This is a genomic window from Novosphingobium sp. B1, assembly GCF_900176395.1.
Lineage (GTDB): Bacteria > Pseudomonadota > Alphaproteobacteria > Sphingomonadales > Sphingomonadaceae > Novosphingobium.
Genome location: NZ_FWXL01000003.1, coordinates 1 through 223,061 on the forward strand (window position 1 = coordinate 1; position 223,061 = coordinate 223,061).

Annotated in this window: 228 protein-coding genes, 6 tRNA genes, 1 other RNA gene and 1 riboswitch (1 of these 236 running past the window's edge); of the genes, 84 read left to right on the plus strand and 151 right to left on the minus strand. The window is 63.3% G+C overall.

The window, feature by feature from the left end; all coding sequences use genetic code 11:
* Positions 1–146: 146 nt before the first annotated feature.
* Positions 147–374 (plus strand): hypothetical protein, encoded by a 228-nt coding sequence (locus B9A23_RS22170; RefSeq protein WP_139797353.1) that lies wholly within the window; start codon positions 147–149, stop codon positions 372–374.
* Positions 375–719: 345 nt separating this feature from the next.
* Here B9A23_RS22170 and B9A23_RS05775 read toward each other — a convergent pair whose 3' ends face one another.
* The 13 genes from B9A23_RS05775 to B9A23_RS05830 all read right to left on the minus strand — a co-directional run bounded on the left by B9A23_RS05775 (position 720) and on the right by B9A23_RS05830 (position 5,081).
* A complete protein-coding gene (locus B9A23_RS05775) occupies positions 720–1,106 on the minus strand; it encodes a hypothetical protein (protein WP_084277937.1) in 387 nt (128 codons plus the stop codon).
* On the minus strand, positions 1,103–1,426 hold the full coding sequence (locus B9A23_RS05780; protein ID WP_084277938.1) for a hypothetical protein: 324 nt from the start codon (positions 1,424–1,426) through the stop codon (positions 1,103–1,105). Before B9A23_RS05780 ends, B9A23_RS05775 begins: the two co-directional genes overlap by 4 nt.
* On the minus strand, positions 1,423–1,617 hold the full coding sequence (locus B9A23_RS05785; RefSeq protein WP_084277939.1) for a hypothetical protein: 195 nt from the start codon (positions 1,615–1,617) through the stop codon (positions 1,423–1,425). Before B9A23_RS05785 ends, B9A23_RS05780 begins: the two co-directional genes overlap by 4 nt.
* Complete coding sequence (locus B9A23_RS05790) at positions 1,614–2,069, minus strand: hypothetical protein (protein WP_139797354.1); 456 nt, start codon at positions 2,067–2,069, stop codon at positions 1,614–1,616. The genes B9A23_RS05785 and B9A23_RS05790 overlap by 4 nt, the downstream gene beginning before the upstream one ends.
* A 20-nt stretch (positions 2,070–2,089) precedes the next feature.
* On the minus strand, positions 2,090–2,374 hold the full coding sequence (locus B9A23_RS05795; protein ID WP_084277941.1) for a hypothetical protein: 285 nt from the start codon (positions 2,372–2,374) through the stop codon (positions 2,090–2,092).
* Entirely contained in the window at positions 2,367–2,615 is a 249-nt protein-coding gene (locus B9A23_RS05800; protein ID WP_084277942.1) for a hypothetical protein, read from the minus strand. The genes B9A23_RS05795 and B9A23_RS05800 overlap by 8 nt, the downstream gene beginning before the upstream one ends.
* Positions 2,612–2,848 (minus strand): hypothetical protein, encoded by a 237-nt coding sequence (locus B9A23_RS05805; protein ID WP_084277943.1) that lies wholly within the window; start codon positions 2,846–2,848, stop codon positions 2,612–2,614. Before B9A23_RS05805 ends, B9A23_RS05800 begins: the two co-directional genes overlap by 4 nt.
* Entirely contained in the window at positions 2,845–3,093 is a 249-nt protein-coding gene (locus B9A23_RS05810) for a hypothetical protein (RefSeq protein WP_084277944.1), read from the minus strand. The genes B9A23_RS05805 and B9A23_RS05810 overlap by 4 nt, the downstream gene beginning before the upstream one ends.
* Positions 3,090–3,443, minus strand: a complete 354-nt coding sequence (locus B9A23_RS22175; RefSeq protein ID WP_139797355.1) for a hypothetical protein — start codon at positions 3,441–3,443, stop codon at positions 3,090–3,092. The genes B9A23_RS05810 and B9A23_RS22175 overlap by 4 nt, the downstream gene beginning before the upstream one ends.
* Complete coding sequence (locus B9A23_RS05815) at positions 3,440–3,652, minus strand: hypothetical protein (protein WP_084277945.1); 213 nt, start codon at positions 3,650–3,652, stop codon at positions 3,440–3,442. Before B9A23_RS05815 ends, B9A23_RS22175 begins: the two co-directional genes overlap by 4 nt.
* Positions 3,649–4,086: an SLOG family protein gene (locus tag B9A23_RS05820; protein ID WP_084277946.1), complete on the minus strand. Its 438-nt coding sequence runs from the start codon at positions 4,084–4,086 to the stop codon at positions 3,649–3,651. The genes B9A23_RS05815 and B9A23_RS05820 overlap by 4 nt, the downstream gene beginning before the upstream one ends.
* 256 nt (positions 4,087–4,342) lie before the next feature.
* On the minus strand, positions 4,343–4,561 hold the full coding sequence (locus B9A23_RS05825) for a hypothetical protein (RefSeq protein WP_139797356.1): 219 nt from the start codon (positions 4,559–4,561) through the stop codon (positions 4,343–4,345).
* Complete coding sequence (locus B9A23_RS05830; protein WP_139797357.1) at positions 4,548–5,081, minus strand: helix-turn-helix domain-containing protein; 534 nt, start codon at positions 5,079–5,081, stop codon at positions 4,548–4,550. The genes B9A23_RS05825 and B9A23_RS05830 overlap by 14 nt, the downstream gene beginning before the upstream one ends.
* Positions 5,082–6,217: 1,136 nt before the next feature.
* Between B9A23_RS05830 and hppD the strand changes: the two genes are divergently transcribed.
* A complete protein-coding gene (gene hppD, locus B9A23_RS05835) occupies positions 6,218–7,336 on the plus strand; it encodes a 4-hydroxyphenylpyruvate dioxygenase (RefSeq protein WP_084277949.1) in 1,119 nt (372 codons plus the stop codon).
* Complete coding sequence (locus B9A23_RS05840) at positions 7,333–7,878, plus strand: VOC family protein (RefSeq protein ID WP_084277950.1); 546 nt, start codon at positions 7,333–7,335, stop codon at positions 7,876–7,878. Before hppD ends, B9A23_RS05840 begins: the two co-directional genes overlap by 4 nt.
* A gap of 57 nt (positions 7,879–7,935) precedes the next feature.
* On the opposite strand, the gene B9A23_RS05845 is transcribed toward B9A23_RS05840, so the two are convergent.
* From B9A23_RS05845 to B9A23_RS05855, 3 genes are all read right to left on the minus strand, one after another.
* Positions 7,936–8,790, minus strand: a complete 855-nt coding sequence (locus tag B9A23_RS05845; protein WP_084277951.1) for a p-hydroxycinnamoyl CoA hydratase/lyase — start codon at positions 8,788–8,790, stop codon at positions 7,936–7,938.
* A gap of 25 nt (positions 8,791–8,815) precedes the next feature.
* Positions 8,816–10,216, minus strand: coding sequence for an aldehyde dehydrogenase (locus tag B9A23_RS05850; RefSeq protein ID WP_084277952.1), 1,401 nt, complete (start codon positions 10,214–10,216; stop codon positions 8,816–8,818).
* Positions 10,217–10,613: 397 nt separating this feature from the next.
* The gene (locus B9A23_RS05855) at positions 10,614–11,603 is read right to left on the minus strand and encodes an NADPH:quinone oxidoreductase family protein (protein WP_084278310.1); all 990 of its coding nucleotides are present in this window, start codon (positions 11,601–11,603) and stop codon (positions 10,614–10,616) included.
* Between the two features lie 458 nt (positions 11,604–12,061).
* On the opposite strand from B9A23_RS05855, the gene B9A23_RS05860 reads away from it, so the two are divergent.
* Positions 12,062–12,373, plus strand: coding sequence for a UrcA family protein (locus B9A23_RS05860; protein ID WP_084277953.1), 312 nt, complete (start codon positions 12,062–12,064; stop codon positions 12,371–12,373).
* Between the two features lie 52 nt (positions 12,374–12,425).
* Here the strand turns inward: B9A23_RS05860 and B9A23_RS05865 are convergent, their stop codons facing one another.
* The 3 genes from B9A23_RS05865 to B9A23_RS05875 form a co-directional block, all read right to left on the minus strand.
* Complete coding sequence (locus tag B9A23_RS05865) at positions 12,426–13,343, minus strand: response regulator (protein ID WP_084277954.1); 918 nt, start codon at positions 13,341–13,343, stop codon at positions 12,426–12,428.
* Positions 13,344–13,345: 2 nt separating this feature from the next.
* Entirely contained in the window at positions 13,346–14,788 is a 1,443-nt protein-coding gene (locus B9A23_RS05870; RefSeq protein ID WP_254895019.1) for an ATP-binding response regulator, read from the minus strand.
* 185 nt (positions 14,789–14,973) lie between these two features.
* Positions 14,974–15,177 carry a hypothetical protein gene (locus tag B9A23_RS05875; protein ID WP_084277956.1) on the minus strand — a complete coding sequence of 68 codons (204 nt, stop codon included), beginning with the start codon at positions 15,175–15,177 and terminating at the stop codon, positions 14,974–14,976.
* 243 nt (positions 15,178–15,420) lie between these two features.
* Between B9A23_RS05875 and B9A23_RS05880 the strand changes: the two genes are divergently transcribed.
* The 7 genes from B9A23_RS05880 to glgX all read left to right on the plus strand — a co-directional run bounded on the left by B9A23_RS05880 (position 15,421) and on the right by glgX (position 26,993).
* Positions 15,421–15,960, plus strand: coding sequence for a cytochrome b (locus tag B9A23_RS05880; RefSeq protein WP_084277957.1), 540 nt, complete (start codon positions 15,421–15,423; stop codon positions 15,958–15,960).
* A gap of 329 nt (positions 15,961–16,289) precedes the next feature.
* The gene (locus B9A23_RS05885) at positions 16,290–18,701 is read left to right on the plus strand and encodes a glycogen/starch/alpha-glucan phosphorylase (protein ID WP_084277958.1); all 2,412 of its coding nucleotides are present in this window, start codon (positions 16,290–16,292) and stop codon (positions 18,699–18,701) included.
* Between the two features lie 8 nt (positions 18,702–18,709).
* Entirely contained in the window at positions 18,710–20,875 is a 2,166-nt protein-coding gene (gene glgB / locus B9A23_RS05890) for a 1,4-alpha-glucan branching protein GlgB (RefSeq protein ID WP_084277959.1), read from the plus strand.
* Between the two features lie 16 nt (positions 20,876–20,891).
* Complete coding sequence (gene glgC, locus B9A23_RS05895) at positions 20,892–22,151, plus strand: glucose-1-phosphate adenylyltransferase (RefSeq protein ID WP_084277960.1); 1,260 nt, start codon at positions 20,892–20,894, stop codon at positions 22,149–22,151.
* The gene (gene glgA / locus B9A23_RS05900; protein WP_084277961.1) at positions 22,148–23,605 is read left to right on the plus strand and encodes a glycogen synthase GlgA; all 1,458 of its coding nucleotides are present in this window, start codon (positions 22,148–22,150) and stop codon (positions 23,603–23,605) included. Before glgC ends, glgA begins: the two co-directional genes overlap by 4 nt.
* The gene (locus B9A23_RS05905) at positions 23,602–25,230 is read left to right on the plus strand and encodes an alpha-D-glucose phosphate-specific phosphoglucomutase (protein WP_084277962.1); all 1,629 of its coding nucleotides are present in this window, start codon (positions 23,602–23,604) and stop codon (positions 25,228–25,230) included. Before glgA ends, B9A23_RS05905 begins: the two co-directional genes overlap by 4 nt.
* Positions 25,227–26,993, plus strand: coding sequence for a glycogen debranching protein GlgX (gene glgX, locus B9A23_RS05910; protein WP_084277963.1), 1,767 nt, complete (start codon positions 25,227–25,229; stop codon positions 26,991–26,993). Before B9A23_RS05905 ends, glgX begins: the two co-directional genes overlap by 4 nt.
* Before the next feature lie 3 nt (positions 26,994–26,996).
* On the opposite strand, the gene B9A23_RS05915 is transcribed toward glgX, so the two are convergent.
* Entirely contained in the window at positions 26,997–27,650 is a 654-nt protein-coding gene (locus B9A23_RS05915) for an RBBP9/YdeN family alpha/beta hydrolase (protein ID WP_084277964.1), read from the minus strand.
* 338 nt (positions 27,651–27,988) lie between these two features.
* Here B9A23_RS05915 and B9A23_RS05920 point away from each other — a divergent pair, with 338 nt between their 5' ends.
* A complete protein-coding gene (locus B9A23_RS05920) occupies positions 27,989–28,591 on the plus strand; it encodes a murein L,D-transpeptidase catalytic domain family protein (protein WP_254895020.1) in 603 nt (200 codons plus the stop codon).
* Positions 28,592–28,829: 238 nt separating this feature from the next.
* The gene (locus B9A23_RS05925) at positions 28,830–29,063 is read left to right on the plus strand and encodes a hypothetical protein (protein ID WP_084277966.1); all 234 of its coding nucleotides are present in this window, start codon (positions 28,830–28,832) and stop codon (positions 29,061–29,063) included.
* A gap of 29 nt (positions 29,064–29,092) precedes the next feature.
* Here the strand turns inward: B9A23_RS05925 and B9A23_RS05930 are convergent, their stop codons facing one another.
* The gene (locus tag B9A23_RS05930) at positions 29,093–30,031 is read right to left on the minus strand and encodes a LysR family transcriptional regulator (protein WP_084277967.1); all 939 of its coding nucleotides are present in this window, start codon (positions 30,029–30,031) and stop codon (positions 29,093–29,095) included.
* 123 nt (positions 30,032–30,154) lie between these two features.
* Between B9A23_RS05930 and B9A23_RS05935 the strand changes: the two genes are divergently transcribed.
* The 5 genes from B9A23_RS05935 to B9A23_RS05955 all read left to right on the plus strand — a co-directional run bounded on the left by B9A23_RS05935 (position 30,155) and on the right by B9A23_RS05955 (position 34,889).
* Positions 30,155–30,889, plus strand: a complete 735-nt coding sequence (locus tag B9A23_RS05935; protein WP_254895021.1) for a pirin family protein — start codon at positions 30,155–30,157, stop codon at positions 30,887–30,889.
* A 59-nt stretch (positions 30,890–30,948) separates the two neighbouring features.
* Entirely contained in the window at positions 30,949–31,377 is a 429-nt protein-coding gene (locus B9A23_RS05940) for a DoxX family protein (RefSeq protein WP_084277969.1), read from the plus strand.
* Positions 31,378–31,473: 96 nt separating this feature from the next.
* The gene (locus B9A23_RS05945) at positions 31,474–32,052 is read left to right on the plus strand and encodes a nitroreductase family protein (protein WP_084277970.1); all 579 of its coding nucleotides are present in this window, start codon (positions 31,474–31,476) and stop codon (positions 32,050–32,052) included.
* 42 nt (positions 32,053–32,094) lie between these two features.
* Positions 32,095–33,714, plus strand: a complete 1,620-nt coding sequence (locus B9A23_RS05950; protein ID WP_084277971.1) for an NAD(P)/FAD-dependent oxidoreductase — start codon at positions 32,095–32,097, stop codon at positions 33,712–33,714.
* Positions 33,711–34,889 (plus strand): BaiN/RdsA family NAD(P)/FAD-dependent oxidoreductase, encoded by a 1,179-nt coding sequence (locus B9A23_RS05955; protein WP_084277972.1) that lies wholly within the window; start codon positions 33,711–33,713, stop codon positions 34,887–34,889. Before B9A23_RS05950 ends, B9A23_RS05955 begins: the two co-directional genes overlap by 4 nt.
* Positions 34,890–34,896: 7 nt before the next feature.
* On the opposite strand, the gene B9A23_RS05960 is transcribed toward B9A23_RS05955, so the two are convergent.
* Entirely contained in the window at positions 34,897–35,103 is a 207-nt protein-coding gene (locus B9A23_RS05960; protein ID WP_084277973.1) for a hypothetical protein, read from the minus strand.
* A 233-nt stretch (positions 35,104–35,336) separates the two neighbouring features.
* Here B9A23_RS05960 and B9A23_RS05965 point away from each other — a divergent pair, with 233 nt between their 5' ends.
* The 3 genes from B9A23_RS05965 (at position 35,337) to B9A23_RS05975 (ending at position 37,821) form a co-directional block, all read left to right on the plus strand.
* Positions 35,337–36,938 carry a sensor histidine kinase gene (locus tag B9A23_RS05965; RefSeq protein WP_084277974.1) on the plus strand — a complete coding sequence of 534 codons (1,602 nt, stop codon included), beginning with the start codon at positions 35,337–35,339 and terminating at the stop codon, positions 36,936–36,938.
* The gene (locus B9A23_RS05970; protein ID WP_084277975.1) at positions 36,935–37,618 is read left to right on the plus strand and encodes a response regulator transcription factor; all 684 of its coding nucleotides are present in this window, start codon (positions 36,935–36,937) and stop codon (positions 37,616–37,618) included. Before B9A23_RS05965 ends, B9A23_RS05970 begins: the two co-directional genes overlap by 4 nt.
* 126 nt (positions 37,619–37,744) lie before the next feature.
* Positions 37,745–37,821 (plus strand) — tRNA-Met (locus B9A23_RS05975).
* A 558-nt stretch (positions 37,822–38,379) separates the two neighbouring features.
* Here the strand turns inward: B9A23_RS05975 and B9A23_RS05980 are convergent.
* From B9A23_RS05980 to B9A23_RS06000, 5 genes are read right to left on the minus strand one after another with little or no spacing between them, the layout of a single operon-like run.
* On the minus strand, positions 38,380–38,832 hold the full coding sequence (locus tag B9A23_RS05980) for a MaoC family dehydratase (protein WP_084277976.1): 453 nt from the start codon (positions 38,830–38,832) through the stop codon (positions 38,380–38,382).
* Entirely contained in the window at positions 38,832–40,703 is a 1,872-nt protein-coding gene (locus tag B9A23_RS05985) for an acetyl/propionyl/methylcrotonyl-CoA carboxylase subunit alpha (protein ID WP_084278311.1), read from the minus strand. The genes B9A23_RS05980 and B9A23_RS05985 overlap by 1 nt, the downstream gene beginning before the upstream one ends.
* Positions 40,704–40,717: 14 nt before the next feature.
* On the minus strand, positions 40,718–42,319 hold the full coding sequence (locus B9A23_RS05990) for a carboxyl transferase domain-containing protein (protein ID WP_084277977.1): 1,602 nt from the start codon (positions 42,317–42,319) through the stop codon (positions 40,718–40,720).
* Positions 42,316–43,302: an alpha/beta hydrolase gene (locus B9A23_RS05995; protein ID WP_084277978.1), complete on the minus strand. Its 987-nt coding sequence runs from the start codon at positions 43,300–43,302 to the stop codon at positions 42,316–42,318. The genes B9A23_RS05990 and B9A23_RS05995 overlap by 4 nt, the downstream gene beginning before the upstream one ends.
* A gap of 33 nt (positions 43,303–43,335) precedes the next feature.
* Positions 43,336–44,499: an isovaleryl-CoA dehydrogenase gene (locus B9A23_RS06000; RefSeq protein WP_084277979.1), complete on the minus strand. Its 1,164-nt coding sequence runs from the start codon at positions 44,497–44,499 to the stop codon at positions 43,336–43,338.
* A gap of 97 nt (positions 44,500–44,596) precedes the next feature.
* Between B9A23_RS06000 and B9A23_RS06005 the strand changes: the two genes are divergently transcribed.
* Entirely contained in the window at positions 44,597–45,448 is an 852-nt protein-coding gene (locus B9A23_RS06005) for a LysR family transcriptional regulator (protein WP_084277980.1), read from the plus strand.
* A gap of 17 nt (positions 45,449–45,465) precedes the next feature.
* Here B9A23_RS06005 and B9A23_RS06010 read toward each other — a convergent pair whose 3' ends face one another.
* Both B9A23_RS06010 and B9A23_RS06015 read right to left on the minus strand, forming a co-directional pair.
* Complete coding sequence (locus B9A23_RS06010; protein ID WP_084277981.1) at positions 45,466–46,473, minus strand: adenosine deaminase; 1,008 nt, start codon at positions 46,471–46,473, stop codon at positions 45,466–45,468.
* 85 nt (positions 46,474–46,558) lie between these two features.
* Positions 46,559–46,649 (minus strand) — tRNA-Ser (locus tag B9A23_RS06015).
* Between the two features lie 75 nt (positions 46,650–46,724).
* Between B9A23_RS06015 and B9A23_RS06020 the strand changes: the two genes are divergently transcribed.
* From B9A23_RS06020 to B9A23_RS06030, 3 genes are read left to right on the plus strand one after another with little or no spacing between them, the layout of a single operon-like run.
* Complete coding sequence (locus B9A23_RS06020; RefSeq protein ID WP_084277982.1) at positions 46,725–47,720, plus strand: peptidylprolyl isomerase; 996 nt, start codon at positions 46,725–46,727, stop codon at positions 47,718–47,720.
* A complete protein-coding gene (locus tag B9A23_RS06025; protein ID WP_084277983.1) occupies positions 47,717–48,037 on the plus strand; it encodes a DUF1905 domain-containing protein in 321 nt (106 codons plus the stop codon). The genes B9A23_RS06020 and B9A23_RS06025 overlap by 4 nt, the downstream gene beginning before the upstream one ends.
* Before the next feature lie 24 nt (positions 48,038–48,061).
* Complete coding sequence (locus tag B9A23_RS06030; RefSeq protein WP_084277984.1) at positions 48,062–49,093, plus strand: oxidoreductase; 1,032 nt, start codon at positions 48,062–48,064, stop codon at positions 49,091–49,093.
* Positions 49,094–49,292: 199 nt separating this feature from the next.
* Here B9A23_RS06030 and B9A23_RS06035 read toward each other — a convergent pair whose 3' ends face one another.
* The 4 genes from B9A23_RS06035 to dapA all read right to left on the minus strand — a co-directional run bounded on the left by B9A23_RS06035 (position 49,293) and on the right by dapA (position 53,847).
* On the minus strand, positions 49,293–51,731 hold the full coding sequence (locus B9A23_RS06035) for a response regulator (RefSeq protein ID WP_084277985.1): 2,439 nt from the start codon (positions 51,729–51,731) through the stop codon (positions 49,293–49,295).
* 13 nt (positions 51,732–51,744) lie between these two features.
* Positions 51,745–52,305, minus strand: coding sequence for a DUF2062 domain-containing protein (locus B9A23_RS06040; RefSeq protein ID WP_084277986.1), 561 nt, complete (start codon positions 52,303–52,305; stop codon positions 51,745–51,747).
* A 105-nt stretch (positions 52,306–52,410) separates the two neighbouring features.
* Positions 52,411–52,893, minus strand: a complete 483-nt coding sequence (smpB, locus tag B9A23_RS06045; RefSeq protein ID WP_084277987.1) for an SsrA-binding protein SmpB — start codon at positions 52,891–52,893, stop codon at positions 52,411–52,413.
* 72 nt (positions 52,894–52,965) lie between these two features.
* On the minus strand, positions 52,966–53,847 hold the full coding sequence (gene dapA, locus B9A23_RS06050) for a 4-hydroxy-tetrahydrodipicolinate synthase (RefSeq protein WP_084277988.1): 882 nt from the start codon (positions 53,845–53,847) through the stop codon (positions 52,966–52,968).
* A 100-nt stretch (positions 53,848–53,947) separates the two neighbouring features.
* Here dapA and B9A23_RS06055 point away from each other — a divergent pair, with 100 nt between their 5' ends.
* From B9A23_RS06055 to B9A23_RS06075, 5 genes are all read left to right on the plus strand, one after another.
* A complete protein-coding gene (locus B9A23_RS06055; protein WP_084277989.1) occupies positions 53,948–55,966 on the plus strand; it encodes a lytic transglycosylase domain-containing protein in 2,019 nt (672 codons plus the stop codon).
* Between the two features lie 183 nt (positions 55,967–56,149).
* Positions 56,150–56,635 carry a transcription elongation factor GreB gene (gene greB / locus B9A23_RS06060; RefSeq protein ID WP_084277990.1) on the plus strand — a complete coding sequence of 162 codons (486 nt, stop codon included), beginning with the start codon at positions 56,150–56,152 and terminating at the stop codon, positions 56,633–56,635.
* Between the two features lie 16 nt (positions 56,636–56,651).
* A complete protein-coding gene (locus B9A23_RS06065) occupies positions 56,652–57,281 on the plus strand; it encodes a phosphoglycerate mutase family protein (RefSeq protein WP_084278312.1) in 630 nt (209 codons plus the stop codon).
* The gene (locus B9A23_RS06070; RefSeq protein ID WP_084277991.1) at positions 57,281–57,460 is read left to right on the plus strand and encodes a DUF4169 family protein; all 180 of its coding nucleotides are present in this window, start codon (positions 57,281–57,283) and stop codon (positions 57,458–57,460) included. Before B9A23_RS06065 ends, B9A23_RS06070 begins: the two co-directional genes overlap by 1 nt.
* Positions 57,457–57,939, plus strand: a complete 483-nt coding sequence (locus tag B9A23_RS06075) for a hypothetical protein (protein WP_084277992.1) — start codon at positions 57,457–57,459, stop codon at positions 57,937–57,939. The genes B9A23_RS06070 and B9A23_RS06075 overlap by 4 nt, the downstream gene beginning before the upstream one ends.
* A gap of 68 nt (positions 57,940–58,007) precedes the next feature.
* Here the strand turns inward: B9A23_RS06075 and B9A23_RS06080 are convergent, their stop codons facing one another.
* Positions 58,008–58,679, minus strand: coding sequence for an outer membrane protein (locus tag B9A23_RS06080; RefSeq protein WP_084277993.1), 672 nt, complete (start codon positions 58,677–58,679; stop codon positions 58,008–58,010).
* Between the two features lie 235 nt (positions 58,680–58,914).
* On the opposite strand from B9A23_RS06080, the gene rlmN reads away from it, so the two are divergent.
* Positions 58,915–60,216 carry a dual-specificity RNA methyltransferase RlmN gene (rlmN, locus tag B9A23_RS06085; RefSeq protein ID WP_084277994.1) on the plus strand — a complete coding sequence of 434 codons (1,302 nt, stop codon included), beginning with the start codon at positions 58,915–58,917 and terminating at the stop codon, positions 60,214–60,216.
* 16 nt (positions 60,217–60,232) lie between these two features.
* On the opposite strand, the gene B9A23_RS06090 is transcribed toward rlmN, so the two are convergent.
* Positions 60,233–62,833: an EAL domain-containing protein gene (locus tag B9A23_RS06090; RefSeq protein WP_254895022.1), complete on the minus strand. Its 2,601-nt coding sequence runs from the start codon at positions 62,831–62,833 to the stop codon at positions 60,233–60,235.
* A 198-nt stretch (positions 62,834–63,031) separates the two neighbouring features.
* Here B9A23_RS06090 and B9A23_RS06095 point away from each other — a divergent pair, with 198 nt between their 5' ends.
* The 3 genes from B9A23_RS06095 (at position 63,032) to B9A23_RS06105 (ending at position 67,081) form a co-directional block, all read left to right on the plus strand.
* Positions 63,032–63,841 carry an alpha/beta fold hydrolase gene (locus tag B9A23_RS06095; protein WP_254895023.1) on the plus strand — a complete coding sequence of 270 codons (810 nt, stop codon included), beginning with the start codon at positions 63,032–63,034 and terminating at the stop codon, positions 63,839–63,841.
* 91 nt (positions 63,842–63,932) lie between these two features.
* On the plus strand, positions 63,933–65,246 hold the full coding sequence (locus B9A23_RS06100; RefSeq protein WP_084277997.1) for an FAD-dependent oxidoreductase: 1,314 nt from the start codon (positions 63,933–63,935) through the stop codon (positions 65,244–65,246).
* A gap of 86 nt (positions 65,247–65,332) precedes the next feature.
* Complete coding sequence (locus B9A23_RS06105; protein ID WP_084277998.1) at positions 65,333–67,081, plus strand: N-acyl-D-amino-acid deacylase family protein; 1,749 nt, start codon at positions 65,333–65,335, stop codon at positions 67,079–67,081.
* A gap of 50 nt (positions 67,082–67,131) precedes the next feature.
* Here the strand turns inward: B9A23_RS06105 and B9A23_RS06110 are convergent, their stop codons facing one another.
* The 5 genes from B9A23_RS06110 to B9A23_RS06130 all read right to left on the minus strand — a co-directional run bounded on the left by B9A23_RS06110 (position 67,132) and on the right by B9A23_RS06130 (position 72,644).
* Positions 67,132–68,577, minus strand: a complete 1,446-nt coding sequence (locus B9A23_RS06110; protein WP_084277999.1) for a globin-coupled sensor protein — start codon at positions 68,575–68,577, stop codon at positions 67,132–67,134.
* 132 nt (positions 68,578–68,709) lie between these two features.
* Positions 68,710–69,837 carry a DNA polymerase III subunit beta gene (gene dnaN, locus B9A23_RS06115; RefSeq protein ID WP_084278000.1) on the minus strand — a complete coding sequence of 376 codons (1,128 nt, stop codon included), beginning with the start codon at positions 69,835–69,837 and terminating at the stop codon, positions 68,710–68,712.
* Between the two features lie 193 nt (positions 69,838–70,030).
* Entirely contained in the window at positions 70,031–70,795 is a 765-nt protein-coding gene (fabG, locus tag B9A23_RS06120) for a 3-oxoacyl-[acyl-carrier-protein] reductase (RefSeq protein ID WP_084278001.1), read from the minus strand.
* 4 nt (positions 70,796–70,799) lie between these two features.
* Positions 70,800–71,735, minus strand: coding sequence for an ACP S-malonyltransferase (gene fabD, locus B9A23_RS06125; RefSeq protein WP_084278313.1), 936 nt, complete (start codon positions 71,733–71,735; stop codon positions 70,800–70,802).
* 75 nt (positions 71,736–71,810) lie between these two features.
* Entirely contained in the window at positions 71,811–72,644 is an 834-nt protein-coding gene (locus B9A23_RS06130; RefSeq protein ID WP_254895024.1) for an LD-carboxypeptidase, read from the minus strand.
* An 87-nt stretch (positions 72,645–72,731) separates the two neighbouring features.
* Between B9A23_RS06130 and B9A23_RS06135 the strand changes: the two genes are divergently transcribed.
* Positions 72,732–74,156, plus strand: coding sequence for a Mur ligase family protein (locus tag B9A23_RS06135; RefSeq protein WP_084278003.1), 1,425 nt, complete (start codon positions 72,732–72,734; stop codon positions 74,154–74,156).
* Between the two features lie 66 nt (positions 74,157–74,222).
* On the opposite strand, the gene B9A23_RS06140 is transcribed toward B9A23_RS06135, so the two are convergent.
* Positions 74,223–74,768, minus strand: coding sequence for a GNAT family N-acetyltransferase (locus tag B9A23_RS06140; protein ID WP_084278314.1), 546 nt, complete (start codon positions 74,766–74,768; stop codon positions 74,223–74,225).
* Between the two features lie 215 nt (positions 74,769–74,983).
* Between B9A23_RS06140 and B9A23_RS06145 the strand changes: the two genes are divergently transcribed.
* Positions 74,984–75,352: a PilZ domain-containing protein gene (locus tag B9A23_RS06145; protein ID WP_084278004.1), complete on the plus strand. Its 369-nt coding sequence runs from the start codon at positions 74,984–74,986 to the stop codon at positions 75,350–75,352.
* Between the two features lie 17 nt (positions 75,353–75,369).
* On the opposite strand, the gene B9A23_RS06150 is transcribed toward B9A23_RS06145, so the two are convergent.
* Positions 75,370–76,311: a DUF808 domain-containing protein gene (locus B9A23_RS06150; RefSeq protein WP_084278005.1), complete on the minus strand. Its 942-nt coding sequence runs from the start codon at positions 76,309–76,311 to the stop codon at positions 75,370–75,372.
* A 105-nt stretch (positions 76,312–76,416) separates the two neighbouring features.
* Positions 76,417–78,579 (minus strand): EAL domain-containing protein, encoded by a 2,163-nt coding sequence (locus B9A23_RS06155; protein WP_084278006.1) that lies wholly within the window; start codon positions 78,577–78,579, stop codon positions 76,417–76,419.
* A 146-nt stretch (positions 78,580–78,725) separates the two neighbouring features.
* Here B9A23_RS06155 and B9A23_RS06160 point away from each other — a divergent pair, with 146 nt between their 5' ends.
* The 5 genes from B9A23_RS06160 to B9A23_RS06180 all read left to right on the plus strand — a co-directional run bounded on the left by B9A23_RS06160 (position 78,726) and on the right by B9A23_RS06180 (position 82,868).
* Positions 78,726–79,886, plus strand: a complete 1,161-nt coding sequence (locus tag B9A23_RS06160; RefSeq protein WP_084278007.1) for an acyltransferase family protein — start codon at positions 78,726–78,728, stop codon at positions 79,884–79,886.
* Positions 79,887–80,074: 188 nt separating this feature from the next.
* Positions 80,075–80,437 (plus strand): 30S ribosomal protein S6, encoded by a 363-nt coding sequence (gene rpsF / locus B9A23_RS06165; RefSeq protein WP_084278008.1) that lies wholly within the window; start codon positions 80,075–80,077, stop codon positions 80,435–80,437.
* 3 nt (positions 80,438–80,440) lie between these two features.
* Positions 80,441–80,665: a 30S ribosomal protein S18 gene (rpsR, locus tag B9A23_RS06170; RefSeq protein WP_011445073.1), complete on the plus strand. Its 225-nt coding sequence runs from the start codon at positions 80,441–80,443 to the stop codon at positions 80,663–80,665.
* Positions 80,666–80,677: 12 nt separating this feature from the next.
* Positions 80,678–81,277: a 50S ribosomal protein L9 gene (rplI, locus tag B9A23_RS06175; protein WP_084278009.1), complete on the plus strand. Its 600-nt coding sequence runs from the start codon at positions 80,678–80,680 to the stop codon at positions 81,275–81,277.
* 154 nt (positions 81,278–81,431) lie between these two features.
* A complete protein-coding gene (locus B9A23_RS06180) occupies positions 81,432–82,868 on the plus strand; it encodes an AMP nucleosidase (protein WP_084278010.1) in 1,437 nt (478 codons plus the stop codon).
* 104 nt (positions 82,869–82,972) lie between these two features.
* On the opposite strand, the gene B9A23_RS06185 is transcribed toward B9A23_RS06180, so the two are convergent.
* The 11 genes from B9A23_RS06185 to ffh form a co-directional block, all read right to left on the minus strand.
* A complete protein-coding gene (locus tag B9A23_RS06185; protein ID WP_084278011.1) occupies positions 82,973–83,452 on the minus strand; it encodes a YbjN domain-containing protein in 480 nt (159 codons plus the stop codon).
* Between the two features lie 135 nt (positions 83,453–83,587).
* Positions 83,588–85,402, minus strand: coding sequence for a M2 family metallopeptidase (locus tag B9A23_RS06190; protein WP_084278012.1), 1,815 nt, complete (start codon positions 85,400–85,402; stop codon positions 83,588–83,590).
* Positions 85,403–85,489: 87 nt separating this feature from the next.
* Complete coding sequence (locus B9A23_RS06195) at positions 85,490–86,251, minus strand: alpha/beta fold hydrolase (protein ID WP_084278013.1); 762 nt, start codon at positions 86,249–86,251, stop codon at positions 85,490–85,492.
* 7 nt (positions 86,252–86,258) lie between these two features.
* Positions 86,259–87,284: an aspartate-semialdehyde dehydrogenase gene (locus tag B9A23_RS06200; protein WP_084278014.1), complete on the minus strand. Its 1,026-nt coding sequence runs from the start codon at positions 87,282–87,284 to the stop codon at positions 86,259–86,261.
* A gap of 105 nt (positions 87,285–87,389) precedes the next feature.
* Positions 87,390–89,648, minus strand: a complete 2,259-nt coding sequence (locus B9A23_RS06205) for a S9 family peptidase (RefSeq protein ID WP_084278015.1) — start codon at positions 89,646–89,648, stop codon at positions 87,390–87,392.
* A 164-nt stretch (positions 89,649–89,812) separates the two neighbouring features.
* Positions 89,813–90,181, minus strand: a complete 369-nt coding sequence (gene rplS, locus B9A23_RS06210) for a 50S ribosomal protein L19 (RefSeq protein WP_084278016.1) — start codon at positions 90,179–90,181, stop codon at positions 89,813–89,815.
* A 2-nt stretch (positions 90,182–90,183) separates the two neighbouring features.
* Positions 90,184–90,924: a tRNA (guanosine(37)-N1)-methyltransferase TrmD gene (gene trmD, locus B9A23_RS06215; protein ID WP_084278017.1), complete on the minus strand. Its 741-nt coding sequence runs from the start codon at positions 90,922–90,924 to the stop codon at positions 90,184–90,186.
* Positions 90,925–90,993: 69 nt separating this feature from the next.
* Positions 90,994–91,737 (minus strand): hypothetical protein, encoded by a 744-nt coding sequence (locus tag B9A23_RS06220; RefSeq protein ID WP_139797358.1) that lies wholly within the window; start codon positions 91,735–91,737, stop codon positions 90,994–90,996.
* Between the two features lie 111 nt (positions 91,738–91,848).
* Positions 91,849–92,337 (minus strand): ribosome maturation factor RimM, encoded by a 489-nt coding sequence (gene rimM, locus B9A23_RS06225; protein ID WP_084278019.1) that lies wholly within the window; start codon positions 92,335–92,337, stop codon positions 91,849–91,851.
* A 2-nt stretch (positions 92,338–92,339) separates the two neighbouring features.
* The gene (gene rpsP, locus B9A23_RS06230) at positions 92,340–92,768 is read right to left on the minus strand and encodes a 30S ribosomal protein S16 (RefSeq protein ID WP_084278020.1); all 429 of its coding nucleotides are present in this window, start codon (positions 92,766–92,768) and stop codon (positions 92,340–92,342) included.
* A gap of 46 nt (positions 92,769–92,814) precedes the next feature.
* Complete coding sequence (gene ffh / locus B9A23_RS06235) at positions 92,815–94,296, minus strand: signal recognition particle protein (protein WP_084278021.1); 1,482 nt, start codon at positions 94,294–94,296, stop codon at positions 92,815–92,817.
* 334 nt (positions 94,297–94,630) lie between these two features.
* On the opposite strand from ffh, the gene B9A23_RS06240 reads away from it, so the two are divergent.
* From B9A23_RS06240 to B9A23_RS06270, 7 genes are all read left to right on the plus strand, one after another.
* Positions 94,631–96,301, plus strand: coding sequence for a putative bifunctional diguanylate cyclase/phosphodiesterase (locus tag B9A23_RS06240; protein WP_139797360.1), 1,671 nt, complete (start codon positions 94,631–94,633; stop codon positions 96,299–96,301).
* 53 nt (positions 96,302–96,354) lie between these two features.
* Entirely contained in the window at positions 96,355–97,164 is an 810-nt protein-coding gene (dapF, locus tag B9A23_RS06245; protein WP_084278022.1) for a diaminopimelate epimerase, read from the plus strand.
* A complete protein-coding gene (locus B9A23_RS06250) occupies positions 97,161–98,333 on the plus strand; it encodes a MiaB/RimO family radical SAM methylthiotransferase (protein WP_084278023.1) in 1,173 nt (390 codons plus the stop codon). The genes dapF and B9A23_RS06250 overlap by 4 nt, the downstream gene beginning before the upstream one ends.
* Complete coding sequence (ftsY, locus tag B9A23_RS06255; RefSeq protein ID WP_084278024.1) at positions 98,330–99,256, plus strand: signal recognition particle-docking protein FtsY; 927 nt, start codon at positions 98,330–98,332, stop codon at positions 99,254–99,256. The genes B9A23_RS06250 and ftsY overlap by 4 nt, the downstream gene beginning before the upstream one ends.
* The gene (locus tag B9A23_RS06260) at positions 99,253–99,924 is read left to right on the plus strand and encodes an inner membrane-spanning protein YciB (RefSeq protein WP_084278025.1); all 672 of its coding nucleotides are present in this window, start codon (positions 99,253–99,255) and stop codon (positions 99,922–99,924) included. The genes ftsY and B9A23_RS06260 overlap by 4 nt, the downstream gene beginning before the upstream one ends.
* 139 nt (positions 99,925–100,063) lie before the next feature.
* Positions 100,064–100,636: a urate hydroxylase PuuD gene (locus tag B9A23_RS06265; protein ID WP_084278026.1), complete on the plus strand. Its 573-nt coding sequence runs from the start codon at positions 100,064–100,066 to the stop codon at positions 100,634–100,636.
* Positions 100,637–100,776: 140 nt separating this feature from the next.
* A complete protein-coding gene (locus tag B9A23_RS06270; RefSeq protein ID WP_084278027.1) occupies positions 100,777–101,082 on the plus strand; it encodes a hypothetical protein in 306 nt (101 codons plus the stop codon).
* 43 nt (positions 101,083–101,125) lie between these two features.
* On the opposite strand, the gene B9A23_RS06275 is transcribed toward B9A23_RS06270, so the two are convergent.
* The 15 genes from B9A23_RS06275 to B9A23_RS06340 all read right to left on the minus strand — a co-directional run bounded on the left by B9A23_RS06275 (position 101,126) and on the right by B9A23_RS06340 (position 112,305).
* Complete coding sequence (locus B9A23_RS06275; RefSeq protein WP_084278028.1) at positions 101,126–101,473, minus strand: response regulator; 348 nt, start codon at positions 101,471–101,473, stop codon at positions 101,126–101,128.
* Positions 101,473–102,426: a sensor histidine kinase gene (locus tag B9A23_RS06280; protein ID WP_084278029.1), complete on the minus strand. Its 954-nt coding sequence runs from the start codon at positions 102,424–102,426 to the stop codon at positions 101,473–101,475. Before B9A23_RS06280 ends, B9A23_RS06275 begins: the two co-directional genes overlap by 1 nt.
* A 111-nt stretch (positions 102,427–102,537) precedes the next feature.
* Positions 102,538–104,466, minus strand: coding sequence for a potassium transporter Kup (locus B9A23_RS06285; RefSeq protein ID WP_084278030.1), 1,929 nt, complete (start codon positions 104,464–104,466; stop codon positions 102,538–102,540).
* A 166-nt stretch (positions 104,467–104,632) separates the two neighbouring features.
* Entirely contained in the window at positions 104,633–105,331 is a 699-nt protein-coding gene (locus tag B9A23_RS06290) for a tetratricopeptide repeat protein (RefSeq protein WP_084278031.1), read from the minus strand.
* Positions 105,328–105,711 carry a cytochrome c-type biogenesis protein gene (locus tag B9A23_RS06295; RefSeq protein ID WP_084278316.1) on the minus strand — a complete coding sequence of 128 codons (384 nt, stop codon included), beginning with the start codon at positions 105,709–105,711 and terminating at the stop codon, positions 105,328–105,330. The genes B9A23_RS06290 and B9A23_RS06295 overlap by 4 nt, the downstream gene beginning before the upstream one ends.
* Before the next feature lie 38 nt (positions 105,712–105,749).
* Positions 105,750–106,298 carry a DsbE family thiol:disulfide interchange protein gene (locus B9A23_RS06300; RefSeq protein ID WP_084278032.1) on the minus strand — a complete coding sequence of 183 codons (549 nt, stop codon included), beginning with the start codon at positions 106,296–106,298 and terminating at the stop codon, positions 105,750–105,752.
* Positions 106,295–108,250, minus strand: coding sequence for a heme lyase CcmF/NrfE family subunit (locus B9A23_RS06305; RefSeq protein ID WP_084278033.1), 1,956 nt, complete (start codon positions 108,248–108,250; stop codon positions 106,295–106,297). Before B9A23_RS06305 ends, B9A23_RS06300 begins: the two co-directional genes overlap by 4 nt.
* The gene (gene ccmE / locus B9A23_RS06310; RefSeq protein ID WP_084278034.1) at positions 108,247–108,714 is read right to left on the minus strand and encodes a cytochrome c maturation protein CcmE; all 468 of its coding nucleotides are present in this window, start codon (positions 108,712–108,714) and stop codon (positions 108,247–108,249) included. Before ccmE ends, B9A23_RS06305 begins: the two co-directional genes overlap by 4 nt.
* Positions 108,711–108,851: a hypothetical protein gene (locus tag B9A23_RS22720; protein WP_176217900.1), complete on the minus strand. Its 141-nt coding sequence runs from the start codon at positions 108,849–108,851 to the stop codon at positions 108,711–108,713. The genes ccmE and B9A23_RS22720 overlap by 4 nt, the downstream gene beginning before the upstream one ends.
* A gap of 6 nt (positions 108,852–108,857) precedes the next feature.
* Positions 108,858–109,586 (minus strand): heme ABC transporter permease CcmC, encoded by a 729-nt coding sequence (ccmC, locus tag B9A23_RS06315; RefSeq protein ID WP_084278035.1) that lies wholly within the window; start codon positions 109,584–109,586, stop codon positions 108,858–108,860.
* Between the two features lie 152 nt (positions 109,587–109,738).
* Positions 109,739–109,815 (minus strand) — tRNA-His (locus tag B9A23_RS06320).
* 91 nt (positions 109,816–109,906) lie between these two features.
* Positions 109,907–110,893 carry a type II secretion system minor pseudopilin GspK gene (gspK, locus tag B9A23_RS06325; protein ID WP_084278036.1) on the minus strand — a complete coding sequence of 329 codons (987 nt, stop codon included), beginning with the start codon at positions 110,891–110,893 and terminating at the stop codon, positions 109,907–109,909.
* Positions 110,890–111,486 (minus strand): type II secretion system minor pseudopilin GspJ, encoded by a 597-nt coding sequence (gspJ, locus tag B9A23_RS06330; protein ID WP_084278037.1) that lies wholly within the window; start codon positions 111,484–111,486, stop codon positions 110,890–110,892. Before gspJ ends, gspK begins: the two co-directional genes overlap by 4 nt.
* A complete protein-coding gene (gene gspI / locus B9A23_RS06335) occupies positions 111,483–111,857 on the minus strand; it encodes a type II secretion system minor pseudopilin GspI (protein ID WP_084278038.1) in 375 nt (124 codons plus the stop codon). Before gspI ends, gspJ begins: the two co-directional genes overlap by 4 nt.
* The gene (locus B9A23_RS06340) at positions 111,847–112,305 is read right to left on the minus strand and encodes a GspH/FimT family protein (protein WP_176217901.1); all 459 of its coding nucleotides are present in this window, start codon (positions 112,303–112,305) and stop codon (positions 111,847–111,849) included. Before B9A23_RS06340 ends, gspI begins: the two co-directional genes overlap by 11 nt.
* 97 nt (positions 112,306–112,402) lie before the next feature.
* On the opposite strand from B9A23_RS06340, the gene B9A23_RS06345 reads away from it, so the two are divergent.
* A complete protein-coding gene (locus B9A23_RS06345; RefSeq protein WP_084278318.1) occupies positions 112,403–113,038 on the plus strand; it encodes a prolyl hydroxylase family protein in 636 nt (211 codons plus the stop codon).
* 10 nt (positions 113,039–113,048) lie between these two features.
* Here the strand turns inward: B9A23_RS06345 and B9A23_RS06350 are convergent, their stop codons facing one another.
* From B9A23_RS06350 to rpsB, 13 genes are all read right to left on the minus strand, one after another.
* Positions 113,049–113,489: a MarR family winged helix-turn-helix transcriptional regulator gene (locus B9A23_RS06350; RefSeq protein WP_084278039.1), complete on the minus strand. Its 441-nt coding sequence runs from the start codon at positions 113,487–113,489 to the stop codon at positions 113,049–113,051.
* Between the two features lie 115 nt (positions 113,490–113,604).
* Positions 113,605–113,829 carry a 50S ribosomal protein L31 gene (gene rpmE / locus B9A23_RS06355; RefSeq protein WP_084278040.1) on the minus strand — a complete coding sequence of 75 codons (225 nt, stop codon included), beginning with the start codon at positions 113,827–113,829 and terminating at the stop codon, positions 113,605–113,607.
* 112 nt (positions 113,830–113,941) lie between these two features.
* Entirely contained in the window at positions 113,942–114,409 is a 468-nt protein-coding gene (gene fabZ, locus B9A23_RS06360) for a 3-hydroxyacyl-ACP dehydratase FabZ (RefSeq protein ID WP_084278041.1), read from the minus strand.
* Positions 114,410–114,444: 35 nt separating this feature from the next.
* A complete protein-coding gene (locus B9A23_RS06365) occupies positions 114,445–115,125 on the minus strand; it encodes an OmpH family outer membrane protein (RefSeq protein ID WP_084278042.1) in 681 nt (226 codons plus the stop codon).
* Positions 115,125–117,716, minus strand: coding sequence for an outer membrane protein assembly factor BamA (gene bamA / locus B9A23_RS06370; protein WP_084278043.1), 2,592 nt, complete (start codon positions 117,714–117,716; stop codon positions 115,125–115,127). Before bamA ends, B9A23_RS06365 begins: the two co-directional genes overlap by 1 nt.
* Before the next feature lie 208 nt (positions 117,717–117,924).
* Positions 117,925–119,046, minus strand: a complete 1,122-nt coding sequence (rseP, locus tag B9A23_RS06375) for an RIP metalloprotease RseP (protein ID WP_176217902.1) — start codon at positions 119,044–119,046, stop codon at positions 117,925–117,927.
* The gene (locus B9A23_RS06380) at positions 119,046–120,203 is read right to left on the minus strand and encodes a 1-deoxy-D-xylulose-5-phosphate reductoisomerase (RefSeq protein WP_084278044.1); all 1,158 of its coding nucleotides are present in this window, start codon (positions 120,201–120,203) and stop codon (positions 119,046–119,048) included. The genes rseP and B9A23_RS06380 overlap by 1 nt, the downstream gene beginning before the upstream one ends.
* Before the next feature lie 4 nt (positions 120,204–120,207).
* Entirely contained in the window at positions 120,208–120,954 is a 747-nt protein-coding gene (locus B9A23_RS06385) for a phosphatidate cytidylyltransferase (RefSeq protein WP_254895025.1), read from the minus strand.
* Positions 120,944–121,588, minus strand: a complete 645-nt coding sequence (gene uppS, locus B9A23_RS06390; protein WP_254895045.1) for a polyprenyl diphosphate synthase — start codon at positions 121,586–121,588, stop codon at positions 120,944–120,946. The genes B9A23_RS06385 and uppS overlap by 11 nt, the downstream gene beginning before the upstream one ends.
* Positions 121,589–121,650: 62 nt before the next feature.
* Positions 121,651–122,208 (minus strand): ribosome recycling factor, encoded by a 558-nt coding sequence (frr, locus tag B9A23_RS06395; RefSeq protein ID WP_084278046.1) that lies wholly within the window; start codon positions 122,206–122,208, stop codon positions 121,651–121,653.
* A gap of 1 nt (position 122,209) precedes the next feature.
* Positions 122,210–122,932, minus strand: a complete 723-nt coding sequence (pyrH, locus tag B9A23_RS06400) for a UMP kinase (RefSeq protein ID WP_084278047.1) — start codon at positions 122,930–122,932, stop codon at positions 122,210–122,212.
* A 144-nt stretch (positions 122,933–123,076) separates the two neighbouring features.
* Complete coding sequence (tsf, locus tag B9A23_RS06405) at positions 123,077–124,003, minus strand: translation elongation factor Ts (protein WP_084278048.1); 927 nt, start codon at positions 124,001–124,003, stop codon at positions 123,077–123,079.
* Between the two features lie 125 nt (positions 124,004–124,128).
* On the minus strand, positions 124,129–124,887 hold the full coding sequence (rpsB, locus tag B9A23_RS06410) for a 30S ribosomal protein S2 (RefSeq protein ID WP_084278049.1): 759 nt from the start codon (positions 124,885–124,887) through the stop codon (positions 124,129–124,131).
* A 468-nt stretch (positions 124,888–125,355) separates the two neighbouring features.
* Here rpsB and B9A23_RS06415 point away from each other — a divergent pair, with 468 nt between their 5' ends.
* Positions 125,356–125,634 (plus strand): hypothetical protein, encoded by a 279-nt coding sequence (locus B9A23_RS06415; RefSeq protein ID WP_084278050.1) that lies wholly within the window; start codon positions 125,356–125,358, stop codon positions 125,632–125,634.
* Here the strand turns inward: B9A23_RS06415 and B9A23_RS06420 are convergent.
* From B9A23_RS06420 to B9A23_RS06435, 4 genes are all read right to left on the minus strand, one after another.
* Positions 125,579–126,421, minus strand: coding sequence for a CDP-alcohol phosphatidyltransferase family protein (locus B9A23_RS06420; RefSeq protein ID WP_254895026.1), 843 nt, complete (start codon positions 126,419–126,421; stop codon positions 125,579–125,581). The genes B9A23_RS06415 and B9A23_RS06420 overlap by 56 nt on opposite strands.
* Entirely contained in the window at positions 126,418–127,167 is a 750-nt protein-coding gene (locus B9A23_RS06425) for a phosphatidylserine decarboxylase (protein WP_084278322.1), read from the minus strand. The genes B9A23_RS06420 and B9A23_RS06425 overlap by 4 nt, the downstream gene beginning before the upstream one ends.
* Before the next feature lie 51 nt (positions 127,168–127,218).
* Positions 127,219–128,070 (minus strand): alpha/beta fold hydrolase, encoded by an 852-nt coding sequence (locus tag B9A23_RS06430; RefSeq protein WP_084278051.1) that lies wholly within the window; start codon positions 128,068–128,070, stop codon positions 127,219–127,221.
* Between the two features lie 91 nt (positions 128,071–128,161).
* Positions 128,162–128,247, minus strand: a tRNA-Tyr gene (locus B9A23_RS06435).
* Positions 128,248–128,422: 175 nt separating this feature from the next.
* Here B9A23_RS06435 and rlmB point away from each other — a divergent pair.
* Both rlmB and B9A23_RS06445 read left to right on the plus strand, forming a co-directional pair.
* Complete coding sequence (gene rlmB, locus B9A23_RS06440; protein ID WP_084278052.1) at positions 128,423–129,238, plus strand: 23S rRNA (guanosine(2251)-2'-O)-methyltransferase RlmB; 816 nt, start codon at positions 128,423–128,425, stop codon at positions 129,236–129,238.
* A gap of 18 nt (positions 129,239–129,256) precedes the next feature.
* The gene (locus B9A23_RS06445) at positions 129,257–130,117 is read left to right on the plus strand and encodes a hypothetical protein (protein ID WP_084278053.1); all 861 of its coding nucleotides are present in this window, start codon (positions 129,257–129,259) and stop codon (positions 130,115–130,117) included.
* 84 nt (positions 130,118–130,201) lie between these two features.
* Here B9A23_RS06445 and B9A23_RS06450 read toward each other — a convergent pair whose 3' ends face one another.
* Together B9A23_RS06450 and lon are read right to left on the minus strand one after the other, a co-directional pair.
* Positions 130,202–130,474: an HU family DNA-binding protein gene (locus B9A23_RS06450; RefSeq protein ID WP_039337436.1), complete on the minus strand. Its 273-nt coding sequence runs from the start codon at positions 130,472–130,474 to the stop codon at positions 130,202–130,204.
* A 210-nt stretch (positions 130,475–130,684) separates the two neighbouring features.
* Positions 130,685–133,090, minus strand: coding sequence for an endopeptidase La (gene lon / locus B9A23_RS06455; protein WP_084278054.1), 2,406 nt, complete (start codon positions 133,088–133,090; stop codon positions 130,685–130,687).
* 205 nt (positions 133,091–133,295) lie between these two features.
* Between lon and B9A23_RS06460 the strand changes: the two genes are divergently transcribed.
* On the plus strand, positions 133,296–133,823 hold the full coding sequence (locus B9A23_RS06460) for a hypothetical protein (RefSeq protein ID WP_084278055.1): 528 nt from the start codon (positions 133,296–133,298) through the stop codon (positions 133,821–133,823).
* Positions 133,824–133,847: 24 nt separating this feature from the next.
* Positions 133,848–134,330, plus strand: a complete 483-nt coding sequence (locus B9A23_RS06465; RefSeq protein WP_084278056.1) for a hypothetical protein — start codon at positions 133,848–133,850, stop codon at positions 134,328–134,330.
* Between the two features lie 37 nt (positions 134,331–134,367).
* On the opposite strand, the gene B9A23_RS06470 is transcribed toward B9A23_RS06465, so the two are convergent.
* The 3 genes from B9A23_RS06470 to B9A23_RS06480 all read right to left on the minus strand — a co-directional run bounded on the left by B9A23_RS06470 (position 134,368) and on the right by B9A23_RS06480 (position 137,781).
* Positions 134,368–135,471: an MlaA family lipoprotein gene (locus B9A23_RS06470; RefSeq protein WP_254895027.1), complete on the minus strand. Its 1,104-nt coding sequence runs from the start codon at positions 135,469–135,471 to the stop codon at positions 134,368–134,370.
* A 139-nt stretch (positions 135,472–135,610) separates the two neighbouring features.
* Complete coding sequence (locus tag B9A23_RS06475; RefSeq protein ID WP_084278057.1) at positions 135,611–135,946, minus strand: YbaB/EbfC family nucleoid-associated protein; 336 nt, start codon at positions 135,944–135,946, stop codon at positions 135,611–135,613.
* Entirely contained in the window at positions 135,943–137,781 is a 1,839-nt protein-coding gene (locus B9A23_RS06480; protein WP_084278058.1) for a DNA polymerase III subunit gamma/tau, read from the minus strand. Before B9A23_RS06480 ends, B9A23_RS06475 begins: the two co-directional genes overlap by 4 nt.
* Positions 137,782–137,879: 98 nt before the next feature.
* Between B9A23_RS06480 and B9A23_RS06485 the strand changes: the two genes are divergently transcribed.
* Positions 137,880–138,368: a DUF4188 domain-containing protein gene (locus B9A23_RS06485; RefSeq protein WP_084278059.1), complete on the plus strand. Its 489-nt coding sequence runs from the start codon at positions 137,880–137,882 to the stop codon at positions 138,366–138,368.
* Here B9A23_RS06485 and ffs read toward each other — a convergent pair.
* From ffs to hrpB, 3 genes are all read right to left on the minus strand, one after another.
* Positions 138,367–138,461: signal recognition particle sRNA small type (gene ffs / locus B9A23_RS06490), an RNA gene on the minus strand. The genes B9A23_RS06485 and ffs overlap by 2 nt on opposite strands.
* Before the next feature lie 52 nt (positions 138,462–138,513).
* Positions 138,514–138,792 (minus strand): ETC complex I subunit, encoded by a 279-nt coding sequence (locus B9A23_RS06495; RefSeq protein ID WP_084278324.1) that lies wholly within the window; start codon positions 138,790–138,792, stop codon positions 138,514–138,516.
* A 33-nt stretch (positions 138,793–138,825) separates the two neighbouring features.
* Complete coding sequence (gene hrpB / locus B9A23_RS06500; protein WP_084278325.1) at positions 138,826–141,291, minus strand: ATP-dependent helicase HrpB; 2,466 nt, start codon at positions 141,289–141,291, stop codon at positions 138,826–138,828.
* Between the two features lie 110 nt (positions 141,292–141,401).
* On the opposite strand from hrpB, the gene B9A23_RS22730 reads away from it, so the two are divergent.
* On the plus strand, positions 141,402–141,548 hold the full coding sequence (locus tag B9A23_RS22730) for a hypothetical protein (RefSeq protein ID WP_176217903.1): 147 nt from the start codon (positions 141,402–141,404) through the stop codon (positions 141,546–141,548).
* Here the strand turns inward: B9A23_RS22730 and B9A23_RS06505 are convergent, their stop codons facing one another.
* The 3 genes from B9A23_RS06505 to B9A23_RS06515 all read right to left on the minus strand — a co-directional run bounded on the left by B9A23_RS06505 (position 141,549) and on the right by B9A23_RS06515 (position 144,216).
* Positions 141,549–142,091, minus strand: a complete 543-nt coding sequence (locus B9A23_RS06505; RefSeq protein ID WP_084278060.1) for a hypothetical protein — start codon at positions 142,089–142,091, stop codon at positions 141,549–141,551.
* 63 nt (positions 142,092–142,154) lie between these two features.
* Positions 142,155–143,171 carry an aldo/keto reductase gene (locus tag B9A23_RS06510; protein ID WP_084278061.1) on the minus strand — a complete coding sequence of 339 codons (1,017 nt, stop codon included), beginning with the start codon at positions 143,169–143,171 and terminating at the stop codon, positions 142,155–142,157.
* Between the two features lie 31 nt (positions 143,172–143,202).
* Positions 143,203–144,216, minus strand: coding sequence for a polyprenyl synthetase family protein (locus B9A23_RS06515; RefSeq protein ID WP_084278326.1), 1,014 nt, complete (start codon positions 144,214–144,216; stop codon positions 143,203–143,205).
* Between the two features lie 101 nt (positions 144,217–144,317).
* Between B9A23_RS06515 and B9A23_RS06520 the strand changes: the two genes are divergently transcribed.
* Positions 144,318–144,608: a chorismate mutase gene (locus B9A23_RS06520; RefSeq protein WP_084278062.1), complete on the plus strand. Its 291-nt coding sequence runs from the start codon at positions 144,318–144,320 to the stop codon at positions 144,606–144,608.
* Between the two features lie 114 nt (positions 144,609–144,722).
* Here B9A23_RS06520 and B9A23_RS06525 read toward each other — a convergent pair whose 3' ends face one another.
* Positions 144,723–145,190, minus strand: coding sequence for an Lrp/AsnC family transcriptional regulator (locus B9A23_RS06525; protein WP_084278063.1), 468 nt, complete (start codon positions 145,188–145,190; stop codon positions 144,723–144,725).
* 250 nt (positions 145,191–145,440) lie between these two features.
* On the opposite strand from B9A23_RS06525, the gene B9A23_RS06530 reads away from it, so the two are divergent.
* From B9A23_RS06530 to B9A23_RS06550, 5 genes are all read left to right on the plus strand, one after another.
* Positions 145,441–147,321 (plus strand): histidine kinase dimerization/phospho-acceptor domain-containing protein, encoded by a 1,881-nt coding sequence (locus B9A23_RS06530; protein WP_176217904.1) that lies wholly within the window; start codon positions 145,441–145,443, stop codon positions 147,319–147,321.
* A gap of 3 nt (positions 147,322–147,324) precedes the next feature.
* A complete protein-coding gene (locus B9A23_RS06535; protein WP_254895028.1) occupies positions 147,325–148,335 on the plus strand; it encodes a polysaccharide deacetylase family protein in 1,011 nt (336 codons plus the stop codon).
* Between the two features lie 47 nt (positions 148,336–148,382).
* A tRNA-Ile gene (locus B9A23_RS06540) sits at positions 148,383–148,459 on the plus strand.
* Positions 148,460–148,590: 131 nt separating this feature from the next.
* Positions 148,591–150,489 carry an ABC-F family ATP-binding cassette domain-containing protein gene (locus B9A23_RS06545; protein ID WP_084278065.1) on the plus strand — a complete coding sequence of 633 codons (1,899 nt, stop codon included), beginning with the start codon at positions 148,591–148,593 and terminating at the stop codon, positions 150,487–150,489.
* A 154-nt stretch (positions 150,490–150,643) separates the two neighbouring features.
* Complete coding sequence (locus tag B9A23_RS06550; RefSeq protein WP_084278066.1) at positions 150,644–151,507, plus strand: hypothetical protein; 864 nt, start codon at positions 150,644–150,646, stop codon at positions 151,505–151,507.
* Positions 151,508–151,705: 198 nt separating this feature from the next.
* Here the strand turns inward: B9A23_RS06550 and B9A23_RS06555 are convergent, their stop codons facing one another.
* Positions 151,706–153,268: an AAA family ATPase gene (locus tag B9A23_RS06555; RefSeq protein WP_217806590.1), complete on the minus strand. Its 1,563-nt coding sequence runs from the start codon at positions 153,266–153,268 to the stop codon at positions 151,706–151,708.
* A gap of 792 nt (positions 153,269–154,060) precedes the next feature.
* Between B9A23_RS06555 and B9A23_RS22180 the strand changes: the two genes are divergently transcribed.
* Positions 154,061–154,246, plus strand: coding sequence for a hypothetical protein (locus tag B9A23_RS22180; RefSeq protein WP_139797363.1), 186 nt, complete (start codon positions 154,061–154,063; stop codon positions 154,244–154,246).
* Positions 154,247–154,951: 705 nt separating this feature from the next.
* On the opposite strand, the gene uvrA is transcribed toward B9A23_RS22180, so the two are convergent.
* A complete protein-coding gene (uvrA, locus tag B9A23_RS06565; protein WP_084278068.1) occupies positions 154,952–157,864 on the minus strand; it encodes an excinuclease ABC subunit UvrA in 2,913 nt (970 codons plus the stop codon).
* A 258-nt stretch (positions 157,865–158,122) separates the two neighbouring features.
* Between uvrA and B9A23_RS06570 the strand changes: the two genes are divergently transcribed.
* Positions 158,123–158,461: a hypothetical protein gene (locus tag B9A23_RS06570; protein ID WP_084278069.1), complete on the plus strand. Its 339-nt coding sequence runs from the start codon at positions 158,123–158,125 to the stop codon at positions 158,459–158,461.
* 134 nt (positions 158,462–158,595) lie between these two features.
* Entirely contained in the window at positions 158,596–158,793 is a 198-nt protein-coding gene (locus B9A23_RS06575; RefSeq protein WP_084278070.1) for a hypothetical protein, read from the plus strand.
* Between the two features lie 57 nt (positions 158,794–158,850).
* On the opposite strand, the gene B9A23_RS06580 is transcribed toward B9A23_RS06575, so the two are convergent.
* The 4 genes from B9A23_RS06580 to B9A23_RS06595 form a co-directional block, all read right to left on the minus strand.
* Entirely contained in the window at positions 158,851–159,618 is a 768-nt protein-coding gene (locus tag B9A23_RS06580) for an ABC transporter ATP-binding protein (protein WP_084278328.1), read from the minus strand.
* Positions 159,619–159,682: 64 nt separating this feature from the next.
* Positions 159,683–160,645, minus strand: coding sequence for a FecCD family ABC transporter permease (locus B9A23_RS06585; RefSeq protein ID WP_084278071.1), 963 nt, complete (start codon positions 160,643–160,645; stop codon positions 159,683–159,685).
* Positions 160,642–161,523 (minus strand): ABC transporter substrate-binding protein, encoded by an 882-nt coding sequence (locus B9A23_RS06590; protein WP_254895029.1) that lies wholly within the window; start codon positions 161,521–161,523, stop codon positions 160,642–160,644. Before B9A23_RS06590 ends, B9A23_RS06585 begins: the two co-directional genes overlap by 4 nt.
* A 71-nt stretch (positions 161,524–161,594) precedes the next feature.
* Complete coding sequence (locus tag B9A23_RS06595) at positions 161,595–163,526, minus strand: TonB-dependent receptor plug domain-containing protein (protein WP_084278073.1); 1,932 nt, start codon at positions 163,524–163,526, stop codon at positions 161,595–161,597.
* Positions 163,527–163,594: 68 nt separating this feature from the next.
* Positions 163,595–163,796, minus strand: a riboswitch (cobalamin riboswitch).
* Between the two features lie 180 nt (positions 163,797–163,976).
* Here B9A23_RS06595 and B9A23_RS06600 point away from each other — a divergent pair.
* Positions 163,977–165,155 carry a cell wall hydrolase gene (locus tag B9A23_RS06600; RefSeq protein ID WP_084278074.1) on the plus strand — a complete coding sequence of 393 codons (1,179 nt, stop codon included), beginning with the start codon at positions 163,977–163,979 and terminating at the stop codon, positions 165,153–165,155.
* 70 nt (positions 165,156–165,225) lie between these two features.
* On the opposite strand, the gene B9A23_RS06605 is transcribed toward B9A23_RS06600, so the two are convergent.
* Together B9A23_RS06605 and B9A23_RS06610 are read right to left on the minus strand one after the other, a co-directional pair.
* Positions 165,226–165,549 (minus strand): hypothetical protein, encoded by a 324-nt coding sequence (locus B9A23_RS06605; RefSeq protein WP_084278075.1) that lies wholly within the window; start codon positions 165,547–165,549, stop codon positions 165,226–165,228.
* Between the two features lie 71 nt (positions 165,550–165,620).
* The gene (locus tag B9A23_RS06610; RefSeq protein WP_084278076.1) at positions 165,621–165,953 is read right to left on the minus strand and encodes a GFA family protein; all 333 of its coding nucleotides are present in this window, start codon (positions 165,951–165,953) and stop codon (positions 165,621–165,623) included.
* A gap of 200 nt (positions 165,954–166,153) precedes the next feature.
* Here B9A23_RS06610 and B9A23_RS06615 point away from each other — a divergent pair, with 200 nt between their 5' ends.
* The 11 genes from B9A23_RS06615 to B9A23_RS06665 all read left to right on the plus strand — a co-directional run bounded on the left by B9A23_RS06615 (position 166,154) and on the right by B9A23_RS06665 (position 177,370).
* The gene (locus B9A23_RS06615) at positions 166,154–166,471 is read left to right on the plus strand and encodes a hypothetical protein (protein ID WP_139797364.1); all 318 of its coding nucleotides are present in this window, start codon (positions 166,154–166,156) and stop codon (positions 166,469–166,471) included.
* Between the two features lie 393 nt (positions 166,472–166,864).
* Positions 166,865–167,827, plus strand: coding sequence for a malate dehydrogenase (mdh, locus tag B9A23_RS06620; protein WP_084278078.1), 963 nt, complete (start codon positions 166,865–166,867; stop codon positions 167,825–167,827).
* Between the two features lie 109 nt (positions 167,828–167,936).
* Entirely contained in the window at positions 167,937–168,827 is an 891-nt protein-coding gene (gene sucD, locus B9A23_RS06625; protein WP_084278329.1) for a succinate--CoA ligase subunit alpha, read from the plus strand.
* A 222-nt stretch (positions 168,828–169,049) separates the two neighbouring features.
* Positions 169,050–171,902: a 2-oxoglutarate dehydrogenase E1 component gene (locus B9A23_RS06630; RefSeq protein WP_084278079.1), complete on the plus strand. Its 2,853-nt coding sequence runs from the start codon at positions 169,050–169,052 to the stop codon at positions 171,900–171,902.
* 28 nt (positions 171,903–171,930) lie between these two features.
* Positions 171,931–173,196: a 2-oxoglutarate dehydrogenase complex dihydrolipoyllysine-residue succinyltransferase gene (odhB, locus tag B9A23_RS06635; RefSeq protein WP_084278080.1), complete on the plus strand. Its 1,266-nt coding sequence runs from the start codon at positions 171,931–171,933 to the stop codon at positions 173,194–173,196.
* 81 nt (positions 173,197–173,277) lie between these two features.
* Complete coding sequence (gene lpdA, locus B9A23_RS06640) at positions 173,278–174,678, plus strand: dihydrolipoyl dehydrogenase (RefSeq protein ID WP_084278081.1); 1,401 nt, start codon at positions 173,278–173,280, stop codon at positions 174,676–174,678.
* A gap of 143 nt (positions 174,679–174,821) precedes the next feature.
* The gene (locus B9A23_RS06645; protein WP_084278082.1) at positions 174,822–175,157 is read left to right on the plus strand and encodes a DUF6481 family protein; all 336 of its coding nucleotides are present in this window, start codon (positions 174,822–174,824) and stop codon (positions 175,155–175,157) included.
* A 53-nt stretch (positions 175,158–175,210) separates the two neighbouring features.
* Positions 175,211–175,906 carry a spermine/spermidine synthase domain-containing protein gene (locus tag B9A23_RS06650; RefSeq protein ID WP_084278083.1) on the plus strand — a complete coding sequence of 232 codons (696 nt, stop codon included), beginning with the start codon at positions 175,211–175,213 and terminating at the stop codon, positions 175,904–175,906.
* Between the two features lie 65 nt (positions 175,907–175,971).
* Positions 175,972–176,169 carry a hypothetical protein gene (locus B9A23_RS06655; RefSeq protein WP_084278330.1) on the plus strand — a complete coding sequence of 66 codons (198 nt, stop codon included), beginning with the start codon at positions 175,972–175,974 and terminating at the stop codon, positions 176,167–176,169.
* A gap of 74 nt (positions 176,170–176,243) precedes the next feature.
* Positions 176,244–176,693, plus strand: a complete 450-nt coding sequence (locus tag B9A23_RS06660) for a hypothetical protein (protein WP_084278084.1) — start codon at positions 176,244–176,246, stop codon at positions 176,691–176,693.
* Between the two features lie 32 nt (positions 176,694–176,725).
* Positions 176,726–177,370, plus strand: a complete 645-nt coding sequence (locus B9A23_RS06665; RefSeq protein ID WP_084278085.1) for a trimeric intracellular cation channel family protein — start codon at positions 176,726–176,728, stop codon at positions 177,368–177,370.
* 39 nt (positions 177,371–177,409) lie between these two features.
* On the opposite strand, the gene B9A23_RS06670 is transcribed toward B9A23_RS06665, so the two are convergent.
* The 8 genes from B9A23_RS06670 to B9A23_RS06705 all read right to left on the minus strand — a co-directional run bounded on the left by B9A23_RS06670 (position 177,410) and on the right by B9A23_RS06705 (position 183,532).
* Positions 177,410–178,411, minus strand: coding sequence for an NADPH:quinone oxidoreductase family protein (locus tag B9A23_RS06670; RefSeq protein WP_084278086.1), 1,002 nt, complete (start codon positions 178,409–178,411; stop codon positions 177,410–177,412).
* Between the two features lie 92 nt (positions 178,412–178,503).
* Positions 178,504–179,112 carry a 3-isopropylmalate dehydratase small subunit gene (leuD, locus tag B9A23_RS06675; protein ID WP_084278087.1) on the minus strand — a complete coding sequence of 203 codons (609 nt, stop codon included), beginning with the start codon at positions 179,110–179,112 and terminating at the stop codon, positions 178,504–178,506.
* Between the two features lie 88 nt (positions 179,113–179,200).
* Positions 179,201–179,362 carry an LPXTG cell wall anchor domain-containing protein gene (locus tag B9A23_RS06680; RefSeq protein WP_139797365.1) on the minus strand — a complete coding sequence of 54 codons (162 nt, stop codon included), beginning with the start codon at positions 179,360–179,362 and terminating at the stop codon, positions 179,201–179,203.
* Positions 179,363–179,422: 60 nt separating this feature from the next.
* Entirely contained in the window at positions 179,423–179,920 is a 498-nt protein-coding gene (locus B9A23_RS06685) for a DNA-deoxyinosine glycosylase (protein WP_084278089.1), read from the minus strand.
* Positions 179,917–180,999: a zinc ribbon domain-containing protein gene (locus B9A23_RS06690; protein ID WP_254895030.1), complete on the minus strand. Its 1,083-nt coding sequence runs from the start codon at positions 180,997–180,999 to the stop codon at positions 179,917–179,919. Before B9A23_RS06690 ends, B9A23_RS06685 begins: the two co-directional genes overlap by 4 nt.
* Positions 181,000–181,064: 65 nt before the next feature.
* Positions 181,065–181,595, minus strand: coding sequence for a hypothetical protein (locus B9A23_RS06695; protein ID WP_139797366.1), 531 nt, complete (start codon positions 181,593–181,595; stop codon positions 181,065–181,067).
* 7 nt (positions 181,596–181,602) lie between these two features.
* Positions 181,603–183,033, minus strand: a complete 1,431-nt coding sequence (gene leuC, locus B9A23_RS06700) for a 3-isopropylmalate dehydratase large subunit (protein WP_176217919.1) — start codon at positions 183,031–183,033, stop codon at positions 181,603–181,605.
* Positions 183,034–183,151: 118 nt separating this feature from the next.
* The gene (locus B9A23_RS06705) at positions 183,152–183,532 is read right to left on the minus strand and encodes a hypothetical protein (protein WP_084278092.1); all 381 of its coding nucleotides are present in this window, start codon (positions 183,530–183,532) and stop codon (positions 183,152–183,154) included.
* A 135-nt stretch (positions 183,533–183,667) separates the two neighbouring features.
* On the opposite strand from B9A23_RS06705, the gene B9A23_RS06710 reads away from it, so the two are divergent.
* Both B9A23_RS06710 and B9A23_RS06715 read left to right on the plus strand, forming a co-directional pair.
* Positions 183,668–184,186 (plus strand): sterol desaturase family protein, encoded by a 519-nt coding sequence (locus B9A23_RS06710; RefSeq protein WP_084278093.1) that lies wholly within the window; start codon positions 183,668–183,670, stop codon positions 184,184–184,186.
* On the plus strand, positions 184,183–184,629 hold the full coding sequence (locus tag B9A23_RS06715) for a hypothetical protein (protein WP_084278094.1): 447 nt from the start codon (positions 184,183–184,185) through the stop codon (positions 184,627–184,629). The genes B9A23_RS06710 and B9A23_RS06715 overlap by 4 nt, the downstream gene beginning before the upstream one ends.
* Here B9A23_RS06715 and B9A23_RS06720 read toward each other — a convergent pair.
* A complete protein-coding gene (locus B9A23_RS06720; RefSeq protein ID WP_139797367.1) occupies positions 184,616–185,200 on the minus strand; it encodes a hypothetical protein in 585 nt (194 codons plus the stop codon). The two genes, B9A23_RS06715 and B9A23_RS06720, sit on opposite strands and share 14 nt — an antisense overlap.
* A gap of 213 nt (positions 185,201–185,413) precedes the next feature.
* Here B9A23_RS06720 and B9A23_RS06725 point away from each other — a divergent pair, with 213 nt between their 5' ends.
* Positions 185,414–186,874 carry a right-handed parallel beta-helix repeat-containing protein gene (locus B9A23_RS06725; protein ID WP_139797368.1) on the plus strand — a complete coding sequence of 487 codons (1,461 nt, stop codon included), beginning with the start codon at positions 185,414–185,416 and terminating at the stop codon, positions 186,872–186,874.
* A gap of 40 nt (positions 186,875–186,914) precedes the next feature.
* On the opposite strand, the gene B9A23_RS06730 is transcribed toward B9A23_RS06725, so the two are convergent.
* The 12 genes from B9A23_RS06730 to B9A23_RS22740 are packed head-to-tail and all read right to left on the minus strand — an operon-like array spanning position 186,915 to position 190,985.
* Positions 186,915–187,265 carry a YbaN family protein gene (locus tag B9A23_RS06730; protein WP_084278097.1) on the minus strand — a complete coding sequence of 117 codons (351 nt, stop codon included), beginning with the start codon at positions 187,263–187,265 and terminating at the stop codon, positions 186,915–186,917.
* Between the two features lie 16 nt (positions 187,266–187,281).
* Positions 187,282–187,695, minus strand: a complete 414-nt coding sequence (locus tag B9A23_RS06735; protein ID WP_084278098.1) for a SufE family protein — start codon at positions 187,693–187,695, stop codon at positions 187,282–187,284.
* Between the two features lie 50 nt (positions 187,696–187,745).
* On the minus strand, positions 187,746–187,922 hold the full coding sequence (locus B9A23_RS22735) for a hypothetical protein (protein ID WP_176217905.1): 177 nt from the start codon (positions 187,920–187,922) through the stop codon (positions 187,746–187,748).
* The gene (locus B9A23_RS06740; RefSeq protein WP_084278099.1) at positions 187,919–188,143 is read right to left on the minus strand and encodes a hypothetical protein; all 225 of its coding nucleotides are present in this window, start codon (positions 188,141–188,143) and stop codon (positions 187,919–187,921) included. The genes B9A23_RS22735 and B9A23_RS06740 overlap by 4 nt, the downstream gene beginning before the upstream one ends.
* Positions 188,144–188,163: 20 nt before the next feature.
* Positions 188,164–188,409, minus strand: coding sequence for a hypothetical protein (locus B9A23_RS06745; protein WP_084278100.1), 246 nt, complete (start codon positions 188,407–188,409; stop codon positions 188,164–188,166).
* A 12-nt stretch (positions 188,410–188,421) separates the two neighbouring features.
* Positions 188,422–188,694, minus strand: a complete 273-nt coding sequence (locus B9A23_RS06750) for a hypothetical protein (protein WP_084278101.1) — start codon at positions 188,692–188,694, stop codon at positions 188,422–188,424.
* A complete protein-coding gene (locus B9A23_RS06755) occupies positions 188,691–188,999 on the minus strand; it encodes a hypothetical protein (RefSeq protein WP_084278332.1) in 309 nt (102 codons plus the stop codon). The genes B9A23_RS06750 and B9A23_RS06755 overlap by 4 nt, the downstream gene beginning before the upstream one ends.
* Positions 188,999–189,280: a hypothetical protein gene (locus tag B9A23_RS06760; protein ID WP_084278102.1), complete on the minus strand. Its 282-nt coding sequence runs from the start codon at positions 189,278–189,280 to the stop codon at positions 188,999–189,001. Before B9A23_RS06760 ends, B9A23_RS06755 begins: the two co-directional genes overlap by 1 nt.
* Positions 189,281–189,310: 30 nt before the next feature.
* Entirely contained in the window at positions 189,311–189,685 is a 375-nt protein-coding gene (pspC, locus tag B9A23_RS06765) for an envelope stress response membrane protein PspC (protein ID WP_084278103.1), read from the minus strand.
* The gene (gene pspB / locus B9A23_RS06770; protein WP_084278104.1) at positions 189,682–189,978 is read right to left on the minus strand and encodes an envelope stress response membrane protein PspB; all 297 of its coding nucleotides are present in this window, start codon (positions 189,976–189,978) and stop codon (positions 189,682–189,684) included. The genes pspC and pspB overlap by 4 nt, the downstream gene beginning before the upstream one ends.
* Positions 189,979–189,981: 3 nt before the next feature.
* On the minus strand, positions 189,982–190,827 hold the full coding sequence (gene pspA / locus B9A23_RS06775; RefSeq protein ID WP_254895046.1) for a phage shock protein PspA: 846 nt from the start codon (positions 190,825–190,827) through the stop codon (positions 189,982–189,984).
* Positions 190,827–190,985 (minus strand): hypothetical protein, encoded by a 159-nt coding sequence (locus tag B9A23_RS22740; protein WP_176217906.1) that lies wholly within the window; start codon positions 190,983–190,985, stop codon positions 190,827–190,829. The genes pspA and B9A23_RS22740 overlap by 1 nt, the downstream gene beginning before the upstream one ends.
* A gap of 182 nt (positions 190,986–191,167) precedes the next feature.
* On the opposite strand from B9A23_RS22740, the gene pspF reads away from it, so the two are divergent.
* Both pspF and recF read left to right on the plus strand, forming a co-directional pair.
* Positions 191,168–192,196 carry a phage shock protein operon transcriptional activator gene (gene pspF / locus B9A23_RS06780; protein ID WP_084278105.1) on the plus strand — a complete coding sequence of 343 codons (1,029 nt, stop codon included), beginning with the start codon at positions 191,168–191,170 and terminating at the stop codon, positions 192,194–192,196.
* A 54-nt stretch (positions 192,197–192,250) separates the two neighbouring features.
* The gene (gene recF / locus B9A23_RS06785; protein ID WP_084278106.1) at positions 192,251–193,324 is read left to right on the plus strand and encodes a DNA replication/repair protein RecF; all 1,074 of its coding nucleotides are present in this window, start codon (positions 192,251–192,253) and stop codon (positions 193,322–193,324) included.
* A 12-nt stretch (positions 193,325–193,336) separates the two neighbouring features.
* Here the strand turns inward: recF and B9A23_RS06790 are convergent, their stop codons facing one another.
* Positions 193,337–194,038, minus strand: a complete 702-nt coding sequence (locus tag B9A23_RS06790; RefSeq protein WP_084278107.1) for an arylesterase — start codon at positions 194,036–194,038, stop codon at positions 193,337–193,339.
* 68 nt (positions 194,039–194,106) lie between these two features.
* Between B9A23_RS06790 and B9A23_RS06795 the strand changes: the two genes are divergently transcribed.
* Together B9A23_RS06795 and B9A23_RS06800 are read left to right on the plus strand one after the other, a co-directional pair.
* Positions 194,107–194,814 carry an ABC transporter ATP-binding protein gene (locus B9A23_RS06795; RefSeq protein WP_084278108.1) on the plus strand — a complete coding sequence of 236 codons (708 nt, stop codon included), beginning with the start codon at positions 194,107–194,109 and terminating at the stop codon, positions 194,812–194,814.
* A complete protein-coding gene (locus B9A23_RS06800) occupies positions 194,811–197,348 on the plus strand; it encodes an ABC transporter permease (protein WP_084278109.1) in 2,538 nt (845 codons plus the stop codon). The genes B9A23_RS06795 and B9A23_RS06800 overlap by 4 nt, the downstream gene beginning before the upstream one ends.
* Here the strand turns inward: B9A23_RS06800 and B9A23_RS06805 are convergent.
* The 23 genes from B9A23_RS06805 to murF all read right to left on the minus strand — a co-directional run.
* Positions 197,345–197,761: a DUF805 domain-containing protein gene (locus tag B9A23_RS06805; RefSeq protein ID WP_084278110.1), complete on the minus strand. Its 417-nt coding sequence runs from the start codon at positions 197,759–197,761 to the stop codon at positions 197,345–197,347. The genes B9A23_RS06800 and B9A23_RS06805 overlap by 4 nt on opposite strands.
* Before the next feature lie 22 nt (positions 197,762–197,783).
* Positions 197,784–198,227, minus strand: coding sequence for a DUF805 domain-containing protein (locus tag B9A23_RS06810; protein WP_084278111.1), 444 nt, complete (start codon positions 198,225–198,227; stop codon positions 197,784–197,786).
* A gap of 92 nt (positions 198,228–198,319) precedes the next feature.
* Positions 198,320–201,232: a CHAT domain-containing tetratricopeptide repeat protein gene (locus B9A23_RS06815; protein WP_084278112.1), complete on the minus strand. Its 2,913-nt coding sequence runs from the start codon at positions 201,230–201,232 to the stop codon at positions 198,320–198,322.
* A gap of 80 nt (positions 201,233–201,312) precedes the next feature.
* Positions 201,313–202,233: an NAD-dependent epimerase/dehydratase family protein gene (locus B9A23_RS06820; protein WP_084278113.1), complete on the minus strand. Its 921-nt coding sequence runs from the start codon at positions 202,231–202,233 to the stop codon at positions 201,313–201,315.
* Positions 202,233–203,366, minus strand: a complete 1,134-nt coding sequence (gene proB, locus B9A23_RS06825) for a glutamate 5-kinase (protein ID WP_084278114.1) — start codon at positions 203,364–203,366, stop codon at positions 202,233–202,235. Before proB ends, B9A23_RS06820 begins: the two co-directional genes overlap by 1 nt.
* A 70-nt stretch (positions 203,367–203,436) precedes the next feature.
* Complete coding sequence (gene obgE, locus B9A23_RS06830; protein ID WP_084278115.1) at positions 203,437–204,495, minus strand: GTPase ObgE; 1,059 nt, start codon at positions 204,493–204,495, stop codon at positions 203,437–203,439.
* A gap of 137 nt (positions 204,496–204,632) precedes the next feature.
* Positions 204,633–204,708: transfer RNA gene (locus tag B9A23_RS06835), tRNA-Ala, on the minus strand.
* A 114-nt stretch (positions 204,709–204,822) separates the two neighbouring features.
* The gene (locus B9A23_RS06840) at positions 204,823–205,575 is read right to left on the minus strand and encodes a hypothetical protein (protein ID WP_084278116.1); all 753 of its coding nucleotides are present in this window, start codon (positions 205,573–205,575) and stop codon (positions 204,823–204,825) included.
* Between the two features lie 195 nt (positions 205,576–205,770).
* Positions 205,771–206,514 carry a Bax inhibitor-1/YccA family protein gene (locus B9A23_RS06845; RefSeq protein ID WP_084278117.1) on the minus strand — a complete coding sequence of 248 codons (744 nt, stop codon included), beginning with the start codon at positions 206,512–206,514 and terminating at the stop codon, positions 205,771–205,773.
* Positions 206,515–206,637: 123 nt separating this feature from the next.
* Positions 206,638–207,444 (minus strand): pyrroline-5-carboxylate reductase, encoded by an 807-nt coding sequence (gene proC / locus B9A23_RS06850; RefSeq protein ID WP_084278118.1) that lies wholly within the window; start codon positions 207,442–207,444, stop codon positions 206,638–206,640.
* Positions 207,445–207,520: 76 nt separating this feature from the next.
* A complete protein-coding gene (locus B9A23_RS06855) occupies positions 207,521–208,024 on the minus strand; it encodes a type III secretion system chaperone family protein (protein ID WP_084278119.1) in 504 nt (167 codons plus the stop codon).
* Between the two features lie 226 nt (positions 208,025–208,250).
* Positions 208,251–210,557 (minus strand): SPOR domain-containing protein, encoded by a 2,307-nt coding sequence (locus tag B9A23_RS06860; RefSeq protein WP_084278120.1) that lies wholly within the window; start codon positions 210,555–210,557, stop codon positions 208,251–208,253.
* Between the two features lie 65 nt (positions 210,558–210,622).
* Positions 210,623–212,119 carry a cell division protein FtsZ gene (gene ftsZ / locus B9A23_RS06865; RefSeq protein WP_084278121.1) on the minus strand — a complete coding sequence of 499 codons (1,497 nt, stop codon included), beginning with the start codon at positions 212,117–212,119 and terminating at the stop codon, positions 210,623–210,625.
* Positions 212,120–212,315: 196 nt separating this feature from the next.
* Positions 212,316–213,596, minus strand: coding sequence for a cell division protein FtsA (gene ftsA / locus B9A23_RS06870; RefSeq protein ID WP_084278122.1), 1,281 nt, complete (start codon positions 213,594–213,596; stop codon positions 212,316–212,318).
* Between the two features lie 9 nt (positions 213,597–213,605).
* Positions 213,606–214,571 (minus strand): cell division protein FtsQ/DivIB, encoded by a 966-nt coding sequence (locus tag B9A23_RS06875; protein WP_084278123.1) that lies wholly within the window; start codon positions 214,569–214,571, stop codon positions 213,606–213,608.
* A 3-nt stretch (positions 214,572–214,574) separates the two neighbouring features.
* The gene (locus B9A23_RS06880) at positions 214,575–215,528 is read right to left on the minus strand and encodes a D-alanine--D-alanine ligase (protein ID WP_084278124.1); all 954 of its coding nucleotides are present in this window, start codon (positions 215,526–215,528) and stop codon (positions 214,575–214,577) included.
* Positions 215,525–216,418, minus strand: a complete 894-nt coding sequence (gene murB / locus B9A23_RS06885) for a UDP-N-acetylmuramate dehydrogenase (RefSeq protein ID WP_176217907.1) — start codon at positions 216,416–216,418, stop codon at positions 215,525–215,527. The genes B9A23_RS06880 and murB overlap by 4 nt, the downstream gene beginning before the upstream one ends.
* The gene (gene murC / locus B9A23_RS06890; protein ID WP_084278125.1) at positions 216,415–217,842 is read right to left on the minus strand and encodes a UDP-N-acetylmuramate--L-alanine ligase; all 1,428 of its coding nucleotides are present in this window, start codon (positions 217,840–217,842) and stop codon (positions 216,415–216,417) included. Before murC ends, murB begins: the two co-directional genes overlap by 4 nt.
* Positions 217,839–219,005: an undecaprenyldiphospho-muramoylpentapeptide beta-N-acetylglucosaminyltransferase gene (gene murG, locus B9A23_RS06895; protein ID WP_084278126.1), complete on the minus strand. Its 1,167-nt coding sequence runs from the start codon at positions 219,003–219,005 to the stop codon at positions 217,839–217,841. The genes murC and murG overlap by 4 nt, the downstream gene beginning before the upstream one ends.
* Positions 219,002–220,237: an FtsW/RodA/SpoVE family cell cycle protein gene (locus B9A23_RS06900; RefSeq protein ID WP_176217908.1), complete on the minus strand. Its 1,236-nt coding sequence runs from the start codon at positions 220,235–220,237 to the stop codon at positions 219,002–219,004. Before B9A23_RS06900 ends, murG begins: the two co-directional genes overlap by 4 nt.
* On the minus strand, positions 220,234–221,589 hold the full coding sequence (gene murD, locus B9A23_RS06905; RefSeq protein ID WP_084278127.1) for a UDP-N-acetylmuramoyl-L-alanine--D-glutamate ligase: 1,356 nt from the start codon (positions 221,587–221,589) through the stop codon (positions 220,234–220,236). Before murD ends, B9A23_RS06900 begins: the two co-directional genes overlap by 4 nt.
* Complete coding sequence (gene mraY, locus B9A23_RS06910) at positions 221,586–222,650, minus strand: phospho-N-acetylmuramoyl-pentapeptide-transferase (protein ID WP_084278128.1); 1,065 nt, start codon at positions 222,648–222,650, stop codon at positions 221,586–221,588. The genes murD and mraY overlap by 4 nt, the downstream gene beginning before the upstream one ends.
* On the minus strand, positions 222,651–223,061 hold the 3' end of the coding sequence (gene murF, locus B9A23_RS06915; RefSeq protein WP_084278129.1) for a UDP-N-acetylmuramoyl-tripeptide--D-alanyl-D-alanine ligase. It continues 1,059 nt past the right edge of the window; the window shows 411 of its 1,470 coding nt (coding positions 1,060–1,470); the start codon falls outside the window, past its right edge; it ends in the stop codon at positions 222,651–222,653. It abuts the gene before it with no gap.

The following is a 223,061-nucleotide window of genomic DNA, read 5'->3' on the forward strand; positions in this document are numbered from 1 at the left end:
CGGCCCGGGTGTTGGTTCGCCATGGCGATCTTCGGAATCGCCGACGCCAGATTACGCCGATCAACCACACCGCCAACGCCTTTGTTGCACAGCTTTCGCGTCTGCCCCGGATTGCAGAATCGGATTTGTTCCGCTTCCGTTCTCATATGGGAAGCAAGCGCCTCGACAAGATCGGTGACTACGTCCGCCACGGTTTCGACCTGCAGGTGTTCTGCAAATGCGGGCACAAGGCGAAGATTGATGCTGCGACGCTGGCAGATCGCCTACACAAACAGGGCAAGAGCCCGATCATGATGTTCGTCGAAGCGAAACTGCGGTGTTCGAAGTGCGGGCGCAAGGACGTGACTTGCGGGCCTGGGTGGAAGGAGACCTAGGGCCGACGCGCATTGTATAGCTTCCAACCAGCCTCGGTGAGCTCGATCACTCGGGCACATCTATGGCACGCAGAACGCAATCCAGTTGCGGAGTTGTAGAACAGGCTGGGATCTGGTCGGTGATGACCGACCATGCACGCGATTGAAAACATTTATGGCGACCACTGCGATGGCTGTGGTCTCGACATAACCCGCTGAAAAGGTGCGAGTCTTTAACCCGGGTTAGTGTGTGTTACCTATCAAGGGCTCGGTTCATCGCATTGTTATGTGGGGGAACTGGGCGGCTTGGCCGATGTGGGATGATGAGGGGGCGAAGCGGTGGGAGGGTTGAGGGCGGCTTCCTGTTTATCCATCGGCTTGTTCCTTTGCCTTTAAGCAGGCGGCGAGAAGGGCATGGGCGGGGGTTTCGGCGGTCACGTAGATAGGATCGCGAAGCACTTTGCCATCAAGCATGTAGGCAGACCCGCCACCTTTGAAATGCTTGCCTGCGTGCCATTCCATCATGCCCTCCGGCACCAGCATCAACGCAGCATCTGTCCATGCTTCTGCGTCGAGGAAGCGGCGGAAGCGGGCTTGCGTAATCAACCGCCAGTCATTCCACCGCGTGAAGGCCATCTGGTCTTCTGCGCGTTGTTCGGAAATGCGAGCATCGTCCCATGTCATCCAGTCGCAGGGCGGCTCCGGATGAATGACCTTGAACGCCTCTTCCAGCGCCTGTCGGATGTCTGTCATGGCTTCACCTGCATGGCTGATATTGCGGCGGTGGCGGCTTTGGCTTCAACTTCCCAACTGTGGTCTACGATGTGGCGCGCCATTTCTTCGTTGGAGATATTGCCAAGCGCATAGCGGCGTAAAGCCCGCGCTACCCGCTCCACCATTGCATCATCCACGCTAGGGGCAGGGATAAGCTGGTCGGTGCGTTCCTCAAAGGCGCGTTGGAGTATTCGGTGCGCGTTGCCATACATGTGCGCAGGGTGTGTAGGTTCGCAGCCGTAGACAGCGGCGTACATTTCTGCCCACAACTCCACCGCCCACTGTTCCGGTTCAGTCATTGGTCGGGTCCTTCGATAAGGGCGCGGACTTGAAGGCCAAGGGGCGACAAAGACCAGTCGCTGTTAAGCAATCCTGCCTCGCAAAGGTCTTCGCTGATGGCGTTGTAAGCGGCACCGGCAGGCCCCTGCCAACCAGTGATGCGCTCGCGTTCCAGTTCAATCAGACCTGCCGCAATCTCTTCTGCGCTCATGATGCGTCTCCAAGGGCGGCGCGGAGGGCGTTGTATTCCTCGCCGAAGTAGTGCTTGTCGCTTTCCAAGGCCGCGACCAGTGCTTTTGCCGCCTCCCTCAGCCTCTCTATCTCTGCCACAGGATTGAGAGGGGTGGTGTCCGCAGGGTGTCCGCAAAAGTCGCAGCACTCCACGTTTCGAACATGCGTCACGCTTCCGTGCACAGGGTATTGGCACCTTACAGGCTCAAAGCGCTCAAGGCGGTGGCGGGCGATAAGGCGGTCAATGGCGGCGTTGTGCGCCATGACAACCTTACGCACCTGCTTGTGCGTTTCCTCGTCGCCACCGATAACAGCCACCTCGTCGCGGCTTTCCGTCACAATGGCCGAACCCTTCATCGGGTCCGATCCATACCAGCGTTCACGCCAGCGCTGTTGTCCTTGCGCGATGAGGCCGAGTTCTTCTTCAGTCATGGCTGGGTTCCTTGGGTTGGTCATGGGCAGCACCGTGGAGAGCCGCCGCAAAGGTTTTCGTGGGCGTCCATCTCGAACTCGTGGGCATCTCCCTCCCAATCGGTCCACGCCTCGCAGTTGCGGCATTCGAACTGGAGCCGCCCATTTCGATAGTAGAGGCCATCCGGAAGCCCGAGCACCTCATCGATGTCCCACTCGTCGCAGGGGTCATTGCCGTAAAAGCCAAGTTCCCACCGGACATTGAACAGGCGCGCAAGGAAACTGGACGATCTCGGCCTTTCCAGCGTTCCACAGGTCTTATCCATGGCTCACCTCTGCGCCTCTCCACGCTTCAAGGCGCTCGATGCTGTCGTTTTCCCAAGTCTCGCCATCGGGATCGGAAAGCTGCTTTTCCCAACACGGATGACACGGTGCGACGGGACGAACTACATCGGGCGATACGCCTTCATGCGCCTCGTCTATGTCGATCAGGACACCGTTGACGCATTCAACGTCTTGCCCAAAGCGCCCGTCGAGAAAGCCGTTATGGCAGTGCTTGCAGGTCATTGGCTCACCTCTGCGGACAGGGTATAGGCAGGAACCCAGCGTGTGCCGTCGAAGGCCCAGACCGGATCGTAAGGCTTGCGCAAGGTCACTTGCCAACGCCCCCAGAAGAAGCCGAACGCATTGCCACAGTTGAACGGAACGAACTTGCTCGGGCGCATCTGGCGGCGCTCAATCCGAAAGATCGGCGCTTCGTTCTTAACGAAGTAGCGGCGGAATTTGTCTGTGATGCTCATTGGCTCACCTCTGACGGCCTAAGCCGCTTCACGCGATGGATGTCGCCAAAAATGGCGGCGGTTGTCCGATCGATCTTGCCAATGCTCACGCCACGGCGGATCAAGTCGATAGGCGACCGGCCATAACCAGCATCGTGACAGGCCGATGCTGCGAACCAGCGGGCAGATGCTTTAGTGGGGGCCTCGACATAAATGTCGCCAAAGCCGTAAAGCCCCACCTCCCATACGGGCCATTCCTCGCTCATTGGCTCACCTCTGAGAGAGCAGCGTCGATTTTGGCGATTGCTTGGCGGTCATCGTCGAGCAGTTCGCCCATGCAGCAGGCGCATTCCTCGCCCCAATCACCACGGCCCGGACGCTTCATGTATTCATCGATGTCCGCGATGATCTTGCGCGCAGTCTTCAACGCCTCCACAAGTCGCGCGTCTGCGTTGGCTCTGGTGTTCCAGGCTGTGAGGGCGTCCGCAAAGCTGGTCGGCCCGCGCGCTTCACAACAAGCGCATTGCAGGTATCCTTCGCCAAAACGGGTTTCGTGAATCGTTTTGGGTGGAACATTGCTGCAGAAGGGGCAGACTTTAGGCGTTGTATCGGTCACAGGGGCGTCTCCTCTGCATCGATTTCTTCGATCAGGTCGGAAAAGGTGCGTGCGCTGGTGTGGGGCGCATCCAGATCGGGACCGCCCTTGTAGGCGCGCCATCCCTCTGCGCCCCAATGCGAAGCTTCCACGTCGTAGCTGATTTCCCAGCCACGGTGCCAAACGGTGTGGCCAATCTCTGGCTCTACTGGCGGCGTTGTATCGGTCATACGGCCTCCGGGGGTGTGGGGATGCGGATAGGCTTGATACCTGCCTTCTCGGCGCGCGTGCACATATCGGCAGTGCCACGACCTCCGGGGAACGCGACAACGCCATGAGGCTTGCCAAAATCCAACATGCGCTGATTACGGAACGGTCCCGCGTAGTTGCCTTTCAGCCGCCACGGTGCGGGAAACGGAAATGCGGGGATGCCGTGAGCCAGTGCCCATTCGTGGGCCAGTTGATCAGCGCCCTGAAAGCGCACGTTGTCAGGATCGTATCCGGTGATGATCTCTAGGCCATCGTGCCGCATGGCCCAGCGCGACAGTTCCCAAGCCATCGCCCGCTCGTCGCTATAAGCGCGACCGCCACAGACAAGCAGGCGGAAGGCCACGCACCCGTTCCCCACCGTCACCCCTGCGCTACCTGTTTGATTGTCGGTCATGCGGCACCGCCACGGCAGGCCAAAAGGTTAGACAAACAACCGCCGGACGCCGTGATTCCACGCTTCCAAGAAAAGCCGGTTAGACAACTTAGGGGATTGTTATTGCTGGCTTTCTGCACCCCTGCCGGGCGCGCCATCCATCTTGGTATTCGGATCGCGTCTCGCGATCTGGCCTTCCGTTACAGTTGCACGGATTGTGCCCAACATGTGAGGGGCCCGACATGTGAGGGGCCAGGCTATTAGGGACGACGGCAACCTACCGCAGGACGATCCAGGCCGCATTGGCAAGAGCGAGGACCACCATCGCGCATATCAGCACTGGAACAGTGTTGATCTGGGCCGGATCTTCGATGAAGTCGTGCCTGATATCGATTTCCAGCGGCCCATCCTGCGAGATAAGGCAATTCTCGGGCCAACCACAGTTGGCCACTTGGTCGGGCAGCGAACACACGTCCTGGGCGTCAGAATCCAGCATCTGGTTCGGCCTCCGTATTGCTCTGCGATCCGCCTTGACTTGCGCGATGCACCTCGGCGCGCGCATTGGCTGAAAGAATGGACTTCATCAGCGAGAAGCCACGGTCGCTGAGCTTTACCAGCCTTACCCGGCTGTCGAATGCGGCTCGATCCTTCTCGATCAGACCTTCATCCTCAAGAGCCTTTATCCAGCGCAACGACGTCGTGGCCGGGACATTGGATGCAATTTGTACGAATTTGACAGAAACGCGCCTATTTTCGCACCGCCGTATGAAAAGCTCCAGCAAGATATCCCAAGCCGGTTCGCCAAAGATATGCGGGATATATTTCTCTCTGACACGCCGGAATTCGTATATTCTGCGTGCGATTTCGACGTAACTTTGCGATGGCAAGCTGTCTGTTTCGGAAATTGCCATGATCTCGGCAAGCCGGCTCATTTCCTCAGCCAGCACCTGCATTCTCATAGCGACCGCTTGAGCATCCCCCACTTCGGATATGGTAGCTTTGGCGTGCAACTGCATGGAAATCCTTGAGTGAATACGCAGCTGCCATCACTGCATTCCCGCGTTAGGTATTTCACTTACAGGATTTTCTGATCCACTTAAGCCATTAACCTTTAATTTGGATCAATCTACTTCCGGGGAACAGCCAACTCTATCACCATACGGATAAAACTAGCAGTCGAATGTGGGGTAAAAGTTCTAAAATGGAGGATCCTTGAGAATTAGGTCCGATTTGATCGGCATTAAATGCCCATGGATCGGAGCTATGTTGGTTAACGCGGGAAATTTTGTGCGCTATATCACACTCTTTCCGATGCATTTTTTAAAACTTACTTTGATCGGTATCGGACTTGTTTGTTCCGGGCGACGCCTATTTGCGCTATGCCCATAAAGGATGTCCGGAGATATGCAAAATCTGGCCTGGTCCGGCAGCTGGCCCAAAAATACCACCCACTGCAGACCCGGCGGGGATGTCGCCGGCGGGTCAGGATACGCCAACCCCGCTCGCGTTCGTCCGACATCTTGACATAAATAACCAAATAGGTTATTCACGCCCTCAGGTCAGGGAGGGGCAGATGGCCAGTCTACTCCTTGCCTTCGGAGGCAGACGCACGTCGGCAAGCCTTCGGCGCGATCGGTGCGGCAGGTGCGTGCGGGTTCAATGTGGGGCGTCAAGCACAAGACCCACCGGGCATCTTTGCCGTTACCGCAGGACAGAAGGACACCCCCGGGGACTCAAGCGAAGGCAAAGCCCCCAAGCGACGCTGCAGATGCGGAAGCGCCATGATTGTGTGACAAGGTCAGCACAAACGACGCCTTCTTTTCGTGCAGCCGCTTGCCTTGTGAGGCGAGGCAGGAAGCGAGCCACTGCCAACCCCTCGTCCTTCCTGTGTCCTGCCACAGGCTGAGCCGACAGGGGTCCGGAACCGCCCCTTGGCCACTCGCAATCGGTCCCGCGCCCTTCCCGTGCGTGCCACGACGGCACCGCACCGGTCGCGCGATCTGCAACCCGCCCCGGCGTTACCGTCCGCACTCGCCAGCGGATGATCGCTTGCACCGGCAAGGCAAGCCTCACGAAAATGGTATCTTTGGAAACCAGTTTCCGCTATGATGCCGGCAACCCGCATGGTTGCGCGCATTAGTGGAGAGTACCGATGAGCGACACGCAAGTGTCCACCGACCTGTTCGAAAACCCCCTCGGCCTCGATGGTTTCGAGTTCATCGAGTTCTCCGCGCCCGAGGCTGGCACACTCGGCCCGATCTTCGAACGCATGGGCTTCACCCACATCGCCAATCATCGCTCCAAGGCGGTGCAACTGTGGCGCCAGGGCGGCATCAACCTGATCGCCAATTACGAACCGCGCAGCCCCGCCGCGTACTTCGCTGCCGAACACGGCCCCTCGGCCTGCGGCATGGGCTGGCGCGTGCGCAATGCTGCAAAGGCCTATGCCACCGCGCTCGAACGCGGAGCAGAGCCGGTCGAGGTGCGCACTGGCCCCATGGAACTGCGCCTGCCGGCGATCCGCGGCATCGGCGGCTCGATCATCTACCTGATCGACCGCTATGAAGGTGCGCCGCAGGGCGACCTTTCGATCTACGACATCGATTTCGAATACCTGCCCGGCGTTGATCGCCACCCGGTCGGCGCAGGCTTTCACACGATCGATCACCTCACGCACAACGTCTATGGGGGGCGCATGGCGCACTGGGCGGCGTTCTACGAGCGCGTGTTCGGCTTCCGCGAGATCCGCTATTTCGACATCAAGGGCGAATACACCGGCCTGACCAGCCGGGCGATGACCGCTCCCGATGGCAAGATCCGCATCCCCCTCAACGAGGAAGCAAAGGCCGGCGGCGGGCAGATCGAGGAATTCCTGCGCGCCTACAATGGTGAGGGCATCCAGCACATTGCCTTCGCCTGCGAAGATCTGATCGGCGGCTGGGACCAGCTCAAGGCGACCGGCACCCCGTTCATGTCACCTCCGCCCGATACTTATTACGAGATGCTGGACGAGCGCCTGCCCGGCCATGGCGAGGCGGTGGAAGACCTGAAGACGCGCGGTATCCTGCTCGATGGGTCGACCGAGGCGAACGATCCGCGCCTACTGCTGCAGATCTTTTCCGAAACGCAGATCGGCCCGGTGTTCTTCGAATTCATCCAGCGCAAGAAGGACGAAGGCTTCGGCGAAGGCAATTTCACCGCGCTGTTCCAGTCGATGGAGCGCGACCAGATGCGTCGCGGCGTCTTGAAGGTCGAGGAGACTGCAGAATGATCCCGCAGATCAAGCGCATCCACCACGTCGCCTATCGTTGCCGCGACGCAAAGGAGACCGTCGAGTGGTACGAGCGCGTGATGGGGATGCGCTACACCACTGCCTTTGCCGAAGACAAGGTTCCCTCGACTGGCGAGGACGATCCCTACATGCACATCTTCCTGGATTGCGGCGGAGGCAACGTGCTGGCCTTCTTCGAACTGCCGAACCAGCCGGAAATGGGCAAGGACCCCAATACACCTGCCTGGGTCCAGCACATCGCCTTCGAGGTCGAAGACGAAGCTGCTTTGCAATCGGCCAAGGCTCATCTCGAAGCCGAGGGCATCGACGTCCTGGGGCCGACCTACCACGGCGTCTTTCGCTCGATCTACTTCTTCGATCCGAACGGCCATCGGCTGGAATTGGCCTGCAACATCGGCACCGCCGAGCAATACGCAGAACTCGCAGACCTGGCGCCGGTAATGCTCGAGGAATGGAGCCAGACCAAGCGCGCTCCTCGCCACGCCGAATGGCTCCACAAGGACCCTGACCTGACCAAATGAAAAATCGCCCCGGTCGCACTGGCAACCGGGGCGCAATCTTTCAGCAGAACGCCGGGATCAGCGCTTGATCTTGCTCGTGTCGAACGTGCCGAGCCCGGGCTTGAAGCTCTTCTCGTCAAGGAACTGGCGCGTCGCTTCCTTGCGGGCTTCGACGCCGCCGAAGTTGTGCAGCGCTTCCTGCGCGCGGATAAGGTAGTCCTCGGCATTGTCATAAGTCATTTCGGTCATCCGGCGCACCGCCCACTTCGTGGCGCGCAGCGCGTGACCGTCCTTCTTCGACAGCGCTTCGGCAATCTCGAGCACGCGGGCTTGCAGCTTGTCGGCCGGCACGGCCTCGGTGACCAGGCCCTGCTCTTCGGCCTGCTTGCCGGTGAGGTTCTCGCCCATCATCGCATGGTACATCGCCTTGCGCAGCGGCATCAGGTCGGCAACGACCTTCGAAGCGCCGCCACCCGGCAGGATGCCCCAATTGATTTCCGACAGGCCGAACTGCGCGTCTTCAGCGGCAATCGCGATGTCGCAGGCGAACAGCGGGCCATAGCCGCCGCCGAAGCACCACCCGTTGACCATGGCGATCGTCGGCTTTTCGTACCAGCGCAGGCGCTCCCACCAGGAGTAGGCTTCGCGCTGTGCCTTGCGGATCGACCACAGGCCCTCGGCCTCGGTCTCGCGGAAATATTCCTTGAGATCCATGCCGGCCGACCAGGCATCGCCCTCGCCGGTCAGCACCAGGACCTTGACGTCCTCGCGGAACTCCAGGTCGGTGATGACCTTGCCCATCTGGCGGTTGAGCTTGGGGCTCATGCAATTGCGCTTTTCCGGGCGGTTGAACTTCACCCAGGCAATGCCGTTTTCAATGGTGAATTCGACGGTGTCTTCTTCCGCGCGCTCGATCTTCTGCTGTTCGGTCATGTCGGTTCCTTGCGAGATGAGTAAGTCAGATGGGGAAATGGCCGGGCTGGGTTTCCATGGTGATCCAGCGCAGTTCGGTGAAGCTGTCGATCCCCGCCTTGCCGCCGAAGCGGCCGTATCCCGACGCGCCAACGCCCCCGAACGGCATCTGCGCCTCGTCATGGACCGTCGGACCGTTGACGTGGCAGATGCCCGACTTGATCTGGCGGGCAACGCGCAGGCCGCGTGCGGTGTCACGGGTGAACACCGCAGCGGACAGCCCATATTCTGTATCATTGGCAAGTTCGATAGCGTGCGCCTCGTCGCGAGCACGGATTACCCCGACCACCGGGCCGAAGCTTTCGTCACGGAACAGCTTCATGTCTTGGGTCACGCCGGCAACAACGTGTGCTGGCATGAGCACGTTCTGCGTGGTTTCGCCACCCGTGAGCAATTGCGCGCCCTTGGCCAGCGCATCGTCGATCAGGCTCTGGCAGTGGGCGACGGTCTTGGCGTCGACCACGGCGCCCAATGGCGTCGTGCCGTCGCGGGGATCGCCTACCGCCATCGAGGAGACCTTCGCCTTGAACTTCTCGGCAAAGGCATCGGCCACAGCGTCCACGACGATGATCCGCTCTGTCGACATGCAGATCTGGCCCTGATTCATGAAGGCGCCGAACGCTGCAGCCTTGACCGCCTCGTCAAGGTCAGCGTCGTCGAGCACGATCAGCGGGGCCTTTCCACCCAGTTCGAGCAGGCAGGGCTTGAGATGTTCGGCGGCGCGCTTGGCGATGATGCGGCCGACCGCGGTCGAACCGGTAAAATTGATCCGCTTGACCTGTGGCGCATCGATCAGTGCGCCGACGACATCGGCTGCGTCCTTCGGCGCGTTGGTGACGACCTGGACCACGCCTTCGGGGAACCCTGCTTCTTCAAAGGCCTCGATGATCAGGGCGTGGGTACGCGGGCACTGCTCGCTGGCCTTGAGGATCACGGCGTTGCCGCAGGCGAGCGGCACCGCGATGGCGCGGACGCCAAGGATGATCGGAGCGTTCCATGGCGCGATACCAAGAATGACGCCAACCGGTTCGCGCAGCGCCATGGCAACGCAGCCCGGCTTGTCCGACGGAATGACTTCGCCAGAAATCTGGGTGGTCAGCGCCGCGGCTTCGCGCACCATGCTTGCGGCAAGGCCCAGATTGAACAGCGCCCACCCCTTGGTCGCGCCAATTTCGCCCATCATCGCCTCGACAAAGGCTTCGGCACGCGCCTCAAGCGCGGCGGCGGCCTTCATCAGTACCGAGCGGCGTGCGTTCGGGCCGGTGGCGGCCCATTGTGCAAAGGCTTCACCCGCCCTGCCCGCAATCGCCGAAATATCGGACGGCTGCATGGCTTCGGCTTGCGAGGCGACGGCCCCGGTCAAAGGATTGATGCGCTCGAACTGCATGTCTGCTCTCCCAATCTGTTATGATTTATAGCAATCATCTTTGTCTGTCGCAACTGTCATTTCGTACACGGATTGCAGGAGCGGGCAGTCCCCCGCCCTTTTGTGCAGGTGCTAAATCAAGGTTGATCTAACGTGCTCCGGGAGCGATGCCGCCGACCTGTTTTGCAACTGGATCAGACCCTTGCAGCCAGCTATGCGACTGCGTTTGTCAGCAAATCGCGACGGATAAGTGCATTAAATGCAAGCGCGAGATGCGTTTTCGCACTTGCGAAATAAACGAATATCACCCAGATAGGTCGGGCCTTTCAGGCATCCTCTCCCAAACTTCAAAAGGGCCGCCCGGCAACGGTGCGGCCCCTTTTTTTGCCTGCTGTCGAATATCCGCCGACAGTCGCAGTCATTCGTGCGGCAGAATCACGCTCCGTCCGACAACTTCGCGCCGCGACATGGCATCGAACGCGGCTCGCCAGTCGTCCAGGCCGAAACAGGCATGGACGTGCGGTCTGATCGCGCCACTCGAGGCCAATGCAAGAATGCTGGCAAGGTTTTCCGCGCCCCGTTCCGGAAAGCGTCGGCCGTACTCGCCGGCCCTCACCCCGACCACGGAAAACCCTTTGATCAGCGGGATGTTTGCACCCACGCTGGGGATGCGGCCGGCGGCAAAGCCGACGACGAGCAGGCGTCCATCAAATGCGATGCACCGCAAGGATTCATCGAAAACTTCGGCCCCGACCGGATCGAAGATGAGGTCGGCGCCCCGCCCAGCGGTCAAGCCGAGCACGACCTCACGAAAGCCGGGGGAGCCGTCTATCACTTCGGCATCAGGATGCAGGGCAGCAATCGCATGGCGCTTGGATTCGCTGGATGCGGTGGCAAGGACTCGCAGGCCCAACGCCAGCCCAAGATCGACCGCCGCAAGCCCCACGCCGCCAGCGGCGCCATGCACCAGCAAGGTTTCGCCTCTTTCGCAGCGGCCTCGGCGGACCAGCGCAACCCAGGCCGTCAGGTATGCTGCTCGAAGCGCAGCGCCCTGCGCCATCGACAGCGACGCGGGCAGCGGCAGCATCGCCTCGTCGCCGAACAGCCCATAGCGCGCCACAGCCCCCGTCAATCCGCCGACGATGACCCGGTCCCCAGCAACAAATGCGCTGCCGGGTGCCGCCTCGACGATGGTCCCTGCGCCTTCCATGCCGGGGATGAACGGCACCGCAGGCTTGGCCTGATAGAGCCCCTTGGTCATCAGCAGATCGGGGAAACCAAGGGCCGTCGCCTCGATCCGTACCAGCGATTGCCCTGCGCGCGCTGCCGGCATCGGCAAATCGACCAGCGCCAGACCGCCAAGGTCTGCGCTCAATGACTGCACTTGCAGCGCCCGATTCGTAGCCATCTCGGATCCTCCTTTCCGTACCATGGCGGCGCTCGCACCAAGGCGGAAGGCCCGTTTCATGACCAATTGCCCCTGCAACCCGCCTCGCGATGCCGCAGTGCAGCGCGAACGCCATCGTTGTTGGCGGGCCTCACGGAGGCAGGCGCACGTACATATCGAGGTTCGGCCTGTTCGAATGAAGTTGCTGACTTGCGGCGACATTCTGAACATCTGTCCAGAATGTGTTCATACGAATATGCCAGAGCGTGATACTGACCTGATCGCGCGACTGCGGGGTATGCTGCACGGCACAAGTGAACCTTTGAAAATCAAGCATTTCCGGGGGTTTTTGCTTGCCTGCAGGATAGCTTGCCCATAAATTATGCAGCAGATCAGGGCAGTCGGAATACCTCTGACAAACCTGGCACGGGACCGGTCAAAGTCGGCCCGATCGAATATCCTTCGCAGGAGAAATTGCCATGAAGATCCATTACGCCGCTGCGGCGGCAATTGTCGCGCTTTGCGCCTCCGGCACTGCCCTTGCCGGCAAAGCCCCACAGACGGTCAAGCTTTCGGTATCGGCCGACGGTCTGGACCTGACCAAGGCCGCCGATATCCGCAAGCTGCGCAACCGCATCGCTGATGCCGCCGCTGCTGCATGCGATCCGGCTGACCGCATGATCGTGACCACCCTGCCCGACTATCAGTGCCGTCGTGAAGCCATTGCCGGGGCCGAACCCACGGTACAGGAATTGTCGCAGGCCGCGCGTCGCGGGGCCATGGCACGCTGAGAGCGATGCAGGGTGGCAGCGTGAGCCGACTGACGCGCCGCCACCCTGCTGGTCAGTTATCCAGCACCTTGATGGCGACAGCTGCTGCGGCAGCGCGGGTTTCCACGCCCACTTTCTCGAAGATGCGTTCGAGGTGCTTCTGCACCGTGCGCGGGCTGATTGCCAGCACTTCGGAAATCATCCCGTTCGACTTTCCATAGCTGATCCAGAGCAGTACCTCGGCTTCCCGGTCGGTAAGGGAAAGGCGCTGCTGCAGCCGCATGACGTCGGCCTTGGGATTGAGATCGTTCAGCCGGATGAGCAGTTCGGTTTCGCGGTATTGCGCGATAAGCACGAGCTCGAGCGCCCCCTCATCGTGTTCGATGCGTGCCGAGGAGCCGATCGTGCTTCGCGAGAGAAGCCGGACAAGGGCAGCCTGAACGCTTTCGGGCAAGGCCTTGCCCCGGCGGCCCCATGCCGGATCGAGGCGCGCGATGACGGCGTCAGCCATCGGCGTGCTCCAGAGCTGGCTGCCTTGCCGATCGACTGCCATCATGGCTCGGCCAGTGGCGTCAAGGCCAGCCGCACCTGCCTGCATCGCCCTTGCCTGGCCGATGTGAACCCGCACGCGCGCCAGCAATTCATGCACGTTTACCGGCTTGCGCAGGTAATCGATGCCGCCAGCCTCGAACCCCTGGACGACATGCTCGCTTTCGGTCAGCCCGGTCATGAAGACGACCGGCACATGCGCCAGCCCAGCCCGGCGCTTGATGCGGGCGGTCGTCTCGAAGCCGGTCATGCCGGGCATGATACCGTCCATCAGGATAAGGTCGGGCGTCACATGCTGCAGCAGGTCGAGCGCCGACGCGCCCGACACTGCCACCAGCACCGTGATCCCGGCATTTTCCAGAGTATCGGTAAGGAAACGCAGCGAGTCCGGCTCGTCATCGACGACAAGCACGGTGTCACGGCGCGGGTCGAGCTCGGCCATGCTCAGATTTCCTCCAGCACACGCCGCATCGCCACGAGATCGAAGCGATCAAGGCAATCGTGCAGGCGGGAAACGAATGCGGCAGCACCGGGATCGGCCTCGGCGAGCTTCCGTATCCCGCCCTCAAGGCCGCGCACATGGCCAATCTGCACAAGCGCCTTCAGCTTGTCGGCATGAAGTCTGGCCTCTTCCGAAAGAACGGGCGCGCTGGCATGAGCCGGGGCCTTGGCCGAAGCTGCTGCGGGCTTGATCCAGTCCACCCTGAGGCGGCGGCCGACGGCATCGATCAGCTTGCGAAAATCGATCGGCTTCAGCAGGAATTCGTCATGCGCTGCGGCCTGTCCGGTCAACCCGTGCCGTTCGGCGGCATTCGCCGAAAGCATGAGGATCTGGAGTTCCCTGCCATGCGCGGCGCGAAGCTGCGCTGCCACGTCCCACCCCGACATTCCCGGCATCGAGACATCGAGAATCGCGGCATCGAAGCGGCCGAGGCGAGACTTTGCCAGGGCGCTTTCGCCATCGCTTGCGGTCTCGACGGCAAAGCCGAGATCCTCGAACGTCAGGCGCAGCATCTGCAGATGATCGGCATCATCGTCGACGAGGAGCAGGCTGCGCCGAGGGCCAGCGTATCCGGTAGGCCGCTCGTCCTGCGCCGATGGATCGACATCGGCCGACACCTGCGGCGCCATGAGCACCATGCGGAAGCACGAGCCTTCGCCTTCGCGGCTGACCAGCGACAGATCGCCGCCGAGCATGCGCACGATCGCGCTGGTGATCGCAAGCCCGAGGCCGGCTCCGCTCTGGTCGGCGGCAGCCTGGGTGGCGCCGCGCGCATAAGGCGTGAAAATCGCCTCCTGATCCTCTTGGGCAATGCCGGGTCCGGTGTCGCGCACCTCGAAAGTCGCAAGCTCGCTCGCCCAGTCGAGCCTTACGGCTACGGCACCCCGGTTGGTAAACTTGACCGCATTCGACACGAGATTGATCAGCGCCTGTCGCAGCCGCCTTTCGTCCATGCGCACGAAATCGGGTACGCGCCTGCCGAAGGTGCAGACGAGATCCAGCCCCTTCTGCTCGGCCTGGGGTCGGAACATGTCGGCTACCTGGTTGACCAGGCTGCGCAGGCGGAACACGGTGGCATCGAGCCGGACTACGCCCTGCTCCACCGCCGCAATGTCGAGCAGGCCTTCGACGAGGTTGGCGAGGTGTTCGGCGCTGCGCCGGATAACGCGTCCGGCAGCAACCGGTTCGATCTCGCCTCCCTGCTCGATCAGTTGTGCGTAACCGTAGATCGCGTTCAGCGGCGATCGGATCTCGTGGCTGACGGTGGCCAGATAGCGGCTCTTCGCAAGGCTCGCTGCGGTAGCGGCGCCAAGTGCGCGGCGAAGATCGGCATTTTCGGCAACAAGTTCGTCATGCGTGCGCGCATCGTTGGCGGCGCTGGACATGCCCCTGTCCGCAACCGTATCCACGTGTCTTTGCATGCGCCGGTCGCTTCGCTGACCCGTCATTCCAGCAATTCCCGCGTGCCGTTGCTCTGTTATTCGGCACGCGGAATATTGTGCACTGCAAAGCGGCCTAACTCAAGTCCCCGCATCTCCCTGCGCGCGATCCGTTCGCTTCTTGGGATCGATCAGATCACCTGATCGCGCTGCAAGCGCTGCAGCAACCGGACTGCGACCGAGTGGCGGATCGCCTTGCCTTCGCGGAGCTTGACCCAGGTGTTCAGCCCGATGCCAAAGTGGGTCTGGATGACTTCGGGCTTCTGGCACTTGAGCATGGCAGCCATCTTGTTGACGACAGCCGGTTCAACCTGGGTAAGGCGCTGGATAGTCATGGTACCTCACTGAATCGCCACGTGCGGTGGTTTCTGTGGACACCATATTTTTTGCACTGCACTATCCGACATACGTCATTTGCCGCATGCCATTTCTGGACAATCGTCATATTTTGGTCAGCCAACCAGCGTCTGAAGCCGGAACGCGGGTGGCCTCAGGGCCTGTGCAAAACAACTTGTCCGCCGGGCAGCGGCGATTAATCATGCGATCACCACCAACCCAAGGCACAGGCGATCTACCCGATGGCAACTCTTTCAGGCAGTGCAGATATCGTGCGCTACAACGCAGTGGCGCGAGGGTTCCATGCGGTAATCGCAGCAATGGTCATCTTCAATCTTGCCACCGGAATCGGCGGCGATGCACTTGAAAAGACCTGGAATCCCTTTCCGGCGCACAAGGCCACCGGCATCCTGATCCTCGTCCTTTCGCTGGCCCGCCTTGGCTGGCGCTTAACCTGGACGACGCCCGATTGGCCCACCACGATGGGCAAGGTCCAGCGCACGGTCGCAAAGGTTACCCATGCCGCGCTTTACGCGCTGATGATCATCGTGCCGCTGACCGGTTGGATCTTTTCCTCGGCTGGCAAGTATCCGCTGTCGATCTATGGCCTGTTCGATTGGCCCAAGCTGGCCGTGACCAAGGATTCGCCGCTTGCCGGCGCTGCGCACGAAAGTCATGAAGTGCTCGGCTTCCTGATGGCCGGCCTGGTCGTGCTGCACATTGCTGCAGCGCTGCATCACCATTTCATCATCAAGGACAATGTCTTGCGCCGCATGCTCTGACGCGCAGACGTATTCTCCCCGACAGCACGCCGCCAATGCCATAAGGCCGTTCCGCAAACGATTGGGGGCGGAACGAACGTGGCAGCAAGCAGGCCTGTTTCTGACAATGCGCGCGCGGTTTTGCATTCGCTGCTTGCCGCCGCCCCATTGCCTCGCTTACCTCTGATGGCGGGAGTTCGATGCAGGATCTCGCGAACGGCCGCGGCGGAGGCAGACCTCCGTTTGGAAAGAGCCGTCGGCGTGATCCCGGAAGGCCGGTACAACCGGCGTACCTGCGATACGGTGCCAACTGGCCATAACGCAGCGCCAAACAGGGTGGGACTTGTCGCATGAGCCTCGAAAAGACCTCCAGCGCGGGCGAGATCGACGCCAAGATCATCGACGTGCTGCGTCACCGCGTCGGCAAGGATGAGCGCGCTGCCAAGCCGCACGACTGGTACACCGCGACTGTTCTGACGCTGCGCGATGCGATCATCGATCAGTGGATGGAATCGACGCGCGAGACTTATGAAAAGGGCGGCAAGCGGGTCTATTACCTCAGCCTTGAATTCCTGATCGGACGGCTGCTGCGTGATGCCCTGTCGAACATGGGCCTGACGCGCGACATGGAAAAGGCGCTGCGCGAACACGGCCTTGACCTTGCGGCGCTGGAGAATCTCGAGCCCGATGCAGCCCTTGGCAACGGTGGCCTCGGCCGTCTTGCCGCCTGTTTCATGGAGAGCCTCGCGAGCCTTGGCATCCCGGCCTATGGCTATGGCATCCGTTATGTGAACGGCATGTTCCGCCAGCGCATCGACGATGGCTGGCAGGTGGAACTGCCCGAGACATGGCTGAGCCACGGCAACCCCTGGGAGTTTGACCGTCGCGAGAGCGCCTACATCATCGGCTTCGGCGGCGAAGTCGTCGAAACCGGCGACGGCGTTGAATGGCGCCCGGCCGAAAAGGTCGAAGCAAGCGCGGTAGACACGCCCGTCGTCGGCTGGCGCGGCAAGCGCGTCAACACCCTGCGCCTGTGGACCGCCCATGCCTTCGATCCGCTGCGGCTCGATGCCTTCAATGCCGGCGACCACTTCGGCGCGCTGGCCGAACAGGTCCGCGCCGACAGCCTCGTCCGCGTGCTCTACCCGGCGGATTCAACTCCGGCCGGGCAGGAACTGCGGCTGCGTCAGGAGTACTTCTTCACCTCGGCTTCGATCCAGGACATCGTGCGCCGCCACGTGCAGTTCCATGGCGACATCCGCACCCTGCCCGACAAGGCCGCGATCCAGCTCAACGATACGCACCCTGCGGTGGCCGTGGCTGAACTGATGCGGTTGATGGTCGATGGCCATGGCCTCGAGTTCAACGAAGCGTGGGAAGTGACCAAGGCGACCGTCGGCTACACCAACCACACGCTGCTGCCCGAAGCGCTCGAATCATGGCCGCTGCCTCTGTTCGAGCGCCTGCTGCCGCGTCACATGCAGATCATCTATGCGATCAACAGCCGCGTGCTGCGCGAGGCGCGCAAGGCCGGGCTGGATGATGCCGCCATCGCCGCGATCAGCCTGATCGACGAAGGTGGCGAGCGCCGTGTGCGCATGGCAAACCTTGCCTTCTCGGGCGCACACAGCGTCAACGGCGTGGCCGCCCTGCACACCGACCTGATGAAGACCACGGTCTTCTCGGACCTGCACAAGCTCTACCCCACGCGCATCAACAACAAGACCAATGGCGTCACCCCGCGCCGCTGGCTGCAGCAATGCAATCCGGGGCTGACTTCGGTGCTGAAGGACGCCATCGGCCCGGCCTTTCTCGACGATGCGGAGAAGCTGGCCGATCTCAACGCGCTTGCCGACGACGCCGCGCTGGGCGAACGCATTGCCGAGGTCAAGCGCACCAACAAGGTGGCGCTGGCCAAGCACATCAAGGAGATCACCGGCGTCAGGCTCGATCCGGATGCCCTGTTCGACGTGCAGATCAAGCGCATCCACGAGTACAAGCGGCAGTTGCTCAACCTAATCGAGACTGTCGCACTCTACGATCAGATTCGCAGCCATCCCGAGCGCGACTGGGTTCCGCGCGTAAAGATCTTCGGCGGCAAGGCGGCTTCAAGCTATCACAACGCCAAGCTGGTCATCAAACTGGCCAACGACATTGCACGCCGCGTCAATTCCGATCCTTCGGTCGGCGGTTTGCTCAAGGTCGTGTTTGTTCCGAACTACAACGTGAGCCTTGCCGAGAAGATCATTCCGGCGGCCGACCTTTCAGAGCAGATCTCGACAGCCGGCATGGAGGCATCGGGCACTGGCAACATGAAGTTTGCCTTGAACGGCGCGCTCACCATCGGCACGCTCGATGGGGCCAACATCGAGATCAAGGACCATGTCGGCGATGCCAACATCGAGATCTTCGGTCTGACCGCGCAGGAAGTCGAGGACAAGCGCGCCAACGGCTATGTCCCTCGCGACTTGATCGATGGCTCCCGCGAGTTGCAGCAGGCGCTTGCGGCGATTGCCACCGGCGTGTTCTCGCCCGACGATCCTGACCGGTACAAGGGCCTGATGGGCGGAATCTTCGACCACGACTGGTTCATGGTCGCTGCCGACTTCGACAGCTATCACGCCGCACAGCGCAACATTGATCGTCGCTGGGAACAGCAGGCAGCGTGGCGCGCTTCGGCAATCAGAAACATTGCCAACGTAGGCTGGTTCTCGTCCGATCGCACGATCGGCGAATATGCCCGCGATATCTGGGGGGTCTGAAAGCCAGCATGAAGCCACCGGCGAGCGCCATTGATGCCCTGCTTGACGGGACGCACGCCGATCCTTTTTCGCTTCTTGGCATTCATGAAGGGCCCGAGGGCGCATTTGCCCGCGCAGTCCTGCCCGGTGCAGAGGAGGCGGTTGCCTGGTCGCTGGGTGGCAAGAGGCTTGGCAAGCTGACGCGAGTGGACGGACGCGGTCTGTTCGAAGGCAAGGTCAAGGGCAAGCGCCAGCCGGTGCGCTATGCCTGCAAGGCCGGCAGCCACGAATGGCTGGTAACCGATCCCTATTCCTTCGGCCCGGTCCTTGGCCCGCTAGATGACTTCCTGATTGCCGAGGGCACGCACCATCGCCTGTTCGACAAGATGGGTGCGCACCTGATCGAACATGAGGGTGCCAGCGGCGTCCATTTCGCGGTCTGGGCGCCGAACGCCCAGGTCGTCAGCGTGGTCGGCGATTTCAACGATTGGGACCATCGTCGGCACCCGATGCGTCGCCGCGCGGATATCGGCGTGTGGGAAGTGTTCATCCCCGATATCGGCGAGCATCGCACCTACAAGTACCGGATCATCGGTGCGGATGGCACTGTCATGCCGCTGAAGGCCGATCCGTTTGCGCAGGCGGCAGAGTTCCGACCCAGCACGGCCTCGATCACCGCGCACCCGGTAAAGCTGGACTGGGGCGATGCCGACCACCGCGCCCACTGGGCGAGCGTCGATCCGCGCCGACAGCCGATCTCGATCTACGAGGTGCATCCCGGCTCATGGCAGAAGCCGCATGACGAGGGATTCTACACCTGGGATGAACTGGCTGACCGGCTGATCCCCTATGCTGCGGAAATGGGCTTCACGCACATCGAGTTCCTGCCGGTTTCCGAGCATCCCTACGATCCGTCGTGGGGATACCAGACCACCGGTCTCTATGCACCGTCCGCCCGCTTCGGTCCGCCCGAAGGTTTCGCCCGCTTTGTCGATGGCGCACACCGGGCGGGGGTTTCGGTGCTGATCGACTGGGTGCCGGCGCACTTCCCGACCGACGAGCACGGCCTTGTGCGCTTCGATGGCACGGCACTGTACGAGCATGAAGATCCGCGCCTCGGCTTCCACCCGGACTGGAACACGCTGATCTACAACTTCGGCCGCCGCGAAGTGGTCAGCTTTCTCGTCAACAACGCGCTGTTCTGGGCCGAGCGCTACCATGTCGACGGCCTGCGCGTCGATGCGGTCGCCTCGATGCTCTACCGCGATTATTCGCGCCCGGCGGGCGAGTGGCTCCCCAATGTTGAGGGCGGGCGAGAGAACTGGGAAGCGGTGGAGTTTCTCAAGGCGATGAACCGCGCGGTCTATCGCAGCCATGCAGGGTTCCTGACCATGGCCGAGGAATCGACCACCTGGCCCGGCGTGACGCGCCCGGCCTTTGATGATGGTCCCCGTGAGAACCTTGGCTTCGGCTTCAAGTGGAACATGGGCTTCATGAACGACACGCTGAAGTACATGGCCCGCGATCCGGTGCATCGGCGCTATCATCATGACGACATCACGTTCGGGCTGATGTACGCCTTCACCGAAAATTTCGTGCTTCCGCTCAGCCATGACGAAGTCGTCCATGGCAAGGGTTCGCTTCTGAACAAGATGAGCGGCGGTGACTGGCAGAAGTTTGCCAACTTGCGCGCCTATTACGGGATGATGTGGGGTTACCCCGGCAAGAAGCTGCTGTTCATGGGCCAGGAATTTGCGCAGCGCCGCGAATGGAGCGAGGCACGCAGCCTCGACTGGGACCTGCTCGATGCGCCCGCGCACGAAGGCGTCCGCCGCTGGGTACGCGATCTCAACCGCGTCTACACCACCCGCCCAGCCCTTCATGCCCGCGACTGCGAGCCGGAGGGCTTCGAATGGCTGGTCGTCGACGACGCGCAGGCCTCGGTTTTCGCCTGGCTGCGCAAGGCACCCGGCGCGAAGCCTGTCGCGGTAATCTGCAACATGACACCGCAGGTTCACGGGCACTATCGCCTACCGCTGCCGCACGACGGCGAATGGCGCGAGGTGCTGAACAGCGATGCGCAGGACTATGGCGGCAGCGGCATCGGCAACTTGGGCCAAGTGACCGCCGAAGGCGGGGCAGCACTGGTCGTCCTGCCGCCGCTGGCAACGCTGATACTCGAATTCCAGGGATAAGAACGGAGAACAGGGGATGCGCGAAACTTACTCTCAACCGCTGGCGCGCGATGCAATGGCCTATGTCCTCGCCGGAGGCAGAGGCAGCCGGTTGAAGGAACTGACCGACAATCGCGCCAAGCCTGCCGTCTATTTTGGCGGAAAGTCGCGCATCATCGACTTCGCCCTTTCCAACGCGATCAATTCGGGCATCCGCCGCATTGGCGTGGCCACGCAGTACAAGGCGCATTCGCTGATCCGCCACATGCAGCGTGCGTGGAACTTCATGCGCCCGGAACGCAACGAGAGCTTCGATATCCTGCCCGCCTCGCAGCGCGTCTCGGAAGATCACTGGTACGAAGGCACTGCCGATGCCGTGTTCCAGAACATCGACATCATCGCCTCCTACGCGCCCAAGTACATGGTCATCCTGGCCGGCGACCACATCTACAAGATGGACTACGAGCTGATGCTGCGTCAGCACGTCGACAGCGGTGCCGACGTGACCATCGGCTGCCTCGTGGTGCCACGCATGGAAGCCACCGGGTTCGGCGTCATGGCGGTGGACAAGACCGACACGATTACCGATTTCATCGAAAAGCCCGCCAATCCTCCAGGCATTCCCGGCAACGAGGAGATGGCGCTGGCTTCGATGGGCATCTACGTGTTCGAGACCAAGTTCCTGTTCCGCATGCTGGAAGAGGATGCGATCGATCCCAATTCGAGCCGCGATTTCGGCAACGACATCATCCCCAAGATCGTGAAGAACGGCAAGGCGGTGGCCCACCGCTTCACCAATTCCTGCATTCGCGCCGCCGAGGAAATCGAGGAATACTGGCGTGACGTCGGTACGCTGGACGCCTATTTCGAGGCCAACCTCGACCTTACCGACGTCGTCCCCAAGCTCAACATGTACGACCGTGAATGGCCGATCTGGACCGACCAGATCATCGCCGCCCCGGCCAAGTTCGTTCATGACGAGGACGGACGCCGGGGCATGGCGATATCCTCGCTGATCAGCCAGGATTGCATCGTCTCGGGCGCCATCGCCAAGCGCAGCCTGCTGTTCACCGGGGTCAAGATGGGCTCGTTCTCGAGCTGCGAGGAAGCGGTGATACTGCCCTACTGCAACATCGGGCGCGGTGCGCGCCTCAGCCGGGTGATCCTCGATTCCGGCGTGCGCATTCCCGAAGGCCTGGTGGTGGGTGAAGACCCCGAACTTGACGCGCGGCGCTTCCGCCGCTCTGAAAGCGGCGTGTGCCTCATCACCAAGCGGATGATCGACCAGCTGACATGACCATCCGGGTCCTTTCGGTCGCTTCGGAAGCGGTCCCGCTGATCAAGACCGGCGGGTTGGCCGACGTCGCCGGCGCGCTGCCTGCAGCAGTTGCCCCACACGGGGTCGAGATGACCACGCTGCTGCCGGGCTATCCTGCCGTGGTGAAAGCCCTCTCGCGCCCGCGTGCCCTGCACGTCTGGGATGACCTGCTCGGCGAAAAGGGCCGGTTGCTTGGCGGCAAGATAGACGGCCATCCCCTGCTGGTGCTGGATGCGCCCGCGCTCTTTCAACGCGAGGGCGGCCCCTACGTCGACAGTTCGGGGCGCGACTGGGCCGACAACTGGCGGCGGTTTGCGGCCTTCGGGCGGGCTGCGGCCGATATCGCCGCCGGGGCCGTCAAGGCACGGGCTTTCGATATCTTGCATGCCCACGATTGGCAGGCGGCGATGGCCCTCGCCTACTTGCGGTTCGCACCACCCCGCGATGGGGCGCAGGTGCCGTCGGTAATGACGATCCACAACATGGCGTTTCAGGGCTATTACGGCGCCGACCTGTTTGCGGGGTTGCGCTTGCCGCCTCACGCCTTTGCCGTGGACGGCATCGAATACCACGGCGGCGTCGGGTTCCTCAAAGCCGGTCTGGAAGCGGCCAGTGCCATCACCACCGTCAGCCCGACCTATGCCCGCGAGATCCGCACGGCCGAATTCGGCATGGGACTGGAAGGGTTGATCCTCAGCCGTGGTGACAGGGTCCACGGCATCGTCAACGGCATCGATACGGCGCAATGGAACCCGCAGACCGATCCAGCGCTTGAGGCGCGCTTCAGCGCAAAGGCGCTCGGCAAACGCGTGGCCAACAAGCGGGCGCTCGAAAGCGAATTCGGGCTCGAAACAGGTGATGGCCCGCTCTTCGTGGTCATCTCGCGGCTGACCTGGCAGAAGGGCATGGACGTCCTGCTCGAATGCATCGATCACCTTGTCGGCATCGGCGGAAGGCTTGCGCTGCTAGGGTCGGGCGACAAGGCGATGGAAAATGCCTTCCACGCAGCAGCAATGCGTCACCCGGGCAAGGTGGCTGTCCGGATCGGATATGACGAGGCGCTTTCGCACCGCATGCAGGCGGGCGGTGATGCCATCCTCGTCCCCTCGCGCTTCGAGCCTTGCGGACTGACGCAGCTTTATGGCCTTGCCTATGGCTGCGTGCCGGTGGTTGCCCGGACGGGCGGGCTCGCCGATACCGTCATCGATGCGAACCTTGCCGCAGTGATGGGCAACGTCGCAACCGGTGTGCAATTCAGCGGCGTCCATTACGCCTCACTGGCAGATGCCCTGTCCCGTGCCGTAACACTTTACTGGCAAGGCGATACCTGGCGTGCCATGCAGCGCGCCGGCATGAAGACCGACTTTTCGTGGAGCAGGTCGGGCAAGGCCTATGCCGATCTATACGCAAGCCTCATCGCGGAGAAGACATGACCCGTAGCGTACCGTCCCAGCCCTTCTCCGGCCAGAAGCCCGGCACATCTGGCCTGCGCAAGAAGGTGAAGGTCTTCCAGCAGGAAGGCTATGCGGAAAACTTCGTGCAGGCAGTGTTCGACGTCGTCGAACGCGCGCCCGGCAGCACGCTGGTGCTGGGCGGAGACGGTCGCTATCACAACCGCACCGTCATCCAGCAGGCAATCCGTATTGCCGCTGCCAACGGATACGGCAAGGTGCTGGTCGGGCAAGGCGGCATCCTTTCAACCCCGGCAGCCTCGAACGTCATCCGCAAATTCGGCGCTTCGGGCGGGCTTATTCTCTCCGCCAGCCATAACCCCGGCGGTCCGGACGAAGACTTCGGCATCAAGTACAACATCGCCAACGGTGGCCCCGCGCCCGAGGCCGTGACCGAGGCGATCTACGCCCGAACCCAGACGATCGACCGCTGGCTGACCGTGGACACGCCTGATGTCGATCTCGACACGCCTGGTTCCTCGCAGGTTGGCGATCTTGTCGTCGAAGTGATCGATTCTGTTGCTGACTATGCCGAACTGATGGAATCCCTATTCGATTTCAACGCGATACGGGCCAATGTTGAGGCAGGCTTCACGATGGCGTTCGATGCCATGAGCGCGGTCACAGGTCCCTATGCCACCGAAATCCTTGAGCGCCGCCTCGGCTTTGCCGAGGGCACGGTGCGGAACGGCGTTCCTCTGGAAGACTTCGGCGGGCACCATCCCGACCCGAACATGGTTCACGCCCACGAACTCTTTGAAACGATGTTCGGAGCTGATGCGCCCGATTTCGGCGCGGCTTCGGATGGCGATGGCGATCGCAACCTGATCGTGGGACGCAACCGTTTCGTCACTCCGTCGGACAGCCTCGCCATTCTCGCGGCCAACGCCCATCTCGCGCCGGGCTATGCCGCGGGCCTCAAGGGCATAGCACGATCCATGCCGACAAGCGCCGCTGCCGATCGCGTGGCAGAAGCACTGGGCCTGCGCTGCTTCGAGACACCGACGGGCTGGAAGTTCTTCGGCAATCTGCTTGATGCCGGCATGGCAACGATCTGCGGCGAGGAAAGCGCCGGAACCGGCAGCGACCACGTGCGCGAAAAGGATGGCCTCTGGGCCGTACTGCTCTGGCTCAACATTCTTGCCGTTCGGAAAATCAGTGTCGACCAGTTGGCGCGCGAACACTGGGCAAAGTTCGGGCGCAACTACTATGCTCGCCACGATTATGAGGCGCTGCCGACCGAGAAGGCTGATGTACTGATGGCCGAACTCACGGAATCGCTGGCAGCTCTTCCGGGCAAGGCATTCGGATCATTGGAAATTGCCGAGGCAGACAACTTTTCGTACCATGACCCCGTTGATGGCTCGACCAGCAGCAACCAGGGCGTGCGCGTGATGTTTGCCGGTGGCTCACGCGTGGTATTCCGTCTTTCGGGCACTGGGACCGAAGGAGCAACCTTGCGGGTCTATCTCGAACGGTACGAACCGGTCGGCGGTGATCTGGATCGCGAAACGCCCGACATGCTAGCCGACCTTATCGCCGCGGCCGACGAGATTGCCGGCATCACCCGCCATACTGGTCGAACTGTGCCTGATGTGGTGACGTGAACCTCGGCGCGACGATTGCAAACGGGCGCACCCGCTTCGAGGTCCGCGCGCCTCGTGCCGAAGTCCTCACCCTGTGCTTGTTCCAAGGCGGCGTCGAACGGCGCATCGCGATGGCGCGCGAGGGCGACAACTGGACTGTCGAATTGCCCGAAGTCCTTGACGGAGCCCGGTATGGGTATCGGGCTGCGGGTCAATGGGATCCGGCGCAAGGTCTTTGGTTCGATCCGTCCAAGCTGCTTGTCGACCCTTACGCTCTCGAACTGGACCAGCCCTTTGCGTACGATGCGAAGTTATCATCATATGGGGTTGATACGGCTCAGATTGTTCCCAAAGCGCGGGTCGTCTCGCATCAGCCTTCAGCGCCGCCGCCGCCGGTGTTTAGTCATGGCGGCCTGATCTACGAGCTGAATGTCCGCGGCTTTACCATGCTGCACCCTGAAGTGCCGGCAGCGCAGCGCGGAACCGTCGCCGCCCTCGCCCATCCAGCGGTGATTGCGCATTTCAAGCGCCTCCATGTGTCGGCAATCGAACTGATGCCAATCGTGGCTTGGGTAGACGAGCGACACCTGAACCCATTGAGCCTGAGCAATGCGTGGGGCTACAATCCCGTGGCGATGATGGCGCTCGATCCGCGTCTTTGCCCCGGGGGCGTGGCGGAATTGCGAGACACGGTCGCCACGTTGCGCAGCCATGGCATCGGCGTGATCATCGACATCGTGCTCAATCACAGCGGAGAGTCCGATACCTTGGGCCCCATCCTGTCCTTGCGGGGCCTGGATGATGATGCCTATGCCAAAGCCTCGGACGGAAGCCTGATCAACGACACTGGCTGCGGCAATACGCTGGATTTTGCCAATCCCGCGGTGCGCAGGCTGGCTCTCGACACCCTGCGCCATTTCGTGCGGCATTGCGGCGTGGATGGCTTTCGCTTCGATCTTGCCCCCATACTCGCACGTGGCCCCGGCTTTTCGGCGCATGCGCCGATCTTTGCAGAAATGGCTGCCGACCCGCTGCTTGCCGACAGGGTGATGATCGCAGAGCCATGGGACATCGGACCAGATGGTTATCAGTTGGGAGCATTCCCCGACAACTGGCTGGAATGGAACGATAGATTTAGAGATGACGTTCGGCGGTTCTGGAAGGGCGATACTGGGGTCGATCGGCTCGCGACAAGGCTTGCCGGCTCATCCGATGTTTTCGGGAAAAGATGCCGTTCGGTCAATTTCCTTGCGGCTCATGATGGCTTCACGCTGGCCGATACGCTTGCCTACGAACAGCGCAGGAACTGGGCCAACGGCGAAGGCAATCGCGACGGGCATGGCGAAAACTTCAGCTGGAACAATGGCGTCGAAGGGGAAACCGATGACGCGGCAATCCTTCACCAGCGGCATGAATTTGCCACGGCGATGCTGGGTACGCTCTTCGTATCGACCGGAACGATCATGCTGACGGCAGGAGACGAATTCGGCCGAAGCCAACGCGGCAACAACAATGCCTATGCGCAGGACAATCCGCTCACATGGATCGCCTGGGACGCGCGCGATCTTGGCCTGGAGGAGTATACCTGCAAGCTCGCATCATGGCGCGCCCGCCATCTATCGAACATGGTCCAATTTCCCGAGGACGGGCTATGGCAAAACCATGAGGGCCAGCCGATGCGCCTGGAAGACTGGACGAACCCCCAGACTGACAGTTTCACCTGGTCCGGCGGAGGATACGGTTTCGCGGTTGATCGGGCCAGGCGCGCTGCTGGCCCGATCTGACATTCATCCGCCGATCCGCCGCAACGCACGATCCGGCTGGAACGCGCCGGAGAGCACGCTCCGATTGCCGCTGTCGAGGGGCACCTGCCCCGGCAGCAGCTGATTGAGCAGCAGACGGCCGAAGGTCCAGTCGCCCAGATCGGATTCAGCATTGATGTGCCCTGCCTCGCCCGCATCGGCCAAGCGGCTGCCCCACGCACGAGCGAGATGACGGGCTTGCCCGATGCCCATGTATGGGTCGTTGCGGCTGGCGACCACGATCGAGGGGAACGGGAATTCGCTCTGCGGGAATGGTGCAAAGCGGGTCAGCCGACGATCTATTGGCCTTTGCTCGACATCGGGCGGCGCTACCAGCAGGGCGCCGAGCACCTTGCCGTCGCGCGGACGCTCGAATTCGGCCCACCATGCCACGGCAAGGCAGCCGAGGCTGTGCGCCACCAGCACGACAGGACGATCAGCCTTGTGCACGGCGAGATTGATCTTGTTCACCCATGTATTCCGATGTGGATCGCCCCACAGGCCAAGCTCGACGCGCTGGCAGTTGCTCAGGGTCTGCTCCCAGTTTGTCTGCCAATGGCCGGGTCCACTATTGTCGAGCCCGGGAACGGTGAGAATGAGCGGGTCTTGCCCCGCAATGGCTTTGCGGTCTTGAGTCATGTGCTGCCTCCTTGTGCAGAAAGCCGGTCGACTCGGTTTACGTCCCGACGCCTCACAATCTAAGTCAACTTTTTCGATAGACAATCAGCTGTAGACAGATCGTTGGGTGCTTGCGACGGCACGAAAGCACGGCGCAGCGCTTGTGGCTCGGCGTGAGTCAATCGCATTAGAACAGGTGAGGAGCAGAAGCTTTCGGCGCGAGGCGTCCTTATAACGCTTCGTCGCATGAAGGAAATGAGCCACTTGCAGACCTGCCGGCGGCTTATCATGTTGAACGAAGAGATAACTAACTAGGGTCGCGCATTATGGTTCCCGATAGGCGCCGTTTTATTGGCGCCATGGCAGCAACGGTCGGAAGTCTTGCGCTTTCGGGCCAACCCGCGAGCGCGGTTACCCCGCCAAGGGAACCTGAGGTTTCGCCGTTTGCCAAGCCGACGCTACCCTTGCTTGTCCAGCAGGCGGTCGCGGCGCTCGACCGCCATGGCGCGCACATTCGCCATCGCGATCTGGTCGGCCTCGTCGATTTCGGGAAGGCTTCACGCGAGACCCGCTTTCATGTCGTGGACGTCATCGGCGGGAAAGTGGTCTCCTCGCACCTCGTCTCGCATGGCAGTGGTTCGGATCCCGCGAACAGCGGTTGGGTGCAGCGGTTTTCGAACGACTTCGGGTCCAACGCGTCCAGCCCCGGCGCATATCTCACAGGCGCGACCTATCAAGGCAAGCACGGTCGTTCGCGTCGCCTGATTGGCCTTGAAGAGGCAAACAGCGCGGCGCTCGAACGAGGCATTGTGATTCATGCGGCGAGCTATGTCAGCGCCGACATGGCGATGACGCAAGGCCGGATCGGGCGCAGCCAAGGCTGCTTCGCTTTCGCAAATGCGGATATTGACTGCATTTTGGAGCAAGTTAGCGAAGGCCGCCTGCTGTTTGCAGCAAAGTGATCCAGCCAAAAAATTAGCTTGAGATAACAATGAGCTGCCAGTGTCAAACTGGTAGCTTAAGCGTCCTGCCTAAATCCATCCAACTTGGATCAGAGCCATTTTGGCCCCGTTCGCCATAGTAAACGCCGGCTTAATGACGAATATTACGATTCGTTAAACATTCCGCATTGCAACTATTGCGATGCGGTAAAACGCACCGCGTAACTAAAAACACCGTCTTGTCCGAGGGTCAATTACCATGAAAACTCGCGTGATGCTGCCTTGCGTGGCAGCCTTCCTTGCGGTCGTTGCACCAACCCTTGCGCATGCAGGAACGCGCGCGGGGACTACTGCAGTTATCGCGACCAGCCAGCCATCCAAGCCCGCTGTCGGCCCGAAGAACGGCTTTCCGCAGGCTCCCGGTCTCGATGTCGCCCGGCTCAAGGCCAATCCGAATGCAGCCTTCAACCGCCCGAAGAGCAACGGCACCTGAAGAACAACCTCGTCACGATGTCCTGACTGCTACGCCCCGCCGCCCTGCGGACGGGGCGTGGTTGCGTCAGGACACTGCTTGAGCCGATTGCGCAAGGCGTCGAGCACCCAATTGCGGGCTGGCCCAATCGGACAATCGCGGCGCCATATCGCGTGAAAGCGGTAGGTCAGGCCAGGCGCTTCGGGCAGGGCAAGCCGTTTCAGGCGTCCTGTCGCGATGTCTGTTTGAACAAGGTGGCGCGGCATGTTGCCCCACCCGATGCCTTCGCGCAGGAGCGCGTGGCGCGCGCCCAGGTCTCCCAGCCGCCACGTGCTGGCAGCAAAGACCGAAAAGTCGCGTCCCTGGGTTAACTGGGAACGATCGGTCAGCACCAGTTGCCGGTGCTTGCGCGCCTCCCCCGGGGGGATCGCCGCCAGCTGCGCCAACGGATGATCCGGCGCCGCAACGGGAATGAGCTCGACCTCTCCGATCGCTTCGCGCTCGAGATCGGGAATGGCCACCAGTTCCGGTCCGGCAATGCCCAGTTCCGCACGACCATCCACGACCATCGCGGCAATCGTGCCCAGCGCTTCGACATAAAGGCGGAGCTGTACCGTCGGAAACAGCATCTGGAATTCGCGCAGGACCTGCGCGACAAGATGCGTCGGGAACATGACGTCGATGGCCAGCCCAAGCTCGGCCTCTAGACCCAGGTTGAAGTTTCGCACGCCCGCGATCAGGGCGTCAACGTCGTCGCTTACCGCACGTGCCTGGGCGAGCATGGCTTTGCCGGCCGGCGTGAGGACCGGCTTTCTCGATCCTTCCCGTTCGAACAGGGTGACGCCAAGCTGGGTTTCGAGCGCCACGATCCCGTAGCTCACCACCGAAATGGCCCGTCCCAGCTTCCGTGCGGCTCCGTTGAAGCTGCCCTCGTCGACGACGGCGAGGAACAGGCGAAGCTGGTCGAGGGTTGGCTGCCCGACGTCCAAGGAATGACCTTTCAAGATTTTCGAACATTCTGATTTAACTTATCAGGATATTCCGAACAATCTGCAAGCCCTATCTCCCACTCAACAGGACGGACACGAAGCCGCCCGTTTGGAGAAATCGCCATGTTCCAGACTGCTATGCAAACCACCGCAAAGGCTCATATCGAACTGCGCCCCTTCGCCTCGATCGGCGCGGCCAACCACGGCTGGCTCGACGCGCACCATCACTTCTCGTTCGGCGGTTACCATGACCCTGCTCGCGTTCACTGGGGCGCGCTGCGAGTCTGGAATGACGACCGTATCGCAGCCAAGAGCGGCTTTCCCACCCATCCGCACAGCGACATGGAGATCATCACCTACGTGACCAAGGGCGCGATCACGCATCGCGACAGCCTTGGCAACGAAGGCCGCACCGAAGCGGGCGACGTTCAGGTCATGTCGGCAGGGACGGGCATTGCCCACTCGGAATTCAACCTGGAGGACGAGGAAACCCGCCTCTTCCAGATCTGGATCATTCCTGATCGCCGTGGCCATGCGCCGAGCTGGGGTGCACGCCCCTTCCCCAAGGACAGCCGGGAAGGCAAGTTCGTGCCACTCGCCTCGGGCATTGCCGGCGATACCGATGTGCTGGCGATCAACGCCAACGCACGGGTCCTGGGAGCAACGGTCAAGGCTGGTGAAACGGTTCGCTATGACCTGACGGAAGAGCGCCATGCCTATCTCGTTCCCGCACGGGGCAAGATCCGAATCGGCGAGATCGAGGCCAATGCCCGCGATGGCGTTGCCATCACCGGCGTGACCGAGATCGTCATCACCGCACTCGAAGACGCCGAGCTGGTTCTCGTCGACGCGGCTTGACCGTGACCGGACTGTTTCCGCACATCCCCCAATCACGACTGTTGCAAAGGACTGATCCCATGACCACCCAGACCTCGGGCATCGCTTTCGAGACCCGTCGCGCCGCCTCCACAAACTCGGACCTGCTTGCGGCGACCGGCCGCGTCCTGCTCGCCGCGATCTTCGTGCTGAGCGGCGTTTCCAAGCTCGCGGACCCGACCGGCACCATCGCCTATATTACGAGCGCCGGCCTCCCTGCCCCCAGCCTTGCCTATGGCGTTGCTGTTGCAGTCGAGCTCGTCGGCGGGTTGCTGCTGATCGCCGGCATCCGCACGCGCATCGTGGCATCGGCGATCGCTGTGTTCAGCCTTGCCGCGGCGTTCGGCTTCCACGCCAACCTTGCTGACCAGAACCAGTTCATCCACTTCTTCAAGAATGTGGCGCTGGCCGGTGGCCTGCTGCAGGTGGCGGCTTTCGGCTCGGGCCGCTTCGGCTTCGACCGCCGCTGATCCCTACCCCCCGCGAGCCGGAGTGCAGTTGCGCAAGCGCAGTTGCTCTCCGGCTCCATCTCCTTATCTTTCCCACACCTCTCCAAGGAGCCTCCCATGACCCGTACTGCATCTCCTCGTGTCCTGCCGATCATTGTCGACCGCTGGAGCCCGCGCGCATTCGATGGCTCGGCCGTGCCGCAGACCGATCTCGACGTGATCTTTGAAGCTGCGGGCCTGGCCGCCAGCGCCTATAACTACCAGCCGTGGCGCTTTGCCTTCGCACACAAGGGCGATGCAAACTTCGACGCGTTTCTCTCCGCCCTGGTCGAATTCAACCAGAGCTGGGCCAAGGACGCGGGCGTGCTGGTCTATGTCGTGTCCGACGAGTTCATGCGCAGCGATCGCGGCGACAATCCCAATCACAGCCACAGCTTCGACGCTGGTGCCGCCTGGGCCAACGCCGCGCTGCAAGCGCTGCATCTGGGCTATCACACCCACGGCATGACCGGGGTCGACTTTGCCAAGGCCGCAGAAGTGCTGAACCTGCCCGCCGGCTACCGCGTGGAAATGGCTTTCGTGATCGGCAAGCAGGGCGACAAGTCGCAGCTGCCTGAAATGCTTCGCGAGCGCGAAGTGGTGAGCGATCGCAAGCCGGTCAGCGAAATCGCCTTCGCTGGTCCGTTCAAGGCCTAAGCACGTGTGGCGCCGCCCGCCGGAATTGGCTAGGGCGGCGCCATGCTTCGCATCAATGAACTTAAACTTCCTCTCGACCATGCCGCCGAAGATCTTCCGGCGGCTATCTGCGAGCGCCTCGAAATCGCGCCTGCAGACCTGACACGCTACCAGATCTTCCGTCGCGGCAACGATGCCCGCAAGAAGCATGCAATCCTGCTGACATACGTGGTCGATTGCGTGGTGGCCAACGAGGCCGAAGTGCTCGCCCGCTTCGCCGACGACCAGAACGTCAAGCCCACGCCTGACACGTCTTACAAGTTTCCGGTAATGGCGCCGGAAGGCTGGGACGGCGAACGGCCAGTGGTAATTGGCGCTGGTCCCTGCGGCCTGCTCGCTGCCCTGATCCTGGCGCAGATGGGCCTCAAGCCGATCATCATCGAACGCGGCAAGGCCGTGCGCGAGCGGACCAAGGATACCTGGGGCCTGTGGCGACGGTCGGTGCTGGAGCCGGAATCGAATGTCCAGTTCGGCGAAGGCGGTGCGGGCACCTTCTCCGATGGCAAGCTCTACAGCCGCATCAAGGACCCGCGACACCTTGGCCGCAAGGTGCTGGTCGAGTTCGTCAAGGCGGGTGCGCCTGAGGACATCCTGACCGAAGCCCACCCGCATATCGGCACTTTCCGCCTCGTCACCATGGTCATGTCGATGCGCGAGACGATCGAGAGCCTTGGCGGTGAGTATCGCTTCCAGACCCGGGTCGAGGACTTCGAGATCGAGACTGCTGCCGATGGCGAACGGCGTGTCGCGGGCCTGCACCTGTCGGACGGCTCGTTCCTCCCGGCGCGCCATGTGATCATGGCAGTAGGCCATTCCGCGCGCGACACCTTCCAGGTGCTGTTCAATCGCGGCGTCCATATCGAGGCCAAGCCCTTTGCCATCGGTGTGCGCATCGAACACCCGCAAAGCTGGATCGACACCGCACGCTATGGCCCGAGCGCGGGCAACAAGATCCTTGGCCCTGCCGCCTACTCGATCTCGCACAAGTGCAGGAACGGTCGCACGGTCTACTCCTTCTGCATGTGTCCGGGCGGGCGCGTGGTGGCGGCAACCAGCGAGGAAGGCCGCGTCGTCACCAACGGCATGAGCCAGTATTCGCGCGCGGAGTTCAATGCGAATTCGGGCATCGTTGTCGATATCGACCCCAACCGCGATTATCCGGGCGGGCCGATGGCAGGCATGGCCTTCCAGCGCCACTGGGAAAGCCTCGCCTTCGAGGCGGGCGGACGCAGCTACATGGCGCCGGGCCAAAAGCTGGGCGATTTTCTCGCGGATCGACCCTCGACCGAGTTCGGCAGCGTGATCCCGAGCTACAAGCCGGGTGTTCACCTCACCGAACTGAAGAAGTGCCTGCCCGACTACGTGATCGAGTCCATCCGCGAGGCCTTGCCCGCCTTTGGCCGCATGGTGCCCGGCTACGACCATCCCGACGTGGTGATGACCGGGGTCGAAACGCGCACTTCCTCGCCGGTTCGCATCACGCGCGGCAAGGACTGCCAGAGCCTCAACACGCGCGGCCTTTATCCTGCCGGCGAAGGTGCGGGCTACGCCGGCGGCATCCTTTCGGCCGCGGTGGACGGAATCAAGGTGGCAGAAGCTCTCGCCGCCGAAGTGCTGAAGTGAGCGCCCCTCAGTACGACGCGATCATCCTCGGCGCAGGTGCGGCGGGGTTGATGGCTGCGCTTACCGCCGGACAGAACGGGCGGCGGGTGCTGCTGGTCGATCATGCCGACGAGCCGGGCAAGAAAATCCTGATCTCGGGCGGCGGGCGCTGCAACTTCACCAACATCCACACAGCAGCCGACCGCTATATCTCGGAAAACCAGCATTTCGCGCGGTCGGCCCTGTCGCGCTACACGCCGTCTGAGTTTCTCGACATGGTCAATCGCCACGGCATTGCCTGGCACGAAAAGACCCTTGGCCAGCTGTTCTGCGATCACTCGGCCCGCCAGATCGTCGAGATGCTCATGGCCGAATGTCGCGAGGGAAACGTGGCGCTTTCATTCGGCCTGCCAGTCAGCGCAGTTGATCATGCAGATGGCATGTTCCGCGTGACCATCGATGGTCGCGAGGTGCGGGCGCCGTCGCTTGTCCTGGCAACCGGCGGCCTGTCCATCCCGAAGATGGGGGCCACCGGCTTCGCGTTCGAGATTGCCCGCAAGTTCGGCCTGCCCGTGGTGCAGACGCGCCCGGCGCTCGTTCCGTTCACGCTTGGTGAAGATGAGGCGCTGTTCCGTTCGCTTTCAGGCGTGTCGACCGAGGTCGTGACACGCTGGGGCAAGACTGCCTTCCGCGAGGCCGCACTGTTCACGCACAAGGGACTGTCGGGGCCGGCGATGTTGCAGATCTCGTCCTACTGGCAGCACCGGACGGCAATCACGGTCGCGTTTTTGCCCGATGCGGCAAACGACTGGCTGATCGAGGAAAAACGAGCGCGTCCGCGCAGCGCCCTTCGCACCGCGCTCGCACGTCGCCTGCCCGAGCGTTTGGCCGATGCGCTGATCGAGCGTATCGGACTTGAAGGCGAACTGGTGACGCTGCGCGACGCAGATCTGCGCAAGGCACAGGACAGGCTTGCGCGCTGGCCGTTCAATCCGAACGGCACCGAAGGCTATGCCAAGGCCGAGGTGACGGCTGGCGGGATCTCGACCAAGGCGCTCAATCAGAAGACGATGGCAGCCAGCAAGGTCGCCGGGCTATATGCCATCGGCGAAGCCGTCGATGTTACGGGATGGCTTGGCGGCTACAACTTTCAGTGGGCTTGGGCCAGCGGGCGCGCAGCGGGCCTCGCACTCTAAGGACAGTCTACCACCCCTCGACCAGGTCGAGATAGGCTACAACGTCGTTTTCGGTCGCCAGGTACAGGCCGGCCTGTATGTTTTCGGACTGACCGGCGGCGATGGCAAGAGCCTCGTCAAGGGGCCCGTAAAAGAGGGTTTGCGCGCTGCCGCCTTCAGGCTCGTCGCCAAGATGATAGAGACGGACGGTGGCATCGCCGTGTGTGGTTCGCATCGCTTCACTCTCGCAAGAACTGCCCCCCTTGTCGCCTTGTGCCGGGAATCCTGCAATGCCCCTCGCTTTCATGGAAAATTAATGGGCAACTCGTTGATCGAGCGGGCATCTGCGCCCAAAGTGCAAAGTGGACAGGTCTCGCATCGCTGCCGTTTCCGGAGCGCACGCTGCAGGCAGGGGAATACGGTAATTATGGGTCAGCTGGAACGGTGCGCTTTGCCTGTTTGGGGCAGATGTGCGGCATACCGCTCGACCGCCGGATCGGTCGATCGCTGGCAGGTGCTTCGTCCGTGAATTCGCTCCGGCTGAAGCTATGGCTGTCCCTGCTGTTCGTGATGCTCATCATTGCGGTTCCCGCCGTCGTTGCAGATCATGCCCTGAAGATCGTGCGCGCCCAACACGCACGCGCCGAGGCATCGTCGCAGACGCTCAGCGCCTTTCAGCGCCTTGCCGTGCTTGGATATACCCTTCAGCAGGAGCGGTATGTCGATCCGCAGTCCTTTGTGCGCGATCGCGCGCTGTACATCGATGGCGTGCGTTCGCACGTCACCAATGCGGAAAGGTACATCAACGCCGAAATCCGTCTGATCGGCGACACGGCCCTTCAGCGCAAGCGTCGCGCAAGCGCGATCGAAGAGGAAGTGAAGCAGCGTGAAACGCTGCACCGCATCGGCGCAAGCCTGGAAAAGTCGCTCCGCGGCGACAAGCCCGACATGATGTGGGAAGACCTGATATTCGAAGCGATCCGCATCGAGGAACGCGAAGCGAAGGAATTCCAGCGCAGTTCGATCGAGACCGTTGGCGGTGTCACGGAGACCATGCAGTCGAGCATCATCATCGTCGGCATCATCGGGCTACTCATCGTCATGTGGGGCCAGCGTCAGGTCATCAGGCCGCTCGGCAACCTCTGGCGCGGCACGCGTGAAATTGCCGAAGGCAATTACGAAGGCAAATTGCCATCAGTGGGCACGACAGAATTTCGCACCATCGCTGAAAGCTTCAACATCATGGCTGCGCGGGTACGCGATGCGGCCCTGGCGATGCAGCAGACAAATGCGGGGCTGGAGCGAGCCGTGCAACGCCGGACGGCAGAACTTGATGCGACAAACCGGTCGCTTGCAAGAGCCAACCAGCTTCGCCAGCAGTTTCTGGCCGATGCCAGTCATGAGCTGAGGACGCCCTTGTCGATCATGCGCAGCGAAGCCGAGATCACGCTGCGCAATGGCAACGCCAATGTCGACGACCTGCGTCACGGTCTTGATCGCGTCGTGCGCCTGTCTTCGCTGATGGCGGAGATGATCGAGGACATGCTGCACGTTGCCCGCGCCGAGGAGCCGATGCTGCAGACGAACATCGAACCGGTCGATGTCGTGCTTGCCCTTCGCGAATGCGTCGGCGACTTCCAGCTCCTGATCGAGGCGGATGGCGGGTATATCCGGATCACGGACGCGCCCGAGAGCATGATTATCGAGGGTGACGGAACGCGCCTGAAGCAGGCTATCCGAATCGTGCTCGACAACGCCGTATGCTATTCCTCGCAGGCCCCCGAGGTTGAGGTGAGCGCTCGCGTCGAAGACGGTGAGGCTGTCATCGCCATTTCCGATAACGGCGACGGCATCGCCAGTGAAGATATTCCCTACCTTTTCCAACGATTCCGCAGAGGCAGCAAGAAGGTCGGCAGTGGCCAGGGCCTGGGCCTGTCGATTGCCCGCTCCATTACCGAGACGATGGGCGGCACCATCGGTCTCGAAAGTCGGCTGAATGTCGGCACGAAGGTCGAACTGCGCCTCCCCCTTATGCCAGTCGAAAAGACTGAGGATGGAAACCAGACATGAAGCTCCTCATCATCGAAGACGAGGTTGAACTTGCAGGCGCGCTTCACCGGGGTCTGACCCAGGAGGGCTGCAAGGTCACGATGGCCACTGACGGGTCGACCGGGCTTGAGCTTGCCAGCAGCATGCCCTTCGATTTCGTCCTTCTCGACGTCAATCTCCCTGACATGAGCGGTTTTGACGTATGCTCCCGGCTTCGTGCGATGGACGTCGCCACGCCGATCATCATGGTGACCGCCCGTGATGAAGTCGCTGACAGGATCAAGGGCCTGAAAGGCGGGGCAGACGACTATCTCGCCAAGCCCTTTGCGTTCGAGGAACTGCTGGCCCGGATGGATGCGGTCAAGCGTCGGATGGAGCGCCCCGCAACAAGCCCGCTTCAGGCTGACGGCTCCCTGACCGTAGGCGACCTTCACTTCGATCCGCGTACGATGACGCTGACGAGAGCTGGCACGCCGGTGCAACTGACCGTCAAGGAAATGGGGGTCCTGCGGCTCCTCATGGAATCCCCCGGCACCGTGATTTCGCGTAGCGAGATCCTGCGCGTGGTGTGGGGTGTTGAGGACGATCCGCTTACCAACATCGTCGAAGTCTATCTCAGCAGGCTCCGCCGCAAGCTCCATTCCCTTGGCCCGCCGGTGGTAGAGAACGTCCGCGGCTTCGGATATCGCCTGACGGCATGAAGCACTCCGCTCCTCATTGATTGTAATCGACAAGGCAACGAAAAATTCACGGCAAATACGGTTGACCGCGCTTCCTGCCAACGCTAGGAGCGCGGCCTGCCAAGCAGTCGGAGACGACGCTGACAGGGCGGAGTAGCTCAGCAGGTTAGAGCAGCGGAATCATAATCCGCGTGTCGGGGGTTCGAGTCCCTCCTCCGCTACCATCTTCGATGGTTGCCACGATCTTGATCGCGATCGATTAACAGCAACAACAGAGCAGCTTGGCGATAGCAGCGTCCTCGCATAACCCGGATTCCCTATCAGCTACCGGGCGTCGACGGAGCATTAGCTCCTGGTCAGAGGCTTGACCGAAACGCGACTTGGAAAAGTCGGGATCAGTGCCCTCTGGATCGCCGATCGTGACGGCAAGCATGTCTCGCAGAGCGCTTGTCGCATCAGCACCACTGAGCGCCCGCTCTTCTCGATCTGCCTCTTTCCGATGCTCGCTGGCCCGGCCATCAACCAGGAACTGACGCGTCCTGTCGCGTTTGTTCAATCGCTTCGACCAGAAGCCTCTTATCGAGGCAGCCGGAGGACAAGGATGTTGAGATGGCTGGCATGCCTCATGCGGAGGCACAAACCCGTACGCAACCTGACTGAACAGGTCGGCTTGCGTCAGGTGTCCAAATGCCAGCAGTGCGGCGCCACGATTGGCCGCATCGGTGGCGGCGCGTGGCGGCCAATCGTTGACGCGCCGGTGGACCGTAGGAACAGTTGACGCCTCAGACGACCGAACACTTCAGCAACGCCATGCGCAGGCACTGGCACACTACCTCGCCGCGCTGATTGATCAGTTCGTGGCGGAACGTCACAATCCCCGCGTTCGGGCGTGAGCGCGATTCCTTCAGTTCGATGACCTCGCTCGTCGCGCGCATCGTATCGCCAATGAAGACCGGTGCCGGCATCACCAGCTTGTCATAACCTAGGTTCGCAACCAGCGTGCCGAGCGTGGTATCACCAACCGACAGGCCGACCATCAGTGCAAAAGTGAAGGTCCCGTTGACGAGGATCTGGCCGAACTCGCTTGCCTTCGCGGCTTCCAGATCGATGTGCAGCGGTTGCGGGTTGTGCGTCATGGTCGAGAACAGCAGGTTGTCGGTCTCGGTCACCGTGCGGCGGATCTCGTGTTCGATCCGGTCACCTACCTGCCATTGGTCAAAGAACCTGCCCGCCATCAGCCTTCTGCCTTTTCGATTTTGGCCAGCACCGCATCCACCTGCACTTGCGCGCCGGCCACGGCGTCAAGGGCCTTGACCACGCCATCGAACGGCGCGGTCAGCGCATTTTCCATCTTCATGGCTTCAAGCACCAGGAGCTTCTGCCCCTTGATGACGGATTGGCCAGCCTCGACGTCGACCGAAATGACCTTGCCCGGCATCGGCGCAACGATCGCACCATCGGAGGCTGAACCGCCAGCACCGCCTTGTGCGCGAGCAAGCCGCACCAGGAAGCGCTCGCCACCCTCATCGACACTGGTGACCGGCTCACCCGGCCAATAATCGACTGCAGGCTCCTGTGGCAGATCGACAACGAAGGCGCGGCCGAACTGATCGGCCAGATTCACGTCGCGCCGTACGCCGGCGTTCAGGCGAAAGCCCGACTGGCTTGTCCAAGGGCTGTCACCGGGCGTGCCGGCCAGCCGCATCGCAGCGAAGCCCAGCGCTTCGGCAGTCGGTTCGGGGCGCGTGGTGAGCGTCTCGAGATTGCGTTCGATCAACCCGGTGTCGACCACGCCCGCTTCGAACGCGGCGTGGCCCAGCAGCCGCCACAGGAAGCCACTGTTGGTGATAAGCGGCCCGACGACGCCTTCTTCAAGCGTTTCCCGCAAGCCCGCGATGGCCTCGGATCGCGTGTCGCGATGGACAATGACCTTGGCGATCATCGGATCGTAGAACGGCGAGATTTCCGCGCCCGCTTCCACGCCCGTATCGATGCGCGCGCGATACTGCGGAAAGTGGAAGTCCTCGACACGGCCGATGCTCGGCAGGAAGCCCTTGCTGGCATCCTCGGCATAAAGCCGCGCTTCCATGGCCCAGCCATTGATCGAAAGCTCGTCCTGTTGCTTGGGCAGCGGCTCGCCCGAAGCAACGCGCAACTGCCATTCCACCAGATCGACGCCGGTGATCTCTTCGGTTACCGGATGTTCGACCTGCAGCCGTGTGTTCATTTCCATGAACCAGATGCGGTCGGCGCGAAGACCTTCAGAGCCATCGGCGATGAACTCGATCGTGCCCGCGCCTTCATAATCGACCGCCTTGGCCGCGCGCACGGCGGCCGCGCAAACAGCTCCGCGCGTCGCTTCGTCCATGCCGGGCGCTGGCGCTTCCTCGATCACCTTCTGGTGCCGGCGCTGCAGCGAGCAATCACGCTCGAACAGATGGACGACATTGCCATGGGCATCGCCGAACACCTGCACCTCGATGTGGCGGGGCGAGAGGATATACTTCTCGATCAGCACACGATCATCGCCGAACGACGACGACGCCTCGCGACGGCATGACGCCAGGCCTTCGGCAAAATCCTCGGCGCGCTCTACCCGCCGCATGCCCTTGCCGCCGCCGCCGGCCACGGCCTTGATCAGGACCGGGTAGCCGATGGCGTCAGCTTCGGCCTGCAGGCGTTCAGGGCTCTGGTCTTCGCCCAGATACCCCGGCGTCACCGGCACGCCCGCCGCAATCATGCGCGCCTTGGCAGCGTCCTTCAGGCCCATGGCGTTGATCGAGGCCGGTTTGGGCCCGACCCAGACCAGCCCCGCGTCAAGCACTGCCTGTGCAAACTCGGCATTTTCCGAAAGGAAGCCATACCCCGGGTGGATTGCTTCAGCGCCGGTCGCCTTGGCCGCCGCGATTATCTTCTCGCCGACGAGATAGCTTTCGCGCGCAGGCGAAGGGCCGATGTGCACAGCCACGTCCGCCGAACGCACATGCAGCGCCTTGGCGTCAGCGTCGGAATAGACCGCCACCGTGCGAATACCGAGCCTGCGCGCGGTACGGATGACCCGGCAGGCAATCTCGCCACGATTGGCGATGAGGAGGGATTTGATCATTGCATGCGCCTCCATCACATCCGGAACACGCCAAAGCGGGCCGCTTCGGCAATCGGGGCTTCGAGGCAGGCCTCCAGCGCCAGCCCCAGAACGTCGCGCGTCTGTACCGGGTCGATCACGCCATCGTCCCATAGTCTGGCGGTGGCGTAATAGGGATTGCCTTCGTCCTCGTACTTCTGGCGGATCGGGGCCTTGAACGCCTCTGCCTCTTCCGGCGTCCACTTTTCCGCATCGCGGTGCACTGTCGCCAGCACGCTTGCCGCCTGCTCTCCGCCCATCACGCTGATGCGCGCGTTGGGCCAGGTAAACAGGAAGCGCGGCTGGTAGGCACGGCCGCACATGCCGTAGTTGCCCGCCCCGAAGCTTCCGCCGATCAGTACGGTGATCTTGGGAACCTGCGCCGTCGCCACCGCCGTCACCAACTTCGCACCATGCTTGGCGATGCCTTCGGCTTCGTACTTGCCGCCGACCATGAAGCCGGAGATGTTCTGAAGGAACAGCAGCGGGATCCGCCGCTGGCACGCGAGTTCGATGAAATGCGCGCCCTTCTGCGCGCTTTCCGAAAAAAGCACGCCGTTGTTCGCAAGGATCGCCACCGGTGCCCCATGGATATGGGCAAAGCCGCAGACCAGCGTCGTTCCATAATGCGCCTTGAACTCGTGGAACTCGGAGCCGTCGACGATCCGCGCGATCACCTCGTGGACATCATATGGCGCGCGCACGTCCTCGGGGATGATCGCGTACAGTTCTTCCGCATCGTATTTTGGCGGAACCGGCTCGCGCCGCGCGATGCCGGCATCTCCGGCATCGCCGATGTGCGAGACGATGTCGCGCACGATCGTCAGCGCGTGATCGTCGTTATCGGCAAGATGATCGACCACGCCGGACTTGCGTGCATGGAGGTCACCGCCTCCCAGCGCCTCGGCGGTGATTTCCTCGCCTGTCGCCGCCTTCACCAACGGGGGGCCTGCCAGGAATATCGTCCCCTGCTCCCGCACGATCACCGTCTCGTCGGACATCGCCGGCACATAGGCCCCGCCCGCCGTGCACGATCCCATAACGCTGGCAATCTGCGGGATACCGCGCGCGCTCATGTTCGCCTGGTTGAAGAAGAACCGCCCGAAGTGATCGCGGTCGGGGAAGACTTCGGCCTGATTGGGCAGGTTCGCGCCGCCGCTGTCGACAAGGTAGATGCACGGCAGGTGGTTCTCCTGCGCGATCTCCTGCGCGCGCAGATGCTTCTTAACCGTCATCGGGAAGTAGGTGCCGCCCTTCACCGTCGCGTCATTGGCGAAGACCATGCAGTTGCGGCCAGAAATGCGGCCAACTCCCGCGATGATCCCCGCACCGGGCACCTCGTCGCCATACATCCCGTTCGCTGCAAGCTGGCCGATCTCGAGGAACGGCGAGCCCGGATCGAGCAGCCGCTCCACGCGGTCGCGCGGGAGCAGCTTGCCCCGCGAGACATGGCGCTCGCGGCTGCGCTCGTCACCGCCAAGCGCAGCCTTGGCCACACGCTCGCGCAGTTCCTGCGCCAGCGCGCGGTTATGTGCTGCGCGGGCCTGCGCCTGCTCGGAGTTCAGGTCGATGTTGCTCGTCAGGACCGGTGCGCTCAACGCGTGCTGCCTTTCAGGTGCTTGGTGAAGAACGGCAGCACATGCGTGCGGAAGCGCTCCTTCACCCGGTTGCCGTGGTCGCCCACATAGATTTCCCAGTCATGCGCAATGCCGAACCGGGTCAGGGTTTCGTGAATCAGTTCATCGTCGGCGCGGACGAAGTCAGTGTCGCCCGTGTCGATCGCTATGCCGATCATGCGGCGCAACGAAGGCAGATATTGCGAGGCCATTGCCACGGGAGAATTGGCCGCCCACTTGGCGATCACCAGATCGTTCACCTTGCCTTCGCTGGTGCCAAGATCGGCATAGAATGGCGGCTTTGCGGGGTTGGGAGACCATGCCGCCGCCACCGCGAAGTTGCCCCGGCTCATCCAGTCCGCCGTCAGCGCCTGATCGACCGACCAGCCTTCGTACTTCGGATTGGCCGACGATGCTGGGCGCGGGATCTGGCAGCACGGGTTCATCGCATAGAGGGCACCGAACACGTCGGCACGCTTCATGCCTAGCTTGAGCGTGCCATAGCCGCCCATCGAATGACCGGCGAGCCCGCGCGCCTCGCGCGAAGGGATCGTGCGAAAGTGCCTGTCGGTCCAGGCCACGAGGTCTTGCGCGATGAAGTCTTCGAAATTGCCTACGGTGGGAGAATTCGAATACATCGAACCACCCCACATGGTCATGCTGTCGGGCACCACGATGATGGTTTCGGCGCCCGACGCCTTGAGCGCGGCGTCAAAGTCGTTGCGCTCGACATACTGGTCTGCGGTCGAATTGTACCCGTGCAGGAAATAGATGACCGGGTAGCGCCGCGACTTCGACTTGTCGTAGCTGTCGGGCAGGAACACATAAACCGTGCGGTCGGACGAATTGCCCTCAAGATTGCCTTCCACCGCTGCACTATGAACGGTGGTCTTTTCCATCCGCGCCAGTGCGGGATGGGAAAGACCGAGCAGGGCTGCACAGGCAATGAGGGCTTTCAGGCGCATGAATCTCTCCGCAGAAACCTTATCGTCGGCCGATTAGCGCGCTCCGATAAGTTCGCGGCCGATCAGCATCCTGCGGATTTCATTGGTTCCGGCGCCGATGTCCAGCAACTTGGCATCGCGCAGGTAGCGTTCCACTGGCCAGTCCTTTGTATAGCCCGCGCCGCCCAGCGCCTGCACCGCCTCGCCCGACACGCGGAAAGCGTTCTCGCTGGCTAGCAGGATCGCGCCTGCGGCATCGAAACGTGTGGTCTGCCCTGCATCGCAAGCCTTGGCCACGGCATAGACATAGGCGCGGGCAGACTGGATCGCTACGTACATGTCGGCCACCTTGGCCTGCATCAGCTGGAACGTGCCGATCGGCTGGCCGAACTGCTTGCGCTCGCGCACATAGGGGATGACCGTGTCGAGGCAGGCCTGCATGATGCCGATCTGCATGCCGGCCAACACCACGCGCTCGTAATCCAGCCCGCTCATCAGCACGCCCACGCCTCCATGGAGCGGGCCCATCACGTTCTCTTCCGGCACGAAGCAATCGTCGAACACCAGCTCGCAGGTGGGCGAACCGCGCAGGCCCATCTTGTCGATCTTCTGCCCGATCGAGAAGCCCGCCATGTCCTTTTCGATCAGGAACGCGGTGATGCCCCGGCTGCCTGCCTCGGGCGAAGTCTTGGCATAGACCACCAGCGTATCGGCATAGGTACCATTGGTGATCCAGAACTTGGTGCCATTGAGACGGAAGCCCCCGGCAACCGGTTCTGCACGCAGCTTCATCGAAACAACGTCGGATCCTGCCCCCGCTTCCGACATGGCCAGCGAGCCGACATGTTCGCCCGAGATCAGCTTGGGCAGATATTTCGCCTTCTGCTCGGCATTGCCCCAACGGCGGATCTGGTTGACGCACAAGTTCGAGTGCGCGCCATAGGACAGGCCGACCGATCCCGATGCACGGCTGACTTCCTCGACGGCAATGACATGGTCGAGATAGCCAAGGCCCAGGCCGCCGAACTCTTCCTCCACGGTGATGCCGTGCAGCCCCAGCGCGCCCATCGGCTCCCACAACTCGCGCGGGAAGCGATCGTTGCGGTCGATCTCCGCGGCCAGGGGCGCAATCTGTTCGTCGGCAAAGCGGCCCGCTGCCTCGCGGATCATCAGGGCGCTTTCGGTCAGACCGAAGTCGAAATCGGGCGTGGCGCGCATGGCTGGCATCCTCTCAAACCTGTGTTGCCCGCGTTGTACCATTGCTGACGCGCACGGAAAAATTGATTTGGCGCCACAGTTGTCATAGGATAAATCTATGCTGAAACGCACCCATCTTCGTCAGTTCCTGGCGCTGGTCGAGGCCGGATCATTTACCCGCGCGGCCGAGCGTCTGGCGATCACCCAGCCCACGTTGTCGGCAGGCATCGCCGAGCTTGAGCGCCTCGTCGGCAGTCCGTTGTTCCTGCGCGAAAGGCGCGCGGTGCGGCTGACCGAGGCTGGCAACCGCCTCTTGCCCTCCGCCCGTGCGATCGAGCGGGAGTTTCGCAGCGCCGAGAGTGCTGCGCGGGGCACTCCTGCGCCGAGGCAACCGCTGCGGCTGGGCGTCGTGACGTCACTACCGGGCGCGCTCGTCACCGCCATTGCCGCGCGCTGCGCCACCGATCAGCCGCTGGCCCTTACCGAAGGGAGCGACATCGACTTGCGTCGTCGTCTTGCAGAGCACCAGCTGGATGCCGCGCTTACGCTGCTCCGCGGCGGTGAGAACGCCGAAGCCTTGATAGAAGAAGACTATGCGATGATCCTGCCCGCACGCCACCGCCTTGCTGGCCGCTCCATGCTTGAGCCGGAGGAACTCGCGGACGAAGTGATGATCGCCCGGCGCTCATGCGAGATTCTTGGCGAAACCAGCCGCTACTTCACCGCGCATGGCATCAGGCCGCGCTTTCTCCTGCGCAGCCATAACGACGAACGTTGCCTCTCGCTGGTGGCGGCGGGCTGCGGCGTGACCACGGGACCACGAAGCCTCGCAATGCCAGGGACCATCGCAGTCCCCTTGCGCGGCTACGACTTTGTTCGTCGCATTGGCATCGTTACCGCACAGGGGCTGGACAAAAGCCGCACCCAGCAGGTGGCCGACGCTGTGCGCGATGCCGTCGCTGCCGCATGAACCAGACTGGCCATGCCTCAGGCCATGTAGGCATCGATCGCTGCAAGATGCGCAGCCACGGCCGAAGGCGGCAGGAATGAACCGCTGAAGCTGTTGCGCGCCAGCGTGGCAAGGTCTTTGCGGGAAAGCCCCCTCGCCTGTGCAACGGCGCGGTAATTGTCTGCGACATAGCCCCCGAAATAGGCCGGATCATCGGAATTGATCGTCGCTTTCAGACCTTGTGCCAGCATCCGGTCGAGCGGATGATCGACAAGGTCGGAGACAACGCAAAGCTTGAGATTGGACAGCGGGCAGACCGTCAGCGTCATGCCCGTGCCGGCCAGCCGCTCGACCAGTGCCCTATCCTCCATCGCACGGTTGCCATGATCGATCCGGTCCACCTGCAAGAGATCGAGCGCTTCGTAGACATATTCCGGCGGGCCTTCCTCTCCGGCATGGGCCACGAGCTTGAGACCCTTTTCCCGCGCCGCAGCAAACACCCGTGCAAACTTTGCCGGGGGATGGCCGACCTCGCTCGAATCCAGCCCGACAGCTGCGATCCGGTCAAGCCATGGCTCGGCCACCGCCAGGGTCTCGAAGGCGGCATCCTCGGTCAGGTGGCGCAGGAAGCTCATGATCAGGGCGCTGGTCATGCCGTGCTTGGTCTGCGCTGCCGCCATGCCCGACAGCAGACCGCGCATCACCGTGTCGAAGGCGATGCCGCGATCGGTATGCGTCTGCGGATCGAACATGATCTCGGCATGGAGCACGCCATCGGCGGCTGCCCGGTCGAAGTATGCCAGTGCCAGATCGTGGAAATCGGCCTCGGTCTGCAGAACGCTGGCCCCTGCATAATAGATGTCGAGGAAGTCCTGCAGATTCGAAAAGGCGTAGGCCGCGCGAACGTCCTCGACGCTGGCAAAGGGGATCGCCACGCCATTGCGCTCCGCCAGTGCGAACATCAGTTCGGGCTCGAGGCTACCTTCGATATGAAGGTGAAGTTCCGCCTTGGGCAGGCCGGTGATGAAGCTGTCGAGATCGGTCATGCGCCTCCCCTACCGCATCACGGCGCGGCACGCACGACGAGATGCCACTTCCGCCTGGCGAAGAGACGAGGATTTATCGAGATGGTGGCGGAGCGGGAGGGATTCGAACCCTCGATACGCTTTTGACGTATACTCACTTTCCAGGCGAGCGCCTTCGACCACTCGGCCACCGCTCCGCATTGCTCTGGAAGTGCGCCCCTAGCGACACGTGAAAGCTTTCGCAAGGCGTCGCTTCCTGCAATGATCAAGTTATGTCATTTCTTCTTGCACTGGCCGCCGTTGCCGCTTCGCCCGCCGCTCCAAAACCTGCCGCTGCGCTGTCTCCGGGGGAGATCGTGGCAGCTTCTCCGGCATCCGATTGGCAGGCGATCTCCCCCGATGACCTGCTTGTCATGGACCTTGCGCCCGACGCCAAGGGCAAGCCTCGTCGTGTGGTCATCCAGTTGATGCCCGAGCCGTTTTCGCAAGGCTGGGTAGGCAACTTGCGCAAGCTGGCGGCGGCGCACTGGTGGGACGGACTGACCGTCTATCGCGTGCAGGACAACTGGGTGTCGCAATGGGGCGATGCCGATGGCGAGGACAAGGCGAAGGCGAAGCCGCTTCCATCGGGGCTCGAACAGGTCCCTCAAAGCCGTTACGTCGTGCGCCCGGAAGGACCGGAGCGCAGCGCCACGCACGAGCAGCTCGACACCTGGCTTGCGAGCATGGAAGGTACGCATGGCGCTTGGCATGCCCTCACCCACAAGGGGACCGCGATCAAGGACGCCGATCCCTATGCCGACGAAACTTTCTTCTACCGTGGCTGGCCGCTCGCTGCCTCGCGTGACGGGCCCAGCGCATGGCCGGTCCATTGCTATGCCAGCATCGGAGTCGCGCGCGACGCCCCACCAGACACCGGTACCGCTGCGGAGCTTTACGCAGCGATCGGCCATGCGCCGCGCCAGCTTGACCGCAACCTGGCCGTCGTCGGCCGCGTGATCGAGGGCATCCAGCACCTCTCGTCCCTTCCCCGCGGGCCTGCCCCCATGGGCGTGTATGGCGATCCCGCCGAGCGTACGCCAATCCTCTCTCTGCACCCCGCGCGCGAAGTGCCAGACCTCCCGCGTTACGAATTGCTCTCGACCGAGAGCGAAAGCTTCCGCAGCTACGCCCAAGCAAGCGCAAACCATCGCGAGCCGTTCTACGTGCAGCCGGCAGGCGGCATCGACATCTGCAATCTCAAGGTTCCGGTACGGCAGCGCAAGTGAACGACGGCAGCTACAGCCTGACCGCTACCCTGTGGCGCTGGGCCGGCGGCGCGAACGGCGGCGACTGGTTCTTCGCGACGATCTCGGGAGAAGTGGGCGAAGCGCTCTCCGCCACGGCGCTGATGCATCGGCTGGAAACCGGGCGCCGCTCGGGCTGGGGTTCGGTCAAGGTGGAAGCACGTGTCGGCGAAACCGCATGGCGTACCTCGGCATTCCCGAGCAAGGAACAGGGCTGGATCGTTCCGATCAAGGCAGCCGTCCGCAAGGGCGAAGGCCTGATCGAAGGTGAACCGTTCGAACTCGACCTGCAATTCTGACCATCTGACATTCAAGGACCCTGAGTGCCCCGAAATGTTGCCCTCGTCGGCTTTGGCTTTGCCGGCAAGACCTTTCACGCCCCGCTTATCATGGCCGAGTCAGGCCTGAAACTGGCGGCGGTGGTCTCGCGTAATCCGGCAAAGGTCCACGCCGATCTGCCGGGCATGCGCGTTGAGGCGGATATCGCGGTGGTCCTCGCCGACCCCGCGATCGAACTCGTGGTCATTGCCACGCCGAACGACAGTCACGCCCCTCTTGCCCATGCGGCAATCGATGCGGGCAAAGCTGTGGTGGTGGACAAGCCACTGGCCCTCACCCTTGCCGAAGCGCAGGCGATTGCCGACCATGCCGCAGAGCGCGGCACGCTGCTCAGCGTATTTCACAACCGCCGCTGGGACGGTGATTTCCTGACGATTTCGCGCCTGATCGCGGAAGGTGCCATCGGCAAGGTCGTCCATTTCGAAAGTCACTTCGACCGCTTCCGCCCCCAAGTCCGCGATCGCTGGCGCGAGAATCCCGGCCCCGGCAGCGGCATATGGGCGGATCTTGGCCCGCACCTCGTCGATCAGGCGCTGTGCCTGTTTGGCCTGCCCGCCCGGATCATCGCCAGCATCGGCAACTTGCGTGATGGTGCGCGGACGGATGACTGGGCGCATGTTGTGCTCGAATATGCCGACAGGCGCTGCATACTTCATGCAGGAATGCTGGTGGCCGGCGGTTCCCCGCGCTTTGTCGTCCATGGCAGCGAAGGCAGCCTGATCACCCACGGCCTCGATCCACAGGAAGTTCAGCTCGCAGCCGGCCTGCGCCCCGGTGCAGAAAACTGGGGCTGCGCCGATGCTGTGCTTGCCCGTTTCGATGGCGAAGGCAGGGAAAGCGCCTCGGCAATGATGGCCGGCGACTACCCCCGGTTCTATGCAGGCGTTGCCGCCGCGCTGGATGGTGCGCCGCTGCCCGTAACGCCTGCGCAATCGCTTGCCGTGATGGCGGTGATGGAAGCTGCAATCATTGCCGCGAATACTGGTACAGCGCAGGTGGTTCCACCATTCCGGTAGCAATTGCACTGTCCAACATCACCGGCGCTGCAGCAAGGTCCTGACCGTTCCTTGAACCGTGGAATGCCTTTGCAAGCTGCATGAATATCAGCGCTTTTGCCCGGACGGTAAGGCCGCCACCGATATGCCTGCATAGGGCCTGCTGCATTTCTCAGGACAGTGTAAACCCCGTAAACACCCTTCGCATATGTGAACGAATTCAGCGCGCCTGCAGCACCTTTTCCACCGCTTCGCAGATCTGCTGGACCGAGAACGGCTTTGCGAGGAAATGCATGTTGGGAATGTCGATCTCGCGCCGCAACTGCTCCTCGGCATAGCCGGACATGAACAGGAACGGCATCTGCGGTTTGAGCGCCCTGATCTCGCGCGCCATGGCGGGGCCGTCCATAGTCGGCATCACCACGTCTGATACGACGAGATCGAAGGAACCACGCGTGAGAGCCTCGAGGCCTTCCTCGCCATCGGCGGCAGTAGTCACCTCGTAGCCCTGCCGCACCAGCGCGCGTTCAGCAACGGCGCGCACGGTGTCCTCGTCCTCGACCAGCAGGATCTTGCCACCACCCGACCATTGCCGCTTCGGCTCGGCGCTGGCAGGCCGCGCCACTTGCGCCATCTCGGCCGCATCGGGATGGTGCACCGGCAGGTAGATGCTGAAGCGGGTGAACTTGCCCACTTCGCTCTCGGCAAAGATGAACCCGCCCGATTGCTTGACGATGCCGTATACGGTCGAAAGCCCCAGCCCGGTGCCTTTGCCCTTCTCCTTTGTGGTGAAGAAAGGCTCGAAGATCTTGCCGATCTGGTTCGGTTTGATGCCGTGGCCATTGTCCTCGACCATCAGCGCGGTGTAATCACCGATCGGCAGGATTTCGCTGCGCATGGCGCGAACGTCCGCCGCCGTCACGCGCCGGGTCATCAGCTTGACGACGCCAGCCGCTCCCTTGCCGCCGCTCGCTGCCAGCTTGTCGTTGATGGCATCGCGCGCGTTAACCGCAAGGTTGAGCAGGACTTGCTCGAGCTGCGTCGGGTCGGCGCGGACAAAGCCCAGTTCGCGGTCGTGCGTCACCTCGAGCGTGATCTTCTCGCCGATCAGCCGCTTCAGCAACGCCGAAACCTCGGCCACGACATCGGGCAGTTGCAACACTTGCGGGCGCAGGGTCTGCTGTCGCGAGAAAGCCAGCAACTGCCGCGTCAGCGATGCTGCGCGGTTCGAATTGGCCTTGATCTGCTGGATATCGTCGTAGTCGCTGTCGCCCGGCGTGTGACGCATCAGCATGAGATCGCAATAGCCGATTATCGCGGTGAGCACGTTGTTGAAATCGTGCGCGACGCCGCCCGCGAGCTGGCCCACGGCCTGCATCTTGGTGGCCTGCGCGATCTCGCGCTTGAGCCGGGTTTCCTCTGACGAATCCTTGAGGCTCAACAGCACCGCCCCCTCGCCCAAGCCGCGTACCCCGGCCAGGCTGAGCGAAACCGGCTCTTCCGGCGAGGCTCGCAGCCGCACCGCGACGTCACCCGCAGTCGCCTGCCCTTGCGCATAGCGGCGCACGGCATCGACCAGCGCGCCCTTGTCTTCCTTGATGACCAGATCGGAGGGGTATGGCGGCGGAATCGTGTCGTCATGCCCTGCAGCGCGCAGGAATGCTGCGTTGGCGAACAGGAACTTGCCGTCGCGGTCGGTCATGGCAAGACCCAGCGGCAGGCGCGCAAGCAGGGCCTCGATCTGAGGCAATCCAGCGCGGATGTCGCTGACGCTGCTTTGCTGATCGATCAGCAGGAAGAGCGAGGCGGTGCGCGCAGGGTCGATATTGGCGACGCCATCAGGGTCGGCAATGGGCAGATGGACGAGGCGAACCGGGGTGCCCTTCCCGCCTTCGCGGGTGTAGAAGATGCGCTCGGCATCATCGCTCGCCAGGAACGAGACGAAGTCGGCGCCGAACAGGTCGCTCGCCGCGCTGCCGGTTGCGCGCTGGCTGAAGGCCGGGTTGGCAGCGCGGATAAGGCCTTCGGGGGTAACGACCACGGCCTGCACGCCCTCGCGCGCCAACGCGCGGCCGAGCTTGCCACCGATGTGTCCGGCCATGTCGGCGACGAGATCCTGCGTCACCACCGGCATGAACTGCCAGACCAGATAGTCCTCGCCACGCCCGGCGCGAGCAATCGTGGCCCGCCAGGTCCCTTGCGAGGAAGCGAGCGCCTCGGCAGTCGCCGAACCATCGCGCCAGGCTGCCCGGGTGGCGCCTTCAAGCAGATCAGTCGATTCGCGCTCAAGCGGCAGCCGTGGCGGCGCTGCGTTCACGCCGAACCACTGGCTCATCAACCGGTTCGCGCAGACCAATCGGCCAGCCCGGTCGGTAATCGCGATGCCGATATCGGTTCGCTCGATCGCGGCATTGGTGACCGACCAGTCGGGCGTGGCGAAATCCTCGCCGGAGCGGTCGGCCGAACGCGGCAGCATGAGCCGCAACCCGGCGCCAAGCACGCCAACTCCGCCAATAAAGCCTGCCGCCAACAGAGGTTGGCCCGAAGCCGCCCAGATCGCGCCGGCACTGGCCATGACAGCTCCGCCAAGCAACGACCAGTCGCGCAATGGGGTGCCCGTGACAGGCACGCTGTCGATCTCGCCGCCGAGGCTTGCCATCAGCGCATCCTCATCAGTCGGGGAAGTCCCGTGCAGCAGCGCGCAGCTTGCGGACCTTGCGCTTGTGGGCGGTCCACCAGCGCCATCCCAGTGCCGAAATGACATAACCCAGCGCGGCCGAAACGATCGAGATCAGGAACAGGCCGATGATCAGCGACGGCGCGGCGTCCGAACCAAGCCATCCCAACCATTCGCGCAAGCCAGCGCCCTTGGTGACCATGGCCTGCACTGTCCCGAAATCGGCGTGAAAACCGAAAAGGTTGCCCACGGCAATGGCCCCGGGAAGGAACACGAAGAGCGTCGTCGGCGGGATCGAGATGAAGGTCATCAGCACGGCAAGCGGGATGTTGCCCCGGCACGGCACGCACATCAAGGCCGCGCCGATGATCTGTACGCCGGGGATCAGCGCGAAGATGCCGATGAACAATCCGGCCGCAACGCCGCGCGGCACCGAGCGCCGGGTGAAACGCCACAGTTCATGGCGGGCAGCAAGCGGGCGCGCGAACCGGTTCTGCTCCATCTGCTCGCGCGTCGGCATGTTGGCCCGCGCCCAGTTCACGATCCGCTCGAACATTGCGCGCCTGTTTTACCCGTTTCCCGTCCGCCCCGCCACGGGACGATTGCTGCGCTCTAAACCGGATTTCCTTGCCGGTCGGTGAAGTGGATCACCCGGATCGACTTATCCGTGGTCCTTCATGATCCGCGCCTTGTCGCGCTTCCAGTCGCGGTCCTTCATGGTGGCCCGCTTGTCGGCCACGTTCTTGCCCTTGCACAGCGCCAGTTCGACCTTCGCGCGCCCGCGGCTGTTGAAATAGATCGAAAGCGGCACCAGCGTCATGCCCTTGCGCTCGACCGCCCCGGTGAACTTGGCGATCTGGCGTTCCTTCAGCAACAGCTTGCGCGGACGCTTGGGCACGTGATTGAAGCGGTTGCCGTGGCTGAACTCGGGCACGTTGGAGTTGACCAGCCAGACCTCGCCGTTCTTCACCTCGGCGTAGCTTTCCGCAATTGATCCCTCGCCAAAGCGCAGCGACTTCACCTCGGTCCCGGTCAGGCAGATGCCGGCCTCGTACTTCTCTTCAATGAAGTATTCGAACCGCGCGCGGCGATTCTCGGCGACCACTTTGGTCTTGTCGAATTCGGGGTGTACGGGGCGTGCCATGATGCCGCTGCATGTAGGCGCTGGCCCGACAAAGCGGAAGGGGAACTTCGCACTTTGTCGGGCGAGTGTGGCTCAGATCAGCCCGGCGTGCTCCAGCGCGGCGTCAACGGCCTTGCGCGCGGCGTCGTTGCAGGGAACCATCGGCAGGCGCAGCTCGTCCGAAATGTCGGGGAAGACACGGCTCAGCGCGTACTTTACCGGCCCCGGCGAAGCATCCTCGAACATCGCGTAGTGCAGCGGGTAGAGCTTGTCGTTGAGTTCCCGCGCCTTCTCGAGATCGTTGGCGGCGCAAGCGGCCTGGAACTCGGCGCAAAGCTTCGGCGCGACGTTGGCGGTGACCGAGATGCAGCCGACGGCGCCGGCAGCATTGGCGGGAAGCGCAAGTTCATCATCGCCCGAGAGCTGGCAGAAGTGCTTGCCGATGCCCATGCGGTGATCGGTGACGCGCGAAAGGTCGCCGCTCGCGTCCTTGATGCCGATGATCTTTTCAGGATAGCGCTTGGCCAGTTCGCACACGGTTTCCGGCAGGATGTCCGTCACTGTGCGGCCGGGGACGTTGTAGAGCACGATCGGCAGGTCGTTGTGTTCGGCAAGGTAGCTGAAGTGGGCAATGATGCCCGCCTGGCTCGGCCGGTTGTAATAAGGCGCGACGCAGAGAGCGGCCTGGGCACCGCACTTCTTGGAGAAGTTCATGTGCAGCAGGGCGTTCATCGTATCGTTGCTGCCGCATCCGGCGATTACCGGTACGCGGCCCGCCGCCTGCTCGACGCAGACTTCGATCACGCGGTGGTGTTCGGCGTTCGACAGGGTCGAAGCCTCGCCGGTAGTGCCGCAGGGCACCAGCGCCGCCGATCCGTTCTCGATCTGCCAGTCGACGAGGCGGCGAAACGCTTTCTCGTCAAACGCTCCATCGCGAAATGGAGTCACTAGGGCCGGAATCGAGCCGGAAAACATGGACAATACCCCTCGGTTTACCCCATGATGCAGTTCGGTTCATCGTGATCCGAACCCATGGGGGCGCTGTTCAGCGCGTGATAAGGAGCCGCTCCATAGTATGTCCGGCATGGACGTGAAAGCCTTGATGTTGCGCTGGGGGTTTGCCGGAGTTCTGCTCCAGACGGTGGCCGCCTCGAGCGCAGTGCACGCGAGCGGCACTGACGGTGCCGATGGATCCGACTGGGACCGCGCCCGCGCCAACCTGACCGCAAGTCAGGGCGGGCCGATGATGGCGGCAGTGGAGCGGTGGAAGCTCCTTTCCAGCTCCAATCGCTTCGGCTTTTCCGATTATTCCAGCTTCGTCCTGTCCTATCCCGGTTTCCCGGATGAGGAGAAGCTGCGGCGATATGCAGAGCTTTCGCTCGAACGCGATTTTGCCGAGCCTTCGCGGCTTGTCGCCTATTTCAACCAGAAGCCGCCGCTGACCAACCTTGGCCGGGCGCAATATGCGCTGGCGCTGACCCAGCTTGGCCGCCCAGAGGCGCGCGAGGCTGCGCGGGCAGCATGGCGCGGTGGCGCGATGACCGATGCTGCCGAAACGGCGTTGATGGCGGCTTGGGGCACGAGCTTCACGCTCGACGATCACGATGCACGGATGGACGCGCTGCTGTGGTCTGGCGCGACCGATCAGGCCGCGCGTCAGATCGTTTGGGTCAGCCCTGCTCGCAAGGGCATCGACGGGGCGCGGCTGGCAGCGATGCAGGGTAGCGATCCCTACGGCATTCTGACGGGTGTTCCCGCGCAACAGTTCAATGCCGATCCCGGCTTCATCTTCCAGCGCGTGCGGCAGTTGCGCAAATCGGGCCAGGGTGCAGCAGCGCGTGACTTGCTCGCCAACCGGCCGTTGCTTTCGCGTCAGCCGTTGGACCGGGACAAGTGGGTCGAGGAGCTGCTGGTCAACGCCCGCAGTGCGGCCACGTCTGGAGACGCGCGCTCAGCGATGCGGATTGCTGCCGGCATCGACGATGCCTTTGTGCCGGGTGAGGACGTCAGCCAGCTGAACTACGGCTTGCGCGACGACTACACCTCGCTGATGTGGCTCGGTGGAACGCAGGGATACTTCAACACTGGCGATTATGCGGGTGCCGCGCCGCTGTTCTGGCGCTATGGCGCGGCAGCGCGGACGCCGGGGACGCGCTCGAAGGGGTTCTACTGGGCCGGAAAGGCCGCGGCGCGGGCCGGACAGCAGGCTGAGGCGCGGCGCTATTTCGAGATGGCAGCGCAGTATGGCGACCAGTTCTACGGGTTGCTGGCGCTGGAGCGGCTGGGCCGACCGGTGCCGCAATACGCCAAGGATTCGGACGTACAGCCTTCGGCGGACGAACGCAGCCGGTTCTACAGCCAGCCGCTGACGTTGGCCGTGCGCGAGGTTGCCAGCAATGGCGACTGGAAGACGACCGTCCGCTTCTTCAAGGAAGTGGCCGAGCAGCAGCAAACCGAAGCGCAGCACATGATGGTGGCGAACCTTGCGCGCGAACTTGGTCGGCGCGATCTGGGCGTGATCGTCGGCCAAGCGGCGGCGGCGCGCGGCTATCTCGATTTCCAGCATATCGCCTTCCCGCTAATTCCGGTGCCGCCGGGCTATGAAAGCAAGTGGACCGGCATCCACGCGATCAGCCGGCAGGAAAGCCAGTTCGCGCAGAACGCGGTGAGCCACGCCGGTGCGCGCGGGCTGATGCAGCTGATGCCCGGAACGGCAAACGAGCAGGCGGGAAAGCTTGGGCTTTCGTACAACGCCTCGTCGCTGACGCAGGACGCCGGGTACAACATCCAGCTTGGCTCGGGCTATTTCCAGCGGATGCTCGATTACTATGGCGGTTCCTGGCCGCTGGCGGTGGCGGCCTACAATGCAGGCCCGGGCAACGTGAACAAGTTCCTGCGTGCCAATGGCGACCCACGTAACGGCGGCATCGACTGGGTCGAATGGATCGAGAAGATTCCCCTATCCGAAACCCGCAACTACGTCCAGCGCGTGCTGGAAAACGCGGTAGTCTATGAGGCGATGAACCCCCAGTACGCCAGCTATCGGGGGAGCAATCCGATGAGCTACTTCATCGGCAAGCGGGAGCCGGGGTAACGACTTCCTCCCTGTTCTTGCGGAGCACAAACGCGAAGTGTAATCGACCTAGCCCGTGACGCAGGAGCGGTTATCTTGCCCTTCGATCCCCTTCGTTGCAGGCAAAGCTACTTCCCGATTTGTCCTGCGGAAAAATAGGGCGGATTTGTTGTTTCGGTCCGCATCCTCGCCCACAAGCGCACCATGAAACCTGACGGACCTCCCATCACTCCTGCCGGATTTGCGGCTTTGCGCGCGCGGTACGACCATCTTTTGGGCACCGAGCGGCCTGCCATCGTCGAGATCGTCAGCTGGGCCGCCGGCAATGGCGACCGGTCGGAAAACGGGGATTATCTCTATGGGCGCAAGCGGATGCGGGAGATTGATCGGGAGCTGGCGTTCCTTGCGCGGCGGATGAAGGCGGCGCGCGTTGTCGATCCTCGCGCCCAGGAGGATCGGACGCGGGTGCTGTTCGGGGCCTGTGTCGAAATCGCCGACGAGGACGACAACCGCAAGGTGCTGACGCTGGTAGGCGATGACGAGCAGGATGCCTCGAAGGGACTGATCGGCTGGAGCGCGCCGATCGCCAAGGCCCTGCGCGGGGCGCGGGTCGGGGACTTGCGCGTGGTGCGGTTGCCTTCAGGCGAGAAGGAGTGGGAAATCATGAGCGTTTCCTATCCCGCCGCCTGACGCTATGAGCGATGCCATGAAACGGGGTCGCTTCTACATCATGCGCCATGGCGAGACGGTCTATAATGCCGCCGCGCGCCTGCAATCCAACACGATGCACACGCCGCTTACACGGCAGGGCTTCGAGCAGGCGGTAGCGATGGGCTGCGCGCTGCGGGCCGAACTGGGCGAGCGGCCGCAGGTGACGCTGCACATCTCCGACACCGGGCGCGCCCTGCAGACGGCAGCGCTGATTGCCGAGGAACTTGGACTCGACTGGTTTGCCGGACGTCGCACGATGGATCTCAAGGAGATCGACATGGGATCGTGGTGTGGCAGGTCCTACAGCGATGTGGAAGATGAGTTCGGTCCCATCGTGATCGAGGACCACCTGCTGCGCCCTGCCCCGGATGGCGAAGACTATCAGATGATCGCAACCCGTCTCGACACATGGCTCGACGGGCTGGACGATGAGAGCGGCGATCACATCGTGGTGATGCACGGCATCTCGAGCCGAGTCCTGCGTGGAATCATGGCCTGCTATCCCGTACATCCTGTTCACGGCGCGCCGATTGCGCCATCATTGGTGCAGGGTTCGATTGCACTGATCGAGGACGGGGCGGAAACGGTGTTGCTGGGTTCGGAACGCGGGATAGAGCACGCCTGATGGGCGATGTCGTCAACCTTCGAACCGTGCGCAAGGCGAAGGCGCGCGCCAGCAAGGACGTTGCGGCGCAGGCGAACCGGGCAAAGTTTGGCCGGACTAAGAACGAGAAGCTGCGCGAGGTGCAAGAGGCCTCGCGGCTTGCCCGAATGCTCGATGGCGCGAAGCGGGAAGAGCCGTGAGGCGGCTGCTTGTGTTGGCAGTGCTGGCACTTGGAGGGACTGCCGTGGCGCGTGACAGCCTTGGTGTTTTCGGCACCTGGGGTGCCTTTCGTGACCCGGCAGTGCCGCGTTGCTACGCCATCGCCATGGCCGATAAGGTCGCTGCACGCGAACAGACGTTCCAGCCCTTTCTGACCATAGGATATTGGCCCAAGCGCGGCATTCGCGGGGCTGTCCATGTGCGATTGGCGCGGCGACTGGCGCCGGGATCGTCGGTCAATGTCTCATTCCCGGATGCCAATTTCACGCTTCAGGCCGGACAGGCAGATGCCTGGCCAAGTGACCAGCGGGCCAATGCGGCGATCGTCGCGCAATTGCGCAGCGCACCTCGGGTGGTGGTGACGGCGCAAGCGAGCGATGGCCGCAAGTTTCGCGACAGCTACACGCTTGGCGGCGTTGCCTCGGCGATGGACGCCGCCGCGCTCGGCTGCGCGGGCTAGCGAACGTCCCAAAAAAAAGGGCAGGCCTTGCGGCCCGCCCTTCCCTTTGGCAATCGCTGTCTGACGGATCAGAAGCGGACGCCGACGCCAGCCGTCACGGCGTGACGATCGGTGTCGATGTTGAAGCGGCTCGAGTCCGGCGTATCGCCGTTGAAGTCGAATTCGCCCTTGCTGTAGTTGTTGTAGCTGTATTCCAGCTTCACGAAGGCATTCTGGCCGACCTTCTGCTCGACGCCGGCGCCGACGCGGTAGCCGTCGGTGTCAAGACGCTGACGCAGGTTGGTCGTGCCATCGGTGCCCTGCAGGTTGTAGCGCTGGTTGCTGTAGCCGCCCTTCACATAGACGAGCGTGCTCGGCGTGGCGGCGTAACCCAGACGACCACCGAAGTAGTACTGACGGCCAGCATCGACGCGGCCGAGATTGAAGACGTTCGGCTTGTCGTTGTTGTTGTCCCAGCCGGCGCTGCTCTCGGTGATTTCAGCTTCGGCACCGGCAACCAGGTTCGTGCCCAGCGGGAAGTCGTAGCCGATGGCGCCGCCGTACTGAACGCCGTCGATCGACTGCTTCAGGTCACGGGTGTTGTCGACGTCTTCGCTGCTGCCCGAACGGTGGTGGTCATAGCCGACCAGGGCTTCGGCGCGGAAACCGCTGAATGCTTCGGCAGGGGTGGCGTCCTGCGCGAAAGCCGGGGTGGCGGCGATCGCGGTTCCGGCGGCGAGGATTGCGCAGATCTTCTTCATGTTACACTCCATTGAAAACTTCCTGCCGGTTCTTTTTTCATTTGCGACCCGACAGTGCTCGGTGGAATGAGCAGAAAGCGATCCGGTTTCATGAACCTCAGACAACAGGAAACTGTTGTATTTTCGCCACATTATCTCGCGGTGGATTGAAGACCTGGCGCGGCGGAATGCGGGAACACGATTTGGCCGGTGGCGTTCGCGCGACCCGTTTGCGCAAGACGCAAGGAGCCCCTATATGCGCGCGATGGTCCCCCTCCCCGATAATAGCCCGTCGCTCCCTGCCAACATGCCTATCGCTGGCCATGTCGATCCCGTGCCGGTTCCCCGGGAGGTTACGCCCAGAGCCGACGGCCGCGTCGACCTTATCGGCTTGCCCAAGAAGCAGATTGCCGCACTGTTCGAGACGGCGGGACTTGATGCAAAAGCCGCAAAGCTGCGCGCCAAGCAGGTGTTTCATTGGCTTTACCATCGGGGCGTGACGGAATTCGAAGCGATGACCGATATCGCCAAGACCATGCGCCCGTGGCTGGCGGAACGGTTCGTGATCGGGCGCCCCGAGATTGTTGAAGCGCAGGTTTCGACCGATGGCACCCGCAAGTGGCTGTTGCGCACGGCAGACAATCACGACTTCGAGATGGTGTTCATACCCGATGCGGATCGCGGGACGCTATGCGTTTCGAGCCAGGTGGGTTGCACGCTGAATTGCCGTTTCTGCCATACGGGCACGATGCGGCTGGTGCGGAACCTGACGCCGGGCGAAATCGTCGGCCAGGTCATGCTCGCCCGTGACTCGCTGGGCGAATGGCCGAAGGGCGCGGGCGATACGCGCCTTGCCACGATGGCCGGGCTGGACGAGGAGGAGGACGAGAGCACCTATTCCTCGGACGGGCGCCTGCTGACCAACATCGTCATGATGGGCATGGGCGAACCGCTCTACAATTTCGACAACGTGCGCGATGCCTTGAAGCTGGTGATGGATGGCGACGGCCTGGCCTTGTCCAAGCGCCGCATCACCCTTTCGACCAGCGGGGTCGTGCCGATGATGGAGCGGTGCGGCGAGGAGATCGGCGTCAATCTGGCCGTCTCGCTTCACGCGGTCACCAAGGATGTGCGCGACGAGATCGTTCCGATCAACCGCAAGTATGGCATCGATGAACTGCTGCAGGCGTGTTCGGATTATCCTGGAGCGTCCAACGCGCGGCGCATCACCTTCGAATACGTGATGCTGAAGGACAAGAACGACAGCGACGACGATGCGCGCGAACTCGTTCGCCTGATCCGGCAATACAAGTTGCCCGCCAAGGTGAACCTGATCCCGTTCAATCCCTGGCCTGGCGCCCCTTACGAGTGCTCGAGCCCGGATCGGATCAAGAGCTTTGCCAATATCGTTTTCGAAGCTGGCATCAGTGCGCCGGTGCGCACACCGAGGGGGCGCGATATCGATGCCGCTTGCGGGCAGCTGAAGACGGCAGCCGAGAAAAAGAGCCGGGCAGAACTTGATCGGCTGGCTGAAGAGAAGATGGCGGCTCTGGGCTGACGATCGTCAGCGCCGATCAACCCACTTTGCGCTGAACCACTGAGTCCGCTTCCGCCAGCGCGGGCGGTTTGCCAGCCACGGCCGCGATGCGGCCAGTTTCATCGAGGCGCAAGGGCATCGAGAACTCGACGCCCATGCGGTCTTCGTTCGACCACCGGCAGGTTGCCGTGACGGCGTGGTTGTCGGCCAGCAGGACGCGGAAGATCGTTCCGGACGGCACGTTCCAGAGGCCCTCGATCAGGGCGCCGGTCTGGCTGATGTTGCGGACCATCGCGTTGTAGCGGTGACCGCCGTGATCCAGAACCACCTTGCGCAGCATCGACTGCCGAGCCGCGCGAGCCGAACGCGGCCCCTGCGCAATGGCCATGAGTCCGGTCGAGAGACGGGCGGCTGCATTCATCGAAGACAGCGGGCGCTCGTAGATATAGCCCTGGACGTGGCTGCAGCCGAGCATTCGGACGAGGTCGAGTTCGTCAAGCGTCTCCACGCCCTCGGCGGTCGTCTCCATCCCGAGAGCTTCGGCGAGGCTGACGATCGACGAAATGATGGCGCCGTTGCGGCTGCCCGGCTGGGTGGCACCGCGAACGAAGGACTGGTCGATCTTGATCTTGTCGAAGGGTGCCGAGCGCAAGTAGCCCAGCGAAGAATAGCCGGTCCCGAAATCGTCGAGCGCCAGGCGAACGCCGATGGCCTTGAGCGACTTGAACATATGGTCGGTGCCCTCGTCATCGTTGAGGAACACGCTCTCGGTAATCTCGAGCTCGAGACGTTCTGCAGCGACTTGCGCCGTGGCAAGCGCATTGGTGACGATGATCGGCAAGGACGGGTTGGCAAACTGCAATGGCGAGACATTGACCGCGACGCGCACGTTTTCCGGCCAGCGCGCAAGATCCTGGCACGCCGTACGCAGCGCCCATTCGCCAATCGGCGCAATCAGTCCGGTATCCTCGGCAATCGGAATGAAGCGCGCCGGGCTGATCCAGCCCTGTTCAGGGTGGTTCCAGCGCAGCAACGCCTCGAACCCTGTGATCTTCTCGGTAGAGGTCTGGACCACCGGCTGGTAATAGAGTTCCAGCCCGCCGTTGGACACAGCGTCCCGCAGGTCTTCCTCCATCTTGCGCCGCTCTTCGGCGTCGCTGTGAAGATCGGCGGCATAGAAGTGGTAGCGGCCACGCCCTCCGTCCTTCGCCGCATAGAGCGCAAGGTCGGCGTTTCGGATCAGCGCCTCGCTGGTCACGCCATCATCGGGCGCAAGAGCGATACCGACCGAAGCGCCGATCATCACGCGGCTGCCTTCGATCGAATAGGGCTGCGAAAGGCTTTCGATAATCCGCGAAGCCAGATGACCGAGCTGCTCGCGCTCGATCTTGCCGGGGAGGATCACCTGGAATTCGTCGCCACCAAGGCGCCCGACCCGCCCCATCTTGCCGACAACTCGCTCCAGCCGCTGCGCAACCTGCTTCAGCAGCGCATCGCCTGCCGGATGGCCGAGCGTATCGTTGACCTGCTTGAACCGGTCGAGGTCGAGCAGGAAGACCGAGCAGGCGCGGTGCTGGACTTGGGGAGCAAGCAGGATCTTTTCCAGCGTCTGCGACATGCGAAAACGGTTCGACAGACCCGTGAGCGAGTCGAAGTGCGCAAGCCGTGACGCATGTTCCTGGGAGCGGCGCTTTTCGGTAAGGTCCGTGCCCGATCCCCGAAAACCGGTGAAATTGTTGAAGGTGTCGTAAGTCGGCCGACCGGTAATCGACCACCAGCGTTCCTCCTCCGGCGTCGCAGCGCGAACCGCCAGTTCGCTGAAGCTGGACCGGGCAGAAAGATGGAAGGCAAGCGTACGCTCGCCCTCGCCCGATTGTTCGGACAGATTGAAGAGTTCGGCAAATGGCCGGCCGACAAGCTCCTCGACGGGCTTGCCAAGGATTTCGGCCACCGGCGTGGAAAGATAGGTAAGTTGCCCGCGGCGGTCGGTTTCCCAGAACCACCCCTGTCCGGTCTCTTCGTAGTCGGAGAGAATCTCTTGGGCGCGAGTCTGGGCGCGCTGATCGGATTCCGACTTCTCCCGCTGCAGGAGGTCGATCTTGCGCTGGCGATAGTAAGCGGCGATGGCGATAGCCACCCCCACGATCAGGGAAAGGTAGCCCGCAAGCGTGCTGGCCACGCAGGTCATCCCCGACCAGATCGAGACTTGCGCGGCAAGCACGCTGACGAGACGTCCGGACTGGATGACAGTCGCGAGCAGCGAAATGGTGGCGACGGCGGCGAGGCAATAGAACCAACCCACCTGGCCGGACGACCCCCACAAGCCCATGGCCGAGCCGAACAGGAACATCGGCAGGGCCACAGCCAGTCCAGCCAGAGCCATGCGGCTGCCGGTTTCCAGCTGACGCTCGCCCTCGGCCTTGACGGCAAATTTCGAAAGATGGGCCGTCATTGCCGCCAACGCGGCCAGCAGCACTGTCGCTATGACAGGCAGAACTAGGTGCAGAGCAGCGATGACGATCGTGATCAAGACCATCGGCACGGCCATGCGAGGCCATTCGGGCGCGATCAGCCGATTCGAATTGTCGCGTCCGAAAAGAAACGTGGAGCCTGCCGTTTCCACCGGAGCAACGCTCACTTTGTCGCGCCGCCGCGTGCGAGCATAATCGCGCGTGGTGCTTCGGCTGCCAGCAGAGATTTCAGAAGCTTCGGATGCCAAGGTGACGGAATGCAGCCCGTTGCTTAAATATTGCGTTAAGCCTGCCGCTGATCCCCTTCTTTTGCTGCACGTGCGCAGATGCTAGGCAGCGCATGCAAAGTGGGGAAAACGATCATCGTGGAAGCCGAAACATCGTTCATCGGAGTAGCTGGACGCCGCCTTCATGTCGCCCGCTGGCATCGTGGGGCCACAGGCCACAAGCCGCTGCTGATGCTCAACGGGATCGGCATGAATCTCGAAATGCTGGCACCTCTGGCCCGAGCGCTCCCGGAACGCGAAGTGCTGTGCTTCGACATTCCCGGAGTCGGCAGCTCGCCCGACCCCATAATTCCCTACACCATTCCCTGCATGGCTCTCACGACGGCTGCCCTGCTTGATCGCCTGGGCATCGACGAAGTGGATATCCTCGGCATCAGTTGGGGAGGCGCGCTGGCGCAACAGATCGCTTTCCAGCACAAGGCGCGGACGCGCAGGATGATCCTTGCGGCCACCTCGCCCGGCGGCACCATGGTGCCGGGCAACGCAGCGATGATGGCGCACTTGGCCGACCCCATGGAATATACCGTTGAGCGCACCTTGCGTCGAAACCTGGCCTCGATCTACAACGGTGGCGGCTCTGGCAGAGTGTCGCTTAACGCGGCGAAGGCGCCCTCGCCCATTGGCTTTAGCTACCAGATGGCGGCGTTCTCCACGTGGTCCAGCATGCCCTTCCTGCCGCTGCTGGATGTCCCGGTACTGGTCATGGCAGACGAGGAGGACCAGTTGGTCCCGCCCGCCAACGCCCATATCCTGCACAATGCCATCCCCCGCAGCCAGATTCACATGTTCAGGGGTGGCGGGCACTTGTTCATGCTGTCCCAGACCGAGCGTTTCATCCGCAAGTTGCGGGACTTCCTGGATAATGATCCGGCCGCCGCTGCTGCATGATGGCGTGAAACTTGCCGTCTGTTTCCTTCCCCTTGCAGGATCACGCCGTTAGCATGGTCCGGGACTCGAGAGGATAACAAGGGAAGAGACCATGCGGCACATAGCGATCGTGGGCTCCGGCCCGGCCGGATACTACACCGCCGAGGCCGCCCAGAAGCTGTGGGGGGCCGATGTCGAGATCGACATCTTCGACATGCTGCCGGTCCCCTATGGCCTGATCCGCTTTGGCGTCGCACCTGATCACCAGTCGATCAAGGGGGTGACGCGGCGGTACGAGCAGACCGCGCTTGCCGATAACGTGCGCTTCATAGGCAACGTCAAGGTCGGGTCTGACGTCAGCGTGGCCGAACTGCGCGATCTCTACGACGCGGTAGTGCTGGCGACCGGTGCACCCCGCGATCGCCCGCTGGGCCTACCCGGCGACCACCTGGGCAACGTTCATGGCAGTGCAGCGTTTGTCGGCTGGTACAATGGGCATCCCGAGTTCGCGGCCCTTGACCCCGATCTTTCGGGGAAGACTGCCGTTGTCATCGGCATGGGCAATGTCGCCCTCGACGTTGCGCGGATCCTTGCAAAAAGCCGCGAGGAGTTTGCTGGAAGCGATATCGTTGCGCACGCGCTTGATCGGCTGGCTGAATCCCGGATCGGCAGGATCGTGATCCTCGGACGACGCGGGCCGCACCAGATCATGATGACGCCCAAGGAACTGGGGGAACTTGGCCATCTGCAACGCGCCGTTGCCCATGTCGACCCGGCCGACTTGCCCGATGAAGGCGACGATGCGCTCCTCGAACCCGGTCTGCGCAAGTCCGTTGCGCTTCTGCGAGGTTTTGCAAACAACGCGAAAGCCACAAGGCGCGACGTGCCCATAAATGTCGACTTCGATTTCTTCGCCTCACCCCGCGGGCTCATCGGAGAAGGCCGGGTCAAGGCGATCGCGGTCGAACGGACGCGCGTTGAAGCAGGGCGCGCAATCGGGACCGGCCAGTTCTATGAAATTCCGGCAGACCTGGTCATATCGTGCATCGGCTACCAGACCTCGCCCATTGCGGGCGTTCCCTTCGATGAACGGGCGGGTCGATTTGCCAACGACGAGGGGCGCATCCTCCCGGGTCTCTACTGCGTCGGCTGGGCGCGGCGCGGACCTTCGGGCACAATCGGCACCAACCGTCCCGACGGGTTCGGCGTGGTCGAGATGATCGCAGCCGATCAAGGCGCTCCCGCCGAGAAACCCGGCGGCAAGGGTTTCGATGCTCTGGCAGCGTCGCGCAAGCTCGATGTGGTGACTTTCGCGGACTGGAAGAGGATCGAGGAGGCGGAGGAAACCCGCGCGCGCGACGACGCCCCCCGCGAGAAGTTCGTTGCGGTCGACGAGATGATCCGAGCGAGCGGGCATGGCGATTGACGCGCTGGCAAGGGTCTGACTTAATCGCACGGTTAACGTGACGGACCGCCGTCGAGTCGGTCTGCGCGGGGAGAAGGAGCCTGCCAATGCCCGCTTACGACCTGATCATTCGCAACGGCACGATCGTCGATGGCACCGGCAAATCGCGTTTTAGCGGCGATGTTGCTATCAAGAACGGCCTGATCGCGGCCATCGGCACCGTGCATGGCGATGCAGCCGAGGAGATCGATGCCAGCGGCCGCGTGGTTGCGCCGGGCTGGGTCGACATCCACACGCATTATGACGGCCAGGCAACCTGGGATGCCGAGATGGCCCCATCTTCCTGGCATGGCGTGACCACTGTCGTCATGGGCAACTGTGGGGTCGGCTTCGCCCCTGCCGCACCCGACCGGCATGACTGGTTGATCGGTCTGATGGAAGGCGTCGAGGACATCCCGGGCACAGCCCTCGCCGAAGGCATGACCTGGGATTGGGAAACCTTCCCCGAGTATCTTGACGCGCTGGAGAAGATGCCCCGCACGGTCGACATCGGCACGCACGTGCCGCACGGCGCGGTCCGCGCATATGTGCTGGGAGAACGCGAGAAGCCAGGTGCGATCCCGACAGGCGACGATATTCGCAAGATGTCCGAGATCGTCGAGGAAGGCATTCGCGCCGGGGCGCTGGGCTTTTCGACAAGCCGAACGGTCATTCACAAGTCGATCGATGGCGAAGTGGTACCCGGCACGACCGCCACGGCAGAGGAGCTGATCGAGATCGGACGCGCAATGGGCCGCGTCGGCCACGGTGTGTTCGAAATGGCATCCGACATGAAGCGTGAATGGGACGAGTTCGGCTGGATGGGGGCCATGAGCCGCGAGACCGGATTGCCGGTCACCTACGCCGCCTTGCAGTCGATCGCAAAGGAGATGCCGCTCGACGAACAGATTTCCGAAATGCGGCGACAGAACGAACAGGGAGCGAATATCGTCGCCCAGATCGCGCTGCGCGGAAACGGCGTGATCATGGCCTGGCAAGGCACCGTCCATCCCTTCCGCTTCCGCCCCAGCTACACGGCCATTGCCGACCTGCCTTGGGATGAACAGCTTGCTCACCTCAAGGACCCGGCTTTCCGCGCGCAGGTGCTATCCGAAGAAAACGTGTACCCCGAAAGCGACATCATCGGTCTGTTGATGATGATCGCCCAGGGCTGGCACAACCAGTTCGTCATGGACGATCGCTTCGATTACGAGCCGCAGCCCGAGTCTTCCATCCTTGCCCATGCCCGCGCAGCAGGCGTCACGCCCGATGCCTACGCCTATGACAAGCTGATGGAGAACGAGGGGACCGGGTTCATCTATCTGCCGATCCTCAACTATGCCGATGGCAATCTCGACTTCCTCGAGGCGCTGCAGGACTCCGACGACACGGTAAACTCGCTATCGGACGGCGGGGCACATTGCGGCACGATCTGCGACGCGGCGAGCCCGACCTTCATGCTTCAACATTGGGTGCGCGATCGCGAGCGGGGCAAGCGGATCTCGCTCGAGCAGGCGATCAAGCGTCAATGCCATGATACGGCGCGACTGTATGGGCTCGACGATCGCGGCATCCTTGCCCCCGGTTATCTCGCCGATATCAACATCATCGACTTCGACAACGTCAAGCTGCTCAAGCCCTGGCTGGCCTTCGACCTGCCGGCTGGCGGCAAGCGCCTTCTGCAAAAAGCCGAAGGGTACGATTACACGATAAAGGCGGGCAAGGTTACATTCCGCAAGGGCGAATGGACGGGAGCCACTCCCGGCGGCCTGATCCGCGGCCCGCAACGCGCAGATTTGCTCGAAGCTGCAGAATGAATTGGTCGGCCCGCTGCCATTGAACGGTCGCGGGCCGGTAACCAGCCGCTTCAGGCGGCGTTGCGCAGGCCTGCGCTGGCGGAGTATCCGCCCGCGCTTTCCAGCCTGAATTGCGAAACCAATGCCGAAAGGCGATTGGCCTCGCCGGCAAGGCTGCGGGCCGCGGCCGTAGCTTCTTCGACCATGGCGGCGTTCTGCTGGGTCATGGTGTCCATCTCGCGAACGGTTTCGCGGACCTGGCCGATGCTGCCCGCCTGGTCTTGCGCCATGGCGGCAATACTGCTGGCAAGACCGGCCACATGGCCAACCTGCTCGACGATGATCGCGAAAGTATCGCCGGTCTGGCCAACCAGGCTGACGCCCCGCTCCACCTGGGTGGAACTGGCCGTGATCAGGTGCTTGATATCGCGCGCGGCATCGGCCGTTCGCTGCGCAAGGGCCCGAACTTCGGTTGCAACGACAGCGAAGCCCCGCCCCGCATCACCGGCGCGTGCAGCCTCGACACCTGCATTGAGCGCCAACAGATTTGTCTGGAATGCGATGCCATCGATCACCGAGATGATCTTCCCGATCTCCTGGGCAGAGTTGTGAATGTCGTTCATCGCCTGCACGGCTTCCCCGACAACTTCACCGCCGCGCATGGCCTCACCATGGGCCTGCTGGACCGAATCGTGCATGTGCGCGGCATCTCCAGCGGTGGTGCTGACCGTGGATGCAAGTGCCGTGACTGCTGCCGAGGCTTCCTCGAGGCTGGCAGCCTGCTGTTCGGTGCGCCGCGCAAGATCGTCCGAAGCCTGACGGATCTGCTTGGCTCCGACGTCAACCGAGCCGGAGGTATCGGCCACATTGCGCAGAACGCCCGACACTTGCACGCGCATGCCATCGAGATGCTTCTGCAATTCGGCAAAGGCGGTAGGGAGGTCGGGGACCGGCGTGGCGAAATCCCCTTCCGCCATGGCGCGCAAGGTTGCGCTGACCTCGTCGATCACGGCAACGCGCGCTGCTTCCTCAGCCTTGAAATAGGTAGATAAAGCCACCTCCATATCAAGCAGCGCCATCTTGATCATCGAGCCGACCGAGCGCGCCAGTTGCCGGCGTCGAAAGAGCGCCGAGAACCCGCCGAACATCTTGTTGACGATGTTTTCAAGGACCGATGCATAGGCACCGATGTACCAGCCAGGCTCGAGACCGATCCGGGCATGGACATTGCCGATACGTTCAGCGCTATCGAAGTAGGTCTTGTCGACCGAGCCCCCGAACATGCCAGCCCAGTGATCGATCTGCTTGTCGCGGGCGTGGTTCATCGCGGCACGGGAGCCAAAGAACCTCGATGTTTCCGGAGTCGCCGAAATCTGGTCGTACAGCTTGTCCAGAGCCGGCGGCGCATGCGTGCGCAAGGCTGCAGCTATTTGCGGGAAGCGAGCGAGATCCTCGGCGCCGATGTTGAAGAACGCCAGCTTCTTGGCGATGACCTGCGGATCGTAGGAACTCGACATGCTCGGTACTCCTGTGTCGAGCCGAACATGACGCCTTCCATTTGAAATACGGTAATAGGGGCAGGGTTTCCAATACGGAAGCCACGCAGAAGACGCGGTTAACCTTGTATCACGCTGATCCCTGCCACTTTGTCAGACGCGCATCGGCATCAGCACGTAAAGCGCTGGCGACTTGTCATCCCTGCGGATCAATGTCGGCGCACCGGCATCAGCCAGATGAAGCTCGACCGTGTCCCCATCGATCTGGTTCAGGATGTCCTTGAGATAATTGGCGTTAAAGCCGATTTCGAACCCGGTTGCCGAATAGCTTGCGGGCAGCTCTTCTGCAGCCGTGCCGTTGTCCGGACTGGTGACGGACAAGGTGACGCGATCGTTCTCCAGCGCCATCTTCACCGCGCGGGTCTTTTCCGTGGCGATGGTCGCCACACGGTCGACACCTTCGAAGAAGGAGCGCGGATCAAGCTTCAGCAGCTTGTCGTTGCCTGTGGGAATGACGCGGCTGTAATCGGGGAACGTGCCATCGATCAGCTTGCTGGTGAGCACCACGCCATTTTCACCGCCGAGCGTGAAGCGCACCTTGCTGGCCGAAAGATCGATCAGCACTGCGGTATCGAGCACTTCTTCGAGCAGCTTGCGCAGTTCGCCCACGCATTTGCGCGGCACGATCACGTCAGGCATGCCTTCCGCGCCTTCGGGCCGAGGCACGGTGAAGCGTGCAAGTCGGTGGCCGTCGGTTGCGGCTGCCTTGAGCACTGGCTGCGCATCTTCGGAAACGTGCAGGAAAATGCCGTTCAGGTAATAGCGCGTCTCTTCAGTGGAAATCGCGAAACGGGTGCGGTCGATCAGTTCGGCCAGAGTGCGCGCAGGCACTTCGAAGCTGGTGGGCAGATCGCCTTCGACGATCACCGGGAAATCGTCACGCGGCAGGGTCGGCAACTGGAAGCGGCTGCGGCCGGCCTTGACGATCATGCGGTTGTCGGACGTTTCGAGGCTGACCTGGCTGCCATCGGGCAACTTGCGCGCGATGTCGAACAGCAGGTGAGCCGATACGGTGATCGCGCCCGGCCCTTCGACCGAGACGGCGGCCATGGTCTCGACGATCTGCAGGTCGAGGTCGGTTGCCATCAGGCGCACCGTGCTGTCGGGCGCAGCTTCAATCAGCACGTTCGACAGGATCGGTATCGTGTTGCGGCGCTCGACCACAGACTGGACGTGGGACAGGCAGCGCAGGAGCGTCGCGCGTTCGATCGTCGCCTTCATTCTCGTCTCGATCCCCCCGGAGGCAAAGCCCGACGGCCCTGCCCCGTGAATATGGCTGAACCGGGGAATCATGCTCCCCGGCGTTCGGTTCGGACTGCCTGTCTTAACGCAGAGGCGGGACTCGGCAAGCACCGGCCCCGCCATCAAGGCCTAAGTTGGGGATAAACCCGCCGGATTCAGCCTTGGCCGGAGATCAGGACATCATCGCCATGCCGCCGTTGACATGAAGTGTCTGCCCGGTGACGTAGCCGGCTTCCTTCGAGGCAAGGTAGGCGACGGCTGCACCGATGTCAGATCCTTCACCCATGCGACCCATGGGAATGCGAGCATTGAGCGCGTCCTTCTGCCCATCGGGCAGGACGTCGGTCATCGCCGTGCGGATGAAGCCCGGCGCCACGCAGTTGACTGTCACGCCGCGGCTGGCGAGTTCCTGCCCGAGCGACTTCGACATGCCGACAAGGCCAGCCTTGGCAGCGGCGTAGTTTACCTGACCGGGGTTGCCCGTCGCACCGACAACACTGGTGATCGTGACGATCCGGCCAAAACGGGCCTTCATCATCGGCTTGGTGGCGGCGCGCATCAGGCGGAAGGCAGCTTCGAGGTTGACGCGGATCACCGCATCCCATTCCTCGTCCTTCATTCGCATCGCGAGGTTGTCGCGCGTGATGCCTGCGTTGTTGACGAGGATGTCGAGCTTGCCCAGCGTATCCATGGCGGCGGGCACGAGATGCTCGACCTGTTCGGTATTCGACAAGTCGCAGGTGATCTCGACATGATCGTGGCCGTAAGTGTCGTTCAGTTCTTCGCGGAAGGCGCGCAGCTTGGCGGGGTTTGTACCCGAAAGCGCGATGCGCGCGCCTTGCCGCGCCAGAGCGTGGCAGATGGACGAGCCAATGCCGCCAGCGGCACCGGTGACGAGCGCGGTCATTCCGCTAAGGTCAAAAAGACGGTTTTCCATGGGCTCAGAGCTCCTTGAGGATCGCATCGATGTCGGCCATGCCGACGACGCTGGTAACGGAAACGTCGGCGACCGAGCGATTGATCATCGGGCCAAGGACCTTGCCGCCAAGTTCGATAAACTGCTCGACGCCAGCATCCTTCATTGCAATGGCGCTCTCGCGCCAGCGGACGCGTCCCGTCACCTGTTCGACCAGAAGGCGCTTCACTTCGGCAGGATCCGTGACGACCGAAGCGGTGACATTGGCAAACAGCGCAGTGCGCAAGGCCGATGGCGGCGTTTTCTCGAAGGCTTCAGCCATGGCATCGGCCGCAGGCTGCATCAACGGGCAATGGAACGGGGCGGAAACCGGCAGAAGCACGCCGCGCTTGATGCCGTGGTCCTTGACCATCGCCACCGCGCGCTCGATCGCAGCCTTGTGGCCCGAAAGTACCACCTGCGTCGGGTCGTTGTCATTGGCGACGGTGCACACTTCGTCTTCGGCAGCAGCTTGCGCCAGAGCAGTGGCCTTTTCGATGTCAGCCCCAAGCAGTGCGCACATCGCGCCCTGTCCAACCGGCACGGCGGCCTGCATCGACTGGCCGCGCAGCTTGAGCAAGCGAGCCGTATCGGCAAGGCTGAAGGCACCAGCGGCACAAAGCGCCGTATATTCGCCCAGACTGTGGCCAGCAACGAAATCGGCCTTCTCGGCAAGCGTGATGCCGCCTTCCCGCTCCAGCACGCGCAGCACCGCGATGGCATTCGCCATGATCGCTGGCTGGGCATTCTCGGTAAGGGTCAGAACGTCTTCCGGGCCTTCCTTCATGATCTGGAAGAGCTTCTGGCCGAGCGCGTCGTCCACCTCCTCGAACACCTCGCGCGCGGCCGCGCTGGCTTCGGCAAGTTCGAGGCCCATGCCAACCTTCTGGCTGCCCTGCCCCGGGAAAACGAATGCTCGCATCGGAGTCTCCTGCATCGTGTTGGCCACTTCGCGGCCCATTGTTCGTGGTGGCGCGCCCTATTGCCGCAAGCCCGTTCAGGCAAGCCCGAAGGGCACGATGCGATTGTCGCTATCATGCCCGATGTCGGCACGACCGAGATAGGCAATTCCGCTGCGCATGCACCAGTGTCGCGCCATGTCCTCGACCGGATGCCCGAATGGTCGATCGTTCTCCGGCGCCTGGCTGACCCGGCCAAGGCGCAGACCCGCGATACCGACGGAGGCCAGGCAACTCGTGACATGAAAGAGCAGCCGATCAACCGCATAATCGTATTCGGCAACTTCTTCGACCATGACGACATGCCCGGACAGGTCAGGCAGGAGAGGCGTGCCGCAAAGCATGGCAAGCGTCATCAGATTGAAGGCGACGGCCGGCTTGCGATCCCCAAGGCGCGTTTCGAGACTTGGCTCAAGGCCCGAACGGTCACCCTGCAGCCATGCCAACGAGCGCCGGACCGCAGCATCGCCACCATCGCGCCGCAAATCGACCGGCATCGGCGCATGAACGCTTTTGCCGATGCCGGCGCGATACAGGGAGCCGAGCAGTATGCCGGCATCCGAGTAGCCAAGGTACTGCTTGTCATAGGCGGCAGCCTCCAGCAGCTGCAGGGCGTCCAGCGCGATACGGCATGCACCGTAGCCGCCCCGAACGAACCAGACGGCAGCGAACGCGGGATCGTTTGCGCATTCGACAAACGCAGCCAGCCGTTGCGCGTCGGTCCCCGCAAAGTGGCCATCGCTGGCGAAGCACTGCTGATGAAACTGCAGCGAAAGATCCGGGAATTCCACCCGCGCAAGCGCCTCGACCCGGATCGCGTCGGCTTGCGTAAACGGCGTCGAAGGAGCGCAGATGGCAATGCGAATGGTCACTTCTTGACCGTAGCGCGTTTCGGGCATCGGTTGAAAGCGACAATAGCAAGGTTGTCACCAAGCCCGCTCCCGCATACCGGTCAAACCATGACGACTGCCAATTCTCCGACACAGCTCGCCTCGCGCCCCTGGTTCTTTTGCGGCATTGGCGGGTCGGGCATGCTCCCGCTGGCGCTGATCCTGCGGGGGCTTGGCGCGCGCGTCGCAGGCTCGGACCGTAGCCGCGATCAGGGGCGTACACCGGATAAGTTCGCGTGGCTTGAGCGGCTTGGTTTCGAGCTGTTCCCGCAGGATGGTTCAGGTTTGAGATCGCACGAGCAGGTGCTTGTCGCGTCGGCAGCCATCGAAGATACCGTCCCTGAAGTCGGCAAGGCGAAAGAATTGGGCTGCGAGCGCATGAGCCGGGCCCAGTTGCTGTCGACCCTGTTCAACGTCGCTCCGTCGCGGATTGCGATCGGCGGAACCAGCGGAAAATCGACCGTTACCGGCATGATCGGCTGGATACTCACGTCGGCTGGACGCGATCCGACGATCATGAACGGTGCGGTCATGAAGAACTTCGCCTCCGACGACGTGCCATTCGCATCCGCACGGGTCGGAAACGGCAGCGCATTCGTGGCAGAGGTGGACGAGAGCGACGGCTCGATCGCACTTTACCGGCCCACGATTGCCGTCCTCAACAACGTCAGCCTCGATCACAAGAGCCTTGAGGAACTGCGCGAGCTGTTCAGCGCGTTTCTTGCGCGGGCAGAAATCGCAATCGTCAACGCAGACGATCCAGAAAGCCTCGCCCTCCTGCCCGGCGCACGGCAGTCCATTTCTTTCGGTCTGGCTTCGAACGCCGACATTTCGGTCAACCTGATAACGATCAAGGAAAGCGCCACGGGCATTTCCGCCGAGGTGATCGATCGTCGCAACAGGCAGACGCATGCGCTTGCCCTGCAGGTGCCAGGCCGACATAACCTCGCCAACGCTCTGGCGGCGCTTGCCGCAGCAACTGCGGCCGGCGTTGAGCTTGAAGATGCGGTGCGTCATCTGGGCGGCTTCGCGGGCTTGGCACGCAGGTTCGACATCGTTGGCACCTCACCTTCCGGCATTACGGTGATCGACGACTTCGGCCATAATCCGGAGAAGGTCGCGGCGACGCTTGCAACACTCAAAGCCCATCCGGGCCGGGTCATCGCGTTCTTCCAGCCGCATGGATACGGTCCCTTGCGGCAGATGGGCCACGAACTGGCTGAAGTTCTCGCCACCCGCTTGGGAACAGACGACGTTTCGCTTCTGTGCGATCCCGTCTATTTCGGCGGAACGGTGGATCGCTCGGTCGGCTCCGGGCGAATTGTCGCCATGATACGCGAGCATGGCGGTACGGCTGAGCACATTGCCGAGCGCGACGCATGCGGCGACCGGCTTGTTGACCTGGCCCGCCCCGGCGACCGCATCGTGATCATGGGCGCACGCGACGATACCTTGGCCCAGTTCGCACGCGCAGTCCTCGAACGCCTGCCTTGACTTGCATGGTCCGGACTCCTTGCAAGGCGTCCGGACGCTACCTTCGTAGCGACCCGAAGGTGATTGTCAGTCGAACCGCTTTTCAAGCATCACGAGATGCGGATCGCCTTCGATGCCGTGCGCAAGGAAGCCACGCTCGCGCTCAAGCTCGATTGCGGCATGGTTTTCGCGGTCCTCGATCGAGATGACCCGCTGCAATCCCCTCTTGCGAGCTTCTTCGCCAAGCAGATCGAGCATTGCCCATCCGATGCCGCGATTGCGGAAATCGCGGCGAACCGAAACGGCAATCTCGCCAGCGTTCATGTGAGCGTCGCACGCAAGGATGGCTGATGCCACGAGCACGCCGCTGGTCCGCTCGAAAGCGAGGAAGCTTTCGCTGCGCCAGTGGTCGACATGTGTCAGCGGCGCGAGTTGCGCGTCGCTGATGTGGTGGCATGCAGCGAGAAAGCGGAAGCGACGGTCCTCGTCGCTGACCTGATCGAAGAACGTGGCGAGCAAGCCCGCGTCTTCGGCAAAGGCCGCACGAACATCAAGGACGGTACCGCTACGCGTCGTGAATGTGCGCACCGGGGCAAGTTCGGCCAGCGTGGTGGCTTCAATATGGGCTGTCATCGGGATCGCTCCTGCAGATCGTGAAGTCTCACCGGCAATACCCGCGCGCTGCAGTTCGGCCTTGATCCAGCGCAATCACCTGTCCGCGCTGCGATGCAGATTGCGCATGGTGAATTGCAGCAAGCGCAACATTAAGGAAAACCGCGGATGGCCTGAAAGCGAAGTCCGGTGCGTCGTTCTTGTTACCGTGGTTAACGCAAGTGGAGGTTCAAGCCATGTGGAGCGATCGGGAAAGCAGCGATCAGGACCCGAAACGGCGGTCGACGCGCGTAGGGATCGAGCTGCCAGTGCGCTGCAAGCACGGGGCAACAAGGTCAACGGTCATCCTTAAGGATCTCAACCAGTATGGCGCGAAGATCGAGGGCCTGGAAAAGCTCCGCATCGACGAGCCGATCCATCTGATGCTGCCGGGCCTTAAAACGAAACTCGCCTTCGTGGTCTGGAGCCGCGACCGCGTGAGCGGGCTCGAGTTCGAACACAGGCTGCACGACGAGGTGTTCGAACGGCTCGTCAGCGAATTCGCCATCCGGCTGTATCGCGAAGCCAATGCCCCCAAGCTGGCACCGGTGCGCTACGCCGCCTGAAGCGGTAAAGAATGCGCTCAATGCTTGCCGCGCGCCTTGCCGATCGCGTGGACGACAAAGGCCACGATGGCGCCGAGAATAACGCCGACGATTGCTGAAATGACCGCGTAGGTCAGCCAACCCAGCACGCCGCCCAATGGCCCGGTGGCATGTTCGACAGCATGCTGCGCCGCATGGGCAAGATCGGCCGGCGCGTGCCAGCCCAGCACTTCTGCACCGTGAAGGATGATGCCGCCGCCGACCCACAGCATCGCGGCGGTCCCGACCGTGGCGAGCAGGGCCAGCAGGACAGGCATCGCCTTAAGCAGGAAACGCCCGACAGCCTGCGCGGCCAAGGAGGTCTTCTTGACCAGATGCAGCCCGATATCGTCCATCTTCACGATCAGGCCAACGGCTCCGTAAACCGCGATGGTGATGACTACACCGACGAGCGCGAGGATCAGGCCTTGCTGGAAAATTCCCTGATCGGAAACTTCTGCCAGCGCGATGGCCATGATCTCGGCTGACAGGATCAGGTCGGTCCTGACTGCTCCTGAAACGCGCTGCTGCTCGAAAGCGGCAGCGTCGGTCGGCTGATCGTCAAGGGTTTCGCCGTGCTTTTCCCCGCCAAGCTTCTCCATCAGTTTTTCCGCGCCTTCGAAGCACAGGAAAAGTCCGCCGGCCATCAGCAGAGGCGTGATTGCGCCAGGCAGGAACGCGCTGAGCAGCAAGGCTGCGGGAAGAAGAATGACAAGCTTGTTGAACAGGCTGCCGCGAGCGATCCGCGCGATCACGGGCAATTCGCGATCAGGCGTGAACTCAGTCACGTAGGACGGAGTGACCGCAGCGTCATCAATCACGACGCCCGCAGCCTTCGTACCGGCCTTGGCGGCGGCCGCGCCGACATCGTCAAGCGACGCCGCCGCAGCACGGGCAATAACGGACACGTCGTCCAGGAGGGCAACTAGGCCGGTGGGCATGATGAAGAGCTGTCCTTGGTTCGAGACTGGTTTGACGCAGGGATGTGCGGGAACGCGCGAAAGAGCGCAAGGGTCCACGCGCCGTTCCGTATGACCCGGCAGAATTCAACCGCGCTCGCGCATCCCGGGGACAGCAACCTCGACGAACTGCGGTGTGGCGCGGGATGACGACGCAGCCGCAGTTGCAGCCGCAAGCCGCAACGGCGAAACTCGCCACCGCGTGCACAGACCTCCTGCACCATCGCTGGTCAGCGGCGTTTCGAATTCGACCCCGATCTGGGCGTCGGACGCACGCACCACTGTCGATACGACCAATTGCCCCCCGCCCAGATCGACAACGAGAATGGTCCCGACAGGAACTCCCGCCAAGCCATCGATGCGCGCGCCGGTGCGTGACAAGTCGCGCATCACCGCTTCGTATCGGTAATCCTCGTGGATTATGCCGACCCGGCGAAAGACCGTACGCCGTTCGGGCCGGTGCCGAACCGGGCCCTGCGGCTCGAAGCACAGGGCCCCGCTTGCCAGCCTCGCCTCGACATCAGCGATCGGCATTGCCTGCGCGAACAGGTGCCCCTGCAGAAGCCGTGCGCCCTTTTCCCGCACGACTTCGAGCTGATCGAAAGCCTCCACGCCCTCGACGGTGGTTTCCATGCCCAGCGCGTCGGCAAGCCCAAGTATCGCGGAGATGATCTTTGCGCTGTTCTGGTCCCTTGCTGCACAGTTTTCGACGAAACTGCGATCCACCTTGAGCTTGTCGAAGGGCGCCGATCGCAAGTAGCTGAGCGAGGAATAGCCGGTGCCGAAGTCATCCAGAGCAAGGCGAACGCCCAATCCCTTGAGCGCGGCAAACGTCATGTCGACGGTTTCGCTGTCGCGCATGAAAACTGTCTCGGTGAGCTCGAGTTCGAGCCGCGCAGCTGCCATACCGCTTCCTGAAAGTGCTGCTGCCACGGTGGTCACGAAACCCGGCATTGCAAACTGGACCGGCGAAACGTTGACAGCGAGACGCACATCCTCAGGCCAGTTGACAGCGTCGCTGCACGCCTTGCGCAAGGCCCACTCGCCCAGCGCCACGACAAGATTGGTCTCCTCCGCGATCGGAATGAAGACAGACGGCGCGATGGGGCCGCGTTCCGGGTGATTCCAGCGCATCAGCGCCTCGAACCCTACGACGACGTTGTCCGCTATGCGGATGACCGGCTGGTAATGCAGTTCCAGTTCGTCCCGCGACAGTGCTTCGCGAAGATCGTTGGCCAGCAGCGTGCGCTCCTGTGCTTCGTCCTTCAGTTCGGACGAGAAGAAACGGAACTGCCCGCGCCCGCCATTCTTGGCAGCATAGAGAGCAAGGTCGGCCGAGGCGACGAGGACCTCACGCGTGTCTCCGTCATGCGGCGCAACTGCAATTCCGACAGAGGTGCCGATGACCGCCCTTTTCCCCTCGAGTGAGTAGGGTTGCGAAACACTCTGGATGATCCGCGAGGCAAGTTCGCCCAAGCGGCCGCGATCATCGACATCGGGAAGGATGACCTGGAACTCGTCCCCACCCAGACGCCCGATATCGCCACGGTCACCGATCGCCTTGCGCAACCTGTCTGCAACCTGCCGCAACAGCTCATCACCGGCGGGATGCCCGAGAGTGTCGTTCACGTGCTTGAACTTGTCGAGGTCAAGCATGAGGATGCTGCAGCAACGACCTGCCGGGCGGAACGCTGACAGGATGCTGTCGAGCCGTTGCGTCATCCGGTGGCGGTTGAAAAGCCGGGTAAGCGAATCGAACTCGGCGGCACGGCTGTCATCGCGTCGGCGCGTGTATTGTGCCGTGACATCACGGGCCATGCCGCGATAGCCGCCAAAGCTGCCGTCTGATTGCCAATGCGGCTGGCCGCTCAACGCCCACCACCGCACTTTCCCGTCGCTCTCCGAAAAGCGGACAATCATTTCGTCAATGCGACCGTGCGACGACAGCAGGAAAGTCAAAGGTCGCGCGCCATCTTCGGGAGGGTCATCTGGATCAGCCTCGATGACCGCTGTCAGAGGCTTGCCAAGCCAGGACGGTGCGCGTTCGCCGATCGTGGGCGAGAGGTAGGAAATGCCGCCCGCCTCGTCCGTCGCCCAGAACCACGCTATTCCGGCTTGTTCGATTTCGGACAACAATTGGGCGCAGTTTTCAGTAGCAAGGCCGGTGCCACGCTTGACCGCGGTGGCGGTCTTTGCTGCCGCACCGCCTTCCTGCCGTTCCCGGCCCTTGAATAGCCCACGCACCAACATGTTTTCCAAGATGAAAACGCAGAATGCCGCTTTAACAGACCGAGCTTATGTCGAGGACGTTACCACCGTCCTAACAATTGCCGCCCAGTCGGCTACGCAACCTAGGCAGTCTCGCATCTTGTCGGATTTGCGGCTAGGAGGCGGCCATGGCTGCCCCAGTGACCCGCCTTCACCATCTCGACGCCGCTCGGGCGCTACTGCTGCTGCTGGGCCTTCCATTCCATGTGGCAACGAAGGCGATCTTCGAGAGCGAACCGGCAGCGATCGAGTTTCAGAGCTCGTTGCTGATCGGCGGCTGGGCCAGCGTGACACATGCTTTCCGCATGTTCGCATTTTTCCTGCTTGCCGGATACTTCGCGGGCATGATCCGCGAGCGGAAGGGCACGCAAGCGTGGCTGAAGGAGCGTTTGCGGCGACTGGGTCTGCCGTTCCTTGCGAGCATCTCCACGCTTGGAGCGATCCAGTTTGCACTGCAGGAATCGCTTCTCAAAAAGCCGTCACCGGGATTTGTCGGTCTGCCGATGGCGCTCGACCACCTTTGGTTCCTCGTCGTCTTGCTGGCCTTCTGCGCAACATATGCGGCAATCCCGCTACACATGGTCCGGCCGGGCGAGGCGACAAGGCGCGCCATGCTGCTTTCGGGTCCGGGCGGACTCGTGCTGCTCGGCATGCTCTCGCTGTGGGGATTGCTGCACTACGCCACCGAGCAGATCCCGGGCATTCCCGGCGCTCCCAGCGAAACCTTGCTTTTGCAACAATACGCTTTTCATGCTGCCGCCTTCTCGCTCGGCGTCATGGCGTGGCATGGCTGCCTGGGAGATCGGCTCTTTGCCTTGCGCAGCCGCTTCATACCGGTGGGAATTGTCGGTTTGATGATCGTCTACCTGCCGCTCGACCCATTGCTCAGGCCTGCCCTCGGCAAGGAGGTCTATCCTGACCTGACAGGCGCGCTGATCTTGCGGGCCGTCGAATTGCCGCTGGCTTATCTCATTTCGCTCGCGCTCTTCCGATGGCTTGCAGCAATCGTCACGCGTCCCAGCAGGGTCGTCACGTTTTTCGTCGACGGTGCGCTGGCCATCTATCTGTTCCATCTCGTCTGGGCGATGGTCCTCCTGCCAGTGGTTCGCGCCTTGCCGCTCCCTGCCGAAGCACACTGGCTTCTTGCCGCAGCGGGCGTCCTGATCCTTGCAACGCTCAGTTATCTCGTCGCTCGCTCAACGAACCTTACTGCGGCCCTCTTCTGCGGTGCGCCTGCACGGCCCACGACTTACGAAGCGACCGCAAAGGTGCCCGCGCCTGCGCCATGACGTCAGCCCTAGTGCCGGCGCCCTTCAAGGACGTGCCGGCAAAGATCACGCTTGCTTTCCGGGCCGGAATCGTTATGCGCCGCCCCTTCGCGGAGTGAATCGCTTTCGCGGAAAGAAGAAAGCCGGAGGGGCCCCGCAATCCCGCGGACAAGCCAGCGATCGGTTAGTTAGATAAGGAAGCACAAAGCATGCCGCTTTATGAGCATGTCTTTCTCGCGCGCCAGGATCTGAGCCAGGCTCAGGTCGATACGCTCGCAGCCACCGCCACCGAGATCGTCGAGAGCAACAACGGCAAGGTCACCAAGACCGAGACCTGGGGCCTCCGCTCGCTGGCCTACAAGATCCAGAAGAACCGCAAGGCGCACTTCGTGCTACTGAACATCGAAGCTTCGGGCGACGTGATCGCCGAGCTCGAGCGTCAGACGCAGATCAACGAAGACGTGATCCGCTACATGACCGTCCGCGTTGACGAGCATGAAGCCGGCCCGTCGGTCATGATGCGCAAGAACGATCGCGAGCGCAGCCGTCGCCGCGAACGCGAAGGGGAATAAGACATGGCTCGTCCGTTTTTCCGTCGCCGCAAGAGCTGCCCGTTCTCGGGCAAGAACGCGCCGAAGATCGACTACAAGGACGTGCGCCTGCTGCAGGGCTTCATGTCCGAGCGTGGCAAGATCGTTCCGTCGCGCATCACCGCCGTTTCGGCAAAGAAGCAGCGTGAGCTGAGCCAGGCGATCAAGCGCGCCCGGCACATCGGCCTCCTGCCCTACATCGTCAAGTAAGGAGCGCCCAACATGCAGATCATCCTGCTCGAGCGCATCGAGAAGCTGGGCGGCATCGGCGACGAAGTCACCGTGAAGGACGGGTACGCCCGCAACTTCCTGCTGCCCAACAAGAAGGCGCTGCGCGCCAACGAAGCCAACCGCAAGGTCTTCGAAGCCAACCGCGCCCGCATCGAAGCTGAAAACGCTGCTCGCCGCGACGAAGCGAAGTCCGAATCGGGCAACGTCGAAGGCAAGGAAGTCGTTCTCATCCGCGCTTCGTCGAACGCTGGCCAGCTTTACGGCTCGGTCTCGGTTCGCGACATCGCCGACGCTCTGGTCGAACAGGGCTCGAAGGTGACCAAGGCCATGATCGTGCTTGAACGCCCGATCAAGACCATTGGCGTCTACGACGTGAAGGTTTCGCTCCACCCCGAAGTCTCGGTCAACGTGAAGGTCAACGTTGCCCGTTCGCCGGACGAGGCCGAACTGCAGTCGCAGGGCGTCAACGTGATCGACGCCATGTTCGACAACGAGAGCGGCGGCTTCACCGAAGCCTACGATCCGAACGCAGAACCGGGCGAAATCCCGGCCGAGCTGCTCGAGGGCGGCGAGGAAGCGACCGAAGCCTGAGGCTCACGCTTTTTCGGCAACAGAATTGGGGGCGTCCTTCGGGGCGCCCCTTTTTCGTTTTCGATTACCCGTTTTCGTCAGTCAACTGCCGGGTTGCCAGGGACAAGTTGAAGTCGGTCTTTGCAGTGAAACACGCCTGCGCTACATCCCGTGGATGACTACAACTGCAACCATCATTTCCGAGCTTACACGCCTCTACGACGAGGCCGTTGCGCAACTGCGCGAGGACATTGCCGCTTACGCCAACACCGGAGCCCTGCCCTCGCCTGACAAAAGGCAGGACGGCTCATACTGCTATCCGGAACTGCGTATCCGGCTCGACGACGATCCGGGCAATGAGGCCACGGGCAGAGCATTCGGCCGACTGACGCAACGCGGCGAATATGCCTGCACGATCACGCGCCCCGCGCTCTTTGCCGATTACCTAGCCGAGCAGATCGAACTGATCCGTTCATCCTACAATGTGACCATCGAAGTCGGTCGCTCGAGACAGGAAATGCCCTTCCCCTACGTTCTGGACGGAGCGTATGGCGCACAGATCGGCCGCGTCAGCCCGCCAGAGCTGGCGAAGCATTTCCCTGCAACCGACCTTGCCCATATCGGCGACGAGATCGCCGATGCCGAATACGTTATCGGCGACGGGCCGATGCCGCTTTCGCTGTTCGACGGGCTGCGGACCGACTTCAGCCTTGCCCGCTTGGCGCATTACACCGGCACCCGTATCGACGACTTCCAGCGCTACATCCTTTTCACCAACTACCATCGCTATGTCGACGAGTTCGTTGACTGGGCCGGTCTGCAGATCGATGGGCAGAACTACGTTGCGCTTACTGGTGCGGGTGGCCTGTCGCTGGATGCGCATACCGAAAATGCCCGCGCCAGACTTTCCGATACTGCCTGGCGCCGGCACCAGATGCCTGCTTACCACCTCGTGGCGCCCGACAAGTCGGGCATTACGCTGGTCAATATCGGGGTCGGCCCGTCCAACGCGAAGACGATCTGCGATCATCTGGCTGTTCTGCGCCCGGAAGCCTGGCTCATGATCGGCCATTGCGGCGGATTGCGGCCCACTCAGAAGATTGGCGACTACGTGCTTGCGCACGCCTATTTGCGCGACGATCACGTGCTCGATCCAGTCCTGCCGCCAGAGATCCCCATCCCGGCCATCGCCGAGGTGCAGGTTGCGTTGCAACAGGCTGCCGAACTCGTATCCGGCGAAGGCGGCACCGATCTCAAGAAGCGGATGCGCACTGGCACCATCGTCACGACAGACGACCGCAACTGGGAATTGCGCTACACGCATTCGGCGCGGCGCCTTTCGCTCAGCCGCGCGGTTGGCATCGACATGGAAAGCGCCACGATAGCCGCGCAGGGCTATCGCTTCCGTGTGCCCTACGGCACCCTGCTATGCGTATCCGACAAGCCGCTCCATGGCGAAATCAAGCTGCCTGGGCAGGCCAATCGCTTTTACGAAGAGGCCATTGCCGCGCATCTCGCCATCGGAACGACCGCGTGCGACCTTCTGCGGAAGGAGGGTTCACGCCTCCACAGCCGCAAACTGCGCGCCTTCAGCGAGCCACCGTTCCGCTGACGCGGCAGTGCCGTAAAGAAAAGGCAATCCGAAGCAGCTAGCCCTGCTTGCGGATTGCCAAGGTTGCGTCCCTCCGCTCCGGGGTGGCCGGAGCTCGGTCCTGGTTATTTGAAAACTTCGGTGCCGAGCGTGTCCATGGCGCTGCGGAACATATCGACCGAGTTCGAGAATACTTCGAAATCGATGCCTTTGCCGGTCACGACGTCCCAGGTCATCATCACGCCATCGTCCTTGCCCAGCGAGACCGATGCGAAGCGCGTGTTGCGGTTGAACCGAACGGCGTCTTCGGCGGTGAATTTCTTTTCCGGCGTGAAATTGGCAACGAACTGCAGCGACTGGCACGCGTCGTGGGTTTTCTCGTTGCATTCGTAGAATAGCAGGGCTGCCTGCCAGCCACCGATCTCGGTGTTGATAAGCGGGTCGCCGTTGCCGTCCTTGGCAAGTTCGGCGGTATAACCCAAATTCTTCAGTGCTTCAGCCACGCCTTCCGGTCTGACTGCACTTACCGAGTTGGTGGCTGCCTGTGCCGCTGAAGGGGTAAGAACGCTCACGGCTGCGGCCGCGAGCAGGCTCTTCCAGATCATCCCTATCCTCAATCCCGAAAAGGGCTCTTGCCGGCCCGTTCGTTTATGAGAATGAAGCTGCCATCAATGCGCGCCCTCGGCAAGGGGTCTTGTGAAAAGGGTGGCGGAGGCCTGCAACAGCCTCCGCCCTCGCTCTTACCACCCGCAGGATTGGCCCTTCGTCTGGCTCGCCAACCACTTCGTCAGCGGCGCGAAATAGCGGATCATGGCCTTGCCGCTGATCTCGCGGGTGCCGGTGAAGGCCTGCAGCGCGTCCGGCCAAGGCTTCGATGCGCCCATTTCCAGCATCGCATTCAGCTTGGCGCCGACTTGCTTGTTCCCGTAGAAGCTGCAGCGGTGCAGCGGGCCCTTCCAGCCGGCCTGCTTGCACGCCGCTTCGAAGAACTGGAACTGAAGCACCCGTGCAAGGAAATACCGCGTGTAGGGCACGTTGGCCGGCACATGGTACTTCGCACCGGGGTCGAAGGCATCGGCAGGTCGCTCGGCAGGCGGCACGATGCCCTGATACTTCAGGCGCATGGCATCCCAGCCCTTCTGATAGTCGGCAGGAGCGATCTTCCCGCTGAACACATCCCAGCGCCAACGGTCGATCAGCAGCCCGAACGGCAGGAAGGCGATCTTGTCCATCGCTTGGCGCAGCAACAAGCCCGTGTCCTTCGCCGCTGGCGGAACCTTGCTGCGATCAAGCAGGCCAATCTGGACCAGATACTCCGGCGTGATCGAAAGGGCCACGAAATCGCCAATGGCTTCGTGGAAGCCATCGTTGGCACCATTCAGGTAGAGCGGATCCTGCTTGTTGTAGGCGCGCTGATAATAATTGTGACCGAGCTCGTGGTGGATCGTGACGAAATCATCGCCATTCACCTTGATGCACATCTTGATGCGCAGATCGTCCTTCTGGTCGATATCCCAGGCGGAGGCATGGCATACAACATCGCGGTCACGCGGCTTGGTGAACTGCGATCGCTGCCAGAACGTCTGCGGCAGCGGCGAGAGGCCGAGCGAGGAATAGAAGCCCTCGCCCGCCTTGACCATCTTGACCGCGTCATAGCCCTTGGCGTTGAGCAGGTCGCCAACGTCATAGCCGATATCGCCTGCTCCCTCGGGCGCGACGAGCGGGTAGATGTTCCCCCACTCCTGGGCCCACATGTTACCCAGCAGGTCGGCGCGGATCGGGCCGCTCCTGGGCTGAACCGCATCGCCATACTTGGAGTTGAGCTTCATCCGCGTGTAACAGTGAAGCTGGTTGTAGAGTGGCTTCACCTCGTTCCAGACTTTCTCGGTCAATGCTGCAAAGTCATCTGGCGACATGTCGTAATTCGACCGCCAGAGGGCACCCATGTCGGCAAAGCCCAGCTCCTGCGCGCCCGCGTTGCCGATGCCGATCATCCTGGCGTAGTCGGCCTTCATCGGCTTGCCGACATTGTCGTGCCAGCTCAGCCACATTTCCTTCAGCTCATCGGGATTGCGATTGGTGCCCATCGCTTCCTCGATGTCGCTGCCGTTGATCGGCTGCCCCTTCAACCGGCCTTCGCCCTTGCCGTACATGCCCTGGATGCGCGCCTGGATCGTCGCGAATTCCTGTGCAGCACCGGGCGTGCTCGGTGCGGGGCCGGTGATGGATGTGCGGAACATGACAAGCTTGCGTGCGATGTCAGGGGAAAGACCGGACACCTTGGCGTATTCTGCCGCCTGCTTGGCTTGCGCCACCTGCAGTTCCGAGAACCCCGCGTTCGTCTCTGCTGTCAGCGACGCCGTGTCGTCGGTGATGTTGGTTTCGTAGATCCAGCCGTCACGCGAAGCCTTGATCGTCGCGGCGTAGAGTTCGGCCTCAGCCTTCTTGACCCAATCGTTGACGCCATCCGGGCTGAGAGGTGCAGCGGACTGCGCGTAAACCTGGGTGCCGGACATGGCAGTGACAATGGCGATTACCGAAACGAGCGATTTCATGAACCTGGGCTCTCCCTGAGGGCACACGGTGAAACCGCACAGACGGCCACCGCATCTTCCTTCTGGTTACCCTTGAAACCGTTCCGGTCAACCCTGCGCGGTCAGGAACTCCGCAAGGCGCTCGCCCATCTCTGGGCGCGTGACGCAGCTCATATGCGTGCCGGGAATGAAAGTCAGCGTTGCGTCGGGCAGGACATCTGCCAGCCGCTCGGCCGATCCGTTGTCATTGTCCTGATCGCCGCAAAGGACCTGGCAGTGCATGGTGATGGCTGAAAGCTCCGCCGGGTCAGTGTCGGCCATCGTGCCAAGCAGCATCCGGGCCGCCAGACGATCGACGCCCATGGTCTTGAGAAACTGCTGGGAGAAATAGGCGGGATCATCGCGCTTGATCGTGCCGAAGCGGTCGATCACGTCGAGGAAGAAGTCCTGCCGCCGCGCCCAGCCGGCAAGGCCTTCAAGACCCATGCCGGAGAGCACCAGCCTTCGCGGTTTCATCCCGGCAATCACCGCGCGGGCAGCCGTGCGCGATCCCAGCGAGAACCCGACCAGATCGAAATCCGTCAGGCCGAGATAGGCGACAAGCGCCTCCAGATCACGGACCAGCACGTCCTGCGGATAGGCGGCCGGATCGTGCGGCGCTGAACTTCGTCCATGCACGCGCAAGTCCGGCATCAGGCATTCGAAGCCAGCCTCGGCAAGTTTCGCTGCCGTCCCGAACTTGATCCAGTTGACCTCCGCCGAGGAAAACAGGCCATGCAGAAGCACCACCGGCCTCCCCTGCCCCAAGCGGTGCAGCGCCAGTTGCGCTCCGCCGAAGCCGGGGAAGAACGCGGTGGTTGCTTCCGTCATCGGATGATCAGCCTTTCTTGAGGTGGCGACGGCCGAGAAGCTCTGCGATCTGCACCGCGTTCAGCGCCGCACCCTTGCGCAGGTTGTCCGAGACGCACCAGATGTTCAGGCCGTTGTCGATGGTCGAGTCCTCGCGAACCCGCGAAACAAAGGTCGCGAAATCGCCGACGCATTCGACCGGCGTCACGTATCCGCCGTTCTCGCGCTTGTCGATCAGCATCACGCCCGGCGCCTCGCGCAGGATGGCCTGCGCTTCCTCTGCCGAAATCTCGTTCTCGAACTCGATGTTGAGCGATTCGGAATGGCCGATGAACACCGGCACGCGCACGCAGGTGGCAGTGACCTTGACCTTGGGATCGAGGATCTTCTTGGTCTCGGCGACCATCTTCCACTCTTCCTTGGTCGAACCATCGTCGAGAAAGACGTCGATATGCGGGATCACGTTGAAGGCGATCTGCTTGGTGAACTTCTTGGGCTCGACCGGATCGCCGACGAAGATCGCGCGGCTCTGCTCGAACAGTTCGTCCATGCCTTCCTTGCCTGCGCCCGACACCGACTGGTAGGTCGAGACGACAACGCGCTTGATCCTGGCGGCATCGTGAAGCGGCTTCAGCGCAACGACCATCTGCGCTGTCGAGCAGTTCGGATTGGCGATGATGTTCTTCGCGGTGTAGCCGTCGATGGCGTCCGGGTTTACCTCGGGCACGATCAGCGGCACGTCCGGGTCCATGCGGTAGAGCGACGAGTTGTCGATCACGACGCAGCCCGCAGCCGCAGCGCGGGGCGCATGGACCTGGGTCGGGCCCGAGCCCGCTGCGAACAGGGCAATGTCCCAACCGGTGAAGTCGAAGTTGTCGACGTTCTGGACTTTCAGCATCTTGCCGGTCTCGCCGAACTCGATCTCGGTGCCCTGCGAGCGCGACGATGCCAGTGCCGCGATCTCGTCGCAGGGAAACTCGCGCTCTGCCAGAATGTTGAGCATCTCGCGGCCCACATTCCCCGTCGCACCGACCACTACAACCCGGTAACCCATTTCCATTCCCTTCCTGCGGCCCGCCCTGAGGCGGCGGACGGGCCGTTTCCTAGCGGCTGGTTCCGACCAGCCAAGTGTTTTGGGCTTTAGGCCCGTGAAGCGAGGCTACTTGCCACTTCCTGCGCCATTGCGATCAAGGAAGCGGAAAATCGTCTCGTACAAGTGCTGGCTCACCTTCGGTCCGCTGATGCGGTGGGTGTAGCCGGGATAGAGCATCATCTCGAACGGCACCGCTTCGGCCTGCATCTTGGCGATGATCGCGCTGGCGTTCTCGAACACCACGTTGTCATCGGCCATGCCGTGGATGATCAGCAACGGGTCTCTGATCTTGCCTGTGTCGGCCAGCGCGTTCGACTTCTCATAGACCTGCGGCAGCTTGTTCGGATCGCCCAGATAGCGCTCGGTATACGTCGTATCGTACATCTGCCACTTGGTCACCGGTGCCACAGCGATGCCCGCGGCATATGCGCCCGGATCAGCTTCAAGCATCTTGATCGACATGTAGCCGCCATAGGACCAGCCGAACGTGCTGATCTTGTCGGCAGCAACAAAGCTCTGCTTCTTGAGCCAGTTGGCACCGGCAAGCTGATCCTCGACCTCGACCGAGCCCATCGCGTGATGAAGCGCCGAGGCGAACTTCACGCCCCGATTCTCCGACCCGCGATTGTCGATCGCGAAGTAGATATAACCCTTGTCGACAATCGCCTGCGCCAGTGCGCCCTGGAAGCCCTTGCTCACCACCTGCGCCGTCGGGCCGCCATAATGGTAGGTGAACACGGGGTACTTCTTGCCCGGCTCCAGCGGCGGCGTAATCATCATGTAGTGCAGCGGCGTGCCGTCCGCCGCCGGGATCGTGCCAAACTGCGCCGGGCGGTGGCTGGCAAGATAGGGCGCATAAGGGTGCGCGCCCGCGACCTTGTTCTCTTCGATCCACGCCAGCCGCTTGCCTGCGGTGTCGGCAATGTAGGACTGCGCCGGCTGCGCATCGGACGAACGCGTGATCATCAGCGTCTGGCCGCTCTTGTCCATGCCCGCGCCGTTGACCCAGCCCAGCTCGGTCAGTCGCGTCAGCTTGCCCGGCGCCTTGAGGTCCATGGCATAGACCTGCTGCGCCAGTACGTCGTCCTTGGTGCCGGTGAGGTAGAGCTTGCCGCCCTTCTCGTCGACGCCGACCAGACCGGTGACGACCCAATCGCCCTTGGTCAACTGGCTCCACTTGCCCTTGTTGAAGCGATAGAGATGCCCGAACCCGTCACGCTGCGACCACCAGACCAGACTGCCGTCCGACAGGAAGCGATAGCTGTCCGACAGGTCGATCCAGTGACGGTTCGCCGCCTTCTCGCTGAACAGCACACTGGACTTGCCGGTTGCGGGATCGACCTTGAGCATATCGAGCAAGGTCTGCTCGCGGTTCATGCGCTGGACGTAGAGCGTCTTGCCGTCGGGCGCCCAATCGACGCGCGCGAGGTAGATGTCCTTGTTCTGCCCGAGATCAACCTGCACGCGGTCAGAACCGTCTGGCCTCATCACGTAGAGCGAGACTTCCGCATTGGGTGTGCCTGCCGCCGGATAGCGCTGGTCGAAGGTCTTGGTGCCGTCCGCGCCAATCGCCGCGCGTGTGACCACGCCCACCATGCTCTCGTCAAAGCGCTCGACCGCAATCCGGCTTTCATCCGGTGACCACCAGAAGCCGTTGAACCGGTTCATTTCCTCCTGGGCGACGAATTCGGCTTCACCCCAGTGAACGTCCGCATTCTCCTCTTCCGGTGTGATTGCCTTCGCCGCAGCGCCGCTCACCGGTCCCGCCCACAGGCGACGATCCCGCACGAAAGCGATATGCTCGCCCTTCGGCCCCAGCTTCGGCGTCAGCTCGCCGCCCTTGGTCCCCTCGACCTTGCGCACCGATCCATCAAGACCGGCCAGCAGCAGGTCGCCGTCCACCGGCACCAGCACCGACTTGCTGTCCGCGCTCCATTCGTAGGAAACGATGCCCTTCAGATCGCCGATGCGCTGGCGTTCGCGCTGCATCTTCTCGGCCTCGCTGAGCTGGCGGCCGGACGAAAGCTTGAGCGAATCCACCAGCATCTTCCACTCGCCGGTCTGGCGGTCGAAGCCCCACAGGTCATAGCGCTCGCGATCATCGGCGCGGTTGCGCAGCAGCGTCAGGTAGCGACCGTCGGGCGATAGCTTCACCGCGCGCGGCGCCGGGCCATTGAGGCTCGGGCTGGCGAAAACACGCTCGAACGTAAGATCCTTTGCTTCGGCAGGCGCGGCAGTGGTCATCGATATTCCCTGTTGGGCAAGCGCAGGCGCGGCGACGAGAGAGACAAGCGCGCAGGCGGCGAGCAGACGGAAATGACGCATGGGTTTTCGGTATCCTCTGGCCCGGCTTGCCGCCGGGGCATGTTTGCGATGCGCCTAGGTGGCCCGAAATGGTTGCGCTTGAAAGCAGAAAAGGCGCCCTGGCTCTGAGCCAGGACGCCTTTCTCAACACATCAGCCGTGTCGCGGCAGTCGGGCCCAGTGGGCTCAGGCCTTGTTGACCTTACGCTCAGCAATACGCGCCGATTTGCCGGTGCGGCCACGAAGATAGTAGAGCTTCGCACGACGCACGACACCACGGCGCACCACGGTAATCGAATCGATGTTGGGCGAGTAGAGCGGGAACACGCGCTCCACGCCTTCGCCGAACGAAATCTTGCGAACGGTGAAGTTCGAGCCGAGGCCACGGTTCGAGCGTGCAATGCACACGCCTTCGTAGGCCTGGACGCGGGTACGCTCGCCTTCGACGACGCGCACGCCGACGCGGACAGTGTCGCCAGCGCGGAAGTCCGGAATTTCCTTCTTCGCCTTGAATTCGGCGATGGCTTCAGCTTCAAGCTGCTGAATCAGGTTCATTTTCAATCGTCCTGCACTTCATGCTGCGCGCCAGAGGCAGACTGGACCCGAACGCCGATGTGGCGCTCCCAAAGGTCCGGCCTGCGTAACCGTGTATCGATCTCGGACTTTGACTTGCGCCAAGCCGCGATCTTCGCATGATCCCCCGATCGCAGCACTTCAGGGATCGTGCGCCCTTCCCACTCAGCAGGTCGGGTATAGTGCGGGTATTCAAGGAGGCCGTTCTCGAACGACTCCTCATGCCCGCTAGAAGCCGCGCCCATTACGCCGGGAAGCAGCCGAATGCAAGCGTCCAGCAGCATCAGCGCGGCACATTCGCCACCCGACAAAACGATGTCGCCGACCGAGACTTCCTCGACCTCGCGCCCTTCAAAAATCCGCTCGTCAAAACCTTCGAACCGGCCGCACAGCACGATCACGCCCGGCCCCTCGGCAAGCTCGCGCACCCGCTCCTGCGTCAGCGGTTTGCCGCGCGGCGTCATGGCGATGACCGGGCACCCCGGATGGCCTTCGCGCGCAAAATCAATGGCCTTCGCCAGCACATCCACTCGCAACACCATCCCCGCCCCGCCACCTGCCGGCGTGTCGTCCACGGTCTTGTGCTTGTCGATCGCGAAGTCCCGGATCTGCACCGCATCCATCGCCCAAGTGCCCTCGCGCAATGCACGCCCGGCCAGGCTGACGCCCAGAGGCCCTGGAAACATCTCGGGGTAAAGCGTGAGGACTATGGTGGCGAAGGTCATGGCGCAAGCCAATGGCCTGCTTCGCCTGCTTCCGCAATGTCGGAACGGCGCCCCGCCATGCAAATCCGCTCAGCCAAAGCGAACCGTCGGCCCCAGCACCAGCGCGAACGCTGCACTGGCGATCAGGCCAAGGGCAAAGATCAGCCAGCTGCGGTCCACCTCGAAGGACTGCGGCTCACCCTGGACACGGGTGGCATATCCGATCGAGATCAAGCCGGCTTTCCCTCCGAAGCTCGCGGCGGTGGCTGATGCCAGGGTCACGAACAGCCCCACCGGGTTGGGCAGGCTTGCCGCCACGGCTGCGACACAGAGCACGGCGTAGAAACCGTGAGCAATCGTCCTGCGCGCCTGCTTTGTCTGCAGGCCCTGGCCGATCATGCCATTGAGCGTTCTGATGCCCGACTTGACCAGGAAGACATAGGCCGCCACGCCGAATGCCGTAAAAGCTGCACGCCACGCCAGCGGATACGCAAGCGGACCGATCCCGCCGTTGGCGTCCGGGCCAAGGTCTCCGATCCCCGACACACCTGAAAAGAGGAAATAGCCCGCGGCACTGAAGCACAGCGAAAGCCAGACATACCAGCCGATCAGCCGCGGCAGGTCACGCTGCAGAAAGGTGCGCCACACGATGAAGGCCACGCCGCCGAGCAGCGCATCAATGGCCACGCCCGATAGGGCGACCAGACGCCGGGCAACAACCCCGTCGCTGTCGCAGTTGATATAGAAAGCACCGAGGTCGACGAGCTGTCCGCCGGTGGCGAGACAAGTCATCGCGTGACCGCCGATTTCATGAACCATGGTCAGTGTCGGCATCAACAGTAATGCGATACCTGCGACCGTCACCCGGTCAACCGAAAGTTTACCCAGCATACGTCCCCCTCACCGCCTGCGCGCGAGCATGGGACGTCGTTGGAAATCTTGCAATCAGTCCTGGGCCCAGACGGCCTCGATCACGATCCGCTCGTCGTTCCATTCCGGAACGGCTTCGGCCTTCATCGGCACCATGAACTTCTTGCCGTCGGGCTTGCGCACTTCGATCACGTCGCCCGCGCCGAAGTTGTCCACCGCCACGCATTCGCCCAGCACCTCGCCTTCGGTCGAGACCGCGGGCAAGCCAATCAGGTCGGCGTGGTAATACTCGCCGTCGGGCAGAGCGGGCATTTCCGAGCGCCGCACGGTCAGTGCCGTGCCGCGCAACTTCTCCGCCGCCGTGCGATCAGGCACTTCGGCAAAGCGGGCAATCGCCCCGCCCTTGCCGTCGTCCTTGATCTTCACCACGGTAAGCGCAGAATCGTTGAAGGCGCGGTAGCGCTTTAACGCCACCACGCCTTCACCGAACAGCTTCAAGCGGACCTCGCCCGCCACTCCATGCGCGCCGGTGATGGCGGCGAGCGTGACAGGCTGGTCGCGCAAGATCAGGCTTCCGTCTGCTCTTCAGCAGCAGCTTCGGCAGCCGGAGCTTCCTCGGCCGGAGCAGCCGATGCAGCGGCAGCGGCTTCAGCAGCTTCACGAGCCTTCTCGGCCTTTTCCTCGGCGCGTTCCTTGGCCTTCTTGCCAGGCTCGCCACGCTGCGGGTTGTTGGTGGCAGCGCGTTCCTTGATACCGGCCTTGTCGAGCATGCGGGCTACGCGGTCGGTCGGCTGGGCGCCAACGCCGATCCAGTAACGCACGCGGTCTTCGACCAGACGCACGCGGTTCTCATCGTCCTTGGCGAGCAGCGGGTTGTAGGTGCCGACCTGCTCGAGGTACTTGCCGTCACGCGGGGCGCGGCTGTTGGAAACGACGATCTTGTAATACGGGCGCTTCTTCGAACCACCGCGCGAAAGACGCATAGAAACGGACATTTTAACTACCTTTCAATCAAACTGTGTGAACCGCGAAACTCGAAAATCACTTCTTCTTGAGCAGGTCGCCGAGGTTGCCTGGCAAGCCACCTGAACCCAGGCCGGGCAAGCCGCCGCCCATGCCGCCGAGACCACCCAGACCACCCGGACCCATCTGCTGGTCCAGCCCCGGCATCGCAGCGCCAAGACCGCCCTTGCCGAACAGCGCGCCCAGGCCCTTGAGGCCGCCCATCTTCTTGATCTGCTTCATGGCCTTGGCCATTTCCTGATGCATTTTCAGAAGCTTGTTGACGTCCTGCACCTGTGTGCCGGAACCCTTGGCAACGCGGATCTTGCGCTTGGCGTTGAGCAGTTCGGGGCGCTCGCGCTCCTTAGGCGTCATCGAACCGATGATCGCGTCCATGTGCAGCAGCACCTTGTCGTCCATGCCGGACTGCGCCATCGCTGCCTTGGCCTTCTTCATGCCGGGCATCATGCCTGCCAGCGCACCGAGGCCGCCCATGCTCTGCATCTGGCGCAACTGTGTGCGCAGGTCGTTCATGTCGAACTGGCCCTTGGCCATGCGCTGGGCAAGCTTCTCGGCGTCCTCCGCCTGGATCGTGGCCGCCGCCTTCTCGACGATGGAGACGATGTCTCCCATGCCGAGAATGCGTCCTGCCACGCGCTCAGGATGGAACGGCTCGATCGCATCGAGTTTTTCGCCAGTCGCGGCAAACTTGATCGGCTTGCCGGTAACCGCGCGCATCGAAAGCGCCGCACCACCGCGCGCATCGCCGTCCATGCGGGTAAGGATCACGCCGGTAAGATCGACCTCGCCCGAGAACGACTGCGCGACGTTGACCGCGTCCTGACCCGTCAGTGAGTCGACGACGAGGAGCGTTTCCTTCGGGACCGAGACGGCGGCGACCGCCTTCATCTCGTCCATCAGCGCCTGATCGACGTGGAGACGGCCTGCCGTATCGAGCAGCAGCACGTCCACGGCTTGCAGCTTGGCTGCATTCACCGCGCGCGTGGCGATATCGACCGGCTGCTGGCCGGTGATGATCGGCAGCGTGGCAACGCCCGCCTGCTCACCCAGAACGCGAAGCTGCTCCTGCGCTGCCGGACGGTTGACGTCCAGCGAGGCCATCAGGACCTTCTTGCCCTGCTTTTCCTTCAGCAACTTGCCAATCTTGGCAGTGCTGGTGGTCTTGCCCGAACCCTGCAGGCCGACCATCATGATCACGACCGGCGGGGCGGCATTGAGATCGAGTTCTGCGGTGCCACCGCCGAGCATCTCGACCAGCGCATCGTTGACGATCTTCACGACCTGCTGGCCCGGCGTGACCGACTTCAGGACCGACTGGCCGACGGCCTGTTCCGAAACCTGATCGATGAAGCGGCGGACAACTGGAAGCGCAACGTCAGCCTCGAGCAGCGCGATGCGCACTTCGCGCATGGCGGCAAGGACGTCTTCCTCACGCAGCGCGCCGCGGCCGCGCAGGCGATCGAATACGCCTCCAAGCCGGTCTGAAAGACTGTCGAACACGCGCAATTCCCATCATCATGCCCTTGATCTGGAGCCATTTCCGCGTAACGCGAAAAACGCCGGTGGGCGAAACCTCGCCGACCAGCGTGTGGCATCCTGAACAGGGGCCGTTGTCGAATCCGCAACTGCATTGCTGCCATTGCTGGCCGCCCGTTACCCCGTAAGCCTCGCGAAAGCAAGCGCTGCCAGCTTGGGGTCACGGGAAGCACGCTTTTCGCGGCGTTTGCAAAGCCATCTTAACCAAAACTTCAGGACGATCCCTTACTGCCCGTTATCAACGGGGCAAGCGCGCGCCGAAATCGGGTCAGTGCGTTCGCGGGAATGAGGCAGGGGTATGGCAACAGCGCCTTTTGAAAAGATGCCAGAAGACCGGGCGCCTGCCCGATCAGACGAGCAGGGGGCAACGCACGACATCGTAGGACTGGGCATTGTCGTCGCCGCAGTCCTGCTTTTCGTTGCCAACGGCTCAGCTGTCCTGGCCGACTTCCTGGGCACGCTCCTGCACGGGATGCCTCCTCACGAACCGATGCTGGGCACTGCGCTGGTGCTGAACATCGCACTCTTGCTTTTTGGCTGGCGGCGTTATGTCGATCTGACACGGGAAGTCGGCCAGCGTCGCGAAGCCGAACAGACCGCACATCGCCTTGCCCAGACCGATCCCCTTACGAACTGCCTGAACCGCCGCTCGGTCGGCCCTGCTCTGGAGCAGATGATCCGTACCGCCCGCACATCCGGCCACGAAGTGGTCGCGATGATGATGGATGTCGACAACTTCAAGCGGTCGAACGATGCACATGGCCACCAGGCCGGTGATGCCATTCTGGTCCAGACCGCCTCGCGCATTGCGGAACTCCTGCCCGAAGGGTCCATCATTGCACGCTTGGGCGGCGATGAATTTGCCTTCGCCGCGATTTTCGACCCCGATCACGCCGAGGCGATCGATCGTCTGATGGTGCGCCTCAACGAATCGATCGCGAGACCAGTGCATTTCGAAGGCCTTTCGCTCGAGGTCACGGCCTCGATCGGGCTTGCTACTTCCTGCCAGGCCGACGCAGGCGATCCGGGCACGATGGCCGAGATGATCCTGCACCACGCCGACCTTGCCATGTATCAAGCCAAGAAGGCGGGCCGGAACCGCTTCTGCTGGTTCGAGCAGAGCATGGAGCATGAGCTTCGTTTCCGCAGCGAACTGGAACGCGGCATCCGCGAAGGCATACCCGCCGGCGAATTCGTGCCGTTCTACGAGAAGCAGGTCGATCTCGATACCGGCGAACTGCGCGGATTTGAAATGCTCGCGCGGTGGTGCAGTCCGCGCCATGGCCTTGTCTCGCCCGAGATCTTCATTCCCATTGCCGAGGAAATCGGCCTGATCTCCGACCTGTCGGAAAACCTGATCCGCCAGGCCCTGCGCGATGCCCGTGAATGGGACCCGAGCCTGACCTTGTCAGTCAACATATCGCCGCTTCAGTTGCGGGATCCGTGGTTCGCCCAGAAGCTGCTCAAGTTGCTGGTCGAGGCAAACTTCCCGCCTCATCGCCTCGATATCGAGATCACCGAGACCTGCCTGCACGAGAACATCGGCGTGGTGCGCACGCTGATCACCAGTCTCAAGAACCAGGGCATTCGCATCAGCCTCGATGATTTCGGCACCGGCTATTCATCACTGGCGCAGTTGCGCACCTTGCCTTTCGATCAGATCAAGATCGACCGGTTCTTCGTCTCGACGCTCGGAAAGAACAAGGACAGCGGCACGATCATCGAGGCGATCTCCTCGCTCGGCAAGGGCATGGACCTGCCGATCACGGCGGAAGGCATCGAAAGCCCCGAAGTGCTAGAGGAATTGCGCAAGTATGGCTCGTTCAAGGGCCAGGGCTTCCTTTATGGCCAGCCGATCAACGCCACTGCCGTGCGCGCGCTGCTGACCGAGAAGAAGCTCCTGAAAACGCATCAACCCGATGCGCTCCACTGCGCCCCGGAAACCCTGCCCCGCGCCGCGACCGCCTGAAACGCCAAACCTGCGCATTGCCATGACGCGCGGCAATCCCTAAGTCGCGCGCCATGCGTATTCCCTTCCGCAAGATGCATGGGCTCGGCAACGACTTCGTGGTGATCGACGCCCGCGAAGCGCCGGTCGCGATGACCGCGCGCCGCGCCGCTGCCTTGGCCGATCGCCGCACCGGCATAGGGTGCGATCAGCTCATCGTGCTCGAACCGGCGACAGCAGCCGATGTCAGGATGCGCATCTTCAATCCCGATGGCGGCGAAGTGGAGGCTTGCGGTAATGCCAGCCGTGCTGTCGGACTGCTGCTGGGCGGCACGCAGACGATCGAGACGCTGGGTGGCCTGATCCGGTCCGAGGCTGGCGCGAATGGCGTAGCGGTGGACATGGGAAAGCCTCGCTTCGACTGGCAGGACCTCCCCCTCGCTTATGCCATGGATACCCTGGACATGCCCGTTGGCTGGGAAGACCTGCAGGGTCCTGTCGGCGTCAATGTCGGCAACCCCCACGCAGTATTCTTCGTGGACGATGCCGACGCGGTCGACCTTGTGCGGTTGGGGCCTCTGATCGAGAACGACCCGCTTTTTCCCGAGCGCGTCAATGTCAACGTCGCCAGCGTGGCTGGCCCCGATCACCTGAAGCTTAGGGTGTGGGAACGTGGCGCCGGCCTTACCCGCGCTTGCGGAACGGGCGCCTGTGCAACCGCTGTCGCAGCGATGCGCCGCAAGCTTACCGGGCGCAAGGTCCGCGTCGATCTGCCCGGCGGCCCGCTCGTCATCGCCTGGCCCGAAGGTGGTTCGATCGAGATGACCGGCCCAGCCGCATTCAGCTTCGAAGGATCGTTCGAGGACGCCGACTTCCCTGCATGAGCGGACGCATCGTCTCCCTCGGCTGTCGCCTCAACAGTGCGGAAAGCGAGGCCATCAGCGCAATGCTGGCCGATGCACCGCCGACGGTCGTCGTCAATTCCTGCGCAGTGACGGCCGAAGCGGTTCGCCAATCGCGCCGTGCAGTGCGCAGGTTGCGGCGCGAAAATCCCGATGCAAGACTAGTCGTGACCGGCTGTGCGGCGACGATAGAACAGGCCGCGTTTGCCGCGATGCCCGAAGTCGATGCGGTAATACCCAATGCACAAAAGCTTGAAGCGCAAGCATGGACGAGCCGCCCCGCAGCTTTGGCACCTTTGTCGAGAAGTGCCCACACCCGCGCCTTCGTGCCTGTTCAGAACGGCTGCGATCATGCCTGCACCTTCTGCATCATTCCGCAAGGCCGGGGCGCAAGCGTCTCGCTTGCAACGGCGAGCGTGCTCGAAACGATCGCACGCCATGAAGGCGTCAACGAAGTGGTACTCACCGGCGTCGACGTGACCTCCTGGGGCGCGGATCTGCCCGGCACACCTCAGCTCGGCAATCTTGTTGCAGCGATCCTTGACGCCTTCCCTGCGCTGCCGCGCCTGCGGCTCTCGTCACTCGACGGGATTGAGATCGACCCGCTGCTATTCGAACTGATCACCGCCGAGCCGCGCGTCATGCCCCATGTCCACCTGTCGCTGCAGTCGGGCAACGACATGGTGCTCAAGCGCATGAAGCGGCGGCATTCTCGCAAGGATGCCATCGAACTGGTGCAACGGATGAAGGCCGCGCGACCGGAGATCACTATTGGCGCCGACCTGATCGCCGGCTTTCCGACCGAAACTGCCCAGATGCATGCCGATAACGTTTCGATCGTGCGCGAATGCGCGGTCGTTCATGGCCACGTGTTCCCCTACTCCCCGCGACCGGGCACCCCGGCCGCGCGCATGCCGCAGGTCGACCCGGTGCTGGTGCGCGAACGGGCAGCAGCCGTGCGCGCGCAAGTCAGCGCGCAACGCGGCCAGTGGCTGCAGGCTCTTGTCGGCAGACCTGCGCAAATCCTTGCCGAGCGCGACGGAACCGGCCATGCGGGACACTTTGCGACCTACCGCGTTCCGCAATGCACTCCCGTCGGGAGCCTCGTAACGGTAACGCCGACCAAGATTGTTGAAGGAATACTGGAATGAGTGGCGAAAGCTGGTCCGACCGCATTCTCGGCGGATTTCGCAAGACGTCGGAACGGCTTGCCGAGAATCTCGGCGGGATCGTCGGCAGCAGCCGCCTGAGCGAGGCGCAGCTTGACGATATCGAGGACGCGCTGATCCTCTCCGACCTCGGTCCGCGCGCCGCAGCACGCATCCGCGAACGGCTGAAAGGCGCGCGTTTCGAAAATGGCGTCGACGAACAGGGCCTGAAGGAAGCAGTGGCCGAGGAGATTGCGGCAATTCTGCGTCCCGTCGCCAAGCCACTCGAAATCGTCGCCTTTCCGCGCCCGCAGGTCATTCTGGTGATTGGGGTCAACGGATCGGGCAAGACGACGACCATCGCCAAGCTTGCGCACCTGTTCCAGGAGCAGGACTACGGCGTGATGCTTGCAGCCGGCGATACGTTCCGCGCTGCGGCCATCGGCCAGCTTAAGGTATGGGCCGACCGGCTTGGCGTGCCCATCGTCACCGGTCCCGAAGGCGGGGATCCGGCCTCGATCGTGTTCGACGCGGTCAAGGCGGCGACCGACACCGGCATCGATACGCTGATCGTCGACACCGCCGGGCGCCTGCAAAACAAGCGCGAGCTGATGGACGAGCTGGCCAAGATCCGTCGCGTTCTCGGGCGGCTCAACCCCGAAGCGCCGCATGACGTGGTGCTGGTGCTCGACGCCACCAACGGGCAGAATGCGCTGCAGCAGATCGAGATCTTCAAGGAAGTGGCAGGGGTGAGCGGCCTGATCATGACCAAGCTTGATGGCACCGCGCGCGGTGGCGTGCTGGTGGCCGCCGCCGAACAGTACGGCCTGCCGATCCATGCCATCGGTGTGGGCGAGAAGATCGACGACTTGCGCCCCTTCGATCCCGACCTCGTCGCCAAGGTCATTGCAGGAGTGTTCCGGTGAGCGAGACGCCAAACAGCACCAAGGCGAAACCCAAATCGTCCTGGGTCAACCTGTTGGTCGACTATGGCCCGCTGCTGGTGTTCTTTCTTGCCTATCGGCACTTCAAGCGTGATGGCGGCGATGCAGGTCTGGCCGAAGTCGTGGCGGTCACAAAAGGCACGGCCGCATTCATGGTGGCCACGGTCATTGCCCTCGTGATCTCGAAACTGCGCCTCGGCAAGATTTCGCCGATGCTGTGGCTTTCGACCGTCCTGATCCTCGGCTTTGGTACGTTGACCGTACTGCTTGGCGATCCCTTCTGGATCCAGGTCAAGCCGACGGCAATCTATCTTTTGTTCGCTGCGGTGCTCTTCGCTGGCCTCGCCAAGGGCAAGGCCATGCTGCGCTATCTGCTCGAGGCCGCATTCGATGGGTTGAACGAGGAAGGGTGGCGCAAGCTTTCGCGCAACTGGGCGTTCTTCTTCCTGTTCCTGGCGGGCCTGAACGAAGTCCTGCGCCACTTCTTCAACACCGCCAATGGCAATTTCGAGATCTGGTTGCAGGCCAAGCTGTGGGGCGTCACCACGCTTTCCTTCCTTTTCACCTTTGCCCAGATCCCGATGCTGATGAAGCACGGCCTGGCGGTGGAAGACCAGACCGAGGTCGAGAAGAACCCGCCGCACGATTGAGCGCTGCCCGATTGACCAGATCGAGATGGCCCGATTTTCGTGTGACATTTGCGACACGCTGCCTAATATGCGCGACGACCGGTGGGGGTATGGTCGTGCCCCCGCGCAAGCATAACGGTTGCAAATAGGGGGAAATCTCATGGCCAAGTTCTTTGGCAATCTTCATCTCGTGCTCGTCGTGGGCCTTGTTGCCGCCATTGCCGTGATGATCGGCTACGGCGCATCTGCTCCAGTCGATGCAAACTCGATCTTCCGCTGGCTCCATGCCTTCTTCGGCATCCTGTGGATCGGCCTGCTCTATTATCTGAACTTCGTGCAGGTACCGACCATGCCCAAGATCCCGGCTGAGCAGAAGGGTGCGATCACCGGCCACATCGCGCCCAAGGTGTTCTTTTTCTTCCGCTACGCCGCGCTGCTGACCGTTGTCACCGGCCTCGTCATTGCCTTCGTCAATGGTTACGGACATCAGGCAATGACCTTCACCGGCGAAGGCAATGTCAACCTGATCGGCCTCGGCATGTGGCTCGCCCTGATCATGGCCTTCAACGTGTGGTTCATCATCTGGCCAGCCCAGAAGAAAATCCTCGGCATCGTTGAAGCGTCGGCTGAAGAAAAGGCCGCTGCTGCGCCGCGTGCCCTGGCCGCCAGCCGCACCAACCTGCTGCTGTCGTTGCCGATGCTCTATTGCATGGTCAGCGCCAACCTCGGTTAACACACATGCCAATAGAAAGGCGCGGTGTCTGGTGGCATCGCGCCTTTTTGTTTGCACGCGATCGGGATATTAAAAGCTGTTCACGCGTTGAACACGCAACCCGCATCCCGGGTGACCAATAATGGGGAGTAATTCACCACATGCGCAAGTTCACGCTTCTGGCCGCCGCTGCTGCCACCGCCCTGTCGCTTTCCGCTTGCTCGGAAAAGACCCAGGACGCTGCTGAAACCACTGCAGAATCGGCAGGCAATGACGTGGCCAATGCGGCCGACAAGGCTGCTGCCGCCACTGACGAGCTGGGCGACAAGGCTGCTGCCGCGGTGGACAACGCCGCTGCCAAGACCGACGAAATGGCCGACAAGGCTGCTGCCAAGACCAAGCAGGAAGCTGCTGAAGCTGAAGCCAGCCTGCACAACGAATCGGTCGCCGAAGCAAAGGCAGACTAATTCATTGGCCGGGGAGGATAGCTCTGCCCCGGCCTTTCACTTTTCAGCTTACGAGACCTGACAGTTTCTCGATCAGCGTGCGCGCGACATAAGGCTTGCCCAGGATCGGACGGTCGGCAAATGGGGCATCTACAGCGCCATATCCGGTAGCGATGATGAAGGGGATACCCTTTTCCGCCAGTGCATGAGCCAGAGCCTCGCCCGATTCGCCTGACAAGTTCCAGTCCAGCACCGCAGCGTCGAACGTTTCTGATGCGATGAAGGCCAAACCCTCGTCGACGCGCCCAATTGGCCCAAGTGGCACCATACCCTCGTCCTCGAGCGTGTCGCACAACATGGCAGCGACGATGAACTCGTCTTCCACCACCAGAATGCGCTTGCCCTCGGTCATCAACTCTTCCTTTCCGGCGGCACTGCAATCACGCACAGCAAGCCGCTTTTTTCAAACGCAAGATCCACCCGGCCACCAAGCTGCCGGGGCACCGCTTCGGTCAGCAGTCTGGATCCAAAGCCCCTTCGCGAGGGCTGGACAACCTCCGGCCCACCCACTTCGCGCCAGACAATCTCGACCATCCCATCCTTCAACGCCCAGTCAATGAGCAGCTTTCCGGTTAACGTGGAAAGTGCGCCATATTTTATGGCATTCGTCGCAAGTTCGTGCAGAACCATAACCAGCGACACGGTGGCGTTTGCGGGCATCACGATCGGCGGACCGGACATGTGCACCCGCATGTCGTCAGGATCGCAAATCAACAGACCCTGCCTGATGATCTCTGCAAGGTCTGCTCCGCTCCAATTGGTGCGGCTGAGCGCATCGTGCGCACCAGACAGGGCGGCCAGCCGCTGGTTGAAGGTCTCTACGGGCGAGCGCGGGATGCTGGTCCCTCTGAATGTCTGATGCGCCATCGCCTGGACCACCATGAGCGTATTCTTGACGCGGTGGTTCAGTTCGCCGACGAGCAGCTCGAGCTGGTCTTCAAGTTCCTTGCGTCCCGTGATGTCGATACCGGTCGATTGGGCCACCTGCCACTTGCCATGCTCGTCAAACGCCAGCGCATGGTTTCGCCACAAGATCCAGCGCGTGCCGCTCGCCGTTTCAAACCGGTTCTCGATAGTGAGCTCGGGTTCGTCCGCGGTCAGGCGTTGCAGCATCTCTTCTACATGCAAGCGGTCGTCTGCCGAAACGAACGTCCATAGATTTCGGCCCGCCAGATCGACCGGCTCCCTGTCCAGGGTACTGGCATAAGCGCGGTTTACGAACAGGATCGTTCCGTCGCGCTTGAACCTGCAGACCATCTCAAGCTGTGCGTCGAGAATTTCCCGCAGGAGCGCGGAATCGCCCATGACATGCGCCCCTCTGTAGACATGCTGCGAGACTACCGTTTTTCGCCGTCAATCCAAGCACGTAGCTATTCGGATGGGCATGCGCACCGTAGTGCGGCGAAAGCCGGAGAATCAGATCTTCAACTGGCTGCCAAGTTCCACGACGCGATTGGTCGGCAAACGGAAGAACTCCATGGCGCTGGCGGCATTGCGCAGCATCCAGGCAAACAGCTTCTCGCGCCACAACGCCATGCCGGGCTTCTCCGATGCAATGAGCGTTTGCCGAGACAGGAAGAAGCTGGTCTTCATCATGTTGAACGGCTCGCCACACATGCTGACCCCCTTGAGCGCAGCAGGAACGTCGGTCTCCTCAAGGAAGCCGAAGCGCAGCGTCAGGCGATAGAACCCGTTTCCGAAATCCTTGACCGAGTAGCGTTCTTCCGGATCGACGAAGGGCACGTCTTCGATCGACACGGTAAGGATGACTACACGCTCGTGCAGCACCTTGTTGTGCTTGATGTTGTGCAGCAGCGCCGAAGGCACGCCAGCGGCGGTCGAGGCCATGAAGATCGCCGTGCCTGAAACCCGCGCAGCGCTTGAATGGGCAGACTTAGTGAAAACTTCCAGCGGAATTGTGCCCTCTGCCATGTTGGCGCGCATCAGGGCGCGCCCGCGTGACCATGTGGTGAGCAGCGTGAAGATCGCGACACCCATGACCAGAGGTACCCAACCGCCGTCGGGGATCTTGGTCAGGTTCGCGCCAAGGTAGGCGCCGTCGATCAGGAAGAACAGCGCAAGCATCGCAATCGCGGCAGGGGCTTTCCACTGCCACAGCTTGAACAGCACCACGGCGAGCAGGAAGTTGTCGATCAGCATCGCGCCGGTCACGGCAATGCCGTAGGCTGCCGTCAGGTTGGACGAACGCTGGAAGACCAGGACAAGCAGGATTACCGCGATCATCAGCGCCCAGTTGATCACCGGAATGTAGATCTGGCCCGCTGCTGTCGAAGTGTGCTTGATCGTCATGCGCGGGATGAATCCGAGCTGGATAGCTTGCTGCGTCACGGAGAATGCACCGGAGATCACAGCCTGCGACGCAATGACCGCTGCAAACGAGGCAATGATCAGCAAGGGCCACTGGAACCATTCGGGAGCCAGAAAATAGAATGGGCTCTCGAGCGCCGCTGGATTGCGGATGAGCAATGAAGCCTGTCCGAGATAGTTGAGCACCAATGCCGGCAAGACGAATGCCAGCCACGAGATGCGGATCGGGCTGCGCCCGAAGTGGCCCATGTCAGCATAGAGAGCCTCGGCGCCGGTCACGGCCAGCACGGCAGCGCCCATCGCCAGAAAGCCGCGCCATGGGTCGGCCATGAACATTGTGACGGCGTGATGGGGGCTGAGCGCGGAAATGACTTGCGGAAATTCGGCAATGCTGAGGGCGCCAAGCACTGCGATGGTCCCGAAATACAGCAGCATGATCGGACCAAAGAAGGTCGCCACTTTTTCGGTGCCGCGGCTTTGAATGAAGAACAGCCCGATCAGAATGCCTACAACCAGCGGCACGATCAGCGGGTGCATCGACGGACGATAAACCGCAACACCCTCGATCGCGCCCATGACCGAGACAGCCGGCGTGATCATTGAATCACCGTAGAACAGCGCCGTCGCGAAAACGCCGAGCAGGATAATACCCCTGCCCCAGCGCTTGCCATCCGTGTGCTGATTGATGAGTGCCAGAAGGGCCAAGCTGCCGCCCTCGCCCTTGTTGTCTGCGCGCATGATCACTGAGACATACTTGAACGTCACGATGATCATCATCGACCAGAACATCAGGCTGATGATGCCGTAGATGTGCAATAGGTCGAGCGGGAGCGGGTGGTGGCCTGCGAACGTGTCTCGAAGCGCATAGAGCGGGCTAGTCCCGATGTCGCCGAAGACGACACCGATCGCTCCGACCGCGAGCTTCATCAGGGAACCATGCGCGTGCCCGCCATGGCCGTGACCCGCAGGATGTGTCGGCACTCCGGCGGGCTCGGCATTGCTAACCGCATCACTCATCGCACCGGTGTCCCTGGCCTCATAGCCTCGATCACTGCACCCGAAGCGGGGCAGCGGCGCGGCGCTTTAGCACTGCCCCATGACCCCTGCAATGGGGTGAGACACGCGTGCATTCTCGAGCAACGCGCTATCGCAAAGCGCGTTCCGCTCGCCAGAATTTCACAACTCAATCAGCAGCTTGCGAAGCGGTGGCCACTGGCTGCGCGGAAACCTCGACAGGCGCTCCAGTAGTGGCGGCGCCGCCTTGCATGGCCAGCATCGAATCAATCCGCTGGATTCGTTCGGCAAGGTCCGCGCGATAGGGCGCATCGGCGGGCGAACGCTTCAGCAATTCAGCCCACATGGCGCGGGCATCAGCGAGGCGACCAGTCTGCGCAAGCGCAAGGCCCATGAAGAAGGGCGGACCGGGATGTGCCGGATCGATGTTCGCTGCCTTCTGGAAAGCGAACTGCGCGGCGGGCGTGATCATTCCATCGCTGTGGCCAACCAGAGCATTGCCGAGAGATACCCAGAGGTCGGCATCCTTGGGGAACTGCTGGGTACCCTTGCGCAGGACTTCTGCCGCTGCGCCATACTGGCCTTGCCGGGCAAGGCCATCGGCGAGGATCAACCAGGATTGTCCCTTGGCAAAACCGTCGCCCATCTGCTGGCGCTGCTTGATGAGCGCTTCATCAGCCGCGCGCTTGTTTTCTACCGGTGCCTTGGGCGCACCGGGCATGCCGGGCGAACCCTGCAGGGCGTAACCGGCGATTCCGACCAGCAGCGCCGCTCCAGATAGTTCCCATCCGGCACGCGGCATCTTCAGCATAAAGGCCATGAGCCCGAAGACGATCGCAGCAATGGCAAGGATCACGACCCAGGTCATTCCGAAGCCTCCGACTTGCTGCCCTTGCGGAACCGGCCGCGCAGCAGAAGCGCTGCAAGCAGCAGGATCACCAGCGGCGCGGCGAAAAGCGGCCACATGATCGGTTTGTTTTGCGGCGCATAGCTGACGTAATCGCCATAACGTTCGATCAGCCACGCGCGGATTGCCTCGGGCTGTTCGCCAGCGGCGATACGGGTGCGAACCTGATGACGCATGTCCCCAGCCATCGGCGCGTCGGAATCGGCAATCGACTGACTTTGGCACTTGAGGCAGCGGAGTGTTTCCATCAGCCCCTGCGCCTTGGCCTCAAGCGCAGGATCGTCGAGCTGCCGGTAGGCATAAGGCGCGGGCGGCAGCTGATCTTGCGCAGCCAGCGGCATGGCTGCGAACAGCGCGAGGACGATGAGAACAAGGCGCTTCACGACTGCGCCTCCTTCAATTTTGCGACGATCAGCGGAACATCCTCTGGCCGGATCTCGCCAATGTGTTGGTAGCGGATGACGCCCTTGGCATCGATCACGAAGGTTTCTGGCACGCCCGACGAGCCGATGGCAAGCTGCACCTCAGACAGGTCATCCTTTCCGATGCGCGCGAAGGGGTTACCGTAGCTGTCAAGGAACCGGTTCAGGTCCTCGGTCCGATCGCGAATGGCGACACCGTCGATCTCGATGCCCTGGTCGCGCAAGGCGGCAAGCTGCGGCGCCTCGACGGCACACGGCACGCACCAGCTCGCAAAGACGTTGAGAAGGCGGGGCTTGCCCGTCATCTGAGCGGTTGCCAGGCCCGGACGGTCAGCCGTTGCGGCAGGCAAATCGAACTGCGGGAGTGGCTTGCCAATGAAGGCGCTAGCCACTTCGCGATCGGCAGGACGCACCAGCCCCCAGATTACGAGCGCGAAGAAGGCGCCGAACAGCGCAAGCGGTAGCCAGATCGCGAGGCTCGAACGCTTCTTGCCTGGCTCGCTCACTTCAGCATCTCCTGCCGCGCCTTGCGGAAGGCGATCTTGTCCCCCACCCGCAGGCGCTTGACATCCTGCGCCACGCGTCCAAGCAACGCAAGCAAGCCTCCAAAGGCCACCAGCAATCCGCCAAGCCACAGTAGCGGCACGAACGGCTTCCACCAGAAGCGCATCTGCCAGCGCCCATCTTCACCTTCGTTGCCGAGCACGGCATAGAGCTGCCCGTTCCAGCGAGTGTGCAGCGCGGATTCGGTGCGTTCGCCCGGTGGCGACGAGAATGTCCGCGCCTGTGGGTGGAGCGTGACCGGCGCGCCGCCGTTGTAGGATGCGGTGACGGTGGCTTCCAATGCCGTCCAGTTCGGTCCGGCCACCGGTTCGATGCTGATCAGCTTGAGCGTGATCGGCCCGACGCTTTGCGTATCGCCCACGTTCATCGCGGCAAGGCGCTCGGTCGAAAAGGCGCTTTCGCTTGCCGCACCAAGAAGGGCAACGCCGATGCCGAAGTGGCCAAACACCATGCCCCACACGCTGAGCGGGGTGCGGCGCAGGTTGCGACCGCGCAACGGCAGCCAGCTTGCCACGGCGAGACCGATGCCGACCGCAATGCCGAGCAGCGGCAAAAGACGGATGCCCGGCGCAAGAACAACCACGGCCAGCAGCGCAAGCGCAGTGAGCAGCGCCGGCACCGCTACCGTTGCGGTGATCCGCGAAGGCTTGTCCTTGCGCCAGCGCAGCAAGGGGCCGACACCCATCATGAGCATCATCGGTATGGCGAAGATTGCCGAAACCGGGTTGAAATATGGTGGTCCGACCGAAACCTTGGCGCCGAAGGCCTCGGTCAACAGCGGATAGAGCGTGCCAAGCAGCACGATGCCGAGGATGCCGCACAGCATCACGTTGTTGAAGACCAGGCTAGCCTCGCGGCTGACCAGGCTGAAGCGCTCGCCTTCGGTAACGGTGGACGCGCGGATACCGAACAGGGCGAGCGCGCCGCCAATGTAGACGGCGAGCAATGCGAGAATGAACGAGCCGCGCTCGGGATCGACCGCGAAAGCGTGAACCGAAGTCAAGATGCCGGAGCGCACGAGGAACGTGCCGACCATCGACATCGAGAAAGCGATCACGCCAAGCATCACAGTCCAGGCGCGCAAGGCGTTGCGGCTTGCGAGGACCGAGGCTGAATGCAGCAAAGCCGTCGCCGCCAGCCATGGCATCAGCGAGGCATTTTCCACCGGGTCCCAGAACCACCAGCCGCCCCAGCCGAGTGTGTAGTAAGCCCAGTATGATCCAGCCGTGATACCGATGGTAAGGAAGATCCAGGCGCCAAGTACCCACGGCCGCATGGCGCGGGCGAAGGCCGGCCCCACATCGCGCGTGATCAGCGCGCCGATGGCGAAGCTGAAGGCAACCGACAGGCCCACGTATCCGACGTAAAGCGTCGGCGGGTGGAAGGCGAGGCCGACGTCCTGCAAGAGCGGGTTGAGGCCCTGCCCTTCCGGTGCCGGTTCGGGCAGGCGTTCGAACGGATTCGAGGACAGCAGCAGGAAGGCATAGAAGCCGAGGCTGACGAAAGCCTGCCCCGCGAGCGTCGCCAGCAGCGTCTCCTCGCGCAGGCGTTTCTCGATCAAGGCGACGAATCCGCCCGATACGGCCATGATCGTCACCCACAGCAGCATCGAGCCTTCGTGGTTGCCCCAGGTACCTGCCAGCTTGAAGATGAACGGCTTCATCGAGTGGCTGTTGGCAGCCACCAGCTTTACGGAAAGGTCCGTTTCGAGAAACAGGTCGATAAGGCAGAAGAACGAAACGGCGACCAGCGCGCCTTGCATCACCGCCAAGGGTCGTACCACGCCGCCCAGCACCTTGCCCGAAGGCCGCAACGCCGAAAAGCCGGCGAAAAGCTGGAGCACGGCAAGCGCCGCTGCCATCCACAGGACGGCGAGGCCGATTTCAGCGATCATTTCGTTTCAGCCACCACTTCCTTGGCCTGCGCAGCGGTCATGTCTCCCATCTGGCGCGGCACGTATTTCTCATCATGCTTGGCCAGCAGATTATCGGCGACGAAGGTCTCGCCCTCCATGCGCCCTTCGGCAACCACGCCAGATCCCTCCACGAAGAGGTCGGGCGTAATGCCGGTATAACGCACAGGCACGCGCGCCTTGCCGTCACCCACGATGAAGTCGATCGTCACGCCATCGGCGCGGGTCTTGAGCGAGCCCTTTTCGACCATGCCGCCAAGGCGGATGGCGCGGCCTTGCTCGGGCCGGTCCTTCACGAGATCGCTCGGCACGTAAAAATAGCTGGCCTGATTTGACAGGGCGTAGGCGGCAAGCAGGCCCGCGCCGATCAGCGCAACAAGCGCGATGACCAGCAGCACAAGGCGCTGGTGCTTGGGCTTGATGCCACCGCTGGAAGTGCTGCTCACTTGCCTCTCACCTTGTCACGGCGCCGTTCGGCCCGAACCATCGCCACAAGCGTCCAGCCGACCAGCAACAGCGTGCCCACAACGCCGATCGTGAGCGCTGCCGCCACATAATCCCACTGTTCCAGACCTTCGCGCATGCTTGCTTATGCCATCGCTTTTCGGCGCAGTCGCGCCTCGGCCTGGATATCGGCCAGAAGAGTGCGCATGCGCGCCAAGACCACGCCGCCGAACACCAGGCTGAAGCCCAGCGCTGCGATCAGCAACGGCCACAGGAAAGTGCCGTCGATCGCCGACTTGCCTGCAGTGATCGACGGAGGCTGATGAAGGCTGTTCCACCACACGACCGAACGGTTGATGATCGGGATGTTGATCGCCCCGACAAGGCCGAAGATCGCGGTAATGCGGCTGCCGCCACCGCCGCCTGCCATATCGCGCTGCGCCGCGCCTGAAAGCGCGATGTAGCCGAGATAAAGGAACAGCAGCACGAGAAAGCTGGTGAGGCGGCCGTCCCACACCCACCACGTCCCCCAGGTCGGGCGCGCCCAGATCGAGCCTGTGGCAAGACAGATGGCGGTAAACGCGGCGCCTGGAACAGCTGCGGCGCGACCGGCAATGGCAGCAAGGGGATGACGCCAGACCAGTTCGACCAAGCTGGCGATCGCAATCGTCGACCACCCGGCCATGCCAAGCCATGCCGCTGGCACGTGAATGAACAGGATGCGCACGGTATCGCCCATCAGACGATCGGGCGGAACGACGATGACGCCATAGAGCAACGCCCCCATCGACAGGATCAGGCCGCTCACAAGAAACAGCGGCATCATCCAGCGGGCAAGGCGCAGGAAACGGGCGGGATTGGCAAATCCGTGCATGGGCGCGGGGAATCTGATCCTTCTCCCGGCGACCCCCGCCGCCGGTCTGCCATCGCTCTGCCACTTGGCGCGCCGTGGAGCAAGCGCAATGGCGGCAAGCCATACCAAAAGGCGATGGCAGGGCCTTGATTATGAAGGATGTCAGGGGAGCATGGGGCGACCGATGGGGTTCGAACCCACGACCTCCGGTACCACAAACCGGCGCTCTAACCAACTGAGCTACGGTCGCCACATTGCTAGCGCGAGATTGCTCTCTCGCGGGCAGGCCCCTTTGCAGAAAGGCGCGCCGAAGGGAAGCGGAAATTTGCTATCCTGGTCAATTAGCGGCTGAACTTGTCGCCCCAGGTCCTGAAGGCGACGCGTGGCGGGTTGGCGCCGACGTCGATCAACGCCTGCTCCTCGACGCTGGCCGAATCGACGGTAACGGTTTGCGTAAGGAGGAACCAGCGGCTGCGCACCTGCAACTGGTTGAGCGGCACGCCTCCGGCACCTTCGCCCCCTATCCCCCGCAACGCATCGTCGGCACTTGCCCAGCCGAGCGGGGGCCGTGCCGCCAGAGCGCCGCGCGCGCGCTCAAGCGGGATGGCACCAGGCGCGGTCATGGTCAGCAGCAGCGCCTGATCGGGCCGCAACGTATTGACGTTGATCGGCGAAAGTTCGGCTCCCGGCAAGGCGCAGAGCCAGGGCCTGAGCCTTTCATAGAATTGCGGCGTCATGCCGCGCACGGCGCGAATCTCGCTGACATCACCGATCAGTCGTCCGGCGGTGCGATAGGGCACGGGTCGGCCCTGGTAAGTGTCGTCCTCGGCGCCATTCGGCGCGGGCGCGTTGTCGCTGTCGATCCAGTCCGCGATCGAATCGCTGATGACGGCGGCTTCGGCATCCGGAATGGCGAGCCCCCTCATCAGCGCGCGCATCTGGTTCAACCCGACCACGCGCAGCCGCAGCGTGCCTTGCGCATCCATCTCGACCAGCGCGTTTACATTGAAGCAGTTCCCCGCATCGTCCACCCGCGCGATGATCTGGCCGCGCGGCATGGGCAAGGGGAAGTCCTGCCCGAGCAGGCCGGTGCGATCGACCGTGCGCTCCTGCGAGGTATCCACGAGCGCCTTGATACGCGCCATGGCCAAGGTCTCGGCGCTGGTCGCATAGAGCCTTGCCTGAGTCATCGCCTGACCGTTGCCGGCAAGACGGACCGCGAGGTTCAGACGATCGAGCATCACCGCGGCAATCACCGCCATGACTGCCACCAGCAGCAGCACCGACAACAACGCGGCGCCGCGCTCGCGGGGATCCTGCAAGTTCACTGGTAGTTCACCCCCACCAGCGACACGATGCGCAACGGCGGCACGCCCTTTTGCGGCACGAGCAACTCGATCGCCACAGGAAGTTCAGTCGTCAACTGCGGGTCCCACGCGTTCCGCCAGGTGCCGTCTTGGGTGCGGAACCGGAATGTCGGTGGCCCGGACAAGGGCAAGACTTCGGCGCCTGGATCCGGGGCTGCACCATCCGGAAAGGGATAGCCAGCCCTGACAAGCGCGTTGCCGGCGACTCGATATTCCACCTTTTGCAGGCCCGGACGTGGCGCGCCGTCGACATTGTCCCAACCACTGCGGGTGAACCGCAGCGCGATACCGTCGCGATTAGCCTCGAAAGCAGGGTGCGCGAGGCCTCCCTGGTCGCGCGACGGTCGCGGCACGGCCTGCGCCAGATCGGCCGTCCAGACCGAAAGGAAACGGCGTTGCGCGGCGATGCTGTCCGTCTTGGCGCGACTGGCGAGTTCGGCATCCACCGAGAAACGCAGCAAGCCCAGTGCACCAACAGCGATCACTGCAAATAGCGCCAGCGCGACCAGCATCTCGACAAGCGTAAAGCCGTTGCGGCTGACCGTTTCCCTCATGCGCCCGGGAGCCTTGTAAAATCGAGCGTAAAGGCCTGCGCCTGCGCGCAGGGTGTTGTCTCGCGGACCGAGAGCGAAATGCCGAGCACGCCGTAGTCACTGCGCAGCGCCACATTTCGCGTCCATTGAAAGCGGCGGCCGGCATTCTCGATCATCCCGCTTGCTGTACCGAGCGGCGGCGGTGACGGATCGGTCAGAATTTCCGCCGCCATGTTCTGCGCCACGATTTCACGCAGCAAGCGCTGGTCCAGATCGGCGGTGCGCGAAATGCTGGCCCCCTCCATCTGGAGCAGCGCCAAGGCAGCCATGGCGAACACCGCCAATGCCACGAGCAGTTCGAGCAGCGTAAAGCCGTTGCGCTCAACCCGCATCGAGCGTGACCTTGCCGTCGCGGCGCACATGAATCATCAGCGCACTGCTATCGCGGGTCAGGCGTACCGAGGCGTCGCTGCTGGCAAGTCCGAGCGAATCGAAAACCACCCGCTGCCGCCCAGAGCTTGCACTAGTGCCCTCGTTCCAGGGCGTGAGATCGAAACCCCTGCCGGGCAATGGCTGCCACTGCCCGTCGCTGCGCCGCTCGAAATAATAGCCGCCCTCGCTGACAACGAGCGCAATCGGGCGGGCGCCAACGATGGCCTCATCACGCGCTGCCACGGTTCGCGCGGCAAAACGCTCCGCCTCGGACCGCAGCTTGCGCTCCCCTCCGGGAATCGTCAGCACCGCCACTGTCGCCAGCAATCCCATCACGAGCAGCACAACCAACATCTCGACAAGCGAGAAGCCGTTGCGCGGCAGGGGTTGGAACGTCGAATGAGGCACGGCTTCTCGCATGCGGCAGGAACGTGACGGTTTTACGACCAAGTGGCGCGATGCCGCAAGTTGCGCTGCGATGCTCTCGAGCGTTAGGGATCGCGCCATGACCACGATTTCGTCCGAATCGTCTGCAGCGCATCTTCTTGCCATACCCGGCATGATGCGCGTGCCCTCGCCCCGGATCGAGATGTTCGTGTTGCGCGGCTTCCTCGGGCCTGAGGAATGCGCGAACCTGATCGCCCGAATCGAGCGAGACCGCCGCCCGTCGACGATCGCCGACGCCAATGGCGACAACTACTTCCGCACCAGTGAGACCTGCGACCTGCCAATGCAGGAACCGGACATCGTCGACCTCGACGAGCGATTGTCCGTTCTCTCCGGGATAGAGCGGCAGTTCGGCGAACCAATTCAGGGCCAGCGCTATGAACCGGGTCAGGAGTTCAAGGCCCACACCGACTACTTCGATCCGCACGGAGTGGACTACCAGCGCTATTGCAACATCGCAGGCCAGCGCAGTTGGACGTTTATGGTTTATCTCAACGACGTCGAAGCCGGCGGTGCCACCCGCTTCAAGGTCATCGACAAGATCATTCAGCCCGAACGCGGCAAACTGGTGTGCTGGAACAACCGCCGTCTGGACGGCTCGGTCAACCCTGCAACGCTCCATCACGCCATGAAAGTGCGCAAGGGCCTCAAATACGTGATCACGAAGTGGTACCGTGAGCGCCCTTGGCTCTAGGGCCGAAACCTCACGCGTCTAGTTCTACATCCCGCGCGGCGCGGATCACCGGCAGGCAGCGGAAGAGGACCTCGGAATCGGGCCTCCCAAGCAACTCTGCGAAGCGGGCTTCGTGGCGATCGATCCGTGCCAGCGCATCATCGGCAATCTTGCGCCCCTGGTCGGTCAGGGTCAGCGCGTGGCTGCGCCCGTCCAGCCGCCGCCGATCTACCAGCCCGCGATCCATCAGCCGCGAGATTATTGGCACCATGTTGGCCCGCTTGATCGCCAAGGCCTGACCAACCTCGGTCTGCGAACAGTCCGGGTTGTCTGCAATGACCAGCAGCGTTGTCACTTCAGCCGGGCGCAGGTCCAGCTCGGCAAGCTCGCGCCCGAGATCAGCCATCATGACGGCCGATGCACGGCGAAGCTGGTAACCTAGGCGGCTTTCGAGCGAATTGGTCAGGGTCATGTCATGATCTTTAAGACAGCTATCGCCGATAGCAATATCTCCAAGCGCACCGGCCGCGCAAAAGAAAAGGGCGACCGAAGCCGCCCTTCCCGTGTTCTGTCCAATTCGCCAGCGATCAGCGCTTGAGCGAAAGACCACCGAAGCGCTTGTTGAACTGCGCAACGCGGCCGCCCTGATCGAGCTGGCGCGTGCCGCCGGTCCACGCCGGGTGCGAGGTCGGGTCGATTTCGAGCGCGAGCGTGTCGCCTTCCTTGCCCCAGGTGGAGCGGGTCTCGAAAACGGTGCCGTCAGTCATCTGCACCTTGATCATGTGGTAGTCGGGGTGAACGCCAGTCTTCATGGGTTTTGCTCCGGTGCGCAGCCGGTTCCGACCGGCCACTAGAATCTGTAAGGGCGCGCGCCTAGCGGAATGCGGCACTGTTGTCCAGCACTGCAAGCCCGCTATCGCGCCTTCAGCTATCGGCAATCATCGCGGTGAAGTTGACTTCACAGGTCACCTTGTCGCCGATCATGGCCTTGCCGGCAAACTTGCACACGCGCGAACGCTTCTGGGTGAATTCCACATGCAGGTCGAGCAGCACGCCGGGCTCCACCGGATTGCGGAACTTGGCATCTTCGATCGCCATGAAATAGACGAGCTTGCCGGAACCTGCGAGCCCCAGCGACTCCACCGCAAGAACGCCTGCGGCCTGCGCCAGCGCCTCGATCTGCAGGACACCGGGCATGATCGGGCGGCCGGGAAAATGACCCTGAAAGAACTGCTCGTTCATCGACACGGCCTTCACCGCATGGATGCGCTCGTTCAGCGTCAGCGACGCAACACGATCGACGAGCAGCAAGGGATAACGATGCGGCAGCGCCGCCATCACCTTGCGCACGTCGTAGTCGGTGATCACGGCCGGAGCCGTCTCATCGGTCATTTTCCCGAACCCTTGTTCTTGCGAATCCGAAAGCCTCAGCGGCCTTCGGGAGCCTTCTTCGCGGGCTGTGCGGCAGTAGCCGGCTGTGCAGCCTGTGCCTGTGCCTGCTGTTCACGCTGCGCGCGCGGCAGCCAGCCAGCCGGCGGCACGAGCTGTGCCGAAGGAATCGCCTTGTTGAGCTCGGCCAGGATATCCTGGTTCAGGTTGTAGACCTGCCCGGCCTTGATCACCGACTGCGAATCAAGCACGAGCGTGATCTTCTTCTTGTCCATTGCTGCCTGCGTGGCAGCGTCGAGCTTGTCACCGATCTGCTCGAGCACATACTGCTGCGAGAGGTTCAGCGGCTCGAGGATCTGCTGGATCTGCTGCTGGCCGGCCTGTTCGATCTGCTGGATTTGCTCATACTGCTGCTGCAGCGCGGCGCGGTTCGGATTGGCGGCCTTGGAATCGGCCTGCAGCTTGTCGACCAGCGGCTTGAGCTGGGCTTCGATCTGGGCCTTGCGCGCGTTGGCCTGGTCGATCTGCGGCTTGTAGGTCGTCGGGCGCTGGGTCTGCGCGGTCTGATAGGCAGACGATGCGGCAACAACGGCCGAAGGGTTGGCGATGGCGATGCCAGGGGTCACAGTGCCCGAAGTTGCCTGCGCAACAGCAGCGGTCGGCGAAACGGCAAGCACGGCGAGGCCCGCGAGAAGCGCGGAAGCGTAACGGATTTGCATCAGAACTGGGTTCCCACGTTAAAGGTAAAGGTCTTGGGGTCATCGCCATTGGCCTTCTTGAGGACCTTGGCAAAGTCGAGACGGAACGGGCCGAACGGCGAGTTCCAGTTGACGCCGATACCGACTGAGACGCGCGGCGCAGGTGTGTCGCCAACATATTCCTCGACGTACCGGACCGCCGTGTTTGCAGTACCATCGGCAGCGGTCGGGCTGGTCGTGATGCCACCCGCTGCGGTCGTGTAATAGACCCCGCTATTCGGGTTCTGCGGCAGCGGATTGGCGATACCCCACACAGCGCCCGCATCGACATAGATCGAAGGCCGCAAGCCGAGTTCACGCGCACCCGAGCCCAGCGGGATTTCCAGCTCCGCGCGGGTCAGATAGTAATACTTTCCGCCCAGCGCGTCATCGACGAACTGGTTGCGGTCGGTGGGCAGCGTACCATCGGCCTGCACGAACTTGCGCAGCACGCGAGGTCCAACGCCGCGTATGTCGAAGCCGCGAATCTGGGGCTCACCCAGGAAGAACCTGTCGGTCAGGCGGACATCATCGATAAGCGGATCATTCGACCGGCTGGCCAGTGCCTTGATCGCGCCGCCTTCCCCGCGGACCGAGAAAATGAAGCCGCCTCCAACCGGGAAGAACTTGGCGGCATTGGCAGTCACGCGCGCATACTTGACCGAGCCACCGAGCCCGGCAAAGTCGGCTCCGACCACCACCTGGGTGCCCCGGCTCGGGCGCAGACGGTTATCGAGCGTGTCGTAAACGACCGAAGCACCGAGAATCGAACTCGTGCGCTTGCCAATCGCATCACACAGGTAACGCCCTGCGAGCAGGACGCTGCACTGTCCGTTGAGATAGTACGTGCCCTGATCCAGAGTCACATCGTCGAGATTGAAGGTATAGCGACCAATCAGCGACATGTATTCGGACAGCGCCACGCCGACGCGTGCCGAGAAGCCCGTCGTCGCCTGCTTGTAGGTGGTATTGCGGTTTGAATTGAACTGCTGGAAGCTGTTCAGATCGCGACGGTAGATGTCCAGGCCGAACGAGACGTTCTTGTCGAACAGGTAGGGCTCGGTAAAGCTGACCTGGACCGCACGCGTGAAGCGCGAATAGTCGACCGAGAGACCAACCGTCTGGCCACGCCCGCGGAAGTTGTTCTGGCGGATCGAACCCTGGAAGATGAAGCTTTCAAGGCTCGAGAAACCGGCTGACAGCTGCAGTTCGCCGGTCGGCTTTTCCTCGACGTTGGCTTCGAGCACGATGCGGTCGGGCGCGCTGCCCGGCTTCTGCTCGATCTCGAACTTTTCCTGGAAGTACCCGAGCGACTTTATGCGATTGGTCGAGCGCTTGATCTGGAAGGTGTTGAAGGCATCGCCCTCCGCCAGGCGGAACTCGCGACGCACGACCTTGTCCTGCGTCAGCGTGTTGCCGTTGACATCGACCCGCTCGACATAGACGCGCGGCGCCTCGGCAATTCGGAAGGTGACCGACATCGTCAGGTCATCCTTGTTGCGAGAGAAGTCCGGGCGGACATCGGCAAAGGCATAACCGAAAGCGCCAGCAGTCTCGGTCAATCCGTCGACCTGGTCTTCCACCGCCTTGGCGTTGTACCAGTCGCCCTGCTTGATCGGCAGGCTCTTGGCGAGCTTTTCGCTGTCAAAGTCGCGCAACTGGCTGTCGACCTTGACGTCGCCGAACTTGTAGCGCTGCCCTTCTTCGACCACGTAGGTGATGATGAAATCGCGCTTGTCCGGGGTGAGCTCGGCCACGGCCGAGACGACACGGAAGTCGGCGTAGCCTTCGGTCAGGTAGAACTGGCGCAGCTTCTGCTGGTCGAAAGCAAGGCGATCCGGGTCATAGCTGGTGCCAGATGAGAACAGGCGAAAGAAGCGGGCCTGCTTCGTCACCATCTCGCCGCGAAGCTTGCCGTCGGAGAAGATCTCGTTGCCGATGATGTTGATCTGGCGAACCTTGGACTTGGGCCCTTCGCTGATCTCGAAAACGATGTCGACGCGGTTCTGGTCGAGCATGACCATCTTCGGCTCGACCGTCGCGGCGAAGCGGCCTTGCCGCTTGTACAGTTCGATGATGCGCGCGACATCGGCGCGGACCTTCGAACGCGTGAAGATCTGGCGCGCCGCCAGCTTGATCTCGGGCAGGATCTTGTCTTCCTTGAGGCGCTTGTTGCCCTCAAGGATGATGCGGTTGATGACCGGGTTTTCCTTGACCTGCACCACCACATCGCCGCCGTTGTTGCGGATCGACACGTCGGCAAACAGTTCGGTGGCGTATAGATCCTTCAGCGCCTGATCGCCCAGAGCCTGGGTATAGGTCTGGCCGGGGCGGATGCGGATGTAGGACAGGATGGTATCCTGCTCGAGCCGCTGCGAACCCTGAACCGTGACCGAGCGGATCACATCGCCGGTCGGCGCCGGAGCAGCCGGCGCCGCAGCCGCTGGTGTCGCATCCTGCGCAGCAGCTACCTGGGGCACGGAAACCAGAGCGCTCGTGGCCAGCAGAGCCGCGCCAAGCGGTGAAGCCGTGGCATTACGGATGCCAGTCTTGCCCGCGTTACGTCCAATCATCACCAAGCGCCATCCCGTATAAAGTGGCAGCAGGACGCCCGCGAGGAGTGTCCGGCCGCGGCAAGCAGTGCTGCCATGTGCCCCATGGGGCAAGGCCAATCAAGCAAACATTGCCCCGCATTTCTGTGGAAAGACATTCTGTGCAACCGGCCCACCTCTCGTCCCGGACCTGTTGCCGCGTCCACCGCACGGGACGCCGTTGCGCGCATTACCCTCCGAAAAGCTTCAGCGACGCCACGTCGTTGATCGTGACGAACAGCATCAGCGCCATGACGAACGCAATGCCGGTGCGGAAAGCCCACTCCTGCCCGCGTTGACCGACTGGCTTCCTGCGCACGGCCTCCGCCGCGTAGAAAGCAAGGTGACCACCGTCGAGCACGGGAATTGGCAGCAGGTTAATGAACCCCAAGTTAATCGAAATGAGCGCGACAAAACTGACGAATTGCTGCCAGCCTGAAACAAACTGCTCGCCCGAATACTTGGCGATCTTGATCGGTCCGCCAAGCTCCTTGACCTCGCGTTTGCCAGTGATGATCTGACCGATCCCGTTGACCATCATCGAGATGATGCTGCCGGTCTGCTTCACACCCTCGACCACGGCCTCCACCGGGCCGACCGGCACGATTTCGTAGCTCTTCGGGCCGATCCCGAGGTAACCGATCTTCTGGGTATTGCCGAAGCGATCGCTCTCCACCTTGACCGCCGCACTTACATCCAGTTGGACCTCGCGGCCGTCGCGCACGACGATCATGTTCATCGGCTCGCCCGGGTTCTGGCCGACTTCCAACCGCACATCGAGGAACGAGGACATCGTCTTGCCGCGAATGGACACGATGCGGTCTCCTGCCACGACGCCACCGCGCGCGGCAGCCGAGCCGGCCTGGACTTCGCCAACGACCGGCGGGATGACCACCTTGCCATTGGCCAGCGTGAAGCCGGCGAGGATGACAACGGCAAGCAGCAGGTTCGTGACCGGCCCAGCAAGCACGATCAGGGCACGCTGCCACAAGGGCTTGGCCGGAAACGTGCGGTTGCGCTCCTGCTCGGGCAATGCAAGCCATTCCGCGCTGGGCTGGCTCGCCGGGTTCATGTCACCGGCAAATTGGACATAGCCACCTAGCGGCAGGGCAGAAAGCTTCCAGCGAGTCCCGCGCCTGTCGGTCCAGCCGACTAGTTCCTTCCCGAAGCCGATCGAGAAGACATCGGCTTTCACACCGAACCAGCGGCCGACGAGGTAATGGCCAAGTTCATGAATGAACACCAACGGCCCCAGCACAAGCACGAAGGCCAGCAGGGTCGTGAGAATTCCGGGACTTTCCATCGTTGGCATCAGCTTTGCTGTTCCATCAGTTCGCGCGCCCTCACTCGCGCTTCGGCATCGATAGCGATCACATCGTCAAGGCATGTCGGCGCGGACTGGACGCCGCACCCCAGCACGTCCTCAACCGATTGCACGATCCGGGTGAATGCAATCTGACCATCCAGAAACGCAGCCACCGCAATCTCGTTCGCAGCGTTCATCGTTGCTGGAGCAGCTCCGCCCGCGATCACCACGTTGCGGGCAAGCCGCGTTGCCGGAAAACGCTCCTCGTCCGGTGCGCGGAAAGTCAACTGGCCGATTGCCGCAAGGTCGAGCGGCGCGCACGGCGTGTGCATCCGCGCAGGCCACGCGAGCGCCGAGGCAATAGGCACGCGCATGTCCGAAGGACCAAGCTGCGCAAGCGTCGACCCGTCCCGGTATTCCACCATCGAATGGACGATCGATTGGGGATGGACGATGATGCGCAGCCGGTCGACCCCGACCGGAAAGAGATGATAGGCCTCGATGAACTCGAGCCCCTTGTTCATCATCGTCGCCGAATCCACGCTGATCTTTGCGCCCATTGACCAGTTGGGGTGCTTGACCGCCTCTGCCGGCGTGGCTTTGTGAAGCTGGTCGAGCGTCCAGTCGCGGAACGGACCGCCGCTGGCGGTCAGCGTGATGGCATGGACATGCTCGATATCGTTTCCGGCAAGGCACTGGAAGATCGCATTGTGCTCGGAATCGACTGGCAGCAAGGTAGCGCCGTGGCGAGCAACCGCTGCCGTCATGACGTCACCTGCAGAGACAAGTGCTTCCTTGTTGGCAAGCGCGACCACGCCGCCACGCTCGATCGCTGCCATTGTCGGCGCCAGGCCAGCACAGCCCACGATCGCCGCGACGGTGATGTCGGCACCCCGCGCTGCCGCATCGACCAGCGCTGTTGCGCCGGCCGCTGCATGAACGCCCGTTCCTGAAAGTGCATCGCGCAAGGCTGGCAGAGCGGCTTCATCGGCAACAACCGCCACTTCTGCCCCGAACTCGCGCGCCAGCTTGGCCAGGCCCAGCGCATCGCCATTGGCTGTCAGCGCAATAACGCGCCAATCGTCGCGATTGCGGCGAATGAGGTCCAGCGTGGATGTGCCGATCGAACCTGTGGCGCCGAGGACGGAAATGGATCTCGTCATCGCGTCAGATCCCCGCCTGCGTGGCGGCCCATGCCGTTCCCGCAATGATGGCCACCGGCAGCAGGCCGTCGACGCGGTCGAACAAGCCCCCGTGCCCCGGAATCAGTCGCGACGAATCCTTCACTCCTGCGCGACGCTTGAGCCACGATTCGTAGAAATCGCCTGCCTGCGCAAAAATGGCGAGGATCGCTCCGGCAATTGCAGCCATGCCGAGATTGGCCACCTCGAGCGCAGAGGCCAGGCTCGCTCCGGTCGGTCCGATTGCCGAGACGAGGTAGCTTGCCGAGAGCACCACCAGCGCTGCCCAGATCCCGGCAGCGGCCATGCCGCCAAACAGCCCGGCCCATGTCTTGGACGGGCTTATCCGCGGGGCGATTTTCGGCCCGCCGAGCGAACGGCCGGTGAAGTAAGCGCCCGTGTCGGTGCAGATCACCAGACCCAGCACGGCAAGCATCAGCGGTTCGGGCATGACGGCAAGCGCGAGTCCCGCCCAGCCAATGTAGATTGCGCCGGCGATCACCATCGAGGATAGCCGCGCGGGGTCAGTCGCGATCTTGCCAACCAAGCGCACATATTCGACGAACACGCCCAGCGTGACGGCGGCGATGAACAGGTCGAGCCACAGGCCACCGGCCCAGAATGCCAACCCTGCAATCAGCAGCATGACCACGGCCGAGAGGACTCGCACGCGCAGATCCGGATTCCGTGGCGCGTCAGCGGAAGGCGCCGTCACCACAGGATCAGCGTCCACCGAAGCGCCTCTCGCGCGAGGCGAACTGCTCGAGCGCTTCGCGAAGGTGCGCCCCGGAGAAGTCGGGCCAGAGCACCTCGGTGAACCACATCTCGGCATAAGCCGCCTGCCACAGCAGGAAGTTGGACAGGCGAATTTCGCCGGATGTGCGGATGATCAGGTCAAGCGGGGGCAGCGACGCAGTATCTAGTTCCGCCTCTATCGCTTCGGGCGTGACAGGCCCCTTCTCCGCCGCCTTCGCCGCCGCACGCGCAATTTCCTGCTGCGATCCGTAGTTGAGCGCGATCACGAGCGTCGTGCCGGTATTGCCCGACGTGCGCGCCATGGCATCATCGATCAGTTCTACGATATCGGGCGCAAGCGCCTGATAATCCCCAATGATCTTCAGGCGCGTATTGTTTGCGACGAGTTCAGCGAGATCGTTGCGAATGAACGTCCTCAGCAGTCCCATGAGGTCGGCGATTTCGTCAGCCGGACGCTTCCAGTTCTCCGAGGAGAACGCATAGAGCGTCAGAGCTTCAAGCCCCAGATCCCGCGCCGCCCGAGCGATATCGCGCACGGTATCGACGCCACGCTTGTGCCCGAAGGCGCGCGGCATCATGCGCTTCTTTGCCCAGCGGCCGTTGCCATCCATGATGATGGCAACGTGGCGGACACCCCATGGTGCCGCGTCGCCGGTCGAGGCGGGGACCGCGCTCACTTGCCGAGGATTTCCTTTTCCTTGGCCACGGCTGCTTCGTCGGCCTGCTTGATGATGTCGTCCGTCAGCTTCTGCAGGTCGGTCTCGGCGCGCTTGCGCTCGTCTTCCGAGATTTCCTTCTTGTTTTCATCGGCCTTGAGCGCATCCATGCCATCGCGCCGCACGTTGCGGATCGCGATGCGCGCATTCTCCGCGTACTTGCTGGCAAGCTTGGCGAGCTCCTTGCGGCGCTCCTCGGTCAGGTCGGGGATCGGCAGGCGCAGCGTCTGGCCATCACTGATCGGGTTGAGGCCGAGCCCTGCCGAACGGATCGCCTTTTCGACCGGCGTCACGTTCGACTTGTCCCACACCTGCACTGAAAGCATGCGCGGCTCGGGCGCCGAGACGCTCGCGACCTGCGAAAGCGGCATGTGGCTTCCATAGACTTCGACGGTGATCGGATCAAGCAGCGCAGTGTTCGCGCGGCCAGTGCGCAGGCCGGAAAGATCGCCCTTCAGCGATTCCACCGCGCCCTTCATCCGGCGCTCGAGATCGGCCTTGTCATACTTTGCCATGTCAGGCGTCCTTCTTCACAATGGTCTGCGTCCCCTCGCCCGACAGAACCTTGGCAAGGTTGCCCTGTTCGCGGATCGAGAAGACGACGATCGGAATGTTGTTGTCACGGCAGAGCGCTACCGCGCTTGCATCCATGACCTTGAGATTGTCTGCCAGAACCGTGTCGTAATCCACGGTTTCATAACGCTTTGCGGCAGAATCCTTCTTCGGATCGGCATCATAGACGCCATCCACGCTCGTGCCCTTCAGCAATGCGTCACAGCGCATTTCGGCAGCACGCAGGGCCGCGCCGGAGTCGGTCGTGAAGTAAGGTGCGCCCACGCCGGCGGCAAAGATCACGATGCGGTCCTTCTCGAGGTGCCGCTCCGCACGGCGACGGATGACCGGCTCGCAGACCTGGTCCATCTGCACCGCAGATTGCACCCGCGTCGGCACGCCCAGCTGCTCGAGCGCGTTCTGCATCGCCAGCGCGTTCATCACCGTGGCGAGCATGCCCATGTAGTCGGCCTGCGCCCGGTCCATGCCCTTGGCCGCGCCGGCCATGCCACGGAAGATGTTGCCCCCGCCGATCACCAGGCAGATCTGCAAACCGCTATCGCGCGCGTCCTTCACCTCCTGGGCGAGCCGCGCGACATAGTCGGTATCGATCCCGAACTGCTGCTCTCCCATCAGCACTTCGCCCGAAAGCTTCAGGAGGATGCGCTTGTAGGAAGGAACGCTCATGAGATCGATGCACTCGTAACCAAAGGGAAGTCGCCGCCCTTATAACCCTGTGAAGGGACCTGCCAAGGGCGCAGGCATAACAATCCCCGCACAGACGGGCCAGAGAACCGGCCCGTCCATGCGGGGATCATGTAGCGCAAGAGCTTACTTGATGCCGGCAGCAGCAGCCACTTCGGCAGCGAAGTCGGTCTCTTCCTTCTCGATGCCTTCGCCGAGCTGGAAGCGGACGTAGTCCTTCAGCACGATCTTGGTGCCGGCCTCCTTGCCAGCGGCATCGACGACCTGCTGGATGGTCGACTTGTTGTCCATCACGAAGATCTGCGAAAGCAGCGCGTTTTCCTTGGCATACTTGGCGACGGCACCGTCGACCATCTTGGCCTGGACTTCGGCAGGCTTGCCGCTTTCGGCGGCTTTTTCGGCCGCGATCTTGCGCTCGCGGGCGATCAGTTCAGCGTCGAGGTCTTCCGAGGTCAACGCCTGCGGGAAGGCAGCGGCGATGTGCATCGCGATCTGCTTGCCGAGTGCTTCGAGCTTGTCAGCCGCAGCTTCGGATTCAAGCGCGACGAGCACGCCGATCTTGCCGAGGTTGGTGGCCGCAGCGTTGTGCATGTAGGGCACGACGACGCCATTTGCGACTTCAACATGCTTGATGCGACGCAGCTGTTGGTTTTCACCAATCGTGGCGACGTTGTTGGTCAGCTTGTCGGCGACCGAACCGCCGTCCGGATAGGCGGCAGCCTTGAGCGTCTCGACGTCCGAAGCGCCGGTGTTGAGCGCAACTTCGGTCGCCTTGCGAACGAAGTCCTGGAACTGGTCGTTCTTGGCAACGAAGTCGGTTTCCGAGTTCACTTCGACGGCAACGCCCTTGGTGCCGGAAACGGCCACGCCGACGAGGCCTTCAGCCGCGGTACGGCTCGACTTCTTGGCGGCGGCAGCAAGGCCCTTGGCGCGCAGCGCGTCGACAGCGGCTTCGAAGTCGCCACCGGCTTCGTCGAGAGCCTTCTTGCAGTCCATCATGCCGGCGCCAGTGCGCTCGCGCAGGTTCTTCACGTCAGCGGCGGTATAAGCCATTGCGTTGATCCTTTATCTTGAAAACGTAAGGAAGGCCGCAGCACTGCCGCGGCCCGTAATTTGCATCCGGGTCAGTCCGGTGACGGCCCGCACCTTGCAGCGGGGCCGTCACGCGAAAATCCGGATCAGGCTTCGGCCGTAGCTTCTTCAGCCAGCGGCTCGGCCATGGCGCCAAGGTCGGCGCCCGACGCGATAGCAGCATCACGGCCGCCCTTGGTGGCAGCAGCGGCAACGGCTTCGCAGTACAGGCGGATGGCGCGGCTTGCGTCGTCGTTTGCCGGAACCGGGAAGGCGATGCCGTCGGGCGAGACGTTCGAGTCGAGGATGGCGACGACCGGGATACCAAGGACGTTGGCTTCCTTGATCGCCAGCTCTTCCTTGTTGGCGTCGATCACGAACATGACGTCCGGAATGCCGCCCATGTCGCGGATGCCGCCCAGCGACAGCTCGAGCTTGTCACGCTCGCGGGTCAGCTGAAGGACTTCCTTCTTGGTCAGACCGGCGGTGTCGCCCGCCAGCTGCTCTTCGAGCGCCTTGAAGCGCTTGATCGAACCCGAGATGGTCTTCCAGTTGGTGAGCATGCCGCCCAGCCAGCGGTGGTTGACGTAGTGCTGACCGGCAGCACGGGCAGCCTGCGCGATCGGCTCCTGAGCCTGGCGCTTGGTGCCGACGAACAGGACCTTGCCGCCTGCCTGCACGGTTGCCGAGATGAACTCGAGCGCGCGGGCGAACAGCGGAACGGTCTGCGACAGGTCGAGAATGTGGATGCCGTTGCGGGCGCCGAAGATGTACGGCTTCATCCGCGGATTCCAGCGGTGGGTCTGGTGGCCGAAGTGGGCTCCGGCTTCGATAAGCTGATGCATCGAGACGACTGGTGCCGCCATGGGTATTTCCTTTCCGGTTGTGCCTCCGGGACGCTGGAACCGCTGCGGAGCTCCCGCTGGCGGCACCGGTGAAAGTGCATCCCGTGTGGATTGTCCGCTCCAACGACAGGCGAAATGCCGGTCGAATCCTCGCGAACGCGCCGCCCCTTAAAGCATCGGGGTGAGAAAATCCAGCATACATTTTTGTGGCCAGCACTTGAAGCGAAACGCCGGAGATTGATCCACGTTAGACCAACAGCGCACGAGAAATTGCTGCTTCAGATCAACAATTTGGCGGCAAAGCACGCCGATCCCGCACCCGTCTTGGCAAAACTGCTTGACCAAATGGAACAAAACAAGAACATTAGCTCCATATCCGAATCAGTCATCGGACAGTCAGGAACGATACTGCAATCCACAAGTTATCCACAGGCAAGATCCTAACGCTTCGTTAACTGGCGGATTTGGCAGAAGGCAAGGAAACATCCAATGCTCGCTCTCGTTTGCACCATCGTCTTTGCGGCAACAGCAGCTTTCGCTGTGATTGCGATCATGTTGACGATGCAGGGGCGAAAAAGCCAGATTTCCGCACTTATCTCGGAATATCGCTCGCTCGAGCGCGATCGCGAGTTTCTTGCGCGCATCACCACGCATGAGGCGGAAGTTCACCGCTCGTTTGCGGCTCCGGCACTGCGCCGGAATGCTCGTCGCGTTATGAAGTCGGCGGAAGCGGCGCGGCGCGAGCGTGCGCTGCGCGTTGCCGCCTGACCTTGGCATAACGGAAAACGCCTAGCGGTATAAGCGCCATATAGACGATGCATATGCCCGAGAGCGTCAGCCAGGGCTCCGTCAAAAGCGCCACTGTTACCAGCCCCATAAGGGCAATCAGTTCAAGGCGGACACTGCGCCTCGGACGCAGTGACGTCCAGCTGAGCGTCGCGATGTTCGAAATCATCAGCAACGCGACCAGCACCAGCCAGGGTCCCACAAGCACCGGTTCCCTGAAAACCGGGTTGTCCGTCGCAATCCACAGGTAGAGCGGGAGGAAGGCCAACCCTGCTCCGACCGGTGCAGGCACGCCGGTCAGGAAGCCTGCAGACTTGTGCGGCTGATCCTCGACGTCGATACGGGCATTGAACCGGGCAAGTCGGAGCGCGCAGGCGATCGCCACTGCCAGCGCCGCAAACCACCCCACGCGGGGCGCTTCCTGCAATGACCACAGGAACAGGATCAGCGCTGGCGCCACGCCAAACGAAACATTGTCGGCGAGACTGTCGAGTTCGGCGCCAAAGCGCGACTGTGCCTTCAGCAGCCGCGCAATCCGTCCGTCGATGCCATCGAGAAGTCCGGCTATGATCACGGCCGCGACCGCCTTGCGCCAGTCTTCGGCCACCTGCAGCGGGTCAGTGCCCGATGCCGCAGTCACGGCAAATCTGATCCCTGTAAGCCCGGAACATAGTGCTGCGGTCGTGATCGCATTGGGAGTCATCGCCCGCAATGTCAGTCCGCCGGGCAGGCGCCCTCTGCGCCGTGCGACGCGGTCGGCTTCGTTCACTGTCCGATCCCTTCGATCATGGGAGCCATGCCAATTTCGGCCAACACCGTTTCGCCTGCAACCATTGTCTGCCCGATGATCACGCGCGGTTCGGTACCTGCTGGCAGATAGACATCCACCCTGCTGCCGAAACGAATGAGCCCGATCCGCTGCCCGCCTGCCACGATGTCGCCGCCTTTCACGAAGGGCACTATGCGGCGTGCAACGAGTCCTGCAATCTGCGTGAAGCCCACTTGCAGCCCGTCGCTGCGCTCCACGAGGAAGTGCTGACGCTCATTCTCCTCGCTCGCTTTGTCGAGATCGGCGTTGATGAAGCGACCAGGGATATAGACCACGCGACGGATCGTGCCGCCGATCGGCGACCGGTTGATGTGCGCGTCGAACACCGACATGAAAATCGATACCCGCGTGACCGGGTCGGGAGACATGCCACGTACGCCGCTGCCGTCGTCTGCGCAAAGCTCGCGCGGTGGGGCGACCTTCTGAATCAGCGTCACGATCCCGTCAGCCGGGGAAACGATCACGCGCTCGTCGCGCGGCGTGACACGCACAGGATCGCGGAAGAACGCGACAACCCCGAGTGTAAGAAACGCCAGCGGCCAGGCAATTGTCTCCCAGGCCATGACGGCAGCGCCAACACTCAGCACACCGGTTATCAGCGCGAACTTGCGGCCTTCGGGATGAACGGATGGCCAGGACCATCCGGCGGAACCGCGGCCACGATTATCGAGAATTTCTCCGGACATCATGCCCATCTAGGCGTTGGCAGCCGCAGGGACAAGCAAAGTTGCCGCAGCTTATCCCGCTTTGACCCGGGCCGGCGGCATGACGTGCCTCAGGAACGCCAGCACCGCAGCGTTGAACAGGTCGTTGCGATCACCGGCCACCATGTGCCCGGCATCTCCGATATCCGCTATTTCCAGGCGATTGATCCGGCGTGCGAGATCGGCGACGCCTTCATCCGTGACAATATCCGACTTCATCCCGCGCACGAGCAATGTTGGCACTGTTTCCGTCCACGCCGCCCCGTCCAGCATGCGAGCGATATCGCCGTGGTCTCGCCCGCCACTCAGGAAGCGCGGGTCCCAATGCCAGCGGAAGCGACCATCCGCCCCCTCTCGCAGGTTCTTGCGCAGACCGTCAAGCCGCTCGGGCCGGGGCCGGTCGGGATAGTAGGCCGCAATCGCATCGGCGACTTCTCCAAGAGTGGCGAAGCCATCCGGGCTGGCAGTCATGAAGCTGATGATGCGCTCCACCCCCTCCGGGGCAAGTTGCGCCACGACGTCGACCAGCACGATCGCGTCGGGCACCGTACCAGCGCAAGCGGCCGCCATGGCCGAGAGGCCGCCCAGCGAGGCGCCAACGTAAGCAACCGGCCCTCGGGCATGCTCCGCGACGCACGACAGGTCTGCAGCCCGCCGCGCCAGCGAATAGTTGCCATCAGGCTCCCAGTCGCTTTCGCCATGACCCAGCAGGTCATAATTGATGACGTGATAACCAGCCTCGGACAATTCATGCCCCGCACGATCCCAGCTGTGCCTGGTCTGCCCTCCGCCATGGCCAAGGATTACCGAAGGCGCGCCAGGCTCGCCCAATTCGTCAGCAACGACGTGCAGACCACCTGCTACGGGAATGCGGAGCGTTCTCATGCTCGCAGCCTTGCCCAAGACAGGGCAGTGGGCAACCCGATTTTAATTGCCCGATTAGGGCTGGCACTTCGCTTCGGGGAAGAAGCAGCGGTGGTGGACAGGGCTAGATTCGAACTAGCGTACGCTTGCGCGGGCAGATTTACAGTCTGCTGCCTTTAACCACTCGGCCACCTGTCCACACCAGTGCTGCCGGTGCCGGTTCTTCCCGAAGAAAGAGCCGATTTTTGATGGCCTCCGAAGAGACCGTCCGGCCGAGAGGCGGCCCCTTTGGCGAAGGGAGACTTGCCTGTCAATGGGCAGGCTGGCATGCGCGGCACGAATTTTTCAACAAGCTTGCAGAAAAGGTCTCCCCATGCCCCGCAATGACGATCAACCGAAGGGCCGTGCGCTGCGTGGCCGCGCCGGCCGCAACAAGGGCGGCCGTGGCTCGGGCCGGGGCAGCGCGGGCGCAATCCGCCTGTGGGGGCGCCACGCCATCGAGGCTGCGCTGACCAATCCCAACCGCGATGCAAAAAAGCTCTGGGGCACGCGTGAAGCCATTCAAGCCATGCTCGACGATCACGATGCAGAACTGCCTGCATCGCTGCCGGTTGAGTACGCACAGGCTGCAGACCTTGCCCGGCTCGTCGCCAAGGACGCTCCCCATCAGGGCCTCGTGCTCGATTGCGCCCCGCTCGATGAGGTCGCACTCGACGATATTCTCGACGAATCGGAAGGCCGCACCATTGTCGTGCTCGATTCGGTCACTGATCCGCACAATGTGGGCGCGATTCTGCGATCGTGCGCCGCCTTCGATGTCGCCGCGCTCGTCACGCAGGATCGGCACGCGCCGCCCGAATCGGGCACGCTTGCCAAGTCGGCGTCGGGCGCACTCGAGATCGTGCCATGGGTCCGCGTGGTGAACCTGTCGCGTGCTCTCGAGCGCATGAGCGAGGAAGGCTACTGGCGCATCGGCCTCGATGGCGATGGCAAGGCAGTGTTTCCCTCAGCCCTGCCCAAGGGGCCGGTAGTGATCGTGCTTGGCGCCGAAGGTGAAGGCCTGCGCCACAATGTCGCGCAGCACTGCGATGCAATTGCGCGCCTGCCGATTGCTTCGGCGATCGAAAGCCTTAACGTATCGAACGCCGCGGCCATAGCGCTCTACGCGGTCGCCACGCGCGAGGGATAACCGGTTCAGGAGGGGCAGATGCGGCGTACTTGGACTTTGGCGGCAATAACGGCTGCCACCCTGCTCCTTGCTGGCTGTTTGCTCCTCCCCGGCCGTTTCGCCTCGGCCATCGACTTGCGCAAGGACGGCGCTTTCAGCTTCAGCTACAAGGGCGAGATCCACGTGCTCGCCCTGTCGAAGCTTGCCGAGGAAGAGCGCAACCGCAAGGCCGAGACCGCGGTTTTCGAACCAACGACCTGCTACGACGAAGATACCGGCGACGAACGCCCCTGCACGGCTGACGAACTAGCCAAGCAGAAGCAGAGCTGGGAAGAAGACGTCGCCGCCAGCAAGGCTGCGGCAGCGGAAAAGAAGAAGTCCGACGATCAGATGGCCAAGGCCATGCTCGGTGGCATCGATCCGTCAGATCCGCGCGCCGCCAAGGAGTTTGCCGACCGTCTGCGCCGCCAGAAGGGCTGGAAGTCGGTCATCGACAAGGGCGATGGCAAGTTCGAGGTGGAGTATGCGATCAGCGGCAAGCTGACCCACGATTTCAGCTTTCCCACGGTCGAGAAGCTGCCGATGGTCATGCCTTTCGTCACCCTGATCCCCCGCTCCGACGGCAGCGTGCGGATAGATGCACCGGCCTTTGCCGCAGGCGCGGGCAACTCGCCCATGATGGGCATGGCGGCCCTGGCAGCCGATGAGAACGGCGACAAGGCAGGCAGCGACGGCGCGCCAGTGCTCGATGGCGTGTTGACGCTGACCACGGATGGCGAAATTCTCGCCAACAACACCGATGAAGGCCCTGCCGCATCTGCCGCAGGCAAGATCCTTACCTGGACGGTCAATGCGCGCACCAAGGACGCGCCCACCGCCCTCATCCGCATCAACCCATAGAAAAGCCGCGCCGGTCACTGGGACCGGCGCGGCTTCGAACTCGGGCTGCCGTAGGCTATCTAGCCTTGGGCAATCAGCCGGCGATCAGTTGACCGCATCCTTCAGGCCCTTGCCGGCCTTGAACTTGGGCTGTGCCGATGCCTTGATCGACATCGGTTCGCCAGTGCGCGGGTTGCGGCCCGTGGAGGCCTTGCGCTTGGCTACGGAGAAAGTGCCGAAGCCGACCAGGCGCACTTCGTCGCCCTTTGCCAGCGCACCGGAGATCGATTCGAAAACGGCTTCCACAGCCTTGGTCGCATCGCCCTTCGACAGGCCGCTGACATCGGCGACAGCGCCGATCAGATCGTTCTTGTTCATTTGCGGAACCCCCTAAGTCTTTGTCTTGGGTTTGATTTAATTGAGTCGCCTTTCGGGTGGCCGAAACAGAAACCAGAAACATTCGACTGTCAAAGGTTTAAGCGGTGGATTGAACGCAAAAGCACGGGTTTGTAGCAGAGACCGTGTCCGAAACGACGCAAGGGGCAGCGCGTCTGGCGCCACCCCTTGCTCAAATCGGCCAAGACAGGCTCAGTGGGCGGTCTGCGAGGTCCCCTGTGGCGATCCCGGCGTTGCCGGCTGCGAGGCCAGATCGTCAGCCTCGGTCCACTCGATCGCTTCGGGCACGGTTGCCAGCGCGCGTGCCAGCACCTCGTCAACATGGGCGACCGGTACGATCTCCAGCCCTTCCTTGATGTTGGCCGGAATCTCGGCAAGATCCTTGCGGTTCTCCTCCGGGATCAGCACCGTCTTTATGCCACCGCGCAAGGCTGCCAGAAGCTTCTCCTTCAGCCCGCCGATTGCCAGCACGCGGCCACGCAAGGTTACCTCGCCGGTCATCGCCACGTCCGAGCGTACCGGAATGCCGGTCAACGTCGAAACCATGGCCGTGACCATGCCGATGCCCGCGCTCGGTCCGTCCTTGGGCACAGCGCCTTCGGGCAAGTGGATGTGCAGGTCCTTGCGGTTGAAGATCGATGGCCGGATGCCGTAGCTCGGCCCGCGCGCCTTGACGAAGCTGAACGCCATCTGGACGCTCTCGCTCATGACTTCACCAAGCTTGCCGGTGGTCTTGACAGCACCCTTGCCCGGCACCGTCACACTCTCGATCGTCAGCAGTTCGCCGCCCACCTCGGTCCAGGCAAGGCCCGTCACCGCGCCGACCTGGTTCTCCTCGTCGGACACGCCATGGCGGAACTTGCGCACCCCAGCAAAGTCCGAAAGATTTTCCGGCGTGATCGTGACCGACTTGGTCTTGCCTTCAAGGATCTGACGCAGCGACTTGCGCGCCAGCCGCGCCACTTCGCGCTCCAGCGTGCGCACGCCGGCTTCGCGAGTGTAATAGCGGATAAGGTCGCGCAGGGCCTCGGTCTCGAGCGTGAATTCGCCCTTCTTCAGGCCGTGCGCTTCCACCTGCTTTCGCACCAGATGGCGCTCGGCGATCTCGACCTTCTCGTCCTCGGTGTAACCCTCGAGACGAATGATCTCCATGCGGTCAAGCAGGGGCTGCGGCAGGTTCAGGCTGTTCGCCGTGCAGACGAACATCACGTCCGAAAGGTCGAAGTCCAGTTCCAGATAGTGATCCTGGAACTTGGCGTTCTGTTCGGGATCGAGAACTTCCAGCAGTGCCGACGCCGGATCTCCGCGGAAATCCTGACCCAGCTTGTCGATCTCGTCGAGCAGGAACAGCGGGTTGGCCGTCCCGGCCTTCTTGAGGTTGGTCACGATCTTGCCCGGCAGCGAGCCGATGTAGGTGCGGCGATGGCCGCGAATCTCGGCTTCGTCGCGCACGCCGCCCAGCGACTGGCGCACGAACTGGCGGCCGGTCGCCTTGGCAATCGACTTGCCAAGCGACGTCTTGCCCACGCCCGGAGGTCCGACGAGGCACAGGATCGGCCCCTTCAGCTTGTTGGTGCGCGCTTGCACCGCAAGGTATTCGACAATCCGGTCCTTGACCTTGTCCAGCGCGTAGTGATCGGCATCGAGGATCGCCTGCGCCGAAGGAATGTCCTTCTTCAGCTTGCTGCGCTTGCCCCAGGGCAGGCCCAGCAGCACATCGAGGTAATTGCGGATAACCGTTGCCTCGGCGCTCATCGGCTGCATGGTCTTGAGCTTCTTCAGCTCGGCCGTCGCCTTTGCACGCGCTTCCTTCGAAAGCTTGAGCTTGTCGATCTTCTCCTGAAGCTCGGCAATCTCGTTGGCTTCCTCGCCATCGCCACCGCCCAACTCCGACTGGATCGCCTTGAGCTGCTCGTTCAGGTAGTATTCGCGCTGCGTCTTTTCCATCTGGCGCTTCACGCGGCCACGGATCTTGCGCTCGACCTGCAGCACGCCAAGCTCGCCTTCCATGAAGGAGAGGACCATTTCCAGCCGCTTCAGCGGATCGGATTCGGACAGCACGGCCTGCTTGTCGGCCACCTTGGCCGCAAGGTTCGCCGCCACCGAATCTGCAAGCTTGCCCGCTTCCTCGATGTCACCAAGTTGCCCGCCGGCATCCTGCGGCAGCTTCTTGGAAAGCTTCGCGTATTCGGCAAACTGATCGACGACGGAGCGCATCATGGCCGAAATCTCGGTGCTTTCGGCCTCGATCGCCTCAACCGGATCGACTTGCGCCACCAGCATCGCGCCATGCGACGTGGTCTCTTCGCGCAAGTCCTGCAGGGTGGCTCGATCGCGACCCTCGACAAGCACACGCACCGTGCCATCGGGCAGCTTGAGCAACTGCAGTACGCTGGCAATCACGCCGGTATCGTAAAGATCGTCGCGATCAGGATCGTCACATCCGGGATCGAGCTGGGCAAGCAGGAAGATATCCTTGTCGCCAGCCATCGCCGCCTCGAGTGCCGCCACGGATTTCTCGCGCCCGACGAACAGGGGCACGACCATGCCGGGGAACACGACGATGTCGCGAAGGGGAAGCAGGGGATAGAGATTCATGGGCACTTCGTTTCCGTCCTGCCGGGCACGCCGCCCGGCGCTTTCCCGGGATATGGGGTTCCCCTGCCCTTGTCGCAATGGTCGGGATGCGATCGGCTGTGGAACAACGCATCATCTGAAGCCCGGAGCGGCGCAATAAGCGTAAACGCAATGTTAGGTATAAGCCCGCATTGGTCTACCCGGCCGAAAAGGATTCACCGACCATATGCTGCGTACAAGGACGACGTTGGTGGTAGGCGCGGGCGCAAGCGCCGAACTGCAATTTCCGTCCAATGCCGAACTGCTTGCCCGCATCATCCAGGGCTTCGACTTCAAGCGTGCCGGGTCCGAAAGCTCGACCCGTGACGGCCAGTTGCTGCTGCGAAATGTCTACAAGCTGGCCGAACGCCTGAACAAGCCGGTCGAGGAAGTGGCCGCCGCCACCGAACGCCTGCGCAATGCCTGCCGGCTCGGCCGCTCCATCGATACCGTCCTTGAACAGTACGATCACGATCCCCTGGTGCTCGCCTGCGGCAAGCTCGCGATTGCCTATTTCATCGGACAGGCCGAATCCCGTTCCAGTCTCAAGGACGCACCGCGCGTCGAAGGCGAATTGCCGTTGCAGGGGAAAGTTGCCGAATACTGGATCTACCAGCTCGGCCAGCTCATCACCTCCGGCGTGCCCCGCAGCCGTATCGGCAATGCGCTGGAGCAGATCACCATCATCAACTTCAACTACGACCGCTCGGTCTAGCATTTCCTGCCCTTCGCGCTGGTCATGGCCTATGGCATCGATCTCAAGGAAGCTCAGCGCGTCATCGCAGAGAAGCTTGATGTGATACACCCCCACGGGACGATCGACCGACTGCCTTGGCAGCGTGGTGATGCTCCGCAAGCGGATTGGGGCGTGGAGCAGCCATGGAACATCCATGCGATCGCCACGAACCTCAAATCCCTGGCCGAGCGCCGTACCGACCGCAATGCCTTGCGCGATGTGCGTGTCGCCGTGGCCAATGCCAAGCGGCTTGTCTTCCTGGGCTTCGGCTTTCAGCCGCAGAACGTCGATCTGCTATTCGAAAACACGCTGTCGCATAATCCCGAGGTGCTGATCTCGACATACGGCATGAGCCAAGGCAACGCGGCAACCGTCGCGCATATGATGAAACGCCTCGCCGGCCTCGAAAGTGCTGACCTGCTGATGCTCTCGCCCGGCAAGGCCTGGGAAATCCTGCGCGACTACTCTCTTCTGCTTGAAAGCTGATCTGGCGCCAACCCGGAAGCGATTTGCGCCGCAAGCCTCATGGCAGCGGCTGCACCACCGGTTCGGATACGAATACTGGCGCAGGAGGAGCGACCGGAGTAGCCGGAGCAGTGGCCGCTTCTGCCGGAAGTGCTGGGGGCGCTGTCGGGGTAAGCTTCGGGAGCGTGACCGAACCTTCCTTCTGGAAGTCCGCCTTGCCCTTCAGCGCATCGATCTCGGCCTGCCGCGACTTCAGGTACAATTCGCGATAGCTGGCGTAAGGGTTGGTTTCCTCGCGGATCCGCTTGAACAGCTCATCGTTGGCAGCGCGCTCGTCAAGCGAACGGATGACGAAGCTGCCATAGACATAGCCGGGGTTGCGCAACGGCCCGCCGACTGCAAACGGCAGCAGGAAGCGGTCGAGCGTCAGCCCCACGACATCGCGCAGCGTGGTCGGACCGACCAGCGGCAGGAACAGGTAAGGCCCTGTTCCGATGCCGTAATAACCCATCGTATACGCAAAGCCGTTGCGCCGGTACGGCAGGTTGAACGGCTTGCTCCGCGCAACGTCAATCAAGCCGCCAACGCCCACTGTGGAATTGATCGCAAAGCGGCCGACCGTTTCAGCGGCCTTGCCCGGCTTCAGCTGCAGCAGAAAATTGAGCGCGACGATCGGCTCGGTCAGGTTGCGGAGGAAGTTGCGCAAGCCCATCCGGATCGGCCGCGGCACGCCCTTCTCATAGACTTGCGCCACTGGCGCGATGACGGCGTCATCCACTGCCTGTACCGCGTCATAGCTTGCCTGGTTGATCGCCTGAACCGGGTCCTGCTTCGATGAACGCTCGCCCGAAACCACGATTGCCGGCTGCTCCTGCTCGATCTGGTCAAGCGAAGGTGGCGGCGACTCGGGTGCCGTTCCGAAAGTAGGCTGCGGCAGCACGACCGGCGTTGCAGGTGTCTCGGCAGGCGGCATATCCTGGGGCGCACCCTGACCGGCGCCTGCAGCGATGCTTCCGTTTGCCCCAGCCTGCTCGACATTGGCCTGCTCGGCCGTGGTTTGCCCGGCAGCGGCCTGCTCGTACGGGGCATCGCCCAAAGGCTCTGCCACGGCAGCTCCCGGCACGGCAAGGAGGGCGGCGCTGGCAAGCAAGGTTACGCTCAAAAGGAATTTCCTGTCAGGTACACTGGCCCATCAGGCCAAAGTTGCGTCCGGATCGCCCGAAGTTGCACTCGGACCGCAATGCCCCCCAACTCGCGCGATCGCAACCCGTTCCCCTCACGGCAGCGACAGCAGCCGAACGTCAGAACGGCAGCTTGAACCCCGGCGGAATCCCGGCGGCCATCTGTACCTTCTGCATCTCTTCATTCGCGGCTGCATCGGCCTTGCCGCGAGCATCGTTGAATGCAGCGGCCACGAGGTCTTCGAGAATGCCCTTCTCCGAAACTGCCAGCAGGCTGTCATCGATGCTCACACCGATCACGCGGCCCTTGGCAGAAGCCTTGATCTTCACCAGCCCGCCACCGGCCGAACCCTCGACCTCGATGCCGTCAAGCTTGCCTTGGGCGTCTTCCATCTGCTTCTGGATGGTCTGCGCCGCCTTCTGGGCAGCCTGGATCATCTCTTCCATCGACTTCATGCGCGTTTGCTCCAGGGTCTCTTTTCGTGCTCTCGCGAGCTTTCCTCATCGATGATCACTGCGCCCGGAAAGGCTTCCAGCGCCGCCTTGACCAAAGGATCTTGCTTCATCGCCGCGTCCGCTGCGGCCACTTTCTCGGCCTTGGATTCCTCGAGGCTCGGCAGGGCATCGCCCTCCCCGCGCTCTACGATCCAGGCCTCGCCAGTCACGTGATTCAGCGCGCGCCGGATATCGGCTACAGGATCGTTCGGCAATCCCGGTGCAAGCTGGTATCGCAGCAAGCCGGCGCGCAACTCAACCACCCGCACGCCCAGCCGCATCGTCGATCCGACCAGTGGCGAGACGTGCTCGACCTGTTCGACCAGCGCTTCCCAGTCCATCGAGGGCGATGCCGGTGCCTGCGCGGCAGGTGCAGACGCATCCCCCGCTTCGGCGCCTTGCGCCAGAACCACAGGCCGCGAAGCGATCTCCTCGAGCTTCTTCACCAGCCCGCCCGGATCGGGCAGGTCTGCCGCGTGCATGACCCGCAGCAGCGCCATCTGCGCCGCCACCAGCGGATCGGGCGCCACCTTCACTTCCTCGTAGCCCTTGAGCAGCAACTGCCACAGCCGGTGCAACTGCCCTGCCGAAAGCGCCTTGGCCCAGCCCTCGAGCGCCTCGCGCTCCTCGGCCGAGCGGACATCCGGCCCCACGCCGCCGATCTGCGTCACTGTCACGCGATGGACCACGTCCATCTGCGCGCGCATCATGGCGATCGGCTCGATGCCCAGCGCATATTGCTGCGCCACTTCGGCCAGCACCACGTCACCCTTGCCTGAAAGCACGGCTTCAAGCAGCCGACGCTGCATGGTCTTGTCGGCAAGACCCAGCATTTGCCGGACCTGCTCGGCGCTCACCCGCGTCGTTCCATCGTCGCTTCCGACAAGGTCGGCATGGCTGATGGCCTGATCGAGGATCGAGAGGCCATCGCGCACCGATCCCTCGGCGGCAGCCGCAACCATGGCCAGCGCCTCGTCCTCGGCCTCGACCCCTTCCTTGCCGCAGATCATGCCGAAGTGGCTGGCCAGAAGTGGCGCTGGAATGCGCTTGAGGTCGAACCGCTGGCAGCGCGACAGCACCGTCACCGGCAGCTTGTCGACCTCGGTCGTTGCGAAGAGGAACTTCACGTGTGCCGGCGGTTCCTCAAGCGTCTTGAGCAAGGCGTTGAAAGCATTGCGCGACAGCATGTGAACTTCGTCAACGATGTAGATCTTGTAGCGCGCCGAAACAGCGGCATAGCGCACGGCCTCGATGATCTCGCGCACATCATCGACACCGGTATTCGAAGCCGCGTCCATCTCGATCACGTCGATGTGACGGCCTTCGGCAATCGCCCGGCAAGGCTCGCACACGCCGCACGGATCGATCGTCGGACCACCCTGCCCGTCTGCGCCGATGCAATTGAGCGCCTTGGCGATAAGGCGCGCGGTCGAGGTCTTGCCCACCCCGCGCACCCCGGTCATCAGGAAGGCGTGGGCCAGCCGGTCGCGCTTGATTGCGTTGGCCAGCGTCTGCACCATCGCGTCCTGCCCGATGAGTTCGGCGAAGGTCTGCGATCGGTACTTGCGCGCAAGCACGCGGTAAGGCTGGGCAGCAGGGGCCGCTGCGGGTGCTGGCGGCGGCGGTGCCGCAGTCTCTGGCACAGCCTCTACTTCGGCGGGAGCAGCAACGAGCGCAGGCTTGGGTGCCGGATCGCCGAACATCGAACTCTGGCCCGCAGCCTCAAGTTCGGCGGCAGAGGGCTTGTCTTCCTCCTCTTGCGGAGGATCGCCAAACATGTCGGTGGAATCGGCCATCGCTGCCTTAGGTAAGCACTCCCAGCCCGAATGTCGAATGCCCGACGGACTGGAAACGGTGGATTGACTTATAGGTTGCAAAATGCAACCTTAAACCCATGAGCACAGTCCTGCCAGGCCGCTACACCGCCGATTTCGACCGCTCGCTCGTGGTCTTCGTAATCGGCATGCGCATCAACCGCTTCCACAGGATCGGCAAATGGCTGCCCGTCGCCCGCGCAATGGGCCCGATGATCAGCGAACTGGCGCGCAATCCGCAAAGCGGCTTTCTCGGCGTCGAGACGATGCTGCGCGGGCCACGCACCGTTGTGATGATGCAATACTGGCGCGATTTCGACAGTCTGGAGGCCTATGCCCGCGATCGCGACCAGAAGCATTGGCCAGCATGGACCGCCTTCAACAGGGCCGTGGGCAGCGATGGCACCGTCGGCATCTTCCACGAGACGTACGCCGTGTCAGCCGGAGCCTACGAGACGATCTATGGCAACATGCCGCCGTTCGGCCTCGGCAAGGTGGCGGGACTGATCCCGGCCACGGGCAAGCGCAACGAAGCGCGCTCACGCATGAAGGCCGCAACTGAGGGATGAAAAAGGAGCCGGCCGACCCGCCGCAACCCGTTGTGGCTGCTTCCTTCCGGACCTGACCAAGTTGGCGGACGCAAACGTCCGACCGACTCCCGGCGCGGCCTATGGAGGGGAAGCCGAGGCTTGTCCAGCCCCGCACCGCTCAACCTTACTTAAAATTATCCGCATAGCTCTGCAGCTTCAGCTTGCGCGGCGGCGTCGGGATCACGCGAACATCGATACCATAGCGATCGGCATAGGCCTTGGCGTCCGCCTCGGTTTCGAAGGCAAGCACGACCTGGCTCTGCGTATCGCCCGAGCCGGCCCAACCCATCAGCGGATCGGGGCGCCTGGCTTCTGCGGGTTCGAATTCGAGCAGCCAGTCGCTGGTCCGGGCCTTGCCGGACTGCATGGCGTTCTTCGGGCGCTGATAGATGCGTGCTGACATGGCTTCGCGCTTGCACACGAATCAGGCCGCAAATCAAGTCCGCTTTTGCGCGTTGCCACCTTGAGCGTTGAAAGCGTTCTTGGTCTTGAGGCTCGGGTCCTCGGCCCAGGGCTCGTCCGGCCAGCGGTGCTTGGGATAGCGACCCTTCATGTCCTTCACCACGTCCCGCCAGGAACCGCGCCAGAAGCCTGGCAGGTCAGCCGTTGTCTGGATCGGCTTGCCGCCGGGGCTGGTCAGGCTCAGCAGCAGGGGCCTGGGCGGCTGCCCCACAGATGGATGCCGTTCCAGCCCGAACAGCGCCTGCACCCGCAATTCCACGCAAGGCCCCCCTTCGTGGCCATAATCGATGGCATGGCTGGTTCCTGCAGGAGAACGGAATTCGGCTGGGGCCAGCCTGTCTAACGCCTGCCGCTCGTTCCAGTCGAGCCGATCAAGCAGCGCTTCGTGCAGCTTGCCCGCTCCGATCTGCAGACCGCGCCGTCCCGCAAGCAATGGCCCGAGCCATTCCTCCAGCGCATCTAGCAAGGCCTGCTCGGATAACGCCTCCAGCCCGGCATAGCCGGCCCGCACGATCAGCGCCTTTGCCGCCCCGCCCAGCGGCAGAAGCGCAAGACCACCCTCGCGAACGACCGCGATCAGCTTGGCCACAACAGCGTCAGCATCTGGCTTGGGATCAGGCACCCGCGCCAGAACGATCGCGCCGAGCCTGCGCTCGAGCCGCGCCTCCACACGCCCCTCGCCAGCATTCCACGTCAGCGAATGCCGCTCCTCCATCCGGGGCACCAGGAAGCGGGTCACTTCTTCATCCTCAAGCGCCACTGCCGCCGTGATCCGTGCACCCTTGGCCTCGCCCTGCGCATCCCCGATCACCAGCCATTTCGCTGTGGCCAACGGCGATGCGGGATCAAGACGATAGCCGCGCCCGCCCGACGCCAGCCATTCTTCACCAGACTGCCCCCGCGCGCGCGCGATGCGATCGGGAAAGGCCTCTGCCAGCAGAACGCCCAGCGGCACTTCCTGCCCGCTCTTCGCTTGCACCAGCCTGGCCGCCATCTGCGTCCATCGCGCCGCCAGCTTGCGCGAACCCTCGGCCCTGCTTCCGCGTTCGCCTCCCCAGCGATCAAGCCTGCGGGCAAGATCCTCGCCGCGTCCGCCCAGCCCGCGCTCTTGCAGCAACAGCGCCAGTCTTGCCGCCTCTTCCGGCTGGTCCCGCTCGGCCGCGAACAACAGCATGTGCGCCAGCGCCGGCTCCATCGGCAACCGCGCCATCGCTCTTCCATGCGCCGTGATCCGGCCCTCGCGATCAAGCGCGCCCAATGCCTTCAGGCTTCCGCGTGCCGCCGCCATCGCTGCTGCCGGTGGCGGGTCGAGCCACGCCATCGCTGCCGCATCGCCCGCGCCCCATTGCGCCAGCGTCAGTGCAAGCGGTGCAAGATCGCTGGTGACCACCTCGGGCGGATCGAACGCCGGCCGCCCGGCATGGGCAGCCTCTTCCCAAAGGCGATAGGCCACGCCCGGCCCCTGTCGCGCCGCGCGCCCTGCGCGCTGCGCCGCCGAAGCCTGGCTCGCCCGCGTCGTCACCAGCCGCGTGACACCGGCCGCCTTGTCGAACTCCGCGCGCCGCGAAAGACCCGCATCGACCACAACGGAAACGCCATCCAGCGTCAGCGAAGTTTCGGCGATGCTCGTGGCAAGCACGATGCGGCGGCGTCCTTGCGGATCGCGCCGGATCGCAGCGCGTTGCCCTGCTGGCTCGACCTGTCCGTGCAGCGGCAGAACCAGGGCGTGCGGCAATCTCTCTGCCAGCAAATCCGCTGTCCGCTCGATCTGCGCCACGCCCGGAAGAAAAGCCAGGATATCGCCTGTTTCCTCACGCCACGCGGTCTGGATAGCAGACGCCATGGCTGCCTCGACCTTCAGGTCCGGCCGTGCGCCCAGCCACTTCACCGTCAGTGGATGCGCCTTGCCCTCGCTCTCCACCACCGGCGCCTGGCCAAGCAGGGATGCGAACCGCGAACCATCGATGGTGGCCGACATCACCACGATGCGCAGGTCCTCGCGCAGCACCCCCTGCGCTTCTACTGCCAGCGCCAGCCCGAGATCGCTATCGAGATGCCGCTCATGCGCCTCGTCGAATAGCACCGCCGAAACGCCTTGCAACTCCGGATCATTGAGGATGGTCGAGACGAAGATCGCCTCGGTCACCACCAGCACGCGCGTCCTGGCAGACCGCTTGGCATCAAGCCGGGTGACATAGCCGATGGTCTGCCCTGCCTCCTCGCCCAGCAGCTCGGCCATCCGCTCCGCCGCTGCACGCGCTGCCACGCGCCGCGGCGACAGCACGATCACTTGCCCGCGGCACCATGGTTCCGCCAGGAGAGCCGGTGCCACCGCCGTCGTCTTGCCCGCTCCCGGCGGTGCGATCAGCACCGCACTTGGCTGCTCGCGAAGGGCAGCCAGCAGGTCAGGCAGGACGGCAAGGATCGGCAGGTCGCTCACGCCAAGCGCCTTAACGACCTTTTTCTGCACAACGCAACGTCCCGGGAAACGTCCCCCCTTACAGATCGTTCATGGTCGGTTCCAAAGAGCCATGCTAAGGGCGGGGAGAAATGAAGAGCACGCTGGAATTCGTCGTGGCACTGACCACCGGCCTGCTGTTCAGTGGCGTCATGATTGGCGGCATCATCCTCGGCGTAGGCGCAGTCTGCGGTGGCAGTTGCTACTGGCTATGGCGACGTTTCGGTCGTCGCAAGTGATCAGCCCGCGCGCCTGAACAGCCAGGCCGAAGCCAGCCAGCACGATCCCCAGGCCAGCGTTATCGCCAGTGCCTGCATTCCGCCACCAGCCAGCAGACCCGCTGCGATTTGCGCAACAACCATAGCCAACATGGCTCGCGCCGTGCCCTGAGCCTCGAACCGGGCGAGCGCCGCCCCAGCAAGGCCGACGAGCGGGACGAGCATGAACCACATGTTAGCGGGGTTGCCCTCTGCACCGACAAGCCCGACCGCCAGATTGATCCAGACCAGCGCCAAGGCAGCGCCGGTGCCGAGGAAGGCCCCCGCGCGATAGGCACGGCTTCCGTTCGCCCGCACCGCAAGCTCCAGCGCCGCCCCGGTAACGCCCAAAAGGAGCGCCGCAACCGCGAAGTCGCTTGCAGTCCAGCGGACGCCAAGATGCAGCCGTTCTTCGAACTGCATGGCAAGCAACGGCACCGCCAGCATCAGTCCGACCATCGACCAGCCCAGCGGTCGAAGCCATTCAAGCGCAGTGTTCGGGGCGTCTGCTTTGCGGATCAACATGATGGCCTCGCGTGAACAAGGCGCTGAAACTGCACCTTACCCGGCAGTGCGGTCAAGTCGCACTCACCCCATTGGGTATGGGATCTCGCGGCTCACCTTGTCGATCGCCTTCATCACTTCATCGGACAAGACCAGATCCGCCGCGCCCAGCATCGCATCGAGCTGGTCCTCGGCCCCGACGCCGACGATGGTCGAGGCCACGAAGTCATGTTGCTTTGACCAGGCGACGGCCATCGTGACCGCATCGTGCCCCGCCTCCGAAGCAATCGCCATGAACCGTTCGGTTGACGACAGCGACCGGTCGTTGACGAAGCGCTTGCCCATCGCCGCTTGCCGTCCCTCCATCGCGAGGTAGCGGGAAAACCGTGCGCCGTCGGGCCGTGCTCCACCGTTGTACTTGCCCGAAAGCACCCCGCCTGCGAGCGGCGAATAGGGAATGAGGCTCACCCCCTCCTTGCGGCATACCTGCGCCAGTTCGTCCTCGAAGCGGCGGTTGTTCAGGCTGAAATTGTTCTGGATGGTCTGGTAGCGCACCGTGCCCAGCTTCTCGGCCGTGGCGAGCGATTTCATCAGACCCCAGCTGGTCTCGTTGGAACAGCCGGTGATCCGCACCTTGCCCGCCTGCACCAGCTCGTGCAGCACCTCCATCGTCTCGTCATAGGCAGTGTCATGATCCGGCCAGTGCGTCTGGTAGAGATCGATGTAATCGGTGCCGAGCCGCTTGAGGCTGGCGTCGACCGCCGTTTCGATATTGCGCCGGTCGAGCGCGGTCATGCCGTTGCGGCAGGGCGAGCGAAACCACACGTGGCTCGGCCCCGAAACCTTCGTCGCCAGCACGATGGCATCGCGCGGCTTGGTCTTGAGCCACTTCCCGACAATTTCCTCGGTCCGGCCGACCCACTTGATGTCGGGCGGCACGGGATAGCCTTCGGCGGTATCGTAGAAGTTGATCCCGGCGTCATAGGACCTGTCGAGCACCCGGAACGCTTCGGCTTCGTCCACCTGGCTGCCGAAGGTCATCGTCCCCATGCAGATATCCGAAACGACGATGGCCGACCGGCCGAGGCGACGATGCTGCATCAGGCTCTCCCGTTATGCTCTTGAAATTGGGTCAGAATCTCCGCGCCACCGCGAACAGCGCAGCTTCCGTCATGGCGACCTTGGCCGCGCTCGCCGGGAAGCCCGCAATCGCATCGATCGCACGCTGCGCATACATCCGCGCCCGCTCGCGCGTGGCGTTTACAGCATCGTGGCGACGGATCAGCTCGATCGCGTGGGCAAGATCCTCGTCCGACGACCGATCGCCCGCGATAGCGTCGCGCCAGAACTTGCGTTCCTCGGCATCGCCCCGGGCATAGGCGAGGATCACCGGCAGCGTCATCTTGCCTTCGCGGAAGTCGTCGCCCTGGTCCTTGCCCATCTCGGCCACTTCGGAATCGTAGTCGATCGCATCGTCGGCCAGCTGGAACGCGATACCAAGGTTCCGGCCATAGGAATCGAGCGCCAGCTCGTCCGACTCGTCGCGTTCGGCCACCACCGCCGCGATCCGGCACGCTGCAGAAAACAGCGCCGCGGTCTTGGCCGCGATGATGTCGAGGTACATTTCCTCGCTCGTCTCGATCTGCCGCTGCGCCACGAGCTGATCGACCTCGCCCTCGGAGATCACCGCCGAGGCGTTCGACAGGATGCGCAGCACCTTCAGGCTGCCATCCTCGACCATCAGTTCGAAGCTGCGGCTGAACAGGAAGTCGCCGACCAGCACCGTGGCAGGGTTGCCGTAGACGATGTTCGCGGTCTTCTTGCCGCGCCGCATGTCCGAACCGTCGACCACGTCATCGTGCAGCAGCGTGGCGGTGTGGATGAATTCCACTGCCGCCGCCAGCTTGTAATGCCGCGAGCCGCCATAGCCGAGCAGCGATGCGCTGGCGAGCGTTAGCATCGGCCGCATGCGCTTGCCACCGCCCGCAATCAGATGTCCCGCAAGCGTGGGAATCAGCGGAATGCGCGACTGCATCCGGTCGAGGATCACGGCGTTGACGCTATTCATGCCCTCGGCAACGAGGGCCATCATCGGCGCCAGCGAAGGTTCGGCCTTGCGCGGCAGGGTGTGGACAGTGGCAGTCATCGTGACTGACCGCTTGGCGACAAGGGCGGCGCTTGGCAAGACGCAAGTTGCACTGTAGCGGCCCTAACACGAATGCGCAGACCAAAGGACGGGGTAAGGGAATGAGCGAAGATCCGGTTCTGGCAGGCTATCGCCAATCCATCGACAACATCGATGCCGCGATGATCCATATCCTCGCCGAACGTTTCCGCATCACCCAGGCCGTCGGCGCGCACAAGGCGGCGCACAAGCTCCCCGCCTCCGATCCGGGCCGCGAGGAGCGCCAGATCGCCCGCCTGCGCAGTCTTGCCGAAGACGCCAAGCTCGATCCGGAATTCTCGGAAAAGTTCCTGCGCTTCATCATCGAGGAAGTGATCCGCCACCACGAGCGCGCAGCATCTTCGCCCGACTGACGCGATGCGCCACCCCGGCTGCTCCCGCAAATGAGAGCAGCGCGACACATTGCGAACGCAATCGAATTGATCGCAGCGGGGCAGGCTGTGCGCCCTTTGGCCCCCGCCCCAACCTCAATCTTCCAGCGGCACCCCGGGCACCTGCTTGGCCGTGCGGATCGTCAGCGATGTCTTAACGCTCGCCACGTTCGGCGCTGGCGTCAGCTTGCTGGTCAGGAATTCCTGGAAGCTTTGCAGATCGCGGCTGACGATCTTGAGAATGAAGTCGATCTCGCCGTTGAGCATGTGGCACTCGCGCACTTCGGGCAGCGTGCGCATGTGCTCCTCGAACTGGCGGAGCGATTCCTCGGCCTGGCTCTTGAGGCTCACCAGCGCAAAGACCGTGATTGCAAAACCCAGCTTCGATGCGTCGAGTTCGGCATGATAGCCCCTGATCACGCCAGCATCTTCAAGCGCGCGAACGCGGCGCAGGCAGGGCGGCGCAGTGAGCCCGACGCGCTGTGCGAGTTCGACGTTGGTAACGCGTCCCTCAGCCTGCAATTCGGCGAGCAAGCGCCTATCGATACCATCCAGTGTTGACATGCGTGTCAGTCGTCCGTTTCGTTGCGCCCGGCCACGGCGTTCGGAAAGAAGCAATAATCGCAACTTTCCGCGCAAAATCCACCGTGCGAGATAATTTTGTTGTTTAATACCGCAAGTGATCCACATTGCAACGCAATGGATACCTACCTTCCCTCGAGGGGTACGATTTGTTAGCCTTCTCGCTGTTATGGCGTCCTCACCCGAGCCTGCGCGGCGCGGTGCCAGAAGTAATCCCACAGGCGGAGCCTTGATGATCGTTGATGACCGCCTTGAGACCGTGCTGCGTACCAACGTGGCAGGCAAGACGGCAGCCCGGACGCAGTTGCGGCAATTGATCGATCTGCTTGGCGCGGTTCCGCTTTCGGCATGGAACACCCGCCACGCCACCGCTCTGGCCCGCGTCGAGATGCTGTGCGAGCAACTCGACGACGAAGAGACTGCCGCCGTGCTGCGCGGTGTGCCACACCGCTCGGCTGTCCTTGTCTATCACTTCGCGCAAGGGGGGCGGCGCGCTGCTGCCGCTGCAGTCGCTTCGGCTGACCTCGCCGAAGAGGACTGGCTTGCTCTCATCCCGCGCCTGCCGATGATCTCCCGCGGTTTCGTGCGCCACCGGTCGGGCCTGCCGCAAACGGTTCGCAAGCTGCTGTCAGACCTCGGCGTGAACGATTTTCTTCTGCCCGAGCCGGCAAGCGTCGCGGCCGGCGCCGCCGCCCCGGTGATCGAAGTGCTATCAACCGAAGCGTCGGCAACAGAAGCGCAGGCACCAGTCTCCGACACGTCCCCTGCGCCTGATCAAGTACCCCACCCGGTTGATGTGGGCCAACCTGCCGAAATAACGGCAACGGAAAACTTGACCGCCACGTCGTTGGCGCTTCCGACGGACAACGAGACCGCGCCGGCAGGAGACGCAGCCCATAGACCGGAAGAGGACGGCATCGGCGCCATCGTCCGCCGCATCGAAGCGTTCCGGCGCAAGCGTGACGAGCGCGAGGTTTCGCCTGCCCCCCGGGCGGAAGGACTCGCCCCCCTCCTGCCCTTCCCCGAACCAGAAATGCCGGCGCCCAAACCGCCGCAGTTCATCGACCTGCGCACCGATGCCGAAGGCGTCATTATCCAGGCGGCGATCGATCCTCCGGGCATGCTGATCGGCGCGCGGATGTTTTCGGCCGCCTCAGATGCGCCGCTGCGCTGCGAAGACAGTACCATCGACGCTGTCCGGCGCCGTCAGCCGGTTGAGGCGGCTCGCATCGACATCGCGGCGGCCCCAGCCGTCGCAGGCACATGGTATGCCGATGGTCCGCCGATCTTTGCACCCGATGGGGGCCGGTTTTGCGGCTATCATCTTCGTTTGCGCCGCAAGCAGGCATCTGCGCCGGCAAGCGCCACGAAAGGCACCGCAACGCCGGCGATCGCACCTGCCGACACCGAAGCAGACCGGATGCGCCAGTTGCTCCATGAACTGCGCACGCCAATCAATGCCATTCAGGGCTTTGCCGAAATGATCCAGTCGCAGGTCTTCGGTCCGACGCCACATCAATATCGTGCAATGGCCGCAACTATCGCTGCCGATGCAGCGCAGATGCTCGCGGGATTTGAAGAGGTGGAACGGCTGGTAAAGTTGGAAAGTGCCGCACTGGCGCTCGAAACCGGCGGTTGCGACGCTGCCACGGTTGTTGCTCGCCTCGTAGAGCAGGTTTCACCTGTGCTCGGCTCGCGCAATGTGCGTCTCACCGTCTCGATGCCGGCAAACCCGGTTCCGGTGAATTTGGCCGAGGCCGAACTGGAACGTTGCGTCTGGCGCCTCCTCAGTGTGATCGCTGCCTCGGTCGCGCCGGGCGAACGGCTGACATTTGCCCTCGAAAACGACCATGGTGCGGCACGCCTTGCCCTGACCTTGCCCGTTTCGCTGCGATCGCTTGACGACGATACGCTCTATGCGCCGGATGCCGCCCCATCGGCAGGGATGCTGACGGCCGCCATGCTCGGCAATGGCTTCGCACTGCGGCTTGCCCGTGCCGAGGCAAGGGCTGCGGGCGGCAGCCTCGAACGCGAGGCCGGTCTGCTTGTTGCGGCGTTCCCTGGCCAGATCAATGAAGCGCCGGCCTGGCCCGGCCAAGCAGCAGGGGGCTGACCGTTGCGCTCTCAAGATGCGGCTCTCATCACGCGCCATCCCTCTCCAGATGAATTCGTTTCCTTCGCTCCGGGTTTCGGTCAGCGCTTCACGCTGACGATCGATACCGAGGAGGAATTCGACTGGGGCAAGCCGCTTGACCGAACCAGCCATCGCCTAGACCACATTCCGCGCCTCGCGAAGTTCCAGCAATTCTGCGAAGGCATGGGCGTCGTTCCAATCTATCTCATCGATTTTCCCGTCGCCAGCGATCCGCGGTGCGCCGAAGTGCTTGGCGATGCGGTGAAGGCTGGGCGTGCGGAAATCGGCGTGCAGCTTCACCCCTGGGTCAACCCGCCGCATGAAGAGGACGTCAACGTCCACAACAGCTTTGCCGGCAATCTGCCCCGTGACCTTGAACGCGCGAAGTTCCGCAAGCTTCGCGATACGATCGAGGCCGCGTTCGGCGTCGGTCCGCAAATCTATCGTGCGGGGCGCTATGGCGTTGGCCCCGCCACTGTCGGCATCCTGTCGGAAGCTGGCATCGCCATCGACACCTCCGTGCGATCGCTGTTCGATTACAGCTCGACCGGCGGCCCCAATTTCCGCGACCTGCCGTTGCGGCCGTGGTGGGTCGATCGCCGACAGGGCCTGATGGAGATGCCACTGACAACGGTCTATGCCGGGCCGCTGCGCGCATGGGGTCCGTCGGCATACCCCCGGATGTGGCGCATTCCGCGAATGCGCGGCGCTCTGGCCAGGCTTGGCCTTCTCGAACGCATCGCCCTCACCCCCGAAGGCATCACGCTTGAGGAAGCCATCCGTGGCATCGACGAAGCGGTCGAACTTGCCCTTCCACTGCTCGTCTTCTCATTCCACAGCCCGTCGCTCAGGCCCGGCCACACACCCTATGTCCGCAGCGAGGATGATCTGGACCTGTTCTACGACTGGTGGCGCGGAGTGTTCGAACACCTTGCGAGGCGCGGTGTTACCTCCACTTGCGTGCGCGAAATCATTGCTGCCGCACAAGTCTGATCCCCCGCTTGCCATTTTACCGCCGTACCGCTAGCGGAAAGCGCGATGGGCCTGTAGCTCAGTTGGTTAGAGCTGGCCGCTCATAACGGCTAGGTCGCGGGTTCAAGTCCTGCCGGGCCCACCATCGCCTCGTTTTCGGCCGCGTTGCTCCCCTTGACGGGTTTCAACTCCGCTTGCCTACATGTGCCAAACATGACAGGACCCCGCGCGCCCGATCCCACCTGATTTTTCCGAACCGGACGCCTGTCTCTTCCCATGCTTACCATCAACGGCATCACCGTGCGCCTCGGCGGACGCGACATCATTTCCCGCGCATCGGTAGCAGTGCCGCCGCGCGCTCGCGTAGGTCTGGTCGGACGCAACGGCGCGGGCAAGTCCACACTGGTCAAGGCGATCATCGGCGAGATCGAGCCCGATGAAGGCGCGATCGAGATGCCGCGCCGCACGCGCCTCGGCTACCTGGCACAGGAAGCTCCCGCTGGTGACGCAACGCCGTTCAACACCGTGCTCGCCGCCGATGTCGAGCGCACCCAGTTGCTGGAAGAGGCCGAGACTTGCACCGATCCCGACCGGCTGGGCGATGTCCACGACCGCCTGCTCGCGATCGATGCCTACAGCGCCGATGCCCGCGCCGCGCGCATCCTCATCGGCCTCGGCTTCGACGAGGACATGCAGGGCCGCCCGCTCGACAGCTTCTCCGGTGGCTGGCGCATGCGCGTCGCGCTTGCCGCGCTGCTCTTCTCCGCGCCGGACGTGCTGCTGCTCGACGAGCCTTCGAACCACCTCGACCTTGAAGCGACGCTGTGGCTCGAGAACTTTCTCAAGGCCTATCCCGGCACGCTGCTGCTGATCAGCCACGAGCGTGACCTGCTCAACAACGTGGCCGACCACATCGTCCACCTCCACGCCGGCAAGCTCACGCTCTACCCCGGCGGCTACGACAGCTTCGAGCGGCAGCGCAACGAGCGGCTGGCGCAGCAGGCTGCGGCGCGTGCGGCGCAAGAAGCGCAGGCCGACCGGCTCAAGGACTACATCGCCCGCAATTCCGCTCGCGCATCAACCGCCAAGCAGGCGCAGTCGCGCGCCAAGATGCTGGCCAAGATGCAGCCGATCGCCGCGGTGGTCGAGGACCCCTCGCTCAGCTTCGATTTCCCGGACCCCGATGAACTGCGCCCGCCGCTGATCACGCTCGACCTTGCCAGCGTGGGCTACGCCCCCGGCAAGCCGGTATTGCAGCGGCTCAACCTGCGGATCGATCCGGATGACCGCATCGCACTGCTGGGCCGCAACGGCAACGGCAAGACAACGCTCGCCCGCCTGCTCGCCGCGCAGCTCGCGCCGATGGACGGGGCGATGACGGCTACCGGGAAGATGCAGGTCGGGTACTTCACGCAGTACCAGGTCGAGGAGATCGCCGATGGCGGCACCCCGCTCGAACTGATGACGCGAGCGATGGAAGGCAAGAGCCCGGCCGCGGTCCGCGCGCAGCTCGGGCGCTTCGGCTTCTCCGGCAACCGCGCCACGTCGCGAGTGGGCACGCTGTCGGGCGGTGAGCGCGCCCGGCTGGCGCTGGCGCTCGTCACCCGCGACGCGCCGCACATGCTGGTGCTCGACGAGCCGACCAACCACCTCGACATCGACGCGCGCGAGGCGCTGGTGCAGGCGCTCAACATGTACAAGGGCGCGGTGATCCTGATCAGCCACGACCGGCACATGGCCGAACTGGTGGCCGACCGCCTGGTCCTCGTCGATGGCGGCACCGCCAAGCCGTTCGACGGCAGCATCGAGGACTACATCGACTTCATCCTCGGCCGCAACCAGCCCAAGACCGACGGCGGCAGCGGCGACACGCAGGCCAAGGGCGGCGGCGGCGCGCAGGACCGCAAGGCGCGGGCTGCGGCGCGCGATGCGTACAAGGCGCTGCAGAAGGCACAGGCCGCCGCGGAAAAGCACGTCGCCAAGCTGCAGGCCGACCTGGCGCAGATCGACCGCGCGATGTTCGAACCCGGCAGCGCCGCGCCCGAATTCGCCAAGCTCAGGATGGGCGAGCTGTCACAGCGGCGGAGCAAAGTGGCGCAGGCGCTGGAGGAAGCGGAACTGGCGTGGCTGGAAGCGGGCGAAGCGCTTGAGGACTCTGGCGCAGCGGCCAACTGAGGCCCGCCGACAGCAGCGCCGAGGGAGCGGTCCCGCACTTCAGGACGCTGAGGGGTTTACGCGGTTTACACGGTTCAGGGGTGGTTGAGGCTTCAGCCTGAGCTGCGACGGCGTCGGTGTCGGCGTTTCGGGGGCGGTCGGGGCCTGACCGGGCGTGACCGGCCTCGCGCGCGCCCTCCCGCTCCTCACCGTCGTCCGCATCGTCATCACCGAACAGGGTGTGGAAGGCGGCTTCGCGGCGGGACTGGGCGTGGTCCCAGGCTTCGGGCGCGGCGCGGCGAGCGGCTTCGAGGTGATCGGTGAGCGCTGCCTGCCAATCGTCCCAGACCTCGTCGGGCGCGTCGTCGTCGGGAAAGGGGTTGGCCTGCTTGTAGTCGGCATCGGCGCGGGCTTCGAAAGCCTTGAGGAAGCGGTCGCGCGCGGGGTCGGTCTAGCCGGTGGCGGCGGCGACGTCCGCGCCCTCGGCCAGCGCCAGGAGCATGCGGTCGAAGTCTTCGGCGAGGTGGTGGACGGCCTTGGGCGCGGCGGCGGCGCGGGCGTCGAGCCGGGCGAGATGGGCGAGCAGGAGCCGCGCGTCGAAGCGCTGGCGCTCGCCCACGGCCTCGCCCCGGAACCAGATCGTCTCAGTGGTGCCATGGAGTGCGCGGGCGGCGAGGACCTGCTCGGCCGCCTCGCGCGCATGGATCAGCGCCGCGTCCCAGCCGGCGGCAAAGGCCGGATCGCGGCGACGGCGGACATAGGCCGTCTGCTGCGACACCCCCGCCACCCGCGCCGCCATGCGCACCTGCCCATGGCGGCTGAGGTGATCGAGAAACCTCGCGATGCGGACGGGGGTGAACTGGTTGGGGTGGAGGAGCGGCGTCGCGTTCCCGGCGCTGCGCCCCTCCTCCCCTCCCGCCTGCAGGAGGGGAACGCGCCTTTCCTGCCCCTTGGCGCAAAGCGAAGGCAGAACATCATCAGGCAGCCCGATGTCCCGCCCGGCGGGAATCCACCCCCTGCCAAACGACGAAGGCCCTGAGGACGTAGGCTGATGCGGATCGGCGGCGTGCGACATGGGCGGCTCCCGTTTGGAACGAAACGGGAACTTCTAGGCGAGGATGGGATGTGTAGGAAAATGCTTTCAGGCCTACAGAAAATGCTGCCGCATTTGCACAGTCGCAATGTATTCCCAAACGGCCACAAAATCCCAAAATAGCCTTACAAAAGGCGCCATTCGTCAAAATTTTTCGAGAGAAAAATTATAAACTTTATCTATCAAATCACACATGTCCGCCGGCACTTCATCAACTTTCATCTCCTCGATAATAGCCGACGGCGTAATAGAAACCTTATAGTCACGCTGCACTTTGCCATTAACAAAAGATAAGGCTTCTTTTCCGGGAACCATCTTAATTCTTTGCATTGGGTCGGACCAACGGGTTTCAAACGCGCCAAGGACCGCTTCTAAAACCTTAGCCTCATGGTCTCGCTCACCCTCGCGGCGAAGAAAGGTTTTATACTTTTCAGTAAATTGAGCCATTATGTAAGTTTTTTTCTCACGCGCAAATTCCTCAAGCACCTCCGCCGCTGAAAAGTCAGCCATGGAAATCGACGCACCGCGCAATCTTCTCTCTGCAATTTTTTTCTGAACCAATCGATCTATAACTGGAGGGATCAGAACAAAATTCTCCAATTCTTTACGCTCATGAATAATTGCAAAATTACAAACCCTTTCTAAGTCAGAAATAGTAGCTGCACACTCCGGGTCCGATCTATAATCGCGATCTAAAATCGCTCCCGATATGATGCTCCTACCCAACGGGTGCTCCATACCCAATTTTAGACTTTTGATCTTTTCGGGGTTGAACCCATCTGTGGGAACTACAGCAAAATCACTTCTCACAGCAACGCGCTTCCGGCCAACTTTTCGTGCAAACTGAGCCAAAATCTTGAAGTCTAGGCCTTCGACAAAAAGTGCACGACGGGTCTTTGCCAGCTGCGTAAGTATTGGATTAACACTTGATCCAAGCAAAGAGAAAACCGCACCCAACTCTGTCGGTGAGCGCAACCTCTTTGCTCGAGGAAAGTCCTTAGAGATGATTGTAATTTCGTCAGCCTCGCACTCCGATATTATTTCCGTAGAATGCGTGGCAAGAACGATGTCAGGGCCAATATCCTTCAAAATTGAAACTAACTGTCGCTGGAGATCCGAATGCAAATAAACATCCGGCTCATCTATTAAGAAAATCGAAGCGTCACTCGATTGAACTATGTGGGTCAACATTTGACACCAAACTTGAAAACCAAATCCCGACCAAAATATTTCGCGAGGCCTCCTTTTCTCCGGACAATACATAAAGAGAAATACGTCTTTTTCTCCTGAAATTTTCCCAATCTCGGGCTTAGTTACACTCATGCCCGGCCATGTTAATTCCACTAAATCTTTAAATTGATCAAACTTCGCCGGAAAATGGTGCCAAATGTTTCTGAAATTGCGCGACGCCTGATAATTTAAGAGAGCCAGACGAGCCGCCTCTGCCTGATATAATCGCTCCCTGTGGTCTACCGGGCTTAGGACAGGGGCAAAGCCAATTTTGCACTTAAATTGCGCACGAAACGAAGATGGAGAATTGCAGGCTTTCCCTTGAGCATCAGCTATTAAATAGCACTCTCCTTGCTCAGGAAAATATAGAGTTAGTGTATGTCCGTTGTCGAGAAAGAACTTAATAGTTGCCGGTTCATCGTCATGATAGTCGTAGTAGACGTTTTCCTCAGCAATGAAGGCAGATCTTAAATCCACCACATATCCGTATACCTTTCCGTTCGGTCCAGAGACAAACTCCGCCTTCCGACTCCAAGCTTTTCGCATTGCCTCGGCTAAAATACGAAAGGCAGCTATTACCGTTCATTTTCCAGCATTGTTTGGTCCGACCAGAACATTAAAGCGGCGCAAATCGACACGGAAGGACTCGAACGCTTTAAAGCGTTTGAACTCCACTTTGACAAATCGGTCGATTCTGCTCTGATCCATGACTGTAATTTGTATCTGCTTGGACAAGCGGAAGAAAGGCTTAGCGGCTCTCTGTTTCAAGCTTTTCCGCAGAATATGGTTCGTGAGACGATGGCCCCAGGGATTGCGGTGACAAGATTACCGTGACACGTGCATCAATCCCCAATTAGCCATCCACCTAGAAACTTCCGAACCCAAGCGCTTCCGTGGTAACGGCGTTGTCCTTTCATCCTTCGACATGCTCAGGAAGATCGGCGCTTGGGCAGTGGGCTGATGCTATTGCGAGAGTGCCCTTCCAACGCTCCCCCTCCCCCGGTGGGGGGAGGAAGGCTCTTATAGCGTGCCCGAGACGCCGATGATGGCGCAGGCCAGAGTGTGAGCAGGCCGAGGCGGGGCCAGGAGGCGGGTTCGCCTTGGAGGAAGACGGCGAACAGGATCACGATCAGCGGGACAGTCGTGGCGAGGATCGGCATCAGCAGGCTGAGCGGAAGTTGCCGTGACAGTTTACTCGATCCCAAGATCTGCCATGCTTTTTGGCCGCGCTTTGCCTCGCCAACGCGGGCTGCAGGGCAGGAGGGCTACATGAAGCGCACGTTGCGGGGTGGTTGCCTCATTGGCGGCATTTGCTTTGCCGTGGGCTATGTCGGGCCGCTGTATTGGTGGCCAGAGAGCAATCTGGGGCCGTTGTTGGGGATCTTCGTGACCGGGCCGGCGGGGTTTGTTTTGGGGTGCCTGGCCGGGGCGCTTGGGGTGTTCGGGCGGGATTGAGGGTTTGAAGGTGGTGGGGAGTGGCTTCTTGCGCCTTGCTTCCTTGCCCCTCACCTCCGCCAACCGTTTTGCGACTACCTATCAGTTCGTAATCGCGAGCCTGGCGAAGCAATCCGGCGCGGTTGGGTGCCGCCATGGATTGCTTCGTCCACTCCGCCTTCTGGCAATGACAATGGCGAGGCCTGTTCTCTGCTGCAAGGCCCGGGGCAAGCGGCTTGCACTTGCAATCGATTGAAGTTTTTAAAGGCGTTGACTTGGGCGATTTTGAAAGAAGCGCGCAGATCACTTGCGGCTGCAAGCATATGCAACAAATGAAGCCAAAATGGCTTTGTAGCCTGAGTAATCAATAGAGACAGTTAGCCCGAGACTGCGTCTTCGACGACGTCCGCTGGAGCGGAAAGCGTCCAGATCAGTTGACGTTGCATTTGCCTTACACTCCGGCCGTCACTAGCAGGCCGTCAGGGCACCGATTGAGCTACTCTTTCTGGTCTCCGGGAACGCTAAGGCTTGGCCGAGCGGCGCTTATGCCATTACGACCGCTGCCGAGCGTTCCCGCCCGCCCCCCCCTTTATCGCAAAGCCTCCGAGCTGTTCTTGCGGCAAGGGAACGGCGGGTGCCCACCTGCTTGCGCGGGAGAGGAACGCCCGTCTCACGGCCTTTCCTTGCGCCCCGCCCTTCTCCCTTGCAGGAGACAGGGCGGCACCATCAGCGCTTCAGCAGGGGCGCAAGGTAGTGGCCGGTGAAGCTGCGCTTGTTCCTGGCGACCTGCTCCGGCGTGCCTTCGGCGACGATCTCGCCGCCGCGGACGCCGCCTTCGGGGCCGAGGTCGATCAGCCAGTCGGCGGTCTTGATCACATCGAGGTTGTGTTCGATCACGACGACGCTGTTGCCCTGGTCGACGAGGCGGTGGAGGACTTCCAATAGCTTGCGCACGTCCTCGAAGTGGAGGCCGGTGGTGGGCTCGTCCAAGATGTAGAGCGTCTGCCCGGTCGAGCGGCGGGCGAGTTCCTTGGCGAGCTTGACGCGCTGCGCCTCGCCGCCCGACAGCGTCGTCGCCTGCTGGCCGACCTTGACGTAGCCCAGGCCGACCTCATTGAGCATGTGCATGCGGTCCCGGATGGGCGGCACGGCCTTGAAGAACTCCTCGGCGTCCTCGATCGTCATGTCGAGCACGTCGGCGATGGAGTGGCCCTTGAACTTCACCTCGAGCGTTTCGCGGTTGTAGCGCTTGCCGTCGCACTCCTCGCACGTCACGTAGACGTCGGGCAGGAAGTGCATCTCGATCTTGATCAGGCCATCGCCCTGGCACTTCTCGCAACGGCCGCCCTTGACGTTGAAGCTGAAGCGACCGGCCTTGTAGCCGCGCGCGGCGCTCTCCGGCAGGCCTGCAAACCAGTCACGGATCAGGGTGAAGGCGCCGGTGTAGGTTGCGGGGTTGGACCGGGGGGTGCGGCCGATGGGAGACTGGTCGATCTCGATCACCTTGTCGCAATTCTCGAGCCCGGTGACGCGATCATGCGCGCCGGCGATGACGCGCGCGCCGTTCAGCGTGCGGGCGGCGACGGCGTGGAGCGTGTCGATGGTGAAGCTCGACTTGCCCGAGCCGGAGACGCCGGTGACGCAAGTGAAGGTGCCGAGCGGGATCTTGGCGCTGACGTTCTGGAGGTTGTTGGCGCGGGCGCCCTCGACGCTGATGAACAGGCCGTTGCCCTTGCGGCGCGTAGCCGGGACCTCGATGCGGCGAGAGCCGGTGAGGTACTGGCCTGTGAGGCTGTTGGGGTTGGACAGGATATCGTCCAACGTGCCCTGCGCGACAATCTCGCCGCCGTGGACGCCGGCGCCGGGGCCGAGATCGACCACATGGTCAGCCGTGCGGATGGCGTCTTCGTCATGCTCTACCACGATCACGGTGTTGCCGAGATCGCGCAGGCGCTTGAGCGTTTCGAGCAGGCGGTCATTGTCGCGCTGGTGGAGGCCGATGGAGGGTTCGTCGAGCACGTAGAGCACGCCCGAGAGGCCCGAGCCGATCTGGCTGGCAAGGCGGATGCGCTGGCTCTCGCCGCCCGAAAGGGTGCCGGAGGTGCGATCGAGGTTGAGGTAATCGAGGCCGACGTTGTTGAGGAAGCCGAGGCGCTCGTTGATTTCCTTGAGGATGGCCTTGGCGATCTGGCTCTGCTGGCTGGTAAGCTGGCCATCGAGGTTGGCGTACCATTCGACCGCGGCGGCGACGGAGAGGCGGGTGACCGAGGAGATATCGCGGCCGGCGACCTTGACCGAGAGCGCCTCGGGCTTGAGGCGCTTGCCCTCGCAGGTTTCGCACGGCTGCGCGGTCTGGAACTTGCCCAGCTCCTCGCGCATCCACGCGCTCTCGGTCTGCAGCATGCGGCGGTTGAGGTTGCCGATCACGCCCTCGAAGGCCTTGTTGACGGTGTAGGACTTCTTGCCGTCGATGAAGGTCAGCGGCACGGCCTTGCCGGCGGTGCCATAAAGGATGATGATCTTGACCTCTGCCGGCAGCGCGTCCCACGGCGTATCGAGGCTGAAGCCGAAATGCGCGGCGAGGCTGGCGAGGACCTGCATGTAATAGGGCGACGGCGGGTTGCTCTTCGCCCAGGGAACGACGGCGCCCTGCTTCAACGACAGGTTCTCGTTCGGGACGACGAGCTGGGGATCGAACAGGAGCTTTTCGCCCAGGCCATCGCACGCCGGGCAAGCGCCTTGGGGGGCGTTGAACGAGAACAGGCGCGGTTCGATGGATTCAATGGTGAAGCCGCTGACAGGGCAGGCGAACTTTTCGGAGAAGACGATGCGGTTGGCGGCAAGGCCGGTCTTCTTCATGCTGCCCTTCTTGCCCTTGGCGTCCGCCTCTGCCTCTTCTTCGCGGCCCGGGACGACGCCATCGGCGAGATCGACGTAGGCGAGGCCGTCGGCCAGCTTCAGCGCCTGCTCGAAGCTGTCAGCGAGGCGGGTCTGGATACCGTCGCGCACGGCGATGCGATCGACCACGACCTCGATATCGTGCTTGAGCTTCTTGTCGAGCGCGGGGGCATCCTCGATCGGCATGATCTCCCCGTTGATGCGCACGCGGGTGTAGCCGGCTTTCTGCCATTCGGCGAGTTCGCGGCGGTATTCGCCCTTGCGACCGCGCACGACGGGAGCGAGCAGATAGGCGCGCGTGCCTTCGGGCAGGGCCATTACGCGGTCGACCATCTGGCTGACGGTCTGCGCCGAGATCGGCTCGCCCGTGGCGGGGCTGTAGGGGATGCCGATGCGCGCCCAGAGCAGGCGCATGTAGTCATAGACCTCGGTCACCGTGGCGACGGTGGAGCGCGGGTTGCGGCTGGTGGTCTTCTGCTCGATGCTGATGGCGGGCGAGAGGCCGTCGATATGTTCGACGTCGGGCTTCTGCATCATCTCGAGGAACTGGCGCGCGTAGGCCGACAGCGATTCAACGTAGCGGCGCTGGCCTTCGGCGTAGATCGTATCGAACGCTAGGCTGGACTTGCCCGATCCGGACAGGCCGGTGATGACGATCAGGCTATCGCGCGGGAGATCGATGTCGATCCCCTTGAGATTGTGTTCACGGGCACCGCGGACGGAAATGGTGTTCAAGGACATGCGCGGCGGTGTTCCATATTTGTTCGGTTTTCGCAAGGGATTCGGGCGCGAGCAGAAGCCCGGTTGCAAGCGCCATGTGGGGAGCGGACCGGTGCAGTGCAATATGGGCTTTGGGGGTCGGGGGTTTCGCCGCGGCAGCCCGATCCGCGACGAGCAGGACAGCGGCTGCGACCGGCTGAAAACGCCTCGCCGCAATGTGGATTGTCGCCGCCCACGATCCGCAGGATGACACTGGAATAACATGAGGGTCTCAGAACGATGAACTTGCGGACGATGTGCGGCGCGCTGGCGCTTGGGCTGGTGGTGGCGCCGGGTGTGGCACTGGCCGACGATCCCTATGACCCGCAGATGCGCACGCAAGCCGCGCGCGAGCGGGACCGCGCGATCATCCGCAAGCTCAACCAGCAGGAACTGGCCCGCGTGCGCGAGCGCGATGCCCGCTATGCCGAAGGTTGGGCGCAATGGCGCAGCGGCGGTCGCGACGAGCGGGCCGACGATTACGCGCAGGCACAGCGCGAGTACGAGGATCGCATGGCGCAGTGGCGGCGTGCGGTGGCAGCTTGCCGTGCGGGGCACTACGAATATTGCGCACGTTGAGGCCGTGCAAGACCTCGACATTTTGTCGGTCTGAATCGTAACTTTGTCGAAACCATACAATTGCGCATTGCGAAATTTTGCTAGCAGGCCTTTCGAAAGTTAGTCCCTGCCCGCAAACAAGGTTCGATTTCGCAATGTCCGCCGAGATCCTCGATCATCGCCAGCCGCCAGCGCAGAGCCTGTTCTGCCGCAGCGCCAACGCGCGCGAGGATCGGCCGGCGATCTCGCTGCAGGTGCGCGAAAGCTTTGCAGCGCGCTTCGCCGCCGACTTCGCCGCGGCCCTGACCGAACATCGTCATGAAGACGATGCGAAACCCGTGCTTGCGGCGTGACCCGAAATTGACCTGATTGCATCCACCCGCGCCACGGCGGGGGTCTTGCAAGGGATTTCAGAATCCCAGAGCCATGTGGCCCGGTTCACCCAGCCACCGCGCATCAAGACCCCAGACATCGCGGATCACGGCTTCCGACAGGGCCTTTTCCGGGCGGCCTTGCGCCATGACCTGCCCGCGATTCAGCACGACGACATGATCGGCGTGGTTCATTGCCAGAGCCAGATCATGCACGACCAGGACGATCCCCCTCCCCCCTCTCTCCGCGCCGGAACCGTTCGTGTGAAAACCGCGTCCCGCAAGTGAGCGCAGACGCTGGACCAGCGACTGCTGGTGGGCAAGATCAAGCGCCGCAAGCGGTTCATCGGCCAATATCCAGTGCGGCTGCGTGGCAAGGACGCGAGCAAGCAGCGCGCGCGCGCGCTCACCGCCCGAGAGCGAGGACAGTGTTCGTTCGGCCAGCGGTTCGAGTTGCATCGTGGCCAGCGCGCCAGCCACTGCAAGAGCATCGGCGTCTGGCCCGGACCGATGCGGCAGGCGCCCAAGGCCGACCAGCGTGCGGACAGAGAGATTCCACGCCACTTCGCCCGATTGCGGCAGGTAACCAAGGCGGCGTGCACGTTCCTGTGGCAGCAACTGGTTTATCGGCGTACTGACCAGCGTTACGGTGCCGCTGTCCGGCCGCACGAGCCCTGCCAGCGCCGCGAGCAGCGTGGATTTGCCCGCGCCATTGGGGCCGACGATGGCAGTGACCGTTCCCGGCTGGAATTGCACGGTTACGTTCTGCAGACGCCGGGCGACCGTGAGACCGAGCGCCTCTAGCACGGCGATTCCATCGTGCGCCGTGATTCCATCGGGCGCCGTGATCGCGACAGGCAATCGGGAATGCTCATGCAAGGTTCCTTCGCAGCTTGAGCAGAAGGCGCAGGAAGAAGGGCGAACCAGCCAGGCTCAGCGCGATGCCAAGCCGCAGTTCTCCGCCTTGGAGGGGAAGGACACGGCAGAGGCAATCTGCGGCGAGCAGCAGCAGCGCACCGGCAAGCGCGGAGGGCACGAGCGTGGCAGAAGGGCGCTGATCGGTGAACGGCCGGACGAAATGCGGCACCATCAAACCGACGAAGCCGATCATCCCTGCGACGGCAACGCCGCTGCCGACGATCAGGCCGATGGAGCAGATCATCAACCCAAGCAGCCGGGCAGGTTCCACCCCGAGCGAGCGCGCCGCCGCCTCGCCCAGCGCCAGAGCATCGAGCGCGGGGCCGGCCCGCCACAAACCGACAAGACCGAGCAGCGTGAGGGGCGCTGCAAGGCGCACTTCGTGCCACCCGCGGTCAGCCAGAGCGCCCATCAGCCAGGTCACGATCTCGGACAAGGCGAATGGATTGGGCGCAAGGCTGATGGCGAGGCTGGTGAGAGCGCCAGCCAGGCTGGCGATCATCATGCCGGCCAGCGTGAACAGGGTGATCCCGCCACTGCGGCCTGCGATCAGCGCCAGCAAGGCCATCGCGCTGGCGGCACCGACAAGGGCGAACAGAGGCAGGGTGACGCCCTGTGACTCATAACCTGAGTAGAACGACAGAACGGCGCCCAGAGCAGCAGCAGGAGCGATGCCGAACAGGCCGGGATCTGCCAGCGGGTTGCGCAGATAGCCCTGCATGGCCGCGCCCGCTGCGCCAAGGCCTGAGCCGAGCACAAGAGCAAGCAAGGCGCGAGGCAAGCGCAGTTCCATGAGGATCGTCGTGGCGTTGGGGACTGGCGGGCCGAACGGATCGATCCACACCTGACCTGCAAGAAGCGAGATCGGAAGGGCGAACGCAAGGGCGGCAAGCAGCAGGATGACGGGGCGGGTCATCGCGAGAGTCGCTCCACCAAACGCGATGGTCCCCCTGGCCTTGTGTGGAAGGAATTGCGCACTTGTGCGAGTCTTTGGGCAGCGGCAACCAGCGTGGGGCCGCCGCAGTAGAGCAGCCTCGGATTCAGGCTGGCGCGGCGGGTCGTCTTCAGCGCATCCAGCGCCGGATGAGACAACACGCGATCATCGCCCCTTCCGGTTTCAGCGGTCTGCCCGGCGACAAGGATCAGATCGGGCGGATCGGCAAGCATCCTCTCCAGCGGGAGCAGATCAGCCTGGCCCAGACCGCGCGCGGCGGCGAAGTTGGCAAATCCCGTGCGCCGCAGGAGATCGGCGATCAGGGTGCCATCACCGGGGACCATACCGCCCGATTGCCAGACGACGGTGTGGATCGGCCGTGAACCCGCCGGCGGCGCAGCAGCGGCGAGCGCCGAGTCCATACGCGCGATCAGTGCCTCGCCGCGATCAGGGTGGCCGGACAGCGCAGCGATCTTGCGGATCTGGTCACGACTGGCCTCGACCGTGCTGGCCATGCCAAGGGTTTCGAGACGCAGGCCGAGGCGCTTGTATGCGCTGGCAGTGGCAGGATCGATGAAGGTGCTGCCAAGCACGAGATCGGGCTTCAGCGCGAGGACTTCCTCCACCGTGCCGCGCGTGGCCGGGAGCGCGCTGGCGAGGCGACCGTCCATCGACGCCGAGCGCGGGTCCTTGCTGTAATGCGAGATGGCAAGAATCTGCGCAGTATCCGCTACTTCGGCAAGGATTGCATCGGTGCAGGGATTGAGACTGACAATCGTGGGATGCGCAAAGGTGCGAGGTTCGGGGGTGGCCTTGCCTTGGGGGATGCAGCCGGCGGTCAGGGACGCTGCGAGCAACACCAACCCCCTTCCCCATCCCCGACCGAGGATGGGGCACAGAGTGCGCGGCGCCTTGGGAGCGCGCGTTGCCATCAGTACCGGGCGCGGATGCCGACGAAGGCAGAGCGGCCCCAGGTGCCGTAGTCGGCAACGGTCTGGTATTGCTCGTCGAAGACGTTCTCGACGCGGCCGTATAGCTCGACCTTCTCCGTCAGGGGGAAGCTCGCGCGCACGGTCGTCAGCGCGTAGCCATCGAGGCGGCGGGTGTTCGACGCATTGTCAAAGCTGTCTCCCACAAGGCGCAGGTCCGCTCCGAGGGTGAGGCCTGCGAGCGGAGATGTCCAGTCGCTCGACAGGGTGAGCGCGTGGGCAGGACGGCGGGCAAGGTCCTTGCCGCGATTGGCGTTGCCGGGGGTGCGGTTCTCGGTTTCGAGGTAGGTGTAGGCCGCCTGCAGGTGGAGCGTATCGGTGGGACGCGCACCGAGTTCGGCTTCGACGCCCTGGGCGCGGGCGAGGCCGACATTGTCGTAGAGGCCGAAGGGGCGCGTGGCGCAGGCATTGAGGCTGGCGCACGAGACAAAGGTGATCAGGTTGCGGCTGTCGCGGCGGAATACGCTGACGGCGGCGTGGATCTGGCCAGAGGATGCGCCCCATTCGAGGCCGGCGTCATAGGACTTGCTGCGTTCGGGATTGAGCGCGGCATTGCCGTAGTCGGAAAGCAACTGGTAGAGCGTCGGGGCCTTGAAGCCTTCGCCGTAGCTGGCCCGCAGGCGGAGGTTTTCGACCAGTTCGAACGAGCCGTTGGCACCGAAGGTCCATGCCGTGCCGAACCGGCTGTGATCGTCGACGCGAACGCCGGCAGCGAGGCTGGCGCGGTCAGTGCTCCAGCCGAGCAGGGCGTGGCCGCTGGTCAGGTTGGCCTTGGCTTCGGCGTCGAAGGTGCTGGAGAAGCGGGTCCATTCGCTGTCGCCGCCGAAATCCAGCGTGAAATCGGCGGGGAGCTTCAGGCGACCGGTGAGATCGACGCGTTCGGAGCGGCCCTTGTAGCCATAGGATGGATCGTTGCCGAAGGTCGGGTCGAAATAGTCGCGCCTGGTGTCGGACAGGGCGAAGCCGGTGTTCAGCGCGAGATTGGTGCTGACGTAGCGCAGGCCGACGCGCCCCGAGGCCTGGCGGGTGGTCTGGTATTCGGGGGTATCGCCGAACACGCTGTAGGTGGGCGGGCCAAAACCGTCGATGTCGGTGCGGGTGTCGGCGTAGCGGGCGGTGGCGACGATCGCGAGATCCTGCGTCACGTTCAGGCGACCGCGGCCGCCGACGCGCCACTGGCGGAAGCCGTCAGGCTCGGTACCGGCGGCTGCGGCAGAGACACCGTCGCTGCGGCTGTAGCCACCGTTGAGGGTGAGCGCGCCAAGGTCGGACGAGAGGCCCGCAGCGGCATCGGCGGTCCAACTGTCGTTGGCGCCGTATTCGGCGCTGGCTTCGGCCCCGTTGAGATCGCGCGACTGGACGGCAATCACGCCGCCGATGGCGGCGCTGCCCCAGACGATCGAGTTGGAACCGCGCAGGACGTCGATGCGCTCGATGCCGCCGGGGGTGAGCGTGCCGAAGTCGAACCCGCCCGAGGGGGCCGAGACGTCTTCGAGGCGGACGCCGTCGACGAGGACGAGAACCTGCTCTGCATCCGAGCCGCGCAAGCGCACGCCGGTGAAGCTGCCGGGGCCGCCGTTGCGGGTGACAGTCAGGCCGGGGACGCGTTCGAGGACGCGGGTGATGTCCGGGCCCTGGATGGACTGTATTTCGGCGGCGGTGATGACGGTGACGGGCTGGCCGGTCTTGGCGAGCGGCGTTTCGCTGCCGGTGGCGATTACGGTGATCGACGCCGGGTCAACTTTGTAGTCAGCCACCACGACATCGTCGGCGTCTTGCGCAAAGGCGGGCGCTGCGAGAGTGAGGGCGGAAACGGAAAGCAGGTACTTCTTCACAGGACGCAACTCCGGCCACGAACGGTTGCTGCCGTCCATGGCGAGAGGTGCGCTGGGCCATGAAAAAGGCGCGCCTCGTCGCGTGCGCCCGGTACACCCCGCCCGGCCGCGGAACGACTACCATCGGCAGGTTTCCTGGCTCCCGGGTCATCGCCCGCTGCCCGCCTTCCCAGCGCCGGGGATCGAATCCGGCACCAGTGGCATCTCTGGACAGCGCGCTCTCCGGTTACAGTTGCGGGGGCAGCGCCGGATTGAAGCCGGCTTCCCTCTTAGCCCGTGTTACCGGGCACCGTTGGCGTCGGCGGCGGCAACTAGCGGGAACGTTGCCGCGCTGCAAGACAGGACATGCACTTTGGGGAAGGACCGATCCGGCGGGTTAACCGGATCGAAGGGGGCTGTGCCGCATCGGGACAACGGGAAATGCGTCCGTGCGCAAGGCAGCGCAAGGCGTTAGCGCAATTGAGCATATTCAGGATTCAGCACTGCCCGATGCCGCTAGAGCTCGCCTACAAGCCGATCGAACTGCCCAGCATGGCGGCGATGGCGGCTGGCGACCTGCGGCCGCGCGACTTTCATGCGCGCATCCGGCGGCGCGACATGCGCTCGATCCGGCGCGCGCTGCGGGCGCCGTCGCTTATCCGGCAGCGGCTGGGCGGGGTGGCGATGTTCGGTCTTCTGGCAGTGCTGCTCGGCCCGACCGGCTGGGGCGAGCCGGGCGGCGTCCATGCCGCCATGGCTCGCAACCGGATGGCAGACCTGCAGCCGTTCGAGCGCGGGGGCGACAGCTTTCCCGGCTCGGCCTTCTACTGGCTCGACACCAGCGACAGCGGCCTGATCGCGCCGACCGAAGCGCAGGCCAAGTGGGACCAGAGCCGGTCCGACGCGGATATCGGCTCAGCACGCCCGGTCATGGCGGCCGGTAGCGGCGAGGATCGCTGGCGCGCGCTCCAGTGCCTGACAGCGGCGATATACTACGAGGCGGCGAGCGAGCCTGACGGCGGCCAGCGCGCGGTGGCGCAAGTCGTGCTCAACCGCGTGGCCCATCCGGCCTGGCCGAACACGGTGTGCGGCGTGGTCTATCAGGGGTCCGAACGGCCGGGATGCCAGTTCTCGTTCGCCTGCGACGGATCGCTGGCAAGGAAGCCGATGAAGGCGTTCTGGGACCGGGCGCGGCGCGTCGCCGCCGATGCACTGGCCGGGTACGTCTATGCGCCGGTGGGACTGGCGACGCATTATCATACGACGGCGGTGCATCCCTACTGGGCGCCGAGCCTGAGCTTCATCGGCACAATCGGCGCGCACCGTTTCTATAGCTGGGCCGGTGCGGCGGGTCGTCCGGCGGCGTTTACGGCGCGCTACTTCGGCGGAGAGCCGATTGCCGCACCCCATCCACGCACGTGGACGCCCTCGCCCACCGACATTGCCGATCCGCTGGCGCTGGAGAAAGCGTTCGAGGCAGGGCGGATTGCGGCTCCGGTTGCGGCGGCGACGGTTGCTCCTGCGGCTGCGGTTGGTCCGGCGGCTGCGGTTCCGCCAGTGCCGCAGCAGAGCCTGGTTCGGCCGCAGGTGCTGCCAGGGGTGAAGGCGGGCGCACCGGTTTCAGGCAGCGGTTCGGTGCTGCCGGGGTATGAGAACGCCAACAAGTGGATCGCGCAGCCGGGTGCTTGATGCGGCAAGCCGCTTATGGGCCTGATCAGAGTTCGGCGTAAAGACCGGGATTGGTGGAAAGCTGACTCGCCTAACCCAGCCAAGCAGGTCGTTCATAGCGCCATTGGCCGTCTGCTATAGTGGCGGCAGTGACCAAGAACATCACGGCGGCGAGTATCCCCGACCAAAAGCTGATGTGGAATCCAGCAGATCTGCGAACAGTCCCAATTGCGGCGCGGCGTCTCATATTCTGCCCGAACGTGAAACAAAAAATCCAGAGAACTCCCATGAAGGGGACTAGGTAGTCACCTTCACCCACCAGTGCTGCAACTAGAATCATTACGAGGGCCGGAGCAACAATCCAGATTTTCGCCAGCCAAAGCCCTTTAAGCGTCGTGATGTTCTCGTTGGGCATTGGCGTTGTCTGACATGGCGTTCAGGCGTCCGCAAGTGGGCGCAAGTGGCCATTCGAACTCACCGCCGCCCCTACCCGCGATTGTCGAACTCGCGCACTTCGATCGCAGCTTCATCGAACCCATCCAGCAACCGGGCATTGACGCCCATCTTGCCAAAGTCTTCATCCAGAGTTTCCCAATGCGTGCCGCATCCGCAGGTGGGGCAGTGGTGGATACCTATCATGCGGTCGCCCCAGATGTAGGCCTTGGTCTCACCGGTGATACGCACGGTCTCGGGCGGGTAATAGGCGGTGCGCCAGGCGGTGCGGCGGCAGAGCGAGCAGTTACAGTCTGCGACCCACACCGGCATGTGGGGCGCCTCGATCCGAACTTTGCCGCAATGACAGCTTCCCATGACAGCCATGGCCTTTGCTACCCCAGACCGGGATTTTGCTGCAAGCGGCGAAAGGCAAATGCCGCCAACACGCTCCATCCGTCGCAAAATCGTTTCAGGACGAATGGTTAGTCGTTCCTTTACCGTGTCATCACACACACTCTTAGCGCAGGCGGTCCTATGGCAGTGCCGTGGAAAGCGGCATCGCCGTGAGAAAACAAAGAGGTCCCATGCTGCGTTTTGCGCCCCGTTACGGTATCATTTCCCCCTGCCTTTCGCGCCCGATCCTGGGCCGACACCTGCGGGCGGTGAATGACAATGCCGACGTCTGGAGCGGCTCGTGGGCGCAGCGTGGCGAAGCGCTCGACACGGCGCTGCGACTCTTTGCCGCGCACGGCTTTTCCGCTGCGGCCCGCGCCCGCGATGCGGCCGTGATTGCCGAACGCGGCGACGAACCGGGCCGCGTGGAATTCTGGGTGGAAGTCTGCGCGACTCTCGACCGACGCATGGCCCGCGACTTCGTGCAGGAGAGGCGCCGCCAGCGCTGAGCCGCCAAGGTTTGCGGAGAGGAAAACAAAAAGGGAGCCCCGGTGGAAACGCCGGGGCTTTTTGCTGTTCGGATAGACTGGCATCCGGGCTTGTCCAGTGATGGCAGAAGCGCTTGCAAAGACGCAGGCTTCGGATTTTCGCTGGCTAACGCTAGCAGCATTCTCGACAGCACCAAGCCTATGCCCTCCCCCTTTTTGCTATTGCGAACTGTTATCGCAAAAACCCCGAAACTAGCCGTTTTTCGCGGTTGCATTCGTCTGCGCAGGGGCTTAGGGCCGCCAGGTCATTCTGCCAGAACTTTCCTGTCTCGCGGGGCACGGGAAGGATGTGGGTGAAAGCTCTGCTGGCATTTTTGTATGCTTGTCCCCGCGAACGGGAAAGGACCGTAGAGCATGGCACGCAAGAAGATCGCGCTGATCGGCGCAGGCAATATCGGGGGCACGCTTGCCCACCTCGCCGCCCAGAAGGAACTGGGTGACATCGTCCTGTTCGACGTGGTCGAAGGCGTGCCGCAGGGCAAGGCGCTCGACCTGTCGCAGTGCGGGCCGGTCGAAGGCTTCGACGCCAAGATCACCGGCACCAACGACTATGCCGACATTGCCGGCGCGGACGTGATCATCGTGACCGCAGGCGTTGCCCGCAAGCCGGGCATGAGCCGCGACGACCTGCTCGGCATCAACCTCAAGGTAATGAAGGCCGTTGGCGAAGGCATTGCTGCCAACGCGCCTGACGCGTTCGTCATCTGCATCACCAACCCGCTCGACGCGATGGTGTGGGCGCTGCGCGAATTCTCGGGCCTGCCGCACAACAAGGTCGTCGGCATGGCGGGCGTGCTCGATTCGGCGCGCTTCAGCACGTTCCTGGCCTGGGAATTCGGCGTCTCGATCCGCGACGTGAACACCTTCGTGCTCGGCGGCCATGGCGACACCATGGTGCCCGTCACCCAGTACTCGACCGTCAACGGCATTCCGGTGCCCGACCTCGTCAAGATGGGCCTGTCCTCGCAGGAGAAGATCGACGCGATCGTGCAGCGCACCCGTTCGGGTGGCGGCGAGATCGTCGGCCTGCTCAAGACCGGTTCGGCATTTTACGCGCCCGCCGCCTCGGGCATCGCCATGGCCGAAGCCTACCTCAACGACCAGAAGCGCATCCTGCCTTGCGCCGCCTACGTCGACGGCCAATACGGCGTTGACGGTCTTTATGTCGGCGTGCCGGTGATGATCGGCGCGAACGGCGTGGAGCAGGTGATCGAGATCGAACTCGGCGACGAAGCCAAGGGCAACCTTCAGGTCTCGGTCGATGCGGTCAAGGAACTGCTGGACGCCTGCAAGGGCATCGACAGCTCGCTGGCCTGATTTCAAAACCAACACAGTTGCGCCCCAACCTCCCCTGGGGCCACCTGACTGCCGAGCCGCCCGTCGTGCAATTCAGCCATGATGGGTGGCAGACACGGAAAGGAACGACATGAGCATTCTCGTCGACAAGAATACCAAGGTCATCACCCAGGGGATGACGGGCAAGACCGGCAGCTTCCACACGCAGGCTGCGCTTGATTACGGCACGCAGATGGTTGGCGGCGTCACCCCCGGCAAGGGCGGCACCACCCACATCGGCCTGCCCCAGTTCGACACCGTTCACGAAGCCAAGGCTGCAACCGGTGCGACTGCCTCGTGCGTCTATGTGCCGCCTTCGGGCTGCGCCGATGCCATCCTCGAGGCGATCGACGCCGAGATGGAGCTGATCGTGGCGATCACCGAGGGCGTTCCCGTGCTCGACATGGTCAAGGTCAAGCGCGCGCTTTCGGGTTCGAAGAGCCGCCTGATCGGCCCGAACTGCCCCGGCGTGCTGACGCCGAACCAGTGCAAGATCGGCATCATGCCGGGTTCGATCTTCAAGGAAGGCTCGGTCGGCGTGGTTTCGCGTTCGGGCACGCTGACCTATGAAGCCGTGTTCCAGACCTCGGCCATCGGCCTTGGCCAGACCACCGCTGTCGGCATCGGCGGCGATCCGGTCAACGGCACCAACTTCATCGACGTGCTCGAACTGTTCCTGGCGGACGAAGCCACCAAGTCGATCATCATGATCGGCGAGATCGGCGGCGATGCCGAGGAGCAGGCCGCGCAGTTCCTGATCGACGAGGCCAAGCGTGGCCGCAAGAAGCCGATGGCCGGCTTCATCGCGGGCCGCACGGCGCCTCCGGGCCGCCGCATGGGCCACGCCGGCGCCATCGTTTCTGGTGGCAAGGGCGATGCCGAAAGCAAGATCGCGGCAATGGAAGCCGCCGGCATCAAGGTCTCGTCCTCGCCGTCGCTGCTCGGCGAGACGCTGGCCGAAGTGCTGAAGGAACGCGTCTGATCGCGTAAAGAAGCTACCGCCCGGATAGGCAACCTTGCGTAAGGGGCCACCGGGCGGATGCTTCAGGCTTTTCCGGTAGGTGGCCGAAACGGATGCGGCCTGCCGTAGTTATGGATTTTTGCGCGAAACGCGTCAGCGCTCGCGCCGGAAGGGTCGGCTCTGCATTGCAGGGCGGAAAATGTCCGAAGCCCCCAACCTCCCCGGGGGGACCAGGAGTTGATGATGGGTTCTGAACTGCACGAATTCGACGTGGATCCGGCTCAGGAAGGTCCGCAGCCCGGTCCTTCATGGGCGAACAAGCGCTGGCCGATCACGGACGCTGCCTCCGGCGATGACCTGACACAGGCGATGGACCCGATGGCGCTAAAGCTCGCCATCAAGGAATCCGCCAAGAAAGGCGGCGCGCCGCTTGATGAAGCGGCGCTGCAACAGGCGGCGACGGATTCGATCCGCGCGATGACGCTGATCCGCACCTATCGCGTGCGCGGCCATCTTGCCGCCGATCTCGATCCGCTGGGCCTTGCCCGCCAGAAGCTGCCGGCCGACATCTCGCCTGAATATCACGGCTTCACCGCCGCCGATGCCAAGCGCAAGATCTATATCGGCGGTGTGCTCGGCCTTGAATGGGCGACGCTCGACGAGCTCGTGGCGATCCTGCGCGCGAACTACTGCGGGCACATCGGCTTCGAATACATGCACATCGCCGACGTGGAGGAGCGCCGCTTCATCCAGGACCGCATCGAGGGTGGCGACAAGAGCATCGATTTCACCCCCAACGGCAAGAAGGCGATCCTTGCTGCCGTGGTGCGCGGCGAGCAGTACGAGAAGTTCCTCGGCCGCAAGTATGTCGGCACCAAGCGCTTCGGCCTCGACGGCGGGGAATCGATGATCCCGGCGCTGGAAGCGGTGATCAAGTATGGCGGCCAGCTGGGCGTCAAGGAGATCGTCTACGGCATGGCCCACCGCGGCCGCCTCAACGTTCTCGCCAACGTGATGGCCAAGCCCTATCGCGTGATCTTCCACGAGTTCTCGGGCGGCAGCGCCAACCCGCAGGACGTGGGCGGATCGGGCGACGTGAAGTACCACCTCGGCACCAGCACGGACCGCGAGTTCGACGGGACCAAGGTGCACATGAGCCTGGTGCCCAACCCATCGCACCTCGAGACGGTCGATCCGATCGTGCTCGGCAAGGTTCGTGCGCAGCAGGTGTTCCGTGACGACATCGGTGACGATGTGGGTCCCGATGCCCGCCACAAGCAGGTGCTCCCCGTGCTGATCCACGGCGATGCTGCCTTTGCGGGCCAGGGCATCGTGTGGGAGTGCTTCGGCCTTTCGGGCGTCCGCGGCTACAATACCGGTGGCTGCATCCACTTCATCATCAACAACCAGATCGGCTTCACGACCTCGCCGCAATTCTCGCGCGGGTCTCCGTATCCCTCGGACGTGGCCAAGGGCGTTCAGGCGCCGATCCTGCACGTGAACGGCGATGATCCCGAAGCGGTGACCTTCGCCTGCAAGATGGCGATCGATTACCGCCAGAAGTTCGGCCGCGACATCGTGATCGACATGTGGTGCTATCGCCGCTTCGGCCACAACGAGGGCGACGAGCCTTCGTTCACGCAGCCGCTGATGTACGCGAAGATCCGCCAGCACCCCGGCGTCAGCGACATCTACGCCAAGCGCCTCGTTGGCGAAGGCGTGATCGACGCCAATTACAAGGGCGAGATCGAGAGCCACTTCGTCGCGACGCTCGAAACCGAGTTCGAGGCCGCCAAGGGCTACAAGGCCAACGAGGCCGACTGGTTCGGCGGGCGTTGGTCGGGCCTCAACAAGCCGGCAGACCCGGTAACCGCGCGCCGCAACGTGGCGACCGGCATCGACCAGAAGCTGTTCGACAGCCTTGGCCGTACGCTGACGACGGTCCCCGCAGACCTCACCGTCCACAAGACGCTGGGCCGCGTGATCGACGCCAAGCGCGAGATGTTCAGCAGCGGACAGGGCTTCGACTGGGCAACTGGCGAGGCACTGGCATTCGGCAGCCTCGTGTCCGAAGGCTATGGCGTGCGCCTTTCGGGGCAGGACTGCGGACGCGGTACCTTCAGCCAGCGCCACGCGGTGTGGGTCGACCAGACCGACGAGCGCAAGTACGTGCCGCTCAAGACGCTGCCGCACGGCACGTTCGAGGTGCTGGATTCCACGCTTTCGGAATATGGCGTGCTCGGTTTCGAGTATGGCTATGCCAGCGCCGACCCGAAGAGCCTCGTGCTGTGGGAAGCGCAGTTCGGCGATTTCGCCAACGGCGCGCAGATCGTGATCGACCAGTACATTGCCGCATCCGAAGCCAAGTGGCTGCGCGCCAACGGCCTCGTCATGCTGCTGCCGCACGGGTACGAGGGCCAAGGGCCGGAGCATTCGTCGGCACGTCTGGAGCGCTATCTGCAGCTTTGCGCGGAAGACAACATCCAGGTGTGCAACATCACCACGCCGGCCAACTACTTCCATGTGCTGCGCCGGCAGATGCACCGTCCGTTCCGCAAGCCGCTGATCATCATGACGCCCAAGAGCCTGCTGCGCCATCCATTGGCAAAGTCGGTCGCTTCGGACTTCGTGGGCGAGAGCCATTTCATGCGCATCCTGTCGGACATCAACCCGGCAGCCGACAAGGACACCCGCAAGGTGATCCTGTGTTCGGGCAAGGTCGCCTATGACCTGATCGAGGCGCGCGATGCGGCGGGCATCACCGACACGCAGATCATCCGCCTCGAACAGCTATACCCCTTCCCCGGCGAGCCGCTGGCCCTGCGCCTTTCGCGCATGCCGAACCTCGAAGAAGTGGTGTGGTGCCAGGAAGAGCCGCGCAACAACGGTTCGTGGTTCTTCGTCGAACCGATGATCGAGGAATCGCTCAAGGCCGCCAACAGCAAGGTGGCTCGTCCGCGCTATGCCGGCCGCGCTGCTGCCGCATCGCCGGCCACCGGCCTCGCCAGCCGCCATGCCAGCGAGCAGGGCGCACTGGTGGCCGACGCGCTGGGCCTGTCGGTCCGTGGCGAGATCCGCCGTCAAAAGAAGAACTGATTTTCCTTCTCCCCGAGGAACATGAATTATGTCGATTGAAGTGAAGGTTCCGACGCTGGGTGAAAGCGTCAGCGAAGCAACCGTTGGCCAGTGGCTCAAGAAGCCCGGTGAAGCCGTGGCGCTGGACGAGCCCATCGTCAGCCTCGAGACCGACAAGGTCGCGGTTGAAGTGCCGGCTCCGGCAGCGGGCGTGCTTGGCGCGCTGGTGGCGAACGAGGGCGATACCGTAAACGTGGGCGCGCTGCTCGCGCTGATCGAAGACGGCGTGGCAGCGGCAGGCGCACAGGCCCCTGCCCCGCGCACCGAAGCGCCGGTTCCGCCCGCATCGACTTCCGAAGCCCCCGCCCCCGCGGCCGCCCCGGCTGCTCCGGCGACTTCGGCTGCCGCGCCCTCGGGCGACGCTGCTGCGCTTTCGCCCGCCGTTCGCCGCGCGGTGCTGGAGTACGGCATCGATCCTTCGACCGTGAAGGGCACCGGCAAGGACGGCCGCCTGACCAAGGAAGACGTGATGGCTGCGGCCGCGGCCAAGCAGGCCTCGCCTGCTCCGGCAGTTTCGGCTCCCGCAGCAGCACCCGCTGCCGCTCCGGCTGGCGGGCGCAACGAAGAGCGCGTCAAGATGACGCGCCTTCGCCAGACCATCGCCAAGCGCCTGAAGAGCGCGCAGGAAACCGCTGCCCTGCTCACCACGTTCAACGACGTGGACATGAGCGCGGTGATGGAAGCGCGCGCCAAGTACAAGGACGTGTTCGAGAAGAAGCACGGCGTAAAGCTGGGCCTCATGTCGTTCTTCGCCAAGGCTTCGGTACTGGCGCTGAAGGACATTCCCTCGGTCAATGCCCAGATCCAAGGCGATGAGATCGTCTACTTCGACTATGTCGACATCTCGGTCGCTGTCTCGGCCCCTAACGGGCTGGTCGTGCCGGTGGTGCGCGATGTCGACAAGTTGAGCTTTGCCGATATCGAGAAGTCGATCGCCAACTACGGCAAGGCCGCGCGCGATGGCACGCTGACCATGGCCGACATGGCAGGCGGCACCTTCACCATCTCCAACGGTGGCGTGTTCGGCGGCCTGATGTCGACCCCGATCATCAACCCGCCACAGTCGGCCGTGCTCGGCCTGCACCGTATCGAGGACCGCCCGGTCGTGCGCAACGGCGAGATCGTGGTGCGCCCGATGATGTACATCGCACTGTCCTACGACCATCGCATCATTGACGGTCGAGAGGCCGTGACCGCACTGAAGACGATCAAGGAAGCGATCGAGGATCCGACCCGCCTGCTGATCGATCTCTGAGCCGATATTGCGCACCTGACTTGAATCTGAAGCCGTTCGTGCTGAGCTTGGCGCATAACGAACGGATAATGGAGCCGGAAAATGGCTGAATACGATTACGACGTCCTTGTCATCGGCGGTGGTCCCGGCGGTTATGTCGCGGCGATCCGCGCAGCACAGCTCGGGCTGAAGACCGCATGTGCCGAGGGTCGTGAAACGCTGGGCGGAACCTGCCTCAATGTCGGGTGCATTCCGTCCAAGGCGCTGTTGCACGGATCGGAAAAGTTCGACGAGGCGCGCAACGGCACCTTCGCCAGCTATGGCATCAAGACAGGGGCAATCGAGCTCGATCTGGATGCGATGCAGGCGCAGAAGGCGGATTCGGTCAAGGGCCTGACAGGCGGCATCGAATTCCTGTTCAAGAAGAACAAGGTGACCTGGCTCAAGGGCTATGCCGCGTTCGAGGACGCGCATTCGGTCATGGTCGCAGGCCAGAAGGTCACGGCAAAGAACATCGTGATTGCCACGGGTTCGAGCGTGACGCCCCTGCCCGGCGTGACCGTGGACAACGATGCCGGCGTGATCGTGGACAGCACCGGCGCGCTGGCGCTGGGTCGCGTGCCAGAGCACATGGTAGTGATCGGCGGCGGCGTGATCGGGCTTGAACTCGGTTCGGTCTGGCGGCGTCTGGGCGCGAAGGTGACGGTTGTTGAATTCCTCGACCAGTTGCTGCCCGGCATGGACGGCGACGTGCGCAAGGAAGCCGCCAAGATCTTCAAGAAGCAGGGCATGGACCTCAAGCTGTCGACCAAGGTCACCGGCGTTGCGGTCGATGGTGGCAAGGCCACGCTGACGGTCGAACCCTCGAAGGGCGGCGAGGCTTCCACCATCGAGTCCGACTGCGTTCTGGTGGCAATCGGCCGCCGTCCCAATGTCGATGGCCTGGGCCTTGACAAGATCGGTCTGGAGCTGAACGCACGCGGGCAGATCGAGACCGACCACGACTTTGCCACCAAGGTCGATGGCGTCTGGGCCATCGGTGACGTCATTCCGGGTCCGATGCTGGCGCACAAGGCCGAGGACGAGGGCATTGCCGTGGCCGAGAACATCGCAGGCCTGACCGGTATCGTGAACCACGATCTGATCCCGGGCGTGGTCTACACGATGCCTGAATTTGCGGGCGTTGGCTTGACCGAGGAGGCGGCCAAGGAAAAAGGCGAGATCAAGGTCGGCAAGTTCCCGATGCTCGCCAACAGCCGCGCCAAGACCAACCACGAGCCCGATGGCTTCGTGAAGGTGATTTCGGATGCCAAGACCGACCGCGTGCTTGGCGTTTGGTGCATCGCCTCGGTTGCCGGAACCATGATCGCGCAGGCGACGCAGGCGATGGAATTTGGCGCGACGAGCGAAGACATCGCCTATACCTGCCATGCGCACCCGACCCATTCGGAAGCGCTGAAGGAAGCAGCGATGGCAGTGACCGGCAAGCCGATCCACATGTGATCGCCCCAGCCGGGAGCCGATGAACGGGGCCGTCCTGCGGGGCGGCCCTTTTCGTTTGGCGAAGGCGAAGTGAGCGTAGCGGGGTGACATTGCCGCCCCACGCTGCTAGCGGCCACCAAGATCAAGGAAAGCAAACGAATAACATGGCAGGTTACAAGGAACCCGGTCTCGGCGACCGTCGCAACGCTTCGGTCGAGGCACGCGCCAAGGCGATCGAGGCGCTGAAGGCAAAGGCGAAGGCACCGGTCGACCCGGCAGTGCTTGCCGAAAAGATTGCCCGTGCCGAAGCCAAGGAAAAGGCCGAGGCGGAAAAGCGCGAGGCGGCCCGTCTCAAGCGCGAGGAAGAGAAGGCCGAAAAGGCGCGTATTGCCGCCGAAAAGGCCAATGTCCCTCCGCCCCCGAGCCAGGAAGAACTGGAAGCTGCGCAGAAGGCGGCTCGCGATGCCCGTTACGCCGCCCGCAAGGCGCGGAAGAAGTAAGGTTGGACGCGACCCTTCCGGTTCAAGGAACCACGCCGCAGGCCCCTCCCCCGATGTGGGAGCTCGAAGACGGTGACGAACTGATCGACACGTGCCGCGTGCCCGACGGCGCGCGGCTGCGGCTGGTGCGCAACGGCGATGATTTCGTCATCCTGCTCGATCGCAATGAGCTGATGAGCACCGATGTCTGTGCGTCGGAAGTGCAACTGGCGGAAATGACTTGCGCGCGGCTGGCGGGCCGTGCCGATCTGCAGATGCTCATCGGCGGCTACGGCCTTGGCTTCACGCTGCGTGCGGCGCTGGAGGTCCTGGACGAGACGGCCCACGTCACCGTGGCCGAGATCGTACCGGAAATCGTCAAGTGGGCGCGCGGACCTATGGCGGGGCTGACCGCAGGGTGCCTCGACGACCGCCGCGTGCAACTGGTCCATGATGACGTGGCGATGCTGATCGATGCGGCACGCGATGCTTATGACACGATCCTGCTCGATGTCGACAATGGTCCGGAAGGCCTGACGCGCGCACTCAACGGCTGGCTCTATTCGCCCGATGGCCTGGCGGCGGCGGCGCGCGCCTTGCGAACTGGCGGCATTCTGGCTGTTTGGTCGGCGTTCGAGGACCCGGCATTCGTCGAACTGCTGGAGCAGGCGTGCTTTACCGTTGACGTGGCCAGCGTCGATGCCGGCGAAGAGCCGCGCGAAGGGCGCAAGCCGCTGCATCACGTTATCTTCTTCGCGACGAAAGCCTGAAGCTTTCATTTGTGCCCTGCGTCTGCTGACGGTAACCGCAGGGTTTGAATCGAAGGAGTGCCATGATGGCCATCAAGCTGACCCTCACCGAAGACGAAACCGAGATCCTGATCGATGCGCTTGAAGCCGATCTCGAAGGCTATCTCGAATCCGCCAAGGAAGCGCGCGGCAACAACAACCGCGAGGATGTGAAGACCTTCACCGAAGCGGCTGAGCGCATCCAGGCGATCAAGGGCAAGCTGGAAGCGCTGCTGGGCAACTGATCGCTGCAGGCGGCAGGACGCATGACGCCGGAAAAGCGGTTGGCAGCTTGTGCTATATCCTACAGTATATAGCGATGAAGCCGTCTCATAGCGTCCTGCTGCTGGCACTTATGCTTGCGTCGGTGTTTCCCGCGCAAGCTTCTGCCCAGCCCTCCCCGACCTGCCCGGGTCCGATTACGCTACCGGACTGGCCGGATGGCGCCGCTGCGGTGACGGACAAGGGGCTATCGCTCGGGGCGCCAGCCAGGATCGTTCTTGAACGAAGGGCGGACGGCTCATTTGCCGGGCAGGCCGCACTGGAGATCGAGCGCGCCGGCCATTACGAGATTTCGCTTGGCGGTCCCGCATGGGTGGACGTGTCAAAGGACGGTGTCACCCTGGCGTCGCAATCGCACCGCCATGGGCCTGCGTGCTCGGGAATCCGGAAGATCGTGACGTTTTCGTTGCAACCGGGCATGTACGAGGTTCGGCTTTCGCGAAGTTCGGCACCGGCTGTGCAAGCGATGGTTACACCAGTCCCCTAGCCAAGCCGGACCTGCGTGGGTAAGCCCGGCCCATGCCGCTGCCCGTAGAAACCGCCGACCTGTCCGCGCTGATCGGGCTTCTCGATCTTGCCGGCATCGCCGTTTTTGCACTCACCGGTGCGCTGCTGGCAGCACAGTTGCGGCAGACGATGGTGACGATGGTCTTCTTTGCGCTGGTGACCGGCGTTGGCGGCGGTTCGGTGCGCGATCTGCTGATCGGCGCGCCGGTGTTCTGGGTGCGTGATCCATGGGTGGCGCCGGTATGCCTTGGCGTGGCGCTGGTGGCGTGGTTCACGCCGCATCGCTGGTGGGAGCGACCGGTGCTGGAATGGGCTGACGCGGCCGGGCTTGGGGCATATGCCGTGCTGGGCACGGCCAAGGCGCTGGCTTTTGGCGTTCCGCCGGTGCCGGCGATACTGATGGGCGTGATCACCGGTTGCGTCGGCGGCATCATCCGCGATGTCCTGGCGGGCCGGCCCTCCATCCTGATGCGCCCTGAACTCTACGTGACGGCAGCAGCGCTTTCGGCGGGGATATGCGCCGGTGGAGCCGCTCTCGGGCTTGACCGCGCGCTGGTGTGGCCAGTCGCCGCACTGGCCGGCTTTGTGCTGCGAGGCGCTGCGATCTGGTGGAAGCTGGGTCTGCCGACCTATACCACCGCTGAGCATGAGGCGTGACGCACTCCTCCTTCCGAAGAGGGAGGGGCGTGTGCCGGCTCAGCCGATCATTTCGACCACAACCTTGCCCATGGCCTGCCGGTTCTCGAGCAGGGCAATGGCTTCGCGACCTTCATCGAGGGTATAACGCTGCGAAACGCGGGGGTTGATCTTCCCGGCCTTGAGCAAGCCGAAGAGTTCCTCGACCTCGGCCTTGAACGCGGCGGGTTCACGCGCGGTCCATGCCCCCCAGAACACGCCACAAACGTCGCATGACTTGAGCAGCGTGAGGTTGAGCGGAAGCTTGGCAATGCCGGCAGGGAAGCCGACGACGAGGAAGCGGCCTTCCCACGCGATGGCGCGCAGGGCGGGCTCGGAATAGTCGCCGCCGACGATGTCATAGACGATGTCGGCGCCGCTCGGGCCGCAGGCTGCCTTGAACTGCTCGGCCAGGGCCTTGGACTGGGCCTTGTCGAAAGGCGGGCGGCCATAGATCACGACGTCGTCGGCACCGGCTTCGCGGGCGACTTGCGCCTTTTCCTCGCTCGATACTGCGGCGATCACGCGGGCGCCGAAGGCCTTGGCGAGTTCTACGGCCGAGAGACCGACGCCGCCAGCCGCGCCGAGGATCAGCACGGTATCACCTGCCTTGATGTGGCCGCGATCCTTGAGCCCGTGGATGGTGGTGCCATAGGTCATCAGCAGCGAGGCCCCGGTGGCGTAATCGACACCATCAGGCAGCGGAAACAGGCGCGCGACCGGGGCGAGGACCTTTTCAGCCAGACCGCCGTTGCCGATCATGGCAATGACGCGGTCACCAATGTTCCAGCCGGTGACGCCCTCGCCCAGAGCCTCGATCTCGCCGGCCAGTTCGCTGCCCGGCGCATAGGGGCGCTCTGGCCTGAACTGGTAGAGATCGCGGATCATCAGCGTGTCGGGGAAGTTGATCGAGCAGGCATGGACCCGCACGAGCACCTCGCCCCTGCCCGGCACCGGATCGGGCAATTCGTCCATGACCAGCGTTTCGGGTCCGCCCGCCGCGTGGGTGCGCAGAGCTTTCATTTCACTTCTCCCAATGCAGTTGCGGATTCGATCCGCTCCGCATCAGGGAAGCAAGTTTTGGACGGCTTGGGAAGCCTTGATTAACTGCCCGGTTAAGCTGCCGCTACGGCATCCGTTCCGCGGGCGAGAAAAGGCAGGCTGTCGCGCATCTTCGCCTCGTGCGTCGCGATGGCATCGCCGCGGGCCATGGTGAGGCCGACTTCATCAAGGCCGTTGAGCAGGCAGTGCTTGCGGAACGGATCGATCTCGAAGGAGAAGCGGTCCTGGAACGGGGTCGTCACCGTCTGGCTTTCGAGGTCGATCGAGACGGGATCGGTCTGGGCAACTTCCATCAGGCGGTCGATCGCTTCCTGCGGGACGACCACGGTCAGGATGCCGTTCTTGAACGCATTGCCCGAAAAGATGTCGGAGAACGACGGCGCGATCACCGCCTTGATGCCCATGTCACCAAGGGCCCAGGCGGCATGTTCACGGCTGGACCCGCAGCCGAAATTGTCGCCGGCGATAAGGATCGGCGAACCGGAGAATTCGGCGCTGTCGAAGATGTTGTCGGGATCGGCGCGCAGGGCTTCGAAGGCCCCCTTGCCAAGACCCTGACGGGTGATGGTCTTGAGCCACCTGGCGGGGATGATGACGTCGGTATCGACGTTCTTGCGGCCGAACGGGATGGCCCGTCCCTCGATCTGCTTCACCGGTTCCATGACCGACGCTATAGCTTGCGCGTTAGGCGATGCAATGCCCGTTTATGGCGGGCTTTGGCGCAAGATTATTGCGTGTCGGACAGTCTGATCAATCAGTCTCCGGCACATCGACCGGAGGTGCCTTGGGTTCGGCCTTCTCGGCGCGTTCCTTGCGACGCGAGGCATAGAGCAGGGCCGCAGCCAGCGCCGCCGAGCCGATTGCCGCGCCCGCCATGGCTGCCTTGCCGGTCCAGTCCGTCTTCTTGGTCACGCTCGAGCACTCCTTCGCTGTGGCCCACAAGATTGGCCGGTCGGGCAGCGATTGCAAGGATCAGTCTAGGAATTTCCGCAGCTTCGTCCATTCAGCGAGCTTGGCTTCGAACGTGAGGGCAGCATGGGCGGGGCTGCTGGACGGCAGGCGCAACACGTCGAAATCCCCTGCCCCAACCAGTTGCGGCGCACCGATACTGGCCGACTTGGCACCGTTGAAAGCGATGCAGTGCAGTTGTGGCAGCGAAGCCGCCAGGTTGGCCAGCGCATTGGGCGCGACATCGCGGATGGCGGTATCGAGACTGCCCGCGCGTGTGGCCGATCCGATCGAATCCCACAGGCCAACATGATATGCGAGCAGGGATTCAAGGCGCTGATCGTAGTCCTGCGCGACGAGATCGACTTCGATCACAGCGCCGACCAGCCGCCAGAACTGGTTGCGCGGGTTGGCGTAGTACCGTGCAGCGGCAAGGCTTGCCTCGCCGGGCAGGCTGCCGAGGATAAGTACGCGAGTCCGCGCATCCGCAACCGGCGCAAAGCAGGATTTGCGCTCGGTCACGCTGGCGCGGGGGCTGCGCCGTCGTTTGCCATGTCGTCCTTCGCAGGCGCGCCGCAGGTCATGCAGTAGCGGAAGAAGGCCATCTTGCGGGTGTTGCAGCAGTGGCAGTGGTCGAACAGCGTGAGGCCGCAGTGTACGCAGAAGTTGGCTTCGGCATCGCCCGTGGTGGAGATCGGCCGGTCGCAGCCGGGGCAGACCTTGGCGGCCATCTTCTTGAAGGCCTCGTCGTGGCTGACGCGGGCGCGGCGTTCCTTCTCCGCCTGCGCCTCGATCGCCTGACGATTGGCGAGATAGGCGCGCATGTTGCGGATGAGGAAGTGCCCGGCGGCGAGTGTGAGGGCGATGCCGACGATGTAGCGAATGTATCCGCCGTAGCTCGGCAGATAAGGCACGAGTTCGACGAAGAACACAAAGACCGCAGCGAGCACGAAGCCGCGCATCAGTGGCCAGTTGTCGCTCTTGCGCTTCCGTGCGACCATCCACGCGGCAACGCCGAGCATCGGCAGCGTGATGGCAAGGCGCAGGGCGAAGACGCGCAGCTCCTGCCAGAACATGCTGCGCTCCTGCACGGGGAGCGCATCGGCAATCAGCTGGTTTTCCTCGGCGCGGAAGAGGTTCTCGCGCTGGTCGAGCGCGGCGCGCTGGTTCTCCAGATCGGCAATCGCCTGCTGGATGGCGCGCTCGTTGGCCTTGAGCTGTTCGAGTTCGCGCGTGCGCGCAAGAACTTCGGGATCCTGCGCGGGATTGGTCGTGGCGGTGCGGGCGGCAATCCACGCCTTGAAGGTCTCGTTCGCGGTGCCCGATACGCGCTGTGCCTGATCGAGCTGGAGGCGCTGGATATCCAGCTTGTCGTCAATGGCGGTCTTGCTGCGCTCGATCTGGCGGATCCGGTCGCGCACCTGGCGAACCGCTGGAGTATCTTCGGCGGGGGCGGTGTAGACCTGGCCTTCGACCATCGGCAGATCGCCGATGACCAGATTGCCTAGCCCGATGATGAAGCCGGCAAAGACAATCGATACCACCCACAGCACACCGCGATAGACGCGCTCGGGCACGCGGACGCCCTTGATCATGTCCATGGATCACCCCTCCTTGGTCTGGTTGGGCAGGCTAGGGCGTTCGCGGGATGGTGTAAATCGCGCGCCTATTTCTGGACCAGCGGGCTGACGGGATCGCGGGCTGCTTCCCACTGCTCCCACTTGTTCCCCAGCCCCGGATGGTCGATCGCGCCTTCGCGCATCGCTGCGGCGGCCTGTGCGGCAGGGAGTGGCGGAAGCGGACCGTTGTCGCCCAGCATCAGTTCGTCGCCCAGCAGGCGAAACCCTTGCGGCGCGGGCTGGAAAGCCTGCACCACGGTCATCACGTTGCTGCCGTACTGGACGATATCGATCACCAGCGCATCGACATCGCCTTTCGGGGTGCCGACCTTGACCTGCCGGGCGATGGCGCAATCAGGCCATTGCGCAGCGCCGCCCGAGGTGAAGGCACGCGCGGCATCGTCCTGTTCCTTTGGCGTGGCCCCGTCGAAGCTCTGGAGCTGACGGTTGCCATCGGCGCGCATGCACAGCGACTGCGGCTGGTAGTGCCCGCCCGGCGGCAGGTCCGACGCGGACCAGAACGCATGGGCCATGAGGAACCCGGCGAGCTGGAGCGCGGCTGTCGGAAGGCCTGCCACGCTCGCGTCAGCCGATCAGCTTGCGCACGTCGGTCAGACGCCCGGTGACGGCGGCAGCAGCGGCCATGGCGGGGCTGACGAGGTGCGTGCGCGCGCCGGGGCCTTGCCGTCCGACGAAGTTGCGGTTGGAAGTGGAGGCGCAACGTTCGCCGGCAGGAACCTTGTCCGGGTTCATGCCAAGGCACGCCGAACAGCCGGGCTCACGCCATTCGAAGCCAGCTTCGGTGAAGATCCGGTCAAGCCCTTCGTCCTCGGCCTGCTTCTTGACGAGGCCAGAACCCGGCACGACGATGGCCCACTTGACGTTGCCTGCCTTCTTGCGGCCCTTCAGGATCGCGGCGGCTGCGCGCATGTCTTCGATACGGCTGTTGGTGCACGAGCCGATGAAGATGTTCTGCACTTCGACGTCTTCCATGCGTTGGCCCGGCGTCAAGCCCATGTAGGCGAGGCTGGCCTTGGCGGCTTCCTGCTTCGATGGATCGGCAAAGCTTTCAGGCGCCGGGACGAGACCGCTGATCGGCAGCACGTCCTCAGGGCTGGTGCCCCAGGTGACCGATGGCGCGATGTCCTTGGCGTCGATCACCACGACCTTGTCGTAAGTGGCCCCGGGATCAGTGGCGAGGCTCTTCCACCAGGCAACGGCCTTGTCCCAATCGGCACCCTTGGGCGCATAGGGTCGGCCCTGCAGGTAGGCGAAGGTCTTCTCATCGGGCGCACAAAGGCCGGCGCGGGCGCCGTGTTCGATGGCCATGTTGGAAATGGTCAGGCGGCCTTCGATCGACAGATCCCGGATCACCTGCCCGGTGTATTCGATGACCGAGCCGGTGCCGCCAGCCGCTCCCAGCACGCCAGTGATGTGCAGGACGACGTCCTTGGCGGTCACGCCGGGCATCAGCGTGCCTTCGACGCGGACTTCCATCGACTTCGACTGCTTGAGCAGCAGGGTCTGCGTGGCGAGGACGTGCTCGACTTCGCTGGTGCCGATGCCGAAGGCAAGGGCTCCGAGGCCGCCGTGGCAGGCAGTATGGCTGTCACCGCAGACGATGGTTGCGCCCGGCAGCGAAAAGCCCTGCTCCGGTCCGACGACGTGGACGATGCCCTGCTCGGCATCGGCATCGCCGATGTAGCGGATGCCGAATTCGGGCGCGTTGCGTTCAAGCGCTTCAAGTTGCTGCGCGCTTTCGGGATCGGCGATGGGGATGCGTTGGCCATCGGCGCTGCGGCGCGCGGTGGTTGGCAGGTTGTGATCGGGCACCGCAAGCGTGAGATCGGGGCGGCGCACCTTGCGACCGGCAACGCGCAGCGCTTCGAATGCCTGCGGGCTGGTCACTTCATGGACGAGGTGACGGTCGATATAGATGAGTGCTGTGCCATCGTCGCGCTGTTCTACGACATGGGCGTCCCAGATCTTCTGGTAGAGCGTGCGGGGGTTTGCGATGTTCGACATGATCCAAGCGGTTAGGCCCGCCCTTCCCGCAATTCAAGCAGGAAAGGGCGGGCCAGGAGGGCCGAAGGCGCAATTTTGTTACGCCCTCGGGGCATTATCCGCTAATCGATCAGCCACGGCGGCCATCGCGATCGCGACGGTCGACCTGCAGGCGATACTGGATCTGCGAGACCTTGCGCTCGAGATTGCGGTATTCGTTCGCCGACAGACCGCGGTTTGCCGAACGGTTGTAGGCGGCCTTCAGGTTCTGCACATCGCGGCGCAGGCCCTGGGCTTCGCGCGGCGAAATGGCGCGGTTGCGCTGGGCGCGGTCGATGCGGTTATCGAGCTGCCAGATGTCGCGGCGGATTTCAGCGTTGCGGCCGGGCGTCAGGTAAGCGGCCTCGGCGCGGTTGCCGGCGGGATAGCGGCTCTGCGCCATGGCCGGGGTGGCGACGAAGCCAGTGGCGATCATGGCCGAAAGAGCGGTGGCGAAAATGGTCTTGCGCATGGAAAAGCTCCTCATCAGTCTGTGAAGCCAAACTGCCCTTTCCCGGCTGAACGCCAGACAAACGAGACGTCGCGACTTTCGGGCAAAGTGTAAGAATGTGTCGCGAGGCGAAAGGCATCGGTGTAAGGGAGCGCCATGCAGACGCTTGCCGCCATCCTGATCATCCTGGCCACCGTGCTGGCCATGGAATTCGTCGCCTGGTCCAGCCACAAGTACATCATGCACGGTTTCGGCTGGGGCTGGCACCGCGACCATCACGAACCGCACAAAGGCTTCTTCGAGAAGAACGACCTTTACGCAGTGGTCGGTGCGGCGATCTCGATCAGCTTCTTCATGCTCGGCAGCCCGCTGGTGATGGGCGCCGACGCATGGTGGCCGGCGACATTTATCGGACTTGGCGTCATGGCCTATGGCGCGATCTACACGCTGGTTCACGATGGCCTGGTGCACCAGCGCTGGTTCCGCTGGGTGCCCAAGAAGGGCTATGCCAAGCGACTGGTGCAGGCCCACAAGCTGCACCACGCGACGATCGGCAAGGAAGGCGGCGTCAGCTTCGGCTTCATCTTCGCGCGCGACCCGCAAGCGCTGAAAAAGGATCTGCGGGCACAGCGCGAGCGCGGGATTGCGGTTCTGCGTGAGGCTGTCGAGGGTTGAAGCCCTACGCGGGTGCTTTTCTACAGGCAGTGCTGGCTGGAACAGCAACCGCAAGCGCACTCCCATTCCTGTTCGCCTTGGTCATTCTCACGCTTAGCCTGGTGACAGGGGAGCCAACCCAAGCTCTGGTCACACTGTATCTCTTCCTGCTTATCATTGGCGCGATTGCTGGAGTGATCGGCGGAACCTCGCTACTCATCGGCCTGCCGTTAAGTTTTCTTGTGAAGAGACTCTGGCGAAACAGTCACCGCGCTCATGTGATGCTCGGCATCGTGCTTGGATTCGCAACCCTACCCGCTTTCCTTGCAGTTACTGGTTGGCAGAACGCGGATTCTTTCCTGCTTCTGCTATACGCCTATTCTGCACTTGCCGGTGGAGTCACGGCGGACTCGTGGTGGCGCAACACTCAAGATCGCCATCCTGAAAAAGCTAAGCCAGCCTGATCTCGTTCAGGACGCCCTTTGCCAAATTGCGGAAGCGCAGGGCATCGGTGACGGAGATCGCGCGATCGTGGGCTGCGGCGTTGCGGAGCGCGCGCATCTCGGCGATCATGCCGACAGTGCGGGATGGCAGCACGCCGCGGCGCTGCAGGGCATCGCCGGCTTCGGCGACATCGCTGGCAGCGACATGATGGACGTGCGCAAGGATCTGCAGTTCATCTTCCACCCGCGCCCACGAATCGAGCACCGCTGCGCCGGGCGACAGATCGAGCAGCTTGAGGAAGCGACCGTGATCGCCCGACAATGCCGGAGCGGGCAACGCATCGCTATCGGCAAAGTCGACATGGCCGGTCCCGGCTTCGGATTCGAGGCGATCGAGCTGCTGGGCAAACCGCGCCGACTTGTCCCCCCAGCTGAGCTGGTCCAGCCGCCCGAGGAGCGCCAGCAAGGGTCGGCGGAATAGCAGCGCTATGACCAACGCCGCCACTGGCCACGCCAGCGCACCCAGGATCTCCGCCGTCCAGGCGAGCCAGTCGGCCAAGGCACTGCGAGATGAAACTGTCAGCGAAAACATGGCCTTCGATGCTCCCCGGCGATTCCGTGCGATCATATCCGCCTTGGAACAAAATAAGAACATATCCGAGAAAATATTGTCGGACCGGCAATCGGGCACTCGCCACGAAGCCATAACTTAGGATATGACCTATCCTATCGATCGGTGTGGACCTGACTTGCGGTGCAACGTGGCATAGTGCGTGGATTGGCCCTGGCTTCGGCAGGCTGCATAATGTTGGTCGCCGCCGGCGCGGGCCTCCTTGCGTGGGGTGAAGACGCGGCAGCAGAAGAACGCCCTGCCCGGTGCTTCGCGCAAAATTCTGCGAACGCAGGCAAGGCCTTCTACATCGACCCTCAAGGTGGCAGCGACGATGGCGATGGCTCGCTTGACCGACCCTGGAAAAGTTTTTCCAAGGTCGTCTCACGCGGATTGATCGGCGACCGGACGCTTGCGCCTTCGCTGCCCCGCAGGATTCTTGGCCGGATCAACCCGCGATGGCTGCATTCCTCGCCGCGCCGCAATGGCGATGCTGTCGTCCATGGCGGCGACCGCATCTATCTCATGGGTGGTGAACACGGCGAACTTGCCATCTTCGGCCTGCTGAACGACGCACCGATCACCATCACTGCCCTGCCCGGTGCCAACGCGGTCGCTTCGGCAATTTCGGCAGGCAGATCACGAAACTTTGTCTTCAGCGACATCATCGTCGCCCCAGACCCGGGATCGGGTTCCGGCTTTGTGGTGACCACGCGGCGCTCCCCCGACGTGCCGCGCTCTGCCAACATCCGCTTTGCCAGGCTGACGATCCGTGGCCCCGGAAACAGTGCCCAGACCTCACCGGAAACCTGGGCCAGACAAGGCCGCGATGGCGCCCAGCTATTCGGCGATTGCCTTGCGCTGGAGGACAGCACGATCACCAATGTCCGCTTTGGCGCAGGCATCTATCAGTCTGACCGGACAACTATAGCGCGAAATACCATCAAGGATTTCGCGATCGACGGGATCGATTTCTCCGGCAACGATCTGGTGATTGCCGACAACGTCATCACCGACCATTGGCAGCCGGGAGCCGGGCTTCATTCGGACTGCATACAAGGACAGGTCTCGGCAAGAGACCCAATTTACCGGCGCATCCGCGTGACCGGAAACGTGTGCCTGTCAGACACGGGCACGCGCCACTCGCGCGATCTGCAAGGCATCAACATCTTCGACGGACACTGGCAGGACGTGACCGTATCGTGCAACTTCGTCCGCCCGTCGATCTACCATGGCATCACGCTTATGGGAGTGGACAGGGCGCGGATCGCCACGAACGTCGTGCAAGGCTGGGGGCCCGACAAGACTCCCTGGATAGCGGTATTTGCCTCGAAGGAGGGAAGACAGCCCACCGACGTGCTGATCCGGCGCAATCAGGCGAATGCCTACCTGAATGCCGCGGACGGTGCCGGGGTCGATCCTGACCGTCTGATCAATTCCATCCGACTCGGCCCGGATGCCGCATTCTTCCGGCAATATTTGCGGCAGGCGGTCAGGGGCGTAACGCTGGAGGACAATGCGTGGATGTTGCCCGGACCGGACCTGTCGCAGGATGAACGCTTCGCACAGCCGGGCCTGCCGGCAAGACAAGGCCCGATCACGGTGGAACAGGCCAGGGCATCGCTTGCGCAGATCTGCCCGCGCCCGCCCGGCTAGGCAGTCGGAAGCGCTTGCGTTTTCGGCCCCATGACCATGTCTATTCGGCCCTCGTCCAGATCCACGTTCCCGTAATCCCCATCACTGCCGCCGGGATCAGCACCCATGGCCAGCCCGCCGTGAACCACGTCAACGCGACGCCCGCGCTCATCGCGATGAGCGCGCCCTTCTTGGCCCTGCGCGAAATGGCGCGGCGCTCCCGCCACTGGCGCAAGGGCGGGCCATAAGTGGGGTGATCGAGCAGACGCTGCTCCCACGCCGGGTTGGAGCGGGCAAAGCAGAAGGTGGCAAGCAAAAGGAACGGGACAGTCGGCAGGATCGGCAGAAACGCGCCAATCGCGCCCAGCGCCACGCTGATCACACCGCCGGCGAGATAGAGTTGGCGGCGCAAACCTCTTGCCCTGCCGTCAGGCCGTGGCTGCGATGCGCGCGGCGTGTTCGCGCACCAGCGCGATCATGTTGGGGACGCCTTGGGTGCGGTTGGAGGAAAGCTGCTTCTTCAAGTCGAAGGGCGCGAGTTCCTCGGCAATGTCGGTCGCGGCGACCTCTGCTGCGGGCTTGTCCTGCACGGCGGCAAGGACAAGCGCGACGATGCCCTTGGTGATCGCGGCGTTGCTGTCAGCCAGGAAGTGCAGCTTTCCGCCCTGCTCTTGCGTAGGATAGACCCAGACGCTGGCCGAGCAGCCTCGCACCAGCGTGGCATCGGTCTTCAGCGCCTCGGGCATGTCCTCGAGTTCGCGCCCGAGTTCGATGAGCAGGCGATAGCGTTCGTCGCCATCGAGAAATTCGTACTCTTCGAGAATGTCTTCAAGGCTGCGCATGGGGCCGCATTAGCGGGCGTGGCGAGATGCGTCCACCACTGCCGGCAGGGTCAGCCCGAAAGGCCACCCGGCCGCGTGAGCGCGTACCAGATCACGTAGATCCACGAGAGCACACCATGCACCAGGGCCCAGACGATCGACTTGTTCAGGCTCCACGAGATGGTGATGGCAATGGCCGAACCGAGGCCGATGCCGGCCTTGGCGGCGCCTTCGGTGTGGCGGCTCACAGGTCGACGCCCGCAGCGATGGCTTCAAGCTTGCGCAGGCGTTCGCGCAGGTCGGCAAGTTCGATGAGGCCGCCAATGTCCCTGGCGGCATCGCCGGCTTCGCTGCGTTCGAGTTCGAGGCGCTTCAGGGCCAGCCAGCCGTCCCAGCCGCGCAGGGCTGCCAGGGCGATCATGGCAAGGCCGGTAAGGCCGGAGATTGCAAGGACGAGATCCGATGTCATGTCGGTTACTCCTCAGAAACTTACCGGTCGCGAAGCGATTCGATCTCGCGCGACAGGCGGCGGGTTTCGCCTTCATCAGTGGCGATGCGTTCAAGCACTTCGAGACGCTTGCGCAAGTCGGCGACTTCGCGCTCGAGGCTGGCGGTGTAGGCTGCGTCATGATCGACGGCGGGCCCGCTTTCGCCACGATGACGATCACGGTTCATCCGCATGTTGGCAAATGCAATGATCGCAACGATGGCGACCATGGCGCTCCAGAAAGACATTGTCAGGCTTCCTCAGTTGACCTTGACGTCGCGCAGACTTTCGATCTGCAGCGCAAGGTCGGTGTTCTTTTCTGTGGCGATGCGTTCCAGCACGCGGACGCGCTGTTCCAGCCGTTCGGACTGGGCGGCATATTGCGCGGCCTTTTCGGCGGTCTGCTTCGACAGCAGTTCCAGTTCGCGTTCGCGGAAGGCAAGGCGGCGCTTGTAGATGTCGGACCCGATGCCGAGCACGATCGGCACCACAATGACCATGAACACCAGCGCCAGAACGACGTCTTCGTTCATTGCACATTCCCCTGTCCCTGCGGCGGACGCAGCGCCTCGATCTGTCGCGAAACGTCAAAGCCCCTGTCAGTGACGATAGCCTCGACATTGGCGAGCCGCTGATGCGTCCGGTCAAGCTGGTCGCGCAGGAAAGCGTTTTCCTCGCGCAGCTTGGCGATGGCTTCCTGATCGGCGCGATCGGTCTTGCCGCCCCATTCGTCTTCAAGGGCATAACCGTGGCGCGCACGGATCCAGTTGTTGATCACCCAGCCACCTGTTGAAATGGCGATGATGGCAAGAACGAATTCGGGGCCGGCCCAGTTCATCACACCCTCCGGTCTTCGAGAGCGGCGCTATCGCGGCGCAGCGCTTCGATCTGCGCGGCGGTGTCGAAGCCCTTGTCGGTGACGATGGCTTCGAGGACACGCACGCGCTCTTCGAGTTCGCGGGTGTGCTGGGCGTATTGTGCGGCCTTTTCGGCGCTCAGTTCAGCCGTCGTCTTGATCTGCATTTCGGCGATCTTGGTGCGGTGCTTGGTCCAGATCGCGACGATCGGAATGCTCAGGGCAACGATCGGTATCAGGCTGCCAATTTCTGCAGGTCCCATGGTTCAGTCCCCCTCAGGACGGTTTTGTTCTTAGCGCAGCTTCTCGATTTCGGCCGAGAGGCGCGGGTTGGAATTGACATAGAAGCTTTCGACGTCGGCCAGGCGGCGGTCGATATCGCGGAACTGGGCGCGGACTTCGCGGGCGGTGCGCGCCGGCGACTGGCGCACGCCCTGCCAGAACCGCTGCTCCTGCCGATCGCTGTAGAGGTGGCCGGGCTTCTTCGGGGCAAGGATGCCCAGTGCGAAGTAGACCAGGAACGGCCAGCCCATCGAGAAGGCGAGGATCAGGAACCCGAGGCGTACCCAGAGCACATCGACCCCGGTATAGTCGGCAACCCCGGCGCAGACGCCCATGAACTTGCCGTTGACCTTGTCGCGATAGAAGCGGGTGCGTGGGCTGTTCACTTGAAGGTCCTTCCCTGTTCGGCGAACATGCGGTCCAGTTCGCGCAGTTTCTGGTTGTCGCTCTCGCGGTCCGGCAGGATGCGCGAGGGCTTGTATTCGGGGTTGTCGGCAGCGACGAGGCGCTCGACCGTGTCCATGCGTTCATCGAGGCGGCGGGCGAGCTGGTAGAGCTCCTCGAGCAGCGCCTCGTCTCCGCTGGTCAGCGTGGCGGCGGTCTTCCACTTGGTGATGTAGTGGAAGATGATCCACGGCAGGCCGAGAACGACCGCAATGATGGCAACGACGTCTTCCATGGCTCAGCCTTCCTTTCCAAGCTGGCGCTTCATCGCTTCGAGTTCCTCGTCGATCTTGTCCTGGCCGGCGAGCGCGGCGATCTCGTCGGCAAGGCTGGGCTTGGAGTTGTCGGCGAGGCTCAGCGCATCGGCGCGGCCTTCGGCATAATCGACGCGGCGTTCGAGCTGGTCGAAGCGCGCCATGGCTTCATCGACCCGCTCATTGGCGAGCAGCGAGCGCAGGCGGACGCGGTTCTCGGCGCTTTCGAGGCGCGCGGCGATCGCGGTCTGGCGGCTGCGGGCTTCGCGCAGGCGGGTCTGCAGCTTCTCGATATCCTGTTCATAGGCACGCATCGCATCGTCGAGCACGCCGATCTCGGTCTTGAGCTGGTCAGCCATGTCGGCGGCCTTCTTCTTCTCGACCAGGGCGGCGCGGGCCAGATCCTCGCGGTCCTTCGACAGCGCGAGCTGGGCCTTTTCCGACCAATCAGCCTGGAGGCGTTCCAGCTTTGCCACGTGACGACCCATCTCCTTCTGATCGGCGATGGTGCGGGCAGCTGAGGCGCGGACTTCGACCAGCGTCTCCTCCATCTCCATGATGATCATCCGGATCATCTTGGCAGGATCGTCCGCCTTATCAAGCAAGTCGTTGAAATTGGCGGCGATGATGTCGCGAGTCCGCGAGAAGATGCCCATCAGGTTAACTCCGGAGTTGAAGAGCGGGGTGGTGTAGGACGGGCGCGACTGGCCATTCGCGCCCCCGGTGGCGCCGGCGCTGCCATTGCGCAGGCGTTCGATCTCGGCATCGAGACGGGTGGTGCGGCCGCCATCGCCTCGCTCGGAACGGATCGGGGTCAGTTCGTCGGCCATCATGCGAGCTCACCGGTGATGGCGGCGCTCGACGCGGTGACGACCGGGACGGCGCTAACCTGCTGGGTCAGCGCGAAGCAGCACATCACGATCATCGCACCGACGCTGGCGAGGCTGGCGCGGCCGAGCTGGGTGGTGAAGAAGCGGGCGGTGTACATTTTCGTGACCTTTCGGCGGGTTAGATCCGGCCGGTAGCAATGATGCTGCCGGGTTGTTAATGGTACAGCAAGCAGCGTGCCAAACTGTGCGAGGCGCAGTTTTCCGCCATTTTCAGCCTGTCACCATCCTTTAATGTTGGGAATTCTTGCCGAGACTTGGGAAATTGCGCTAATCTTCCGGCATGGACAGGGAAGTACAATTCATCGGGCAATCCGGCGCCTTTCTGGACGCCGTGGAACGCGCCAGCCGCGCCGCGCCAATGCGTCGGCCGGTGCTGGTGATCGGCGAGCGCGGGACCGGCAAGGAACTGATCGCCGAACGCCTTCACCGCCTGTCCACGCGCTGGCAGGAACCGCTGGTCACGATGAACTGCGCGGCGCTTCCCGAAACGCTGATCGAGGCCGAACTCTTCGGGCACGAGGCGGGCGCCTTTACCGGCGCGACGCGGGCGCGGACCGGGCGTTTCGAGGAAGCGGACAAGGGCACGCTGTTCCTCGATGAACTTGGCACGCTTTCGATGGGAGCGCAGGAGCGCCTGCTGCGCGCGGTCGAATATGGCGAGGTCACGCGGATCGGTTCGAGCAAGCCGGTGCGCGTCGATGTGCGCATCGTGGCGGCGACCAACGAGGACTTGCCCAAGCTGGCCGATCAGGGCCGTTTCCGCGCCGACCTGCTCGACCGCCTGAGCTTCGAGGTGATCACCCTTCCCCCGCTGCGCGTGCGCGAAGGCGACATTGCGGTGTTGGCCGATTATTTCGGGCGACGCATGGCTGCGGAACTGCATTGGGATTCCTGGCCCGGCTTTGCGGGGTCCGTGCAGAGGGCGATGGAGGAGTACCTCTGGCCCGGCAACGTGCGCGAGCTGCGCAATGTGGTGGAACGCGCGGTCTATCGCTGGGACGACTGGTCGCAACCCATCGGCCACGTGCAGTTCGATCCGTTCGAGAGCCCGTGGAAACCGGTCATCTCGATGCGGCCTGAAGCGATGGAGAGCGATGCCGCAACACCGGTCAGGTCAGCGCCACCTTCGACGGACTTCGACACCGTTGCCGACTTGCGGGCTGCCGTGGATGCCCATGAGCGCGCGATCGTCGAGCATCATCTTGGGCGCAACCGCTATAACCAGCGCCAGACTGCAAAGGCTCTGGGCCTGACCTACGACCAGTTGCGCCATTGCCTGAAGAAGCACGGGCTGGGCGAGAAGGCCTGATCGGCGCCGCTTTCGGTTTCGCTTTGCCTGCAAACCCACTAACGCCTCGCAACAATGGCCCTCACCCGTCTGACCTTGCGCGACTTTCGCAACCATGCCGCGACGCGGCTGGAGGGGATGCGTGCGTTCAACGTGCTGGTTGGGGAAAACGGCGCGGGCAAGACCAACGTGCTGGAGGCTGTCAGCCTGCTGGCGCCGGGGCGCGGGCTGCGGCGGGCGCAACCTTCGGAAATGGCCGGACGCAATGGAGCGGGCGGCTTTGCCGTGGCAGCAGAGCTGGAGGACGGCGCGGTGCAGATTGGCACTTCGACCGATCCGCAGGCCCCCAATCGCCGGATCGTGCGGATCAATAGCGCGGAAGGTCCGGCAGCGCGGCTGGGCGAGTGGCTTTCGATCACCTGGCTGACCCCGGCGATGGACCGCATCTTCGCCGAAAGCGCGGGGTCAAGGCGGCGCTTTCTCGACCGGTTGGTGCTGGCGCGCGATCCGGGCCACGCGCGCAATGCCACGCGTTATGAAACGGCGTTGCGCGAACGCAATCGCCTGCTGGGCGAAGTTGTCGAGCCCGATCCGCTCTGGCTCGACGGGATCGAGGCGCAGATGGCCGAAAGTGGCGCGGCTCTGGCAGCGGCGCGTGCAGCCCTGGTCGAAGATCTTGGAATGGCGCTGGAAAGTGTGCCGGAACAACCCTTTGCGCGCCCTTCTTTAAGCTACTCCAGCGATACGCCTAGCGATGCGGACGCTTTGCGCGCGATGCTGCGCGAGGGGCGGCGGCGGGACCGCGCGGCTGGCCGCTCGCTGTCCGGGCCGCACCGCGATGACTTGGCGGTGACGCTGGCGGCAAAGCAAGCCCCTGCGGCCGATTGCTCGACCGGCGAGCAGAAGGCGATGCTGATCGCCATCGTGCTTGCCCACGCTGGTCTGACCGCGGGGGAGCGCCCTCGCCTGCTCCTCCTCGATGAAATTGCAGCGCACCTTGACCCGGTCCGGCGCACGGCGCTGTTCGAGCGGCTTGCACAAAGCGGCGCGCAAGTGTGGATGACAGGTACGGAAATCGCACCCTTTGCCGAGATTGCCGGCAACAGCGCTGTGTGGACAGTGCGCGATGGCGTGGCGGCGCAGCCGTAGCCGCGCTGCCCGTTACTTGCCGGTCGCCGCCTTGAGAGCCTGCGCCACCTGTTCCTCGGTTGCAGCGACGATCTTGTCCACGCCTTGCGCGTTGGGATGGACATTGTCTTCGAGCATGAGTGTCTTGTTGCCGATAACCGGCGCCAGGAAAAACGGCACCAGCCCCGCCTTGTGCTTTTTGGCAAGATCGGGCCAGATAGGATTGAATTGCTTCTGATAATCCGCGCCAAGGTTCGGCGCGGCGAGCATTCCGGTCAGGACCACGGGTATGCCGCGCGTGTCGAATTCGGTCAGGATGGCATCGAGATTGGCGCGGGTCTCTGCCGGCGGAAGCCCGCGCAGCATGTCGTTGCCGCCAAGGCCGACGAGCGCCAGGCTGGGCTTGACCGGCTGGCCATCGAGCGTGAACTTCAGGCGCTGCAAGGCCGCTGCCGTCGTATCGCCGGAAACGCCGGCGTTGACGACCCTTGCGGGCACGCCAGCGGCATTCAGGGCGGCTTCGAGGCGAGGCGGATAGCCCTCGCCGGGATTGAGCTGATAGCCGGCATAGAGACTGTCCCCGAACGCGAGGATCACCGGTGCATCGGCCGGAACCGGCACGGCAGCCTGCTCCGCCGAGGCCGAGGCCGAGGCGGCAGGCTCGGGCGTGCGTTCGGGTGAGCACCCGGCGAGAACGGCAAGTACGGGGGCGGCAACGAGAGCGAAACGGCGCATTGAAACTCCATGGGCGCGCCCCCAAGTGCCGGTTGCACGCTGCAACCAATCTATGCCACCTGAGGCCCGTGACAAGCACCCCGACATCGATAGCGCCCGAAGCGGTCATCACCGCAACTGCCCTCACCCTCTCGCTCGGCACCGGGGAGGCGAAGGTCGAGATCCTGCGCGGCATCGATCTTGCGGTGACAAGGGGCGAGACGCTGGCGCTGCTCGGTCCATCGGGATCGGGCAAGTCCTCGCTGCTGGCGATCCTTTCCGGGCTGGAGCGGGCAAGCGGCGGCGCGCTGATGGTGGCCGGTGCCGATTTTACGGCGCTTGATGAAGACGGCCTTGCCGCCGCGCGGCGCGGGCGCATCGGCATCGTGCTGCAGGCCTTCCACCTGCTGCCGACGATGACCGCGCTCGAAAATGTCGCCACGCCGCTGGAACTGGCGGGGCAACTTGACGCGATGGCACGGGCCGAAGCGGAACTGGTCGCAGTTGGCCTCGGGCACAGGCTCCATCATTACCCCGCACAGCTTTCGGGCGGAGAGCAGCAGCGCGTGGCGATTGCCCGCGCCCTCGCCCCACAGCCCGCCATCCTGTTTGCCGACGAGCCGACAGGCAATCTCGACCACGCCACCGGCGAGGCCGTGGCCGACCTGCTCTTTGCTCGCGCCGCCGATGCCGGCGCAACGTTCATCATGGTGACGCATGACGAGGCGCTGGCGGCGCGTTGCGGGCGGATCGTGCGGCTGGCCGATGGGCAGATCGCCTCGGATGTGCGCGCGTGAACCTTCCATGGAGCGCGGCATGGCGACTGGCGCGGCGCGGGCTTGACTGGCGGTTCAAGGGCCTGCGCCTGCTGCTGGTGTGCCTTGTCCTCGGGACAGCGGCGCTTTCGGCAATCGGCACTCTGACGGGCGCGATCGAGCGCGAACTGGCGACGCGCGGGCGCGAGATGCTGGGCGCAGACCTCGAGTTCACGCTGGCGGCGCGGCAACCTTCGGCGCAGGAGCGCGCGGCGATAGCGGCAATGGGTGAGCTTTCCGAAGGCGCGCGGTTGCAGGCGATGGCGCGCGTGCCAGGCGACGAGACGCGCACCACACCGATCGAACTGAAGACGGTGGACGGCAAGTGGCCGCTCTATGGCCAGTTCGAGCTGGAGGGCGGCAGGAAGGCCGGGGCGCCGCAGGGCATGGACGCGTGGATCGCGCCCGGTGTGGCCGACCGGCTGAACGTGAAGGTGGGCGACAGGTTGCGCATAGGTGAAGCGCAGGTCCGCGTGGCCGGGGTCATCGGCAAGGAACCCGATCGGCTGGCCGAGGGCTTCTCGCTCGGCCCCACGGTGATCGTCGGGAAAGCCGCCCTCGACGCCTCGCAACTGGTGCAGCCAGGATCGATGGTCCGCACCAAGCTGCGCGTCAGACTTCCCGCTTCCGCCGACGCGGCGGCATTGGGTGAGAGGATCAAGACGCAGTTTCCGTTGGCGGGCTACGAGGTCCGCACGCGGGACAAGGCCTCGCCGGGGCTGGATCGTTTCGTTTCGCGAATGGGGCAGTTTCTGGTGCTGGTGGCGCTGGCCGCGCTGGCGATTGCCGGGATCGGCATCGGCAACGGCGTGAATTCCTACCTCGAGACGCGGCGGGGCAGCATCGCCACGCTAAAGATCCTTGGTGCATCGAGCGGAGACATCGCGCGGATCTACCTGCTGCAACTGGCTGCCGCAGCCTCGCTCGCCATTCTGGCCGGACTGGTGATCGGCGTTTCGATCACGCCGCTGATCGGCAAGGCGCTGGAAGGGCTGCTGCCGATCGAGGCCGGTTTCGTGCTGGACTGGGGCGCGCTTGCCATTGCGGCTGCCTATGGCGCGCTGATCGCCCTCACCTTTGCCGCGCCGCCGCTTGCACGGGCCAGGGCCTTTCCGGCGATGGCGCTCATGCGGGCGCGCGTCAGCCCGCTGGGCGGCGGGGTGAAAGGCGCGCTGCTGCCGGTGGCACTGGGGCTTGGCGGGATCGCGGCGCTGGCCGTGCTCACCGCACCGCAGAAGCTGCTGGCGGCGGGGTTCCTTGGCGGCGCGGCAGTGCTGTTCGTGCTGCTCTCTGCACTGGGCTGGGGCCTGCAGCGGCTTGCGGCGACGATGCCCCGGCCCAAGGGCGCGATTGCGCGGATGGCGCTGGCCAACCTGCACCGGCCCGGCGCGCAGACGTCGGCACTGGTGGTTGCACTGGGCTTCGGGCTTGCCGCCTTCGTGCTGCTGGCAGGCGTACAGACCAGCCTGGATGGCAACATCGCCCGGCGCGTGCCGAACCGCGCGCCCGACTACTTCGTGCTCGACCTGCCACAAGGCAAGACGGCCGAGTTCGACCGCATCGTGCGCGGCGCGGCGCCCGAGGCCGCGATCCGCAAGGTCCCTGCACTGCGCGGCTCGATCGTCGCCTATGGCCCTGCCGCAGCGATGACGCGAGTGGCCGACCTCAAGGAAATTCCCGACAACGCATGGCCGCTGCGCGGCGATCGGGGGCTGACCTATTCTGACGACGTGCCCGAAGGCAATGTCCTGACTGCCGGAAACTGGTGGCCCAAGGATTACGCGGGCGAACCGCTGGTTTCGGTCGACGATGACTTGCGCGAGGCACTGGGTCTCAAGCTGGGCGACAGGATCGCCGTTTCGATCCTCGGCGTGGAGCGCAGCGCGAAGATCGCCTCTTTCCGGCGGATCGACTGGGAAAACATGGGCTTCAACTATGTTCTGGTGTTCAGCCCCAACGCGATCGCCGATGCGCCCCACAATCTTGCCGCGACGATCAGCCTGCCTGCGCAGGCGAAGACGCCGCAGGTGCGCCGGGCTATCCTGGGAGGACTGGTCAAGGCGCTGCCATCAAGCTCGGTGATCGAGATCGGCCCGGTGCTGGGCCAAGCGCGCGAGATCCTTTCCCAGATGGGCACGGCGATACTTGCCGCAGCGAGCGTGGCGATCCTGGCGGGCATGGCGGTGCTGGCCGGCGCCATTGCCGCCGCGCGCGAACGCAAGACGTATGACAACGTGATCCTGCGCGTGCTGGGCGCGAGCCGCCGGCAACTGCTGGTGCTGCTGGTGGCCGAGTATGGACTGCTGAGCGCCCTGCTGGCCGGCGTTGCGCTGATTCTGGGCGCGGGGGTTGCGTGGGGCGTAATCGTGCTGCTGTTCGAATTCGACTGGCTGCCCGATTGGCCGCGCATCCTTGGCGTGCTTGGCGCAGGCGTGGGACTGGTGATGGTGCTGGCGATTTCCGGTTCGGTCGGGCTGCTGCGAACCCGACCGGCGCAAGTCCTGCGCGAGCTTTAGGAGAAGACGTCCGCGGGGGTGGGGTTTTTCGGATCGGGGCCGAAGCGGTTGGGTCCGCGCGTTCCTTCGAGGCACATCAGCACGAACAGCGCGAACCAGCCGAGGAACGGGATCAGCCAGAGCAACAGGAGCCAGCCAGTGCGATCCTGATCGTGCAGTCGGCGGACCGAGACGGCAAGGCCCGGAACGATCGACACGAGCCAGACCAGCCCGCCGATCCAGCCGCCCGCGCCTACGAGCCGCGAGCCATAAACGAAGGCGCCATTGCCGCGCGCCACCTCGTTCGTGCCGAACAGGGCATTGAGCACGATCATCACGAGGACATAGAACAGCGCGAAGCTCCAGTATTCCCTGCGGCGCGAACGACCCGAGAATTCGGCGTAATGGCGATAGGGCAAGATCATCCAGTTCATCGCGCGGTCCTTTGCTGGGCGATCAGGCGAAAACGTCGTAGCCGACCGGGTTCTTGGGATCATCGCCGAAGCGGTTCGGCCCCGGCGTCCCCGGCAGGCACATCAGCACGAGGAAGCCGATGTTCACCAGGGCACCCACATAGGGGATCGAGCCAAGGATGATGATCCCTAGATACCACCAGCCCGACATGTCGCGATCGTGCAGGCGGCGTATGGTGACGGCGACCGAGGGCACGATGATCGCAAGGGAGACAATCACGGCAAGGCCGACGCCAAGCCAGAAGGTGGGACCCAATTCTGGGTCGTTCACACCGTCCATGGCGGCGATCAGGCCACCGGAAATCATCAGGCCGGCAAGGATCGAATAGACGATCATCAGCATCAGCGAGAACATCCAGTATTCCTTGCGTCGCGAGCGCCCGGAAAACTCGGCGTAGCGCCGCAGCGGCATCAGCATCCAATCCATGACTTTCCCCCTCTTAGGTCTTTGCCTGACCAACGCGCGAGACATCCGACCATTATTCGCCCCGGACGGCAAGGGGCGCCGGACACGGACCGTCAGTTACCGACCAGCACGAACGGTGCCCAAGTGGCCGGATGCGCCCCGCCCGGGACCGACCGGTCTCGCATTATGTCCATCTGCGCACGTCGCAGCGCCTCGGTACGGGGCAGCCCACGTGTCGCACCCTGAAGCGTTTCAAGCGTCAGCCGACTCGCAACGTCATCGCGCACCGGCCAGTGCGACAGCAGCAACGAACGGGCACCGGCAGCCACGAACGAACGCGCCAAGCCTGAATACGTCGGCGCGCTTTCCCCATCCCCGGCGCTGGTATCGCACGCCGAAAGGATCACCCAATCGGCATCGAGGCGCAGTTTGGCGATTTCCGATGCGGTCAACAGGCCATCGTCCTCGTCGGTAGGCTGATCGGGCGGCGTGAGCACCAATGCCGGTTCGACCAGATCGCGGAATGCGCCGCCAACCAACCCGTGGGTTGCAAAGGCAAGCACGCTGGCCTGTTCAAGCGACGCGGACTTGACCGCGGCTTCTGTAGCCTGCGCACCGAGGTAGAGCGTCTGACGATTGGGAAACGCGCTGGCGAGGCGACGCAACTCATCGGCAGCGGCCGGCAGACTGGGCAATTCCCGCAACGCCCTGGTGCCGACCTCACCCGAGCGCAGCAGTGCGGCGTCCTTTGTCCCGGCCGCGGAGACCGGCCCGAGCAGCGGCGCGCCTATACCAGCGAACATCGCACCGGCGCGGTCCGTCTTGCGCGCTGCTGCAGATGCAAGCGACAGCGGGACCGAAAGGGCGTGCGTCTGCGCGAGCCAGCGCGTGGCGCGCAGATCCTTGGCGGATGCGTCGCTGCCCTTGGGCTCGGCCGTGACCAAGGCAGCAAAAGGCATCGAAGCGAGGCTGCCGCTGGCAAGTATGCGCAGGTCAGGCGTAGCCTTGATCGCGGCGGCGATCTGCGGCGGAAACAAGGTGCGATAAAGCTGCCACGCGGCGTGCCGGTCAAACGCGCTTTGCCCGCCACTGGCAAGACCAAGGTCGATCGAGCCGCGGACACGGCGTTCGAGATCGAGCAACACCCGTGGCGCGATCGGCGAAGGCGCGGCGACGGCCCGATCATGCGTTATCGCCAGAATCTGCAGGCCGTCTTCGGTAGGGGCATAGACCACAATCGCCTGATCCGGGCGCAGCACGGACTGCGCTTGGGCGAGCGATGCTGGCTCGACAGCCGTTTGCGCGAGGTAGCCGGGCAGGAGCCGGGCAAGAAGCGCATCCTGTTCGCGCAGGCGAGCATCGCCTGCCTCGATCAGCCGACTGGTCTGGGAAAGCGCATCGGCCTTCCCGCCGGCGACCTGAGCTGCCAGCGTCCGGCGCAGGCGAGCGCCTTCCGCTGCAAGTTGCTGATAGACACGCAAGGCTTCCGCAGCCTCCGGGCTGCTGGCGGAATTGAGCAGCGCCATTCCCGAAATTGCGGTCTGCAGATCGCCGAGGTTGGCCATTTGCATCGCGTCAAACGCCGTGTCCATATTGCCTGCGGCAATGGCGAGATCTGCCTGCTGCACGAACAATGGCTGGTATTGCTGGGCAAGGCGCGAGACTTCAGCACGGGGCGTGGCGCGATCAAGCAGGCGTGCCCGCGCCGGCGCAAGAGCAGCGACGGCCATAGCCAGTGCACCGACTGCATCGCCCCGCGCAGCCTTGAGCTTTGCCGCCGCTACCAACCCGCCGATGCGGCGCGGACTACTGTCGAGCGCCCGCGCCGCATAGGCAGTGTTGACGTGATCGAGCAGTGGGGCCGCTTCGACATACCGACCGAGCAGGATATATTCGCGCGCGAGGTTCAGTTCGGCGTAGAGCACATCGGGGTGATCTGGCGATGGCGCCCTTTCGCGGCCCAGCCGAACCGCCTTTTCGCGCAGTGCAAGGGCTGCGGCGATATCTCCCTTCCACCGCATGACGCGAGCGAGCTGGCCGATGGCCGTGGTGACCAGTGCCCGCTGGCCCGGCATGATCGACTTCTCGAAGATCTCCGCGCCGCGCTGGTAGAACGGCAAGGCCTCGTCGCGCTGGCCGGAGTTGTCGAGCGCGTAGCCGAGCGCCTCGATCGTGAAGCCGAGTTGCGGATCATCAGGCGCAAGCGTTCGAGACCGGTGATCGAGCGTGCGGCGCAAGATCGGGATGGACTGCGCGAACAGGCTGTTATCGTTGTAGATCGTTCCCAGCCGGTTGAGCGCGGCCAGAGTCACGGGATGGTCGGAGCCGAGCCGCGACTCCGACCAGACCAGCGCTGCGCGGGCGGGGGCAATCGCCCGCTCGATATCGCCGGTTACCGCGAGCAGTGCCGAATAACTGATGCCGAAATCGCCGGGCAGCAGCACGTCGGGCCCGGTGAGCGTGGCGGAAAGGGCGGTTGCCGTCTGCCACGCTTCGGCAAAACGGGGTAGCGCTGCAAGCGGGTTGCCGCGCTGATAATCAATCAGGCCAAGTCCATATGTGGCCGAAGCATAGGCAATGGAATTTCTGCCTGCAGTACGTTCCGCCAAGATCAGCGCACGTTGCAGCCATTGCTCCGCCTCGTCATTCCGCCCCAGACCTCCAAGCGTGGAGCCAATACTGTCGAGAAGCCGGGCATGTTCGACGGTTTCGGCAAGATCGCCCGTATCCATGGCCTGTTCGACCTGCTGCAGGATGGGTAGGGCCTCGTCATATCGCTCCAACCGGTAGAGCGCATCAGCGCGAGCCAGCCGGGCGGCGCGAAGATCGGCCGCTGGCACACCTGACACGCCCTTGGTGCGAGCCAGCACGCCGTCGATCCGAGCCAGTGCCTCGGCAGGACGAGACGAGGTGTCGAGCGTCTTGAGAGCCTGAAGTTCGGTAATGAGCGGATCCGGCGGGGCTGCCGCCACTGACTGCGGAGCCACGCAGGCCAGCAAGCCCGCCAACCACATCGATCTCGCCATGCCCCGCCCCCGGAAACTTCAAGCACTGGAGCAAGGAGTAGGCACAATCGAGAACGACTGCAGTGCTTTTCAGCACATTTTCACTTGAGCCAACCGGCCTCGCGATACCAGGCGGCCGTGGCGTGGAGGCCGAGCCGGGTTTCGACCTGGGGTAGCCAGATGTCGGGCGGTGGCTGGTTGCCCTCGCCCGCGCGCCAATCGGGGTGGCACATGTAGCCCACGCGATCCATCGTCAGCTTGGCACCCTTGCCGCGAAAGCGCGCGTCGAGCTTCGCGCCGAGGCGGAGCATGGCAGCGGGAAGATTGATTGCTGCAGCGCGCTTGCCAACCGCAACGCCGATGGCGCGGGCGAGATCGTTGTGGGTCCAGCCGCCGGGGGTGCCGTCGTCGGGTTCGAAGGTCATGTGCGTGACCTCCTCACCGCCGGGAATGAGAGCGAGCAGCAGGCGGGCCAGATCGCTGACGTGGATGATCGAGAGGTGACCCTGCGGGGGAAGCGGCACCACGCCCCGTTGCGCCAGCTTGAACAGCTCGAACATCTCGGTATCGCGCGGGCCATAGACGGCCGGTGGGCGGACCACCGTCCAGTCGAGGCTGCTGGCCTTGACGATCCTCTCGCCGCGAAGTTTCGACTTGCCGTAGAGCGACAGCTCCGGCTCCCGCGCCGAGAGCGAGGAGACGTGGACGAAACGCGGCACGCCGGCATCGAGCGCGGCGTTGACGACGTTGAAAGTGCCCCAGACATTGCCGTCCTCGAAGCCCTGTTCGTCAGGCGCGCTGACCACGCCGGCGATGTGCAGGACCACGCTGGCGCGGCCCACGAGGCGCTGCAGCGCGCGCTTGTCATTCAGGTCGCCCTGCACCCATTCCACCCCGGCTCGGGCTTCCTGCGGGCGGCGGGCAAGTGCGCGGACCTCGATCCCGGCACGGGCAGCGTAATCAAGCACGGCCTGCCCGACGAAGCCGGTAGCCCCGGTAATCGCCAGCAATTCTGCGGGCATCAGAGCAGCACCAACTGGTCGCGATGGATCAGGGCAGAGCGCGGGGCGTAGCCAAGCAGTTCCTCATGCTCGCGGCTGTGGTGGCCCATCAGGCGGGCGCATTCGGCGGCGTCGTATTCGGACAGACCGCGCGCGAGAGTGTGGCCATCGGGGGTAATCACGGCAATGGCATCGCCGCGCTGGAAGTCGCCATCGACGGCGGTGACGCCGGCAGCGAGCAGGCTGGAGCCGCGCGCAAGAGCGGCGGCGGCACCGGCATCGACGCGCACGAAGCCGCGCATCCGCATGCGACCGCCGAGCCAGGCCTTGCGCGCCTGCTTGCGCCCGCGCGGAAGGAACAGCGTACCGCGGTTTGCATCCAGGGCTGAAGCGACCGGCGCGGTCGGTTGGCCATCGATGATGGCAAGAGCCATTCCCGCAAGTTCAGCAATCTCGGCGGCCTGCAGCTTCGAGGTCATTCCGCCCGAGCCGAGCCCGGAGGACGAGCCACCCGTGGCCATTGCGTGGATTTCGGGGGTGACGCCCTTGACCACCGGAATGCGGGTGGCACCGGGCTGGCGGGGATCACGGTCGTAAAGTCCGTCGATATCCGACAGCAGGAGCACGCCGCTCGCGCCTGCAGCCTGGCCAACGCGAGCGGCAAGGCGATCATTGTCGCCAAAGCGGATTTCCTGCGTGGCGACCGAATCGTTTTCGTTGATCACCGGCACCGCGCCCGCCGCCAGGAGCGTGCCGAGCGTGGCGGTGACGTTGAGGTAGCGGCGGCGGTCTTCGAGGTCTTCGAGCGTCAGCAGGATCTGCGCAGCGGCAAGGCCGTGGGTGGCAAGCAGTTCGGCCCAGAGGCCGGCCAGCGCGATTTGGCCAACCGAGGCGGCGGCCTGCGCATCAGACAGGCTGCCGCGCCCGCCCTTCGCCAAGCCGAGCCTGCGTGCGCCCAGCGCGATTGCGCCTGAGGAGACGACGATCACTTCCTGCCCTGCAGCGCGAGCGGCGGCGATTTCGGCCACGAGCGCGGTCAGCCATTCGCGGCGCGGTGCACCGTCCTTGCCCACGAGCAGCGCCGACCCGACCTTGACCACGAGGCGCGGACAGGCAGAGGCATCGGTCAGGTGAGCAAGCTGGCTGATGTTCATGGGGGGCGCTTAGGGTATTTGTGACGAAGCGTGAAGGGTTACCGGTCCTGCTGGCAGAGCGCTTGGCCGATCAGATCGGAGACCACGGCTTTTGTTCGGATTCGTCCTCGACTTCCCCTGTCGGGCGTTCGGTCACCGTGGCGACGGGCAGGTATTCGAGCACGGCATCGAGCAGGGCATCCATGCCCTTCCCCGTCGCGCCGGAGATCGGATAGACCTTGGTTGCGCCTGCTTCGCGCAGTTCCCGGGAGAAGGCCTTGACCAGCTCGGTATCGACGAGGTCAATCTTGTTGAGCGCGACCAGCCGCGGCTTTTCGTCGAGACCGGCGCCATAGGCTTCGAGTTCTCCCTCGACGATCTGCAGCGCCTCGGCCGGGTCGGTCTCGCTGTGGATGTCGATCAGGTGGATCAGCACGCGGCAGCGTTCGATATGGCCGAGGAAGCGGTCACCGATGCCGGCGCCATCAGCTGCGCCTTCGATGAGACCGGGGATGTCGGCCAGCACGAATTCACGATTGCGATGGCGCACGACGCCAAGTTGCGGGCGCAACGTGGTGAAGGCGTAATCGCCAACCTTGGCCTTGGTGTTGGTGATCTGGTTGATGAAAGTGGACTTGCCGGCGTTTGGCAGGCCGACGAGGCCGGCATCGGCCAGAAGCTTGAGCCGCAGCCAGACGTACATTTCCTCGCCCGGCCAGCCCGGTCCCTGCTGACGCGGGGCGCGGTTGGTCGAGGACTTGTACGAGGCATTGCCGCGCCCGCCATCGCCACCGCGCAGCAGCACCTTGCGTTCGCCCACCTCGGTCATGTCGAGCAGGACGGTCTCACGATCGTCGTCGAGAACCTGCGTGCCCACGGGAACCTTGATGATGAGGTCATCGCCGCCCGCACCGGTGCGGTTCTGGCCCGCGCCGCCGCCGCCGCGCTGGGCCTTGAAATGCTGGGTATAGCGGAAGTCGATCAGCGTGTTGAGGCCGGTAACGGCCTCGAAGATGATGTCGCCGCCCTTGCCGCCGTTGCCGCCGTCGGGACCGCCGTACTCTACGTACTTCTCGCGCCGGAAGCTGACCGCACCGGGGCCGCCCTGCCCTGAACGGATGAAAATCTTGGCCTGATCGAGAAAATGCATGCGGGTAACTGTTCCAATGACAGGCCCGAAGCAAATGGAACAATGCGCCCCGGAGCCGAGCCATCGTACCCGTTCATGGAGTGCTTGTAACCTTCGGACCGCAAGGCGCCTGCCGTATCAGGCGGTCCGATGATACCTGGTGGAGCCGAGGGGGATCGAACCCCTGACCTCGTCATTGCGAACGACGCGCTCTCCCATCTGAGCTACGGCCCCGTTCCCGGTATCGCCCTGCGACGATGAGCCGCAAGGAGCGCCGCCATTAGCGCAGCGCTCCTTGCGTGAAAAGCAGATTCGCATTCTTTTTGAGCCGGCATCCGACCGATGCGGTTAGTTGGCGACTCCGCTGCCGTTCGTCCTTGCGGTCGTGCTGATGGTGACCGGGCCTTGCGCAGGCGGGGTCATCATCGCGCCATACTGTGCTTGCCAGATCGCCAGATCGGTCCGGTAGCTTTCGTAGCGCCGGTAGAAATCATCGAACACGACCTCGATGCTCGGCAGGCTGCGCACAGCGAAGGCTTCGAGATCGGCAGACTTCACCGCAGCGCCATCGCGGCTGACCGCCATGACCGCATCGCAGAAGTCCGACAGCGTCGGCGGGAGGGCGAAGTGATTGTACACCGCAGTGATGTACGCCTCACGCGGGGCAATGAACTTGGCGCCGTACTTTGCCTTGTATTCCGCATCGATCTTCTTGTTGACGGCGTTCAGCGCCTTGGTGTGCGTCGTCAGGAAGGTCTTGTAGCGCGGCAGGATATCGGCGTGGACCGGCGCACTGCAGTTGAGCGCCGCGACATTGTAGGCCGAACGCAGGTTCCACACCATCTGTGCAGGCGTGATGCCACGGTTGAGCGATTCCCGCAGCCCGTTCGCATCGACTGGCGGAATGGCGATATTGTCTGACGCGCCGTTCGGCGGCTTGGGCTTTGGCGGGATGACCACGACGCGCGGTGGCGGCGGGGGCGGCGGCGGGGGCGGCGGCGGTGGCTTGGGTGCGCACGAGGCAAGGCCCATGGCAAGGCCTGCGCCGACAAGTCCGGCAGCGATCGACTTTGGCGCAGAGATGCGCCCGAAACGAAACATTTGGCATTCCCCCCGAAGGCGTGGATTTGCAGCAATCTCTCGGCGCAACACGGTGCGCCCCGGATCCTGTCTGCGTGCTGAAGCGCAGCCTAGCGCGGCTGTTCGCGAATGAGAATCCCCTGTGCAAAGAAAACCCGGCGAACCGTGACGGTCCGCCGGGCCTTTCTGGTCCGCTTCGGCAGTTTCAACCAGCGATCAGCGACGATCGCCCATGAACTGCAGCAGGAACTGGAACATGTTGATGAAGTCGAGGTACAGGCTCAGCGCGCCGAGGACGACGGCCTTGCCAGCGAAATCGGTACCGGCGACGTAAGCATACTGCTCCTTGAGGCGCTGCGTGTCATACGCGGTAAGGCCCGCGAAGATCAGAACGCCAAGGAAGCTGATGGCCCAGGCAAGGCCGCTCGACTGCAGGAACAGGTTGATCAGCGACGCGATCAGGATGCCGAAAACACCCATGATCAGGAAGCTGCCCATGCCCGACAGGCTCTTTTTCGTGGTGTAGCCAAACAGGCTGAGACCCGCGAAAGCGCCAGCCGTGGCGAAGAAGGTCACCGCGATCGAGGTGCCGGTGTAGACGAGGAAGATCGTCGACAGCGACAGGCCCATGGCGACAGCGAAGCCCCAGAACATGCCCTGCAGGGCCGTGGTCGAGAACTTGTTGGCGCCAAAGCTCATGAACATCACGAACGCCAGCGGCGAAAGCATGACCAGCCACATCAGCGGCGAGCCGACCAGCGATGCAGTCAGCCCCGACGAGGCAGCGGCGAGCGCGACCACGCCCGAGAGCAGCACGCCCGAGGCCATGTAGTTATAGATCGACAGCATGTGACGGCGCAGGCCCGCGTCGAACACTTCGCCGCGAGAGGACGCACCAGACAGGCTCGGAGACGCGCCGAAGCCCGTTCCGGTGGGCCGAGGGTCGTTCCAGTTTGCCATTATCAAAGCTCCGTTCTGTGGTCCCGATGACCACGTACACGGAATATCGGCGCTTTGCCCCCGGCTTTCAAGTGAAACCGCGGCAATGTGGCGTCCATGAACTGTAACGAATTGTTGCGGGATTTACCGCGACTGGCGCGCCAGTTCGGTCATCTCGGCGCTGCGGTCACGGGCACCGCGCAAGGTGTCTTCCATGAGGCGCGCAAGCCGGCTGTCGGCGTCGAGCACGTCGATCCCGACTTGCGTCACGCCGCCCGGACTGGCGACGCGGCGGGCAAGTTCCGCCGGTGGGTGTTCGGACCGGGCCGCCAGCATCGCGGCGCCCTCTACCATTGACAGGGCAAGACGATCGGCCTGCTCGCGCGGCAGGCCGAGAGCCGCCGCCCCGGACGCCAGCGCATCGATCACGCGATAGACAAACGCTGGACCCGATCCGGCGAGTGCGGTGACAAGATCCATCTGATCCTCGCCCGAAAGCCATTCGGCCTGCCCCAGCGGCGCCATCAGCGCGTCTGTTTCGGCACGCGCGGCAGCGTCGGCCTCACCCACCAGGGCAATAGGCGACTTGCCAAGGGCGGCAGCGAGATTTGGCATGACGCGAACGATGGCGCGCGCTTGGGGAAAGGCGCTGCGCAGCGTTTCAAGATCGACACCTGCGAGGATCGAAAGAAGCAGTGTGCCCTTCCCCACGAACGGCTGCACGGCAGCGGCGGCATCGGGAAGCTGCTGTGGCTTGAAGCCGAGCAGGACAACGTCGAACGCCCCTTCCCCGTCCGGCGCGGACTTGAGCAGGCGCACACCTTCCGGAGCCGCCTCGAGATAGGGATCGACCACCGTGAAGGTTTCGGGCGCAATGCCGCCGGCCAGCCAGCCCTTGAGCATGGCGCCGCCCATGTTGCCGCAGCCGAACTGGAGGAAGGTCTTGGTCATGGCGGAGTCCTTGAGTCGCGTGTGGTGCGCTCAATGACCGGCCATGCCCCTGTTCGCAAGCCTTGCGCTGTTCGGCTCAGGCCTCTCCGGCGGCATCGACCATGGCGCTGGAGAGCGCATCTGCCGGGCTCTTGTCGCCCCACAGCACGAACTGGAAGGCGGGATAGAAGCGGTCGCACTCATCGACGGCAGCTTCGATCGCGGCCTGCGCCTGGCTGAGGCTGAGCAAGCCTTCATCGCCCAGCATCAGGCCATGGCGATAAAGGAGCACCGATCCGTTCGACCAGATGTCGAAGTGACCGATCCACACCTGTTCGTTGATCAGCGCCATCAGCTCGAAAACGGCCTGGCGCTTGTCATCGGAGATGCGAATGTCGGGCAGGCACAGGATCTGCAGGACATGGTCCTCGGTCCGCCAGATCGCGCGGAGCTGGTAATTCGCCCACGAGCCCTGGATCTCGCCTGTGACCTCATCGTCCGAAACGAATTCGCAGGGCCACCCGCGCGCCTCGAAAAGAGAGGCGATCATGTCGACAGGCGCTGCCTCATCGCGCTCATTGTCGTCATGGCCGGTCCGCATCGTACGTCCCCTGATCACTGTTTCGGGCCTCCCCAGCTACTGGCCTGGCTTTGGCCCCTGGCTGGTCGAAAGTCCGACCCGCCGTCCTGTGCCGTCAATGCAGGCTCACACCCCCCGGCGACAATCGGCGGTTAACAGGCGGTTGGGCAAAACTCGACAACCTTGTGGGAAAGCTGTGGACAAGGAGTGAACAAGGGCGGCCTGCGCAAGGTTCCGCGAAGCTGACCTACTTGAGCGCCAAGGTATCGACTGGCTGACCGGCGGGGCTGGTCCACTGGTAGCTGGAAACACCGCTCTTCTTGAGCTTGGTCACGAAATCCTGCGCGGCCGCCTCGGTCTCGAACGGACCGGTGAGCAGGCGGAAATTGGCGCGCCATGGCGACAGATAAGGCTTGCGGCTGCGCAGGAGTTCGGGCGCTTCCTTCACGAGGCGACGCCATTCGTTGTCCATCACGTCCTTGTTGCCGCCGGTCAGCACCTGGACCCAGATTCGGCTGGGGTGGCTGGGAGCGGCCTTCTTTGCCTTGGCTTCCTTGGCAGCTTCTGCGGCCTTCGCCTTGGCGTCCTTGGCCGTCTTTGCGTCGGCTTCCTTGGCATTCCTGGATGCGGGCTTTTCCGGCTCCTTTGCGGGCGTGCGCGAGACTTCAGTCGGCCCGTCGGGACGCTCGCCCCGCGGGTCGGCCTTGGCCGGCGTGGAACGCGGCGGCACCTTTGCCGGCAATCGCGTAACATCGACAGCAACAACCGGGGCTGCGCGCTCTTCAGGCGGCGGAGCGAAAGTCTTGAACATCGACGCGAAATCGGCGGGCCGCGGCGGAGTGGACGCCGCGCTGGCTTGCTGGACCGGCGAAGGTGTCGAAACGGGCTGCGCGGCAACGGGGGTTGGCGCGGGCGCTGGCGTTGAGGCAGGCGCTGGGGCGGGCTGCGCCGTGATGGCACTGTTGCTGCCCGCGCGGGCCAGATCGAACGCTGGCGCTGCAGCAAGGCCGGAAGCAGGCGCAGGCGTCGGCGTAGCGAGGGCCGTAGCGGGGGGCGTAAGGGTGGGCGATGACGAAGCGTAGGTCGTGCTCGGCGCAGGTGTAACCGGAGGAAGCGTAACCGCCACCCTGGCCTGCTGCGGGATGGCCGAGGACACCGGCGGCAATTCTCCCTGTGAGGACGCCGGTACGCTGCTGGCGTAAGTCGAGGTGGGAGCCGGCGTCGTGCGGGCAAGAGCAGTTCCCGAAGGCTGGGGTGCCGGGCTGGCTGCGTAGCTGGTCGTCGGCGTCGGCGTTGTCAGCGGCGGGCGCGCTGTGGAGGCGCGGATCTGCGGCACTGGCGGGCGAGAAGTTCCGGGCGGCACGTCGAGTGCGGAAAGAACCGTAGGCCGCGCTGCCGCAGCGGCAGGTGCGGCCTGCGCTGCATATCCGGTCGACCCTGTCTGCGCAGGGGCGACGGTGCCAGGCAGCGAACTGGCAGCCATGCGGCCAGAAGCACTGGTGGTCGTAACGCCAGACGTGATCGAGGGCGCAGGCGCAGCCATCGTCGTGGTCGGTGTGGGCGTGATCCTGGCGGTCTCGATACGGCCGGGGCGACGGCGCTTTTCGCGGCTGGGCTTGTCCGACGAGGCGGCACTGGGGCCGAGCGGCGCGCCAGCCGGGATCAGGCCTGCTTCAGCACTTCGAGGCGCGCGCGGGTTTAGCGCTGCATACTGGACAACCCGCGGATCATCGCGGCCGATATCTGCCGCACGCGGGAAACGACCGAAGTTGGCGGCCGCTGCCTGTTGCGCCGGGGTCAGCCGTGGCATGTAGCGCAAGTAGGGTGCGATGTTGGCGGCAAGATCCTGCGGCATCGAGGCATAGGCAATGGCGACGGCCTCGTCCGGTCCGCCGGTGACGGCCATGGCGAACGTCCGCGTTCGCCATGCGGCGCGATCCTGCTTTTCGATCAACGGCGCAAGCAGCGCCTCGGCACCGCGACGATCGCCTGAGATTGCGAGGCTCATCGCGTAACGGCGCGTCGTTTCAGGATTTGCGCCACGGCTGAGTGCGACTTGGTACCAGCGCTGGGCGCGGGCATTGTCACCCACCAGATCGTAGGCGAGCGCCCGATCCTCGGCCATGGCAAAGGTGTCGCCCCCGGCCCGCTCGGCCTCGTCGAAGGCGCGCACCGCCTCGACCGGGTTTTCCGCGACGAGGTATGCCTTGCCGATCAGTAACTTGCCACGGGCATTGCCGGGCTGCACTTCGTCGGCGCGGGTAAGGAAACCGATGGCTGCGTCGCTGTCACCCAGCTTGAGCGCGGCATCGGCAGCGTCGAAAAGGGCGATTACGTTGCGCGGATCGGCGGCCAGACGGGCCAGAGCCGAATTCAGTTCGCGGCTGGCGCTTGGCGCCGTCGACTGAACGACCGGGCGCGAAACCGTGGTGGTGCCGTCGGGATCGTCATCGACCTGGGCAAGAGCCATCGACGAAGTCGCAGCCAGAAGCAGCGAAAGCGAGAAGCGGAGGCCCTTGAAGCAAGGGGGCGCGAAGGGGGAGCGATTTGTCATCCAGCCGCGCTCTATACCATTGCGAAGATGAAGCGGCGGCAACGGGTGCCGCCGCTCATCAAGACTTACTGATTGTTCTGGCGACCGAGGAAGCGCGGAATGTTGAGTGAGCTGCCCTCATCCCCGTCATCCTCCGACTGCGCCGCCGAACCGCGCGACAGGTTTGCCATGCGTTCGAACAGGGTGCTGCCGCCTGCCGGCTTTGCGGCAGGCGCAGGCGCAGCGGCCTGGGCGGGTGCTTCGGCACCACGGCCAAGCCGCGGCATTGCCGGTTCTGCCGCTTGTGCTGGCGGTTCGAGCGTAAAGCGCGCCGGCTCGGCCGGAGCTTCGCCACCGCCCAGCAACAGCTCGTTGGACGAAGGTGCAGCAGGCTCTGCCTGTGATTCGGACAGATCGAGCGTGAGATCCATCGGCTCCGGCTCGGGCGCGGGAACGGTCGGCTGGACTTGCTCGGCCACAGGGGCCCACGCCTGCGGCGCAGGGGGTGCCGGCGGCGGGGTATAGACCGCAGCAGCAGGTGCCGCGCCGGGTACGGCTGGCCCGCGCGAGCTGTTGGGGAAGGACATCGGGCGCGAGGCGATCTCGGCCTGTTCCTGGCTCTGTTCGATGCCGGTGGCAACGACCGAGACACGGATCTTGCCATCGAGGTCGGGATTGAAGGCCGAGCCCCAGATGATGTTCGCGTTCGGATCGACCAGTTCGCGGATGTGGTTGGCGGCTTCGTCGACTTCGAGCAGCTTCATGTCGTCGCCGCCGATGATCGAGATGATCACGCCCTTGGCACCCTGCATCGACACGCCATCGAGCAGCGGATTGGCGATCGCGCGTTCGGCCGCTTCGAGAGCGCGGTTCGGGCCTTCACCCTCGCCCGTGCCCATCATGGCCTTGCCCATCTCACCCATGACCGATCGCACGTCGGCAAAGTCGAGGTTGATCAGGCCCGGCATGACCATGAGATCGGTGATCGAGCGGACGCCCTGCTGCAGCACTTCGTCGGCAAGCTGGAATGCTTCCTTGAAGGTCGTTTCCGCCTTTGCCACCAGGAACAGGTTCTGGTTGGGAATGACGATCAGCGTATCGACGTGCTTCTGCAGTTCCTCGATGCCGCTTTCGGCCGAGCGCATGCGGCGCGTGCCTTCGAACAGGAACGGCTTGGTGACCACGCCAACCGTCAGCACGCCCTTGCGGCGCGCCGCCTCGGCGATGACCGGAGCAGCGCCGGTGCCGGTGCCGCCGCCCATGCCGGCGGCGATGAACACCATGTGCACGCCTTCGAGTGCGCGTTCGAGCTCCTCGATCGTTTCTTCAGCAGCAGCGCGGCCCACTTCTGGACGGGCACCTGCGCCGAGGCCCTGCGTGATGTCCGGCCCAAGCTGGATGCGGTTTTCCGCGATCGAATTGTTGAGCGCCTGCGCATCGGTGTTGACGACGATGAATTCGACGCCTTCGATCTGCGCGTTGATCATGTTGGCAATGGCGTTGCCGCCCGCGCCACCAACTCCGATCACCGTGATCCGGGGACGAAGCTCGTCGATTGCCGGCGGTCCGATGTTGATGCTCATAGTCGGTCTCCCAAGCGGGTCGCTTCAATTGCCGATGGCCCGTGGTGGCGCCTTGGCAGGATTGCAAAACTTCGCATTAACCTGTGGCACAGGCGGCCTTGCTGAATCAAAGGGTCAACAGCCTTTTCCACAGGTTGCAATACCGAGACAGCCCATGTCTCCGACGATTTTGGGCCGGAACGGTGGAAAACCCGGTTCAGAAGTAATCCTTCACTGCGCGCACCAGCCGACTCAGCAACTGCTTGCCCGAATAGGCGGTTGTCGGGCTATAGGCGGGGCCCACCGCGCGTATGTCGACCGGATCGGCTGCGGCAAACAGCACGAGGCCGACAAGCGTCGAGGAACTAGGCGTTGCGTGGCCGGGCGGAAGGCCCAACATTGTCGGCGGCGAACCGATGCGGACCGGACGCCCGAGCGCAGCTTGTGCATAGTCGGCAAGGCCCGGCAATTGCGCGCCACCGCCGGTGAGCACGACCTGCTGGCCGGTCTGCCCTACGAAGCCCAGCGCTTTCAGCGCCTTGCCCACCTCTTCTGTAAAGAAGCCAAGCTGCTGCGTTATCACCGATATCAGTTCAGCCCGGGGAATGCGGTTCTTGTCGTCGGCATGGCGGGCGACAGGGCCACCTTCGGGATCGCCAGGCGCGTTGACCGGGATCATCTCGCGGTGATCGGCCGGGCTGGCGATGGCAGAGCCGGACATGCACTTGAGCCGTTCGGCCTGATAGCGACGGATGCCGAAGGCCGAGGCGATGGCGTCGGTAATGTCGCCCGAGCCATACTGGATCACCTGCATCCCGAGCAGCATGCCCGCAGCATAGACGGACACAGTCGTCACCTCTGCGCCGAATTCAACCAGCGCGACGCCCAGTTCGCGCTCTTCGGGCGTGAGACAGGCATGGCCTGACGCAACCGGCGAGCCCACCACAGCCTCGACATCGAGATGCGCATTCTGAACCGCCTCGCGCAAGTTGCGAACGGGCGCGCCATCGGCCAGCATCACGTGGATGTCGACGGCAAGGCGTTCGGCATGGAGGCCCTTGGGGTTGGGCACGCCGTGTGCGCCATCAAGCGTGTAGTGTGCAGGCTGCGCGTGGAGCACGGTGCGGCCATCAGGCTGGATCACCTCGCGCCCGGCCACGAGCAGATGCTCGATATCGTCCTGTTCGATGCGGCGACCACCGACTTCGACCTCGACCCGCGCCGTCGTGCTGGCAAGACCTGCACCGGAACAGCCGATCCACACCTTCTGGATGCCGATGTTGGCCATCTTCTCGGCCCGCTCGATGGCATCGCGCACCGAATGCGTGGCAGCCTGCATGTCCGTGACATAGCCGCGCTTGATGCCCTGCGAGGCGCGATGGCCGGAACCGAGCACAACCATCTCGCCGGTTTCCGAAAGGCCGGCAATCATCGCCGACACGCGGAAGGACCCGATGTTTACAGCAGCAAAGACCTTGGTGATGCGGGGGGTGGCCATGCTGCGCGCTCAGCCCTCGTCGCTCTTGGCGGCCGCGGCGATGCGCTTGGCCTTGGCCTTGGCTTCTGCCTCGGCGCGCTTTTCTGCGGCGACCTCGTCGGCATGGCCGGGCACGCGCATGTAGATGCGATCGGGGGCGCGCATGTCAAACGCGGCCACCTTGCCGCCGAGCAGACGGTTGACGCCGTCCATGCGCGCAAAGCTGAGCAGCGCGCCGGCGGACTTCTCGTCACCCTCTGGCAGGGCCAGCACCTGCCCGGTCTTGAACGTGAGGTTCCAACGCCGGTTACCGACCCATTCGGCTTCGGACACCTGCGGCTTCAAGGCCGGCGCGGCATCGAGCAGCCGGGTCAGGTCCTGCACCCGCTGACCAACGCCAAGGCCGGAAATGACCAGCATGCCCTTGGCCTTGGGAGCGCTGACCGTCTCGAGCTCGACGCCGGTGTCGTCCACCAGCACCAGCCTGTCGGGCTTGCGCAGCACGGCGTGAGGATTGCGCTCGACGATGTCGATCACCAACGTGTCGGGCAGCTTGCGCGAGACGCGGGCATCCTTGACCCAGGGCAACTGGTTCAATTCATCGCGCAGCGAGGCAAGATCGAGCGACGTCATCGCGCGGTCGCTCTGTCCGAGAATGCGTTCATAGATGCGCTGCTCGTTCATGCGGTTGACGCCCCGCACTTCGAGATGGCTGACCTTGAACCCGGCATCCGACGCAATCAGTGCGGCCTGTTCGGTGGCGAGCGCGGGTATCCCGGCCATGGAGGCCACGGTCCACACCAGCACCGCCGCCACCGCCAGGATAAGCGCCATGACGATTTTGTGCAGCGTGTCCTCGCTGAACGGCAACCAGTGCATGACGGTATCGAGCAGAGTGCCTGTCTGCTGGCGCGCAGTATGGACCTTGCGCTGCGTCGTGCGCGCAGCCGCTGCTCGCCGCACCCCCTTCCCGCCCCGCTTGATCGTCTGCGCCATGGTTCAGGCCTTCCCCGTTGCCTTGCCGAAGTCTTTCAGGGCCTCGGCAATGATTGCCTCGACCAGATCGGGATAATCCATTCCCAGCGACTTGGCCTGCTCGGGCACGAGGCTGAGCGGCGTCATGCCAGGCTGGGTGTTCACTTCCAGCAGGAACAGCCCCTCGACGCCCTGCTCGTCATCCCAGCGGAAGTCCGAGCGGCTCGTCCCCTTGCAGCCCAGCAGCTGGTGCGCGCGCAGGGCGATCTGCTTGCAGGCTTCGGTGATGTCGTCGGGGATGTCGGCCGGACAGATGTGGTCGGTCATGCCATCGGTATACTTGGCATCGAAATCGTAGAAGCCGGATTTGGGCCGCAGTTCGGTCACCAGCAATGCGCGGTCGCCGATCACGGCGGTTGTCAGCTCGCGGCCACGGATGAAGGGTTCGGCAAGGAGTTCGTCGAACTCCTGCCAGGGACCGCGCGATTCCGCGCTGATCGGATTGCCGTAGTTACCGTCCGCCGTGACGATGGCGACGCCGACCGATGACCCTTCGTTTACGGGCTTGAGCACATAGGGACGCGGCAGCGGGTCTCCCTTGTAGAGCTCTTCGGTGCGCACAATGCGTCCGCCCGGCATAGGAATGCCGTGCGGCACCAGCGCCTGCTTGGTCAGTTCCTTGTCGATCGCGATGACCGATGTGGCGAGGCCCGAGTGGGTATACGTCAGGCCCATGATGTCCATCAGGCCCTGGATCGAACCATCCTCGCCCGGCGTTCCATGCAGCGCGTTGAACACGACATCGGGCTTTGCTTCGGCAAGGCGCAGCGCAACCTCCCGGTCCATGTCGATGCGGGTGACCTTGTGCCCCTTGGACTCAAGCGCCTTGGCCACGCCCTCGCCGGACATGAGCGACACGGGCCGTTCGCTGGACCATCCGCCCATCAGCACCGCAACGTGGAGTTTGGGGAGAGTCACAGTCTGCCAATCCTCTTGATTTCCCATTCGAGCTCGACGCCCGACATGTCTTTCACACGCTTGCGCACTTCCTCGCCCAGAGCCTCGAGCTCGGCGCTGGTCGCCTCGCCGGTGTTGATCAGGAAGTTGGTGTGCTTTTCACTCACCTGGGCGCCGCCAATGGCCAGGCCACGGCATCCGGCCTTGTCGACAAGTTCCCACGCCTTGCCGCCATCGGGGTTCTTGAAGGTGGAACCGCCGGTCTTCGAGCGCAGCGGCTGCGAGGCCTCGCGCGCGGCGCTGATGCGGTCCATCTCGGCCTGGATCGCGTCCGGTTCGCCAGCATGGCCGCGGAAGCGGGCGGCAACGACGATGGAACCGTCGGTCAGGTCAGAGTGGCGGTAGGTGTAGCCGAGCTCGGACAACGGCAGGGTGACGATCTCGCCCGAGCGGATCACCACGTCGCAATCAACGAGCACGTCCTTGACCTCACGGCCATAAGCCCCGCCGTTCATGCGCACGAAACCGCCGACCGTCCCGGGGATGGAACGCAGGAATTCGAGGCCGGCGATGCCGTTGTCGCGCGCGGTCGAGGAGACGAGAATGCCGCTGGCACCGCCGCCGCATTCGAGCGTGACTTCATCCACGTTCTCGACCTTGGCGAAGGGCTTGCCGAGCCGGACGACGACGCCGGGTACGCCGCCATCACGCACGATCAGGTTCGAACCGAGGCCAAGCGCCATGACCGGCACATCGGGCGCGAGCCCTGCGAGGAAATCCTGCAGGTCGGCAACGTCCCTGGGCTCGAACAACCAGTCGGCCGTGCCGCCGGACTTGAACCAGACCAGCGGCGCGAGCGGGGCGTTATGCGTAAGCTTGCCGCGCACCGAAGGCAGCGAAAGCGTGGTCACCCCTGCCCCCTTTCGCGCCCGATCGCATCAGCAAGGCCAGCGGCCCACTTGGTGATGTCGCCCGCGCCGAGGCAGACGACCATGTCACCGGGCTGTGCCGTAGCGGCGAGTTCCTTGGCCAGAGCGTCCGCCCCTGCCGTCAGGTGCGCGCTGCGATGGCCGCGCGCCTTGATGCCTTCGACCATCGCGGCGCTGTCCACGCCCTCGATCGGCTGTTCGCCTGCGGGATAGACCGGCGCGGCATAGACCACATCGGCATCGTTGAACGCGCCCTGGAAATCTTCCATGTGATCGCGAAGACGGGTGAAGCGGTGCGGCTGGACGACGGCGATGACCCGGCCCCCCTGACCTTCTGTGGGCACGCCTTCGCGTGCGGCAGCGAGGACGGCGCGGATTTCGACCGGGTGGTGGCCATAGTCGTCGATGATCGATACGCCATCGACTTCGCCAACCTTGGTGAAGCGGCGCTTGACCCCGCCGAACTTGCCGAAGCCGGTGCGGATCAGGTCCTCGGAAACGCCCATTTCCACTGCGACTGCCACGGCCGCGAGCGCGTTCTGCACGTTGTGGCGGCCCGGCATCGGCAGTTCGATGCCCTCGATGCGGCGGAACGAGCCATCGCGCTGGCGCAGCACGGCGGTAAAGCGATTGCCACCTGGGATCGGCGTAACATTCTCGCCACGCACGTCGGCCTGGGCGGAGAAGCCGTAGGTCACCACGCGGCGGTCACGGACCTTGGGGATGATCGCCTGCACTTCGGGGTGGTCGATGCACAGCATCGCCGCGCCATAGAAGGGCACGTTCTCGATGAACTCGACGAAGGCCGACTTCACCCGTTCGAAGCTGCCGTAGTGATCGAGGTGCTCGGGATCGATGTTGGTGACAACCGCCAGCGTACCATCCAGCCGCAGGAACGAGCCGTCGCTTTCGTCAGCTTCGACAACCATCCATTCGCTGTCACCAAGACGCGCGTTGGAGCCGTAGGAATTGATGATGCCGCCGTTGATCACGGTCGGGTCAATCCCGCCGGCATCGAGCAGGCAGGCGACCATCGAGGTCGTCGTGGTCTTGCCGTGGGTACCGGCGACGGCGACCGTGCTCTTGAGCCGCATGAGTTCGGCAAGCATCTCGGCCCGGCGCACCACGGGAATGCGATTCTCGAGCGCGGCGACGACTTCGGGATTGTTGCGCTTCACGGCGGTCGAGGTGACGACGACCGCCACGCCATCGACGTTCTCGGACTTCTGCCCGATCATCACCTTGATCCCGCGCGAGCGCAGGCCATCGACGACATAGCTCTCCGCCATGTCGGAGCCCTGCACCGAATAGCCCATGTTGTGCATGACTTCGGCAATGCCCGACATGCCGATGCCGCCGATGCCGACGAAGTGGATCGTGCCGATTTCGGTGCCGACGCCCTTCATGCCAGTTGCTCCTGCCCTGCCGGAGCGGCGCTGCGCGTGTCGACGCGGATCACGTCCATGATCGGTTCTCCGCCGAAGCTTTCGACGAGATCGGCAAGATCGCTCACGGCGTTGGGCAGGCCGCAATTCCACGCGGCGTGCGCGGCATTGGCAAGGGTATGCGGGTGCTGGGCCATAGCCTGAATCTGTTTCGCCAGTTCCTTGGGGGTGAATCCGGTCTGCCGGATCGCGCGAGCGCCCCCGGCGGCGACCATTTCGCGCGTGTTGGCAGCCTGATGGTCGTCCGTTGCGATTGGCAGCGGCACGAGAATGGCGGGCCGTCCGACAGCCGTCAGTTCGGCAATGGTCGACGCGCCGGCCCGTCCGATGAACAAGTGTGCGCCGGCAAGGCGAGACTGCATGTCTTCGAAGTAGGTGCCAAGTTCGGCCGGGATTTCGTGTGCGGCATAGCGGGCGCGAACCACTTCAAGGTCTTCGGCGCGGCATTGCTGCGTTACCTGCAGGCGATGACGCAACGCTGGCGGCAACATGGCCAGGCCATCGGGCACGACCTCAGACAGGATAGAAGCGCCTTGACTGCCGCCAGTCACCAGCACGCGGAACAGGCTGTCCTCGGTGAACTCGGGGAACGGCTCGCCGCGCAGGGCCAGCACTTCGGGGCGCACCGGATTGCCGACACGGTGGACCTTGCCCCACAGCTTCGAATCGAGCCGGTCGACCTCGCCATAGGCGGTGGCGATGGCGTTGACCCGGCTGGCAAGGAAGCGGTTCACCCGGCCCAGCACGGCGTTTTGTTCGTGGATAACGGTCGGGATCTTGGCCGCGTTTGCCGCCAGTAGCGCCGGAAGGGCAGGATAGCCGCCAAATCCGATCACGCAGGAAGGCTGGAAGCTTTCGAACAGGCGCAGCGCCATCGAGCGGCCCTGCCAGATTGCACGAAGCCCCTTGAACAGCGCCACCGGATTCTTGGCCAGCCGTCCCGCCGGAAGCACGTGCGCAGGCATGAATTCGGGCTTACCCGGAATCTTCGCGCCACGTTCATCCGTGACGAGCGCGACGTGATGACCGCGCCGGTCGAGTTCCACCGCCAGCGCAAAAGCGGGAATAAGATGTCCTCCCGTGCCGCCTGCAGCGAGCACGTAGTGCCTCGAAACACTGGTCATTTGCGCACCAGATCCGAAACGTCGAACTTCTCGCGCGAGAGGTAGGGGTTGCGCCGCGTGATGGCGAGCAGCAGCCCGACGCCCATGAGCAGCGCGATGGTGGACGATCCGCCGTAGCTGATCAGCGGCAAGGTCATGCCTTTCGAAGGAAACAGTTGCAGGTTCACAAGTATGTTGATGAACGCCTGCCCCACCAGCTGCGCGGTCAGCCCTGCTGCAGCAAGGATGGTGAACAGGTCGTCCTCGTCGAGCAGGCGCATCAGCACGCGCAGCGCAATCGCGCAATAGATCAGCACGATCACGGCGCAGGCGATCAGCCCGAATTCCTCACCGACCACCGAAAAGATGTAGTCTGTATGCGCTTCTGGCAGCGCGTTCTTGCGGCTGCCGAGCCAAAGACCTGTCCCGCTCCACCCCCCGTTTGTCAGCGTGCGCATGGCAAGATCGACCTGGTCGAACTCACTACCGCCCGAGAGGAAGTTGTCGATGCGGTGGGTGGCGTTGGGATAGAGAAAGTACGCTGCGATCACCAGCACCACGAGGCCGCCAAGCGCCCCCATGATCTTGTTCACAGAAAGGCCTGACAGCAACACCAGCACGAACCACACACCGGCAAAGAGCATGGTCGATCCGAAGTCCGGCTGGGCCATCAGCAGCGCCGCGACAAGCCCCATGATCGCAATGGAAATCGGGATCACCGGAATGTTCGGATCGCGCACGCGCCACGAGAGGATCCATGCAAGCGCAATGGCAAAGCCGGGCTTGAGGAATTCGGAAGGCTGCAGGCTAAAGCCGATCCACAGCCAGCGCTTGGCACCCTTCACCTCGCTGCCGACCAGCGGCACGAGGACAAGCGCCATCACCATTGCGGCGGCAAGCAGGATCGCACCCCGGCGCGCCGCCTCCTTGGGCATGACCGATGCAAAGAACATCGCCACCATGCCGACCGCCACCCAGCGCAGGTGGATCCAGAAGAAGTAGAGATCGCCCAATGCCTTCTGGCTCGTCGACAGACGGTGCGCCGACGCCGGCGAGGCCGCAGCAACGGCGACGCAGCCGATCGTGACCAGCGAGAGAATCAGGGTAAGCAGGACGCGGTCAATCTCGCGCCACCAGATCAGCAGTTCACTGCGGCGGCTGCGGCGAAAGCGCGCGCCATGCCCGACAACACGCACCCCGCCATCGGGCGTCGTGGTGGTAACCAGGCGGGTCGGCGTAGGGGCAGTGCTCATGCTCCGGCCTCCGGGGGACAGGGGGCGTTGGCGTCCTCGATCAGGGCGGCGACGATCTGGCGGAAGCTGTCACCACGCGCTTCGAAATCGCGGAACTGGTCGAAGCTTGCGCAGGCCGGCGACAGCATGACGACATCGCCAGGCTGCGCAGCCTGCATGGCCTGGCGCACGGCGTCGCACATCATCTCGCTGCGGGTTACCGGCATCACGGGTTCAAGAATGTCGGCGAACATCGGCCCGGCTTCACCAATCGTGTACGCGGCGACCACGTGATCGAAATAGGGTGTGCACTCGTCGAGATTGTCGCTCTTGGGCAGGCCGCCGAGGATCCAGTGGATGCGCGGATAGGCGCCAAGCGCTGGCGCTGTCGACGCGGCGTTGGTGGCCTTGCTGTCGTTGACGAAAAGCACGCCGTTGGCTTCGGCGACGCGCTCCATGCGGTGCGGCAGGCCTTTAAATGTCTCAAGCCCGAAACGAATTTGATCCGCAGTCAGATCAAGCACGAAGCAGGTCGCGATTGCCGCCTGCGCATTCGCGAGATTGTGAGGACCTTGTAGCGACGGCCAACGGTGTTGCTCGCTGATTGCAATCGCGTTGGGCACACCTTGCCACTGATAGAAGACATCATCGTAAACTTCGAGGAAGCCGCCATTTGCTCGCTCGCCTGCGCGCCGTCCGAACCACCAGTCCTCCGCACGGCATACTGCGCAACTCTTTGCAGACTGCATTTCGAAGAGTCGAGCCTTGCTGGCCGCGTAGGCTTCAAAATTCTCATAACGATCAAGATGATCAGGCGTGATGTTCAGCAGGACAGCCACATCGCAATCGAGGCTGTGTGTGAGATCGATTTGGTAGCTCGATAACTCCAGTACGTACACCCCGCCTGCTGGCAGCGCTTCCTGTCCAAGTATTGGCAAGCCGATGTTGCCGCCCATGGTTGTCGGGATGCCAGCGGTCTTGAGGATGTGATGGATGAGCGCTGTCGTCGTCGACTTGCCGTTCGTGCCGGTGATGCCGACCACGCGGTGCGGCGGCAGATCGCCGCGCGCCTGAGCGAAAAGCTCGATGTCGCCGATTACCGGTACGCCGAACGAAGCGGCATGGGCAGCGATGGGGTGGCGATTCAGCGGAACCCCGGGGCTGACGACGATGCCGGCAAAGCCGGTCAGGTCCAGCGCCAGCGGATCGGCAATCTGGCAGCGCCCTTCATAGGCCGCGCGCGGTTCCTCGCGGCTGTCCCACACGGTGACCTCGGCCCCGCCTGCCAGCAGCGCCTCGACGCTCGCCTGACCCGAACGGGCAAGGCCGAGAACCGCAAACCGCTTGTCCGCAAAGGCGGGCGAGACGATCATCGCACCTTCAGCGTTGCGAGGCCGATCAGCGCCAGCACGATCGACACGATCCAGAAGCGGATCACGACGGTCGATTCCTTCCAGCCGAGCTGTTCGAAGTGGTGGTGGATCGGCGCCATCCGGAACACACGCTTGCCGGTGCGCTTGTACACAGCAACCTGCACGATCACCGACACCGCCTCCATCACGAACAGGCCGCCGACGATGGCGAGCACGATTTCATGGTGGGAGGCGACCGCGATCACGCCCAGTGCCCCGCCCAGCGCAAGGCTGCCGGTATCGCCCATGAACACGGCGGCGGGTGGCGCGTTGAACCACAGGAAAGCAAGCCCTGCCCCCATCATCGCGGCGCAGAAGATCGCGAGTTCGCCCGCGCCCTTCACATGCGGGATGCCAAGGTAGGTCGAATAGTCGACACGGCCAGCGAGGTAGGCGATGATCGCGAACGTGCCTGCAGCGATGATCACCGGCATCGTCGCCAGACCATCGAGACCGTCGGTCAGGTTAACGGCGTTGCCTGCACCCACGACCACGAAGATCGCAAACAGGTAGTAGAGCGGCCCGAGAGGCACATAGAGGTTGCTGAACAGCGGCACGTAAAGGTTGGTTTCGCCAACCGCCAGCCACGCCGCGATGCCCGCCACGACAAATTCACCGGCAAGCCGCACCTTGGCCGGCACGCCCTTGTGTGCATACTTGGTGACCTTGTCGTAATCGTCGAGGAAACCGATCAGGCCAAAGCCGAGGGTGACGACGACGCACGCCCATACAAGGCGGCTTGTCACGTCCATCCACAGCAGCAGCGATAGCGTGAGCGAGGTGACGATCATCAGGCCGCCCATCGTCGGCGTGCCGCGCTTGGCAAGATGCGACTGCGGACCGTCCTCGCGGATCGGCTGGCCCTTGCCCTGGCGCACGCGCAGCATGTTGATGAAGCGCGGGCCGATGATCAGGCCGATCACCAGCGCCGTCAGCAGTGTCGCGCCGGCACGGAACGTCTGATAGCGGATGAGGTTGCTGAACCCCTCGAAATGCAGCCATTCGGCCAGCTGGTAGAGCATTCATCGTTCCCTGGAGGCAAGCGAGCGCACGAGCGCGCCCAGTCCCACCGAATTCGACCCCTTCACGAGGATGGCATCACCCCCGCGCACTCCGCTGGCCGCGAGACATTCCGCCGCTTCGGCCGCTGTCTGCACATGCGTCACATCGATTGTACCGGCAAGCGAAGAAGCGCCGCTTTTCCCCAGCGCGTCGGCCAATGCGCCCATTTCGGCCCCGACGAGGATCAGACGGTCGACCTTGCCTTCGGACACGGGGCCGGCAAGCTCGGCATGGTAGCGCGCTTCCTCTGCGCCAAGCTCCTTCATCGCGCCCAGAACGGCGACGCGGCGCGCGGCAGGGGTTGCACCCAATTGCCGCAGGGTGACCGCCATCGAAGCGGGATTGGCGTTGTAACTTTCGTCGATCAGCAA

Excerpts from the sequence above, each read along its gene's own strand:
- B9A23_RS06100 (WP_084277997.1), top strand. The coding sequence starts at position 63,933 with ATGCGGCACATAGCGATCGTGGGCTCCGGCCCGGCCGGATACTACACC.
- B9A23_RS05785 (WP_084277939.1), bottom strand. The coding sequence starts at position 1,617 with ATGAGCGCAGAAGAGATTGCGGCAGGTCTGATTGAACTGGAACGCGAG.
- B9A23_RS06750 (WP_084278101.1), bottom strand. The coding sequence starts at position 188,694 with ATGAACGAAGACGTCGTTCTGGCGCTGGTGTTCATGGTCATTGTGGTG.
- murG (WP_084278126.1), bottom strand. The coding sequence starts at position 219,005 with ATGACCAGTGTTTCGAGGCACTACGTGCTCGCTGCAGGCGGCACGGGA.
- B9A23_RS05840 (WP_084277950.1), top strand. The coding sequence starts at position 7,333 with ATGATCCCGCAGATCAAGCGCATCCACCACGTCGCCTATCGTTGCCGC.
- B9A23_RS06280 (WP_084278029.1), bottom strand. The coding sequence starts at position 102,426 with ATGGGCGATTCCGCGCTCCTGCGGGAAATTCTCGACGCACAGCTTGAG.
- B9A23_RS06815 (WP_084278112.1), bottom strand. The coding sequence starts at position 201,232 with ATGGCGAGATCGATGTGGTTGGCGGGCTTGCTGGCCTGCGTGGCTCCG.
- B9A23_RS06205 (WP_084278015.1), bottom strand. The coding sequence starts at position 89,648 with ATGCGTCATTTCCGTCTGCTCGCCGCCTGCGCGCTTGTCTCTCTCGTC.
- B9A23_RS06055 (WP_084277989.1), top strand. The coding sequence starts at position 53,948 with ATGTCCGGCATGGACGTGAAAGCCTTGATGTTGCGCTGGGGGTTTGCC.
- B9A23_RS06610 (WP_084278076.1), bottom strand. The coding sequence starts at position 165,953 with ATGGCTGTCATGGGAAGCTGTCATTGCGGCAAAGTTCGGATCGAGGCG.
- B9A23_RS06805 (WP_084278110.1), bottom strand. The coding sequence starts at position 197,761 with ATGAACTGGATGATCTTGCCCTATCGCCATTACGCCGAATTCTCGGGT.
- B9A23_RS06655 (WP_084278330.1), top strand. The coding sequence starts at position 175,972 with ATGGCCATCAAGCTGACCCTCACCGAAGACGAAACCGAGATCCTGATC.
- B9A23_RS05935 (WP_254895021.1), top strand. The coding sequence starts at position 30,155 with ATGTTCCAGACTGCTATGCAAACCACCGCAAAGGCTCATATCGAACTG.
- B9A23_RS06495 (WP_084278324.1), bottom strand. The coding sequence starts at position 138,792 with ATGTCAGCACGCATCTATCAGCGCCCGAAGAACGCCATGCAGTCCGGC.
- dapF (WP_084278022.1), top strand. The coding sequence starts at position 96,355 with ATGCGTATTCCCTTCCGCAAGATGCATGGGCTCGGCAACGACTTCGTG.
- B9A23_RS05945 (WP_084277970.1), top strand. The coding sequence starts at position 31,474 with ATGACCCGTACTGCATCTCCTCGTGTCCTGCCGATCATTGTCGACCGC.
- rpsR (WP_011445073.1), top strand. The coding sequence starts at position 80,441 with ATGGCTCGTCCGTTTTTCCGTCGCCGCAAGAGCTGCCCGTTCTCGGGC.
- B9A23_RS06530 (WP_176217904.1), top strand. The coding sequence starts at position 145,441 with ATGATCGTTGATGACCGCCTTGAGACCGTGCTGCGTACCAACGTGGCA.
- B9A23_RS06190 (WP_084278012.1), bottom strand. The coding sequence starts at position 85,402 with ATGAAATCGCTCGTTTCGGTAATCGCCATTGTCACTGCCATGTCCGGC.
- B9A23_RS05865 (WP_084277954.1), bottom strand. The coding sequence starts at position 13,343 with ATGGCCGAGCTCGACCCGCGCCGTGACACCGTGCTTGTCGTCGATGAC.
- odhB (WP_084278080.1), top strand. The coding sequence starts at position 171,931 with ATGTCGATTGAAGTGAAGGTTCCGACGCTGGGTGAAAGCGTCAGCGAA.
- B9A23_RS06465 (WP_084278056.1), top strand. The coding sequence starts at position 133,848 with ATGGCCTATGGCATCGATCTCAAGGAAGCTCAGCGCGTCATCGCAGAG.
- pyrH (WP_084278047.1), bottom strand. The coding sequence starts at position 122,932 with ATGAGCGTTCCTTCCTACAAGCGCATCCTCCTGAAGCTTTCGGGCGAA.
- gspI (WP_084278038.1), bottom strand. The coding sequence starts at position 111,857 with ATGCGGGTTGAGCGCAACGGCTTTACGCTGCTCGAACTGCTCGTGGCA.
- B9A23_RS06845 (WP_084278117.1), bottom strand. The coding sequence starts at position 206,514 with ATGGCAAACTGGAACGACCCTCGGCCCACCGGAACGGGCTTCGGCGCG.
- B9A23_RS05790 (WP_139797354.1), bottom strand. The coding sequence starts at position 2,069 with ATGACTGAAGAAGAACTCGGCCTCATCGCGCAAGGACAACAGCGCTGG.
- B9A23_RS05820 (WP_084277946.1), bottom strand. The coding sequence starts at position 4,086 with ATGACCGACAATCAAACAGGTAGCGCAGGGGTGACGGTGGGGAACGGG.
- B9A23_RS05925 (WP_084277966.1), top strand. The coding sequence starts at position 28,830 with ATGAAAACTCGCGTGATGCTGCCTTGCGTGGCAGCCTTCCTTGCGGTC.
- murD (WP_084278127.1), bottom strand. The coding sequence starts at position 221,589 with ATGATCGTCTCGCCCGCCTTTGCGGACAAGCGGTTTGCGGTTCTCGGC.
- B9A23_RS06585 (WP_084278071.1), bottom strand. The coding sequence starts at position 160,645 with ATGACCCGCCCCGTCATCCTGCTGCTTGCCGCCCTTGCGTTCGCCCTT.
- B9A23_RS06155 (WP_084278006.1), bottom strand. The coding sequence starts at position 78,579 with ATGTTGGTGCGTGGGCTATTCAAGGGCCGGGAACGGCAGGAAGGCGGT.
- B9A23_RS06705 (WP_084278092.1), bottom strand. The coding sequence starts at position 183,532 with ATGCGCAAGACCATTTTCGCCACCGCTCTTTCGGCCATGATCGCCACT.
- B9A23_RS05920 (WP_254895020.1), top strand. The coding sequence starts at position 27,989 with ATGGCAGCAACGGTCGGAAGTCTTGCGCTTTCGGGCCAACCCGCGAGC.
- B9A23_RS06520 (WP_084278062.1), top strand. The coding sequence starts at position 144,318 with ATGAGCGAAGATCCGGTTCTGGCAGGCTATCGCCAATCCATCGACAAC.
- B9A23_RS06220 (WP_139797358.1), bottom strand. The coding sequence starts at position 91,737 with ATGCCGACACTGACCATGGTTCATGAAATCGGCGGTCACGCGATGACT.
- B9A23_RS06005 (WP_084277980.1), top strand. The coding sequence starts at position 44,597 with ATGCTGAAACGCACCCATCTTCGTCAGTTCCTGGCGCTGGTCGAGGCC.
- gspJ (WP_084278037.1), bottom strand. The coding sequence starts at position 111,486 with ATGAGGGAAACGGTCAGCCGCAACGGCTTTACGCTTGTCGAGATGCTG.
- B9A23_RS06485 (WP_084278059.1), top strand. The coding sequence starts at position 137,880 with ATGAGCACAGTCCTGCCAGGCCGCTACACCGCCGATTTCGACCGCTCG.
- B9A23_RS05915 (WP_084277964.1), bottom strand. The coding sequence starts at position 27,650 with ATGACTCAAGACCGCAAAGCCATTGCGGGGCAAGACCCGCTCATTCTC.
- B9A23_RS06035 (WP_084277985.1), bottom strand. The coding sequence starts at position 51,731 with ATGGCAAGCCTCGGCGGCGAGATCGACAGCGTGCCTGTCACGGGCACC.
- B9A23_RS06145 (WP_084278004.1), top strand. The coding sequence starts at position 74,984 with ATGTGGAGCGATCGGGAAAGCAGCGATCAGGACCCGAAACGGCGGTCG.
- B9A23_RS22730 (WP_176217903.1), top strand. The coding sequence starts at position 141,402 with ATGAAGAGCACGCTGGAATTCGTCGTGGCACTGACCACCGGCCTGCTG.
- B9A23_RS06810 (WP_084278111.1), bottom strand. The coding sequence starts at position 198,227 with ATGGATTGGATGCTGATGCCGCTGCGGCGCTACGCCGAGTTTTCCGGG.
- B9A23_RS05810 (WP_084277944.1), bottom strand. The coding sequence starts at position 3,093 with ATGAGCGAGGAATGGCCCGTATGGGAGGTGGGGCTTTACGGCTTTGGC.
- B9A23_RS06545 (WP_084278065.1), top strand. The coding sequence starts at position 148,591 with ATGCTTACCATCAACGGCATCACCGTGCGCCTCGGCGGACGCGACATC.
- B9A23_RS05805 (WP_084277943.1), bottom strand. The coding sequence starts at position 2,848 with ATGAGCATCACAGACAAATTCCGCCGCTACTTCGTTAAGAACGAAGCG.
- B9A23_RS06140 (WP_084278314.1), bottom strand. The coding sequence starts at position 74,768 with ATGACAGCCCATATTGAAGCCACCACGCTGGCCGAACTTGCCCCGGTG.
- smpB (WP_084277987.1), bottom strand. The coding sequence starts at position 52,893 with ATGGCACGCCCCGTACACCCCGAATTCGACAAGACCAAAGTGGTCGCC.
- B9A23_RS06630 (WP_084278079.1), top strand. The coding sequence starts at position 169,050 with ATGGGTTCTGAACTGCACGAATTCGACGTGGATCCGGCTCAGGAAGGT.
- B9A23_RS22180 (WP_139797363.1), top strand. The coding sequence starts at position 154,061 with ATGAAGCGCACGTTGCGGGGTGGTTGCCTCATTGGCGGCATTTGCTTT.
- B9A23_RS06570 (WP_084278069.1), top strand. The coding sequence starts at position 158,123 with ATGAACTTGCGGACGATGTGCGGCGCGCTGGCGCTTGGGCTGGTGGTG.
- pspB (WP_084278104.1), bottom strand. The coding sequence starts at position 189,978 with ATGGAAGACGTCGTTGCCATCATTGCGGTCGTTCTCGGCCTGCCGTGG.
- fabZ (WP_084278041.1), bottom strand. The coding sequence starts at position 114,409 with ATGACCGATGAGACGGCTCCGGCCGTGATCACCGACTACGACGTGCGC.
- rplI (WP_084278009.1), top strand. The coding sequence starts at position 80,678 with ATGCAGATCATCCTGCTCGAGCGCATCGAGAAGCTGGGCGGCATCGGC.
- B9A23_RS06275 (WP_084278028.1), bottom strand. The coding sequence starts at position 101,473 with ATGACCGAGGGCAAGCGCATTCTGGTGGTGGAAGACGAGTTCATCGTC.
- B9A23_RS06430 (WP_084278051.1), bottom strand. The coding sequence starts at position 128,070 with ATGAGAACGCTCCGCATTCCCGTAGCAGGTGGTCTGCACGTCGTTGCT.
- B9A23_RS06855 (WP_084278119.1), bottom strand. The coding sequence starts at position 208,024 with ATGCGGACCGGCCATGACGACAATGAGCGCGATGAGGCAGCGCCTGTC.
- B9A23_RS06690 (WP_254895030.1), bottom strand. The coding sequence starts at position 180,999 with ATGGACATGATCAAGGGCGTCCGCGTGCCCGAGCGCGTCTATCGCGGT.
- B9A23_RS06745 (WP_084278100.1), bottom strand. The coding sequence starts at position 188,409 with ATGTCTTTCTGGAGCGCCATGGTCGCCATCGTTGCGATCATTGCATTT.
- sucD (WP_084278329.1), top strand. The coding sequence starts at position 167,937 with ATGAGCATTCTCGTCGACAAGAATACCAAGGTCATCACCCAGGGGATG.
- B9A23_RS05775 (WP_084277937.1), bottom strand. The coding sequence starts at position 1,106 with ATGACAGACATCCGACAGGCGCTGGAAGAGGCGTTCAAGGTCATTCAT.
- B9A23_RS06110 (WP_084277999.1), bottom strand. The coding sequence starts at position 68,577 with ATGTCGAGTTCCTACGATCCGCAGGTCATCGCCAAGAAGCTGGCGTTC.
- rplS (WP_084278016.1), bottom strand. The coding sequence starts at position 90,181 with ATGAACCTGATTCAGCAGCTTGAAGCTGAAGCCATCGCCGAATTCAAG.
- glgB (WP_084277959.1), top strand. The coding sequence starts at position 18,710 with ATGAAGCCACCGGCGAGCGCCATTGATGCCCTGCTTGACGGGACGCAC.
- hppD (WP_084277949.1), top strand. The coding sequence starts at position 6,218 with ATGAGCGACACGCAAGTGTCCACCGACCTGTTCGAAAACCCCCTCGGC.
- ftsZ (WP_084278121.1), bottom strand. The coding sequence starts at position 212,119 with ATGAGCATCAACATCGGACCGCCGGCAATCGACGAGCTTCGTCCCCGG.
- B9A23_RS06820 (WP_084278113.1), bottom strand. The coding sequence starts at position 202,233 with ATGCCCGCAGAATTGCTGGCGATTACCGGGGCTACCGGCTTCGTCGGG.
- B9A23_RS06195 (WP_084278013.1), bottom strand. The coding sequence starts at position 86,251 with ATGACGGAAGCAACCACCGCGTTCTTCCCCGGCTTCGGCGGAGCGCAA.
- rpsF (WP_084278008.1), top strand. The coding sequence starts at position 80,075 with ATGCCGCTTTATGAGCATGTCTTTCTCGCGCGCCAGGATCTGAGCCAG.
- glgA (WP_084277961.1), top strand. The coding sequence starts at position 22,148 with ATGACCATCCGGGTCCTTTCGGTCGCTTCGGAAGCGGTCCCGCTGATC.
- B9A23_RS06160 (WP_084278007.1), top strand. The coding sequence starts at position 78,726 with ATGGCTGCCCCAGTGACCCGCCTTCACCATCTCGACGCCGCTCGGGCG.
- B9A23_RS05940 (WP_084277969.1), top strand. The coding sequence starts at position 30,949 with ATGACCACCCAGACCTCGGGCATCGCTTTCGAGACCCGTCGCGCCGCC.
- B9A23_RS06720 (WP_139797367.1), bottom strand. The coding sequence starts at position 185,200 with ATGTTTTCGCTGACAGTTTCATCTCGCAGTGCCTTGGCCGACTGGCTC.
- B9A23_RS05825 (WP_139797356.1), bottom strand. The coding sequence starts at position 4,561 with ATGCTGGATTCTGACGCCCAGGACGTGTGTTCGCTGCCCGACCAAGTG.
- B9A23_RS06725 (WP_139797368.1), top strand. The coding sequence starts at position 185,414 with ATGTTGGTCGCCGCCGGCGCGGGCCTCCTTGCGTGGGGTGAAGACGCG.
- B9A23_RS06660 (WP_084278084.1), top strand. The coding sequence starts at position 176,244 with ATGAAGCCGTCTCATAGCGTCCTGCTGCTGGCACTTATGCTTGCGTCG.
- trmD (WP_084278017.1), bottom strand. The coding sequence starts at position 90,924 with ATGACCTTCGCCACCATAGTCCTCACGCTTTACCCCGAGATGTTTCCA.
- fabG (WP_084278001.1), bottom strand. The coding sequence starts at position 70,795 with ATGGAAAACCGTCTTTTTGACCTTAGCGGAATGACCGCGCTCGTCACC.
- B9A23_RS05795 (WP_084277941.1), bottom strand. The coding sequence starts at position 2,374 with ATGGATAAGACCTGTGGAACGCTGGAAAGGCCGAGATCGTCCAGTTTC.
- B9A23_RS05860 (WP_084277953.1), top strand. The coding sequence starts at position 12,062 with ATGAAGATCCATTACGCCGCTGCGGCGGCAATTGTCGCGCTTTGCGCC.
- B9A23_RS05965 (WP_084277974.1), top strand. The coding sequence starts at position 35,337 with ATGTGCGGCATACCGCTCGACCGCCGGATCGGTCGATCGCTGGCAGGT.
- B9A23_RS05830 (WP_139797357.1), bottom strand. The coding sequence starts at position 5,081 with ATGCAGTTGCACGCCAAAGCTACCATATCCGAAGTGGGGGATGCTCAA.
- B9A23_RS05815 (WP_084277945.1), bottom strand. The coding sequence starts at position 3,652 with ATGACCGATACAACGCCGCCAGTAGAGCCAGAGATTGGCCACACCGTT.
- B9A23_RS06065 (WP_084278312.1), top strand. The coding sequence starts at position 56,652 with ATGAAACGGGGTCGCTTCTACATCATGCGCCATGGCGAGACGGTCTAT.
- mdh (WP_084278078.1), top strand. The coding sequence starts at position 166,865 with ATGGCACGCAAGAAGATCGCGCTGATCGGCGCAGGCAATATCGGGGGC.
- B9A23_RS06875 (WP_084278123.1), bottom strand. The coding sequence starts at position 214,571 with ATGGCGCAGACGATCAAGCGGGGCGGGAAGGGGGTGCGGCGAGCAGCG.
- B9A23_RS05985 (WP_084278311.1), bottom strand. The coding sequence starts at position 40,703 with ATGATCAAATCCCTCCTCATCGCCAATCGTGGCGAGATTGCCTGCCGG.
- B9A23_RS06790 (WP_084278107.1), bottom strand. The coding sequence starts at position 194,038 with ATGCGCCGTTTCGCTCTCGTTGCCGCCCCCGTACTTGCCGTTCTCGCC.
- leuD (WP_084278087.1), bottom strand. The coding sequence starts at position 179,112 with ATGGAACCGGTGAAGCAGATCGAGGGACGGGCCATCCCGTTCGGCCGC.
- B9A23_RS05905 (WP_084277962.1), top strand. The coding sequence starts at position 23,602 with ATGACCCGTAGCGTACCGTCCCAGCCCTTCTCCGGCCAGAAGCCCGGC.
- mraY (WP_084278128.1), bottom strand. The coding sequence starts at position 222,650 with ATGCTCTACCAGCTGGCCGAATGGCTGCATTTCGAGGGGTTCAGCAAC.
- B9A23_RS06020 (WP_084277982.1), top strand. The coding sequence starts at position 46,725 with ATGTCATTTCTTCTTGCACTGGCCGCCGTTGCCGCTTCGCCCGCCGCT.
- B9A23_RS05875 (WP_084277956.1), bottom strand. The coding sequence starts at position 15,177 with ATGACTATCCAGCGCCTTACCCAGGTTGAACCGGCTGTCGTCAACAAG.
- rpmE (WP_084278040.1), bottom strand. The coding sequence starts at position 113,829 with ATGAAGACTGGCGTTCACCCCGACTACCACATGATCAAGGTGCAGATG.
- B9A23_RS05870 (WP_254895019.1), bottom strand. The coding sequence starts at position 14,788 with ATGTCCAGCGCCGCCAACGATGCGCGCACGCATGACGAACTTGTTGCC.
- B9A23_RS06450 (WP_039337436.1), bottom strand. The coding sequence starts at position 130,474 with ATGAACAAGAACGATCTGATCGGCGCTGTCGCCGATGTCAGCGGCCTG.
- B9A23_RS05885 (WP_084277958.1), top strand. The coding sequence starts at position 16,290 with ATGAGCCTCGAAAAGACCTCCAGCGCGGGCGAGATCGACGCCAAGATC.
- B9A23_RS06575 (WP_084278070.1), top strand. The coding sequence starts at position 158,596 with ATGTCCGCCGAGATCCTCGATCATCGCCAGCCGCCAGCGCAGAGCCTG.
- B9A23_RS06595 (WP_084278073.1), bottom strand. The coding sequence starts at position 163,526 with ATGGACGGCAGCAACCGTTCGTGGCCGGAGTTGCGTCCTGTGAAGAAG.
- frr (WP_084278046.1), bottom strand. The coding sequence starts at position 122,208 with ATGGCAAAGTATGACAAGGCCGATCTCGAGCGCCGGATGAAGGGCGCG.
- B9A23_RS06760 (WP_084278102.1), bottom strand. The coding sequence starts at position 189,280 with ATGGGACCTGCAGAAATTGGCAGCCTGATACCGATCGTTGCCCTGAGC.
- B9A23_RS05950 (WP_084277971.1), top strand. The coding sequence starts at position 32,095 with ATGCTTCGCATCAATGAACTTAAACTTCCTCTCGACCATGCCGCCGAA.
- B9A23_RS06365 (WP_084278042.1), bottom strand. The coding sequence starts at position 115,125 with ATGCAAATCCGTTACGCTTCCGCGCTTCTCGCGGGCCTCGCCGTGCTT.
- greB (WP_084277990.1), top strand. The coding sequence starts at position 56,150 with ATGAAACCTGACGGACCTCCCATCACTCCTGCCGGATTTGCGGCTTTG.
- B9A23_RS06755 (WP_084278332.1), bottom strand. The coding sequence starts at position 188,999 with ATGAACTGGGCCGGCCCCGAATTCGTTCTTGCCATCATCGCCATTTCA.
- B9A23_RS06010 (WP_084277981.1), bottom strand. The coding sequence starts at position 46,473 with ATGACCGATCTCGACAGCTTCATCACCGGCCTGCCCAAGGCGGAACTT.
- B9A23_RS06600 (WP_084278074.1), top strand. The coding sequence starts at position 163,977 with ATGCCGCTAGAGCTCGCCTACAAGCCGATCGAACTGCCCAGCATGGCG.
- rlmN (WP_084277994.1), top strand. The coding sequence starts at position 58,915 with ATGCGCGCGATGGTCCCCCTCCCCGATAATAGCCCGTCGCTCCCTGCC.
- B9A23_RS05780 (WP_084277938.1), bottom strand. The coding sequence starts at position 1,426 with ATGACTGAACCGGAACAGTGGGCGGTGGAGTTGTGGGCAGAAATGTAC.
- B9A23_RS06525 (WP_084278063.1), bottom strand. The coding sequence starts at position 145,190 with ATGTCAACACTGGATGGTATCGATAGGCGCTTGCTCGCCGAATTGCAG.
- B9A23_RS06380 (WP_084278044.1), bottom strand. The coding sequence starts at position 120,203 with ATGACGAGATCCATTTCCGTCCTCGGCGCCACAGGTTCGATCGGCACA.
- ftsA (WP_084278122.1), bottom strand. The coding sequence starts at position 213,596 with ATGGCCACCCCCCGCATCACCAAGGTCTTTGCTGCTGTAAACATCGGG.
- B9A23_RS06150 (WP_084278005.1), bottom strand. The coding sequence starts at position 76,311 with ATGCCCACCGGCCTAGTTGCCCTCCTGGACGACGTGTCCGTTATTGCC.
- B9A23_RS06425 (WP_084278322.1), bottom strand. The coding sequence starts at position 127,167 with ATGTCCGGAGAAATTCTCGATAATCGTGGCCGCGGTTCCGCCGGATGG.
- B9A23_RS06475 (WP_084278057.1), bottom strand. The coding sequence starts at position 135,946 with ATGAAGTCGATGGAAGAGATGATCCAGGCTGCCCAGAAGGCGGCGCAG.
- glgC (WP_084277960.1), top strand. The coding sequence starts at position 20,892 with ATGCGCGAAACTTACTCTCAACCGCTGGCGCGCGATGCAATGGCCTAT.
- B9A23_RS06645 (WP_084278082.1), top strand. The coding sequence starts at position 174,822 with ATGGCAGGTTACAAGGAACCCGGTCTCGGCGACCGTCGCAACGCTTCG.
- rpsB (WP_084278049.1), bottom strand. The coding sequence starts at position 124,887 with ATGGCGGCACCAGTCGTCTCGATGCATCAGCTTATCGAAGCCGGAGCC.
- ftsY (WP_084278024.1), top strand. The coding sequence starts at position 98,330 with ATGAGTGGCGAAAGCTGGTCCGACCGCATTCTCGGCGGATTTCGCAAG.
- lpdA (WP_084278081.1), top strand. The coding sequence starts at position 173,278 with ATGGCTGAATACGATTACGACGTCCTTGTCATCGGCGGTGGTCCCGGC.
- B9A23_RS06200 (WP_084278014.1), bottom strand. The coding sequence starts at position 87,284 with ATGGGTTACCGGGTTGTAGTGGTCGGTGCGACGGGGAATGTGGGCCGC.
- B9A23_RS06505 (WP_084278060.1), bottom strand. The coding sequence starts at position 142,091 with ATGTTGATCCGCAAAGCAGACGCCCCGAACACTGCGCTTGAATGGCTT.
- uvrA (WP_084278068.1), bottom strand. The coding sequence starts at position 157,864 with ATGTCCTTGAACACCATTTCCGTCCGCGGTGCCCGTGAACACAATCTC.
- rpsP (WP_084278020.1), bottom strand. The coding sequence starts at position 92,768 with ATGTCCGTTTCTATGCGTCTTTCGCGCGGTGGTTCGAAGAAGCGCCCG.
- B9A23_RS06860 (WP_084278120.1), bottom strand. The coding sequence starts at position 210,557 with ATGACAAATCGCTCCCCCTTCGCGCCCCCTTGCTTCAAGGGCCTCCGC.
- B9A23_RS05960 (WP_084277973.1), bottom strand. The coding sequence starts at position 35,103 with ATGCGAACCACACACGGCGATGCCACCGTCCGTCTCTATCATCTTGGC.
- B9A23_RS06250 (WP_084278023.1), top strand. The coding sequence starts at position 97,161 with ATGAGCGGACGCATCGTCTCCCTCGGCTGTCGCCTCAACAGTGCGGAA.
- B9A23_RS06240 (WP_139797360.1), top strand. The coding sequence starts at position 94,631 with ATGGCAACAGCGCCTTTTGAAAAGATGCCAGAAGACCGGGCGCCTGCC.
- B9A23_RS06345 (WP_084278318.1), top strand. The coding sequence starts at position 112,403 with ATGACCACGATTTCGTCCGAATCGTCTGCAGCGCATCTTCTTGCCATA.
- lon (WP_084278054.1), bottom strand. The coding sequence starts at position 133,090 with ATGAATCTCTATCCCCTGCTTCCCCTTCGCGACATCGTCGTGTTCCCC.
- B9A23_RS05845 (WP_084277951.1), bottom strand. The coding sequence starts at position 8,790 with ATGACCGAACAGCAGAAGATCGAGCGCGCGGAAGAAGACACCGTCGAA.
- B9A23_RS06510 (WP_084278061.1), bottom strand. The coding sequence starts at position 143,171 with ATGCAGCATCGTCGCCTCGGCCGGTCGGCCATCGTCGTTTCGGATATC.
- pspF (WP_084278105.1), top strand. The coding sequence starts at position 191,168 with ATGGACAGGGAAGTACAATTCATCGGGCAATCCGGCGCCTTTCTGGAC.
- B9A23_RS06740 (WP_084278099.1), bottom strand. The coding sequence starts at position 188,143 with ATGACATCGGATCTCGTCCTTGCAATCTCCGGCCTTACCGGCCTTGCC.
- tsf (WP_084278048.1), bottom strand. The coding sequence starts at position 124,003 with ATGGCTTATACCGCCGCTGACGTGAAGAACCTGCGCGAGCGCACTGGC.
- rlmB (WP_084278052.1), top strand. The coding sequence starts at position 128,423 with ATGCCCCGCAATGACGATCAACCGAAGGGCCGTGCGCTGCGTGGCCGC.
- B9A23_RS06480 (WP_084278058.1), bottom strand. The coding sequence starts at position 137,781 with ATGGCCGATTCCACCGACATGTTTGGCGATCCTCCGCAAGAGGAGGAA.
- B9A23_RS06135 (WP_084278003.1), top strand. The coding sequence starts at position 72,732 with ATGACGACTGCCAATTCTCCGACACAGCTCGCCTCGCGCCCCTGGTTC.
- B9A23_RS06900 (WP_176217908.1), bottom strand. The coding sequence starts at position 220,237 with ATGAGCACTGCCCCTACGCCGACCCGCCTGGTTACCACCACGACGCCC.
- B9A23_RS05855 (WP_084278310.1), bottom strand. The coding sequence starts at position 11,603 with ATGGCTACGAATCGGGCGCTGCAAGTGCAGTCATTGAGCGCAGACCTT.
- uppS (WP_254895045.1), bottom strand. The coding sequence starts at position 121,588 with ATGGATGGCAACGGCCGCTGGGCAAAGAAGCGCATGATGCCGCGCGCC.
- B9A23_RS05995 (WP_084277978.1), bottom strand. The coding sequence starts at position 43,302 with ATGCGCCTGAAAGCCCTCATTGCCTGTGCAGCCCTGCTCGGTCTTTCC.
- bamA (WP_084278043.1), bottom strand. The coding sequence starts at position 117,716 with ATGATTGGACGTAACGCGGGCAAGACTGGCATCCGTAATGCCACGGCT.
- B9A23_RS06605 (WP_084278075.1), bottom strand. The coding sequence starts at position 165,549 with ATGCCCAACGAGAACATCACGACGCTTAAAGGGCTTTGGCTGGCGAAA.
- B9A23_RS06840 (WP_084278116.1), bottom strand. The coding sequence starts at position 205,575 with ATGTTTCGTTTCGGGCGCATCTCTGCGCCAAAGTCGATCGCTGCCGGA.
- B9A23_RS05850 (WP_084277952.1), bottom strand. The coding sequence starts at position 10,216 with ATGCAGTTCGAGCGCATCAATCCTTTGACCGGGGCCGTCGCCTCGCAA.
- B9A23_RS06650 (WP_084278083.1), top strand. The coding sequence starts at position 175,211 with ATGTGGGAGCTCGAAGACGGTGACGAACTGATCGACACGTGCCGCGTG.
- B9A23_RS06265 (WP_084278026.1), top strand. The coding sequence starts at position 100,064 with ATGGCCAAGTTCTTTGGCAATCTTCATCTCGTGCTCGTCGTGGGCCTT.
- B9A23_RS06415 (WP_084278050.1), top strand. The coding sequence starts at position 125,356 with ATGCTCGCTCTCGTTTGCACCATCGTCTTTGCGGCAACAGCAGCTTTC.
- B9A23_RS05970 (WP_084277975.1), top strand. The coding sequence starts at position 36,935 with ATGAAGCTCCTCATCATCGAAGACGAGGTTGAACTTGCAGGCGCGCTT.
- B9A23_RS06460 (WP_084278055.1), top strand. The coding sequence starts at position 133,296 with ATGCTGCGTACAAGGACGACGTTGGTGGTAGGCGCGGGCGCAAGCGCC.
- B9A23_RS06445 (WP_084278053.1), top strand. The coding sequence starts at position 129,257 with ATGCGGCGTACTTGGACTTTGGCGGCAATAACGGCTGCCACCCTGCTC.
- rseP (WP_176217902.1), bottom strand. The coding sequence starts at position 119,046 with ATGCCAACGATGGAAAGTCCCGGAATTCTCACGACCCTGCTGGCCTTC.
- B9A23_RS05800 (WP_084277942.1), bottom strand. The coding sequence starts at position 2,615 with ATGACCTGCAAGCACTGCCATAACGGCTTTCTCGACGGGCGCTTTGGG.
- proC (WP_084278118.1), bottom strand. The coding sequence starts at position 207,444 with ATGACCAAGACCTTCCTCCAGTTCGGCTGCGGCAACATGGGCGGCGCC.
- B9A23_RS06670 (WP_084278086.1), bottom strand. The coding sequence starts at position 178,411 with ATGAAAGCTCTGCGCACCCACGCGGCGGGCGGACCCGAAACGCTGGTC.
- B9A23_RS06270 (WP_084278027.1), top strand. The coding sequence starts at position 100,777 with ATGCGCAAGTTCACGCTTCTGGCCGCCGCTGCTGCCACCGCCCTGTCG.
- B9A23_RS06000 (WP_084277979.1), bottom strand. The coding sequence starts at position 44,499 with ATGCGCGCCACGCCCGATTTCGACTTCGGTCTGACCGAAAGCGCCCTG.
- proB (WP_084278114.1), bottom strand. The coding sequence starts at position 203,366 with ATGAACATCAGCCAGCTTGCTCACCTGACCGATGCCTCTGCCTGTCCG.
- B9A23_RS06305 (WP_084278033.1), bottom strand. The coding sequence starts at position 108,250 with ATGATCGCTGAAATCGGCCTCGCCGTCCTGTGGATGGCAGCGGCGCTT.
- B9A23_RS06105 (WP_084277998.1), top strand. The coding sequence starts at position 65,333 with ATGCCCGCTTACGACCTGATCATTCGCAACGGCACGATCGTCGATGGC.
- B9A23_RS06710 (WP_084278093.1), top strand. The coding sequence starts at position 183,668 with ATGCAGACGCTTGCCGCCATCCTGATCATCCTGGCCACCGTGCTGGCC.
- ccmC (WP_084278035.1), bottom strand. The coding sequence starts at position 109,586 with ATGCACGGATTTGCCAATCCCGCCCGTTTCCTGCGCCTTGCCCGCTGG.
- pspA (WP_254895046.1), bottom strand. The coding sequence starts at position 190,827 with ATGGCCGACGAACTGACCCCGATCCGTTCCGAGCGAGGCGATGGCGGC.
- B9A23_RS06665 (WP_084278085.1), top strand. The coding sequence starts at position 176,726 with ATGCCGCTGCCCGTAGAAACCGCCGACCTGTCCGCGCTGATCGGGCTT.
- B9A23_RS05880 (WP_084277957.1), top strand. The coding sequence starts at position 15,421 with ATGGCAACTCTTTCAGGCAGTGCAGATATCGTGCGCTACAACGCAGTG.
- B9A23_RS06180 (WP_084278010.1), top strand. The coding sequence starts at position 81,432 with ATGACTACAACTGCAACCATCATTTCCGAGCTTACACGCCTCTACGAC.
- B9A23_RS22740 (WP_176217906.1), bottom strand. The coding sequence starts at position 190,985 with ATGTACACCGCCCGCTTCTTCACCACCCAGCTCGGCCGCGCCAGCCTC.
- B9A23_RS22720 (WP_176217900.1), bottom strand. The coding sequence starts at position 108,851 with ATGCGCGAAGGTCTGGAACAGTGGGATTATGTGGCGGCAGCGCTCACG.
- obgE (WP_084278115.1), bottom strand. The coding sequence starts at position 204,495 with ATGCATTTTCTCGATCAGGCCAAGATTTTCATCCGTTCAGGGCAGGGC.
- recF (WP_084278106.1), top strand. The coding sequence starts at position 192,251 with ATGGCCCTCACCCGTCTGACCTTGCGCGACTTTCGCAACCATGCCGCG.
- B9A23_RS06515 (WP_084278326.1), bottom strand. The coding sequence starts at position 144,216 with ATGACTGCCACTGTCCACACCCTGCCGCGCAAGGCCGAACCTTCGCTG.
- B9A23_RS06615 (WP_139797364.1), top strand. The coding sequence starts at position 166,154 with ATGCTGCGTTTTGCGCCCCGTTACGGTATCATTTCCCCCTGCCTTTCG.
- B9A23_RS06080 (WP_084277993.1), bottom strand. The coding sequence starts at position 58,679 with ATGAAGAAGATCTGCGCAATCCTCGCCGCCGGAACCGCGATCGCCGCC.
- B9A23_RS05980 (WP_084277976.1), bottom strand. The coding sequence starts at position 38,832 with ATGGCGGGCAGGTTCTTTGACCAATGGCAGGTAGGTGACCGGATCGAA.
- B9A23_RS06290 (WP_084278031.1), bottom strand. The coding sequence starts at position 105,331 with ATGACCTGGGTCGTGATCCTTGCCATTGCTGCGATCGTCTTCGGGCTC.
- dapA (WP_084277988.1), bottom strand. The coding sequence starts at position 53,847 with ATGTTTTCCGGCTCGATTCCGGCCCTAGTGACTCCATTTCGCGATGGA.
- B9A23_RS06185 (WP_084278011.1), bottom strand. The coding sequence starts at position 83,452 with ATGATCTGGAAGAGCCTGCTCGCGGCCGCAGCCGTGAGCGTTCTTACC.
- murC (WP_084278125.1), bottom strand. The coding sequence starts at position 217,842 with ATGAAGGGCGTCGGCACCGAAATCGGCACGATCCACTTCGTCGGCATC.
- B9A23_RS06070 (WP_084277991.1), top strand. The coding sequence starts at position 57,281 with ATGGGCGATGTCGTCAACCTTCGAACCGTGCGCAAGGCGAAGGCGCGC.
- B9A23_RS06040 (WP_084277986.1), bottom strand. The coding sequence starts at position 52,305 with ATGTTCGAGCGGATCGTGAACTGGGCGCGGGCCAACATGCCGACGCGC.
- B9A23_RS06350 (WP_084278039.1), bottom strand. The coding sequence starts at position 113,489 with ATGACCCTGACCAATTCGCTCGAAAGCCGCCTAGGTTACCAGCTTCGC.
- B9A23_RS22170 (WP_139797353.1), top strand. The coding sequence starts at position 147 with ATGGGAAGCAAGCGCCTCGACAAGATCGGTGACTACGTCCGCCACGGT.
- B9A23_RS06735 (WP_084278098.1), bottom strand. The coding sequence starts at position 187,695 with ATGCGCAGCCTTGAAGACATTCTCGAAGAGTACGAATTTCTCGATGGC.
- B9A23_RS06285 (WP_084278030.1), bottom strand. The coding sequence starts at position 104,466 with ATGAGTGATGCGGTTAGCAATGCCGAGCCCGCCGGAGTGCCGACACAT.
- fabD (WP_084278313.1), bottom strand. The coding sequence starts at position 71,735 with ATGCGAGCATTCGTTTTCCCGGGGCAGGGCAGCCAGAAGGTTGGCATG.
- B9A23_RS06295 (WP_084278316.1), bottom strand. The coding sequence starts at position 105,711 with ATGCCGCTGGCTGCGCAAGATCAGCTGCCGCCCGCGCCTTATGCCTAC.
- dnaN (WP_084278000.1), bottom strand. The coding sequence starts at position 69,837 with ATGAAGGCGACGATCGAACGCGCGACGCTCCTGCGCTGCCTGTCCCAC.